Origin of the sequence: Micromonospora hortensis, assembly GCF_022230935.1 — a bacterium.
GTDB lineage: Bacteria > Actinomycetota > Actinomycetes > Mycobacteriales > Micromonosporaceae > Micromonospora > Micromonospora hortensis.
The window spans coordinates 1-195,903 of the sequence record NZ_JAKKFE010000005.1; the positions used below are offsets into that span (position 1 = coordinate 1).

At 71.7% G+C, this 195,903-nt stretch carries 183 protein-coding genes and 4 pseudogenes; 106 read left to right on the forward strand and 81 right to left on the reverse strand.

Annotated features, from left to right (window positions below):
- Positions 1–63: 63 nt before the first annotated feature.
- Positions 64–708 carry a hypothetical protein gene (locus tag NIE111_RS02750; protein WP_238682882.1) on the reverse strand — a complete coding sequence of 215 codons (645 nt, stop codon included), beginning with the start codon at positions 706–708 and terminating at the stop codon, positions 64–66.
- Between the two features lie 358 nt (positions 709–1,066).
- Between NIE111_RS02750 and NIE111_RS02755 the strand changes: the two genes are divergently transcribed.
- Entirely contained in the window at positions 1,067–2,155 is a 1,089-nt protein-coding gene (locus NIE111_RS02755; protein WP_238682883.1) for an acyltransferase family protein, read from the forward strand.
- Here NIE111_RS02755 and NIE111_RS02760 read toward each other — a convergent pair.
- The gene (locus NIE111_RS02760) at positions 2,133–4,646 is read right to left on the reverse strand and encodes a DEAD/DEAH box helicase (RefSeq protein WP_238682884.1); all 2,514 of its coding nucleotides are present in this window, start codon (positions 4,644–4,646) and stop codon (positions 2,133–2,135) included. The genes NIE111_RS02755 and NIE111_RS02760 overlap by 23 nt on opposite strands.
- Positions 4,647–4,758: 112 nt before the next feature.
- Complete coding sequence (gene trmB / locus NIE111_RS02765; protein ID WP_372488271.1) at positions 4,759–5,466, reverse strand: tRNA (guanosine(46)-N7)-methyltransferase TrmB; 708 nt, start codon at positions 5,464–5,466, stop codon at positions 4,759–4,761.
- 139 nt (positions 5,467–5,605) lie between these two features.
- Between trmB and NIE111_RS02770 the strand changes: the two genes are divergently transcribed.
- Both NIE111_RS02770 and NIE111_RS02775 read left to right on the forward strand, forming a co-directional pair.
- Positions 5,606–6,184, forward strand: a complete 579-nt coding sequence (locus tag NIE111_RS02770) for a hypothetical protein (protein WP_238683023.1) — start codon at positions 5,606–5,608, stop codon at positions 6,182–6,184.
- 236 nt (positions 6,185–6,420) lie between these two features.
- Positions 6,421–7,086 carry a class F sortase gene (locus tag NIE111_RS02775; protein WP_238682885.1) on the forward strand — a complete coding sequence of 222 codons (666 nt, stop codon included), beginning with the start codon at positions 6,421–6,423 and terminating at the stop codon, positions 7,084–7,086.
- A gap of 420 nt (positions 7,087–7,506) precedes the next feature.
- Here the strand turns inward: NIE111_RS02775 and NIE111_RS02780 are convergent, their stop codons facing one another.
- The 3 genes from NIE111_RS02780 to NIE111_RS02790 form a co-directional block, all read right to left on the reverse strand.
- Complete coding sequence (locus tag NIE111_RS02780) at positions 7,507–7,824, reverse strand: antibiotic biosynthesis monooxygenase family protein (protein ID WP_210781367.1); 318 nt, start codon at positions 7,822–7,824, stop codon at positions 7,507–7,509.
- 80 nt (positions 7,825–7,904) lie between these two features.
- Positions 7,905–8,702, reverse strand: a complete 798-nt coding sequence (locus NIE111_RS02785; RefSeq protein WP_238682886.1) for an exodeoxyribonuclease III — start codon at positions 8,700–8,702, stop codon at positions 7,905–7,907.
- Between the two features lie 37 nt (positions 8,703–8,739).
- Positions 8,740–9,660 carry a proteasome assembly chaperone family protein gene (locus tag NIE111_RS02790; protein WP_091401570.1) on the reverse strand — a complete coding sequence of 307 codons (921 nt, stop codon included), beginning with the start codon at positions 9,658–9,660 and terminating at the stop codon, positions 8,740–8,742.
- A gap of 421 nt (positions 9,661–10,081) precedes the next feature.
- On the opposite strand from NIE111_RS02790, the gene NIE111_RS02795 reads away from it, so the two are divergent.
- From NIE111_RS02795 to NIE111_RS02805, 3 genes are all read left to right on the forward strand, one after another.
- Positions 10,082–10,945: a peptidase M23 gene (locus tag NIE111_RS02795; RefSeq protein WP_238682887.1), complete on the forward strand. Its 864-nt coding sequence runs from the start codon at positions 10,082–10,084 to the stop codon at positions 10,943–10,945.
- A gap of 106 nt (positions 10,946–11,051) precedes the next feature.
- Positions 11,052–11,198, forward strand: coding sequence for a hypothetical protein (locus tag NIE111_RS02800; RefSeq protein ID WP_167457721.1), 147 nt, complete (start codon positions 11,052–11,054; stop codon positions 11,196–11,198).
- A gap of 49 nt (positions 11,199–11,247) precedes the next feature.
- Positions 11,248–12,003, forward strand: coding sequence for an EcsC family protein (locus NIE111_RS02805; protein ID WP_238682888.1), 756 nt, complete (start codon positions 11,248–11,250; stop codon positions 12,001–12,003).
- Positions 12,004–12,019: 16 nt separating this feature from the next.
- Here the strand turns inward: NIE111_RS02805 and NIE111_RS02810 are convergent, their stop codons facing one another.
- Together NIE111_RS02810 and NIE111_RS02815 are read right to left on the reverse strand one after the other, a co-directional pair.
- A complete protein-coding gene (locus NIE111_RS02810; RefSeq protein ID WP_238682889.1) occupies positions 12,020–12,871 on the reverse strand; it encodes a GDSL-type esterase/lipase family protein in 852 nt (283 codons plus the stop codon).
- Between the two features lie 122 nt (positions 12,872–12,993).
- Positions 12,994–13,587, reverse strand: coding sequence for an antibiotic biosynthesis monooxygenase (locus NIE111_RS02815; RefSeq protein WP_238682890.1), 594 nt, complete (start codon positions 13,585–13,587; stop codon positions 12,994–12,996).
- A gap of 122 nt (positions 13,588–13,709) precedes the next feature.
- Between NIE111_RS02815 and NIE111_RS02820 the strand changes: the two genes are divergently transcribed.
- The 5 genes from NIE111_RS02820 to NIE111_RS02840 are packed head-to-tail and all read left to right on the forward strand — an operon-like array spanning position 13,710 to position 18,276.
- On the forward strand, positions 13,710–13,973 hold the full coding sequence (locus tag NIE111_RS02820) for a DUF6343 family protein (RefSeq protein WP_091401582.1): 264 nt from the start codon (positions 13,710–13,712) through the stop codon (positions 13,971–13,973).
- Positions 13,974–13,985: 12 nt separating this feature from the next.
- Entirely contained in the window at positions 13,986–15,401 is a 1,416-nt protein-coding gene (locus tag NIE111_RS02825; protein ID WP_238682891.1) for an NADP-dependent succinic semialdehyde dehydrogenase, read from the forward strand.
- A gap of 52 nt (positions 15,402–15,453) precedes the next feature.
- Positions 15,454–16,419: a TIGR03885 family FMN-dependent LLM class oxidoreductase gene (locus NIE111_RS02830; RefSeq protein ID WP_238682892.1), complete on the forward strand. Its 966-nt coding sequence runs from the start codon at positions 15,454–15,456 to the stop codon at positions 16,417–16,419.
- A 31-nt stretch (positions 16,420–16,450) separates the two neighbouring features.
- Complete coding sequence (locus NIE111_RS02835) at positions 16,451–18,022, forward strand: Na+/H+ antiporter (protein ID WP_238682893.1); 1,572 nt, start codon at positions 16,451–16,453, stop codon at positions 18,020–18,022.
- Positions 18,019–18,276, forward strand: coding sequence for a UBP-type zinc finger domain-containing protein (locus NIE111_RS02840; protein ID WP_238682894.1), 258 nt, complete (start codon positions 18,019–18,021; stop codon positions 18,274–18,276). Before NIE111_RS02835 ends, NIE111_RS02840 begins: the two co-directional genes overlap by 4 nt.
- A 131-nt stretch (positions 18,277–18,407) precedes the next feature.
- On the opposite strand, the pseudogene NIE111_RS02845 reads toward NIE111_RS02840, so the two are convergent.
- Together NIE111_RS02845 and NIE111_RS02850 are read right to left on the reverse strand one after the other, a co-directional pair.
- A pseudogene (locus NIE111_RS02845) lies at positions 18,408–19,586 on the reverse strand (HNH endonuclease signature motif containing protein); the annotation flags it as partial.
- Between the two features lie 30 nt (positions 19,587–19,616).
- A complete protein-coding gene (locus NIE111_RS02850; RefSeq protein ID WP_238682895.1) occupies positions 19,617–20,531 on the reverse strand; it encodes a hypothetical protein in 915 nt (304 codons plus the stop codon).
- A 208-nt stretch (positions 20,532–20,739) separates the two neighbouring features.
- Here NIE111_RS02850 and NIE111_RS02855 point away from each other — a divergent pair, with 208 nt between their 5' ends.
- A complete protein-coding gene (locus tag NIE111_RS02855; RefSeq protein ID WP_238682896.1) occupies positions 20,740–21,396 on the forward strand; it encodes an HAD family hydrolase in 657 nt (218 codons plus the stop codon).
- Positions 21,397–21,461: 65 nt separating this feature from the next.
- Here the strand turns inward: NIE111_RS02855 and NIE111_RS02860 are convergent, their stop codons facing one another.
- A complete protein-coding gene (locus tag NIE111_RS02860; protein ID WP_238682897.1) occupies positions 21,462–24,071 on the reverse strand; it encodes a glycoside hydrolase family 9 protein in 2,610 nt (869 codons plus the stop codon).
- Positions 24,072–24,344: 273 nt separating this feature from the next.
- On the opposite strand from NIE111_RS02860, the gene NIE111_RS02865 reads away from it, so the two are divergent.
- On the forward strand, positions 24,345–25,070 hold the full coding sequence (locus NIE111_RS02865) for a PP2C family protein-serine/threonine phosphatase (protein ID WP_238682898.1): 726 nt from the start codon (positions 24,345–24,347) through the stop codon (positions 25,068–25,070).
- An 8-nt stretch (positions 25,071–25,078) separates the two neighbouring features.
- Here the strand turns inward: NIE111_RS02865 and hrpB are convergent, their stop codons facing one another.
- The 3 genes from hrpB to NIE111_RS02880 are packed head-to-tail and all read right to left on the reverse strand — an operon-like array spanning position 25,079 to position 28,714.
- On the reverse strand, positions 25,079–27,619 hold the full coding sequence (hrpB, locus tag NIE111_RS02870; RefSeq protein WP_238682899.1) for an ATP-dependent helicase HrpB: 2,541 nt from the start codon (positions 27,617–27,619) through the stop codon (positions 25,079–25,081).
- A gap of 28 nt (positions 27,620–27,647) precedes the next feature.
- A complete protein-coding gene (locus NIE111_RS02875; protein ID WP_112678514.1) occupies positions 27,648–27,848 on the reverse strand; it encodes a DUF397 domain-containing protein in 201 nt (66 codons plus the stop codon).
- A gap of 41 nt (positions 27,849–27,889) precedes the next feature.
- Positions 27,890–28,714 carry a helix-turn-helix domain-containing protein gene (locus tag NIE111_RS02880; RefSeq protein WP_266305185.1) on the reverse strand — a complete coding sequence of 275 codons (825 nt, stop codon included), beginning with the start codon at positions 28,712–28,714 and terminating at the stop codon, positions 27,890–27,892.
- Between the two features lie 183 nt (positions 28,715–28,897).
- Between NIE111_RS02880 and NIE111_RS02885 the strand changes: the two genes are divergently transcribed.
- From NIE111_RS02885 to NIE111_RS02895, 3 genes are read left to right on the forward strand one after another with little or no spacing between them, the layout of a single operon-like run.
- Positions 28,898–29,524, forward strand: a complete 627-nt coding sequence (locus NIE111_RS02885; protein ID WP_238682900.1) for a GOLPH3/VPS74 family protein — start codon at positions 28,898–28,900, stop codon at positions 29,522–29,524.
- Between the two features lie 49 nt (positions 29,525–29,573).
- Entirely contained in the window at positions 29,574–31,085 is a 1,512-nt protein-coding gene (locus tag NIE111_RS02890) for an APC family permease (protein WP_238682901.1), read from the forward strand.
- Complete coding sequence (locus tag NIE111_RS02895) at positions 31,082–31,672, forward strand: GNAT family N-acetyltransferase (RefSeq protein WP_238682902.1); 591 nt, start codon at positions 31,082–31,084, stop codon at positions 31,670–31,672. The genes NIE111_RS02890 and NIE111_RS02895 overlap by 4 nt, the downstream gene beginning before the upstream one ends.
- A 116-nt stretch (positions 31,673–31,788) precedes the next feature.
- On the opposite strand, the gene NIE111_RS02900 is transcribed toward NIE111_RS02895, so the two are convergent.
- The gene (locus NIE111_RS02900) at positions 31,789–32,613 is read right to left on the reverse strand and encodes a SigB/SigF/SigG family RNA polymerase sigma factor (RefSeq protein ID WP_091401616.1); all 825 of its coding nucleotides are present in this window, start codon (positions 32,611–32,613) and stop codon (positions 31,789–31,791) included.
- A gap of 376 nt (positions 32,614–32,989) precedes the next feature.
- On the opposite strand from NIE111_RS02900, the gene NIE111_RS02905 reads away from it, so the two are divergent.
- A complete protein-coding gene (locus NIE111_RS02905) occupies positions 32,990–33,739 on the forward strand; it encodes a hypothetical protein (protein WP_238682903.1) in 750 nt (249 codons plus the stop codon).
- On the opposite strand, the gene NIE111_RS02910 is transcribed toward NIE111_RS02905, so the two are convergent.
- A complete protein-coding gene (locus NIE111_RS02910; RefSeq protein WP_238682904.1) occupies positions 33,688–35,277 on the reverse strand; it encodes a phospholipase D family protein in 1,590 nt (529 codons plus the stop codon). The two genes, NIE111_RS02905 and NIE111_RS02910, sit on opposite strands and share 52 nt — an antisense overlap.
- A gap of 134 nt (positions 35,278–35,411) precedes the next feature.
- Here NIE111_RS02910 and NIE111_RS31875 point away from each other — a divergent pair, with 134 nt between their 5' ends.
- Complete coding sequence (locus NIE111_RS31875) at positions 35,412–35,540, forward strand: hypothetical protein (protein WP_256441970.1); 129 nt, start codon at positions 35,412–35,414, stop codon at positions 35,538–35,540.
- Positions 35,541–35,603: 63 nt separating this feature from the next.
- Here the strand turns inward: NIE111_RS31875 and NIE111_RS02915 are convergent, their stop codons facing one another.
- Both NIE111_RS02915 and NIE111_RS02920 read right to left on the reverse strand, forming a co-directional pair.
- A complete protein-coding gene (locus tag NIE111_RS02915) occupies positions 35,604–36,590 on the reverse strand; it encodes a pirin family protein (protein ID WP_238682905.1) in 987 nt (328 codons plus the stop codon).
- Positions 36,591–36,600: 10 nt separating this feature from the next.
- Complete coding sequence (locus NIE111_RS02920) at positions 36,601–37,083, reverse strand: MarR family winged helix-turn-helix transcriptional regulator (RefSeq protein WP_238682906.1); 483 nt, start codon at positions 37,081–37,083, stop codon at positions 36,601–36,603.
- Positions 37,084–37,239: 156 nt separating this feature from the next.
- Between NIE111_RS02920 and NIE111_RS02925 the strand changes: the two genes are divergently transcribed.
- Positions 37,240–37,773 (forward strand): GNAT family N-acetyltransferase, encoded by a 534-nt coding sequence (locus NIE111_RS02925; RefSeq protein WP_238682907.1) that lies wholly within the window; start codon positions 37,240–37,242, stop codon positions 37,771–37,773.
- Between the two features lie 61 nt (positions 37,774–37,834).
- Here the strand turns inward: NIE111_RS02925 and NIE111_RS02930 are convergent, their stop codons facing one another.
- Positions 37,835–38,323, reverse strand: a complete 489-nt coding sequence (locus NIE111_RS02930; RefSeq protein ID WP_238682908.1) for an FBP domain-containing protein — start codon at positions 38,321–38,323, stop codon at positions 37,835–37,837.
- Between the two features lie 60 nt (positions 38,324–38,383).
- On the opposite strand from NIE111_RS02930, the gene NIE111_RS02935 reads away from it, so the two are divergent.
- From NIE111_RS02935 to NIE111_RS02945, 3 genes are all read left to right on the forward strand, one after another.
- A complete protein-coding gene (locus tag NIE111_RS02935; protein ID WP_238682909.1) occupies positions 38,384–38,953 on the forward strand; it encodes a TetR/AcrR family transcriptional regulator in 570 nt (189 codons plus the stop codon).
- 33 nt (positions 38,954–38,986) lie between these two features.
- Positions 38,987–39,577: a DUF1684 domain-containing protein gene (locus NIE111_RS02940; RefSeq protein WP_238682910.1), complete on the forward strand. Its 591-nt coding sequence runs from the start codon at positions 38,987–38,989 to the stop codon at positions 39,575–39,577.
- Positions 39,578–39,669: 92 nt separating this feature from the next.
- The gene (locus NIE111_RS02945) at positions 39,670–39,987 is read left to right on the forward strand and encodes a DUF6506 family protein (RefSeq protein ID WP_238682911.1); all 318 of its coding nucleotides are present in this window, start codon (positions 39,670–39,672) and stop codon (positions 39,985–39,987) included.
- 56 nt (positions 39,988–40,043) lie between these two features.
- Here the strand turns inward: NIE111_RS02945 and NIE111_RS02950 are convergent, their stop codons facing one another.
- Positions 40,044–40,631, reverse strand: coding sequence for a YflT domain-containing protein (locus tag NIE111_RS02950; protein WP_238682912.1), 588 nt, complete (start codon positions 40,629–40,631; stop codon positions 40,044–40,046).
- 111 nt (positions 40,632–40,742) lie between these two features.
- Here NIE111_RS02950 and NIE111_RS02955 point away from each other — a divergent pair, with 111 nt between their 5' ends.
- The 3 genes from NIE111_RS02955 to NIE111_RS02965 all read left to right on the forward strand — a co-directional run bounded on the left by NIE111_RS02955 (position 40,743) and on the right by NIE111_RS02965 (position 46,236).
- A complete protein-coding gene (locus NIE111_RS02955) occupies positions 40,743–42,575 on the forward strand; it encodes a glycoside hydrolase family 15 protein (RefSeq protein ID WP_238682913.1) in 1,833 nt (610 codons plus the stop codon).
- Positions 42,576–42,728: 153 nt separating this feature from the next.
- Positions 42,729–45,605 (forward strand): ricin-type beta-trefoil lectin domain protein, encoded by a 2,877-nt coding sequence (locus NIE111_RS02960; protein WP_238682914.1) that lies wholly within the window; start codon positions 42,729–42,731, stop codon positions 45,603–45,605.
- Between the two features lie 130 nt (positions 45,606–45,735).
- Complete coding sequence (locus NIE111_RS02965) at positions 45,736–46,236, forward strand: metallophosphoesterase family protein (protein ID WP_238682915.1); 501 nt, start codon at positions 45,736–45,738, stop codon at positions 46,234–46,236.
- A 149-nt stretch (positions 46,237–46,385) separates the two neighbouring features.
- Here NIE111_RS02965 and NIE111_RS02970 read toward each other — a convergent pair whose 3' ends face one another.
- Entirely contained in the window at positions 46,386–46,601 is a 216-nt protein-coding gene (locus tag NIE111_RS02970) for a DUF3072 domain-containing protein (RefSeq protein WP_372488274.1), read from the reverse strand.
- A 107-nt stretch (positions 46,602–46,708) separates the two neighbouring features.
- Here NIE111_RS02970 and NIE111_RS02975 point away from each other — a divergent pair, with 107 nt between their 5' ends.
- A complete protein-coding gene (locus tag NIE111_RS02975) occupies positions 46,709–47,647 on the forward strand; it encodes an NAD(P)/FAD-dependent oxidoreductase (RefSeq protein ID WP_238683026.1) in 939 nt (312 codons plus the stop codon).
- A gap of 42 nt (positions 47,648–47,689) precedes the next feature.
- Here the strand turns inward: NIE111_RS02975 and NIE111_RS02980 are convergent, their stop codons facing one another.
- The 3 genes from NIE111_RS02980 to NIE111_RS02990 all read right to left on the reverse strand — a co-directional run bounded on the left by NIE111_RS02980 (position 47,690) and on the right by NIE111_RS02990 (position 51,934).
- Positions 47,690–48,985 (reverse strand): cation:proton antiporter, encoded by a 1,296-nt coding sequence (locus NIE111_RS02980; RefSeq protein ID WP_238682916.1) that lies wholly within the window; start codon positions 48,983–48,985, stop codon positions 47,690–47,692.
- A gap of 107 nt (positions 48,986–49,092) precedes the next feature.
- Positions 49,093–49,770 (reverse strand): HAD family hydrolase, encoded by a 678-nt coding sequence (locus NIE111_RS02985; RefSeq protein WP_238682917.1) that lies wholly within the window; start codon positions 49,768–49,770, stop codon positions 49,093–49,095.
- Positions 49,771–49,795: 25 nt separating this feature from the next.
- Entirely contained in the window at positions 49,796–51,934 is a 2,139-nt protein-coding gene (locus NIE111_RS02990; protein ID WP_238682918.1) for an ATP-binding SpoIIE family protein phosphatase, read from the reverse strand.
- A gap of 198 nt (positions 51,935–52,132) precedes the next feature.
- On the opposite strand from NIE111_RS02990, the gene NIE111_RS02995 reads away from it, so the two are divergent.
- On the forward strand, positions 52,133–52,942 hold the full coding sequence (locus NIE111_RS02995) for a mechanosensitive ion channel family protein (RefSeq protein WP_238682919.1): 810 nt from the start codon (positions 52,133–52,135) through the stop codon (positions 52,940–52,942).
- Positions 52,943–53,011: 69 nt separating this feature from the next.
- Here NIE111_RS02995 and NIE111_RS03000 read toward each other — a convergent pair whose 3' ends face one another.
- Positions 53,012–53,365 (reverse strand): DUF6401 family natural product biosynthesis protein, encoded by a 354-nt coding sequence (locus tag NIE111_RS03000; RefSeq protein WP_238682920.1) that lies wholly within the window; start codon positions 53,363–53,365, stop codon positions 53,012–53,014.
- 162 nt (positions 53,366–53,527) lie between these two features.
- Here NIE111_RS03000 and NIE111_RS03005 point away from each other — a divergent pair, with 162 nt between their 5' ends.
- Positions 53,528–53,977: a hypothetical protein gene (locus tag NIE111_RS03005; protein WP_238682921.1), complete on the forward strand. Its 450-nt coding sequence runs from the start codon at positions 53,528–53,530 to the stop codon at positions 53,975–53,977.
- On the opposite strand, the gene NIE111_RS03010 is transcribed toward NIE111_RS03005, so the two are convergent.
- Positions 53,974–54,183, reverse strand: coding sequence for a hypothetical protein (locus tag NIE111_RS03010; protein WP_210787345.1), 210 nt, complete (start codon positions 54,181–54,183; stop codon positions 53,974–53,976). The two genes, NIE111_RS03005 and NIE111_RS03010, sit on opposite strands and share 4 nt — an antisense overlap.
- A 158-nt stretch (positions 54,184–54,341) precedes the next feature.
- Here NIE111_RS03010 and NIE111_RS03015 point away from each other — a divergent pair, with 158 nt between their 5' ends.
- The gene (locus tag NIE111_RS03015) at positions 54,342–55,652 is read left to right on the forward strand and encodes an MFS transporter (protein WP_238682922.1); all 1,311 of its coding nucleotides are present in this window, start codon (positions 54,342–54,344) and stop codon (positions 55,650–55,652) included.
- On the opposite strand, the gene NIE111_RS03020 is transcribed toward NIE111_RS03015, so the two are convergent.
- From NIE111_RS03020 to NIE111_RS03035, 4 genes are all read right to left on the reverse strand, one after another.
- Positions 55,607–55,870 (reverse strand): hypothetical protein, encoded by a 264-nt coding sequence (locus NIE111_RS03020; protein ID WP_238682923.1) that lies wholly within the window; start codon positions 55,868–55,870, stop codon positions 55,607–55,609. The genes NIE111_RS03015 and NIE111_RS03020 overlap by 46 nt on opposite strands.
- A gap of 111 nt (positions 55,871–55,981) precedes the next feature.
- On the reverse strand, positions 55,982–56,443 hold the full coding sequence (locus tag NIE111_RS03025; RefSeq protein ID WP_238682924.1) for an SRPBCC family protein: 462 nt from the start codon (positions 56,441–56,443) through the stop codon (positions 55,982–55,984).
- Positions 56,444–56,495: 52 nt separating this feature from the next.
- A complete protein-coding gene (locus tag NIE111_RS03030; protein ID WP_238682925.1) occupies positions 56,496–56,912 on the reverse strand; it encodes a DUF2795 domain-containing protein in 417 nt (138 codons plus the stop codon).
- Between the two features lie 100 nt (positions 56,913–57,012).
- Positions 57,013–58,002: a YihY/virulence factor BrkB family protein gene (locus NIE111_RS03035; protein WP_238682926.1), complete on the reverse strand. Its 990-nt coding sequence runs from the start codon at positions 58,000–58,002 to the stop codon at positions 57,013–57,015.
- Between the two features lie 176 nt (positions 58,003–58,178).
- Between NIE111_RS03035 and NIE111_RS03040 the strand changes: the two genes are divergently transcribed.
- A complete protein-coding gene (locus NIE111_RS03040; protein ID WP_210785235.1) occupies positions 58,179–58,580 on the forward strand; it encodes a ChaB family protein in 402 nt (133 codons plus the stop codon).
- Between the two features lie 70 nt (positions 58,581–58,650).
- Here NIE111_RS03040 and NIE111_RS03045 read toward each other — a convergent pair whose 3' ends face one another.
- A complete protein-coding gene (locus NIE111_RS03045) occupies positions 58,651–60,084 on the reverse strand; it encodes an aldehyde dehydrogenase family protein (RefSeq protein ID WP_238682927.1) in 1,434 nt (477 codons plus the stop codon).
- A 72-nt stretch (positions 60,085–60,156) separates the two neighbouring features.
- Between NIE111_RS03045 and NIE111_RS03050 the strand changes: the two genes are divergently transcribed.
- Positions 60,157–61,797 (forward strand): phytoene desaturase family protein, encoded by a 1,641-nt coding sequence (locus tag NIE111_RS03050; protein ID WP_238682928.1) that lies wholly within the window; start codon positions 60,157–60,159, stop codon positions 61,795–61,797.
- A gap of 105 nt (positions 61,798–61,902) precedes the next feature.
- Here NIE111_RS03050 and NIE111_RS03055 read toward each other — a convergent pair whose 3' ends face one another.
- The 3 genes from NIE111_RS03055 to NIE111_RS03065 form a co-directional block, all read right to left on the reverse strand.
- On the reverse strand, positions 61,903–62,670 hold the full coding sequence (locus tag NIE111_RS03055) for a polyprenol monophosphomannose synthase (protein WP_238682929.1): 768 nt from the start codon (positions 62,668–62,670) through the stop codon (positions 61,903–61,905).
- 149 nt (positions 62,671–62,819) lie between these two features.
- Entirely contained in the window at positions 62,820–63,821 is a 1,002-nt protein-coding gene (locus tag NIE111_RS03060) for an SDR family oxidoreductase (protein WP_238682930.1), read from the reverse strand.
- Positions 63,818–64,246: an SRPBCC family protein gene (locus NIE111_RS03065; protein ID WP_308193616.1), complete on the reverse strand. Its 429-nt coding sequence runs from the start codon at positions 64,244–64,246 to the stop codon at positions 63,818–63,820. The genes NIE111_RS03060 and NIE111_RS03065 overlap by 4 nt, the downstream gene beginning before the upstream one ends.
- A gap of 174 nt (positions 64,247–64,420) precedes the next feature.
- Here NIE111_RS03065 and NIE111_RS03070 point away from each other — a divergent pair, with 174 nt between their 5' ends.
- From NIE111_RS03070 to NIE111_RS03105, 8 genes are read left to right on the forward strand one after another with little or no spacing between them, the layout of a single operon-like run.
- Complete coding sequence (locus tag NIE111_RS03070) at positions 64,421–66,097, forward strand: HAD-IIIA family hydrolase (protein ID WP_238682932.1); 1,677 nt, start codon at positions 64,421–64,423, stop codon at positions 66,095–66,097.
- Positions 66,094–67,068: a glycosyltransferase gene (locus tag NIE111_RS03075; protein WP_238682933.1), complete on the forward strand. Its 975-nt coding sequence runs from the start codon at positions 66,094–66,096 to the stop codon at positions 67,066–67,068. The genes NIE111_RS03070 and NIE111_RS03075 overlap by 4 nt, the downstream gene beginning before the upstream one ends.
- On the forward strand, positions 67,053–68,270 hold the full coding sequence (locus NIE111_RS03080) for a glycosyltransferase (RefSeq protein ID WP_238682934.1): 1,218 nt from the start codon (positions 67,053–67,055) through the stop codon (positions 68,268–68,270). The genes NIE111_RS03075 and NIE111_RS03080 overlap by 16 nt, the downstream gene beginning before the upstream one ends.
- Positions 68,270–68,983 (forward strand): D-sedoheptulose-7-phosphate isomerase, encoded by a 714-nt coding sequence (locus NIE111_RS03085; protein ID WP_372488272.1) that lies wholly within the window; start codon positions 68,270–68,272, stop codon positions 68,981–68,983. Before NIE111_RS03080 ends, NIE111_RS03085 begins: the two co-directional genes overlap by 1 nt.
- Positions 68,984–69,038: 55 nt before the next feature.
- A complete protein-coding gene (locus tag NIE111_RS03090; RefSeq protein ID WP_372488275.1) occupies positions 69,039–70,484 on the forward strand; it encodes a PfkB family carbohydrate kinase in 1,446 nt (481 codons plus the stop codon).
- Positions 70,481–71,182 (forward strand): SDR family oxidoreductase, encoded by a 702-nt coding sequence (locus tag NIE111_RS03095; RefSeq protein WP_210785226.1) that lies wholly within the window; start codon positions 70,481–70,483, stop codon positions 71,180–71,182. The genes NIE111_RS03090 and NIE111_RS03095 overlap by 4 nt, the downstream gene beginning before the upstream one ends.
- Positions 71,179–72,132 carry a glycosyltransferase family 9 protein gene (locus NIE111_RS03100; protein ID WP_238682936.1) on the forward strand — a complete coding sequence of 318 codons (954 nt, stop codon included), beginning with the start codon at positions 71,179–71,181 and terminating at the stop codon, positions 72,130–72,132. The genes NIE111_RS03095 and NIE111_RS03100 overlap by 4 nt, the downstream gene beginning before the upstream one ends.
- Complete coding sequence (locus NIE111_RS03105; RefSeq protein ID WP_238682937.1) at positions 72,116–73,099, forward strand: DNA topoisomerase IB; 984 nt, start codon at positions 72,116–72,118, stop codon at positions 73,097–73,099. The genes NIE111_RS03100 and NIE111_RS03105 overlap by 17 nt, the downstream gene beginning before the upstream one ends.
- A 155-nt stretch (positions 73,100–73,254) precedes the next feature.
- On the opposite strand, the gene NIE111_RS03110 is transcribed toward NIE111_RS03105, so the two are convergent.
- Positions 73,255–74,289, reverse strand: a complete 1,035-nt coding sequence (locus NIE111_RS03110; RefSeq protein ID WP_238682938.1) for a helix-turn-helix domain-containing protein — start codon at positions 74,287–74,289, stop codon at positions 73,255–73,257.
- Between the two features lie 9 nt (positions 74,290–74,298).
- Positions 74,299–75,060 (reverse strand): TetR/AcrR family transcriptional regulator, encoded by a 762-nt coding sequence (locus tag NIE111_RS03115; protein ID WP_238682939.1) that lies wholly within the window; start codon positions 75,058–75,060, stop codon positions 74,299–74,301.
- A gap of 82 nt (positions 75,061–75,142) precedes the next feature.
- On the opposite strand from NIE111_RS03115, the gene NIE111_RS03120 reads away from it, so the two are divergent.
- Entirely contained in the window at positions 75,143–76,732 is a 1,590-nt protein-coding gene (locus NIE111_RS03120) for an MFS transporter (protein ID WP_238683028.1), read from the forward strand.
- Here the strand turns inward: NIE111_RS03120 and NIE111_RS03125 are convergent.
- The 4 genes from NIE111_RS03125 to NIE111_RS31880 form a co-directional block, all read right to left on the reverse strand.
- Entirely contained in the window at positions 76,722–77,225 is a 504-nt protein-coding gene (locus NIE111_RS03125; protein ID WP_238677252.1) for a hypothetical protein, read from the reverse strand. The two genes, NIE111_RS03120 and NIE111_RS03125, sit on opposite strands and share 11 nt — an antisense overlap.
- Before the next feature lie 88 nt (positions 77,226–77,313).
- Positions 77,314–78,945: a RecQ family ATP-dependent DNA helicase gene (locus NIE111_RS03130; protein WP_238682940.1), complete on the reverse strand. Its 1,632-nt coding sequence runs from the start codon at positions 78,943–78,945 to the stop codon at positions 77,314–77,316.
- 73 nt (positions 78,946–79,018) lie between these two features.
- Positions 79,019–79,969: a TIGR03557 family F420-dependent LLM class oxidoreductase gene (locus NIE111_RS03135; RefSeq protein ID WP_238682941.1), complete on the reverse strand. Its 951-nt coding sequence runs from the start codon at positions 79,967–79,969 to the stop codon at positions 79,019–79,021.
- A gap of 100 nt (positions 79,970–80,069) precedes the next feature.
- On the reverse strand, positions 80,070–80,195 hold the full coding sequence (locus tag NIE111_RS31880; RefSeq protein WP_255750123.1) for a hypothetical protein: 126 nt from the start codon (positions 80,193–80,195) through the stop codon (positions 80,070–80,072).
- 217 nt (positions 80,196–80,412) lie between these two features.
- On the opposite strand from NIE111_RS31880, the gene NIE111_RS03140 reads away from it, so the two are divergent.
- Positions 80,413–81,903, forward strand: coding sequence for a glycoside hydrolase family 3 protein (locus NIE111_RS03140; RefSeq protein WP_238682942.1), 1,491 nt, complete (start codon positions 80,413–80,415; stop codon positions 81,901–81,903).
- Positions 81,904–81,912: 9 nt separating this feature from the next.
- Here NIE111_RS03140 and NIE111_RS03145 read toward each other — a convergent pair whose 3' ends face one another.
- On the reverse strand, positions 81,913–82,200 hold the full coding sequence (locus NIE111_RS03145) for a GNAT family N-acetyltransferase (protein ID WP_238682943.1): 288 nt from the start codon (positions 82,198–82,200) through the stop codon (positions 81,913–81,915).
- Positions 82,197–83,423: a cysteine desulfurase-like protein gene (locus NIE111_RS03150; protein WP_238682944.1), complete on the reverse strand. Its 1,227-nt coding sequence runs from the start codon at positions 83,421–83,423 to the stop codon at positions 82,197–82,199. The genes NIE111_RS03145 and NIE111_RS03150 overlap by 4 nt, the downstream gene beginning before the upstream one ends.
- Positions 83,424–83,518: 95 nt before the next feature.
- On the opposite strand from NIE111_RS03150, the gene NIE111_RS03155 reads away from it, so the two are divergent.
- The 7 genes from NIE111_RS03155 (at position 83,519) to NIE111_RS03185 (ending at position 88,317) form a co-directional block, all read left to right on the forward strand.
- Positions 83,519–83,884, forward strand: a complete 366-nt coding sequence (locus NIE111_RS03155; RefSeq protein ID WP_238682945.1) for a hypothetical protein — start codon at positions 83,519–83,521, stop codon at positions 83,882–83,884.
- A 59-nt stretch (positions 83,885–83,943) separates the two neighbouring features.
- Complete coding sequence (locus NIE111_RS03160; RefSeq protein ID WP_238682946.1) at positions 83,944–84,765, forward strand: DUF1206 domain-containing protein; 822 nt, start codon at positions 83,944–83,946, stop codon at positions 84,763–84,765.
- Between the two features lie 83 nt (positions 84,766–84,848).
- The gene (locus NIE111_RS03165) at positions 84,849–86,039 is read left to right on the forward strand and encodes a mechanosensitive ion channel family protein (RefSeq protein ID WP_238683029.1); all 1,191 of its coding nucleotides are present in this window, start codon (positions 84,849–84,851) and stop codon (positions 86,037–86,039) included.
- A gap of 712 nt (positions 86,040–86,751) precedes the next feature.
- Complete coding sequence (locus NIE111_RS03170; RefSeq protein ID WP_030338239.1) at positions 86,752–87,186, forward strand: phage holin family protein; 435 nt, start codon at positions 86,752–86,754, stop codon at positions 87,184–87,186.
- Positions 87,183–87,557: a DUF3618 domain-containing protein gene (locus NIE111_RS03175; RefSeq protein ID WP_238682947.1), complete on the forward strand. Its 375-nt coding sequence runs from the start codon at positions 87,183–87,185 to the stop codon at positions 87,555–87,557. The genes NIE111_RS03170 and NIE111_RS03175 overlap by 4 nt, the downstream gene beginning before the upstream one ends.
- Positions 87,554–87,826 carry a DUF4235 domain-containing protein gene (locus NIE111_RS03180; protein ID WP_130400249.1) on the forward strand — a complete coding sequence of 91 codons (273 nt, stop codon included), beginning with the start codon at positions 87,554–87,556 and terminating at the stop codon, positions 87,824–87,826. The genes NIE111_RS03175 and NIE111_RS03180 overlap by 4 nt, the downstream gene beginning before the upstream one ends.
- Before the next feature lie 287 nt (positions 87,827–88,113).
- Positions 88,114–88,317 (forward strand): cold-shock protein, encoded by a 204-nt coding sequence (locus tag NIE111_RS03185; RefSeq protein WP_030338233.1) that lies wholly within the window; start codon positions 88,114–88,116, stop codon positions 88,315–88,317.
- Positions 88,318–88,469: 152 nt separating this feature from the next.
- Here NIE111_RS03185 and NIE111_RS03190 read toward each other — a convergent pair whose 3' ends face one another.
- Both NIE111_RS03190 and NIE111_RS03195 read right to left on the reverse strand, forming a co-directional pair.
- Positions 88,470–88,661, reverse strand: a complete 192-nt coding sequence (locus NIE111_RS03190) for a hypothetical protein (RefSeq protein WP_238671989.1) — start codon at positions 88,659–88,661, stop codon at positions 88,470–88,472.
- 88 nt (positions 88,662–88,749) lie between these two features.
- Entirely contained in the window at positions 88,750–89,733 is a 984-nt protein-coding gene (locus NIE111_RS03195; protein WP_091401706.1) for an aldo/keto reductase, read from the reverse strand.
- Positions 89,734–89,815: 82 nt separating this feature from the next.
- On the opposite strand from NIE111_RS03195, the gene NIE111_RS03200 reads away from it, so the two are divergent.
- On the forward strand, positions 89,816–90,610 hold the full coding sequence (locus tag NIE111_RS03200; protein ID WP_238682948.1) for a trans-aconitate 2-methyltransferase: 795 nt from the start codon (positions 89,816–89,818) through the stop codon (positions 90,608–90,610).
- Positions 90,607–91,629, forward strand: a complete 1,023-nt coding sequence (locus NIE111_RS03205) for an adenosine deaminase (RefSeq protein ID WP_238682949.1) — start codon at positions 90,607–90,609, stop codon at positions 91,627–91,629. The genes NIE111_RS03200 and NIE111_RS03205 overlap by 4 nt, the downstream gene beginning before the upstream one ends.
- Positions 91,630–91,896: 267 nt before the next feature.
- On the opposite strand, the gene NIE111_RS03210 is transcribed toward NIE111_RS03205, so the two are convergent.
- On the reverse strand, positions 91,897–93,300 hold the full coding sequence (locus NIE111_RS03210; RefSeq protein WP_238682950.1) for a HAMP domain-containing sensor histidine kinase: 1,404 nt from the start codon (positions 93,298–93,300) through the stop codon (positions 91,897–91,899).
- A gap of 29 nt (positions 93,301–93,329) precedes the next feature.
- The gene (locus NIE111_RS03215; RefSeq protein WP_091401712.1) at positions 93,330–94,019 is read right to left on the reverse strand and encodes a response regulator transcription factor; all 690 of its coding nucleotides are present in this window, start codon (positions 94,017–94,019) and stop codon (positions 93,330–93,332) included.
- A gap of 73 nt (positions 94,020–94,092) precedes the next feature.
- On the opposite strand from NIE111_RS03215, the gene NIE111_RS03220 reads away from it, so the two are divergent.
- Positions 94,093–95,013 (forward strand): ADP-ribosylglycohydrolase family protein, encoded by a 921-nt coding sequence (locus tag NIE111_RS03220; RefSeq protein WP_238682951.1) that lies wholly within the window; start codon positions 94,093–94,095, stop codon positions 95,011–95,013.
- Positions 95,014–95,252: 239 nt separating this feature from the next.
- On the opposite strand, the gene NIE111_RS03225 is transcribed toward NIE111_RS03220, so the two are convergent.
- Positions 95,253–96,197 carry a DUF1775 domain-containing protein gene (locus tag NIE111_RS03225; RefSeq protein WP_238682952.1) on the reverse strand — a complete coding sequence of 315 codons (945 nt, stop codon included), beginning with the start codon at positions 96,195–96,197 and terminating at the stop codon, positions 95,253–95,255.
- A 188-nt stretch (positions 96,198–96,385) separates the two neighbouring features.
- On the opposite strand from NIE111_RS03225, the gene thrS reads away from it, so the two are divergent.
- Positions 96,386–98,395, forward strand: coding sequence for a threonine--tRNA ligase (thrS, locus tag NIE111_RS03230; RefSeq protein ID WP_238682953.1), 2,010 nt, complete (start codon positions 96,386–96,388; stop codon positions 98,393–98,395).
- A 201-nt stretch (positions 98,396–98,596) separates the two neighbouring features.
- On the opposite strand, the gene NIE111_RS03235 is transcribed toward thrS, so the two are convergent.
- The gene (locus tag NIE111_RS03235) at positions 98,597–99,325 is read right to left on the reverse strand and encodes a D-Ala-D-Ala carboxypeptidase family metallohydrolase (protein WP_238682954.1); all 729 of its coding nucleotides are present in this window, start codon (positions 99,323–99,325) and stop codon (positions 98,597–98,599) included.
- Positions 99,326–99,501: 176 nt separating this feature from the next.
- On the opposite strand from NIE111_RS03235, the gene NIE111_RS03240 reads away from it, so the two are divergent.
- Positions 99,502–100,014, forward strand: a complete 513-nt coding sequence (locus NIE111_RS03240) for an HIT family protein (protein ID WP_196930193.1) — start codon at positions 99,502–99,504, stop codon at positions 100,012–100,014.
- A gap of 49 nt (positions 100,015–100,063) precedes the next feature.
- On the opposite strand, the gene NIE111_RS03245 is transcribed toward NIE111_RS03240, so the two are convergent.
- Positions 100,064–100,558, reverse strand: coding sequence for a hypothetical protein (locus NIE111_RS03245; RefSeq protein ID WP_238682955.1), 495 nt, complete (start codon positions 100,556–100,558; stop codon positions 100,064–100,066).
- Positions 100,559–100,644: 86 nt separating this feature from the next.
- On the opposite strand from NIE111_RS03245, the gene NIE111_RS03250 reads away from it, so the two are divergent.
- The gene (locus tag NIE111_RS03250; RefSeq protein WP_238682956.1) at positions 100,645–101,703 is read left to right on the forward strand and encodes an aldo/keto reductase; all 1,059 of its coding nucleotides are present in this window, start codon (positions 100,645–100,647) and stop codon (positions 101,701–101,703) included.
- 239 nt (positions 101,704–101,942) lie between these two features.
- Positions 101,943–102,923 carry an alpha/beta fold hydrolase gene (locus NIE111_RS03255; protein ID WP_238682957.1) on the forward strand — a complete coding sequence of 327 codons (981 nt, stop codon included), beginning with the start codon at positions 101,943–101,945 and terminating at the stop codon, positions 102,921–102,923.
- Between the two features lie 107 nt (positions 102,924–103,030).
- Here the strand turns inward: NIE111_RS03255 and NIE111_RS03260 are convergent, their stop codons facing one another.
- A complete protein-coding gene (locus NIE111_RS03260; protein WP_238682958.1) occupies positions 103,031–105,187 on the reverse strand; it encodes an elongation factor G-like protein EF-G2 in 2,157 nt (718 codons plus the stop codon).
- 249 nt (positions 105,188–105,436) lie between these two features.
- Between NIE111_RS03260 and pgsA the strand changes: the two genes are divergently transcribed.
- The 8 genes from pgsA (at position 105,437) to NIE111_RS03300 (ending at position 112,329) form a co-directional block, all read left to right on the forward strand.
- The gene (pgsA, locus tag NIE111_RS03265; RefSeq protein ID WP_238682959.1) at positions 105,437–106,066 is read left to right on the forward strand and encodes a phosphatidylinositol phosphate synthase; all 630 of its coding nucleotides are present in this window, start codon (positions 105,437–105,439) and stop codon (positions 106,064–106,066) included.
- 46 nt (positions 106,067–106,112) lie between these two features.
- Complete coding sequence (locus NIE111_RS03270; protein WP_238682960.1) at positions 106,113–107,045, forward strand: phosphatidylinositol mannoside acyltransferase; 933 nt, start codon at positions 106,113–106,115, stop codon at positions 107,043–107,045.
- A 16-nt stretch (positions 107,046–107,061) separates the two neighbouring features.
- On the forward strand, positions 107,062–108,222 hold the full coding sequence (locus NIE111_RS03275; RefSeq protein ID WP_238682961.1) for a glycosyltransferase family 4 protein: 1,161 nt from the start codon (positions 107,062–107,064) through the stop codon (positions 108,220–108,222).
- Between the two features lie 81 nt (positions 108,223–108,303).
- A complete protein-coding gene (locus tag NIE111_RS03280) occupies positions 108,304–108,807 on the forward strand; it encodes a hypothetical protein (protein WP_238682962.1) in 504 nt (167 codons plus the stop codon).
- Positions 108,808–108,955: 148 nt separating this feature from the next.
- Entirely contained in the window at positions 108,956–109,873 is a 918-nt protein-coding gene (pdxS, locus tag NIE111_RS03285) for a pyridoxal 5'-phosphate synthase lyase subunit PdxS (protein ID WP_266303041.1), read from the forward strand.
- 76 nt (positions 109,874–109,949) lie between these two features.
- Positions 109,950–110,555 carry a pyridoxal 5'-phosphate synthase glutaminase subunit PdxT gene (pdxT, locus tag NIE111_RS03290; protein WP_238682963.1) on the forward strand — a complete coding sequence of 202 codons (606 nt, stop codon included), beginning with the start codon at positions 109,950–109,952 and terminating at the stop codon, positions 110,553–110,555.
- A 284-nt stretch (positions 110,556–110,839) separates the two neighbouring features.
- Positions 110,840–111,592, forward strand: coding sequence for a YebC/PmpR family DNA-binding transcriptional regulator (locus NIE111_RS03295; protein ID WP_238682964.1), 753 nt, complete (start codon positions 110,840–110,842; stop codon positions 111,590–111,592).
- A 122-nt stretch (positions 111,593–111,714) separates the two neighbouring features.
- Positions 111,715–112,329: a ribonuclease FAU-1 family protein gene (locus tag NIE111_RS03300; protein WP_238682965.1), complete on the forward strand. Its 615-nt coding sequence runs from the start codon at positions 111,715–111,717 to the stop codon at positions 112,327–112,329.
- 12 nt (positions 112,330–112,341) lie between these two features.
- On the opposite strand, the gene NIE111_RS03305 is transcribed toward NIE111_RS03300, so the two are convergent.
- Positions 112,342–113,319, reverse strand: coding sequence for a helix-turn-helix domain-containing protein (locus NIE111_RS03305; RefSeq protein WP_238682966.1), 978 nt, complete (start codon positions 113,317–113,319; stop codon positions 112,342–112,344).
- A gap of 253 nt (positions 113,320–113,572) precedes the next feature.
- Here NIE111_RS03305 and NIE111_RS03310 point away from each other — a divergent pair, with 253 nt between their 5' ends.
- The gene (locus tag NIE111_RS03310) at positions 113,573–114,601 is read left to right on the forward strand and encodes a helix-turn-helix domain-containing protein (protein ID WP_238682967.1); all 1,029 of its coding nucleotides are present in this window, start codon (positions 113,573–113,575) and stop codon (positions 114,599–114,601) included.
- Positions 114,602–114,672: 71 nt separating this feature from the next.
- Here the strand turns inward: NIE111_RS03310 and NIE111_RS03315 are convergent, their stop codons facing one another.
- The 8 genes from NIE111_RS03315 to NIE111_RS03350 all read right to left on the reverse strand — a co-directional run bounded on the left by NIE111_RS03315 (position 114,673) and on the right by NIE111_RS03350 (position 122,859).
- On the reverse strand, positions 114,673–116,466 hold the full coding sequence (locus tag NIE111_RS03315) for a carbohydrate binding domain-containing protein (protein WP_238682968.1): 1,794 nt from the start codon (positions 116,464–116,466) through the stop codon (positions 114,673–114,675).
- Between the two features lie 178 nt (positions 116,467–116,644).
- Positions 116,645–117,706, reverse strand: a complete 1,062-nt coding sequence (locus NIE111_RS03320; protein WP_238682969.1) for an ABC transporter permease — start codon at positions 117,704–117,706, stop codon at positions 116,645–116,647.
- Entirely contained in the window at positions 117,703–118,596 is an 894-nt protein-coding gene (locus NIE111_RS03325; RefSeq protein WP_112583369.1) for an ABC transporter ATP-binding protein, read from the reverse strand. Before NIE111_RS03325 ends, NIE111_RS03320 begins: the two co-directional genes overlap by 4 nt.
- A gap of 80 nt (positions 118,597–118,676) precedes the next feature.
- Positions 118,677–119,393, reverse strand: coding sequence for a response regulator (locus NIE111_RS03330; protein ID WP_238682970.1), 717 nt, complete (start codon positions 119,391–119,393; stop codon positions 118,677–118,679).
- Entirely contained in the window at positions 119,390–120,727 is a 1,338-nt protein-coding gene (locus NIE111_RS03335; RefSeq protein ID WP_238683030.1) for a sensor histidine kinase, read from the reverse strand. Before NIE111_RS03335 ends, NIE111_RS03330 begins: the two co-directional genes overlap by 4 nt.
- 116 nt (positions 120,728–120,843) lie before the next feature.
- Positions 120,844–121,794 (reverse strand): permease prefix domain 1-containing protein, encoded by a 951-nt coding sequence (locus NIE111_RS03340; protein ID WP_238682971.1) that lies wholly within the window; start codon positions 121,792–121,794, stop codon positions 120,844–120,846.
- Positions 121,791–122,132: a PadR family transcriptional regulator gene (locus tag NIE111_RS03345; protein ID WP_091401756.1), complete on the reverse strand. Its 342-nt coding sequence runs from the start codon at positions 122,130–122,132 to the stop codon at positions 121,791–121,793. Before NIE111_RS03345 ends, NIE111_RS03340 begins: the two co-directional genes overlap by 4 nt.
- Before the next feature lie 130 nt (positions 122,133–122,262).
- Positions 122,263–122,859, reverse strand: a complete 597-nt coding sequence (locus NIE111_RS03350; protein ID WP_238682972.1) for a hypothetical protein — start codon at positions 122,857–122,859, stop codon at positions 122,263–122,265.
- 134 nt (positions 122,860–122,993) lie between these two features.
- Between NIE111_RS03350 and NIE111_RS03355 the strand changes: the two genes are divergently transcribed.
- Complete coding sequence (locus NIE111_RS03355) at positions 122,994–124,406, forward strand: serine/threonine-protein kinase (protein ID WP_238682973.1); 1,413 nt, start codon at positions 122,994–122,996, stop codon at positions 124,404–124,406.
- A gap of 219 nt (positions 124,407–124,625) precedes the next feature.
- On the opposite strand, the gene NIE111_RS03360 is transcribed toward NIE111_RS03355, so the two are convergent.
- Positions 124,626–125,171 carry a hypothetical protein gene (locus NIE111_RS03360; protein ID WP_238682974.1) on the reverse strand — a complete coding sequence of 182 codons (546 nt, stop codon included), beginning with the start codon at positions 125,169–125,171 and terminating at the stop codon, positions 124,626–124,628.
- A complete protein-coding gene (locus tag NIE111_RS03365) occupies positions 125,168–125,707 on the reverse strand; it encodes an RNA polymerase sigma factor (protein ID WP_238682975.1) in 540 nt (179 codons plus the stop codon). Before NIE111_RS03365 ends, NIE111_RS03360 begins: the two co-directional genes overlap by 4 nt.
- Before the next feature lie 107 nt (positions 125,708–125,814).
- Between NIE111_RS03365 and NIE111_RS31885 the strand changes: the two are divergent.
- Positions 125,815–125,970: pseudogene (locus NIE111_RS31885) on the forward strand (zinc ribbon domain-containing protein); the annotation flags it as partial.
- Positions 125,971–126,136: 166 nt separating this feature from the next.
- Here the strand turns inward: NIE111_RS31885 and NIE111_RS03375 are convergent.
- Positions 126,137–126,757 carry an L-threonylcarbamoyladenylate synthase gene (locus NIE111_RS03375; RefSeq protein ID WP_238682976.1) on the reverse strand — a complete coding sequence of 207 codons (621 nt, stop codon included), beginning with the start codon at positions 126,755–126,757 and terminating at the stop codon, positions 126,137–126,139.
- 147 nt (positions 126,758–126,904) lie between these two features.
- On the opposite strand from NIE111_RS03375, the gene dnaE reads away from it, so the two are divergent.
- The gene (gene dnaE, locus NIE111_RS03380) at positions 126,905–130,435 is read left to right on the forward strand and encodes a DNA polymerase III subunit alpha (protein WP_238682977.1); all 3,531 of its coding nucleotides are present in this window, start codon (positions 126,905–126,907) and stop codon (positions 130,433–130,435) included.
- Between the two features lie 44 nt (positions 130,436–130,479).
- Here dnaE and abc-f read toward each other — a convergent pair whose 3' ends face one another.
- Positions 130,480–132,117 (reverse strand): ribosomal protection-like ABC-F family protein, encoded by a 1,638-nt coding sequence (gene abc-f, locus NIE111_RS03385; protein ID WP_238682978.1) that lies wholly within the window; start codon positions 132,115–132,117, stop codon positions 130,480–130,482.
- A gap of 448 nt (positions 132,118–132,565) precedes the next feature.
- On the opposite strand from abc-f, the gene NIE111_RS03390 reads away from it, so the two are divergent.
- The gene (locus NIE111_RS03390; protein WP_238682979.1) at positions 132,566–132,781 is read left to right on the forward strand and encodes a helix-turn-helix domain-containing protein; all 216 of its coding nucleotides are present in this window, start codon (positions 132,566–132,568) and stop codon (positions 132,779–132,781) included.
- Positions 132,782–132,905: 124 nt separating this feature from the next.
- Here the strand turns inward: NIE111_RS03390 and NIE111_RS03395 are convergent, their stop codons facing one another.
- Entirely contained in the window at positions 132,906–133,601 is a 696-nt protein-coding gene (locus NIE111_RS03395; protein ID WP_238682980.1) for a response regulator, read from the reverse strand.
- Positions 133,598–135,184 carry an ATP-binding protein gene (locus tag NIE111_RS03400; RefSeq protein ID WP_238682981.1) on the reverse strand — a complete coding sequence of 529 codons (1,587 nt, stop codon included), beginning with the start codon at positions 135,182–135,184 and terminating at the stop codon, positions 133,598–133,600. Before NIE111_RS03400 ends, NIE111_RS03395 begins: the two co-directional genes overlap by 4 nt.
- A gap of 98 nt (positions 135,185–135,282) precedes the next feature.
- On the opposite strand from NIE111_RS03400, the gene NIE111_RS03405 reads away from it, so the two are divergent.
- Positions 135,283–136,659: a cation:dicarboxylate symporter family transporter gene (locus NIE111_RS03405; protein ID WP_238682982.1), complete on the forward strand. Its 1,377-nt coding sequence runs from the start codon at positions 135,283–135,285 to the stop codon at positions 136,657–136,659.
- 268 nt (positions 136,660–136,927) lie between these two features.
- Here the strand turns inward: NIE111_RS03405 and NIE111_RS03410 are convergent, their stop codons facing one another.
- Positions 136,928–137,752 (reverse strand): hypothetical protein, encoded by an 825-nt coding sequence (locus NIE111_RS03410; RefSeq protein WP_238682983.1) that lies wholly within the window; start codon positions 137,750–137,752, stop codon positions 136,928–136,930.
- 619 nt (positions 137,753–138,371) lie between these two features.
- Here NIE111_RS03410 and NIE111_RS03415 point away from each other — a divergent pair.
- Positions 138,372–138,938, forward strand: a complete 567-nt coding sequence (locus NIE111_RS03415; RefSeq protein ID WP_238682984.1) for an NUDIX hydrolase — start codon at positions 138,372–138,374, stop codon at positions 138,936–138,938.
- 236 nt (positions 138,939–139,174) lie between these two features.
- On the opposite strand, the gene NIE111_RS03420 is transcribed toward NIE111_RS03415, so the two are convergent.
- Together NIE111_RS03420 and NIE111_RS03425 are read right to left on the reverse strand one after the other, a co-directional pair.
- Positions 139,175–140,047, reverse strand: coding sequence for a DUF4231 domain-containing protein (locus NIE111_RS03420; RefSeq protein WP_238682985.1), 873 nt, complete (start codon positions 140,045–140,047; stop codon positions 139,175–139,177).
- Between the two features lie 130 nt (positions 140,048–140,177).
- Positions 140,178–140,816 carry a hypothetical protein gene (locus tag NIE111_RS03425; RefSeq protein ID WP_238682986.1) on the reverse strand — a complete coding sequence of 213 codons (639 nt, stop codon included), beginning with the start codon at positions 140,814–140,816 and terminating at the stop codon, positions 140,178–140,180.
- A 182-nt stretch (positions 140,817–140,998) separates the two neighbouring features.
- On the opposite strand from NIE111_RS03425, the gene NIE111_RS03430 reads away from it, so the two are divergent.
- Both NIE111_RS03430 and NIE111_RS03435 read left to right on the forward strand, forming a co-directional pair.
- Positions 140,999–142,411, forward strand: a complete 1,413-nt coding sequence (locus NIE111_RS03430) for an FAD-dependent oxidoreductase (RefSeq protein ID WP_238682987.1) — start codon at positions 140,999–141,001, stop codon at positions 142,409–142,411.
- Between the two features lie 87 nt (positions 142,412–142,498).
- Positions 142,499–144,676 (forward strand): FUSC family protein, encoded by a 2,178-nt coding sequence (locus tag NIE111_RS03435; protein WP_238682988.1) that lies wholly within the window; start codon positions 142,499–142,501, stop codon positions 144,674–144,676.
- Between the two features lie 11 nt (positions 144,677–144,687).
- Here NIE111_RS03435 and NIE111_RS03440 read toward each other — a convergent pair whose 3' ends face one another.
- Entirely contained in the window at positions 144,688–147,951 is a 3,264-nt protein-coding gene (locus NIE111_RS03440; RefSeq protein WP_238682989.1) for a COR domain-containing protein, read from the reverse strand.
- A 153-nt stretch (positions 147,952–148,104) separates the two neighbouring features.
- Here NIE111_RS03440 and NIE111_RS03445 point away from each other — a divergent pair, with 153 nt between their 5' ends.
- A complete protein-coding gene (locus NIE111_RS03445; protein WP_238682990.1) occupies positions 148,105–149,142 on the forward strand; it encodes an aminotransferase class V-fold PLP-dependent enzyme in 1,038 nt (345 codons plus the stop codon).
- Between the two features lie 49 nt (positions 149,143–149,191).
- Here the strand turns inward: NIE111_RS03445 and NIE111_RS03450 are convergent, their stop codons facing one another.
- Positions 149,192–149,713, reverse strand: coding sequence for a peptidoglycan-binding domain-containing protein (locus tag NIE111_RS03450; RefSeq protein ID WP_238682991.1), 522 nt, complete (start codon positions 149,711–149,713; stop codon positions 149,192–149,194).
- Positions 149,714–149,801: 88 nt separating this feature from the next.
- Positions 149,802–150,974, reverse strand: a complete 1,173-nt coding sequence (locus tag NIE111_RS03455) for an acyl-CoA dehydrogenase family protein (protein WP_210784959.1) — start codon at positions 150,972–150,974, stop codon at positions 149,802–149,804.
- A 196-nt stretch (positions 150,975–151,170) separates the two neighbouring features.
- On the opposite strand from NIE111_RS03455, the gene NIE111_RS03460 reads away from it, so the two are divergent.
- The 3 genes from NIE111_RS03460 to NIE111_RS03470 all read left to right on the forward strand — a co-directional run bounded on the left by NIE111_RS03460 (position 151,171) and on the right by NIE111_RS03470 (position 154,522).
- Entirely contained in the window at positions 151,171–151,827 is a 657-nt protein-coding gene (locus NIE111_RS03460; RefSeq protein ID WP_238682992.1) for a TetR/AcrR family transcriptional regulator C-terminal domain-containing protein, read from the forward strand.
- 68 nt (positions 151,828–151,895) lie between these two features.
- On the forward strand, positions 151,896–153,350 hold the full coding sequence (locus NIE111_RS03465) for an aldehyde dehydrogenase family protein (RefSeq protein ID WP_238682993.1): 1,455 nt from the start codon (positions 151,896–151,898) through the stop codon (positions 153,348–153,350).
- Positions 153,347–154,522: an alcohol dehydrogenase catalytic domain-containing protein gene (locus NIE111_RS03470; RefSeq protein WP_238682994.1), complete on the forward strand. Its 1,176-nt coding sequence runs from the start codon at positions 153,347–153,349 to the stop codon at positions 154,520–154,522. The genes NIE111_RS03465 and NIE111_RS03470 overlap by 4 nt, the downstream gene beginning before the upstream one ends.
- Positions 154,523–154,745: 223 nt before the next feature.
- Here NIE111_RS03470 and NIE111_RS03475 read toward each other — a convergent pair whose 3' ends face one another.
- Positions 154,746–155,009 carry a hypothetical protein gene (locus NIE111_RS03475; RefSeq protein ID WP_091402229.1) on the reverse strand — a complete coding sequence of 88 codons (264 nt, stop codon included), beginning with the start codon at positions 155,007–155,009 and terminating at the stop codon, positions 154,746–154,748.
- Positions 155,010–155,184: 175 nt separating this feature from the next.
- Between NIE111_RS03475 and NIE111_RS03480 the strand changes: the two genes are divergently transcribed.
- Positions 155,185–155,550, forward strand: coding sequence for a PadR family transcriptional regulator (locus NIE111_RS03480; protein WP_238682995.1), 366 nt, complete (start codon positions 155,185–155,187; stop codon positions 155,548–155,550).
- Entirely contained in the window at positions 155,547–156,923 is a 1,377-nt protein-coding gene (locus tag NIE111_RS03485) for a permease prefix domain 1-containing protein (protein ID WP_238682996.1), read from the forward strand. Before NIE111_RS03480 ends, NIE111_RS03485 begins: the two co-directional genes overlap by 4 nt.
- 166 nt (positions 156,924–157,089) lie before the next feature.
- Here NIE111_RS03485 and NIE111_RS03490 read toward each other — a convergent pair whose 3' ends face one another.
- On the reverse strand, positions 157,090–157,947 hold the full coding sequence (locus NIE111_RS03490) for an SPFH domain-containing protein (RefSeq protein WP_238682997.1): 858 nt from the start codon (positions 157,945–157,947) through the stop codon (positions 157,090–157,092).
- A gap of 223 nt (positions 157,948–158,170) precedes the next feature.
- On the opposite strand from NIE111_RS03490, the gene NIE111_RS03495 reads away from it, so the two are divergent.
- The 8 genes from NIE111_RS03495 (at position 158,171) to NIE111_RS03530 (ending at position 165,842) form a co-directional block, all read left to right on the forward strand.
- Positions 158,171–158,932: an ABC transporter ATP-binding protein gene (locus tag NIE111_RS03495; protein ID WP_091401800.1), complete on the forward strand. Its 762-nt coding sequence runs from the start codon at positions 158,171–158,173 to the stop codon at positions 158,930–158,932.
- Positions 158,919–159,611 (forward strand): ABC transporter ATP-binding protein, encoded by a 693-nt coding sequence (locus NIE111_RS03500; RefSeq protein ID WP_238682998.1) that lies wholly within the window; start codon positions 158,919–158,921, stop codon positions 159,609–159,611. The genes NIE111_RS03495 and NIE111_RS03500 overlap by 14 nt, the downstream gene beginning before the upstream one ends.
- 51 nt (positions 159,612–159,662) lie before the next feature.
- Entirely contained in the window at positions 159,663–160,913 is a 1,251-nt protein-coding gene (locus tag NIE111_RS03505; RefSeq protein WP_372488273.1) for an ABC transporter substrate-binding protein, read from the forward strand.
- A gap of 13 nt (positions 160,914–160,926) precedes the next feature.
- Entirely contained in the window at positions 160,927–161,808 is an 882-nt protein-coding gene (locus NIE111_RS03510; RefSeq protein ID WP_112583340.1) for a branched-chain amino acid ABC transporter permease, read from the forward strand.
- Positions 161,805–162,818 (forward strand): branched-chain amino acid ABC transporter permease, encoded by a 1,014-nt coding sequence (locus NIE111_RS03515; RefSeq protein ID WP_238682999.1) that lies wholly within the window; start codon positions 161,805–161,807, stop codon positions 162,816–162,818. Before NIE111_RS03510 ends, NIE111_RS03515 begins: the two co-directional genes overlap by 4 nt.
- A gap of 79 nt (positions 162,819–162,897) precedes the next feature.
- Complete coding sequence (locus NIE111_RS03520) at positions 162,898–163,569, forward strand: transcriptional regulator (RefSeq protein WP_238683000.1); 672 nt, start codon at positions 162,898–162,900, stop codon at positions 163,567–163,569.
- Between the two features lie 84 nt (positions 163,570–163,653).
- Positions 163,654–165,222 carry an MFS transporter gene (locus NIE111_RS03525; protein ID WP_238683032.1) on the forward strand — a complete coding sequence of 523 codons (1,569 nt, stop codon included), beginning with the start codon at positions 163,654–163,656 and terminating at the stop codon, positions 165,220–165,222.
- Between the two features lie 11 nt (positions 165,223–165,233).
- Positions 165,234–165,842, forward strand: coding sequence for a TetR/AcrR family transcriptional regulator (locus NIE111_RS03530; RefSeq protein WP_238683001.1), 609 nt, complete (start codon positions 165,234–165,236; stop codon positions 165,840–165,842).
- Between the two features lie 46 nt (positions 165,843–165,888).
- Here NIE111_RS03530 and NIE111_RS03535 read toward each other — a convergent pair whose 3' ends face one another.
- Positions 165,889–167,808: a helix-turn-helix domain-containing protein gene (locus NIE111_RS03535; RefSeq protein WP_238683002.1), complete on the reverse strand. Its 1,920-nt coding sequence runs from the start codon at positions 167,806–167,808 to the stop codon at positions 165,889–165,891.
- Positions 167,809–167,822: 14 nt separating this feature from the next.
- Positions 167,823–168,605, reverse strand: coding sequence for a 3-hydroxybutyrate dehydrogenase (locus NIE111_RS03540; RefSeq protein ID WP_124817383.1), 783 nt, complete (start codon positions 168,603–168,605; stop codon positions 167,823–167,825).
- Between the two features lie 395 nt (positions 168,606–169,000).
- Between NIE111_RS03540 and ruvC the strand changes: the two genes are divergently transcribed.
- The 8 genes from ruvC (at position 169,001) to NIE111_RS03580 (ending at position 178,506) form a co-directional block, all read left to right on the forward strand.
- Entirely contained in the window at positions 169,001–169,528 is a 528-nt protein-coding gene (gene ruvC / locus NIE111_RS03545) for a crossover junction endodeoxyribonuclease RuvC (protein WP_091401816.1), read from the forward strand.
- Positions 169,525–170,127, forward strand: coding sequence for a Holliday junction branch migration protein RuvA (ruvA, locus tag NIE111_RS03550; RefSeq protein WP_210784947.1), 603 nt, complete (start codon positions 169,525–169,527; stop codon positions 170,125–170,127). The genes ruvC and ruvA overlap by 4 nt, the downstream gene beginning before the upstream one ends.
- A gap of 87 nt (positions 170,128–170,214) precedes the next feature.
- Complete coding sequence (ruvB, locus tag NIE111_RS03555; protein WP_238683003.1) at positions 170,215–171,282, forward strand: Holliday junction branch migration DNA helicase RuvB; 1,068 nt, start codon at positions 170,215–170,217, stop codon at positions 171,280–171,282.
- A 121-nt stretch (positions 171,283–171,403) separates the two neighbouring features.
- The gene (yajC, locus tag NIE111_RS03560; RefSeq protein WP_238683004.1) at positions 171,404–171,760 is read left to right on the forward strand and encodes a preprotein translocase subunit YajC; all 357 of its coding nucleotides are present in this window, start codon (positions 171,404–171,406) and stop codon (positions 171,758–171,760) included.
- Positions 171,761–172,038: 278 nt separating this feature from the next.
- A complete protein-coding gene (gene secD, locus NIE111_RS03565; RefSeq protein ID WP_238683005.1) occupies positions 172,039–173,940 on the forward strand; it encodes a protein translocase subunit SecD in 1,902 nt (633 codons plus the stop codon).
- 1 nt (position 173,941) lies between these two features.
- Positions 173,942–175,141 (forward strand): protein translocase subunit SecF, encoded by a 1,200-nt coding sequence (gene secF / locus NIE111_RS03570; RefSeq protein WP_238683006.1) that lies wholly within the window; start codon positions 173,942–173,944, stop codon positions 175,139–175,141.
- Positions 175,142–175,219: 78 nt separating this feature from the next.
- The gene (locus NIE111_RS03575; RefSeq protein ID WP_238683007.1) at positions 175,220–175,786 is read left to right on the forward strand and encodes an adenine phosphoribosyltransferase; all 567 of its coding nucleotides are present in this window, start codon (positions 175,220–175,222) and stop codon (positions 175,784–175,786) included.
- A gap of 197 nt (positions 175,787–175,983) precedes the next feature.
- The gene (locus NIE111_RS03580) at positions 175,984–178,506 is read left to right on the forward strand and encodes a RelA/SpoT family protein (protein ID WP_112584552.1); all 2,523 of its coding nucleotides are present in this window, start codon (positions 175,984–175,986) and stop codon (positions 178,504–178,506) included.
- 97 nt (positions 178,507–178,603) lie between these two features.
- On the opposite strand, the gene NIE111_RS03585 is transcribed toward NIE111_RS03580, so the two are convergent.
- Positions 178,604–179,446, reverse strand: a complete 843-nt coding sequence (locus NIE111_RS03585; RefSeq protein ID WP_238683008.1) for a peptidylprolyl isomerase — start codon at positions 179,444–179,446, stop codon at positions 178,604–178,606.
- A gap of 59 nt (positions 179,447–179,505) precedes the next feature.
- Positions 179,506–180,390, reverse strand: coding sequence for a peptidylprolyl isomerase (locus NIE111_RS03590; protein WP_238683009.1), 885 nt, complete (start codon positions 180,388–180,390; stop codon positions 179,506–179,508).
- A 270-nt stretch (positions 180,391–180,660) separates the two neighbouring features.
- Here NIE111_RS03590 and NIE111_RS03595 point away from each other — a divergent pair, with 270 nt between their 5' ends.
- From NIE111_RS03595 to NIE111_RS03605, 3 genes are all read left to right on the forward strand, one after another.
- Positions 180,661–181,371, forward strand: a complete 711-nt coding sequence (locus tag NIE111_RS03595; protein WP_030488361.1) for an MBL fold metallo-hydrolase — start codon at positions 180,661–180,663, stop codon at positions 181,369–181,371.
- A 72-nt stretch (positions 181,372–181,443) separates the two neighbouring features.
- Entirely contained in the window at positions 181,444–182,772 is a 1,329-nt protein-coding gene (hisS, locus tag NIE111_RS03600) for a histidine--tRNA ligase (RefSeq protein ID WP_238683010.1), read from the forward strand.
- Between the two features lie 71 nt (positions 182,773–182,843).
- The gene (locus NIE111_RS03605; RefSeq protein WP_181518646.1) at positions 182,844–183,785 is read left to right on the forward strand and encodes an acyl-ACP desaturase; all 942 of its coding nucleotides are present in this window, start codon (positions 182,844–182,846) and stop codon (positions 183,783–183,785) included.
- A 146-nt stretch (positions 183,786–183,931) separates the two neighbouring features.
- On the opposite strand, the gene NIE111_RS03610 is transcribed toward NIE111_RS03605, so the two are convergent.
- A complete protein-coding gene (locus NIE111_RS03610) occupies positions 183,932–184,450 on the reverse strand; it encodes a PaaI family thioesterase (protein ID WP_238683011.1) in 519 nt (172 codons plus the stop codon).
- 55 nt (positions 184,451–184,505) lie between these two features.
- Between NIE111_RS03610 and NIE111_RS03615 the strand changes: the two genes are divergently transcribed.
- Positions 184,506–184,982: a winged helix-turn-helix transcriptional regulator gene (locus NIE111_RS03615; RefSeq protein WP_238683012.1), complete on the forward strand. Its 477-nt coding sequence runs from the start codon at positions 184,506–184,508 to the stop codon at positions 184,980–184,982.
- 357 nt (positions 184,983–185,339) lie between these two features.
- On the forward strand, positions 185,340–186,386 hold the full coding sequence (locus tag NIE111_RS03620) for a S1 family peptidase (RefSeq protein WP_238683013.1): 1,047 nt from the start codon (positions 185,340–185,342) through the stop codon (positions 186,384–186,386).
- Between the two features lie 87 nt (positions 186,387–186,473).
- Here NIE111_RS03620 and NIE111_RS03625 read toward each other — a convergent pair whose 3' ends face one another.
- Positions 186,474–187,097, reverse strand: coding sequence for a DUF998 domain-containing protein (locus tag NIE111_RS03625; protein ID WP_238683014.1), 624 nt, complete (start codon positions 187,095–187,097; stop codon positions 186,474–186,476).
- A gap of 118 nt (positions 187,098–187,215) precedes the next feature.
- Positions 187,216–187,950, reverse strand: a complete 735-nt coding sequence (locus NIE111_RS03630) for a DUF998 domain-containing protein (protein WP_238683015.1) — start codon at positions 187,948–187,950, stop codon at positions 187,216–187,218.
- Between the two features lie 154 nt (positions 187,951–188,104).
- Between NIE111_RS03630 and aspS the strand changes: the two genes are divergently transcribed.
- The 4 genes and pseudogenes from aspS to NIE111_RS03650 all read left to right on the forward strand — a co-directional run bounded on the left by aspS (position 188,105) and on the right by NIE111_RS03650 (position 192,608).
- Positions 188,105–189,910: an aspartate--tRNA ligase gene (aspS, locus tag NIE111_RS03635; protein WP_238683016.1), complete on the forward strand. Its 1,806-nt coding sequence runs from the start codon at positions 188,105–188,107 to the stop codon at positions 189,908–189,910.
- 97 nt (positions 189,911–190,007) lie between these two features.
- Positions 190,008–190,599 (forward strand): annotated as a pseudogene (locus tag NIE111_RS03640) (sugar nucleotide-binding protein).
- Between the two features lie 67 nt (positions 190,600–190,666).
- Complete coding sequence (locus tag NIE111_RS03645) at positions 190,667–191,266, forward strand: winged helix-turn-helix domain-containing protein (protein ID WP_238683017.1); 600 nt, start codon at positions 190,667–190,669, stop codon at positions 191,264–191,266.
- Positions 191,267–191,321: 55 nt separating this feature from the next.
- Entirely contained in the window at positions 191,322–192,608 is a 1,287-nt protein-coding gene (locus tag NIE111_RS03650; RefSeq protein WP_238683018.1) for an MFS transporter, read from the forward strand.
- 37 nt (positions 192,609–192,645) lie between these two features.
- Here NIE111_RS03650 and NIE111_RS03655 read toward each other — a convergent pair whose 3' ends face one another.
- Entirely contained in the window at positions 192,646–193,386 is a 741-nt protein-coding gene (locus NIE111_RS03655) for a GNAT family N-acetyltransferase (protein ID WP_238683019.1), read from the reverse strand.
- A gap of 140 nt (positions 193,387–193,526) precedes the next feature.
- On the opposite strand from NIE111_RS03655, the gene NIE111_RS03660 reads away from it, so the two are divergent.
- The 3 genes and pseudogenes from NIE111_RS03660 to NIE111_RS03670 all read left to right on the forward strand — a co-directional run.
- Entirely contained in the window at positions 193,527–193,748 is a 222-nt protein-coding gene (locus NIE111_RS03660) for a hypothetical protein (protein WP_238683020.1), read from the forward strand.
- Between the two features lie 74 nt (positions 193,749–193,822).
- Positions 193,823–195,361 (forward strand): replication-associated recombination protein A, encoded by a 1,539-nt coding sequence (locus NIE111_RS03665; RefSeq protein WP_238683021.1) that lies wholly within the window; start codon positions 193,823–193,825, stop codon positions 195,359–195,361.
- Positions 195,358–195,903: pseudogene (locus tag NIE111_RS03670) on the forward strand (hypothetical protein); the annotation flags it as partial. The gene NIE111_RS03665 and the pseudogene NIE111_RS03670, both read left to right, overlap by 4 nt.

The following is a 195,903-nucleotide window of genomic DNA, read 5'->3' on the forward strand; positions in this document are numbered from 1 at the left end:
GGTGCGCGGGGTGCGCGGGGTCCGCTTGGTGCGTGGGTGGGGGCGTGGAGGGTGGGGGGTGGGTTAGGCGGCGGTGGACCAGATGGCGCGGAAGGCGGCGGCTTCGCCGGAGAGCCATCGTTCGATCTGGTCGGGCTTGGCGTCGGTGGGCATGCGGTGGGCCAGGCCGCGGCGGACGTCGACCAGGACCGGCTCGGCGTGCGGGAGCACCGCGTCCATGTGTCGGGCCATCAGGTGCAGGGTGGCGAGCACCGATTCCTCGCTCGGTGGGGCCTCGTCGAAGTGCAGGCGGACCGCTTCGGCGCGGCCGTCGGCGTGGCGTACCCCGAAGTGGGGGTTGATCTTGACGGGCAGGTCGCCCAGCATCGCCAGGGCGTCGCGGGTCTGGGCGAGATCGACGGCGGCCGGCTCGCCGAGGGAGTGCATCCAGGTGGTGGCGCCGGGGACGAGCGTCTGATAGAGCGGGCGCCATCGTGGCTTGACGATGTCAGCCACCCCGGCCAGGTGGGTGCCGCCGGTGTGGAAGGCGATGTCGGCCTTGAGCGCCTTGACGAACTGGCCGTGCGGGTTGAAGCCGGACCGGCTGGCGCGCTGCTTGCGCAGCCCGCCGACGAAGGTCGCCTTGGTGGGGCCGGTGCGGTCGACGTAGCGGGTGAAACCGAGCAGTGTCGCGTAGGGGGTGAGGGGCGTCGAGGCGGGCGCGGTCACGGGCGTCCTCCCAGGTCAGGATCTTTATTAGTACATACATTCTAATCGACGGGTCTGACATTGCCCAGCGAAGTTGAGAGGGTGTGCCGCCTCCTGGCAACCGGACGAATCGCCCGGCTGGGTGAGCGTCGTGGGGCGCCGCCGGTCGGTCGGCGCTGACGGATCTGGTTCACCGTCTGGCGTCCGTCGGCCTGCCGGTTGGGGAGGCTGGCTGATCAGAGGAACAGCCGCCCGGAGGGCGGAACGCTGTCTTGCTCGCGTTCGCGATGCTGCGTTATTTGTCGTACTTGTGGCGTTATTGTGCGTTGTGGTCATCGATGAGGCGTCCAGGGTTGTCATCCCTGGCAGGGGTACGGCGGTGCGGACCGTCCAGTCCGCCGACCCCGCAGCCGACCGGGACCGCTACCTGGACCTGCTGCGGACGATCGCCCTCGTCCGCGTCGTGATCTTCCACGTCACCGGTTGGATCTGGCTGAGCCTGCTGGTGCCGGCGATGGGTCTGATGTTCGGCATCGCCGGTTCGTTGATGGCGGCGTCACTGGACCGGCACGGCGCATCGGCCGTGCGCCGACGGCTGCGCCGGCTGCTGCTGCCGTACTGGGCGTTCGGCGCGATCGCACTGGCGGTGCTCTCCGCCGGGTGGCGTCCACTGCCGAGTGGCGTGGCCGGCTGGGCTGAACTGCTCTGGTGGGTGCTACCCCTGCGGGTGCCGCCGGTGGGTGGGCAGTCCTGGGCCTGGGTGTTCCACATCGGGCTCTGGTACGTCGTCACCTATCTGTGGTTGGTGCTGCTCTCGCCGGTGCTGCTGTGGCTGTTCCGCCGCTGGCCGTGGCCCAGCATCGGTGTTGCCACCGCGCTGCCGGTCGGGATGCATCTGATCGGTGTGCACGCCGGCTACTTCGTCGCCGCCTACCTGTCCTGCTGGCTGATGGGCTTCGCCCACCATGATCGGCTGCTGCACCGTGTCCCGTGGCGCTGGTATGGGTGCCTCGTGGCCGGCCTCGCCGGGGTGGGCGGCACCTGGGTGGTGGCCGCCATGGTGACCGGCCGGGCCGTCGACCTCAACCACATCGCGGGCGGCACCACACTGTGGTCGATGGCGCTCGTCGCAGTGCTGCTGAGAGTGCAGCCCCGGCTTGTCGGCCGGGTGCCGCTGGGCGCCGTGCTCCGGCTGGTCAACGCCCGAGCGGTCACCATCTACCTCTGGCACATCCCGGCCAGCCTCGGGATGTTCCTCCTGCTCGCGCCGGTGCTCCCGTACAACTCGGTGGCCTCGATCGCGCTGCGACTGACCGGGGTGTGCCTACTGACCGCCGGGGCGGTGCTGCTGTTCGGCTGGATCGAGGACGTGGCCGCCCGGCGTACGCCGGCACTGTTGGTTCCTCGGCCGAGCGCTGCCGGTCGGCACCGCGCCGATCGACAGGTCAGAGCTGGCCGACGTCGGTGATCCGCACGACCGCCGCGCCGACCTCGTCCGAGGCCGCCAGGTCGATCTCGGCGCTGATGCCCCAGTCGTGGTCGCCGTTGGGGTCGTCGAAGCTCTGGCGGACGGTCCACCGTTCCCGCCCCTGCTCGATCATGAGCAGCGCCGGCCCTCGCGCGTCCGGCCCGACGCCGATCGAGTCGTACTCCTCGAAGTACGGCGCCAGGGCATCGGCCCACGCGTCGTAGTCCCAGCCGTCCTCGGCGTCCAACTCGGCGAGCAGGTCCCAGCGGCGAAGCGCTGCCAACTCGACGCGTCGGAACAGCGCGTTGCGCACCAACACCCGGAACGCCCGCGCGTTGCGGGTCACCGCCGGTGGCCGATCGGTCAGTGCGGCGTGCGCCTGGGCGACCTCGGCCACGTCGGACGGGTTGCGCAGTCGTTCCCACTCGTCGATGAGGCTGGAGTCGACCTGGCGGACCAGCTCGCCCAACCACTCGATGAGGTCGATCAGCTCCTCGGTCTTGGCGTCCTCGGGCACTGTCTGACGCAGCGTCTTGTACGCGTCGGCCAGGTAACGCAGGACGAGACCTTCCGAGCGGGTCAGCCCGTAGAACTGCACGTACTCGGTGAAGGTCATGGCCCGCTCGTACATGTCGCGGACGACGGCCTTGGGGGAGAGCTGGTGGTCGGCGACCCAGGGGTGCCCCTGCCGGTACATCTCGTACGCGGCCTCCAGCAGCTCGGCCAGGGGCTTCGGGTGGGTCACGTCGTCGAGCAGTTCGAGACGCGCCTCGTACTCGATGCCCTCGGCCTTCATGGCGGCGACCGCCTCGCCGCGCGCCTTGAACTGCTGCGCGGAGAGGATCTGCCGGGGGTCGTCGAGGATCGACTCGATCACGCTCAGCACGTCGAGCGCGTACGACGGGGACTCGGCGTCGAGCAGTTCGATGGTGGCCAGCGCGAGGGGGGAGAGCGGCTGGTTGAGGGCGAAGTCGAGCTGGAGGTCGACGGTGAGCCGGATCCGCCGGCCGGTCTCGTCCGGCTCGGGCAGCTCCTCGACGACCCCGCCGGCACGCAGAGCCCGGTAGATGGCGATCGCGCGTCGGATGTGCCGGCGCTGCGCGGCGGGCTCCTCGTGGTTGTCGGTGAGCAGGTGCCGCATCGCGGTGAACGCGTCCCCGGGCCGACCGATGACGTTGAGCAGCATCGAGTGGCTGACCTGGAAGCTGGACGTCAGTGGCTCCGGCTCGGCGTCGACGAGTCGGTCGAAGGTGGGCTGGCCCCAGCCGATCGAGCCCTCCGGCGGCTTCTTGCGGACCACCTTGCGCCGCTTCTTCGGGTCGTCACCGGCCTTGGCGAGGGCCTTCTCGTTGTCGATGACGTGCTCGGGGGCCTGCACGACGACCCGGCCGATGGTGTCGTAGCCGGCCCGGCCGGCCCGCCCGGCGATCTGGTGGAACTCGCGGTTCTTCAGCAGCCGGGTACGGACCCCGTCGTACTTCGACAGGCCGGTGAACAGCACGGTGCGGATCGGCACGTTGATGCCGACGCCGAGGGTGTCGGTGCCGCAGATGACCTTGAGCAGGCCGGCCTGGGCGAGGGTCTCCACCAGGCGGCGGTACTTGGGCAGCATGCCGGCGTGGTGCACGCCGATGCCGTGCCGGACCAGTCGGGACAGCGTCTTGCCGAAGCCGGCGGTGAACCGGAAACCACCGATCGCCTCGGCGATCATGTCCTTTTCGGCGCGGGTGCAGACGTTGACGCTGGTCAGCGCCTGGGCGCGTTCCAGCGCGGCGGCCTGGGTGAAGTGCACCACGTACACCGGTGCCTGCTTGGTCTCCAGCAGCTCCTCAAGCGTCTCGTGCAGCGGCGTCATCGCGTACGAGAAGATGAGCGGGACCGGCCGCTCCGCAGTGCGCACGACGGCGGTGGGCCGCCCGGTGCGCCGGGTCAGGTCGTCGACGAAGCGGGTGGTGTCCCCCAGAGTGGCGGACATCAGGATGAACTGGGCCTGCGGCAGCTCGATGATCGGCACCTGCCACGCCCAGCCCCGGTCGGGCTCGGCGTAGAAGTGGAACTCGTCCATGATCACCTGGCCGACGTCGGCCTTCGTGCCCTCGCGCAGCGCCAGGTTCGCCAGGATCTCCGCGGTGCAGCAGATGATCGGGGCGTCGGCGTTGACGCTGGCGTCGCCGGTGAGCATGCCGACGTTCTCGGCGCCGAAGACCTCGCAGAGCGCGAAGAACTTCTCCGACACCAACGCCTTGATCGGCGCGGTGTAGAAGGTCGTCCGGCTGTCGGCGAGGGCCGCGAAGTGCGCGGCGATCGCCACCAGGCTCTTACCCGAGCCGGTGGGCGTGTTCATGATCAGGTTGGCGCCGGAGACGATCTCGATGACCGCCTCTTCCTGGTGGGGGTAGAGGTCGAGGCCGCGCTCCTTCGCCCAGCCGGCGAACGCGTCGAAGAGGGTGTCGGGGTCGGCGCTTGTCGGCAGCGCGGCGGTGAGCGTCATAGCCTGTCCATGGTGCCTGGATCATGCCCCGGTACGCCAACCCGGCCCGCACCGGACCCCCGTCCGGGCATCCCGAACGCCCCGCCGCGTTCCGGTTCGGGCGTTTCGTCGGTCACCGTCGGCGGTACAACAGGTCCGCGACCGGCCGACCGGCCGTGATCGCCCGACGCTCGAACTTCGTCACCGGCCGGTGCGCCGGTCTCGGCGCGAAGCCGCCGTACGTGTCCACCAGCTCCGGGTCGGCCTCCAGCGTCTCCCGCATCGCCTCGGCGTACTCGGCCCAGTCGGTAGCGCAGTGCAGCACGCCGCCGGGGCGCAGCCGGGACCGCAGCAGCGCCACGTGCGTCGGCTGGATGATCCGCCGCTTGTGGTGGCGGGACTTCGGCCACGGATCCGGGAAGTAGACGTGCACGGCGTCCAACACGCCCTCGGGCAAGCCTTTGACCAGGGACAACGCGTCGCCCTCCGCCACCCGTACGTTGCGCAGGCCACCGCGCTCCACCAGGTGGAGCAGGTTCGCGATTCCCGGCGTGTGCACCTCGACCGCCAGATAATCTCGATCCGGGTCGGCGGCAGCCATCGCAGCGGTGCTGTCGCCCATGCCCGAGCCGATCTCCAGCACCACTGGCGCCCGGCGACCGAACAGGTCGGCCAGGTCGACGGGCACGACAGGTCCGTCCGGCACGTCCAGGCCGTACGTGGGCCAGAGCCGGCTCAGCGCGTCGGTCTGCCGGTCGCTCATCCGACCCCGGCGGGGGTGGAACGTGCGGATCGTCCGGCTCGCGGGCGGGACGGCGGGGTCATGGTCGGTGGCGGTCACAGCGACCCGAGCGTACGCGACGCCGCCGGCGGATCGGATGTGATGTGCGACCGGAAATGAGAGGATCCAACTGGTACGGCAGGTCGGGTGCTCCACCGCCCGACCCGGCCGCACGGCGTCGAGAGGGGGCATCGTGGCAATGACCCGCGGCGTCGTGACCCTGTCGCTGGTGACCGTGCTGGCCGGCCCCCTGCTGGCCACCACACCCGCCCTCGCGGCGCCCGAGCGGGCTGTCGCCGTCGCGCCGGCACCGCAGCCCGGAGGGCCGCCCGGCGGAGCGCCTCAACCGACGCCGGCGGTGGACATCTTCGTCGAGGTGAGCCCCAGCACTGTGCAGCCCGGCTACCTGGTCGGCATCCGGGCCAGTTGTCGGGACAACTCGGTGGGCGCCACGGTGGTCTCCGACGCCTTCGGGGCGGTCGGCGTGCAGCCGCAGCGCGGGGTGCTCACCGCCGCGCCGATGGTCCGCGAGCGCACCCGCCCCGGCAACTACCGGGTCAAGCTGGAGTGCCGCGACGGCGAGACCGCCTCGACGATGCTCCAGGTGGTCAAGAAGATCCCCAACCAGCCGAGTCGGGGTCCGGCGACCGGGTTCGGTGGGAGCAGCGGCGGGATCACCGGCAAGCTGCTGCTGCCCGGCGGCGCGGCACTGATCATCAGCGGGCTGATCCTCGCCGTGATGGCGATGCGTCGTCCCCGAGCCGCCACGCGCCGCTGAGGCCCGCCATGACGATCTTCCGCCCCACGCCGCCGCCGGCCGGTTCACGCCCGCCGACGCCGGGTCGTGCCGCCTCGCCGCCGGACGCTGCCCGCCAGCCGTTCGCCGGCCGTCCCGCCTTGCCGCCCGATGACGTTCGGCTGCCGGTGGACGACGGTTGGCCGGGCTCCGACCGTCCGTCAGGTCCCGAACGCTCGTCGCGTTCCCAGCGCCCGCCGGATTCCGACCGCCCCTCGGTGGCAGCGCGTCCGGCGACCGCCGTCGCCCCCCGGCGTAGTCGTCCCTCCGGCCGCAGCCCCTGGTCCGTACCGTTGGCAGTGGTGTTGGTGTTGGCCGGGGTCTTCGCCACCGGGGCGGGGCTGGGCCGTTCGGTGGGCCCGTTCGACCTGGCCCCGACCGGCGGTGACCGACCGGCCCGCAGTGAGTCGGTCGGGTTGTCGGCCAGTCGCCCGGTGCGCCTCTCCGTGCCGGCGATCAAGGTGACCGCGCCGGTGGCGCCCGTCGGGCAGGCGCGCGACGGCTCGATCGCCGTACCGCCGCTGGAACGGCACAACGAGACCGGCTGGTACGACCGGGGGCCCACCCCCGGTGAGCCTGGCCCGGCGGTGATCGTCGGGCACGTGGACACGAAGACCGGCCCGTCGGTCTTCTACGACCTGGGCAAGCTGCACCCCGGCGACCTGATCGAGGTGGCGCGGGCGGACGAGTCGGTGGTGGTGTTCCGGGTCGACACCGTGGAGCACTTCCCGAAGGACCAGTTGCCCGCCGAGCGGATCTACGGCAACGACGGGCCACCCGGGCTGCGGTTGATCACCTGCGGTGGGCAGTTCATCGGGGGCCGCACCGGCTACGCCGACAACGTCATCGCGTTCGCCACCCTCCAGTCCTCCCGCAAGCCCTGAGATCGACCCCGTCTCGGGCGTCAGGGGGTGCCTGGAGTGCCGCGGTCGCAACGACTGTCCGCAGCTTGACTGGGCTATCGAGCTGACCGCGGAAATCGTCTCAATCATTTTTCAGAAGCGGTGACTGTCAAGCCGCCAGGGCAGGCCCGCCCTGGCGGGCACCCCACTGCGTCGCCGGGTCCGGTCAAGGTCGTGCTCGAACAAGGATGTAGTGGCCTCGCGGTGGAGAGGAGGGGACTAGATCCAGGATCGAGCGCGATCAAGGCGCCGGGTGCCGCTCGATACCCGCTTCGACGCGCCCGAACCGCCCCGAACCCGTCGTTGCATGGCCAAGATCCGCGTACTTCCGGGGAAACTGCTGCCTGGCGACGTGTCGAGGCGGGGAATTCGTCCGGGTTTGAGAGGCGGCCGCGAGGCCTGCTAGGGCTGGGGGACGTGCAGCGCCACCTCGAACTCCAGCAGGCTGGCGCCGGTGGAGACCGGAGGACGGGGCTTGTCGCCGGGGGCGGCGGCGTGGGCGGCGCGCGACGGGCCGGCGGCCCACGCCTGGAACGCCTCTTCGCTCTCCCACTTCGTGTAGACGAAGTAGCGGGTCTCGCCGGCCACCGGGCGGAGCAGTTCGAAGCCGAGGAAGCCGGGGGAGTTCTCCACAGTGCCGGCCCGGGCGGCGAACCGCTTCTCCAACTCCGCGCCGCCGCCGGGCGGAACGTCGATTGCGTTGATCTTCACGACTGCCATCTGCCCACCCTAGCCAGCGGACGCGGCACCGGGGCGGCCGCCCGTGGCATCGGACCGGCAGTGGGAACGACCGGGTGGGCTCAGAACGTCTCCACCGCCGGGACCAGGTCCACGTCGACCACGATCGGCGCGTGGTCGGAGGGACCCTTGCCCTTGCGGGCCTCGCGGTCCACGTACGCGGAGCGGACCGCTCGGGCGAACGGCGCGGACGCGTACACCAGGTCGATTCTCATGCCCTTGTTCTGGTGGAACATGCCGGCCCGGTAGTCCCAGTAGGTGAAGGGGTGCGGACCCTTCATCGGGGTCGGGACGACGTCACTGAGGCCCAGGTCGCGCAGCGCCGCGAGGGCTGCCCGCTCGGCCGGGGTGACATGTGTGGAGTGGGTGAAGACCGCCGGGTCCCAGACGTCGGCGTCGGTCGGGGCGACGTTGAAGTCGCCGCAGACCGCCAGCGGCAAGCCGCCCGCCAGTTCGGTGTCCAGTGCGTCGCGCAGCGCCGCGAACCAGGCCAACTTGTACGCGTAGTGCGGGTCGTCCGGCGTCCGGCCGTTGGGCACGTACACCGACCAGACCCGTACCCCGTCGCAGGTGGCGGAGATGGCTCGGGCCTCGGGCTCGGGGAAGCCGGGCTCGTCGGCGAACCCGACCCGGACGTCGCCCAGCCCGACCCGGGACAGGATGGCCACCCCGTTCCACCGGCCGTCGCTGTGGCTGGCCACGGTGTAGCCCAGCGCGCCCACCTCGGTCACCGGGAAGGCGCCGTCGGGGCATTTCGTCTCCTGGAGGCAGACGACGTCCGGCCCGGTGTCGGCCAGCCACTCCAGCAGCCGGGGTAGGCGGGCCTTCACCGAGTTGACGTTCCAGGTCGCCAGGCGCATGCCCCCAGCCTGCCGTATCCGCGGCCGCGACGCCCGGTCAGCTGCCCGGGGTGTCGCCGGGACGGGTCTGTTCGGCCAGGAACCGTTCCAGTTCGGCGCCGAGTTCGTCGGCCGTGGGCAGCGGGCCGGCATCCGGGGCGAGCAGGCTCTTCTCGCCCCGACCTCGGGCGAACGCGTCGTACTGCTCCTCCAGGGCCTGGACCAGGGCCGCGGCGTCCTCGGTCTGCGCGACCTGACGGTCGATCTCCACCCGGACCACCTCGGCGGCCGAGCGCAGCCCGTCGCCGGGCAGCAGGAGGCCGGTGCTGCGCGACACCGAGGTGAGCAGCACCTCGGCCGCCGCCGGGTATTCGGTCTGGGCCACGTAGTGCGGCACGTGGGCGGCGAAGCCCAGCGCGTCGCGGCCCTGCTCGCCGAGGCGGAACTCCAGGAGGTGACCGACGCTGCCGGGCACCTGGACGCGTTGCAACCAGGGCTCGTAGCCGGCGATCAGCTCGGGGCGGGTGGCGTGCGCTGTCACCCCGGTCGGCCGGGTGTGGGGGACCGCCATCGGGATCGAGTTGAGCCCCACTGTGAGCCGGACGTCCAGCCGGGCGGCGAGCCCGGCGACGGCGGCCACGAAACGCTCCCACTGCAGGTCCGGTTCGGGGCCGGTGAGCAGCAAGAACGGGGTCTCGTCGTCGTCCTGCAGGAGGTGCAGCTCCAGCTTGGGCGCGTCGACGCTCTCCCAGTGGTCCTCGACGAAGGTCATCACCGGTCGTCGCGATCGGTAGTCGAAGAGCTGGTCGACGTCGAACGTGGCGATCGGCCGACCCTCCAGCGAGGTGAGTAGCTGCTCACGCGCCAGTCGGCTGGCGTTTCCGGCGTCCACGAACCCGGTGAGGGCCTGGATGAGAACCGGCTGCCCGAGGTCGGGCAGATCGTCGGTGAGCTGGTAGAGCTCGTGTGGGTCGAGCACCGGTGCGGACCTCCCTGAAATGTGCCTGCGGGGCGCCGTCGCGACGGAGGGCACCCGTTCGGGCAACGTACCCGCCATCCTGGTGCATTCCTGCGCCGGGCGATCCGTTGGCCGGAGGACGGGCGTGACCGGACTAATCGTCTGTTTGCGCCGCCAGGCCGAGCCCCTGTGGCCGATCGGCCGAGGGGCCGTTCGGCCCAAAGGCCGAGTTTGTCGATCATGTCAGGCTCGGAGGTCGGATGTCCGGCCCTGTCCCGGGCCGTGCCGGCCCGCGTGCCCCGCCAGCTTCATCCGGTACGCGAGGTTCGTTCCCCGGGCGGGTCGAGCCGCCCGGGTCGTCCACCAGTACGGGGCGAATCTGTGTCGAGCACCACGTGATCACCGTGCGTGATCGGGGTTTTCACCTGCCTAGCCTCGGTTGATGCGTGACGACGGCACCCTCGACGACCCGTACGCCCCGAGCAGGTCCACTGCCGATACGGAGGATGGCACCTCAACCGAACGGACAACCGCCGCGAGCCGGCTCCGGACGTACGCCCGGGACCTGACCGGTCGACGCCGGGCACAGCTGGCGCTGGCCACCGGTGTGGTGTGCTGCCTCGGTCTGACCGCCGTCGTCCAGGTTCGCAACGAGGACGCCGACGCCGCGACCCGGAGTGGATCGCTCTCCAGCTCCGAGTTGGCGCAGCGCGCCGAGCAGCAGCGCGCCTCCCGTTCCCTCGACCGCACGGCTGCCCCGAGCACCTCCGCCTCCGCCGCCCAGTCCGCCGCGGCGAGCCCCGCCGATCCGGACACCAGCCCGCCGGCCCGCAAGGTCGCCCCGGCTCGCCCGACCGACCCGGCGCCCGTCGCCGGGCTGGACGACGACCAGATGGAGAACGCCGAGGCGATCGTCCGTACCGGCCGCGCGATGGGTATGCCGCGTCGGGGTCTGGTGATCGCGGTGGCCACCGCCATGCAGGAGAGCAACCTCTACAACGTGGCCAGCGGTGTGCTGCCCGAGTCGCAGGACTACCCGCACCAGGGCGTCGGCTGGGACCACGACTCGGTCGGGTTGTTCCAACAGCGTTCCAGCAGCGGCTGGGGCCCGGTGGGGCGGCTGATGGACCCCGAGTTCGCCACCCGGCAGTTCCTCAGCGCGCTGGAGCAGGTGCCCGGCTGGCAGCGGATGCGGCTCACCGACGCCGCCCAGGCGGTGCAGGTCTCCGCGTACCCCGAGCACTACCAGCAGCACGAGTGGCGGGCCACCCGGGTCGTTGACGCCATCGTGCCGGCGGGGCGGTAACCTACCGCCCACTATGGACGGTCAGGGTTGAGGCTGTCGCATCCCGGGTACATCTGTTGCGGGTTCGGGGTACACATGAGTACGGGACCATCGACAGGAGGACGCCATGTCACTGATGCAGCGGATCACCACGTTCCTGAGATCGCCGAAGGGCCAGCAGTTGGTCGAGCGAGGTCGTCGAGAGATGGCCAAGCCGGGCAACCAGCAGAAGCTGAAGGGGTTGGCGGCTCGGCTGTCCAACCGCCGGCGCTGACCGCTCCATCGGCCGCCCTGTCCACCGTTTCCACCCCTGGGGAGACCTGGTGACCGACACTCCGCCCGTCGGCGGTCAGCCCGCCGCCCCTACTCCGCAGCCGTCCGCCGACCTGCCGGCCGGGCCGGTGGACGCCCCCGAGGGTCCGCCGGCCCGGCTCTGGGACCGGATGCGTGACGACCCGCAGTACGCCCCGGAGCACCTTGCCTTGGAGGCGGTGCGCCGCCTCGGGCCGGAAGCCGTGCAGTGGGCCGCCCGTGCCCGGGCCGAGCAGCCCGGGGTTTCCACCGACGTCCTCGCCGACCAGGCGGCCCGCAAGTTCGTCAACCTGGCTCGACTGTCCGGCGCGGTCTCCGGCGCGGCCGGGCTGCCCGGCGCCGTGATCGACGTGGGCGTGCTGGCCTGGACCCAGGCGCGGATGGTGCTGCACATCGCCGCCGCGTACGACGTCGACCCCCTGCACAATGACCGGGCCACCGACCTGCTGGTGCTTCAGCGGGTGCACAAGGTCGCCGAGAGCGCCCGGCTGGCGCTCGGCGTGGCCGCCGGGCGGGAACGCGCCGACGCGCTCTTCGGCCTGGGCGGCCAGCGTCCGCTCGGTCGGGTCATGCTGCAACTCGGCATCCGGCTGGCCCAGATGGCCGGCGTCCGGGCCGCGAAGCGGATGGTCGCCAAGATCGTCCCCGGTGCGGCCATCGTGCTCGGCACCTGGGCCAACTCGTCGGCCACAAAGGACCTCGCCCAGCGATCCCGGGCCCTCTATGGCTCCCGCGGCAACGCCGTCCCGGAGCCGCGTCGACCCTGAGGGTCGGTCGAAGCCGTCAGCTGGCCAGGCCGGAGGAGCGCCACGTCACCTCGGCGATGCGGCCCTGGCCGGTGGCGTTGGGGTGGAACCAGTCCAGCGGGTTGAGCAGGTCCAGGGTGAACCGGACCTTGTGCAACGCGCCGCCGTCGTGCCGGCACCGTGATCCGTACGCCCGGCAGGCCGCCTTCAACTCGGCGTTGTACGCGTCGATCCGGTCCCGGACGGCGGCCCGGCGCGCCCGGTCGGCGGGTGCGGTCGAGGTCGCCTCGGCCAGCAGGGCCGGGCAGATGCCCCGCCGCCACGCGCGGGTCGCCCGGGCGTCGTCGTGCCCGACCTCCCAGAGCCGGTACAGGTCGGGGATGCTCACCACCAGCACCCGTGCCTTCGGCCGGCCGGTCCGCAGGACCCGCAGCCCCCGGTCGACGTCGGCCCGGAACCGCGCCACCGGCGTCATCGCGTCCACCCCGCCCCGACAGGCGTCGTTGGCGCCGATCAGCACCGTGGCGTAGTCGACGCGGTCGCGTACCGCCGCCTCGGCCTGACCGGCGAGGGCGTCCGCGCGGGCACCGGGACGGGCATGGTTGTACGTCCGGTCGCGGATCGCCGGGTTCTGTTCGAGCAGCCGCCGGTAGTGGCTCTGCACCCGCAGCCCGTCCCCGGTCGACCAGGAGTTGCGTTCGCAGGAGGTGAGCACCAGGCAGGAGGCGAAGCCGGTGCTGATCGAGTCGCCGAGGGCGGCGATGCCGCCGGGCCCGCTCGACGGCCTGGCGCTCGTGGTGGGGCGGGGTTCCGCGGAGTTGCCGCCCTCGCAGGCCAGTGCGACGAGCGCCGCGAGACAGGCCAGTGCGGCGACCCAGCGTCGAGGCATGACGTCTCTCCCGTTCCCGCAGCACAGAGCGACAGCGCGGTAACTCTATGCGCAGGATGTGGTGGGTCGGGAAGTTGCTGTCGGGTATGCGGCAGAGTGCCGACGCGGAAGCCGTCGGGGTGCTATGCGTCCCGCCACGGTGCCCGCTGACCGTGCAGCCACCAGTGCAACGCCCGGGTGATCCAGGGCAGCACCAGATAGGTCATCAGCGGGGTCAGGCAGAGCGTCATCAGCAGCACCCGGGCCGCCAGCGGCACCGCGTCGAGGAAGCGGCTCGTCAGCAGGGTGGCGGTCAGGCTCAGGGGGAAGAACGCCAGCCAGATGGTCACCGCCTGCTTCCAGCGGGGCGGCGAGGCGGGCGGGGCCGGCTCCACCGGGTCCACCGAGTGCTCCAGCGGCGGATCGAACCAGCCCTCGATCCCGGTGCGCCGCTCGACCCGGGTGTGCTCGACGATGCCCTGCGCCGAACTGAGCCACCAGTGCCGCTGCGGCGACTCTTCCCACCGGCGCAGCGTCTCGGCGTCGGCGAAGCGGTAGAGCATGTGCCACTCCGGCGAACCGGGGCCGCTCTGCACCCAGCCGGCGCCGAGAAATCCGGGGAACGCCTCGGCCAGCGCGGTGCCGGCCCGCATCCAGGCCACCATCTCGCTGGCCCGGCCGGGATCGACGCGGCGGGCGATCGAGACGGTCACCGGCACGGTGAGGGTCATTGACATGCGCCCATCCTGCAATCGACGAGGCCGCGGCGCGAACGGATGTGCCGGAGCACACCGGCGGGGGCGGGTGCACAGGCACGCAGTACCGGTTAATCCGGCCGATCGGGGGTAGATCGGTGGGTATGACGAGATCGCAGCCCCGGCGCGCCCGTGGCACGGTCGGCCACGCGAACAGCGCGTTGAACCTTCGGCTCACCCTCGCCAGCTTCGGGCTGGTGATCATGGTGCTCTTCGCGGTGCTGGCGTTCTGGGCCGGCATCGCCTGGCTCGGCGTACTCTGCGCGATCTTCGCCGTGGTCGCCGTGGTCGACCTGGTCGTGATCCAGCGCCGCCGCGCCGCTCGCCGCCGCGAGGAGCCGGGCGTACGACACTCGTTGTTCGAGTGACAGGAGGACGGAATGCCGCACATCGCCACCACCAACCCCGCCACCGGACAGGTGCTCAAGACCTATGAGGCGATGTCCACCGAGCAACTCGACGACGCCATCGAACGCACCGACCTCGCGTTCCACCAGCTGCGGGCGACGACCGTCGGCCAGCGCGCCCAGTGGATGAACGCCGCGGCCGACCTGCTGGACGCCGAGCGCGACGAGATCGCCCGGATCATGACCACGGAGATGGGCAAGACGTACGTCGCGGCGCAGGCCGAGGTGACCAAGTGCGCCTCCGCCGCCCGCTTCTACGCCGACAAGGCCCCCGCGTTCCTCGCCGACGAGCCCGCCGACGCCGACGCCGTGCAGGCCATCCGGGCGTTCATCCGCTACCAGCCGATCGGCGTGGTGCTCGCGGTCATGCCGTGGAACTTCCCGCTCTGGCAGGTGATGCGCTTCGCCGCCCCGGCGCTGATGGCCGGCAACACCGGCCTGCTCAAGCACGCCTCGAACGTGCCGCAGACCGCGCTGCTGCTGGAGGACGTGTTCCGACGAGCAGGCTTCCCCGAGGGGGCCTTCACCACGGTGCTGGTCGACTCGGAGGCCGTCGACCACATCCTCAGCGACCCCCGGGTACGCGCCGCGACGCTCACCGGCAGCGAACCCGCCGGCCGGTCCATCGCGCAGATCGCCGGGCGGGAGCTGAAGAAGACCGTCCTCGAACTCGGCGGCAGTGACCCCTTCGTGGTGATGCCCTCGGCCGACGTGGACCGGGCCGCCGAGGTGGCCACCACCGCACGCTGCCAGAACAACGGCCAGTCCTGCATCGCGGCGAAGCGGTTCATCGTGCACACCGACGTGTTCGACGCCTTCGCCGAGAAGTTCGCCGCCAACATGGCCGCGCTGCGCGTCGGCGACCCGATGGACCCGAACACCGACGTCGGGCCGCTGGCCAGCGAGCGTGGCCGCGACGAGGTGCACGCCCAGGTCCGCGACGCTGTCGACAACGGCGCGACAGTGCTCTGCGGCGGCGAGCCGCCGAGCGGCGACGGCTGGTTCTACCCGCCGACAGTGGTCACCGACCTCACCCCGCGGATGCGGATGTGGTCCGAGGAGGTCTTCGGCCCGGTCGCCGGCCTGTTCCGGGTCTCGTCGTACGAGGAGGCGATCGAGGTCGCCAACGGCACCAGCTTCGGGCTCGGCTCGAACGCCTGGACGCGGGACCCGGCCGAGCAGGAGCGCTTCGCCACCGACCTGGACGCCGGCAACGTCTTCATCAACGGGATGACCACCTCGTACCCGGAGTTGCCGTTCGGGGGTGTGAAGAACTCCGGGTACGGGCGGGAGTTGTCGGCGCTGGGCATGCGGGAGTTCTGCAACACCAAGACGGTCTGGGTGGGCGAGGGCGCCGCCTCGGCCGGCGCTGGCGCGCACGCGGAGTAGTTCGGGGCGCGGCACGCGTCAGCCGGTGCCGTCGTGGGTAGGAGGTGTGCCCATGACGTCGTTCGGTTTTCACGCCTCGCATGAGCAGATCGGTCCACGCGCCCTCCTGGAGGCGGTGATCCACGCCGAGCGGGCCGGCTTCGACGCCGCCATGTGCTCCGACCACTTCTCCCCGTGGAGCGCCCGGCAGGGCGAGTCCGGCTTCGCCTGGTCCTGGCTGGGCTCGGCGTTGCAGGCCACCGGCATGCCGTTCGGCGTCGTCAACGCGCCCGGTCAGCGGTACCACCCGGCGATCATCGCGCAGGCGATCGGCACCCTGGGCGCGATGTACCCGGGCCGGTTCTGGGCGGCCCTGGGCACCGGCGAGGCCAGCAACGAGCACATCACCGGCGACCCGTGGCCCCGCAAGGACGTGCGCGCCGCCCGGCTGCGCGAGTGCGTGGACGTGATCCGGGCACTGCTGGCCGGCGAGGAGGTCAGCCACGACGGCCTGGTCCGGGTGGATCGGGCCCGGCTGTGGACCCGCCCCGAGCAGCCGCCCGCGCTGGTCGGGGCCGCCGTCAGTGTGGCCACCGCCCGCTGGTGCGCCGAATGGGCGGACGGGCTGATCACCGTGAACGCCCCGGTGGCGCACCTGCGCGAGATGATCGACGCGTACCGGGACGCGGGCGGACGTGGGCCGCTGCACCTCCAGGTGCACGTCTCCTGGGCGAGGGAGCAGGCCGAGGCCGAGGCGCTCGCGTACGACCAGTGGCGCAGCAACGTCTTCGCCCCGCCGGTCTGTTGGGACCTGGAGACCGTCGAACACTTCGACGTGGTCTCCGCCGACGTGCCAGCGCGGCGGGTCACCGAGGTGGTGAACGTGTCGGCGGACCTGGGTCGGCACGTCGGCTGGCTGGAGGAGTACGCGCAGCTCGGCTTCGACCAGATCGCCCTGCACCACGTCGGGCAGGAGCAGCGCGGTTTCATCGACGCGTTCGGCGCGGAGGTGCTGCCGAAGGTGCGCCCGGGCGGCTGATCGAACAGGCGTACCCCTAGGCTCGTACCCCATGGAAAGCCTGTTTCCGGTCGTCGTCTTCCTGGCGATCGCCACCCTGGGCGCCGCGTTGGCCCGCCGGCTCGGTCTGCTCGCGCCGATCGTGCTGGTCGTCCTCGGCCTGGCGCTCTCGTTCGTGCCAGGCTTCCCGCAGGTGGAACTCGACCCGGAGTTGGTGCTGGTCGGCATCCTGCCGCCGCTGCTCTACGTGGCCGCGCTGGAGACCTCGGTGCCGGCGTTCAAGAACAACATCCGGCCGATCCTGCTGCTCGCGGTCGGCCTGGTGTTGTTCACCGCGTTCGTGGTCGGGTTGGTGCTGCACCTGCTGTTGCCACAGCTGCCGTTCGCGATCTGCCTCGCCCTCGGCGCGGTGGTCGCCCCGCCGGATGCCGTGGCCGCCACGGCCGTCGCCCGTCGGGTCGGGCTGCCCCGCCGGGTCGTCACCATCCTGGAGGGCGAGAGCCTGGTCAACGACGCTACCGCGCTCGTGCTGCTACGGGTCGCGACGATGGCCACCGTCGGCTCGGCCGTCGGCGCCGACAAGATCGCCATCGAGGTATTGCGGTCCACCGGCGGCGGCATCCTGATCGGGGCGCTCGGGGCGCTGGTGTTCGGCTTCCTGCACCGGCGGATCACCGACCCGCTGCTGGACAACGCGCTGTCGCTGATCATTCCGTTCGCTGTGGTGTTCACCGCCGAACACCTGCACGCCTCCGGTGTGGTCGCCGTGGTCGTCACCGGCCTGGTGCTTGGGCACAAGCTGCCCCAGCTGCTGTCGGCGGCGTCCCGGTTGCAGATCGGCGCGTTCTGGCGGCTGGTCCGTTTCCTGCTGGAGGGCCTGGTCTTCCTGTTGGTCGGGCTCCAACTGCGGGAGGTGCTGCGCGATCTCGACGAGCCGATCGGCTCGCTCATCCTGATCACCTTCGCGGTGCTCGCCACCGTCTTCCTGACCCGCTTCGTCTGGCTCTTCCCGGCCACCTACCTGGCCCGGTTGGTCCCCCGGGTCCGCCGCCGTGACGAGCGGCCGTCACCGAAGTTCCCGATCATCATCGGCTGGGCGGGCATGCGAGGCGTGGTGACCCTGGCCGCCGCGCTGGCCCTGCCGCTGACCCTGGCCGGCGACGAGCCGTACCCCAGGGCGTTGTTGATCTGGCTGGCCTTCGCCGTGATCGTTTTCACCCTGGTCGGCCAGGGCGCCACCCTGCCGCTGGTCGCCCGCCGGTTGAAGCTGCCGCAGGACGACCCGGTGCAGGACGCGCTCTCCGCGGCCGCCGTGCAGCAGCAGGCCAGCAAGGCCGCGCAGGACCGCCTCGACGAGTTGGCAGACAGCGCACCGGATGCGGTGGTGGACCGGCTGCGCCGAGCGGTGGAAGACCGCACCAACATGGCGTGGGAACGACTCGGCGGCGACGAGCGGGAGACCCCGTCGCAGGCGTACGGTCGGCTGCGGCAGGAGATGATCGACGCCGAGCGGGACGTGTTCCGGGCGGCCCGGGACTCCGGTCGGATCCCTGAGGAAGTCTTGGTGCGGGCCTACCGTGACCTGGACCTGGAAGAGTCGTTGCTGCGAGAGGTTGAGAAGTGAGCTGTCAGCACCTGACCGAGGCCGGTGCCGCCGAGCCGCGTACCCCCGACGAGTGCGCGGACTGCGTCGCCACCGGCGACACCTACTGGGTGCACCTGCGCACCTGTCTGAGCTGCGGGCAGGTCGGCTGCTGTGACTCGTCGCCGAACCAGCACGCGAGCAAGCACTTCGCGTCCACCGGCCACCCGGTGATCCGCTCGGCGCAGCCGGGCGAGGCCTGGCGCTGGTGCTTCGTCGACGAGGAGATCGGCTGATCGTTGGCCGACGTCGGGTCGCCGCGCCGTTCGGTGAGCGGTAGCAGCACGTGGGGCCGTGGCGCGACGTAAGCGGCGGCTCAGCCAGGGGGTGGCCAACCGATCGCGCCGCCGTCGGTCGCTCGCTCTGGTCACGTCCGTCGGTGGTACTGGTTGCGGCGGGGGAGCTGTTCGGGGTCTAGCCAGGCCGGCGGAATGAACTCGGGGTGGCCGTCACCGCCGAGCCGGACGGTCCATTCGCCACGGTGGACGTGTCGGTGATGGTGGCCGCAGAGCAGCACGGCGTTGGTCAGGCTGGTGTCGCCGCCGTCGGCCCAGTGCCGGATGTGGTGGGCGTCGCACCAGCGCGGTGGGCGGTCGCAGCCGGGGAAGGCGCAGCCTCGGTCGCGCAGCACCAGGGCGCGGCGTAGCGGGCCGGTGATGAGCCGGCGTTGTCGCCCGACGTCGAGTGGCTGGCTCGCGCCGCCAAGGACGGCGGGGAGGACGGCGGCGTCGCACGCGAGCCGGCACACGGCCTCGGGAGTGAGATGCAGGCCGGTGTCGAGAGCGGCGGTGCCGAGCTGCCGCGCCAACCCGTCGTAGCTGGTGGTGACGACGAGTTGGGCAGGATCGCCTCCGTGCTCGGGCAGCTCGCCGGTGCGTAGGGCAAGCCGACAAAGGTCGGCGAACGCGTCGTGGCGGCGTTGCCCGGGAGAACGCGGATCGTCTGGGCCGGACGGTGCGGTCAGCGGGTCGATCGCGGCGCGCAGCAGGCCGGCCGCCTCGCCGTCGAGGATGCCGGACAGCCGTAGCCGGCCGTCCCGCAGCTCCGACAGCGTGACATGACGGTCTCGGCAGGCTCGGCGGGCCTCGGCCTCCATCGCCGCCTTGGCGGCGGCATCGGCGACCGCTGGGGCGACGTGGTCGAGGATCCGGGTGCCCAGCTTGCGCAGCAGGGTCGGCTCGAACTGCCCGGCCCACTCGACCAGGACGCCCACTGCCTTCTCGGCCGCCTCGGCGCCGGCGGCCGTGTGCACTGTGCTGACCGTGTCGGCGATGACCCGGACCTGCTCCACGTCGACCGCTCCGCCGGCCAGCGCGTCCCGCACACCGGCCGGGGCGGCATCGAGCGTCGCGGCCAACTCGACCAGACGGCGGGCGGCACCGACCCCGAGGCGCAACCGGTCCCGTAGCCACACGGCCGTCGAGGACGCGCCCTGCGCGGTCGCGATGCCTCGACCGTCCAACTCCCGCACGAGGGCCAGCTTGACTATGGCCAGGCGTTGCTCGAGTCGGTGCGTGGCGTCGAGTGCCGCGACGAGGTCGTGCTCCGGATCTTCGGAGGCGCCGGCGCGCCGGGCTCAGCGGCTGATGCCGTCGACGAGACGTTCGGTGGCGAGGCAGGAGACGAGGCAGCGTTCCTTCGCGTCACCGCTCAGCCGGGCGGTCCAGTCGGTGAGGCCGCCGTCGCCGATCTCCAGGCTGCCGTCCAGGACGGTGATCCGCAGGGCACAGCCCGTGTAGTAGCCGCGACCGCGAGACCGCTCTGGTTCGTCCACGAGCGGCACCACACCTGCGCCGAGGGCCGGTCGGACGGTGTCGGCCAGCCGATCCCGGACGGCATCATCGTCGAAGGTGGTGACGTGCAGCTGCGGCGCGGCGGCCGGTGCCAGCTCGGCGAGGACGGTCCGCCAGTAGGTGAGGTGCCGGACCAGCAGCCGGGCCTGCGTGCCGCCCGAGCCGGTGTCCCGGGCGCTGGACACCAGGGCGAATAGCCGGAAGTGCGCCGACGCGTCGCCGCCGAAGTCCTGCGCCCGCAGCACCCGATGGGCGGCGGCCAGGTGCACCTCGCCCTGTCGGCGGCGACGTACGGCCGCCTCGATGGCGAGGGCGTTTGTGGGATCGCTCAGCACCTCGCTGGCGCGCATCGTGGTGACGATCCTGTTCTGGCTGACCGGTGCGATCGCCGAGCAGGCGCCGACCGGTACGACCGGCGACAGCTCCACCCCGGCGACGTCGGCGGGCAACAGTTGCCACATCCGGGCCTCCACCCGTGCGAGCACGCGCGGATCGGCGCGGGCCGGGCGGACGAAGCGGTCCTCGCGCCAGCGGCGTACCACCTCGGAGGGGCGGATGGTCGCCGCCCGGTCGCGGGCCACGCTCAACAGCAGACTGCGCAGGTCCGCGCCGGACAGCCCGGCAAGAGCGGTCCGCGTCCCCGTCGGCATCTCCGCCCACACCCGACGCTCCGCGCCGGCCAGTTCGCCGCCATCCATGGCATCACCATGGCTCACCCGGAGCGTCGGATCCACCGAGTTTGGTAGCGAGCGGTGCATCGTCTACGGCATCAGCTCGAAAGCACCACCAGGAGACGGGTCGCCGTATCGGTCATCCGCGGTCGTCCGGCGGCAACTCGGGGCCTCACCATTGGGGTGATCGGCATCTATGATCCACCGACATCACGACGGTGACGGGGGATGCGACGTGATTAAAGCGATTTTCTTCGACGTTGGTGGGACCATTCTCGACGAGTCCCACGAGTTCGCTGCCTGGGCCGACTGGCTCGGCGTGCCCCGACACACCTTCTCGGCGGTCTTCGGTGCGGTGATCGCCCGGGGTCTGGACTATCAGGAGACGTTCCGGGTCTTTCGGCCCGACTTCGACCTCACCATCGAGCTGGAGCGTCGGGCGGCTGCCGGCCAGCCGGAGTCGTTCGCCGAGGAGGATCTCTACCCGGACGCGCGGGGGTGCCTGGAGTCCTTGAAGGACCAGGGCATGTTGGTGGGCCTGGCCGGTAACCAGCCAGCTCATGCGGAGGCGACCCTGCGCGATCTCGACCTTCCGGTGGACGTGATCGGCACGTCGCACGGGTGGGGCGTGGCGAAGCCGGCACCGGCGTTCTTCGAGCGGGTCGTCGCAGCGGGCGGCGGTGTCGCGTCGTCGATCCTGTACGTCGGCGACCGGCCCGACAACGACGTGCGCCCGGCCCTGGAGGCGGGCATGAAGACGTGCCTGATCCGACGCGGTCCGTGGGGGCACATCCTCGACCCCTCCACGGTGGCCGAGCGGTGCCTGTTCCGGATCGACTCACTGGACGAACTCCCGAGCCTGGTGGCGAAGCACAACGCGGCCGGCGGTTGACCCGCCGGCCGCGCGTCGTGCGGTCCTGGTGACCGCCCCTCCCCGGGCGGGCACCAGGACGTCGGTCAGGTCAGTGAGCAGGCCGCTCCGTTGACAGTGACCAGGCCGGGGCCCGGGTTGGCGCCGCCGCCCGTCGTCGCGTTGAAACCGAACGTCACAGTGCCGCCGGGTGCGATCTTGGCGTTGTACGACTCGTTGCGCGCGGTCACCGTCGCGCCGGACTGGGCGACCTTCGCCAGCCACGCCTCGCGTACCCGCTGGTCACCGGTGAACGCGAAGCGCACGCTCCAGCCGTTGATGGCCGCGGTGCCCGTGTTCTGGATGGTCAGCTGCCCGGTGAACCCGGTGCCGCCCTGCCAGGCGCCGTAGTTGGTGTAGCGCGCCGTGCAGGTGGTGGCCGGCACCGCGCCGGCGTCACCCTGGTCGGCCAGGAACGAGGAGATCCAGGTCAGCGCCGAGTTCCAGTTGATCGCCACCTCGTTTGTCGAGTACGAGTTGATGTCGTCGACGTAGCAGAACATCGGCTCGCAACCGGCCAGCAGTTGTGCCACGAACGGGTCCTGGAGGGCCGCGTTCGGGCCACCGGCGAGGGAGCCGGCGGGCGGTCGGGGCAGGTTCGGGTCGAGCTGGTGGCCGAAGATCCGACTGTGCTGGTTCTGCGCGGCGTGCTCTCCCCACCCGGTGACGTAGGAGATGTTCAGGGCGTTGCGACCGAGGATGTAGTCCATGGCCTGTACGGCGCCGTCGCGGTAGACGGGGTTGCGGGTCAGGTCGAACGCGGTGGCCAGCACCACGGCGTTGTTGATGACGTTGCTGTTGCCGCCCCAGAAGTAGCTGTTGGCGTCACCGGGCATCGGCAGCCCGTACGCCTGCCGGCGCAGCTCGACGAGGTACGTGTCGGCGGCGGCGGTGACCGAGGCGCGGACCCGGGCCAGATCGGCGGCGGGTAGCCCGTTCGGCACAGTGGCCAGGTCGAGGCGGCCCAGCGCGGCCACGCTCTGCCAGCCGAAGCCCCGTGCGTCGAACACGTTTCCGGTGTGGTGCGGTGAGGCGGTCAGGTCGGCCAGGTAGTTCTGCGCACCGGTGGTCAGGTACAGCTCGGCAGCCGCCCAGTAGAACTCGTCGGTGACGTTGCTGTCGTCGTACGCGCCGCCGCCGGTGCCGTCGGTCGGGCTGGCGTACACCGCCGGGTGGGCCTTGGCCGCGGCGTAGGCGGTCTTCGCGGCAGTGCCGCAGCGGGTCGCGAACGCCGCGTCGTACGGTGCGAAGAGCCGGGCGCACTGGGCGGCCGTCGCGGCCAGGTTGAGGGTGGCCGCTGTCGACGGTGGGTGCAGCTCGCGCGGCTGCGGGTCGTCCTGCGGCGAGAGGGGCAGCCCGGTCCAGTTCTGGTCGTGGATCTTGTGGTGGACCATGCCGGCGAGCGGCTTGCCGGCGGGCACCTGCATACGCAGCAGGAACTCCAGCTCCCAGCGCGCCTCGTCGAGGATGTCCGGCACCCCGTTGTCGCGCTCGGGCACCCGCAGCGTTCCGTCGGCGAGTTCCGCGCCGCCGTTGGCGGTGGCCGCCGTCCTGGTCCGCTCGAAGGTGTTCAGCAGCTGGTAGGTGGCGATGCCGCCGTTGACCACGTACTTGCCGTGGTCGCCGGCGTCGTACCAACCGCCGCGCACGTCCAGGGAGTAGTCGCAGACACCCGGCTGGCAGGGCACGTTGGTGTCGCCCTGGTTGGGGGCGACGCCGAGGTGGCCGGCGGGCCGGGCGTACTCGTCGCCGATCAGGTCACCGTCGATGGCGATGCCGCTGCGCTGGGCGTAGAAGAACTGCAACGAGTCGGAGCGCAGTTGGTCGTAGAGGGCGCCGGAGATGTCGAACGGGTGGCTCGTCTCGCCGTCCACTGTGAGCGTGAGCCCGGTGCCGGGGGTGCGGTAGCTGGAGAAGTCGACAGTCTGCACGTTCTGCCCGGAGGCGGCGTCGACACCCCGAGCGGTGGTGGTGCCACTGGCCACGACGGCGCCGGCGGCGCTGCGCAGCTGCCAGGGCAGCGCTTCGGTGGCCTCGGTGACGACAGTGGCGTTCTTCGGGCCGCCGGGAAGGTAGCCGACCTGGTTGACGCGCACCCGTGGCCCGGTGTCCGGCTCGTACGGCTCGGGCGGCTCGCCGCCGCGCAGCGAGACGTCGTCCAGGCAGATGGTCTGCGCCTGGGCGGAACCGCCGACCTGGAAGATGAGTTGGGCGCTGGGGTTGTCGTCCGGGACGGTGAAGGTCTGCTCGACCCGCTGGAGGGTGCCGGTCGCTGTGGCGTCCACTGCCGCGTACGTGGTGTACGGGGCGCTGCCGAGCTGCAACACGGCCTTGACCGCGGCGCCGGGGGTGGCGGAGACCGCGAAGCCGAGGGTGTATTCGGCGCCGGCGATCAGCGGCACGCCGTCCTGGCCGATGCCGGCGTCCCACGGGTTGGCCAGCCCGCCCGCGACTGTGGTGCAGAGCTGGCCGTCGGTGACCGCCAGCGCGCCGGTGCCGAAGGAGAACCAGGGGCTCACCCCGGCGCTGAAGTCGCCGTTGTCGATTTGTTCGGGGGCGTCCGGTGGTGGGTCGGCGTGGGCCGCGCCGGCGCCCGCGCCGGTGAGGGCCAGAGTGGTCGCCGCAGCCAACAGGAGGCGGCGTCGGGATGGCGTCACGGGGAGTCCTTCCGGGACGGAAAGTGGGACGTTGGTGGTGGCAGGGTGATGCGACGGAAGCTGGGAGCGCTCCCAGGTATCGGCTCGATGTTTCCAGTGCCGGTACGTCATGTCAATTGATCTGGTTGGATGGGTTTCCGCATCCGACGAGGGCGGTCAGCCCGAGCGGGCACCCTGACGCGCCCCCACCCGGACGTGAGATTGGCCGCGCCACGCGCCGTCGTCCTGATCTCCTAGAGACAACTGCGCCCTTCGCCTGGCAGGCTGCCTCCCATGACCCTGAAGCTGCGTTCCGTGGGAACGAGCGACCGTGGGCTGATCCGCAGCGGAAACCAGGACGCCCTGCACGCCGGCACCTGGCTCGTCGCCGTCGCCGACGGCATGGGCGGAATGGCCGCCGGCGACCTGGCCAGCGCCCTCACCATCGACGCGTTCGCCCCGCTGGACGTGGAGACACCCGAGGACGCCCTGGTGGCCGCGCTCGAAGGTGGCATCGCGCTGGCCACCTCCCGGATCCGACAGGCGGTCGCCGAGGATTCCGAGCGCCAGGGCATGGGCACCACGCTGACCGCCCTGCTCTTCGCCCGTACCGGCAGCTGCCTGGCGCTCGCGCACGTCGGCGACTCCCGGGCCTACCTGTTCCGCGAGGGCGTGCTCAAGCAGGTCACCAGGGACGACACGTTCGTCCAGATGCTGGTGGACCAGGGCGTGATCACCGCGGACCAGGCGAGCAGCCACCCGCGCCGGGCCGTTGTCACCCAGGCGTTGCAGGGCGAAGAGGTCTCACCGTCGTACGCGACAATGGTGCCCCGGGCCGGCGACCGGTGGCTGCTGTGCAGCGACGGCCTCTCCAACGTGGTCCGCCCGGACACCCTCACCGAGGTGCTCAGCGGCTATCCGGACCGGGACGCCTGCGCCGCCAAGCTGATCGACCTGGCCCTGCACGCCGGCGCGCCGGACAACGTCACAGTCGTGGTGGCCGACGTCGTCGAGGAGTAGGCCGGCGCTCAGCGCCGACGTGGCGTGGCGCGCCGGGTGGGTGTCGCCGTTCCCGGATCCTCCGGCCACGGGTGCCGGGGATAGCGCCCGCGTAGCTCGGAGCGGACCTGCGGATAACCGGTACGCCAGAACGACGCCAGGTCGGCGGTGACCGCCACCGGCCGGCCGGCGGGGGAGAGCAGGTGCAGCAGCACCGGCACCCGACCGTCGGCGATGCGGGGGGCCGCCGGCCAGCCGAACGTCTCCTGGAGCTTCACGGCGAGCACCGGCGCGGCCGGGTCGCCGTAGTCCAGCCGGATCCGAGAACCACTCGGCACCTCGATCCGCTCCGGGGCCAGCTCGTCGAGGCGGGCGGCCTGTGCCCAGGGCAGCAGCCGACGCAGCGCCGACGACACGTCCACTCGCGCCAGGTCGGCCCGGCGTCGCCCGGCGGCCAGCTCCGGGCCCAGCCACGTCGGCGCGGCGTCGAGCAACGAGTCGTCCCCGACCTCCGGCCACGGCTCGCCCAGGTGGTGCCGGAGGAACGCGAGCCGCTCGCGCAGCGCCCGTGCCGCCGGTGTCCAGGGCACCAGCCCCAGCCCCTCCTGGCGCAGGCCGGTCAGCAGCGCGGCGGCCACCTCCGCCCGGTCCGGCCGGTCCAGCCGTCGCTGCACCAGCTCGATGGCGCCCAGCCGGGTCACCTCCCGGGCCACCACGTCCCCGTCCGACCAGCCGACCTCGCGGTCGGTTCGCAGCAACGGACCGGCCGCCTCCCGGGCCGTCGCCTCGTCCACCGGGGAGGCCCGGCGGATGCGGGCCGACGGCGCGCCGGGGGTGCGGTCCGCGACCGCCACCGCCAGCCAGTCGGACCCGGTCAGCCCCGAGCCGGCCGCCAGCTCCGCGGCGGTCCCGCCGGTCATCAGGTACGCCGAACCGCCCGCCCGCCGCACCCTGGCCAACCGTTCCGGGTACGCCAGACCGACGAGCAGCCCGGCGGCGAGATCGTCGCTCAGTCCACCCGAGTTGGTGCGGCCGGTGGCGTCAGCGCGGCCCTTCGGCGGGGCGCCGGCAGGCAGCGCGGCCCGCAGCCGGCGTACCTCGGTGCGCCAACGGGCCGTCGCGCCCGCGTCCACGCCGGCGCGCAGCCGACGCCAACCGGCGACCAGATCGTCACCGGGGCCGGCCGCGCTCTCCTCGGCGAGCAGGGCGACCACCTCGGCGGCCCGGTCGGCACCGACCCGGCCGGCCCCGTCGAGCAGCGCCCGGGCCAGCCGTGGGTGCGCCCCGGCGGCCGCGATCGACCGCCCCCGCGCCGTGATCCGACCGTCGGCGTCGACAGCGCCCAGGGTCTCCAGGGTTTCCCGGGCCACTGTCATCGCGGCCGTCGGCGGCGCGTCGGGCAACGCGAGCCCGACGCCGTCCGGCCGGCCCCAGGCGGCCAGCTCCAACGCGAAGCCGGTCAGGTCGGCGGTGGCGATCTCCGGCTCGGCACGAGCGGGCAGCCGCTCGTGGGTCGCCGCCGACCAGCACCGGTAGACGTACCCGGGGGCCTCCCGACCGGCCCGGCCGGCCCGCTGGGTGGCGGCGGCGCGGGAGACCGGCACGGTGACCAGCGCGCCCAGCCCGCGAGCCAGGTCGATCCGGGGCACCCGGGACAGCCCGGCGTCCACCACGATCCGCACACCCGGCACTGTCAGACTGGTCTCGGCCAGCGCGGTGGCCAGCACCACCCGCCGCCGGTCCGCGCGACGCAGCGCCGCGTCCTGCTCGGCGCCGCGTTGACGACCGTGCAGCGGCAGCAGCGCGACCACCTCCCGCAGGTCGGCCAGCCGGCCGGTGACCGCCGCGATCTCGCCGGCCCCGGGCAGGAAGACGAGCACGTCGCCGTCGTGCTCGCGCAGCGCCCGCCGGACGGTGGCGGCCACGTGGTCGAGCAGGGCCCGGTCCACCGGCCCGGCCCCGGGCGGGGCGATCGGGCGCGCCGGAGGCATCCAGATCCGCTCCACCGGGTGCAAAGCCGAGTCGGCCCGTACCACAGGGGCCGGGGTGGGCCCGCCCAGCAGCGCGGCGAACCGGTCGGTGTCCGGGGTCGCCGACATCGCCAGCAGCCACAGGTCCGGCCGGAGAGTGGCGCGCGCCTCCACTGTGAAGGCCAGCGCGAGGTCGGCGTCGAGTTGGCGCTCGTGGCACTCGTCGAGCAGCACGGCACCCGTGCCGGGAAGCTCCGGGTCGTGGTGCAGCCGGCGGACCAGCAGGCCGGTGGTGACCACCTCGATCCGGGTGGCCGGGCCGACCCGGCGCTCGCCGCGTACCGCGTAGCCGACCCGCTCACCGACCCGCTCGCCGAGCAGCTCGGCCATGCGCCGGGCGGCGGCACGGGCCGCCACCCGGCGGGGTTGGGCGATCACCACCCGACCGGTCACCCGGTCGGCCACGGCCAGCGGCGCGAGGGTGGTCTTGCCGGTGCCCGGCGGGGCCACCAGCACACCGGCGCCGGCCGCGTCGAGTGCCGCGACAAGCGCCGGCAGCACCGGACGGACCGGCAGGTCAACTGTTACGTCGGAGAGCACGGCCCAGTCTCGCACCGGGACGGGTGCGTCAGGAGCGACGGACCTCGCCGACGCCGAGCACGAACGCCCGCCAGGCCGTCGCACCGAAGGCGAGCACCGGGCCGGAGCGGTCCTTGCTGTCCCGGACGGCGACCTGACCGTCGACTGTCGCGACCTCCACGCAGTTGCCGTTGCCGCTGCTGCGCGTGCTGGTGCGCCAGTCCGCTCGGGTCAGGTCGTACGCCGTCATCCGCGGTACCTCTCGTCTGCGTCGGCGTGCCGCAGAAGCGGTCACGCAAAGTTACGAGAAGCATGCTCAAGACGGGTCAACGACGCCGTCGGATCGAGCGCCATCCGGCACAGCTCCTCGTGCAGAAGGCTATACCCGAGCACATGATCGGCTTCCTCCAGAGCCAGCCCCATCGTGAGGTTATCCAGGTAAACCACTGACGCGTCGGCGGCATCGGCGAAGTTGAGGATCACGTACGGGGTGCTCATCGCGGGATGCCCGCCAGCGGTGAAGGGAAGTACCTGGATTGTCACGTTGGGTAGCTGCGCGATCCGGCTCATGTGGACCAGTTGTTCGGCCATCACGGCGGCGCCGCCGACCGGGCGCAGGAGCACCGCCTCGTTGAGGATCACCGACAGATCGACCGGGTCCTCGCGGCGCAGCACCTCCTGCCGGCGCAGCCGGGCGGCGATCTTGCGCTCCAGACCGTCCTCGCCGGCGGTGCGCCGGAAGATCTCCCGGGCGTACGCCTCGGTCTGCAACAGCCCGGGCACCGACTCGGCCTCGTACGTGCGCAGCGCCGCCGCCTCGGCCTCCAGCCCGACGTAGAACTCGAACCACTCGGGGAGTACGTCGCTGTAGTTCTGCCACCAGCCGCGCTGCTGTGCTCCCCGGGCGATCTCGATCAGCGCCTCGGCATCCGAGCCGGTCACCTGGTACAGCGCGAGAGCGGCTCGGACGTCACGCGGTTTGATGCCGATCTGCGCGGTCTCGATGCGGGAGAGGTTGCTCTTCGACATGTCGAGCTGACGGGCCGCCACATCGAGTGTCATGCCCGCGCGTTCCCGAAGTTGGCGGAGTTCCCGGGCGATGCGGCGTCGCCGCACTGTGGGGCTTGCGGCGGGCCGAATGGCGGGAGTGGCGGTCACCGTCCGAGTCTGCCACGACAAGATCCGCAGGTCGCATATGCACGGAGTGCAACTTTCGAATCTGGGAGTTGCGTTGCAGTAGCTGTCGGTGCATCCTTTCCCGGTCGCGATCACTGTGGACACACCTGTGCGGGAGGACCGTTGCTCATCGCCGACGAGTTCTTCCTGATCGCACACAACGACAGTCGCGGCAAGGCCAAGCTGCACCCGGCGGCGACCGGGCTGGGACTGGCCGGCGGGCTCCTCGGTGAGCTGATCCTCTATGGACATATCACCGTCACGGCCGGGCACATCACCGTCATCGACCGGCGTCCGCCGGCCGATGCCCTGGCGCACACGGTGCTGGACCAGTTGGTCGGTGAGTCCCAGCACCGGGAGCTGCGCACCTGGCTGAGCTTCCTGGCGCAGAGCGCCACGACCTCGGTGGGGGAGCGGTTGGCCCGCGCCGGGGTGCTGCGCCGCCAGGAGAGTCGCCGGCTGCTGCGTACCTCGGTCAGTTACCTGCCGATCGACCTCAACGCGGTGGCCTGGCCGGCCACCCGGCTGCGGGCCCTGCTGGACCGGCCGGACCCGCCGGGCGTGCCGGACGCCCTGCTGCTCGGCCTGGTCGTGGCCGCGGGACTGACCCGCGAGGTGCTGTGGAGCGCCGGCCCCCGCGCGCACCACCGGCTGAACGTCCTCATCCCCGCGCTGCCGGGGCCACTCAAGGAACTCGTCGGGCACACCGAGGCAGCCGTCGGCGCCGCCGTGCTGCGCGGCATTCCCTGATCTCCCTCCGGTAACCCCCAACCCTCCCCTCGTCAATCGGAGTAGTCGTATGCCCCCGACATCGACAGTCGACCGACCCAGCAACGTCTCCGAAGCCCTGGCCCGAGGCCGCCTCGGCATCCCCTCGGTGATCTTCTTCGTCCTCTCCGCCGCCGCGCCGCTGACAGTGGTGGCCGGCGTCGTCACCACCGGCTACGGCGTCATCGGGGTGACCGGCATCCCGCTGGCCTTCCTGCTGATCGCCGCGGTGCTCGCGCTCTTCTCGGTGGGTTACGTGGCGATGTCCCGTCGGGTGGAGAACGCCGGCGCCTTCTACGCCTACATCTCCCGTGGCCTCGGCCGACCGGCCGGCGTGGGCGCCGCCTGGGTGGCGCTGATCGCGTACAACGCGTTGCAGGTCGGGCTGTACGGCACCATCGGCGTGGCGGCCGAGCCGGTGCTCGACCGGCTCTTCGGCGGGCACCCGCACTGGGCGGTCGTGGCCCTGGTGGCGTGGGCGTTGGTCGGCCTGCTCGGCCTGCTCCGGGTCGACCTCAACGGCATGGTCCTGGCCGCGCTGCTGGTCGCCGAGATCGTGGTGGTCCTCGTCTTCGACCTGGGACAGCTCGGCAACCCGGCCGACGGCGGGGTCAGCTTCGCCCCGTTCTCACCGGACAACCTCTTCGTGCCGGGTGTCGGCGCGGTGCTGGTGCTCGCCGTCCTCGGCTTCGTCGGCTTCGAGTCGGCGGTGGTCTTCAGCGAGGAGAGCAAGGACCCGAAGCGGACGGTGCCGTTGGCCACCTACCTCTCGGTGGCGATCATCGCTGGGCTGTACGCGCTGTCGTCCTGGACCATGACCGTCGCTGTCGGGCAGGACCAGATCGTCGCCGAGGCCGGCGAACAGAGCGTCGGGCTCATCTTCAACCTGGCCGCCGCGCACCTCGGCGACACCGCGGTCACCATCGGGCAGGTGCTGTTCCTGACCTCGGTGCTCGCCGCGATGATCTCGTTCCACAACACCACGGCCCGTTACACCTTCGCGCTCGGTCGGGAGCGGGTGCTGCCGGCGGTGTTCGGGCAGACCTCGGCCCGTACCGGGGCGCCGCGGGCCGCCTCGGTGGCGCAGAGCGTCCTCGGGCTGCTGGTCATCCTGCTGTACGCGATCAACGGCTGGGATCCGGTGGTCCAGCTCTTCTTCTGGGTCGGCACCACCGGCGGCTTCGGTGTCCTGCTGCTGATCGCCACCACCTCGGTGGCGGTGATCGCCTACTTCGCCCGCTCCGCCGGGGGCGAGAACCTCTGGCGACGGGCCATCGCGCCCGGCCTGGCCACCATCGCGCTCTTCGTGATCATCTGGTTGGCCGTGTCGAACTTCGCCAACCTGCTCGGCGTCGCGCCGGACTCGACGCTGCGCTGGGCGCTGCCCGCCGCGTACCCGGTGGCCGCCCTGCTGGGCATCGGCTGGGCCCTGCTGCTGCGCAGCAACCGCCCGGACACGTACGCCCGGATCGGCCTGGGTGCGGCGAGCGCCGCGGCCGCCGTCAAGCCGGAGGCGCCGGCCGCCGTGGAGGTGACCCGATGAGCGTGGTCATCGAGCAACTCGGGCCGGAGGAGACCACCCTCGTGGCGGGTCGGATCGCCGAGGCGTTCACCGTCCTGGAGGTGACGTACTGGCTGGTCCCCGACCCGAGCAAGCGGGAGGCGGTACTGGCCGGCGACTTCGAGATCCTGGTCGGGCACGCGATGCGGCACGGCATCGTCCACGCCACAGCGGACCGGACCTCGGTCGCGGTCTGGTTTCCGTCGGTCGGTGAGCCGGCGCCGCCGCCGGCGGACTACGACGCCCGACTGGCCGCCGCCTGCGGCGAGTGGACCGACCGGTTCCAGCACCTCGACGAGCTGTTCGCGGCGAACCATCCGCATCCGGATCACCACCACCTCGCGTTCCTGGCGACCCGGCCGGACCGGCAGGGGCAGGGCTTGGGGAGCGCGCTGATGCGCCACCACCACGCCTGGCTGGACGCCAACGGGATGCCGGCGTACCTGGAGGCGAGCAGCCCGCGCAGTCGGGACCTGTACGCGAAGCACGGCTACCTGGCCGGCGAGCCGTTCCGGGTGCCCGACGGGACGCCGTTCTGGCCGATGTGGCGCGAGCCGGTCGGGCACTGAGCCGGTCGGTAGACGCGACCAGCACGCCCTGTGGTCGCACTGTCACGCTCGCGTGACAGCACTGACAAAAGCGGAGGGCCGGGTCCAATGGACCCGGCCCTCCGCTCGTCACCTGGTCAGTACGTGCCGTCGAGCTGGCCGCGCAGCTTGGTCAGCGCCCGGGTCAGCAGCCGCGATACGTGCATCTGCGAGACACCGATCTGGTCGGCGATCTGCGACTGGGTCAGGTTGCCGTAGAAGCGCAGCGTGAGGATCTTCTGCTCGCGCTCGTCGAGGGTGGCCAGCGCCGGGCCGAGGGCCACGCGCAGCTCAGCCAGCTCGAACTCGCTGTCCTCGCCGCCGAGCATGTCGCCCAGCTCGGTGGCGCGCTCGCCGTCGCCGGTCGGGGTGGACAGCGACACCGCGTTGTACGCGCGGGCGCCTTCCAGGCCCTCCAGCACCTCTTCCTCGGTGAGCTTGAGGTGCGCGGCGATGTCGGCGACCGTCGGCGAGCGGCCGAGGGTCTGCAGGAGCGAGCTGTTGGCGTCGGAGATGGCCAGCCGCAGCTCCTGGAGCCGGCGGGGCACCCGGATGTCCCAGGTGCGGTCCCGGAAGTGCCGCTTGAGCTCGCCGATGATGGTGGGGATCGCGTAACCGGCGAAGTCGACACCGCGCTCGGGGTCGAACTTGTCGATGGCCTTGATCAGACCGATAGCGGCGGTCTGCGCCAGGTCGTCGTTCGGCTCGCCGCGCCCGCTGTAGCGGTGGGCCAGGTGGTTGGCGAGCGGCAGCCAGGCCTCGATCGCCCGGTCCCGCAGAGCGGCGCGCGACGGGTGGTTGGCGGGCAGCGCCGCCATCGCGTTGAGCAGGTCGGCGGCGCTGTCGGTGAGAGCGCGCGGGTCGAGCTTGGTGGTGGCCTTGACGGCGGCGCTCGGCTGCTCGGTGATCGTTGGCGCGGTCATGGGTGGTCCTCCCTGCACCTCGTCCGCTGACTAAAAAGACGTGACGCTTTGGTTTAGCTTCCAATAGGCCGTTCGGGAGTCACCTTAACCTGATCGTCTCCCGGAAATCTAGCCGAAAGGTTGATGTACTTAAGGTATGTTCGACAATAAAACGGGCATATGACGCGGAAGTTGGGGTGACTGTGAGGATCCTTACCCGTTGTTCACACCGCAGCCGCTGCCCAATCGGCCGGCCGCTCCGGCTGATCGGCCCACGGCTCGCGTCGACTGGTCAACAGGAAATCCGACAAGTCGCCAGGAGTGTCGACTATCCGTCCTTGTCCCGCTGGTGGGACCGGCCGTAGCGTCGCGTGTACACACCCGGTTCGGAGGCACCGTGCTCGATCCAGCCGCTCCCCAGCTTGTCGTGAACAGCCGCACCCTCTACTTCAGCTGGCTGCCGGCGGATCCCGACGCGGTCGCCGCGCTGGTCCCGCCGGGGCTCTGCCCCCGTCCCGACCGGCAGGTCTTCCTGAATCAGTACATCGTCGACGACGAGACGCAGACCTCCGGCTTCGGCGCGTATTCACTGACCTACCTCGGCGTCTCGCTGCTGGGCGTCGACGCGCCGGGCGGCCTCAACGCCGGTGGTTGGTGGACCCACTACGTGGCCTCCAGCCGGCGGGTCCGTGAGTACGCCGTCGCTCGCGGCGCCCCGGTGCTCGCCGGGCGCACCCGGATCGACGTCAACGGCGAGGACCTGCTCTCCGAGACGGAGATCGACGGCACGCCGTTGGTCCGGGCCCGGTGTCGGGTGGGGGAGACCGGTCACGTCATCAGCAGTGGGCACCACCGATACTTCACCCGGCGCGACGGCCAGCTGCTCAGCTCGGCCTACCCGTTCGTCGCCGAGCCGGTCGCCCCGTTCGAGATCGAGTCGGTGGAGTTCCTCCAGCCCGGCCACCCGATGTACGCGCTGCGCCCGGCCAACCCGCTGACCATCGGCTTCGGCTACTACTCACCGCGCTCGTCGTTCGCCTACCCCGGCGGGCTGAACGTGTACGCGGTCGCCGCGTCGGACCCGGCCCGACCGCATCACCAGGTGCCGGCCAGCCTCGCCCGCAGCGGCCTGCCGTCCGGGTCGTAGACCAGCCGGTACATCGGCAGCGCCCAGGCCCGGGTGTACCACGGCAGCCGCTCGGGGCGGTGCGGGCGCAGCCGCCCGGGCGGCCGTTCTCCCACCTGGCCGTCGTCGTACCACTGCTGTAGCGCGTCGGCGGCGGCCGTGACGGCCGCGACGGCGTCCGCCGGGTCCAACAGGTCGGCGTCGTCCGTGCCGTCCGGGTCGCGGTCCAGATGCTCGCGCCACAGCCGCAGTCGCAGGTCCCTGGCGAAGCTCCGCGCGCCGTCGCCCCGCCCGGCGGGGTCGGTGGGCTCCCGCTGGTCCGGGGTGTCGTCGAGCACGGCGCAGGACAACTCGCTGTCGTGCGTCCAGGACCGCCGGTTGAAGTTGTCGCTGCCCACGCTGGCCCACACGTCGTCGACCACGCAGACCTTCGCGTGCACGTAGACCGGGTCGCCGGCGTGGTTCTCCACGTCGAACACGTGCACCCGGTCCGGTGCGGCCCGCTCGCACAGCGACAGCGCCTGCTCGCGCCCGACCATGTTCGGCGGCAACGCCAGCTTGCCGTCCACGTCCGGGTGGCGGGGGACGACGGCGATCAGGTGCAGGTCCGGGTTGTCCCGCAGAGCGTGCGCGAAGAGGTCCGCGACCTCGGCCGACCAGAGGTACTGGTCCTCCAGGTAGATGAGCCGGCGGGCCCGGCGTACCGCCTTGGTGTAACCCCGGGCCACGGTCCGCTCCCCGTCCGGTGCGAACGAGTAGCGCGGGCGGACGGCGGGGTAGGTGCGCAGCACCTGGATCTGGTGCGGACCGCAGGGCGGCGGATCGGCCGGCTGTTCGGGCAGCGGGTCGGGGCGCAGGTCTGAGCCGCGCAGCCGGTCCCGCAGGTAGGCCATCGGGTTCTCCGAGTCCAGCGGCATCGGGTCGGTCCAGCGTTCCCGAAACAGGGTGTCCAACGCGCCGACCACCGGGCCGCGCACCGCGAGCTGCACGTCGTGCCAGGGCGGATTGGGTCCGTACCGGGGCGACATCTGCACCGGTTGCGGGTCGCCGTGGTGCGCGGCGTCGTCGCGGCGGCTGTGACACAGGTCGATCCCGCCGGCGAAGGCGATGTCCCGCTCTGGCGCGCCCTGGTGCCGCAGCACCACGAGCTTCTGATGGTGCGAGCCGCCGCGCCGGACCCGTTGGTCCAGCAGCACCTCGCCACCGGCGGCCGAGATCGTCTCGCTGAGGTCGCGGTTCTCGGCCTCGCTGTAGGCCAGGACGTCGAGGTGCGAGCGCCAGATCAACCCTTTGACCACCACGCCGCGCTGAGCGGCCTGGGCGAAGAGCTGGACCACTGTCGGACCGTCCGGGCGCAGTCGCTGGTCCGGGTCACCCCGCCAGTCGGTGAAGAACAGGTGGTCGCCGGGGCCCAGGGCCTCGACCTCGTCGACCAGTCGGTCGAAGTACGCGACACCGTGAATCAACGGCTCGGCGAGGTTTCCCGTGGTCCATACGGGTATGCCAGAGACCGGGTTGGCGCGTTCCTCCGCGGTGAGGAACCAGTCCTGCAACGGCACCGTCCAGCCCCCCTGGAGGTCGGCAACGTCCTCACGGTAGGACCCCGGAAGCGGGTCCGCACGCCAGGCCCCCAGACCGGTGACCTGGCCGACGCCATCGAAAGCGACGCGACAACAGCCGAGGAGGCCACACTATGCCCCGCGACACGACGAATCCCGTGACCGAGAACCGCGAGCCGGCGGTGGAGAGCGAACGGGGTGCGCTGGTAGCGGTGTTGGTGATGGTGATTCTGGGCGTTGCCGGGATCTTTGCGGTCTCCTGAGGCGGCGCCGACGCCCCGGGGTGAACCGGAGGCGTCGGCGCCGAACTCAGCGGTCGGCGGTGGTCAGGGCCGGGTGCCCTGGCCGCCGGTGTGCGGGAGCCGCTCGGTGGGGATCACGCCGAGGCGGCCGGCCTGGAAGTCCTCGAACGCCTTGAGCAGCTCGTCCCGGGTGTTCATCACGAACGGACCGTACTGTGCCACCGGCTCCCGGATCGGCTGACCGCCCATGATGTAGAGGTCCAGTGCCGGGGTGTTGCTGTCCTGCGTGGTGTCGGCGCTGAACCGCAGCGCGTCACCCGGGCCGTGCACCGCGAGCTGACCGGTACGCACCGGCCGCCGGTCGGTGCCGACCGTGCCGCGACCGCCCAGCACGTACACCAGGGCGTTGAAGTCGGGTCGCCACGGCAGGTCGACCTGCGCGCCCGGCTGCACCGTGACGTGCGTGATGGTGATCGGGGTGAAGGTCGAACCCGGGCCACGGTGCCCGGCGACCTCGCCGGCGATGACCCGGATCAGCGCGCCACCGTCGGGCGTGGTGAGCAGCGCCGACTCCCGACCCCGGATGTCCTGGTAGCGGGGCGGGTTCATCTTGGCCGAGCGGGGCAGGTTGACCCACAGTTGGGTGCCGTGGAAGAGCCCGCCGCTCATCACCAGGTGCTCCGGCGGCGCCTCGATGTGCAGCAGGCCGCTGCCTGCCGTCATCCACTGGGTGTCGCCGTCGGTGATGGTGCCGCCACCGCCGTTGGAGTCCTGGTGGTCGAAGACGCCGTCGATGATGTACGTGACGGTCTCGAAGCCGCGGTGCGGGTGCCACGGGGTGCCTTTTGGCTCGCCCGGCGCGTAGTCGACCTCGCCCATCTGGTCGAGGTGGATGAACGGGTCCAGGTCGGTGGTCGACACCCCGGCGAAGGCGCGACGGACCGGGAAGCCCTCACCCTCGAAGCCGCTGGGCGCCGTGGTCACGGTGCGGACCGGGCGGATCGTGGTGGCCTCGTCGAGCTGGGGCAGGCGGGGCAGGACGAGGACGTTGTCGACGGTGATCGCGGGCATGTCGAGGCTCCTAGCGTGAGGCGGGGGTGGTCGAGCTGACCCGCGATGCCCGCAGGCGCTCGCCGAGCCGGTCGAAGACCCGGGTGAGGCAGGCGACCTCGGCATCGTCGAGGTCGTCCATGAGATGGGTGCGCACCGACGCCAGATGGTGGGGTGCGGCTTCCCGCAGGGCGAGCAGCCCGGCGGCGGTGAGCACCGCCTCGCTGCCGCGCCGGTCGTCCGGGCAGGGCTCCTTGCTGACCAGGCCACGACGCTGCATGGAGGAGACCTGGTAGGTGAGGCGGCTGGGCGAGAAGATCAACCGGCCGGCCAGCTCGCCCATCCGTAGCCGCTGCCCGGGTGCCTCGGAGAGCAGGACCAGCACGTGGTAGTCGGCGAAGCTGAGGTCGCTGTCGACCCGCAGGTCCTCTTCCAACTGGGTGTAGAGACGCTGGCTGGCCTCGATGTAGGCGCGCCAGGCGGCCTCTCGGGTGCTGTCCAGGCTCTCGGTCATGCCCACGACGATAGCACTCTTTCAAAATTTAAGTACCGATGTTGAAGGTCGTCTGCGTCACTTCCTGGCGTCCGAGCGGCGGATCGTGCAGCTTTGAAGGAAACCTGCGTTAATCCGGCGGCGCGCAGGTCTTGGGTTGTGCCAGACTCCGGCCTCGTGGAACACGTGGAACTCTCCGCCGCCGACCTGTTGCTGCGCCCCTGGCGGGACGAGGACGCCCCGGCGGTGCGCGACGCCCTCCGGGACCCGGCGATCGCCCAGTGGAACCCGCAGGGCGGCGACCCGATCGACGACGAGGTCGCGCTGCTCTGGGTGCGTCGCCGGGCCGACTGGTCCACCGGTGGTCATGCCTCGATGGCTGTCACCGCGGCGGCCGACGGCAAGCTGCTCGGCTCGGTGTCGCTGCACCGCATCCACGACGGCGACGCGTCCATCGGCTACTGGACGGTGCCCGCGGCGCGGGGCCGTCAGGTGGCGGTGCGCGCTGTCGTCCGGCTCACCGACTGGGCGTTCGCGGATCTCGGGCTGCACCGGGTGGAACTGTGTCACGCCGTGGCCAACCCGGCGTCCTGCCGGGTCGCCGACCGCGCCGGCTATCCGGCCGAGGGGACCCTGCGCGAGTCGTACCGGTACGGCGACGGCCGCCGCTACGACGAGCACCTGCACGCCCGCCTGGCCACCGACCGCTAGCCGGAGGCGGGCCGGAGCCCGAACACGCTCCGGCCCCGGCCGCCCAGGTCGTGTCGAACCGTCACTCGGTGACCTTGCGCAGGAACGCCGCGAGGGCGGTCCTGACGCGGTCGATCCGCTCCGGCAGTGGCAGCGGCTCGGGCGCGGGGGGCCCGGCGTGCTTCTTCCCCCGCAGATACAGCGAGCAGGCCAGGTCGGAGCACAGGTACGTGCCCACGGAGTCGCCCTGCCGTCCGCTCGGACCGGCCTTGGGGGCGGTCATCAACGAGACGCCACCACCGAGGTGCGTGGTCAGGCAGAACGAGCACATGCTGTGCCGCACGCGCCCCGTCTGGTGCGTCGCGGCCCGCAGCACCACCCCGGCCAACGTGCCGTCGGTCTCGGCGACCAGGTAGGCCCGCTGCGGCGCGGAGGGATCCCGCCAGCCGAGGAAGTCGAGGTCGTCCCACTGCCGCATTTCAAGATCGTTCGGTACGGCCAGCCGCTTCGCCTCGCCCTTGCTGCAATTGACGAAGGACGCGCGGATGACGGATTCGGTAAGGACCAACATAGGTAGTAGCCTAGCCCTCCTAGGCAAGCGATTATTACCGCTAGGTTTGGAGTGTGCTGCATGGCACGTGCCGGGGTGACCGTCGAGCGCCTGACACTGGCGGCGGCCGAGCTGGCCGACGAGGTGGGCGTGGAGAACGTCACAGTCGCCGCGCTCGCACGCCAGTTCGGGGTGAAGGACGCCAGCCTGTACTTCCACCTCAAGAACGCGCACGACCTGCGGGTCAGGATCGCCCTGCTGGCGCTGGCGGAGCTGGCCGACCGGGTCGCCGCCGCGCTCGCCGGCCGGGCCGGCAAGGACGCGCTGGTGGCCTTCGCCAACGCGTACCGCGACTACGCGCGGGAGCACCCGGGCCGCTACGCCGCCATGCAGATCGACCTCGACCCGGAGACCGCCGCGGCGAGCGCGGGCGTCCGGCACGCCGAGATGACCCGGGCGATCCTGCGCGGCTACCGGCTCTCCGAGCCCGACCAGACCGACGCGGTGCGGATGATGCACAGCACGTTCCACGGGTTCGTGAGCCTGGAGAAGACCGGCGGCTTCCGGCACACGCCGCGCCCCACCGACGACTCCTGGTCCCGCACCCTGGACGCACTCGACGCCGTCCTCACCACCTGGCCGTCGCGCTGAGCTGCCGCAGCACCGGGGCATAGGCTCGGTGGCGTGGATGATCTGGAGCTGGCCGACTGGCGCGAGCGGGTGGCCCGGCTGTACCTGTCCGACGACGACCTGGCCGGCTTCCGGGCCGGCCGCGACGAACTCTTCGCCACCCACCCGCAGAGCCCGATCCCCGTGGCGGAGCGGCAGGACTTCGCCGGCGTGCGCTACTTCCCGCCCAACCCGGAGGCCGTGGTCGAGGCGTCCCTGCGACCGGCCAGCGGTGAGCTGCGCATCGACACCGGCGGCCCGGACGGGGTGATCGCGTACCGGCGGGTGGCGGTTGCCGAGACGTCCTGGGGGCCGCTGACCCTGTGGTGGATCGAGGCGTACGGGGGCGGGTTGTTCGTTCCGCTGCGCGACGGCACCTGCGGGCGGGAGAGCTACGGGGGAGGCCGGTACCTCACCGACACGGTGAAGGGCACCTTCGGTCGGGGCGTGCAGCTGCTGCCCGGCGACCGGGTCCGGCTGGACGCCAACTACCTCTACAACCCGAGCTGTGCCTATGACGACCGCTGGGCCTGCCCGCTGGCGCCACCGGAGAACCGGGTCGACGTGCCGCTGCGGGCCGGCGAACTGGCGTACAAAACCTACTGACCGGCTCGATCCCCGTGCGTCGCGCGGCTTGACCTCAAGTCCCGTTCAACGCCTACGGTCGACGTCACCGATCCGTGCGGGGGAGTGGTCTGATGACTGTCAGCTGGGCGTACATCTACGAGCACCCGGGCAGCGACCCCGTCGCCGACCGGGTCGTGCTGGACCGCGACGGCCAACGCACCTACCTCGTGCCCGTACCCGACCCGGTGATGGCCCCCACCGTGGCGGTGGACCTGCTGGCCGAGGGGGTCGCGCTGATCGAGCTGTGCGGCGGTTTCGCGCTGGCGGCAGCGGCACGGGTGGCCGAGGCCGTCGGCGGGCGGGTGCCGGTCGGGCACGTCACGTTCGCTGTGGACTCGGTGCGCGGCGCCACCCGGTACGGCGAACTGTTCGAGGCTCAGCCCGACTGAACGACGAAACGGCCGCCCGCCCCGGAGTGCTGCCGGGACGGGCGGTCGGTCGTCGGTCAGCGGGCGTTCGCCGCCGAGGTGGGCATCTGCATCCGACCGAGTAGCTGTCGCGCCTGGTCGGCGAGCTGCGCGTCGACGGTCACCGCGTACTGGCCGGCGCGCAGTGAGCTGGCCGAGGTGAAGTCGCGCTGCCCGCCCGTCATGGCGTGCGCGACCGCGCCGAACACGGCACCCCAGATCGCACCGATGACCAGCCCGACCAGGATCACCGCCAGCCAGTTGCCGACGGTGAAGATGCCGAACAACAGGCCGATGAAGAGCCCGAACCAGGCGCCGGTACCGGCGCCGAGCAGACCGGCTCGACCGGTGGTCATTCGCCCGAGCACCGTTTCCACAAGGGCGAGGTTGGTGCCGACGATGGCGCTGTGCTCCACCGGAAAGCGGTTGTCGGCCAGGTAGTCGACGACCCGCTGCGCGGTCGGATAGTCCGGGTACGAGCCGATCGTCACGGTCGGCGGACCAGCCTCCGGCCCGTGGCCGTCCCCGGCCGGTGTCGACAGGCGGCCGGCCGGCCCGGATGGAAGCAGGTCGCCACCCTGTGTGCCGGACCGCCAGGCGGCGGTCGGCCCCGAAGCTGACGTCATGAGCATCCTCCCTCGTCAGCTCGCCGGGTTCCCGTCCAGGCCCACCGGTAACGCGGTCTGCACCGTCGGACAGGAGGGGATTGGGCGCGGGCTGCCCGGGTAGGCAGTCAGGTGGAGAGCGGACAGATCAGCGACTACGGGTTCCTCGCCGACGGCCGCACCGCGGCGCTGGTGGACGCCTCGGGCTCGGTGAACTGGTGGTGCCCCGGCCGGTTCGACGCCCCGTCGGTGTTCGGGCGGCTGCTCGACGACGGCGCGGGGCACTGGTCGATCCGGCCGGAGGCCGATTTCACTGTCGAACGGACCTACCTGAAGGACACCCTGGTGTTGCGGACCGTCTTCCGCACCGCGCAGGGGGAGGTCGCGCTCACCGACGCGCTCGCCTTCGAGCCCGGCTCGCGAGGCCACGACATCGGGATGCACCCACCGCAGGTGCTGGTCCGTAGCGTGCAGGGACTCTCCGGTGCGGTGCCGATGCGGGTGCACTACCGTCCGCGCTTCGAGTACGGGCGCACCATCGCGTACCTGGTCGAGCGTGAGGACATGCTCGAGGCCATCGCCGGGGCCGCGCGGCTCACCTTCCGCAGCAGCGTGCGGTTGGCGTGCGGCGACGACGGCGATGCCGCAGCGACGTTCACCGTCCGCGCCGGCGCGACCCACAACTTCAGTCTCGGGTACGCCCCGACCTACGACGCCCCACTGCCGGAGGTGCCGGACGCCGACCAGACGATCGCCGACACCGTCGCCGGCTGGCGGTCCTGGGCCGCCGAGCACGAGTACCAGGGCCTCTACGCCGAGGAGGTGCGGCGCAGCGGGCTCGTTGTGCAGGGCATGACGTACCGGCCCAGCGGTGCGGTGGTGGCCTCGGTGACCACCTCGTTGCCGGAGAAGCTCGGCGGGGACCGCAACTACGACTACCGCTACGTCTGGGTGCGCGACTTCAGCCACACCCTGCGGGCGTTGTGGCGGTCGGCGTGCTTCGACGAGGTGCGGCGGCAGTTCGCCTGGTTGGGCCGGGCGATGGGCCGAATAGGCGACCAGCCGGTGCCCATCATGTACGGGGTGCTGGGGGAGCGGGACCTCACCGAGCACCGGCTGGACCAGCTCGGCGGTTACCGCGACAGCCCGCCGGTGGTGACCGGCAACGACGCGTGGCGGCAGCGACAGAACGACATCTACGGCGCGGCCATGGACGCCGCCTGGCTGATGCGCGACCAGCTCGAACCGTTCGACCCGGACGTCTACCACCTGCTCCGGGTGCTCGCCGATCAGGCCGAGCAGGACTGGAAACAGCCGGACGCGGGGATGTGGGAGGAGCGTGGAGTGCAACACCACCACGTGTCCTCGAAGGTGGAGTGCTGGGTGGCGCTGGATCGGGCGGTCCGCTTCGGCGACCAGCTCGGCGGGCCGCAGGACCTGGCGCGCTGGACGGCTGCCCGCGACGAGGTGCGCGCGGCGATCCTCGAGCGGGGGTGGAGCGACAGGCTCCAGTCGTACACAGGGATTTTTGATTCCGACGAGCTGGACGCGTCGGTGCTGGTGATGCCGCTGGTGGGATTTGTGCGGGCCGACGACCCTCGGATGCGCTCGACGGTCCGCGCGGTGGAGCGGCGACTGTCACACGACGGCCTGCTGCGACGCTGGGACGGCGACCCCGCGGGCTTCGTCATCTGTTCGTTCTGGCTGGTGAGTTGCCTGGCGTTGGCCGGCGAGCGGGACCGGGCGCACGAGTTGTTTCGCGATCTGGCTGGTCGGGTCAACGACCTGGGCCTGTACGCCGAGCAGATCGACCAGCAGACCGGGGAGCAGTTGGGCAACTTCCCGCAGGCGTTCTCGCACATCGGCCTCATCAATGCCGCCGGTGTGCTCACCGACGTCGAGCAGGACCCGACGTTGCGCGACTGCGGGATGCCCCCGGCGCACTTCACCCCGGCGCGTCGCTGAGGCTGTACTTTCGTGTAAATCTTGACAACTTTCGATCCAACGACGCGAAGTTCTATCGCCTTCCAGTGAAAGACGTTAATGTCCGGGAAACACCGCGGTGCTCCTCCAGTCGGCGGGAGCGGCACCGAGATCCCCCGGACAGCTGGAGGTCTCGTGTCCCGCAATCTGCGTCGACGGCTCGTCAGCGCCACCACACTGCTCACCGTCCTGGTCGCCCTCTGCCTCGTCCCGCAGGCGAGCGTCCTACCGGCAGCCGCGTCCCCGGTCCAGGCCGCCGCCCTCGCGCCGCCCGCCACCGTCGGTTTCGAGAAGGTAGCCCTCGACGGCGGCCTGTCCATGGGTGAACCGATCGAACTGGCCGTCGCACCCGATGGCAAGGTCTTCTACATCAACCGGGGCACCAGTGCCGCCGGTGGGCAGGTCCGCCTCTACAACCCGGCGACCAGGTCCACCACGGTGGCCCTGACCCTGGCGCTGGACGCCCGTTTCGAGGACGGCCTGATCGGCATCACGCTGCACCCGAGCTTCGCGACCAACCGCTGGGTCTACCTCTTCTACTCGCCGAAGGTCACCCCACTGGTCAATCGGATCAGTCGGTTCACCTTCAACCCGTCCACCCTGCTGCTCGACCCCGGCAGCGAGGACGTGCTCATCGAGTGGCCCACCGAACGCGATCTCTGCTGCCACTCGGCCGGCTCGATGAGCTGGGACACCGCCGGCAACCTGTACTTCGCCGTCGGCGACAACACCAACTCCGGCGGCGACTCCGCCGGGATGGCCCCGATCGACGAGCGGACGAACCGCAACGCCCAGTACGACGCCCAGCGCACCTCGGGCAACACCAACGACCTGCGCGGCAAGATCAACCGGATCCACCCGGAGAGCGACGGCAGCTACACCGTCCCCGTCGGCAACCTCTTCGCCGCCGGCACCGCGCGCACGCGCCCGGAGATCTACGTGATGGGCGTGCGCAACCCGTACCGGATCTGGGTGGACCGCACTGCCAACAACACCCTCTACTGGGGGGAGGTCGGCCCGGATGCCGGCACCGACCTCGCCAACCGCGGCCCGGCGGCCTACGACGAGTTCAACCGGGCCAACGGGCCCGGCAACTACGGCTGGCCGTACTGTGGCGGCCCCAACGTCGCCTACAACGACTGGGACTTCGCCACCGCCACACCGCGCGGCTGGTTCCCCTGCGGCGGCTCGACCGGACCGGTCAACAACTCACCCCGCAACACTGGCGTCCAGCAACTTCCGCCGACGAAACCGGCACTGGTCTGGGAGCAGCACGGCGGCAGTGAGGACTGGCCGGCGCTGGACAACCCGGGTGGGTGCGGATCGCCCAACCACGTCGAGGTCTACCACTACGACCCGAACCTCGTCTCGGACGTGAAGTGGCCGGCCTACTACGACAACAAGTGGCTGATCTCCGAGTACTGCCGCAACTGGATCAAGGAGGTCCAGTTCGACAACGGCAACCCGTCCACCGGGTCGCCGACCGTCATCGAGCCGGTGCTCGCCGGCATGAAACTCGTCCACCCGATCGACTGGCAGTTCGGCCCGGACGGTTCGCTCTACCTGCTGGAATACGGCAGCGGCTACTTCTCCGGCGCTGTCGACGCCGGTCTCTACAAGATCAACTATGTCCAGGGTGGCCGGTCGCCGGCTGCCAAGGCCACGGTCAACCGGGACAACGGCCTGGCCCCCCTCTCGGTGACCTTCTCCAGCGCCGGCAGCTCGGACCCGGACGGCGACCCGCTGACGTACGCGTGGGACTTCACCAACAACGGCAGCACCGACTCGACCGCCGCGAACCCGTCCTTCACGTACTCCGCCAACGGCAGCTACAGCGCCCGGCTCACCGTCAACGACGGCACCGGCCGCAGCGCCACCACAGTGGTGTCGGTGGTGGTCGGCAACAACCGGCCGAGCGTCACGTTGACCGGCCTACCCGCCGGCGGGCTCTTCGACTGGGGGCAGGACCTGGCGGTGGGCGCCACGGCCAGTGACCCGCAGGACGGCACGCCGGCCTGCTCGGCGGTGGTCGTCCGGGCCGCGCTGGGCCACCAGGAGCACGCCCACGAGGAGGGGGAGGGGACCGGCTGCGGCGCGACCTTCAACACCGGCCCCGTGCACGCCGGCCCCGACTCGGTGCTGTTCTTCGTCCTGCGGGGCAGCTACACCGATCGCGGCGCGACCGGCTCGGCCGCGCTCACCGGTGAGCAGGAGATCAGCCTCTACCCGAAACAGTGGCAGGCCGAGCACTTCGTCCAGCTCAACGGTCCCAAGGTGATCGACCAGGCGGCGGCCGAGGGTGGCAAGCGGCTGGGTGACGTCCAGAACGGTGAGAGCGTCCGGCACCACGCGGTGAGCCTCAAGGGAATCACCGGCGTCCGGGCTCGCGTTTCCTCCGGCGGCCCCGGCGGCACCCTCTCCTTCCGGTACGACTCACCGACCGGCACCGAGGTCGCCCGGATCGCGGTGCCGAACACCGGCGGCTGGGACAACTACACCGAACTGAGCGCCACGGTGACCAAGCCCGACGACGGCACCCACGACCTGTACCTGGTCGTCACCGGCGGCAGCGGGGCGTTGCTGGACGTGGACAGCTACACCTTCACCGGCCCGGGCGTCGGCACCGGTGGGGCACGCACCGGTGAGGTCAAGGCCCTCGGCAAGTGCGCGGACATCGCCTCCAGCCAGACCGCGAACGGCACCAAGGTGCAGACCTGGACCTGCAACGGCACCGCCGCCCAGCGCTGGACCCTGCCCGGCGACGGCACGGTGCGGGGGCTCGCCAAGTGCCTGGACGTGAAGGCGAGCGGCACCACCGACGGCACCCTCGTGCAGCTCTACGACTGCAACGGCAGCGGGGCCCAGCAGTGGGCCGCCCAGTCGGACGGCAGCCTGCGCAACCCCCAGTCCGGTCGTTGCCTGGACATCCCCAACTCGGATCTCACCGACGGTCGACAACTGCGGATCTGGACCTGCAACGGCACCGGGGCGCAACGCTGGACCCTGCCGTGACCGCCCCCTGACCGGCTCGGCTCCCGTACCCGGGCGTCGATGACGCACGGGGCCGGGCGGCGGAGGCGGAGCCCGGCCGCCCACCCACGTCCCCCGGGTGGGCGGCCGGGACTCGGGGCACAATGCCGGTATGCGGCTGGTGCTCACGGCGGACACCCACGTACCGAAGCGGGCCCGGGACCTACCCGGGCCCCTCTGGGCTGCCATCGAGGCGGCCGACGTGGTGGTGCACGCCGGCGACTGGGTGGACGAGGCGTTGCTCGACGCCATGACAGCGCGGTCGCGCCGACTGATCGGGGTGTACGGCAACAACGACGGCCCGGCGCTGCGCGCCCGGCTGCCGGAGGTGGCCCGGGTGGAGCTGGACGGCCTGCGGATGGCGGTGGTGCACGAGACCGGTCAACGGACCGGCCGGGAGAATCGGTGCGCGGCCCGCTTTCCCGACGTGGACCTGCTGGTGTTCGGGCATTCGCACATCCCCTGGGACACCGAGGTGCCCGGTGGGCTGCGCCTGCTCAACCCCGGCTCACCCACCGACCGCCGCTCCCAACCCCACGCCACCTACCTCACCGCCGAGGTGCACACCGGCACCCTCACCAAGGTCCACCTACACCACCTACCCCGCCCCTGACCCGCCCAGCCCGGCCCCGCCGCGGCCCCGGCCCGGCCCCGCCCCGCCCCGCCCGGCCCCGGCCCCGGCGATCTTGCACTTGCTGTCGTCGAATTGCGCCTTGTGTGTCGTTTCGTCGCGACAGAAAGTGCAAGATCGCGCGGGGGGTCCTACTGGCCTCGGCCCGTTTCGGCCTGGAGCTCGTCGATGCGCTTGGACGCCTCGGCCTTGGTCAGGTCGTCCGGGAGGTCGGCATGAGCCTCCCGGGCCAGCGTGCTCAGGTACGACTCCTGGGCGGCGGTCGGCGGCTCGTCCCCGGTGACCCACTCGTCCGGGTCCTTGATCGCGGGGTTCTGGTCGGCCTGCTCAATGCGGCGATCCGTCATCATCATCACCCTTCCTTTCGAACAGGTGTGCCAGTACCCCGATCGTCGGTGGTTCATGCCCGAACGCCGCCACCTACGATCATCTGATGACGGAGGACCGGTCGAGCGTGGTGGTGGTCGGGGCGGGCATCGCCGGGGTGGCCTGTGCGGTCGAGTTGACCCGGGCCGGGGTGCCGGTGCAGGTCCGGGAGCGGGGGCACGTCCGCGGTGGCCGGATGGCCAGCAAACGCTTCCAGGGCCGGCCCGCGGACATCGGCGCCGCCTACTTCACCGCCACCGACCCGGACTTCGCCGCGCTGGTCGAGCAGTGGCGTGCCGCCGGGCTGGTCCGCGAATGGACCGACACCTTCCAGGCGTACGACCGGAGTGGGAACCACGAGGTGCCCGGGCCGATGCGCTTCGCCGCCCCCGGTGGGCTGCGCTCGTTGGTCGAGCACCTGGCCGACGCGGTACCGGTGACCGTCGACAGGCTGGTGCTCACAGTGGAACCCGGCCCGGTCGTCGACGGGCAGCCGTGTGCGGCGGTCGCCCTGGCCATGCCGGGTCCGCAGGCCGCCCTACTGCTCGACCCGGCCCTGACCGACGCCACCCGGGTCGTGCAGGCGCAACGCTGGTCGCCGTCGCTGGCCGCGGTACTGCGCTTCCCGACCCGGCGCTGGCCGGACTTCCGGGGCGCGTTCGTCAACGAGCACCCGGTCCTCAACCTCGTCTGCGACGACGGCGACCGGCGCGGTGACGGCGCGCCGGTGCTGGTCGCGCACACCGTGCCGGAGTTCGCGGCCGGGCACCTGGCCCAACCCACCGGGGCCGGCCCGGCGATCGAGCAGGCCGTCCGGGACCTGCTCGGGCTGCCCGAGCAGGCCGTCGACGTGCACGTGCACCGCTGGACGTACGCGAAGCCGACCACCGACGCCGGCGGCGCCACCCACCACCTCGACGCCGACGGAATCGGCCTGGCCGGCGACGCGTTCGGCAAGCCCCGGGTGCAGAGCGCCTGGCGCTCCGGCCGGGACCTGGGCCGTGCGCTGGCCGCCCGCCTGGCCTGAGTCACCCACTCAGGCATGCCCGCTCGGCCCGGGGCCACCCGCTCAGGTGTGACCGGCGGCCGCGACGGGGCGGGCGTCGGCGTCGCGCTCGGCCGGGTCGGAGGTCCGCTCCCCCTCCCGGTCCAGCAGTTGCATGACCGGGGTCGCCGTGATGCCGTGCACCACGACGGAGACGAGCACCACCAGCCCGACGGTCGCCCAGAGCAGCTCGGCCTGCGGGAAGTCGGCCTTGGTGGTGGCGTACGCGAGGTAGTAGAACGAGCCGACGCCACGAATGCCGAACAAGGAGATGACCCAGTGCTCGGCCGGGCGTCCGGGAGCGCCACGCAACGACAACCAGCCGATCAGCGGCCGCACCAGGAACACCAGCGCCAGCCCGACGGCGGCCGCCGGCCAGGTCAGCGGGCCCAGCAGACCACCCACTATCGCGCCGCCCAGCAGCAGCAACAGCACCAGGGTGAGCAGCCGTTCGACCTGCTCGGCGAAGTCGTGCAGCACCGAGTGGAACTCGTGGGTCCGTTCGGCGGCCCGAATGGCCCGGGCGGCCACGAACACCGCCAGGAAGCCGTACCCGCCGACCACCTCCACCAGCCCGTACGCCAGGAACGTGGCAGCCAGCGCCAGGAAGCCCTCGGCGTGCCGGGCCAGCCGCAGCTCGCTGGGCGCGCGGAAGAACAGCTTGCCGAGCAGCCAGCCGATGAGCAGGCCACCGCCGACGCCGATGCTGATCTTCCAGAGGACGTCCACCGTGAACCACTCGGCCAACCAGTCGCTCGGGGCGAGGCTGGTCGAGGCGATGGCGATGGCCGCGTAGACGAACGGGAACGCCAGCCCGTCGTTCAGGCCGGCCTCGGAGGTCAACGCGAAGCGGACCTCGTCCTCGGAATCCTCCACGTCGGTCGGCTCACCGACCTGCACGTCGGCGGCGAGCACCGGGTCGGTGGGTGCCAGCGCGGCGCCCAACAACAGCGCGGCGGCCGGCACCAGCCCCGCCCACCACCAGCCGAGCAGGGCCACCGCCGCGATGCACAGGGGCATCGCGATCGCCAGCAGCCGCCAGGTGGACGACCACCGCCGCCAACTCAACGGCCGGTCGATCTTCAACCCGGCACCCATCAGCGCGACGATCACCCCGATCTCGGTGAGGTGGGTGGTCAGCTCCGGGTGGGCCAGGGGGTCCGGCGACGGCAGCCCGACCGGCAGAAGGAACACCAGCATGCCGAGGGCGAGGAAGGCGATGGGCATGGACAGCGGGCGCCTATCCAGCACCCGCGGCAGGATGCCCGCGAGCAGGGCGCCCAGGCCCACCAGCGCGAACGCCACATCTACCGGCTCCACGGCACCACCTTTCCGGCCGCACCCGCGAGGTGCGGGCAGGTGGTGACAGTCCTTGCCCCGCAAGGGCTCCGGCTATGCGCGTCAGTGCCGGTGGACCCGAGTGATTCTCACCGGGGTCGGGCGAGCGGCGAGTCCGCCAACTCGTGCAGCAGCGCGGCCGGGTCGTCGTACACCGCCACGGCACCCGCGCCGGCGAGCTCGCCGCGGCTGGTGCCACCGCAGGTCAGGCCCACGCACGGAATGTTCAGCTTGCCGGCCGCGGCGACGTCCCACACCGAGTCGCCGACGAAGACCACCCGCTCGGCGGCCAACCCGGACTGCTCCAACGCGGCGATGAGGATGTCCGGGGCCGGCTTGCTCTGCTGGGCGTCCGCGGAGGAGGTGATCGTGTCGATCACGTCATCGGCGGCCAGCGCCCGACGAAGCGCGCCCACCTCGGGTTCCGAGGCGGAGGTGGCCAGCACGACCCGCAACCCCCGATCGGCGCAGGCCCGCAACAGGTCGGCCGCCCGGGGTAGCGGTGTGAGCCGTTCCCAGTACTCGGCGTAGAGGGTGTCGTGCGCGTCGCGCAGCTTCGAGTCGGCGTCGCGGTCCCGCTCCGGGCCGAGGAGATGATCCAGGAGTTTGTCCGAACCCATCCCGATCGAACGGTGCACCACCGCCATCGGCACCGGTTGATCGGTCTGGCGTAACGCCTCCCACCAGCTCACCGTGTGCAGGTAGGTGGTGTCGACAAGGGTGCCGTCGACATCGAAGAGGACCCCGGCGGGCCGGTCGGTAGCCATGGGCGTCCTCCTACCCTCGGGCGGCTCAGGGAAGCGCGGCGGGCGGCGTGAGGATCTCGAACCAGACCGTGGAGCCCCGGACCGACGGGTCGGTGCCCCAGGCGTCGCTGAGCTCCTCGATCAGGCCGAGGCCGCGCCCGCGACTGCTCAACGTGTCGGTACGGGCCCGGGTCACGGTCCCTCGGGTGCCGGAATCCGCTACCGAGACGAGCAGCCGTTCGGCGCTGAGGTCGATCTCCACGCGGGCGGCCGTGCCGGCGTGCAGCAACGCGTTGGTGGTCAGCTCGCTGGTGCAGAGCACCGCCGCCCCGATCACCGACTCGGGCACCTGCCACTCGGTGAGCTGGCCGGTCAGCCAGTGCCGGACCCGGCTCGGCGCTGTCGGCTCGGCGGGCACCTCCATGCTCGCCGAACGACTCGGTTTGAGCGCGTGCTCGACCGCCAGCACTGCCACGTCGTCCTCCGTGCCGCCCGGGACCGCCGCGGTGGCCACCGCGCAGAGCGCGCGGGGGTCGCCGCTGCCGGCCTTCGCGATGGCGTCGCTCAGCGTGGCCAGCCCGGCGCTCAGGCTCTGCCGGCGACGCTCCACCACCCCGTCGCTGAACAGCAGCAGGGTGTCGCCGGGGCGGAACGGGACGGTCGTGGTGCCCGGCCGGCCGCCCAACCCCAGCGGCGGCCCGGCCGGGACGTCGACGTACTCGGCGTGGAACCGACCATCCGGGTCACCGCGGCGGATCAACGGCGCGGGGTGACCGGCGCTGGACAGGGTCAGCTCCCGCCGCTCCGCGTCGATCACCCCGAACGCCACAGTGACGAACAGCTCGTGGGTGCCGGCCTCCGCGCCGAGGCTGGTCACCAGCCGGTCCAGGCCGGCCAGGACCGCGTCGGGCGTCGGGTCGGCCAGGGCCAGAGCGCGCAACGCCGCCCGGACCTGCCCCATCCGCGCGGCGGCCTGCACGTCGTGCCCGGCGACGTCGCCCAGCACCACGCCGAGTGAGCCGTCGGGCAGCAGGAACGCGTCGTAGAAGTCACCGCCGGCCGCGTTGCCGTCCACGCCCGGGTCGTAGCGCGCCGCGATCCGCAACCGGGGTAGATCCGGCAGGTGCTCCGGCAACATGCTGCGCTGCAACAGTTGGGCAGTGCCGTGCTGCGTCTCGAACCGGCGGGCCCGCTCGGCGGCCTGGCCGATCAGCTCGGCCGAGGCGGCCAGCAGCGCCCGCTCGGCGGGGGACCAGGTGTGCGGAACCTGGTAGCCGACCGCCAGCCCGCCGCGGACCACCGAGGTGCCCAGCGGCAGGGCCGCCACCGCGCGGACCTTCTGGTCGTGGCGGTCCACGGCGGTGTCCCGCAGCGGCTGCCCGTCGCGGGTGAACGACGGGGCGCCGGAGCGGGCCGCCTGCACCACCGGGGCCGACCAGTCCGCCGGTGCGCGCCGCCAGAGCGGGGGAAGCCGCTCGTCGGCCTCGTCCAACAACTCGCCACGGACCCGACGCACCATGCGCCAGCCGCCGCCGCCCTCGTCGACAGCGAACGAGGCCTGGTCGGGGTCGAACGTGGTGATCGCGTACCGCAGCGCCACCCGGGCCACGTCGTCGAGGGTGAGGGTGCCGGCGAGCGCCGCGGCCACCTCGCTGAGGCTCTGCAACTGCTCGGTGACGTGGGTGGTCTCGGCCGCGACAGTCAGCACGCCGACGATCTGCCCGGCGCTGTCGCGCACCGGTGAGTAGCCCCGGGTGAAGACCGCCTGCTCCACCGTCGCGGAGTGCCCACGGACCAGCGGCAGGGTGGACTCCTTCTCCAGGAAGGGCTCGCCCTGCCGGTAGCAGCGCTCGATCACCGCGCCGACGCCGGGCAGCGCCCAGATCTCCGCGAACACCTCGGCGGCCGGACGGCCGAGGGCGCTCGGGTGCTTGGTGCCCAGCAGTTCGGCGTAGCCGGCGTTGTAGAGCAGGACGAGATCGTCGCCGTACGCCAGGGCCATCGGCATCGGCGAGGCGAGGACCAGCTCCACCACTGCCTGGAGGGCGACGTCCCAGTCGTCGGCCGGGCCCAGCGGGGTGTTGGCCCAGTCGTGGGCGAGCACGCCGACGGCCGGGCCGGACCCGGTGGGTCTGCCCGGGCCCGGAGTTGCTGGTGTGGGGACCCGCCCGACCGTTCCTGGCATGTTCGCAGCCTAGTCGGCCGACCGGAAAAGGCATCCGACCACGGCGTCCGGCCGTCGCCGAGTCCCTCGCGGTGGCCGTTCGGGCAGTTCAGGGCCCCTGTCCGGAGGTCTGTCGGGAAAAACGCCGCGCGCTGCGCGGAGTGCCGGACCGGTTGCCGGGTATGCGCCCGGCGCAGTCCATGCGACAGGAGGGACATCATGCTGAAAACCCTCGCGGTCCGGCAGGCCGACATCGGCGATGCCATCGCCGACACCTGGAGGTCGGTGCTGCTCTTCATCCCGAAGGCAGTGGCCTTCATCGTCATCCTCGTGGTCGGCTGGCTCATCGCCAGAGCCGTCCTCAAAATCGTGGATACGGTGCTGGAACGGGTGCGCTTCGACCAGGCGGTCGAACGCGGTGGCATCAAACGGGCCCTGGAGAGAACGAAGTACGACGCCAGCGACATCCTGGCCAGACTGGCGTACTACGCCGTACTGCTGTTCACGCTGCAGTTCGCCTTCGGAGTCTGGGGACCCAACGCGATCAGTGACCTGATCAGCGGCGTGGTGGCCTGGCTGCCGCGGGCGTTCATCGCGATCGTCATCGTGGTGGTGGCGGCCGCGATCGCCAACGCTGTCCGGGATCTGGTCACCGGGGCGCTGGGAGGGCTCTCGTACGGCAAGGTCCTGGCCGATCTGACGGCGATCTTCATCATCGCGCTCGGTGTGATCGCCGCCCTCAACCAGGTGGGTATCGCCACCACGGTGACGACTCCGGTGCTGATCGCGGTGCTCGCCACTGTGGCCGGCATCCTGATCGTCGGCGTCGGCGGTGGTCTCGTGAAGCCGATGCAGAACCGCTGGGACGGCTGGTTGCAGCGGGCGGCCCAGGAGGCTCGGGCGGTGCAGCAGCAACGTCAGGCCGCGTCGGCCGGGCGTAGCGACGTGGAGCGGCAGATGGCCGACCGCGGGGGTGACCGCACCCAGGCCATGCCTCGGGTGGACGAAGCCCAGCAGTACCGCTCGTAGCGGGCGGAACGGCACGACGGGTGGGGAGGGTGTTCCGCGTACGACGGCGGGGTGCCCTCCCCTCGCGTGTCAGTGCCGATCGAGTGCGCGAGCCAGCGCGCAGACCGCGACGAGGCGGGTGAGCAGCCACTCCGGCTGGCTCCAGTCCACCGACCCGCTGGGTGGCGTCCACCCGTGCTCCAGGGCGGCGGCGCGCACCCCCTCCGCGTAGCCGGCGAGCGCCGCGGCGCTCAGCGGCGTGCGGTCGCCGTCGAGGCTGTCCCGGACGGCCGCCGCATGCTGGTCGACGAGGGCCAGCAGGCCCGGGCGCGCGGCGGCGGCGGCGAGCCCGACAGTGCCCACGGAGACGGTGAGGGCGGCCAGGGTGGACCGCGCCGAGTCGACGGCGGTACGGGAGGCGACCCGGTTGAACGGCACACGCATGGTGACCGAGGCTAACCGACCAGTGACCGTGTCGACCTCGTCCGCTCGGCGGATGTCGGGTGCGCCACTGAGGCGGTCGACGCTGGCCTGGGGGATTGATCCGGCACAGACGGGGCAGCAGGAGAACACCCAGGAATGACGGCACCCGGCACGGAGGCACGGATGGGACAGCAGGTGGACGGACCCGACGAGCGGCACCGGCGGCCGGACGGCGTCAGCGACGCGACGATCGCCGCGCTCGGCAAGCTCAGCGAGGCGCTGGAGTGTGTGGAGCGGGCCCGGGGGCACCTCTACTCGGTGCACCAGTTGATCGGCCACGCCGACCTGATGCTCGACGACGCGGTGGAGCAGTTTCGCGCCGCCGGGCATCCGCACCTCGCCGACCGGATCGCCACTGAGCTACGCGGCCGCAACGTCATCGCCGGACGGTGGACGTTTCAGATCGTCGAGGACTTCGACGACGGCTACCACGCGCTGTTCCGCGAGTTGGACCAGCAGGCCCGCGACGAGTTGGTGGGTGGGCGGCGCCACCTCTACGAGGCGGAGATGAAGGAACGCCGCCGGAGCCGGGGCCGGCCGGGCCACGAGGCCCGGCCGGGTGGCGAGGGCTAGTCGCTTGTCGCGTCGGCCGGGCGACGCCGTGCCGCGTCGTCAGCGATGATCACGGTGGCCACCATCAGCGCGACGCAGAGGCTGAACAGCCACGACTCGTCGGCGACGAGCCAGGCGGACACGGGTGCCTGGAGCGCGGCGAGCAGGAAGCCGAGCCAGGCGAGTTTGCGCTGACGCGTGGAGAGGATTCCGGAGCCTTGATGCATCCCGAAATTCTTACGCGAACCGGCCGGCTTGCCGTCCTCCGATCGGCCGATTCTGGATGAGCTGTCCGTTTTCTCGACCGTACGGACACGACTTCTTTGCGCCGCGAGCGATCGGGTGCCGACGGCGCTAGGGTGCCCCTGCGGCAGGATGGTGTCTCGTGTCCACCGCGCCCGCGCGTCCCCGCGCAGCACTGCTCCTGCTGTCCTACCTCGCGTTCGTCAGTCTCGGCCTGCCCGACGGCCTGCTCGGCGTCAGCTGGCCCTCGATCCGAGGCGACTTCGACGTACCGACCGAGGCCGTCGGGTGGGTGCTCACCGCCGGCACCGTCGGCTATCTCACCTCCAGCGTGCTGGCCGGCTTCACGCTGGCCCGGGTCGGCGTGGGCGCCCTGCTCGCCGGCAGCACCCTGGTGGCCAGCCTGGCGCTGACCGGCTACTCGGTGAGCCCCGTGCTGGCGGTGCTGGTGGGCTGCGCGCTGCTGCTCGGGCTCGGCTCCGGCGCTGTCGACTCCGGGCTCAACGCGTACGCCGCCGGGGCCTTCGGGCCTCGCCACATGAACTGGTTGCACGCCTTCTTCGGCCTCGGCGTGGCCATCGGCCCGCTGATCATGACCGCGGTGCTGAGCGCCGGGCTGGCCTGGCGCTGGGGGTACGGCATCGTGGCCGCCGCCCAACTCGTCCTCGCCGTCGCGTTCGTGCTCACGGTGCGGGCCTGGCGCCGTGACGCCCCAGCCGGCACCGAAGCGGGCGCGGCGGTCCAGGGCGTGCCCGGCGCCACGGATTCCGGGCCGGCGTCGACCGTCCAGGTTCCGGTTCGGGACACGCTGCGGTTGCCGGCGGTCTGGTCGGGGTTGCTCGCCTTCGCGCTGTACGTGGCCATCGAGGTGTCCGCCGGCCTGTGGGCGTTCCTGCTGCTGACCGAGGGGCGCGGGCTCAGCGCGGCGTTGGCCGGCGGCTGTGTCTCCGCGTACTGGGGCAGTCTCTTCGTCGGCCGGGTCGTGCAGGGTCTGGTGGCCGAGCGCCTGGGGGCGGGGTTGGTGTTGCGGGCCAGCCTGGCCGGAATGGCCGTCGGCGCGGCGCTGATCGCCGTTCCCGGCCCGGCCGCCCTGGCGGTGCTCGGCCTTGTCGTTGTCGGTTTCGCCGCCGCGCCGGTGTTTCCGCTGCTCACCCTCACCACCGCCGAACGGGTCGGCGCGGCGCACGCGGACCGGGCCATCGGGATGCAGATCGGCGCCTCGGGCGTCGGCGCGGCGCTCGTCCCGGCCGGGCTGGGCGTGCTGATCGGCAACACGTCGGTGCAGGTGCTGGGCGCGGCCCTGCTGGTGCTCGCGCTGGCGCTGATCGCGCTCTACGAGTGGGGTGCCCGTCGCTCGCCCGGCCGGCCCACCGGGCGGCCGGCGCCCAGTCAGCCCGGCGGGGAGGGTCAGCCCGCGTCCGGGCCGGTCCGCCCGGTGGTGGACGGGCGGTAGCGGCGCTCCGGATCGGTGTCCTCCCGGCTGTTGCCCTGGGCCTGCCCCTTACGGTCGTCCGCTGCCGGCCCGTGCCCGAACGTCGCCTCTTCCCCCGCGTCGTTGCCGGTCACGTCGTCGGCCTGCCCGTCGAGGCTGGAGCTGGCCACGGCCTGCTCCAGCTCTTCCAACGGAAGCCGTTCCTCGTCCCGCCACACCCTGATGTTGTCGTCGGTCATGTCTTCAGCGGTACCCGGGCGCGATGATCGCAAACGGTGGTGTGCGACAAGGCTCGGATACGGCGATGGCCGCCGGGAATCCCGGCGGCCATCGCAGGTCACTGCTCACCGTCACGGCTGCGGACGGTCCACCTGTCCGCGCCAGGCGCCGGTCTCCTGACCACGCCGCTCGATGTAGGTCTTGAACCGTTCCAGGTCGCCCTTGGCCCGTCGGTCGACGATGCCGAGCTTGTCGCCGGCCTGCTCGACCACGCCGTGCGGCTCGAACTCGAGCTGCAGGGTGACCCGCGTCTTGTCCTGGTCCAGTCGGTGGAAGGTCACCACGCCGGCCTGCTGGGTGCCGTCGGTCGAGCGCCAGGCGACCCGCTCGTCGGGGAGCTGTTCGGTGATCTCCGCGTCGAACTCGCGCTTCACACCGGCGATGTCCACGGTCCAGTGGGTCATCGTGTCGGAGAGCTGCCGGACCTCCTGCACACCCTCCATGAACTCGGGGAACTGCTCGAACTGCGTCCACTGGTCGTACGCGGTGCGTACGGGTACGGAAACGTCCACATGTTCGGTAACGCCACTCATCGGGGAACCTCCTTCAGCCACTGGTGGATTGCCGGATCGGGGGCGATCCTGGTCACCAGCGAGTTGTCTCGTTCTTGTTGCCCAGCGCCGCCCACACCTCGGAGACCGTCTGGTAGACGGTGCCCTCGGGCAGCCGTTCCAGCGACGCCACGATGTCGTCCGGCGCCTCGTTCTCACGGGCGCTGGCAATGAGCACCAGACGGTCGCCCGGCAGCGCGCTCATCGAGATGAACCGGCCGAGCCGGCTGCGCTGCTCGACGTCCGTAGAGCTCATGCCCTGCGGGGTGCCGGTGCGCAGGTCGCCGGCCGGGGCGGTGGTCGTCTCCGGCTGGTCCTCGCCAGCCGGTTCCGGCACCCGCGACTCGTCGACCCGAGAGCCACCGGTCCCCGGCCCCTGTACGAGGCCGCTGACCTCCTGACTCATCTGTTCGTCGATCCTCGGTCCGTGCTTGCTGTTGCCACGCTCCATGCCTTCTGCGCTACCCGGCACCTCACCCGATAAACCGGCACCGGGCCACGAACCGGCCCTCGGTCCGGCGGCGAACCGGACACCGGTGCCGAACGGAGGCCTACTCGTCGGCGGGCTTGCGGGGCGGCAGCACCGGCTCGTCCGGGTCCGGGTCGCCGGCCTGCAACTGCCGCCCGCGCTGCACCTCGGCGTTGATCTGCACGCCCAGCATCAGCGCCGAGTTGGACAGGTAGAGCCAGACCAGGAACGCGATGGCCGCCCCGAGGCTGCCGTAGGTGGTGTTGTACGAGCTGAAGTTGGCCACGTAGAGGCCGAAGCCGAAGGAGGCCGCCGCCCACGAGATCAGGGCCACCGCGCCGCCGGGGGTGAGCCAGCGAAACCGGGGCTGGCGCACGTTCGGCGCGATCCAGAACAGCAGCGACAGCAGCGCCATCATGATCATGGCGAGGACCGGCCACTTCGCCACGCTCCACGTCGTGCGGGCCAGGCCGCCGGCGTTGACCAGGTCGCCGACCGCATCGGTGACCGGCCCACTGACGATCAGGCCCAGGGCGACGACCGCGAGCAGCACCAGCGTGACCGCCGCCAGACCGATCTGTAGCGGCCGAAGCTTCCACACCGGGCGGCCCTCGGTCACCCCGTAGACGGCATTGGAGGCGCGGGTGAACGCGCCGATGAAACCCGACGCGGACCAGAGCGCGCCGAGCAGGCCGAAGCTCAGCAGCAGCTTGGGGTTGCTCTGGTCGAGCACCACGGTCTGGAGCACGCCGACCACGCCGCCCTCGTCGTTGGTCAGCACCGAACCGGCGCCCACCTGGTTGGCAAGGTCGACCACAGTGTCAAGGGTCCGCTCCCCGTCAGAGACCAGACCGACCAGCGCCACCACCACGATGGCGGACGGAAAGAGCGCCAGCACCCCGTAGTAGGTCAGCGCCGCGGCCCAGTCGGAGCAGTTGTCGTTGACGAAGTTCTGGACGCTGCGGACCAGCACCCCGCGCCAGGTCCGCCAGCTCAACTGCCGCATCCGTCGGGGCACCCCCCGGGTGCCCGGTGTGCCGTCGAGCGTCGTACCGGGCTCCGTGGTCGTCATGCCCGCTCCCTGCGCCCCGGCCGCCGGATGACCGGTCGTCCGGTCTGGCCTGGCCCGGCGGTACCCGGATGGTGAAATCGACAAACCCACCCGGTACCCGACCGCCGCCGCTATGGTTTGCCGCCCGGTCACCGGGGAACGGTCACAGTGACCCTGTCGACACGGAGGAGGACGAGATGCCCGGGCGCGAAGACCTGCCCAGCACGCTGCGGCGCTCCCCGGAGAAGGCGCAGCGCACCTGGGAAAAGACGCACGACTCGGCGGTCGAGACCTACGGCGAGGGGGAGCGGTCACACCGCACCGCCTTCGCCGCCGTGAAGCATCAGTTCGAGAAGGTGGGCGACCACTGGGAGCCGAAGGGCCGCAAGGGCCCCAGCGACCAGCAGGCCGCCGGCGGCGGGCCGGAACGACGGGCGCCCACCGCCGGTGGCGTGGACGCCAACGCCACCAAGGACCACCTGATGTCGGTGGCCCGCAAACTCGACGTGCCCGGTCGGTCGAGCATGACCAAACCGGAGCTGGTCACGGCCATCGAGAAGGCCAACGACCGCGCCACCCGCAAGGCCCGCGGCGACTGATCGCCGCCGCACCGGAGCACAACCGACGCGGTACGGGCGGACGCGCCACCCCTGCGTCCGCCCGCGCCGTTCACCAGTGCCCGCCCCCCGGCGCCTCGATGTGCACTGCCTTCGTGGCGGTGAACTCGTCCAGCAGTTCCGGGCCGTACCCGAAGCCCTGTCCGCTGGCCCGGCGCGGGTGCGCGGCGCCCCCCGGCGCACCCCCGAACACCGCGTTGACCTTGACCGTGCCCACCGGCAGCTCCCGCCAGGCCCGCTGCGCGTGACTCATCGACGGGGTCAACACAGTGGCGGCCAGCCCGTACGGGGAGTCCGCCGCGCAGCGCAGCGCCTCGTCGAACGAGTCGACGACCACCACCGGGGCGACCGGCCCGAACGTTTCCTCCCGGACCAGCGGCATGTCGTGGCGGCAGTCGGTGACGACGGTGGCCGGGTAGAACGCCCCCGGCCCGTCCGGGACCTCACCGCCCACCAGCACCCGTGCGCCGTCCGCCAGCGCGGCCGCCACCTGCCCGTGCACGTGGTCCCGGTGCCGCCGGTCGACCAGCGGGCCCAGCTCGGTGTCCGGGGCCCGGCCCGGTCCGACCCGCAGCGCCGCGGCGCGTCGGACCAGCGCGGCCACGAAGTCGTCGGCCACCTCCCGGTGCACGTAGAGCCGCTCCACCGCCACGCAGATCTGCCCGGCGTTGGCGAACGCGCCGAGCGCGGCCTGCTCCGCCGCCCACTCCGGGTCGACGCCCGCGTCCACGATCAGCGGGTCGCTGCCGCCGTTCTCCAGGAGCACCTTCGCCCCGGTCCGGGCCGCCGCGGCGGCGATCGCCCGCCCGGTCGCTGTGGAACCCACGTGGGCCACCACGTCGACGTCCTGCGCCGCCAGCGCCGCACCCACCTCCGGTCCGCCGGTGAGCAGTGACAACACCCCGGCCGGCAGAGCCTGGTCCAGCGCCCGGGCCAACAGCCAACCCGTCGCCGGTGTCCGTTCGCTCGGCTTGTAGAGCACCACGTTCCCGGTCACCAGGGCAGCGCCGAGCAGTCCACAGGAGACCGCCACCGGGTCGTTCCAGGGGGTGATCGCCGCGACCACGCCGCGTGGCTGTGGGGTGAGGAAGTCCAGCGCGTCGGTGTCGCCGTTCAGCGTGCGCCCGCCGCGCAGCGGCGCCAGTTCCGCATACTGTCGCAGGGTGCCGATCCCCGCCTCGACGCCGCCGCGGGCGTCCGCCAACGGCTTGCCCATCTCCGCGGTCACCGCAGCCGTCAACTCCTCGATGACCGCCTCCACCGCGTCCGCGGCCCGGTGCAGGGCCGCCGCCCGTTCCGCCGGGGCGGTCGCCGCCCACTGGGACGCCGCGTTGCGGGCCGCCTGGGTCGCCTTGCCCACCTCGTCGGCAGTGGCCACCGGCACCGTGCTCACCGGCGCGTCGTCCGCCGGATCACGCACGACCAGTTCGCCGCCGTCGCCACCCGCACCCCACACCCCGCCCACCAGCTGCGCAACCGTGTACATGTGGCGTTGGATGCCCCGGCCCCGACGAGGCAAACGCGTTTCGCCCGGTTGCGCGCCGGGTAGGCGGATCCGATGACAACCACCACCGCGCAGAGCGCGGACGCCGTCATCGTCGGCGCCGGGCACAACGGCCTGGTGGCGGCCAACCTGCTGGCCGACGCCGGCTGGGACGTGGTGGTGCTGGAGGCGACAGCGGTGCCCGGCGGCGCGGTCCGCTCCGCCGAGGTCACCGCGCCCGGCTACCTCAGCGACCTCTACAGCTCGTTCTACCCCCTCGGGTACGCCTCACCGGTGCTGGGCGGCCTGGACCTGGGTCGACACGGGCTGTCCTGGCGGCACTCGCCGGACGTGCTGGCGCACCTGCTGCCGGACGGTCGAGCCGCGGTGATCAACCGGGATCCGGACGTCACGGCCGCGTCGCTGGAGCAGTTCGCCCCCGGGGACGGTAAGCGCTGGCTCAACGCGTACACCGACTGGCTCGACGTGGCCGAGCCGATGCTGGAGGCGATCACCTCGCCGTTCCCGCCGGTACGCGGCGGGCTGGGTCTCCTGCGTCGGTTGCGCGTCGCCGGCGCGCTGCGACTCGCGCGGCGCCTGGTCGTACCGGTCCGCAAGCTCGGCGACGAACTCTTCGACGGTCCCGGCGGGCCGGCCCTGCTGGCCGGCTGTGCCCTGCACACCGACCTCTCCCCGGAGGAGGCCGGCTCCGGGGTGTACGGCTGGCTGCTGGCCATGCTCGGCCAGCAGGTCGGCTGGCCGGTCCCCGACGGTGGCGCGCAGCGGATCACCAACGCGCTGGTGGATCGGCTGCAGGCGCGCGGCGGGACGATCATCTACGGTGCCCGGGCCGATCGGGTGCTCACCGCCCGGGGCCGGGCGATGGGGGTCCGGACCGTCGGCGGCGCGCTGTGGCGGGCCAGGCGGGCAGTGCTCGCCGACGTGCCGGCGCCGGCGCTCTACCTCGACCTGGTCGGCGCGGCGGCACTGCCGTCCCGGCTGGTGGAGGACCTGGCGCACTTCCGGTGGGACGGCTCCACGCTGAAGGTGGACTGGGCGCTCTCCGCGCCGGTGCCCTGGACGAACCGGCAGTTGGCCGGCGCCGGCACCGTGCACCTCGGCGCGGACCTGAACGGACTCACCCACTACGCCAGCGAGTTGGCCCGTGGCGAGCTGCCCCGCGACCCGTTCCTGCTGGTGGGGCAGATGTCGGTGGCGGACCCGAGCCACTCCCCGCCGGGTACCGAGTCGCTCTGGTCGTACACCCATCTGCCGTTCCGGCGAAACTGGCGGGCCGAGGAGGTAGCCGGGCACGTGCAGCGGATGGAGGACGTGCTGGAGGCGGCGGCCCCGGGTTTCCGAAGCCTGATCGTGGGCCGACACGTGGCCGGACCGGCCGACCTGGAGAAGGGCAACCCGAGCCTGGTCGGTGGCACGCTCGGCGGCGGGACCGCCGCCGCGTACCAGCAGCTCTTCCTGCGCCCGATCCCTGGCCTGGGCCGGGCGGACACTCCGGTGGACCGGCTCTTCCTGGCCAGCGCGTCGGCGCACCCCGGCGGCGGTGTGCACGGCGCGCCGGGCGCGAACGCGGCCCGCGCCGCGCTGGCCCGCGACCGCGCGCTCACCGGCCGCGCCTACGCCGCTGCCATTTCCACCGCCCACCGCGCCATCTACCCCGACCAACCCACCGCCCCGCCCCCGCTCGGCTCTCGGTGATCAAGAGATTTGCGTCAGATCTGCCGGCGCTGACGACGCAAACCTCTTGATCACCCGGGTGGGGGGGCGGGTGGGGGTGGGAGGGGGGTGGGGCGGGGTTTGGGGTTAGCGGGTGATGTTGCGGTGTTTGCTGCGGAGGCGGAAGGGCATGAGCGCGCTCTCCACCTTGGTCGCGGTGGTCATCTTGGAGACACCGTCGCGCCGCTCCTCGAAGCGGATCGGCACCTCCAGGATGGTGTGCCCCAGCTTGGTGGCGAGGTAGTGCATCTCCACCTGAAAGCTGTAGCCGTTGGACTGCACGCGCTCCAGGTCGATGTCGCGCAGGGCTTCGGCCTGCCAGATCTTGAAGCCGGCGGTGAGGTCCCGGATGCGTACCCGTAGCAGGGTGTGTACGTAGAGGTTGGCCCAGCCACTGAGCGCCCGGCGGTAGAGCGGCCAGTTCTCGTCCAGCTCGCCGCCGGGCACGTACCGGGAACCGATCACCACGCTGGCCTGGGTGGAGAGCAGCGCGCCGAGCATCCCCGGCAGCGCCTCGGGCGGATGCGAGAGGTCGGCGTCCATCTGCGCCACGTACTCGGCGCCGCCCTCGATCGCCCGGGTCATCCCGTCCACGTACGCCCGGCCGAGGCCCTCCTTGCCGGCGCGGTGCACGACCTCGATCCGGTCGGGGTGCTCGATGGCCAGCTTGTCGGCCACCTCCCCGGTGCCGTCGGGGGAGTTGTCGTCGGCGACGAGGATGCGCAGCCCCGGCAGCGGCAGTGCGAGCAGTCGCTCGACCAGCGTCGGGAGGTTGCCCGCCTCGTTGTACGTGGGCACGACGACGGTCAGGCGTGCGTCCCGCCACGGCGACGGCAACTGCACCGGCTTGATCATGTCGGTCATCCTCGGTTTGCGGACAAGGGTCATGGAAAGGGTATCTAGTTCCCGGATTCGGTCGGAGGGAGGCACCCCTTTCGGGCGTTGCGGACCCTCGCCGCCTACCGGGCGCGGGTGTCTAGGCCCTGGTCAAGGGCTTGTGCTGGTCAGCGCCGTCGGCGAGCGACAGCGCTGAGGGCGAGCGCCGCGACGGCGAGCGCGACACCGGAGAGCGCCGGTTTGTGCGTGCCGACCCAGAGCGCCGCGGAACGGTCACGCGCCTGTTCGCGGAAAACACCCGCCGTGCCCCGGTCCGTGTCCGCGTCGCCGGGGTGATCCAGATTGTCTCGCCAGGTCGCTGGATCGATCTTCTGGCCGGTCTGCTGGCTGTCGTAACCGTCGCGGGCCAGCTTGCGGTCCAGCAGGCCGGGGAACAGGGCGTCGCCCACCCGGGCCTGCCAGGTCGGGCCACCCACGTTCAGCTCCCTGGTGCCACGGTCGGCGGCCCAGAGGATGGCCCGAGCGGCCAGTTCCGGCGTGAAGATCGGCGGCACCGGCTGCGGATGCCGGGGCAGCCGGGTGCGGACCCAGGAGAACTGCGGCGTGTTGACGGCGGGCAGCTGCACCATCGACAACTTCACCGCCGGGCAGTCGTGCAGCAGCTCGGCACGCAGCGAGTCGTTGAACCCCTGGACGGCGTGCTTGCTGGCGCAGTACGCCGACTGGAGCGGGATTCCCCGGTAGGCCAACGCCGAGCCCACCTGCACGATCGTGCCCCGCCCGTGCGCCCGCATGTGCCGCAGCGCGGCGAGGGTGCCGTGCACGGTGCCCAGGTAGGTGACCTCGGTGACCCGACGGAACTCCCTCGCCGGAATCTCCCAGGCCGGCGCGAACACCGACGCCATCGCGTTGTTGATCCACACGTCGATGCCGCCCCAGCGGTGCACCACGTCGTCGGCGGCCTGCTGCACCGCGCCCGCGTCGGCCACGTCCACCCGGTACACCCGAACGTCGGTCGCGCCGCGCAGCCGGCACTCCCGCTCGGCGGCGGCCAGACCCGCCTCGCCCCGAGCCAGCAGCGCCAACCGGGTGCCGCGTGCCGCGTACGCGTGGGCGACGGCCCGGCCCACGCCGGCGCTCGCGCCGGTCACCACGACGGTCCGGGTCACGAGGCCCCCTTCTGTCGGGTGGCGATGTCGGCGAGCCGGTCCAGCGTCTCCCGGTTCCGGAGGTGCAGCACCAGATCGTTGATCTTGTTGTGGACCCACCGCAGCGGGCCAGCCGCGAAGTCCTCCCCGAGGCGCACCCGGGTGGCGCTGTCGCCGACCGGCTCCAGGGTGAAGGCCACTATCGCCTCGCCCGCCGGCCAGAGCCCGGCCTTGAGCACGAGCCGGTGCGGCGGCTCGCAGACCAGCACCGTCGAGGCGTCCTGCAAGGAGAGCGGCCACGGCCCGGCACGGTGGTGCAGTTGGCTGCCCACCCGGGGCCAGGCGTCGTCCACGTCCCGCATGTGCGCCGTGCCGACCACCCAGTCGCTGTACGTCCATCCGTCCGCGAGCACGTCGAACACCTGCTGGGGGGAAGCGTCGATCACTTTCTCCACAATCGCCACCGGGATCCCATACCCGGAGCACGGCACGGGCTAACAGCTGACCGGGTTAGCTTCTCTCAGACGGCGGGTAAGGCCGACCCGGGGCATCGCTGGCGGCGCTGGCCCACCCCCTCGACGACGACGTTTACTCCTCGGGGCGCAGGGAACCCGCCGGCTGTGCGACAGGACCAGGAGGATCCGTATCAGCGCAGGTCAGCCCAGGTGTACGCCGCTGCTGACCGCGCCGGTTCCGGGTCTGTCGCAAGCCCGCGAGCGGTGCTCTACGACGCGGTGCTGCTGGACCGCGACGGCACCCTGATCGAGGACGTGCCGTACAACGGCGACCCGGAGAAGGTGCGGCCGGTGCCGGGCGCGCGGGCGGCGCTGGACCGGCTGCGCGCGGCCGGGCTGCGGCTGGCGGTCGTCACGAACCAGTCGGGCCTGGCCCGGGGTTACTTCACCGGTGAGCAGATGCGGGCGGTGCACGCCCGCGTCGAGGAGCTGCTGGGCCGGTTCGACGCGTGGCTGGTCTGCCCACACGACGACGCCGACGGCTGTGGCTGCCGCAAGCCGGCGCCGGGCCTGGTGTACGCCGCCGCCCGCGAGCTGGGCACGACGCCGTCCCGCTGCGTACTCGTGGGCGACATCGGCCGGGACGTCGGCGCCGCCATGGCCGCCGGGGCCGCCGGGGTGCTGGTGCCCACCCCGGTGACCCGACCGGAGGAGGTCGCCGCCGCCGGATGGGTGGCCACCGATCTGCCGGCGGCGGTGGCGGAGATCCTGCGCCGCCAACAGGCCGTGCAGCCCTCGAACCCGCCCACCGAACCGGTGCGGACGGCACTCGTGGTCCGCTCGGACTCGGCCGGTGACGTGCTGGTCACCGGCCCGGCGATCCGCGCCGTCGCGGCCGGAGCGGAGCGGGTGGTGCTGCTGTGCGGGCCGCGCGGTCGGGCCGCCGCCAACCTGTTGCCCGGCGTCGACGAGATCATCGAGCATCCGCTGCCGTGGATCGACCCCGACCCGGGGCCGGTCGACCCGGAGGCGATGCGGAGCCTGTCCGCGCGGCTGGGCGCGGTCGGCGCGGACCAGGCGGTGGTGTTCACCTCGTTCCACCAGTCCGCCCTGCCGCTGGCACTGCTGTTGCGGATGGCGGGGATCGACCGGATCGCGGCGATCAGCGACGACTATCCGGGCTCGCTGCTGGACATTCGGCACCGGGTGCCGGTGGGCGTGCCCGAACCCGAACGTGCCCTCTCCCTGGCCGCCGCCGCGGGCCACCGGCTGCCCGACGGCGACGAACCGGTCCTGCGGCTCCGCCGGGACGCCGTGCCGCCGCGTCCGGCCGACCTCGGCGATCCGGGGTACGTGGTGCTGCACCCCGGGTCGGCCGCGTCGAGCCGCGCCTGCCCGCCGGAGGTGGCCACCCGGATCGTCGGGGCGCTGGCCGACGCCGGGCACCGGGTGCTGGTCACCGGCGGCCCGCACGAGCGCGCGGTCACCGCGCGGGTCGCCGCGGCCGGCGGCACCGACCTGGGCGGCCGCACCGACCTGGCCGGGCTGGCCGCGATCGTCGCGGACGCCAGCGCGGTAGTGGTCGGCAACACCGGGCCCGCGCACCTGGCGGCTGCCGCCGGTGTGCCGGTGGTGAGTCTCTTCGCGCCGACCGTCCCGTTCGGCCAGTGGGGGCCCTACCGGGTGCCCACCGTCCGGCTCGGCGACGCCGCCGCTCCGTGCCGGGACACCCGGGCGGCCAGTTGCCCGGTCCCCGGGCACCCCTGCCTCAGCGGCGTCGACCCGGGCGACGTGGTCGACGCGCTCCGGACCCTCGCCGTCAGTGGTGGTGGCGGCCGATGAACATCCTGCTCTGGCACGTGCACGGCTCCTGGACCACGTCGTTCGTGCACGGCGGCCATCGCTACCTGATTCCCACCACACCCGACCGTGGCCCGTACGGCCTCGGCCGGGCCCGCACCTACCCGTGGCCGGACAGCGCGGTCGAGGTCAGCCCGGAGGAACTGCCCAGCGCTGACGTCGACATGGTCATCCTGCAACGCCCCGAGGAGATCGACCGGGCCGAGCAGTGGCTTCGTCGCCGCCCCGGCCGCGACCTTCCCGCGATCTACGTCGAGCACAACACTCCCAAGGGCGACGTGCCGAACACCCGCCACCCGATGGCCGACCGCGACGACCTGCTCATCGCCCACGTCACCGGGTTCAACCAGATCTTCTGGGACACCGGCGCCACCCGCACCACAGTGGTCGACCACGGCATCGTCGCCCCCTCCGCGTCCTACACCGGCGAGCTGGACCGACTCGCCGTGGTGATCAACGAGCCGGTACGGCGAGGTCGGGTCACCGGCACCGACCTGCTGCCCCAGTTCGCCGAGATCGCGCCGCTGGACGTGTTCGGCATGGGTGTCGCCGGCCTGGCCGACCACCTCGGACTGCCCGCCGACCGGCTGACCAGCCACGACGACGTGCCCCAGGAGCGGATGCACGCCGAACTGGCCCGGCGGCGGGCGTACCTGCACCTGTGCCGGTGGACCTCCCTCGGGCTGAGCCTCATCGAGGCGATGTCGATCGGCATGCCGGTCGTCGCGCTCGCCACCACCGAGGCGGTGATGGCGGTGCCCCCGGAGGCGGGGGCGCTCGCCACCCGGACCGACACCCTGCTCGACGCCGCCCGCCGGTTCATCGCCGAACCGGCCACCGCGCGGCAGGCCGGAGCGGCGGCGCGAACCGCCGCGCGCGACAGGTACGGCCTCGACCGTTTCCTCGCTGACTGGGACCGGCTGCTGGAGGAGGAAGTATGCGGATCGCGATGATCTCGGAGCACGCCAGCCCGCTCGCCGTCCTCGGAGGGGAGGATGCCGGCGGCCAGAACACGCACGTCGCGGAGCTGTCCGCCGCGCTCGCCGCCGCCGGGCACGAGGTGCGGGTCTACACCCGCCGCGACGCGCCCGACCTGCCGGTGACCGTTCGCAGCCCGGACGGGTACGACGTGGTGCACGTGCCGGCCGGCCCGGCCGAGCCGGTGGCCAAGGACGCGCTGCTGCCGCACATGCGGGAGTTCAGCACCTGGCTGATCGAGCGCTGGCGCGGCGGCGACTGGGTGCCCGAGGTGATCCACGCGCACTTCTGGATGAGCGGTCTGGCCGGGCTGACCGCCGGCCGGCAGGCCGGGGTGCCGGTGGTGCAGACGTACCACGCGCTGGGCACTGTGAAGCGCCGCTACCAGGGGGTACAGGACACCAGCCCGGCCCGACGGGTCTCCTACGAGCGGGAGCTGGGCCGCTCGGTGGACCGGATCGTCGCGCAGTGCCGCGACGAGGTGGGCGAGCTGGTCCGGATGGGTGTGCCCCGGTCCCGGATGACAGTGGTGCCCTCGGGGGTCAACCTCGCCACCTTCGCCCCGCTCGGGCCGGCAGCCGACCGGGAACCGGGACGGCCCCGCATCCTCACAGTGGGTCGGCTGGTCGAGCGCAAGGGCTTCCAGACCGTGATCCGCGCGATGGCGCTGGTCCCGGACGCCGAGTGCCTGGTCGTCGGCGGCCCACCCGAGGGGCTGTTGGAGACCGACCCGTACGCCCGCCGGCTGCGGGCCCTCGCCGAGTCGTGCGGGGTGGCCGACCGGGTGCACCTGGTCGGCGCGGTGCCCCGGGAGGAGATGGGCCGCTGGTACCGTTCGGCGGACCTGCTGGTGGCGGCGCCCTGGTACGAGCCGTTCGGGTTGACCCCGCTGGAGGCGATGGCCTGTGGGGTGCCGGTCGTCGGCACTGCCGTGGGCGGCATCCGGGACACAGTTGTCGACGGGACGACAGGTGACCTCGTGCCGGCCCGGGACCCGCGCGCGCTGGCCACCGCGATCCAGGGGCTGCTCGACGACCGGATCAGGCGTTTCGCGTACGCGACGGCGGCGCGTGAGCGGGCCCGGGAGCGGTACTCGTGGGCGGCCACCGCCGAGCGGCTGGTCGAGGTCTACAGCGAGGTGGCCGCCGTGCGCCGGCCGACCCGGGTGGTGGCCTGATGCCGACGGGCAGCCTGCTCGACACCCACCTGACGAATCTCGCGGCGGCGCTGGTGCCGTACCGACTGTGTGAGCGACAGTTGGCGCGCTGGGGGGCGGACCTGGCCCACCGGCTGGCGGCCGGGGGGCGCCTGCTGGTGGCCGGCAACGGCGGCAGCGCCGCCGAGGCCCAGCACCTCACCGCCGAGCTGGTCGGCAAGCTGCACGACGACCGTCAGCCGTTGTCCGCGATCGCGTTGCACGCCGAGACGAGCGCGCTCACCGCCATCGCCAACGACTACGGCTACACCGACGTGTACGCCCGCCAGGTGCGCGCCCACGGCCGCCCGGGCGACGTCCTGCTCTTGCTGAGCACCAGCGGAACCAGCCCCAACCTGGTCGCCGCCGCGCAGGCGGCCCGCGATGTCGGGGTGACCACCTGGGCGCTCACCGGCGCCGCCCCCAATCCGCTCGCCGACGCCTGCGACGACGTGCTGGCCGTCGCGTCCCCGGACACCCAGGTCGTCCAGGAGCTGCACCTGGTGACCAGTCATCTGCTCTGCGAGTACCTCGAACAGGAGTTGCCCGCCGCGCTGGCGGCGGTCGCCGATCCGGCGGTCGTCCACCCCGTGCCCGGGGAGCCCGCACCGGCCGGTCGGCTGCCTGCCGCGCCGGTACGCACCGGGGTCGAGGTGGTGCTCGACGGCGGGCCCGGACAGCAGGTCGACGCGTGAGCCGGACAGCAGGTCGACGCGTGAGGATGAGGAGGCAAGCGTGAGGGGACCGGTGGTGGTGCTCGGGGACACCCTGCTCGACCGGGATGTGGAAGGTGTGGTGAACCGGCTCTGCCCGGACTCCCCGGTGCCGGTGCTCGACGAGACCGTGGCCACCGACCGACCGGGGGGCGCCGGGCTGGCCGCGGTGTTCGCCGCCGCGCAGGGCGCCGAGGTGGTGCTGGTGACCGCGCTCGCCGACGACGCCGGCGGGGCCCGGCTGAGCGCTCTGCTCGCCGCCGCCGGGGTGCAGGTGTACCCACTGGCCCTCTCCGGCGCGACGCCGGAGAAGATCCGGCTGCGGGCCCGGGGGCGGGTGCTGCTGCGCCACGACCGGGGCGGCACGTCCGGGGAGCCGGGTCAGCCCTCCGACGAGGTGCTCCGGGTGATCGCCGCGGCGTCGGCGGTGCTGGTCAGCGACTACGGCCGAGGGGTGGCCCGGCAGCCCGCGCTGCGCGAGGCGTTGGCCGCCACCCGCGCGCCGGTGGTGTGGGACCCGCATCCGCGCGGCCCGGCGGCCGTGCCCGGCGTACACCTGGCCACCCCGAACGAGTCCGAGGTGCGCGAGCTGGTCCCCGCGCTGCCCGGCGCCTCCCGACTGGCCACCGCGTCCCGGGGCGCCCAGGGGCTACGGCGGCGCTGGCGGGCCGGCGCTGTCGCCGTGACGCTGGGCGGTGACGGCGCGCTGCTCTGCCACGCCGGGTCGACGCCGCTGGTGGTGCCGACGCCGGGTAGCGCCGAGGGGGACACCTGCGGCGCCGGCGACCGGTTCGCTGCGGCGGCCAGCCTCGCGCTGGCCCAGGGCGCGCTGGTCTCCGAGGCGGTGCAGGTGGCGGTCGCCGAGGCGTCCGCGTACGTGGCCGGTGGGGGAGTGGCCACGGCGCTGCCTCCGTCGGCGCCTACGGTGCGGGCCAGGAGCGCGCCGGGGCCGCGAGCCCTCCAGCCGGTACCACGAGGTGCTGCGCTGGCCGACCGGGTGGGAGTCGCCGCCGTGGCCACGCTCCTGGGTGAGGTACGCGCCGCGGGTGGCACTGTGGTGGCGACCGGCGGTTGCTTCGACCTGCTGCACGCCGGGCACGTGGCCACCCTGGAGGCGGCCCGGCAGCTCGGCGACTGCCTGATCGTCTGCCTGAACTCCGACGCCAGCGTGGCCGGGTTGAAGGGGCCGGATCGGCCGGTGCAGTCCGAAGGCGACCGGGCCCGGCTGTTGGCCGCCCTGAGCTGCGTCGACGCGGTCCTCATCTTCGACGAGCCGACCCCGGAGACGGCGTTGTCCTGGGTACGCCCCGACGTGTGGGTCAAGGGCGGCGACTACGCCACCGGCGGTGGGGACGAGAGCGCCACGCTGCCGGAGGCGGAGGTCCTGCGCCGCTGGGGTGGGAACACGGTGGTGGTGCCCTATCTGGATGGTCGTTCCACCACCGACCTGATCGTCCGCACGCTCGCGGAGCGGACCCGATGACCGCCACGCGGCCCGGCGCCGGGCCCACCGTCCTGGTCACCGGCGGCGCCAGCGGCCTCGGCGCAGCGGTGGTCGCCGCCGTGGCCGCCTCCGGTGGCCGACCGCTCGTGCTGGACCGGCAGCCGCCGGCCGACGGGGTGTCCTGGACCGAGTGCGACCTGGCCGACACGCGAGCCGCCGAGGTGGCCACCCAGCACCTCGCCGAGCAGGCCGGTGGTCTGGACGCCGTGGTGACCGCCGCCGGCACCGACGTGCCGGGCCGACTCGCCGACCTGCCCGGGGAGACCTGGGACCGGATCGTCGCCGTCGACCTGCTGGCCACCGCGGCGGTGATCCGGGCCGCGCTGCCGTTCCTGCTGACCTCCCGGGGCCGCATCGTCACCGTCGCCTCCACCCTGGGCGTCAAGGCGGTCAGCGACGCCACCGCGTACTGCGCGGCGAAGTTCGGCGTGGTGGGGTTCACCCGAGCCCTCGCCGCCGAGCTGGCCGGTCAGGTCGGCGTCACCCTGCTCATCCCGGGTGGGATGCGCACCGCGTTCTTCGACGAACGTGACCCGCAGTACAAGCCGGGGCCGGACGCGAACCTCAACGAGCCCGCCGACACCGCCGCCGCGATCATGTTCGCGCTCAACCAGCCGCCCGGTTGCGCGGTGCGCGAGATGGTGGTCTGCGCCGAGCAGGAGACCTCGTACCCGTGATCCTCGTGCTGCGCGCCCTCGGCGTCGGCGATCTGGTGACCGCGGTGCCCGCGCTGCGGGCGCTGCGGGCCGCGTACCCGTCGCGGGAGCTGACGCTCGCCGCGCCCGGCTGGCTGGCCCCGCTTGTCGACCTGGTCGGTGGCGTCGACCGGCTGGTGGACACCGCAGGGCTGGATCGCCCTCTCCGGGTGGGGTCGGCCCCGCGGGTCGCTGTCAACCTGCACGGGCGCGGCCCGCAGTCGCACCGGCTGCTCACGGCCACACGGCCCGGTCGGCTGCTCGCCTTCGCCAGCCCGGACGCCGGCTGCGCCGACGGCCCGCGCTGGGCCGCCGACGAGCACGAGGTGGACCGGTGGTGCCGGCTGCTGTCCTGGTACGACATCCCGGCCGACCGCGCCGACCTCAGCCTGCGTCGACCCGCTTCGGCAGGGCTGCCCAGTGGTGTCACAGTGCTGCACCCGGGCAGCAAGATCCCGGCCAAGCGGTGGCCCGCCGAGCGGTTCGCCGCGTTGGCCCGGGCACTGACCGACAAGGGACACCGGGTGCTGCTCACCGGCTCGGCCGACGAACGGGCGTTGGCGGCCCGGGTGGCCGAGGCGGCGGGCTTGAGTTCGGAGACCGTGCTGGCCGGCCGGACCGACCTCGGCGCGCTCGCCGCGCTGGTGGCCGACGCCCGGCTGGTGGTCAGCGGGGACACCGGGGTCGCCCACCTGGCCACCGGGTACGGCACCCCGTCGGTCGTCCTCTTCGGGCCGGTGCCACCGGCGCACTGGGGGCCACCACCGGACCGGCCACGACACCGCGTGCTCTGGGCCGGCGAGGCGGATTGGCCCAGGTGGGATGGGGTAGGAAGCCACCCGACAATGGCGGCTCTGCACCTCGACGAGGTGCTGGCCGCCGTGGCCGAGGTGGAGAGGGTGGTGCGGGTCTCCGGTGCGGTTGCGGCGTAGCGACCCGGGTCGACCGGGGTACGGACGGCGTCGGCGCGGACGGGGTTGGCTCTTCCTCGACCCGTCCGGGGCTCCGGTGCGGGATCCGGATGTCCTGACCCGGCTGCGGGAGTTGGTCATCCCGCCGGCCTGGCAGGACGTGTGGATCGCGCCGCATCCGAACGGGCACATCCAGGCGATCGGGATCGACGCGGCCGGACGCAAGCAGTACGTCTACCACCCGCGGTGGCGGGAGAAGCAGGACGAGGCGAAGTTCGACCACATGCTGGAGGTGGCCCGGCGGCTGCCGGCGCTGCGCGAACGGGTGGGGCGCGACCTGGACGGCCGTGGACTGGGCCGGGACCGGGTGCTGGCGACGGTGACCCGCCTGCTGGACATGGGGATGTTCCGGGTCGGCAGTGACCAGTACGCGAACGGCGACGACCCGACGTACGGGGTGTCCACCCTGCGCCCCGAGCATGCCCGGTCCCGGCGCGGCTGCGTGGTGTTCGTGTTTCCCGCGAAGGGGGGCATCGAGCAGGTACGCCGGATCGAGGACCCGGAGCTGTGCCAGGTGCTGGTGAATCTGCGCCGTCGCCGGCGATGGGCGGACCGGCTGTTCGGCTACTGGGACGGCCGGGAGTGGCGCGACGTGCGCAGCGACGAGGTCAACGGATACCTGCGCGACGCCAGCGGTGGGGAGATGACCGCGAAGGACTTCCGTACCTGGCACGCCACTGTGCTCGCGGCCACCGAGTTGGCCACCGCCGGTCCGGCCCGCTCGGTGACCGCCCGGCGTAAGGCGGTGGTCGCCGTGATGCGTGAGGTGGCGGAGCTGCTGGGCAACACACCGACGGTGGCGCGGGCGTCCTACGTGGACCCACGGGTGGTCGACCTCTACCACGACGGGGTGGTGGCGTCGGTGGATCCGCAGACGCCTCGCGAGGAGGCGGAACAGGTCGTCCTGAAGCTGCTGGAGGGGGCCTGACCGGCCCCGTCGGCGGTCCTGGGGGGAAGCGCGACGGGGCCGGAGCCTCGGGCGTCAGCGGGGTGCCACCGGGCGGCCGCCCGCCGCTCGCGCGGCGGGCGCCTCGCCACGGCCCCCGTTGGCGGCAGACCAGTGACGGCCGGCCGCGTTGGGTGTCAGTCTGCCGGCAGCGAGTTGACAGTGGACGCCTGGCGGTTGACGATCCGCGCCAAATCCGAGCCACTGTCGCGGTGGTCCTGCGGGGTGGTGCCGTACGCGGCCCGGAATGCCCGGCTGAAGTGGGCCTTGTCGGGGAACCCCCACCGCGCCGCGACGGTCTGCACGGGCTGATTGCGCAGCGCCGGGTCGGTCAGGTCGCGCCGGCACCGGGCGAGCCGCAGATCCCGGATGTACGACGCCACAGTGGCGTCCTCGGCCTCGAACAACCGGTGCAGGGACCGCACCGAGATGTGGTGGGCGTCGGCGACGACCTGCGGGCCGAGCGTCGCGTCGCCGAGGTGGCGGTGGATGTACGACTGCACCTGGGTGAGCAGCGCGCGGCGGCGGACCTCGGTGGGTACGGCGTCCTCGGCGACGAGGTGCCGGCCGAGCATGGTGGTGGCCAGGTCGAGCCCCACCGCGCCGAGCCGGCTGGCGTCGGCGGCATGGTACTGCTCGGGGTGCCCTGTCACCTGGAGCAGGAACTGCGCCAGCAGCGCCCCGATCCCCTCGCTGCCGGACATCTGGCCCCCGTAGAGCGCGGCCATCCGCTGTGGTGTCAGTGGCAGGGCGGAGTGCGGGATCATCGTGACGATCGAGCTGGCCTGGTCCCGGTCGGGCTCGGTGGCGTGGTGACAGACGTCGTGCGGCCGGGACGCGTCGTAGAAGGTGAAGTTGCCGGCCAGAATCTCGCTGCGGCGGCCGCCCTGGCTGGACGTGCCGATGCCGCCGGTGGTGAGGGCGAGGATGTACAGCTCCGGGTCGGCCTGACGGACCAGCTTCGGGGTCCGGGTGGCATCCAGGGACGGGTATTCGTACTGCACCAACTGGATCGGGCCGAGCGCTATGAAGTCGGCGCGGGCGGCGAAGTCGTCGGTGTGCGCGGACTGCATGCGCAGCGGCACCGAGGTGCGCGCCACCAGGTCCAGCCACATGCCGAACCGTTCGCCCGGTGGCAGGACCCTGGTGTCGATGGTGTCTCTCGGCAGCATGGAACTCCCTCAGCCCGTTCGGCGGCGGATCAGCGCCTCGACGCCGTCGAGGATCCGGTCCAGGCCGAAGGTGAACTCGTCGTCGGGGTCGTCGTCCTGGGCGAGCACGCCGGCGCTCAGCACCCGGTGTAGCGCGGGGAAGCGGGCCGGGTCGATGAGTCGGGCCACCAGCCGGCCGTACGCCGGCATCATCTCGCTGGGCTCGACGCCGGCCGCCCGGCTGCCCTCGGCGACCTGCGAGGTGAGGGTGGCCTCGTTGCGGACGTACCCGGTGATCAGCAGGAGCACCGACATCTTCTCGCCCTCGCCGAGCGCGGTGCCGTCGAGGCAGCGCAGCCCGTCCTCCATCCAGCCGAGCTGCTGCGGGGTGATCGGTGGGCCGCTGATCGGCACGTGCAGCAGCCAGGACCGTTGCCGCAGTGCCTCGTGCTCGGCCCAGGCCCACCGGGTGAGGGCGGCGCGCCAGTCGTCCTCCGGCGCGGGCGGTCCGGGGGGTGGCCCGTACCCGGTGTCCACCATGAGCATGAGCAGCTCGTCCTTCGAGCCGACGTACCGGTAGAGGGCCATGGTCGCGGCGCCCAACTCCTTGGCCACGCGGCTCATCGAGACGGCCGCCAAGCCGTCGGCGTCGGCCACGCGTACGGCGGCGTCCACGATGGTGGGCACGCTCATTCCCGGCCGGGGGCCCTTGGGTGGTCGCTCCCGTAGCCCCCACGCGCTCTCGATGGACGCCGGGAGCACGGGCCCGCTGTCGTCTGTCTTCGCCGCCACATTTCCTCCTTGCCCCGCCATCCTAGTTCTGCGTATGGTCTACGCATAACAGCGTACGACATACGCAGAAGGGGAAGTGACCATGATGATCACCACCACACCGGCACCGCGAGCGGGCCGGCGGGAGTGGATCGGGCTCACGGTGCTGATGCTGCCGCTGCTCCTGGTCTCGATGGACGTGTCGGTGCTCTACTTCGCCGTCCCGTTCATCAGCGCGGAGTTGCGCCCCACCGCCACCGAGCAACTGTGGATCTTCGACATCTACGGCTTCGTGCTGGCCGGGCTGCTCATCACCATGGGCGCCCTGGGTGACCGGATCGGCCGACGCCGGCTCCTGCTGATCGGCGCCATCGCGTTCGGGGCGGCGTCGCTGCTGGCCGCGTACGCCGACAGCACCGCGACGCTGATCGCCGCGCGTGCCGTGCTCGGCGTCGGTGGGGCCACCCTGATGCCCTCGACGCTCGCCCTGGTGCGCAACATGTTCCACGACGCCAAGCAGCGCGGCACCGCCATCGCCATCTGGACCGCCACCCTCACCGGCGGCATCGCGATCGGCCCGGTGCTCAGCGGCATCCTGCTGGAGCACTTCTGGTGGGGCTCGATCTTCCTCATCAACATCCCGGCGATGCTGATGCTGCTCCTGCTCGCCCCCCTCCTGGTGCCCGAGTTCCGCAACCCGGCGACCGGGCGGTTCGACCTGGTCAGCGCCGCACTGTCGCTCGGCGCCCTGCTGCCGGTGATCTACGGCATCAAGGAGATGGCCCGCGACGGCCTCAGCCCGGTGCGGGTGCTCGCCATCGTCGGCGGTCTGCTGGTGGGGGCGCTGTTCCTGCACCGGCAGCGGACCCGGGCGTACCCGATGGTCGACCTCGCGCTGTTCCGCCGTCGCGGCTTCGCCGGGTCGCTCGCTGTGAACCTGCTGGCGATGTTCGCCATCGTCGGCTTTGCCATCTTCACCACCCAGCACCTCCAGTTGGTGCTCGGCCTGAGCCCGCTGCGGGCGGCGCTGTGGAGCCTCGTGCCGTCCCTCGCCGTGGGTGGAATCGTGCCGGCCGCCGCCGCCCTCGCCCAGCGCGTCGAACGGGCGTACCTGATCGGTGCGGGGTTCGGGATCGCCGTGGTCGGCTTCGTGGTCCTGACCCGGGTCACGCCGGAGACGCCGCTGTGGCTGCTGCTCGTCGGCGTCAGTGTCTACGCGGGTGGCCTGGTGATGGTGATGTCCCTCGTCACCGAGCTGGTCCTCGGCGCGGCGCCGCCGGAGCAGGCCGGTGTCGCGTCGGCGCTGACCGAGTCCAGCAGCGAGCTGGGCGGTGCGCTGGGAATGGCGATCCTGGGCAGCGTGGGCGCGGCGGTCTACCGCCGCGAGGTCGTCGACGGCCTGCCGGCCGGACTGCCCGCCGACGCCGGAGCCGCGGCCGAGGAGACCCTGGCCGGTGCGCTCGCGGTCGCCCAGGGGCTGCCGGCGGAGCTGGCCGACGCCGTGCGGCACGCCGCCGCTGTCGCGTTCACCGACGGGCTGCACCTGGCCGCGTACGCCGCCATGGCGGTGATGCTGCTGGGCGCGGTCACCGCGCTGGTCGGGCTGCGCGGCGTCCGACCGGCCGACTCCACGGCGCTCGCCGTCGAGCCGACCGGTCCGGCCGACACGTCGCTGTCGTCGGTCAGTCGATGAGTACGTGCGCGAGCCGGTCGCGGAAACGCCGCTCGGAGTCGCTGACCGACTCGCCGCCGATGCCCAGCAGCCCACCGCTGGACGCGGCGCCCACCACCTGCTCGGCGATCTTCACGAGCCAGTGCTTGTACGCGCCGGCCTCGCCCTCGTCGACCCGCGCGGCCAGCAACGCGCCGGCCTCGCCGGCCCGCAGCAGCACGTCGTCGATGTACGCCCCGGGGTCGGCGGGCGCGATGGCCGGCAACTCCTCGCCGGTGTCCGGGTCACCGACCCGGGTGACGATCTCGCCGGCCACGGCGGCGACCAGCGGGCTGGCCGACTCCCGGCCGGCGGCGATGGTCTCCAGCCCGGCCGCGTTCTCCGCCATGGTCCGGCGGGTGCCGTCGGACTCGGCGGCGCTCGCCGCGGTCAGCACCGACTGCGGCAGGCCGACCAGCAACCCCCACTCCTCGTCGGAGAAACCGAACCCGGTGTACGCCGGCTGCTCGATCACGACAACGCCCCTTCCGCCCTGCTCTGCTTGGTCAATCGATGCTCTGGTTGGTCGATCCACCGGGCCCGAAACCGGCGCCCGGGTCAGGCTAGTCCAGGGTCAGCAGGCCCTGTTCGGACACCACGCGCACCGACAACGTCTTGTACCCGACCTCCTCGAAGAGGACCGTCATCTTGTCCTCCTCGTAGGAGAGCACCATGCCGGACCCCCACTCCGGGTGCCGCACCTGGCTGTGCACCGGGAACGGACCCACAGCGCCCTGGTCGGCCACGCTGGTGCCGTTGTGGCAGTTGTCGCAGTGGCCGCAGACCTGCGTCATCTGCTCGCCGAAGTAGGCCAGCAGGGTCTGCCCCCGGCAGGCCCGGGTCTCGGCGAAGGCCCGCATCATGTCGGTGCGCGACCGGGTCACTGTCTGCTGCCGCTCCGCCTCGGCCAGCGCCGCGGCGGCGGCGTCGGTCGGGGTGGGGGAGTAACGGGGCGCGCCGATGCGCTGTCGTGCGCGCGGTTCGGCCGCCCCGACCTGCTCCAACAGGGAGAGGTACTGGCCAAGCTTGCGTGGCCCGAGGCCGGTGGTCTCGCGCAGTTCGGTCTTGGTGGCCGGCTTGCGGCGCAGCAGCGCGGCGAGGTCGCGCAGCTCGTCGACGTCGGGCAGGCCGCCGCTGAAGAACCGTTGCAGGCCCACGTCCTCGGCCTGCCAGAGCAGCAGCACCCGGGCCGGTTGCCCGTCGCGGCCGGCCCGGCCGATCTCCTGGAAGTAGCTGTCCGGCGAGTCGGGCAGCGCCATGTGCACCACCCAGGCGATGTTCGGCTTGTCGATGCCCATGCCGAACGCCGAGGTCGCCACCATGATGGGGACCTCGTCGGCGAGGAACGCCTCGTGCAGTTCGTGGCGTGCGCCGGCCGCCATCCCACCGTGGTAGAACTGCGTCGGGTAGCCGGCGTCGGTCAACCGGGTGGCCAACTCCTCGGCGGCGCGACGGGTCGGCACGTAGATGATCCCGGGCCGTTCGTCGTCGCTCAGCAGTGCGATCAGTCGCCGCCACCGGTAGTCCTCGGTGGGGCAGTGCGCGACCTCGACGAACAGGTTCGGCCGGTCCAGCCCGGAGACCACCACCTCCGGGTCGCGCAGCCGCAGCCGGGCGACGATGTCGTCGCGTACCGGAGGGGAGGCGGTGGCGGTCAGCGCGACCACCGGCGGTCGGCCGATGCCGTCGATGAGGTGCCCGAGGGCCAGGTAGTCGGGGCGGAAGTCGTGCCCCCACGCGGAGATGCAGTGCGCCTCGTCGATCGCCACCAGGGCCGGCTTCAGCGCGGCGACCTCGGCCATCCGGTCCGGGTTGCTGAGCTGTTCCGGGGTGATGAAGAGGAACTCCGCCCGCCCCTCGCGGATCTCGGTGATCGCCTCCGCCTGCTGGGTGGGCGACTCGTTCGAGCTGATCCGCACCGCCCGCAGCTCCGGGCGTTGCCGCTCGTTGAGGGAGGCGATCTGGTCCTGCTGGAGGGCCAGCAGCGGGGAGATCACCACTGTGGGGCCGGGGATCAGGCTGGCCGGGATCTGGTAGATCGCCGACTTGCCGGCGCCGGTGGGCAACACCACCAGGGCGTCGCGTCGCTTCATCACGGCCCGCATGGCGGCCAGTTGGTTGGGCCGTAGCGCCTTCCAGCCGAAAAGGCTGCGGGCCGCGCGGCGCAACGTCATCGAGTGCGTGGACAGTTTCATCGAGGGCCGGAGGTACCCGAGCCCATGACCGCCGAAACGCATTCGGACAATCATGGGCCCGTTGATCGTCGGCTCAACGCAGGCGGGGCAGGACCTCGCGCTGGTAGAGGTCGAACAGGCCCTGGTAGTGCGGGCCGGTGTTGGCCACGTACACCTCGTCGAAGCCGGCCTTGGCGTACTGGTCGATCATCTCCAGGTGCGCGTCGGCGCTGTTGCCGCAGACGAACGCCTCCTTCAACATCTCCGGCTTGACCAGCTCGGCGGCCTGCTCGAAGTGGCGCGGCGAGGGCAGCACCTGGGACAGCTCACCCGGCACCCCCGCGTTGGGCCAGCGCTCGTACGCGATGCGCATGCCCTCGTCCTCGCTGTCCGCGTACGCCGCCTTGAAGCCGGCCTGGCACGGCTTGTCGCCGCCGCCGTTCTCGCGGAAGCGTCGGACCATCTCGCCGTCGGGCATCGTGCTCACGTAGCCGTCACCGATCCGGGCGGCCAGGTCGATGGCCTTCGGGCCGAAGCCGGAGACGTAGATCGACGGTGGGGTGTCGGGCAGCGTGTAGATCCGCGCGTTCTCCACTGTGTAGTGCTTGCCGTGGTGATTGACGAAGCCGCCGTCCCACAGGGCGCGCAGCACCTCGACGGCCTCCTCCAGCATCTCCAGCCGGACGTCGGCCTGCGGCCAGGCGTCGCCGAAGATGTGCTCGTTGAGCGCCTCGCCGGTGCCGACGCCGAGCACGAAGCGCCCACCGTGCAGCACCGCGCTGGTCGCCGCCGCCTGCGCGATCACGGCCGGGTGGATCCGCACGGTGGGGCAGGTCACCGCAGTGGTCACCGGCAGCGAGCAGACCTGGCTGAGCGCGCCGATCATCGACCAGACGAACGGGCTCTGGCCCTGAGCGTCCACCCACGGGTGGTAGTGGTCGGAGATCCACAGCGCCTCGAAGCCGGCCCGTTCGGCACCGCGCGCCTGCTCCAGCAACTCGGCTGGCGTGAACTCCTCACTGGACAGGAAATATCCGATCTTCATGGCTTACCCCTTCGGCACGCGGACCTGCTGATGGGGAGAGCCGTACCCCGGTCACGGTCGGCCACACCCGGCCGGCCGGGCCCGGGTCGGCCGGGCTCGCTCAGCGTCGACCGAACATCGCCCGGATCGCGGCGAGGAGCAGCAGGGCGCCGACCACCAGGCCGAGCAGGCGTACGCCGGGGATGTCGGCCGGGCTCGTCGCGTCGGCCAGCAGGACGGGATCCATCCCCGCACTCTCCCCGGGGAGCGGGCCGCCAGGCAACTGTAAGGTTTATTGACTATTGAATCGCTCAGTGTGACCATGGCAGGACCGCCTGCCGGTGGCGGTGCGCCGAGGGCGCGCGAGAGATGGGGTACGGGGGCCGCATGAGCGAGCGCAACCAGCGGATCGACGGGGGCGCACCGTCGCCGGTGATCGACACCGATCGCTGCGAGGGGGCGGCGTGACACCGACGACCGGACACCTCCCGGCGCTCGCCGCCGCCGTCCTGCAACCCGGCTTCGTCGGCACCACCCCACCACCATGGGTGTGCCGCTGGCTCGGCGAGGGTCTCGGCTCGGTGGTGCTCTTCGCCCGCAACGTCGTCGACACCGAGCAGGTGGCCGCCCTCACCGCGACGCTGCGCGCGGAACTGCCGGACGTCATAGTGGCCATCGACGAGGAGGCCGGCGACGTCACCCGACTGGAGTCGGTGCACGGCAGCTCCCGGCCCGGCAACTTCGCCCTCGGCGCGGTCGACGACCCGGAGCTGACCGAGGCCGTCGCCCGGGACCTCGGCGCCGAGCTGGCCGCGGCGGGGATCACCCTCAACTACGCCCCGGACGCCGACGTCAACTCCAACCCCGCGAACCCGGTGATCGGCGTCCGATCCTTCGGCGCCGACCCGGCGCTGGTCGCGCGACACACCGCCGCCTGGGTCCGCGGGCTCCAGGCCGGCGGCGTCGCGGCCTGCGCCAAACACTTCCCCGGGCACGGCGACACCAGGGTCGACTCACACCACGACCTGCCCCGGATCACCGCCGACCGGGACCGGCTGGACGCCTGCGAACTGGCCCCGTTCCGCGCCGCCGTGGCCGCCGGGGCGCAGGCGGTGATGACCGGTCACCTGCTGGTGCCCGCGCTCGACCCGCACCTGCCGGCGACGCTGAGTCAGCGAATCCTGGGCGGGTTGCTCCGCGACGAGCTGGGCTTCTCCGGCGTGGTGGTCACCGACGCGATGGAGATGCGCGCGGTCGCCGACCGGTACGGCTTCGCCGGGGCGACGGTCCGCGCCCTCGCCGCCGGGGCCGACGCCATCTGCATCGGTGGCGAACGGGCCGACGAGCAGGCCGCCCGCGAGCTGCGCGACGCCATCGTCGCCGCCGTCATCTCCGGTGAGCTGCCCGAGGAACGTCTCGCCGAGGCCGCCAAGCGCGTCGGTCAACTCGCCGCCTGGACGGTGGCCGCCCGCAGCGCCGGCTCGGCCGGAGCGCGCGCCGCCGCCGACGTCGGCCTGGTCGCCGCCCGCCGGGCCGTCCGGGTCACCGCCGCCCCGGGCGCGACCGTCGCGCTGCCCCTGACCCGCGCGGCACACGTCGTCGAGTTCGAGCCGCCGCGCAACATCGCCATCGGCGCCGAGACCCCGTGGGGCATCGGCGGACCGCTGACCGAGCTGCTGCCCGGCACCAGCACGGTCCGCTACGCCGAACCCGACGTGCCGGCGGACCCGGGCGCCGGGGCGGGCAGCCGTCCCCTGGTCCTGGTCGTCCGCGACCAGCACCGGCACGACTGGATGCGCGACGCCGTGCACCGCGCGTTGGCAGCCCGGCCGGACGCCGTCGTGGTCGAGTTGGGCGTGCCCGAGCTGGTCACCGGGGCGGTGCACCTGGCCACCCACGGCGCCACCCGGGCCAGCGGGCAGGCCGCCGCCGAGGTGCTCACCGGCGCCCGCTGACGGCCCGCGCTACGGAAGGTCGGCGACCAGGTCGGCGTACTCGGGGTGCTTGTCGATGAACGCGGCCATGAAGGGGCACTGCGGCACCAGTGTCGTGCCGCGTGCCCGGAGCTGGTCCAGGGTGCCGCGGATCAGCGTGCCGCCCACCCCCTTGCCCTGAAAGCCCCGGTCCACCTCGGTGTGGGTGAAGACCAGCACCTCCCCGCGCGGCAGGTACGCGGTGAAGCCGGCCAGCGCGTCGTCGACAAGGATCTCGAAGCGGTGCTTCGCCGGGTTGTCCTCGACCAGGGTGCTCATCCGGCCATTCTCCCCGCCCGCTCGGCCAGCGCGTCGAGTTCGCCGAGCAACCGATCCACCTCGTCGGCCGTGTTGTAGTGGTAGATGCTGGCCCGCACCGCGCCGCCGCTGTCGCGCAGACCCATCAGCTGGAAGTACTCGTAGGCGTAGTAGTCGCCGACCGAGAGGCAGAACCCGGCGGCGCCCAACGCCTCCTGGGTGGCCGCCGGGGACATCCCGGCGACCCGGAACGAGACGGTCGGGCAGCGCCGCGCCGGCGAGCCGTAGACGGTGATCGCCGGCCGCTGCGCCAGCCCGGCGAGCAGCCGGTCCAGCAGTGCCTCCTCGTGCGCCTGGGCGGCGGCCAGCCCGGCCCGCACCCGGGCCCGCCGATCCCCGACCGCGTCCGGGTCCAGCCCCGCCAGGTGATCCACCGCCGCGGCCACCCCGGCCAGCAGCGGGAAGCTCGGCGTGCCGTACTCGAACCGGTCCGGCACCGCGTCGGAGGACGGCACCAGCTTCGCCGGGCGCAACGCCGCCCACCGGTCCGGGTCCGCCACCATCGCCGCCAGGTGCGGGCCGGACCACTTGTACGCGCTGGTGACCAGCACGTCGGCGCCGAGCGAGGCCAGGTCGGTCGGCCCGTGCGGCACCGAGTGCACCCCGTCGACGTGGACCAGGGCGCCGACCGCGTGCGCTGTCTTGGCGATCGCCGACACGTCCGGCATGGTGCCGATGGCGTTGCTGCCGGCGGTCACCGCGACCAGGCGGGTCCGCTCACCCACCAGGTCCGCGTACTGGGCCGCGGGCAGCTCACCGGTCTGCCGGTCGACCTCGGCCCAGCGCACCGTCGCGCCGGCCGCCTCGGCGGCCTGCACCCACGGCCGCACGTTCGCGTCGTGGTCGAGCCGGGAGACCACCACCTCGTCACCCGGGCGCCAGGCCGCGCCGAGCGTGCGAGCCAGGGTGTACGTCAGCGCGGTAGCGCTCGGCCCGAGCACCACCCCGGCCGGGTCGGCGCCGAGCAGGTCGGCCACCGCCGAGCGGGCCTCGGCGACCAGCTCCAACGACCGGCGGCCCGGGAGGAAGGCGGCGCTGCGGTTGCCGACCGCCGACCGCATGGCATCGGTGACCGCGTCGATCACGCCGGCAGCGGTCTGGGTGCCGCCGGCACCGTCGAAGTGGACGAAGCCCTCGGTCAGAGCGGGGTACGCGGCCCGGGTGCGGGCGATGTCGAACGGCATGTCCGGACCCTAGCCGGTGCTCCTCGTACGCTGGTCGGCCGCCAGGTGATCACCGTTGGGCGGCGACGTCGCGGATGTCTCGTACTCTTGGCGAGGTGACGAACCGACCCGCCACCATGCCCATTCCTTCCGTCCGCCGCGCCGCCGGTCTCTTCGCCGGTCTGGCGCTCGGCCTCGCCGTGCTCGCCGGGTGCAGCTCCCAGGGCGCCTCCACCGACTGTTCGGTGGACGCCTGCACCGTCACCTTCGAGCGGGGTGTCGACGCGAGGACCACCATCCTGGGCGTCGAGGCCAAGTTGGTCGGCGCCGAGGGTGACCAGGTGACCGTCGAGGTCGCCGGTGAGCAGCTCACCCTCACCACCGGGCAGCAGGCCGCCGAGGCCGGGGGCTTCGCTGTCACGCTGGACAGCGTGACCGACCAGCAGGTCAAGATTCGCGTATCGCGCAACCCGGGCAGCTGACCTGGGCGGGCGGCGGTGGCCGACGTTTGGGAATCTTCAGAATCGGAGATTGTGACGCCATGTCACTCACCCGTAGCGCCGAAGCCACCGCCTCCCGTACGGCGGACAGCCGGTGGCTGGAACTCCTCGCCCGGGCCGGCTTCATCGGCTACGGCATCGTCCACCTCCTCTTCGCCTGGTTGGCGTTGCAGATCGCGTTCGGCACGTCGTCCGACGACGGCGACCAGTCCGGCGCGCTGCGTACCCTCTCCGCACAGCCCCTCGGCAAGTTCCTGGTCATCGCCGTCGCTGTCGGCCTGCTCGCGATGGCGATCTGGCAGGCGCTGGAGGCAGCGGTCGGGCACCGCGCCGAGCGCGGCAAGGAGCGGGTCATGGAACGGCTCGCCTCGGCCGGCCGGACCATCGTCTACCTCTACTTCGCCTGGACCGCCTTCAAGGTCTTCAAGGACGCGGGGTCGAACAGCGCCGACCAGCAGGAGGCGTTGACCGGCAAGCTGATGACCTCCAGCGGTGGCCGCTGGCTGGTCGGCCTGGCCGGGCTGGTCGTCGCCGCGATCGGCATCGGTCTGGTGATCTACGGTGCCCGCAAGAAGTTCGAGAAGCACCTCAAGACCGGCGAGATGAGCCCGAAGACCCGCCAGCTCGCCCGCCGGCTGGGCATGGCCGGATACATCGCCAAGGGCGTCGCGTACGGCATCGCCGGTCTGCTGGTCATCGTGGCGGCGGTGAACTACGACCCGGAGAAGGCCCGTGGTCTGGACGCCGCGCTGCACACCCTGCGTGAGCAGTCCTACGGCATGTTCCTGCTGACCCTTGTCGCCCTCGGCATCGCCGCCTTCGGCGTCTACTGCTTCCTCCAGTCCCGGTACCGCAAGGTCTGAACTGGTCGATTCCCGGGCCGTCGGGCACTCTTGGGCTTTTGCCCGAAGTGCCCGACGCCTGGTCGAAGGGGAGCACCGAAGCCGTGCAGAACTATCTCGAAACGGCCGTCGCCGCGCTCGTCGCGGCGGCGGTCGCCCTGTTCCTGGTCGAGATCGTCCACCGGATGACCCGGCGGTTCGGCCGCCGGTCACTGCTGTTGACCGAGTTGACCGACCACGCGCACCGCCCGTTCCAGGTCGCCGGAACGGTCCTCGCCGTGCAGTTCGCCGTCCGCTTCACCACCGGGTACGCGGTCGGCGAGAGCTGGCGGCGGCTGCTGCTGCACCTGCTCATCCTCGGCGTCATCGCCACCCTCGCCTGGCTGGTCGCCTGCCTCCTGGTCGTCGTGGAGGACACCGCGCTGGCCCGGTTCCGGGTCGACGTACCCGACAACCGGCACGCCCGGCGGGTCCGGACCCAGGTGGTGATGCTGCGCCGACTGACCATCGCGGTGATCGTCATCCTGACCGTCGGCGTGATGCTGATGACGTTCCCCAGCGTGCGGGGCATCGGCGCCGGTGTGCTGACCTCGGCTGGTGTGGTCGGTGTGGTGGCCGCGCTCGCCGCGCAGAGCCTGCTCGGCAACGTCTTCGCCGGCGTCCAGCTCGCCTTCAGCGACGCCGTCCGGCTCGACGACGTCGTCGTCGTCGAGGGAGAGTGGGGTCGCATCGAGGAGCTGACCCTCAGCTACGTCGTGGTGCAGATCTGGGACGACCGCCGGCTGATCCTGCCCACCTCGTACTTCACCAGCAAGCCGTTCCAGAACTGGACCCGGACGGAGGCGGCGGTGCTCGGCACCGCCGAGTTCGACGTCGACTGGGCGGTGCCCGTGCAGACCATGCGCGAGGAGCTGCGCCGCCTCGTCGAGGGCACCGAGCTGTGGGACGGGCGGGTCTGCGTCCTGCAGGTCACCGACGCCACCGGCGGGACGGTCCGGTTGCGCGCGCTGGTCAGCGCCGCCGACGCGGGCAGCCTGTGGGACCTGCGCTGCCTCGTCCGGGAGCACCTGGTCGCCTGGATCCGGGACAACCGCCCCACCGCGATGCCCCGGCTGCGCGCCGAGTTGGGCGACTCCAGCAGCAACCTGTCCTGGCAGTGGGTGCAGCCGAGGCGGCCGGGCCGCCGCCCGTCCGACACCGAGGCGCCCGACGACGCCCGTGTCTTCGGCGGCAGCGACGACGGCGACGCCCGCAGCGAAGCCTTCGTAGGCCCCGAAGAAACCCGCCCCCAATAGCCCTCGCCCGGCCCGGCCCCGCCCCTGCGTCGCCCTCGCCCGGCCCGGCCTCGCCCGGCCCGGCCTCGCCCGGCCCGGCCTCGCCCGGCCCGGCCCCGCCCTCGCTCGGCCTCGCCCTCGCTCGGCCCCGCGTCGCCCTCGCCCGTCCCCGCCCCGCTTTGCCCCGCTTCGCCTCGCCTCGCCTCGCCTCGCCTCGCCCCGCCCCGCAAGATCGTGCAACTTCCTGGTTGTAGTGGCTTCCGTCCGCGTCGAGGCCACTACAACCAGGATCGAGCGCGATCTCGCGCGGTGGACCCCGACGATCATTGACTTGACCGGTGATTTCGCCCGGATTGTCCCCGCCAACCTCATGATCACCGCTGCGGTGGCGGGGAGCGCGGGCGGGCCGGGGGCCGAGGGCCGGGAGCCGGGGCCGAGGTCCGGGGGCCGGGGCCGGGGCCGAGAGGTCCGGGGCCGAGGTCCGGGGCCGAGGTCCGGGGCCGAGGTCCGGGGCCGGGGGCGGGGGCCGGGGCGAGGGAGGGCGAGTGCGGAGGTTTGGTCGGGCTTGGGTGGGGGATGTGCTGCCGGACGTCTCTGGCGTGATCGCGGCGGCTGGCCGCGTATCGGCGGCGCGGCGTCCGGACAACGGGGACGGTGAGCTGCTTGGCGCGCTTTAGGATTGACGAGCGGCGACTTCGGGCATACAGCGCGGTGATGAGGAAAGGAGGACAGCATGGCTGACGTGGCGAAAGCCCGCACATCCCAGAACGGGAGCGAGCCCTCCACCGCCGAGTTGGTGCAGCGGGCCACTGAGCAGATCTCCCGCCTCGTACGGGACGAACTGACGCTGGCCCGAGCGGAGTTGACCCAGAAGGGTAAGCACGCGGGCATCGGGATCGGCCTGTTCGGCGGCGGTGGCGCGCTCGCGTTCTTCGGTCTGGGTGCGCTGGTCGCCACGGCGATCCTGCTGCTCGACCTGGTGTTGCCCGCCTGGGCCGCGGCGCTGATCGTGGCGGTCGCCTGTTTCCTGGTGGCCGGCATCCTCGCCCTGGTGGGCAAGAAACAGGTCAGCCGTGCCGTCCCGCCGGTGCCGGCGGCCACGGTCCGTAGCCTCCGGGCAGACATGGACACCGTCACCGCCGCGGTGAAGGACAGGGGGCGGCAATGACCGGTAACGGGACCGGCGACACGGAGGCCCTCCGCGAGGAGATCCGTCGCACCCGGGTCGAGTTGGGCGAGACGATGGAGGCGTTGGCCGCCAAGGCCGACGTCAAGGCGCGTCTGAAGGAGTCCGCCGAGCAGGCCAAGGAGCGGATGCGGGAGCAGGCGGCGCAGACCGTCGCCCGGGTCCGCGGGCAGGCCGCGCGTGGCGACGGGATGGCGCGGGCGCAGGCGTACGAAAAGGGCGAGCTGGTACGCGCGCAGGCGTACGACAAGGGCGAGTGGGTGCGCCGCAACCCGGTGCCGTGGGCGGCCATCGCGGCCGGCGCGGTGGCCACAGTGGTGGTGCTGATGATCGTGCGGGGGAGGCGTAGGTGAGTAAGAGCATCGGCAGGGTCGCGTACCGGCCGGTCGGCGTGTTGTTGGGTATCGCCGCGGGCACGGTGGCCGGGGCGATCTTCCGGCAGGTCTGGAAGGTGACCGCGGGCGACGGTGAGGCGCCCAACGCGACCGACGAGGATCGAGGCTGGGGCGAGATCCTGGCCGCCGCGGCGTTGCAGGGCGCCATCTTCGCGGTCGTCCGGGCCGCCGTGGACCGGGGCGGCGCGGTCGGCGTACGCCGGATGACCGGCAGCTGGCCGGACTGACCAGCAGCGACTTCAGCCCCCTTCCCGCATCGATGGGAAGGGGGCTTTCGCATGGCATCGCACGCCGCCCAGCGTACCTGAGGCATCCGTCAGGTCACATGTCGGAGAAATTCGTCGGAGAGGTCGTGACAGACTTTTTACGTCCGTGATTTGCTGGTCCCCGCTGTTGCGAGATGGCGTGGGTTGAGAGAAGTCTCCTTCGTGGGGCTGCCTCAGGCGCCGCTGCTCAAAAACGGCCAATCGGCCGGACGGCGTGCACGGCCGCCAGTTTTTAGAGGGAGAAACACATGGCTCAGGGAACCGTGAAGTGGTTCAACGCTGACAAGGGCTTCGGCTTCATCACCGTCGATGGTGGGGGTGCTGACGTGTTCGTCCACTTCTCGGCCATCCAGACCAGCGGCTACCGCTCGCTGGAGGAGAACCAGCGGGTGGAGTTCGAGATCGCTCAGGGTCAGAAGGGCCCGCAGGCTGAGCAGGTCCGTCCCATCTGAGTAGGACGGCCGGCCCCCGCCGGCCAGTGGGACGATCCGGCTCAAGGGTCACGGTAAAGCCCCGCATCCCGGTTGGGATGCGGGGCTTTCGCCTGCTCGGGTTCGCGGTGCGGCGAGCGGTCAGCCTCAGGCTCGCCGGTGCAGCGGGCGGGTCAGCGTCGACGCGAGCGCAGGCCGAGCCAGAGCACCACCAGCCCGGCCGCCGTCACGAGCGGGCCGATCACCGCCCAGATCTTCTCGTCGGTCATCACGCTGCCGCTGACGTAGCCGAGACCCTGGACCGTCCACACCGCACCGATCACCACGGCCAGTAGGCCGAGGGTGAGCGGAAGCCAACCCCTCATCGCGTCCCCTCTCCGCCGCCCGGGGCGGCGCGCCGCCGTCCAGCATCGCCGGCCGGGCGGCGTGAGGCGAGCACCTCGGGCGCGCGGGTCACCACCGGTCGTGCACCTGCGGGCGGATCAGCTCGTCATAGGTCTCGCGGACGGCTGCCAACTGCTCGTCGGTGAGCGGGGACAGGGCCGCCGCGGCGGCGTTGCGCCGGGCCTGGTCGGCGTCGCGGGCGCCGGGGATGACCACTGTGACGCCCGCCTGGTCCAACACCCAGCGCAGGGCGAACTGCGCCATCGTGCGGTCCGCGTCGACGAGCGGGGCCAGCCGGCGTACGGCGGCCAGACCTCGGTCGAAGTCGACTCCGGAGAACGTCTCGCCGACGTCGAAGGCCGCGCCGTGCCGGTTGTAGTTGCGGTGGTCGTCGGCGGGGAACTCGGTGTGCTCGTCGTAGCGACCGGAAAGCAGGCCACTGGCGAGCGGCACGCGGGCGATGATGCCGACACCGGCTGCGGCCGCGGCTGGCAGCACCCGCTCCAGGGGCTTGTGGCGGACCGCGTTGAGGATGATCTGGACGCTCGCCACCCCCGGTCGGGCGATCGCGGTGAGGGCCTGGTCGCAGGTCTCGACGCTGACTCCGTACCCGGCGATGGCCTTCTCGGCGACTAGGGTGTCCAGACCGTCGAAGACCTCGTCGGAGGAGAAGACCTCGGTGGGCGGGCAGTGCAACTGGACCAGGTCCAGGGTGTCCATGCCCAGGTTGGCCCGGGAGCGGTCGGTCCACTGCCGGAAGTTGGCCAGGGTGTACGCCTCCGGGCGCTGCTCGACGCGGCGGCCCATCTTGGTGGCGACGGTCAGCCCGGCGTCGGGTCGGGTGCGCAGGAAGCGGCCGATCAGTTGCTCGCTGCGGCCGTCGCCGTACACGTCGGCGGTGTCGAGGAAGGTGACCCCGGCGTCCACGGCGGCGGCGAGCACCGCCATCGCGTCGTCCTCGCTGACGGTGCCCCAGTCGGCGCCGAGTTGCCACGCGCCCAGGCCGACCGCGCCAACGGTCCGGCCGAGCCGGTTGAAGCTGCGCTGTTCCATGACCCGAGCCTAGTGATCGGGTTGCCACCCTGCCACGCGAGCCGTACGGTTAGCAGTACGGACGTACGGTTTGGAGGCGACCATGTGGGACCCGACGACCTACCTGCGCTTCGGCGACGAGCGATCCCGGCCGTTTCACGACCTCCTCGCCCGGATCCCGGCCGAGCGACCCCGGGCGGTGGTCGACCTCGGCTGCGGCCCCGGCCAGCTCACCGCCGTCCTCGCCGAACGCTGGCCGACCAGCCGGGTGCGCGGCCTCGACTCCTCGCCCGAGATGATCGAGCGGGCGGAGGCCCTCGGCGCGCCGGTCGACTTCGCGGTCGCCGACCTGCGCGACTGGTGCCCGGCCGGCGACGAGGACGTGGTGGTCAGCAACGCGGCCCTGCAGTGGGTTCCCGGCCACCAGCAGCTGCTGCGCCGCTGGGCCACCGAGTTGCCCGCCGGCGCCTGGCTCGCCATGCAGGTCCCCGGCAACTTCGCCGCCGACTCGCACCGTGCCCTGCGGGAGGTCGCCAACCGGCCGGCCTGGCGGGCCGAGGTCGCCCCGCTGTTGCGTGCGGACCCGGTCGACGACCCGGCCGACTACGCGGAGCTGCTGACCGCCGCCGGCTGCGCGGTGGACGCCTGGGAGACTACCTACGTGCACCTGCTGCCGGCTCGACCCGCCGCCGAGCACCCGGTGCTGGCCTGGATGGAGGGCACCGCGCTGCGCCCGGTCCGGGCCGCACTGGACGCCGCCGGCTGGTCCGCCTTCCGCTCCGAGCTGGGAGTACGGCTCACCGTGGCGTACCCGGTGCGGCAGGGTCAGGTGTACTTCCCGTTCCGCCGCGTCTTCGTCGTCGCCCGCACCGGCGACCATGCCCAGGAGAACCAGTGACCGACCTGTCCACCTTCATCGCCGGCCTGCCCAAGGTGGAGCTGCACGTGCACCACGTCGGCTCCGCCCTGCCCCGGATCGTCGCCGAGTTGGCGGCCCGCCACGAGGGGCGCACCCCCGTGCCGGCCGACCCGGACGCGCTCGCCAACTACTTCGAGTTCCGCGACTTCGCGCACTTCATCGAGGTCTACCTGAGCGTCGTGGATCTCATCCGCGACCCGGAGGACGTCTGGATCCTCACCCACGAGGTGGCCCGCGAACTGGCCCGCCAACAGGTCCGGTACGCGGAGCTGACCATCACGCCGTACTCGCACGTCCGACGGGGCATTCCCGCGCCGGCGTTCTGCGAGGCCATCGAGGACGCCCGCAAGCGCGCCCTGGCCGACTTCGGCATCGAGCTGCGCTGGTGCTTCGACATCCCCGGCGAGGCCGGCCTGCCGGCGGCCGAGGAGACGCTGCGCATCGCGCTGGACGAGCGCCCGGACGGGCTGGTCAGTTTCGGTCTGGGCGGTCCGGAGATCGGCGTACCCCGACCGCAGTTCCGGCAGTACTTCGACCAGGCCCGCGCCGCCGGGCTGCGCTCGGTGCCGCACGCCGGGGAGACCACGGGGCCGCAGACCGTTTGGGACGCGCTGAACGAGTTGGGTGCCGAGCGGATCGGGCACGGCATCTCCGCCGCGCAGGATCCCCAGTTGCTCGCGTACCTGGCCGAGCGGCAGATCGGGATGGAGGTCTGCCCGACGTCCAACGTCCGTACCCGGGCGGTGGCCACCCTCGACGAGCACCCGCTGCCCCGGCTGGTCGAGGCCGGGCTGCTGGTCACCATCAACTCCGACGACCCGCCGATGTTCGGCACCACCCTCAACGACGAGTACGCGGTGGCCGCCCGCCTGCTCGGCGTCGGTGCCGAGGGGCTGGCCGGGCTGGCCCGCAACGCCGTGACCGCGTCCTTCCTGGACGCCGCCGGCCAGCAGCGGATCCTCGCCGAGATCGACGCGTACCTCGCCACCGCCGGCTGACCTGATCGGCCGGCTGGGCTGGTCGCCCGCTCGGGTGACCGGTTGGCCGGTTGGTTGAGCAGGGCGCGCGGCGGGAGCGTGGGTGTGGGGGGACCTGTGACTCCCGCCGCGCGCGCGGCTCCACCGGCCGTGGGTGCGTGGTGCGCTCGGCCGGTGGAACTGGTGGGTTCGTGCTGTGATCCTGTCAGCCCGCAGCCGATCCAACGCGGTCGTTAACCGCGATCTAAGGAAGACTTGCGCCGGCGCACAGCCCCGGGTTCGGCCGGGTCAGTCGTCGGTGGGGCGCTGGCGGGGCCAGCGACGTCCGGTGGCCTTCGTGTCGCGGGCGTCGCGGGCCATCCGACCGACCAGACCGAAGCGGCTGACCTGCCGGGGCGTCGCCTCCGGGTCGGCGAGCAGCATCACCACGCTGGCGCCGCCCAGCCGGGCGCGGTCGATGCTCACCGAACCGTTGGCCTGCAACGCGACCCGTTTGGCGATGTCCAGCCCGAGCCCGGTCGAGCCCTGGTCACTGGTGCCCCGGCGCAGCGCCCGGTCCGGGTTGGCGATGCCGGGGCCGGCGTCGTCGATCCGGATCGCCACGTAACCGTCGCGCCGGGACACCGCCACCTCGAACGCGGTGCCCTGCGGGGTGTAGCGGAAGACGTTGCCGATCACCGCGTCCAGCGCGGCGGCCAGTTCGGCCCGCGGCACCGGCGCCGGGATGCGCAGCTGGGCGCCGTTGACCCGGTGCGGCCGGTTCTGGTCGCCGGCCAACGCCGCCCAGAACACCATCCGGTCCCGGACCACCTCGCTGACGTCGCACATCGCCGGCCCGGCCTCGAGCGCCACCGTCTTACGGGTGGTCTTGATCAGCACGTCGATCTCACCCTCCAGGGTGACGATCGCCTGCCGGATCCGCCGGATCCCGCGCAGCCTGTCCAACTCCGCCGGGCTGAACGAACCCACGCTGGTGTCGTCGGACTCCAACGCCTCCGCGTCCAACCGCAGCACCGTCAACGGGGTACGCAGACGATGCGACAGGTCGGCCACGAGCTCCCGCTCGTCGGTCCGGGCGGCGTCCAGGCGGTCGGCCATCCGGTTGAAGGCGTACCCGGCCTCGGCCAGCTCGCGCGGACCGGTCGGCTCGACGCGTACGCCGAGGTCGCCGTCGCCGATGGAGAGCGCGGCCTTGACCAGACCGCGGGTGGAGTCCACCGCGCGGGCGGCGACCCGGTCGACCACCAGCACCGCCGCGCCGGCCATCGCCGCACCGACAGCGAACAGCAGCAACCAGGTGCCGCCGGCGCCCTCGCCCAGCGTCGACTCCGGAAGGAAAACCTCGACCACTGCCGTCCGGTCACCGAGGACGACCGGGTCGAGCCGGGCCACACCCCCGTCGACGTCGACGACCAACGACTGGCGCTCGGAGCGGGCCCGGTCCAGGTCGCTGCCGCTGGCCCGACCAGCGGACTCGTCCAACCCCAACCCGTGCACCACGGGCCGGGTGGGTGCGCCCTCGGCGCTGGCCACCACGGCACGCTCGACGACCGCCGGGTCGGTGCTCACCGCCAGCGCGCCGGTCACCAGGGCGCTGCGCCGCGCCGCGTCGGCGATCGCCTCGTCCCGGCTCTGCTCCCGCAGGCTGAGCCCGAGCGGGATCAGGAACGCGAGCGCCACGAGACTGCACATGCCGGCCGTGAGCAGGGCCAGCGCCGTCCTCAGTCCGGTGCCACCAGCCGGAATCCGACCCCCCGCACGGTGCGCAGGTAGCGCGGCTTCGCCGCGGACTCGCCCATCTTTCTGCGGAGCCAGTACAGGTGAACGTCGATGGTCTGATCCTCGCCGACCGATGGCTGCCGCCATACCTCCTCCAAGAGTTCCCGGCGGGACACTACCCGCCCAGGTCGTGCGGCGAGATACGCCAACAGGTCGAATTCCTTGCGGGTCAGCGCCAGCGGCTCCCCGTCGAGCTGGGCGCTGCGCTCGCCCACGTCCACCCGCAGCCCGCCGACGCTGTGCACCGCGGGTTGCACGGACCGACTGGCCCGGCCGGCCCGGCGCAGCACTGTGGTGATCCGGGCGTCCAGGTGCGCCCCGGTGAACGGCTTGACCATGTAGTCGTCGGCGCCGGCGCGCAGCAGCTTGACCACCGACTGCTCGTCGTCGCGGGCGGTGGCGATGATGATCGGAACGTCGGTGATGCCGCGCAACATCCGCAGCGCGTCCGAGCCGTCCAGGTCGGGTAGGCCGAGGTCGAGCACCACCAGGTCGGGTGTCTCCGCGGCGACCCGACGCAGGGCGTCCAACGCCGTACCCACGGCGTGCACGGCATGCCCCCGGTCGGTGAGGGACCGCAGCATCGCGCCGCGTACGACGTGATCGTCTTCGACCAGGAGCACGGAGGCCACGACAAGACCGTACTTGGCCTGGCAAGTTGATCGCGTTGCGGCGTGCCTGGCGACCGGGCAAGCTGGTACGACGATGTCGTTCACCCTGTTCGCCGATGCCCGCCTGGCGCTCGCCCGGGACAGCCTCGCCGGTCTCTCCACCGGCGACGCGCTCGGCGCGCAGTACTTCCTGCCGGGGCCGGCGCCAGTGGATCTCGCCGCCGACGCGCTGCCGCCGGCGCCCTGGGAATGGACCGACGACACCGAGATGGCCTGCTCGGTCCTCGCCCAGTTGGCCGACTCCGGTGGCATCGACCGGGACCGGCTGGCCCTCTCCTTCGCCGAGCGACGCACTGAGCGCAGAGGCTACGGCGCGGGCGCGATGCTCATCCTGGGGTTGATCCGTGACGGCACCCCGTGGCCGCTGGCCGCCGCCTCCGCCTTCGACGGGCAGGGCTCCTGCGGCAACGGTGCGGCGATGCGGGTCGGCCCGCTGGGCGCGTACTTCGCCGACTCGACAGCGCGCGCCGCGGCACAGGCCCGCGCGTCCGCCGAGGTGACGCACGCGCACCCGGAGGGGATCGCCGGCGCGATCGCCGTCGCCGTCGCCGCCGCGCTGGCGTCCCGGGCCCGCCTCGACGGGCACCGGCCGGCCCCGGAGCGGTTGCTCGCCGGGATCGCCGCCGCACTCGACCCGGGCACCGAGGTGCACCGCTGCGTACACCGGGCTGCCGGGCTGCTCGGCCGGCCGTTGCCCAGGGTGGTGGAGGCGCTCGGCAACGGCTCCCGGGTGACCGCCCAGGACACCGTCGCGTTCACCCTCTGGGTGGCCGCCACCCACCTCGACGACTATCCGGCGGCCATCGAGACGTGCGTACGGGCCGGCGGGGACGTGGACACCACCGCCGCCATCGCCGGAGCGGTGGTGGCGGCGCACACCGGCGTCGGCACCCCGGGCGGGGTGCCCGAACAGTGGCTGGCCGCCCGCGAGCCGCTACCTACCTGGCTCCCCTGACGCCCCGGGCTACCTGGCTCCCCTGACGCCCCGGGCTACCTGGCTCCCCTGACGCCTCGGGCTGCCCTGCCTGCGTCGGGGCTGCCCTGCCTGCGTCGGGCATGATCGACTCGGCTTCCCGCAAATCGGGTCATCCGGGCGACGGGGACGCCGCGGTTCCCTGAAAGCCGAGTGGATCACCGCTAGATCGGGCTGTCCGGGCGGAGGGGACGCCACGGTTCCCCGGGAACCCGCGATGATCACCGCGATGCTGCGGGAACAGCGGGCTGCGGGTCGCTGGGCTGCGGGTCGCTGGCCTGCGGGTCGGCGGATTGCGGGTCGGTGGGCGTCGGGTCTGGCGTCGCGGTGTCGTTCCCGCGGCCGGTTATCTCGGCCAGCGTCGCGGCCTCGTCCGGGCCGCCGGTCACCTCGGCGAGCGCGCTGGCCTCGTCCGGGTCGCGTCGGCGCCAACGGCTGACCAGCCAGCCGATCGCCGCGCCGCCACCGAGCCCGGCCAGCAGGCCGGCGGCCAACATCCCGTCGGCGCTGCCCTCGTCGGCACTGCCCGATCGGGCCGGCGGCGCGGCGTCCACGCCGTTCTGCGCGGCGGGCGGCGCGCCGGCCGCCGGGCCGGCATGCCCGCCGTGTGCGGCCGGACCCGCCGCGCCGGGCGCCGCCGGCAGCAGGGCGAGCGTCGGGGCCCGGTGCGGGCCGGTGGCGTCCGCCCACCGGACCACGGTGCCATCGGCGTACGTCTGGACGACCTCGAAGGTGAGCCGCTCGGCCTGCGGCATCGGCCCCATGGAGAGCGCCAGCCGAGCCGGGCCGGGGTCACTCTTACCGACCCGGACCCAGGTCACCGCTGTCGTCACGGTGCTCACCCCGGAGGAGTGGATACCGGCCACCGGCTTGTCCAGGGTGCGGGAGCTGATCCGGGGCGCCCAGCCGTTCACCGACATGGGGTAGACCTCGGCGATCGGCGCGTCGGCCGGCAGCCGGACCTCGATCTGGTTGGTCTTCGTGCCGGCCCGTTCCTCCGGAACGCTGAGCTCCAGCCGTACCGCCTCGCCCTGCCGGGCCTCGGTCGGGGTGGTCGTCACGTCCGCCGCGTACGCCGTGCCAGGCCAGAGCAGCAGCCCAGCGGCGGTCACCGCGGTCGCCGCCACGATCCGCCGCAGACGGCCACCGCCGTACGTGCTCGCCATCTCGTGCCCCCATCCGTGTCGACGCGGCCGGCACCGGTTTCCGGCCACACCTTCTAGTTCGGCTGCGAGGCGCGAAAGGTTCAACGTCGGCGGTAAGGAGGTGCCCTTCCCGGTCGCGGGCGGGGCGACCGATAGCATCGGCAGGAGCCGAGGATCGGCACCGTTTCGTACCACTTGGAGGAGTCACCGTGTCCGCACCCCGTACCCCCGCCGTGGCCGACCCCGTCGTCGTCGCCGCCGGGACCACGGCGGCCGACGCGGTGGCCGCGGCCGGACTGCCCGCGAACGGCCCCAAGGCGATCGTCGTGGTCCGCGACCCCGAGGGTCAGCTGCGCGACCTGGACTGGGCGCCGGCCGAGGAGACCGTTGTCGAGCCGGTCAGCCTGGATTCGCCCGACGGGCTCAACGTGCTGCGCCACTCCACCGCGCACGTCCTCGCCCAGGCCGTGCAGGACATCTTCCCCGAGGCCAAGCTGGGCATCGGTCCGCCCATCGAGAACGGCTTCTACTACGACTTCGACGTCGAGAAGCCGTTCCAGCCGGATGACCTCAGCAAGCTCGAGAAGCGCATGCAGGAGATCATCAAGTCCGGGCAGCGGTTCCGTCGCCGCCGCTTCGGCAGCCTGGACGAGGCGCGCTCGGAGTTGGCCGACGAGCCGTTCAAGCTGGAGTTGATCGAGGTCAAGGGCGAGGGCCTGGACACCGACGAGGTGATGGAGGTGGGCGGCGGCGAGCTGACCATCTACGACAACCTCGACGCCAAGGAGGACAAGGTCTGCTGGTCGGACCTGTGCCGGGGTCCGCACCTGCCGACCACCCGACTGATCGGCGCGTTCAAGCTCATGCGCTCCGCCGCCGCGTACTGGCGGGGGTCGGAGAAGAACCCCCAACTGCAGCGGGTGTACGGCACCGCGTGGCCGACCCGCGACGAGCTCAAGGCGTACCTGAAGCTGTTGGAGGAGGCCGCCCGGCGCGACCACCGCAAGCTCGGCGCGGACCTCGATCTGTTCAGCTTCCCCGACGAGATCGGCTCCGGCCTGGCGGTCTTCCACCCCAAGGGCGGCATCATCCGCCGCGAGATGGAGCACTATTCGCGCCAGCGGCACGAGGCGGCGGGGTACGAGTTCGTCAACACCCCGCACATCACCAAGGCGCAGCTGTTCCAGACCTCCGGTCACCTGCCGTACTACGCGGACACCATGTTCCCGCCCATGCAGCTCGAGGGCGCGGATTACTACCTCAAGGCGATGAACTGCCCGATGCACAACCTGATCTTCAGGTCGCGCGGGCGGTCGTACCGGGAGCTGCCGCTGCGGATGTTCGAGTTCGGCACTGTCTACCGGTACGAGAAGTCCGGGGTCGTGCACGGCCTCACCCGGGTTCGCGGCCTGACCCAGGACGACTCGCACATCTACTGCACCCGTGAGCAGATGGCCGGCGAGCTGTCCACGCTGCTCAGCTTCGTGCTCGACCTGCTGCGCGACTACGGCCTGGACGACTTCTACCTGGAGCTGTCGACCCGGGACGACTCGCCCAAGTTCATCGGGGCCGAGGAGGACTGGGCCGAGGCCACCGAAGCGCTGCGGACCGCCGCGGCGACCTCCGGTCTGGACCTGGTGCCCGACCCGGGCGGCGCGGCGTTCTACGGGCCGAAGATCTCCGTGCAGGCCCGTGACGCCATCGGCCGGACCTGGCAGATGTCCACCATCCAGGTCGACTTCAACCAGCCGGAGCGGTTCGCGTTGGAGTACCAGGCCGCCGACGGCAGCCGGCAGCGGCCCGTGATGATCCACCGTGCGTTGTTCGGGTCGATCGAGCGGTTCTTCGGGGTGCTCACCGAGCACTACGCGGGTGCCTTCCCGGCCTGGCTGGCGCCGGTGCAGGTGGTCGGCATTCCGATCCGCGAGGACCACACCGACTACCTGCACGGCTTCGTCGCGGCGCTGCGCGCCGAGGGCATCCGGGCGCAGGTGGACGCGGGTGACGACCGGATGCAGAAGAAGATCCGGACGGCGCAGCAGCAGAAGATCCCGTTCATGGTGATCGCCGGCGACGACGACGTGGCTGCCGGCACTGTCTCCTTCCGCTACCGCGACGGCTCCCAGCGCAACGGGGTGCCGGTCGCCGAGGCGGTGACCCACGTGCTGGACGTGGTCAGCTCACGGACCAACATCGGTCCGTCCGCCGCCGCCGAGTAGCGGAGTCCCCCCGCGCTCCGCGTGCCGCGGCCTGCTCGCCGCATGATCGTGCTCGATCCAGGAAGTAGTGGCCTCCCCGGTGCTGGAGGCCACTACTTCCATGTTCGAGCGCGATCTTCGCCGGGAGGCCCGCGCGGGAGGGACCGGCGCCGGGAGGCCCGCGCGGGAGGGACCGGCGCCGCGAGGCCCGCGCGCGGGGTGTCAGATGCCGCAGTTGGGCGCTGACCAGCCTCCGACCGCCGCCACGTGGGTGTGGTCGTTGTGGTCGGGGTAGCCGGGGCCGAGGATCTGCCCGAAGCCGTGGTTGCGGGCCTGCTGCGCCAGCCGGCAGAAGGACGGAGAGCCGACCAGGTCCACCCCGTCGCCGTACAGGTGCCTGCTGTTCGACGCGCCGCCCACGGCGCTGTTGCAGGCGTAGCTGCGGAAGCTGCTGCTGATCGCGATGGACACGTCGCCGAGGGCGTGCCGCATGGCCTGGAGCTTCCACATCGAGACGAGCGCGTTGAACCGGGCGGTGCTCGCCGAGACCGCGCCGCCGGACCAGTCGCTGTTGCACTTGTTCAGTTCGGGGTAGCTGAAGTTGGCCGGGGTGCAGTCGTCGTCCTGGAGGGCGTAGAGCCGGTTGAACGTCTGGGGGCCGGCGATGCCGTCGGCGGGCAGCCCGTACGCCTGCTGAAAGCGGATCACCGCCGATCGGGTGGCCGGGCCGTACGCGCCGTCGAGGGTGAGCACCGCGCCGTAGCCGGGGTAGCCGGCGACCCGGATCTGGAGTTGTCGGACATCCTCGCCGGACGCCCCCTGGGACAGGGTGCGTCCCCAGGTGTAGCAGCCGTCCGCCTGGGCCGCGCCGGCAGTGAGGGTGACGCCGGCCACTGTGGTGGCGGCGGTCAACGCCAGTGCCGCGAGGAACCTGCCGAGCCGTCGGAACATGGAGCCCTCCATCAATGCATGGAAGTACGTGGATGCATGGAAGTTTCACGCTTCGGTTTTGATCCGTCAAGAACTTGCAGTCCCGGGTTTCCCGAAGGCGGGTGTCGCGGCGTGCCCGCGGGGCTCCGTAGGATCGGCTCGTGACAGGGGCGGAACGGCACACGGACAGTGACGGCATGGCGGACGGCCTGGAGCGGCTCTGGACGCCGCACCGGATGACCTACATCTCCGGCGAGGACCGCCCGGCCGAGGGCTACGAGAAGCCGACCGGGTGCCCCTTCTGCCGGGGGCCGAAGCTGCCCCCGGAGGAGAGCCTGGTGGTGGCCCGGGGCGAGCACGTCTTCGTGGTGCTCAACCTCTACCCGTACAACCCGGGGCACCTGTTGGTGTGCCCCTACCGGCACGTCGCCGACTACACCGACCTGGACGTGCCGGAGACCACCGAGCTGGCGTCGTACACCCAGACCGCCATGCGGGTGATCCGCAAGGTCAGCAACGCCCACGGCTTCAACCTGGGCATGAACCAGGGCGGGGTGGCCGGCGCCGGCATCGCCGCGCACCTGCACCAGCACGTGGTGCCGCGCTGGGGCGGCGACGCGAACTTCATGCCGGTGATCGGCCGCACCAAGGTCCTGCCGCAGCTGCTCGGCGACACCCGCGACCTGCTCGCCCGCGCCTGGCCGTCCTGACCGCCGCCGGCCGCGCCGCGCCGGTCGCGCGGCCTCCACACCGGTCCGGCTAGTCGGCGCGCAACAGCGGGGTCAGCTCCGACCAGCTCTCCACCCGGCGTACGCGGGGCAGCAGCGCGGCGTGTGCCGCGACCTCGGCCTTGCGGGGCCGGAACAGGAAGCGGTGCGGCACCGAGTCGAGATAGCCGAGCACCTCCAGCTTGTCGTCCACGAAGTGGGTCAGGCCGAGGCGCCCGGCGATCGGCGCCTTGTCCGGTCGGGTGCGGCAGAAGTGCACCCGCTCGACCGGGATGCCGGTGCGGGCCGGAAAGTCGTGGTGGGCCAGCCACTCCCGGGTACGCCGCTCGGTGGCCTCCCCGCACTTGGACACCAGGTGTACCTCGTCGAACGTCGGGCCGAGCGCCGCGAGCGCGTCGAACGCCCCGACGACGGCCGGGGTACGCAGGTAGTGCGCGCCGAAGAACGACGTGTCCGCGTCGTCGTCGGCCGGCTCGATGATCACTCCACCGATGTCCACCCCGAGCCGTCGCATGGCGTTGATCATGCCGCACCGTTACCGTCTCCGTGCACCCCCGTGTCCGCCCGCGGATCTGCTACGCCCCGGCCCGCCGAAGGTGGCACGATCGGCCGATGGCAGTCACGACACGGGTGTTGGGGCGCAGCGGCATCGAGGTCAGCGCCCTCGGCATGGGGTGCTGGGCGATCGGCGGGCCCTGGGCGGAGGGCACCCAGCCGCTGGGCTGGGGTGCGGTCGACGACGACGAGTCGGTGCGGGCGGTACGCCGGGCACTCGACCTGGGCATCACGTTGTTCGACACCGCCGACACGTACGGGGCCGGGCACGGTGAGCGGGTGCTCGGTCGTGCGCTCGCCGGTCGCCGCGACGACGCCGTGATCGCGACCAAGTGGGGTTACACCTTCGACGAGGCCGGCCGGCAGGCCACCGGCGAGGACGCCTCGCCCGCGTACCTGCGCAGTGCCGTGACCGCCTCACTGCGCCGGTTGGACACCGACCGGATCGACCTCTATCAGCTGCACCTGGCCGACCTGTCGGCGCCGAGGGCGCAGGCGCTGATCGGGACCTGCGAGGACCTGGTGGCCGAGGGCCTCATCCGCGCGTACGGGTGGAGCACCGACCGCCCCGACCGGGCCGCCGCGTTCGGGCACGCCGCCGCCGGCGCCACCGCCGTGCAACACGCCCTGTCGGTGCTGCGTGACGCCCCCGAGCTGCTCGCCGTCTGCGACAAGTACGACCTGGCCAGCGTCAACACCGGTCCACTCGGGATGGGGCTGCTCACCGGCAAGTACACGGCCGCGTCGACGCTGCCCCGCGACGACGTACGCGGGCTGGCCCCGGGCTGGTTGGAGTGGTTCCGGGGCGGCCGGCCGGCACCGGAGTGGCTGCGCCGGGTCGGCGCGGTCCGTGCCGCGCTCACCGCCGACGGGCGCACCCTCGCCCAGGGCGCGTTGGGCTGGATCTGGGCGCGCAGCGGCCGCACCATCCCGATCCCGGGCTGCCGTACGGTCGCCCAGGTCGAGGAGAACGCCGCAGCCCTGCACCGGGGCCCGCTGCCGGCGGACCAGTTCGTTGAGGTGGAGCGTCAGCTCGCCGCCGTCCGCACCGCGGCCCTGCGCGACGCCGACCGCCCCCACTGGCCCCGCCCGACCCACCCCACCGTCCACCCCTGAGGGCTGTGCCGGCCGGAGCTCTGCGGGCGCCGCGAAGGCCGGATGGCAGCCGGGCTGAGGTCGTCGCCTGCCCGGTCCGATGGCCGTCCCGGCCATCGGACGCAAGCGCAGGAAATTAGATCCCATCGGTCATTCCCGATCGACCATCGGGCATCCATGACCTTGGCGCAATCCTGCATCTACCTGAAATCGGCAAGGATGCATGTCACATCTAGAGAACTGGAGCATGCGTGTCTTCGATGAACAGAAGGAAGCTGATCGCGCTCGGCGCCGGCGCGGTCGCCGCAGTGGCGACCGGCACCGCGGCACAGGCCGCACCGTCCACCGACGGTGCACAGGCCGCCGCCCCGGCCGCCGCCGACCTCGCAGCCACCCTTCCGGGGGGGTTCACGAGCAGGTACGCGGAGGTCAACGGAGTCCGGCTGCACTATGTCGCCGGTGGGCGTGGGGCGCCCCTGATCCTGCTGCACGGCTGGCCGCAGACCTGGTGGGAGTACCACAAGGTGATGCCGGCGCTGGCCACCCGATACCGCGTGATCGCCGTCGACCTGCGCGGTGCCGGCGGCTCCAGCAAGCCGGCGTCCGGGTACGACAAGAAGACCTTGGCGGCAGACATCGCGGCGCTGGCCAGGGCGCTGGGCTACACCAAGGTGAACGTCGTGGGTCACGACATGGGGTCGATGGTCGCCTACAGCATGGCGGCGAACCACCCCACGGTCGTCAACAAGATCGCCATGCTGGACGTGGAACACCCGAACAGCAACTACTACGAGTTCCGGATGCTGCCGGCGCCGGGTGCCCCGTTCCACCCCTGGTGGTTCGCCTTCAATCAGGTGTCACAGCTGCCGGAGCAGCTCATCACGGGCCGGTCCCGCTTCCTCGTCGACTGGATGTTCGACAACCTCCTGGTCAACAAGCAAGCCATAAGCGATTTCGACAGGGCCGTCTACGCCCAGGCGTATTCAACTCCGGACGCCATCCGGGGCGGCAACGGCTGGTACAAGGCGCTGGGCCAGGACATCGTCGACAACGAGACGTACGCGCCGGTGACCGTCCCGGTCCTAGGTATCGCCCACGACATCTTCTACCCGAGCTTTGCCGCGACGCTCAGCCAGCAGGCCACCAACGTGCAGCTGGTACAGATCGCCAACACCGGGCACTACTTCGTGGAGGAGCAGCCCCAGGTGCTCATCCAGCACCTGAGGTCGTTCTTCGGCTGAGCGGGCCGAGCTGAGGTTCCGGGCGGGCCGGGTGGGCGACGGCCGATCGAGCTGTCTCCCACCCGGCCCGCACTCCGCCGAATGCTGTTCGCGGCACGGCGTGGGGGTCAGGCGGTGTGTTCCTTGCGGGTCTGGTCGGCCAGGTGGGCGGGCATGGGGTCGTGGCGGACGAAGTGACGGCGGAAGGTGCCGGTGCCGGCCGTCATGGAGCGCAGCTCGACGGCGTACCGAAGCAGCTCGGTGGCCGGCACCTCGGCGCGGACGAGGGTGCGGCCCTCGGTGTCCGGGTCCGGTTCGGTGCCGAGCACCCGGCCGCGTCGGCCGGACAGGTCGCCCATCACCGTGCCCACCGAGCCGTCCGGAACCCGGATGGTGACCTCGTCGATCGGCTCCAGCAGGGCCGGCTGGCCGCGCTCGGCGGCGTCGCGCAGCGCCAGCGCGCCGGCGGTCTGGAAGGCCGCGTCGGAGGAGTCGACACTGTGCGACTTACCGTCGACCAGGGTCACCCGCAGGTCCACCACTGGGTGCCCGGCGACCAGCCCGCGCTCCAGTTGGGCACGGACGCCCTTCTCCACGGATGGGATGTAGGTGTGCGGCACCGCGCCGCCGACCACCCGGTCGACGAACTCGAAGCCACTGCCGCGGGGTAGCGGCTCGACCTCGATGTCGCAGACCGCGTACTGGCCGTGGCCGCCGGACTGCTTGACGTGGCGACCGTGCCCCTTCGCGGGCACCGTCAGCGTCTCGCGCAGCGACACCTTGACCGGCTCGGTGTCCAGCTCGACGCCGCCGGCGCGCAGCCGGTCGAGCACCACGTCCGCGTGTGCCTCGCCCATGCACCAGAGCACCAGTTGATGGGTCTCCGGGTTGCGCTCCAGCCGCAGCGTGGGGTCGCCGGCGACCAGGCGGGCGAGGTTGCGGGCCAGGGCGTCCTCGTCGGCGCGGCTGCGGGCGGCGATCGCCACCGGCAGCAGCGGCTCCGGCATCTCCCAGGGGGCGATCAGCAGCGGGTCGTCAGTGGTCGAGACGGTGTCGCCGGTCTCGGCGCTGCCCGACTTGGTGATCGCGCAGATGTCACCGGCCACGCAGAGCGACACCTCCCGCAGTGTGGCGCCCAGCGGGGTGAAGATGTGCCCGACCCGCTCGTCGGCGTCGTGGTCGGGGTGCCCGCGTTCGGCCATTCCGTGCCCGGAGACGTGCACCCTCTGGTCGGGGCGCAGCGTGCCGGAGAAGACGCGGACCAGCGAGACCCGGCCGACGTGGCGGTCGATGGTGGTCTTGACGACCTCGGCGACCAGCGGCCCGGCCGGGTCGCAGCTCAGCGGCGGACGCGGCGAGCCGTCCACGCCGGTCACCGCCGGCAGCTCGTGCTCCAGCGGCGACGGGAACGCGGCGGTCAGCACCTCCAGCAGCACGTCCAGCCCGACACCGGTCTGGGCGCAGACCGGCACCACCGGGTAGAAGTGGCCCCGGGCGACGGCCTTCTCCAGGTCGTCGATGAGCACCTCGTCGCCGATCTCCTCGCCGTCGAGGTAGCGGTCCATGAGGGTCTCGTCCTCGCTCTCGGCGATGATCCCCTCGATCAGCTCGTCGCGGGACTCGTCGATGGCCCGCTGGTGCTCCGGGTCCGGGTCGCGGACGTCGGCGGGCAGCCCGGCGCTGTAGTCGAAGACCCGACGGGTGATCAGGCCGAGCAGCCCCTCGGTGGAGACCCCGTCGTCGCCGAGCATCGGCAGGTAGAGCGGCATCACGTTGTCGCCGAAGAGGCGTTGGCAGAGCGCCACCGTCTCGTCGACGTCGGCGCGGGGCTGGTCCAGTCGGGCCACCGCGACCGCGCGGGGCATGTCGACGGCGGCGCACTCCTCCCAGAGCGCCACGGTGGCCGCGTCCATGCCGCCCGCGGCGGAGACCACGAAGAGCGCGGCGTCGGCGGCTCGCAGCCCGGCGCGCAGCTCGCCGACGAAGTCGGCGTACCCGGGGGTGTCCAGCAGGTTGACCTTGATGCCGTTGTGCAGCAGCGGCGCGCAGGACAGGCTGACCGAGCGCTGCTGACGTACGGCGGCGGGGTCGTGGTCGCCCACTGTGGTGCCGTCGACGACGGTGCCGGCGCGGCCGATCGTGCCGGTCGCGGCGAGCAGGGCCTCGACCAGTGTGGTCTTGCCCGCCCCGGAGTGCCCGACGAGCACCACGTTGCGAACCCGCTCGGGCTCGGTGACCACCGGCGTGCCGCCGGTGGAACCCTTCTCGTGACTCTTCTGCGCCATGGGGCGCACCTCCCTCAGCCGGTGGTGGTGGCGACCGCCGCGCGACGGGTAGCGGCCCGGGGCGAGTGCGCGGCGATATCCTCCGGTGGTCTGCTGCACAGCGGGAACGGGACGGGCGGACGGGTGAGCTGGCTCACCTCCCGGCTCGATCTCACACCCGTTGCCGGGTAGGCACAAGCCTCCCCCGGGCGGGTCGGCGGTACCGTCCGTATCGCCGGAGCTGGGCGGACCGTTATCGTGGGGACCGCCATGGCGAAGATCTTCCAAGTGTCGGCCCGCGCGGGGATGACCCGCGTCGTCGAGCCGATTGCCCGCGCCCTGCTGCGCGCGGGCGTCACCCCCAATGCCGTCACCGTCGCGGGCACCGTTGGTGTGCTCGTCGGCGCGCTCGGCTTCGGTGCCCGCGGCCACCTGGTCGCGGGCGCGTTGATCGTCACCCTGTTCGCGCTCACCGACCTGCTCGACGGGACGATGGCCCGGATGAGCGGCGGCTCCACCAAGTTCGGCGCGTTCCTCGACTCAAGCATGGACCGGGTCGCCGACAGCGCCGTCTTCGGCGCGGTCGCGTACTGGCTGGCCACGCAGGGCAACTACTCCGGGGTGGCCGCCGCGTTGGTGTGCCTGGCTGCCGGCAGCCTGGTGTCCTACGTCAAGGCCCGTGCCGAGGGGCTCGGCATGACCTGCAACGTGGGCATCGCCGAACGCACCGAGCGACTGCTCATCGTCGGGGTCGGCGGGATCCTCACCGGTGTCGGTCTCGATCCGGCCCTGGAGATCGCGCTCTGGCTGCTCGCCGCCGTGTCGATCTTCACGGTGGGGCAGCGGATGACGCACGTCTACCGCCAGGCCCAGCAGCTCCAGCCGGACGGCCAGGCGTGAGTGGCGTGCCGGCGACCCGGCGTCGAACGACCGGCGGCCGAGTCGCGTGAACCTCACCGAGCTGGGCTACATCGCCGGGTGGCGGGTGGTCCGCGCGCTACCCCGGCCGTTGGTGGCGGCGGCGTTCCAGGCGGGCGCGGACCGCGCCCACCGCGCCGGCGGCGGGGGTACGGCCCGACTGCGCGCGAACCTGCGTCGGGTGGTCGGCCCGGAGCTGCCCGACGCCGAGTTGGACGATCTCGTCAAGCGCGGGTTGCGCTCGTACGCCCGGTACTGGATGGAGGCGTTCCGGCTGCCCGCCCTGAGCCGGTCGCAGATCCTGTCCGGTTTCCGGCTCGACGGCGCCGAGCTGCTCGCCGCCGACGTGGCCGCCGGTCGGGGCGCGGTGGTGGCCCTGCCGCACGCCGGTAACTGGGATGCCGCGGGCGCCTGGGTGGCGGCCACCGGTTGGCCGATCACCACCGTGATGGAGCGGCTCAAGCCGGAGGGCGTCTACAAGCGTTTCCTGGCCTTCCGGGCGAGTCTGGGGATGGAGATCCTGCCGACCCACGGGGGGCCGCGTCCGGCGTTCGACGTGCTGCTGGACCGGGTGCGGGCCGGTGCTGTGGTGCCGCTGCTGGCTGACCGGGACCTCTCCGCCCGCGGCGTGGAGGTGGACTTCTTCGGCGGGAAGACCCGGATGCCCGCCGGGCCGGCGCTGCTCGCGCTGCACACCGGCGCGCCGCTCTACGTGGCCTCGCTGTGGTACGAACCGGACGCCGCCCGCGCCTCGCTGGCTGGTCCGTTGCCGGTGCCGGGCCCCGAGGCGGGACCGCTGGACCAGCGGGTCCGGTCGCTGACCCAGCTGATCGCCGACGGTCTGGCGGCGGGTATCGCCCGCCATCCGGAAGACTGGCACATGTTGCAGCGGATGTGGCTGGACCAGGCGAGGTCGGGGGAGGGCGCGGCGCTGCCCTCGTCGGCCTCCGGCCCGGCCTGAGGAGGTGGGCTGACGGATGCGGATCGGCATCGTGTGCCCGTACTCCTTCGACGTGCCCGGTGGGGTGCAGAACCACGTCATGGACCTCGCCGAGGCGCTGATCGCGCTGGGCCACGAGGTCAGCGTGCTCGCGCCGGCCGACGAGGACTCGCCGCTGCCGGAGTACGTGGTGTCCGCCGGGCGGGCCGTCCCGCTGCCGTACAACGGTTCGGTGGCCCGGATCGCGTTCGGCCCGGTGTCGACCGCCCGGGTGCGGCGGTGGATCACCAACGGCGACTTCGACGTGCTGCACGTACACGAGCCGCTCACGCTGAGTCTGTCGCTGCTGGCCGTGCTCTCCGCCCGTGGCCCGGTGGTGGCCACGTTCCACACCGCGATGACCCGGTCACGGGTCCTCGCCGCCGCGCAGGGTGTGCTCCAGATCGTGTTGGAGCGGATCACGGCCCGGATCGCGGTGAGCGCGCTGGCCCGCAAGGTGCAGGTCGAGCACATGGACGGCGGTGCGGTGGAGATCCCCAACGGGGTGGCGGTGGCCAAGTTCGCCGACGCCGAGCCGTTGCCGGGCTGGCCGGGGGAGTGCGCGGTCGGCACCGGCGGCACGCTCGGCTTCCTGGGCCGGTTCACCGAGGCACGCAAGGGCTTCCCGGTACTGCGCGACGCTTTCGTGGCGCTGGCCGCCACCCGGCCCGGTCTGCGGTTGCTCGTCGCCGGCCCGGGTGACCCCGACGACCTGTTCGACCAGTTCCCCGCCGAACTGCACGAGCAGATCACGTTCCTCGGCCTGGTCAGCGAAGCGGACAAGGCGCGCATGCTGCGCAGTGTGCACCTCTACGTCGCGCCGAACACCGGGGGTGAGTCGTTCGGCATGATCCTCACCGAGGCCCTCGCCGCGGGTACGACTGTCATCGCCAGTGACCTGGACGCGTTCCGGCGGGTCCTCGACGGTGGGCGGGCGGGTCGGCTCTTCCCCACTGGCGACCCGGTGGGGCTGCGTGACGTGCTGGCCGAGCTGCTGGACGACCCGGCCGCGCGGGCCACGCTGAGTGCCTGCGGCGATCAGGTGGTCGCGAATTTCGACTGGCCGGTGGTTGCCCGCCGCGTTCTGGAGGTATACGCAGCGGCGATCGAGGCAACCGACGGGCGGGTCATCGACCAGGAATGGGTGGGGCTGAGCTGAGCCGGTGTGACGGATGGTGCGGCGGTGACCGGCGGGACCGGTCCGGCCGCGCCCAATCGGACGAAACGGAGCAGCACTACGATGCCGCACATGTGGTGGGTGGTGGCCGCGAGCGTGGTCGTGGGGCTGGTCGCGGCGTACCTCATCTGGACCGCCGGCCGGGTGGAGCGACTACAGGCTCGCGCGGAGCTGGCGGCGCGGGCTCTCGACGCCCACCTGCTGCGCCGCGCGGCGGCAGCCGCGGTCCTGGCTGAGCGGCGTTTCGGCGTCGAGCTGTACGCGGCGGCCCGGATCGCCCTGGACGCCAGCCCGGACGAGCGGGAGGCGGCCGAGAACGACCTCACCCGCCAGTTGCGCGGCGTCCAGTTGGACCCGGGCGACCCGGACTGCGTGGCGGTCATCGCCGCGAGTCGTCGGCTCGCGTTGTCCCGGCAGGTGCACACGGATCTGGTCCGGGACGCCCGCTCGGCGCGCAGCCGGCCGCTGGTGCGCCTGTTGCGGATGGGGCGGGGCCGGGATTGGCCGCGCTACTTCGACATCGACGACCCGACCCTCGTCGTGCCGGCGGACGTCCCCGCCGCCTGACGTCCTGCTCCCGGATGGGCGCGGGCGAGCCGGTGACCAGCGCCACAGGGCAGGCCACCGGGGGTCTGATTGGCTGTCGGTGCGGCGTTGACCCACGCGTAGCATTTCCGCTGCCACCCCCAGGAGCCCCTCCAAGGAGCGATGACCCGTGCCCGAAAACACCGCCTCGAACACCGGTACCGCCCCCGTCGTCGGCACCGCCCGCGTGAAGCGCGGCATGGCCGAGATGCTCAAGGGCGGCGTGATCATGGACGTGGTCAACGCCGAGCAGGCCAAGATCGCTGAGGACGCCGGCGCCGTCGCGGTGATGGCCCTGGAGCGGGTGCCCGCCGACATCCGCGCGCAGGGTGGGGTGTCCCGGATGAGCGACCCCGACATGATCGACGGGATCATCGAGGCGGTCTCCATCCCGGTGATGGCCAAGGCCCGCATCGGTCACTTCGTGGAGGCGCGGATCCTCCAGTCGCTCGGCGTGGACTACGTCGACGAGTCCGAGGTGCTGACCCCGGCCGACTACGCGAACCACATCGACAAGTGGGCGTTCACGGTGCCCTTCGTCTGCGGCGCGACCAACCTGGGCGAGGCGCTGCGCCGGATCACTGAGGGGGCGGCCATGATCCGTTCCAAGGGTGAGGCAGGCACCGGTGACGTCTCCAACGCCACCACCCACATGCGGAAGATCCGCCAGGAGATCGCCCGGCTGTCCTCGCTGCCGGCCGACGAGCTGTACGTCGCGGCCAAGGAGTTGCAGGCCCCGTACGAGCTGGTCAAGGAGGTCGCCGAGAGCGGCAAGCTGCCGGTGGTGCTGTTCACCGCGGGTGGGATCGCCACGCCGGCCGACGCGGCGATGATGATGCAGCTCGGCGCGGAGGGTGTCTTCGTCGGTTCCGGCATCTTCAAGGCGGGCAACCCGGCTCAGCGGGCCGCCGCGATCGTCAAGGCGACCACGTTCCACGACGACCCGGACGTGCTGGCCAAGGTCTCCCGGGGCCTCGGCGAGGCGATGGTCGGCATCAACGTCGACGAGATCCCGCAGCCGCACCGCCTGGCCGAGCGCGGTTGGTGACTGTCGGCCCGTCAGGGCCGAGGACGGTCGACGCGCCCCGCCGCGGCGGCGTGACACGGAGAGGAACAGTGCGATCATGACGGCACCCGTGATCGGTGTGCTCGCGCTCCAGGGCGACGTTCGTGAGCACGTGGCGGCGCTGGCCGCGGCTGGCGCGGACGCTCGCCCGGTCCGCCGTCCGGCGGAGCTGGCCGCTGTCGGCGGTCTGGTCATCCCTGGCGGCGAGTCCACCACCATGAGCAAGCTCGCCGACATCTTCGAGATGCGCGAGCCGATCGACAAGCGGATCGCCGACGGCATGCCGGTGTACGGCTCCTGCGCCGGGATGATCATGTTGGCGACCGAGGTGCTCGACGGCCGACCCGATCAGCGCGGTTTCGCCGGCATCGACATGACCGTCCGGCGAAACGCGTTCGGCCGGCAGGTCGACTCGTTCGAGGCGCCGGTGACCGTCGTCGGGGTGCCGGGCGAGCCGTTCCACGCGGTGTTCATCCGCGCGCCGTGGGTCGAGCGCGTCGGTGCCGGCGTCGAGGTCATCGGGGTGGTGTCCGACGGCCCGGCCGCCGACCGGATCGTTGCGGTGCGACAGGGCAACCTGGTGGCCACCTCGTTCCACCCGGAGCTCACCGGTGACCTGCGGGTGCACGCGTACTTCGTGGACCTGGTCCGCGCCGCCTGCTGAATGGCGGCCGACCGCGCCGGGCTGTCCATGATGCTCGCCGCTGTCGTTTCCCGGATCCGGGGTTTTTTGTCCCGTCTGCCCTGGTCCGTCGGGGCCGGGCGGTAGTGCCGTGCGCGGTGCATGACAGGGACCCGGGGGACGTCGGTAGGATTGCGGAGATTCGGCAGGGCCATCTGCCCGCCACGGCTTCCACCAGAGCTGACCGGCACCTCCGCGTGCGCCGGCGGGAGCGGGGCGTGTGCGGTGCGGTCGATGCAGACGGCGGGTAGCAACGGAGGTAGAAGATGTCCGGCCACTCAAAGTGGGCGACGACCAAGCACAAGAAGGCCGTCATCGACGCCAAGCGCGGCAAGATGTTCGCCAAGCTGATCAAGAACGTCGAGGTGGCCGCGCGGATCGGCGGCGGCGACCCCACCGGCAATCCGACGCTCTTCGACGCCATCCAGAAGGCGAAGAAGAGTTCGGTGCCGAACGACAACATCGATCGCGCCGTCAAGCGTGGCTCCGGCCTGGAGGCCGGCGGCGCCGACTGGCAGACGATCATGTATGAGGGGTACGGCCCGAGCGGCGTGGCCATGCTCATCGAGTGCCTCACCGACAACCGCAACCGGGCGGCGACCGAGGTTCGGACCGCGCTGACCCGCAACGGCGGCTCGCTCGCTGATGCCGGCTCGGTGTCGTACATGTTCTCCCGCAAGGGCGTGGTGATCGTCCCCAAGGAGGGCACCAGCGAGGACGACGTGATGCTGGCCGTCCTGGACGCCGGCGCCGAAGAGGTCAACGACATCGGCGAGGCGTACGAGGTGGTCTCCGAGCCGACCGACCTGGTCCCGGTGCGCACGGCGTTGCAGGACGCCGGCATCGAGTACGAGTCGGCCGAGTCCTCCCTGATCCCCAGCGTCAACGTGCCGCTGGACGAAGAGGGCGCGCGCAAGATCTTCAAGCTGATCGACGTCCTGGAGGACTGCGACGACGTTCAGAACGTCTACGCCAACTTCGACGTCAGTGACGACGTGATGGCGGCGGTCGACGCCTGACCCCACCCCTTCCCCGCCTCACCCCGCCGCGATCTTGCACTTTCTGACCCGACAGACCGGGTCACGTGGCGCATATCGTCAACAGGAAGTGCAAGATCGCGGCGAGGGAGGGGTGCGGGGTGGTGGAACGGTTCGCGGTTGGCGACACAGTGGTACGGCGCGAGGTGCTGCGGGGTGAGGTCTGGTTCGGCTGCCCGACGATCTGCGTCGAGGACTCGCCTGACCTGCTCGCCCTCTACCTCCCCTCGGGGGCCGAGTTCGGCTTTCCGGACACTGGCGTCTTTCCCTGCGGGCGGCACCCGTGGGAGGCCGCCGGGCACCGCTCCTGGTCCGGGCACGGCAAGCTGATGCTGCAACGCCCCGGTGAGGCGCACTCGATCGACGTGTTCTGGACCGGGCCGGGGCGCGACTTCGCCGGCTGGTACTTCAACCTCCAGGACCCGGTGCGGCGTACCCCGATCGGGGTGGACACCCTGGACCACGAACTGGACCTGTGGTGGGCCGCGGACGCTGACCGCTACGTCTGGAAGGACGTGGAGATGTTCGCCCAGCGCCTCGTCGAGGGGCGCTACCCGGGCATGGGAGACGCCATCCAGGCCGAGGGTGACCGGATCGCCGCCCTGCTCGACGGGGGTGAGCGCTGGTGGGACCCGTCGTGGGCCACCTGGCAGCCCGACCCCGCCTGGATGGCGCCCCCACTGCCCGCCGGCTGGGATCAGGTGCCTCCCGCGCGCTGAGCGACGCCGACGTCAGTTCCCGGGCAGCGAGTTGACGAGGAACACCTGATCCGAGCCGCCGGTGCACGGCTCGACCAGCGCCGCGTCGGACACGTCGCTGTCGTCGTCGCGCAGGCCGACGCACAACTCGCTACGGTCGGGCCGGATGCGGTACGCGCCGGGCGTCGCCCCGGCCGGTTCGAAGTGGAACACCTGCTTCGGCCTGTCCGCGCTGCAATCCTTCTCGTTCCAGGGTTCGAGCAGGTCCCGGCCGGGATCCTCCTCGCGGATGGTGAGGCAGCCCTTCCCGAGCACCGGGTGGACCCAGTGGATGAAGAACATTCCGTCGGCCACCGGTTCCAGCGAGGTGTCCGGTGGGGTGGCCTCCGAGCAGGGCCGCTGGACCGCTATCTCCTTGGTGTACCTCCCGGTGCGGTCGCGACCCTCGGTGAGGCAGAGGTGCGGGCTGCGGACGGGGCGGATCTGGCTGAGCCCCGCGCTCGGAAAACGGGCACCGTCACCCGCCGATGCGGGGGCCTTTCCTTGCTCGTCGTCGCGTCGCTCGATCCAGAAGCCCACGCCGAGCGTGGCCAGCACGGCGGCGACGACGAGCAGCGCCAGCGGCGCGGGCCGCGCGAACCAACGTGGGCGGGCCGGGCCAGAGTGTGCCGGGGCCACTGTCGTGACAGCGTCGGCCGGCGGCGGGTCCGCCGCCGGCGACAGCGGGGCCAACTGACCAGCTGTGAGGCGGTGCCGGGCCCGTAACCACGTCTCGACCTGATCTCCCGCGCCGCAGGCCCGCACGAACGCGGCCACCACCTCGGGGCGCGGCAGTGTGGACCGGCGCAGGATGTCCGCCGCGGTGCTGCGGGCCAGCACGTCGCCCGTCGACGCGGCACGCTGCTCCAGTTGCCGGTAGGTGAGCCCCGACCGGTCCTTGAGCTGGCGCAGCATCTCGACGAATTCGGCCGGGTCGGACGCGTCGTCCGGGCGTAGCTCCCCCGTGGTCATCGTCCGATTCTCCAGACACCGTGCACGCGAGGGCAAATCGGCTCCCGGCGACTGTCCGAGATGGTCGGACAACATCCGGACATGCTGCCCTGAGCTGCCCGGACAGCCCGGCGCGGCGACCAGGGCATTGTCCTGGCCGACCGGGTTACCTAGCGTCTTTCCTCGAGGGCCGCGCCGCTGACCGGTGTACGGCCGATGGGCTCGCGCCGGCACGGGATCGGGCTCGACCACACCAACGACACGGGGAGATTCGATGGATGACGCTGTCCGGGATCCGGTGCCGCAGGCGGCCACGGCGGGGGAGTACGTGGCGTTGCTCAGGGAGGTGCGGCGGCGTTCCGGTCTGACCTATCGGGAGCTCGCCCGGCGAGCCTCGGCGGCCGGACACTGGCTGCCGCCGAGCACCCTCGCGACGATGCTGGGCCGGACGACGCTGCCTCGGGAACGCACGGTCGTCGCGCTGCTGGCCGCCTGCGGCACCCCGACGGTCGAGATCGGCAGGTGGCTGGAGACACGGCGGGACCTCGAGGCCCGCCTCGGCGAGCAGGGTCGAGGGGACACTGACGCGGCACCGACCCCGGCCGGCGCGTCCACTACCGTCGCTGCGGACATCCGGCCGAGCGTCGGCTCGGTTCCGCCGCGACCCCAAGCGCCGTGGCCGGCCCGTCGCTGGCTTCGGCTGGCGCTGCTGGCGGTGTTCGGCGTCCTGACGGTCGGGGCGACCGGGGCGCTGCGACCCCTCGTCCCTCCCACGGTGGGCAGCTCGCCGACCGTCGGATGCCCGGAGGTGCTGCGCCAGGGCATGTACGGCCCCTGCGTGCTGAGCCTCCAGGAGCACCTGGTGGCCGACGGACTCACCATCCCGGTCGACGGCTGGTTCGGCCCGGACACCACCAGCCGGGTGATGGTGGCCCAGGCGTTTGGCAGCCTGCCGGTCAGCGGCACCGCTGACGAGCGGTTGCTCGACGAGCTGGCGGGCGATCGCAAGGTGCCCGCCAGCTGGTCGGAGGACCGGATCGGCAAACATCTGCGGCGGACGTTCCCGGAGGACCCGGCCGGGGCGGTGCAGGTGGCGCGCTGCCTGTCCGGGCTGGACCCGTACCGGGTGGAGGTCGTCGAGGACGGATCGCGGCGCTGGGGGTTGTTCCAGTTCAGCGACATGGAGGTGTCCCGGTTCGGCGTCGACCGCCAGACGGCGCTGGACGCGGCCTGGAACATCAGGACGGCACGGGAGGTGTGGTCTCGTACCGGCGACTTCAGCCACTGGAACTGTGCCGCGTAGCGGTCACGCGTGACGCTCCCCGTCCGGTCCGCGAACCGGACGGGGAGCCCCCCGTTATCCCGACTGACGACTCACTGTCGCAGTCGGTTGGCGAAGACGTACGCCCCCACGGAACGGCCGGTGGCGAGCCCGGCGTCCGCGTCGAACCGATAGTGCACGCCGAGGTAGATCCGGCTCAGCGCGTTCTCCTCGGCGGCGTCGTCGAAGCCGGTCATGTGCCGGACCACACCCATGGCGTGCGGATCGTCAGTGGTGGCGTCGAAGGCGATCGCATCGGTGCCGAAGTACCTCTTCATCACCGCGGACCAGGCCCCCGCGAAGGTGGCGTGCCCGGAGATGTAGGCCGGGAACGCCGGCGTGTACGGCACCCCCTCGCGGGTCTTCGACAGCGGCTGCCAACCCTTGCCCTCCGTCGCCTCGATCGCCGTCACCGGCCGCCACAGGTCGATGGGCGTCTGGTATTTGGCGTCCCAGGCGGCGATGGCGGCGTCGGCGAGGGCGAGGGCGACCAGCCCGAAGAGCCGGGCGTTGGCCAGGATGCCGAGCTGACGCTGCTCCGACACGATCCGGGTGTGTGAGAAGAGTTGACCCGGTGGCTTGTACGTGCCCCCCAGGTCGTTGGCCCAGAAGAACGCGATCTGCGTCTGCTCCGGGGTCCGCAGCACCGACCCCTGACCGCCGTAGTCGCGGATCTCCTGCACCTGGGCGCGGTACTCCTGCTTGCCGAGCAGGTCGGCGTACCCGGTGGCGCCGGCCGGTAGGCCGGGCCGGAACTGCTGGCCCGAGGTGAGCGCGAACGGGGTCACCAGTCCCCAGTTCGGGCTGACCGCCGCCTTGCCGTTGGTCGGCCGCCACGCGCCGGGCACGTTCTCCTGCACCGGGTACGCGGTGTCGTTGCCGGAGCCGTCGTTGGCGCGGGCCTGGAGGTTGGCGGCCGCCGCCGCCGCGCCAACGGTGTCACCGCGCGCCTCCTCGGCGTCGTTCACGCCGGACGGCCGGCGCTCGACGGCACCGTTGAGGGCATCGGTGAAGGAACGACCGTGCCGGGTGTACAGGGCGGTCAGCACGTCGTACGCCGCCCGGTCGATGGCCGCGTGCAGGGACGGCGCCACGACGTTGTCCATGGTGCCCGGGTAGCTGACCGGCACTCGTACCCGGTAGGGGTTGCCGACCCCGGTGACCGAGACGGCGGCGTCGTGCATCGCCGCGTGCAGGATGGCGGCCTCGCGGGACGAGGAGGTGGGTGGCAGGTCCAGTGCCTTGTAGGTGGACAGCAGGACACCGTTCCAGTACAGGATCGGGTCGGCGGCCGGGTTCACGGCCAGCGGGGTGAGCGAGATGTTGTCCAACCGGACCGTCGAGGCGGTCTGCCCGCCGAAGTGGAACAGCAGCACCGCCTTCGGGTCGCCGAACGGGGACACGAAGTCGAAGGTGAACCGGCCCATCGAGGACGTCAGCGGGACGCTCTGGTCGACGGCGGAGGTGAAGGGCGTGTCCGCCCGGGAGACCGAGACGCGCAGGGAACGGCTGACGTCGGCCGCGGCGTCGAACTGCAACCGGTACGACTGCGCGGCCGTCACCCCGAACTCGAAGTGACCGACCAGGTCCTCCCAGACGGGCTTGCCCACCGTGGCGCTGGTGCGGACGCGCAGTTGCCCGGCGTTGACAGTGGTGCTGGTCGAGGCGAGCCGGGTCCACCAGGGTTGCGTGCTGCCGTTGTCGAACGTGCCGTTGAGGATGAGGTCACCCGGGGCCGCGGTGGCCGGCGCGGGGCGGACGAGGGCGGTGAGGGTGCTGGCGAGGGCGACCGCGAGCACGACGCTGAGCAGACGGCGCAGGTGCCGTGCGTTGATCGGTGGGGACATCGAGAGCCTTTCCGGTCCGGAAACCGGCGACGACCAGGTCGTTGCCGTGAGGATCGGCTCAACGTAGGAGTGTTCGCGCTGTTCACGGCCACCGAACAGCGCTCGGAACGGTGCCGTACGGCAGCGGGCGCCGGCGTCCGATCAGGACACCGACGCCCGCGCGGGGCCGAGGGCTGGCTCAGCCGATCGTCTCCCGCTCCCGCCAGGCGGTACGCAGCGAGGTCCGACCGTTGGTGCGCAGGAGCGACCCCTCGTACACCCGGGCCCCGGCGAGGAGGAACGCGCCGGCGGCGAGCACCAGGAGGACCAGTGAGACGATCGGCTCCCAACCGGCCGCGTCGCCGGTGAAGAGCCGCAGCGGCATGGCAGTGGGCGACGAGAACGGCAGGTACGACAGCACCCGCATCGCCGTGGCGTTGTCGTTCAGGAAGATCACCGCGAAGAACGGCAGCATGACGGCGAGCTGCACCGGCGTCGAGACGGCGGCGATGTCCTCCTGCCGGTTGGCCAGCGCGCCGGCCGCGGCCCACATGGCGGCGAGCAGCACGAAACCGATCAGGAAGAACGGCACGAACCAGCCGATCGCCGGGGCGAGCAGGCTGAGCAGACTTCCGCTGTCGCCGATCTGCAACCCGATCACCGCCACCACCGCGATCAGGGCGATCTGCGCGAACGCCAGGATGGCCCCGGCCACCACCTTCCCGGCCAGCAGGGCCCGGACCGGCACGGCGGCGACCAGGATCTCCACGATCCGGGTCTGCTTCTCCTCGATGACGCTCTGCGCGATCTGCACACCGAACGTCTGCGAGGTGATGAAGAAGACGAACGCGAAGACGAACGGCACCAGGAACGCCACCACCGGGTCGACCGCGTCCGGGTCGAGCAGACGGACCGTCGGCTGGGTGCTCAGGGCCTTCACCACGTCGTCCGGGGCGTCGTCCATGGCCAGGACGGCCGGTCCGGTGACCACCGCGGCGTCCACGTCGTCGTCGCGGACGGCCTGCTCGGCGGCCCGGTCGTCGGGGACGACCCGGACGTCCAGCCCGGCGGCGCGCAGCGGCGCGGCCAAGCTCTCGGTCACCGCCACCGTGGACGGCCCGCCGGAGAACAGCGGCGGCAGGATGGTGCCGGCCGCGGCGATCAACAGGAAGAACAGCGTGCCGAACAGGAAGGTGCGGTCGCGCAACTTGACCCGGATCTCGCGTTCGGCGACCAGCCGGGTGGCCTGGGTGACGTTCACTGGGTGACCTCTCGGAAGATCTCGGTGAGCGAGGGGCTGACCGGGCGGAAGGCGCGGACCGGGCCGCGCGCGAGGGCCGCCCGCAGCACTGGCTGTTCGTCGGTGCCGGCCGGCAGGTCGAAGACCACCCGCGCGCCGTCCAACTCGACCAGTGTCACGCCGGGGTGGTCGCGTACCCAGCCGGCGTCGTGCTCCACGACCAACTCGAAGCGGGGCACCGTGTACGAGTCGCGCAGCTGCTGCCGGCTGCCGGCGGCCCGGATCACCCCGTCCCCGATGATGACCAGGTCGTCGCAGAGGCGCTCGACGACGTCGAGCTGATGACTGGAGAAGAGCACCGGCGCGCCGGCCGAGGCCCGTTCCCGCAGCACGGCCACGACGGTCTCCACTGCCAGCGGGTCGAGGCCGGAGAACGGCTCGTCGAGCACCAGCACCTCGGGGTCGTGCACCAGCGCGGCGGCGATCTGGGCGCGCTGCTGGTTGCCCAGCGACAGCGTCTCCAGCAGGTCGTCGCCGCGCTCGCCGAGCCCGACCCGGTCCAGCAGCGCGTCGGTGGAACGTCGTGCCGCGGCGGCGTCCAGCCCGTGCAGCCGGCCCAGGTAGGCCACCTGCTCACGGGTGGTCATCTTGGGGTAGAGGCCCCGCTCCTCCGGCATGTAGCCGAAGCGCCGGCGGTCCTGCCGGGTCAGCGTGGTGCCGCCCCAGCTCACCTCACCCGCGTCGGGGGCGAGCACACCCAGGATGATCCGCATGGTGGTGGTCTTGCCGGCGCCGTTGGCGCCCACGAAACCGGTCATCCGGCCGGCGGACACCTCGAAGGACACGTTCCTGAGCACCTGACGGTCGCCGAAGCTGCGGTCGACGCCGTCGAGGCGAAGCGTTCTGGTCACGCACCCACGCTAGATCGATGACGCCGCCACGCCGTCCGCCCGACGGGTGAGCGGGCGGGTCCACCTCGCGGTGGACGCCGTCACCCGCCGGGGCGGACCACCCCGTTCTCGTACGCGAACACCACGGCCTGCACCCGGTCGCGCAGGCCCAGCTTGGCCAGTACCCGACTCACGTGCGTCTTCACCGTCGCCTCGCCCAGGTGGATGGCCGAGGCGATCTCCGCGTTGCTCGACCCGGCGGCGAGCAGCATCAGCACCTCCCGTTCGCGCGGGGTCAGCTCGGCCAGCGCGGCATCGGCGTCCGGGCCCCGGTGGGCGGTGCCCGCCGGGTCGCCGGGTCGGGCGAAGGTGGAGATCACCCGACGGGTGATCTCCGGGGCGAGCAGACCATCGCCCCTGGCCAGCACCCGGATCGCCTCGATGAGCTCCTCCGGCGTGCCGTTCTTGAGCAGGAAGCCGCTGGCCCCGGCCCGCAGCGCGGCGAACAGGTAGTCGTCGCGGTCGAATGTGGTGAGGATCAGCACCGCGGGCGCCCCGGGGCCGTCGGCGACGATCTGCCGGGTGGCCTCCAGGCCGTCCATCCCGGGCATTTCCACATCCATGAGTACGACGTCGGGGCGGGTGGCTCGGGTCATGGTGACGGCCCGTTCGCCGTCGGCGGCCTCACCGACCACCTCGATGTCGTCCTCCACCTCCAGGATGACCCGGAAGCCGGTACGGACGAGGTGCTGGTCGTCGGCGAGCAGCACCCGCACCGTCGGCCCGGCATCGGGCGTCTGTTGGGCTGCCGCGCTCATGCCGACGGCTCCGCGCCGGCCGCCGCCTGCTGCCTGTCGCTCGGCTCCCGCTGTGGGCCCACCGGCAGGTCCGCCGACGCCCCCAGGGGGAAGCGGGCGCGTACCCGCCAGCCGCCGCCGGCCCGCGGCCCGGCCTCCAGGTCGCCGTCGTGGGCGGTGACCCGTTCGCGCATGCCGATCAGGCCCAACCCGACGGTGTCGGTCCGGCCGCCGCCCCGCCCGTCGTCGGTCACGTCGACCTCCACCTCCCGGGCCAGGTACCGGACCCGCACGTCGAGCAGGGCCGCCTCGGCGTGCTTCAGGGTGTTGGTCACCGCCTCCTGCGTCACCCGGTAGGCAGTCTGGGAGACCGATTCGGGCAACGCGACGGGGTCGCCGTACACCCCGAGGGTGGCCGTCAGCCCGGCGGCCCGTGCCCGCTCGACCAGCTCGTCGATCCGTTCGACGCCGCCGGCCGTCGGCGGCGCGGCGTCGGTGCCGGCGGAGGTCCGCAGCACGCCGAGCATCCGACGCAGCTCGTCGACGGCGGTACGGGCGCTCTGCTCGATGGCGGTCAGCGCGGTGCGGGCCTTGCCCGGGTCGCGGTCGAACACCCGGCGGCAGGCGGATGCCTGCACGCCCATCACCGACACGTGGTGGGCGACCACGTCGTGCAGCTCGCGGGCGATCCGGACGCGTTCGCCGAGCACCGCCCGTTCCCGGGCCTCGGCCTGCGACCGGCGCAGGTCCTCGGCCTGGGCGCGCAGCTCGTGCTCACGGCGCGCGGCCACCCACGCGGTCTCACCGAAGAAGTACGCGAAACCGAAGACCAGCACGTTGAGCAGCACACCGTTGACCATCGCGGCGAGCACCGGTGGCACCGGCCCGACCGCGTCGGCGAAGGTGTCCGCCGGAATGTGGTCGATCATCACCGCGTAGTAGATCCCCAGCCAGGCGAACATCGTGGCGATCACGCCGATCCGCAGCCGGCGGGACAGTTGGCGGTCCTGCCCCCACGCGCCGACGGTGTAGAGGGCGCAGAACAGGGCCCAGGAGGAGAACTGGCTCTCCGGGGCCGAGCGGGCCTGCGCGGCAATGAACGCCACCGCGACGATGAGCACTGTCGCGGTCGGCCAGCGTCGTCGCCAGATCAACGGGAGGGTCACCGCGACGGTCCAGAACAGCTGCTCCGGCCCGGACGGCGGTGGGCCCAGCAGGAACGCGCCGGTGCTGCGGGCCAGGGTCAAACTGACCAATGCCAGCCCGGTCATGCCCAGGCCGATCCAGAGGTCGTTTCGGCGCTGCTCTGCCGTTGGACCCGGACGACGCCATTCCGGTCGCGGTGCCACTGTCATCCCGGAACGATGCCACGCCGCCCACCAGGCCCGTCGACCGGGCACGCCGCCACGGCCACGCCGACGGGCGGCGGCCCGGCGCGGGGTACGCGCCGGGCCGCCTCCTCTGGTGTCGCTCATGCGGTCGTCTGCCGGCGGGCCTTCCGAGCGGTGTCGACCAGGTCCCAGACCGCGATCGCGGCGGCGCCCACCGCGATGGCCAGGCCGAGGGAGTTCCGGTTGCCTGCCTCCGCCACCCAGCTCAGGCGCTCGCCCAGGGCCGGGTTGAGCAGTCGGTCGGAGAGCGCCAGCCACGCCAGCGGCACCGAGAAGGCCAGGTTGAGCAGCGCCTTCATGCCGAACAGGGCCCAGGTCCAGCGGTCGATCCGGTACTTGACGACTTCGAAGATCACGCTGAGCGCCAGCACCACGATCAGCGCCGGGAGCCAGAACGACCAGAGCGCCGGGTCGAGGATCGGGATGTTCTCGCCGTCGGTGCCACGCACCCAGGAGTGGTAGTGCTGGAACGGCAGGTACGCGATGGTCAGCACCAGCATGATCACCGATGCGATGGTGTCGGCGAGGGGGATGCCTCGTCGCACCGGCGCGTCGGGCAGTTGGTCGACCGTCCACTCCGGCACGTCCACGGCCGTCTGGGTGCGCTCGATGATGGCGAAGGTCACTGTGAGCCAGAAGGTGATCTGCACGGCCACCTGCATCGCCGCGACGATGCCCGGCCCGATCGCCCCGAAGCCCTTTCCTTCGGCCGCCTCGACCACTGTGACGACGGTGCCGACCAGCGCCGGGATGAAGCTGAGCAGCAGCTTCAGCAGTCGCAGCCAGAGCAGGTAGTAGGTAGGGCCGATGAGCTGCAGCCGGCGGTCGGCGTACCGGGCGGCCAGGACGTCCGGGTTGCCCAGCTCGGTGAGCACCTCCCGCTCGGCGGTGGTCGCGTCCTGTCCTCCATCGGTCCGGCCCTCGATCATGTCGTCGATGGAGGCCCGCAGCTCGTTGGCGATCTCGTCGCGGCGCTGGGTGGGCACCGATCGCAGGGTGGCGGCGAGGTAGCGGTCGGTCAGGGTGTTCATCGGTCCACTCCTTGGATCAGCCCGGTGATGGAGGTCTGCACGGCGGCGAGGTCGTCGAGGAGCCGGTTCAGCATCGACTCGCCCTCGTCGCTGGTCCGGTAGAACTTGCGCGGTCGGCTCTCTTCGGTGTTCCACTCGCTGGTCAGCAACCCCTGGTCCTCCAGGCGGCGCAGCAGCGGGTAGAGGGTGTTGGCGTCGACCGGGAAGCCGTGGTCGCTGAGCCGTTGCAGCAGTGCGTAGCCGTAGTCCGGTCGGCGTAGCGCGACCAGGCTGGCCACCACGACGGTGCCTCGACGCAACTCCTGTAGGTGCGTCCGTAGAACGTCCTCGCTAACCATGTGTCACACCATACTGTGTGGCACACAGTGTTGTCTACGCCGACATCATCGTGTCCGCCTAACCTCCGTCCGGACCGACACGACGTACGGGGCGCCCGGTCGATACCGGACGCCCCGCACCTGGGAAAAGTCAGCAGGCCGCGCCGTGGCGGAAGTTCCGCTCGACGAAGCTGGCCGGGCCGACCTGGAAGTAGCCCACCCCGGGCCGGATCGGGTGCCCGGTGAACAGCTCCACCCGCGACCCGACCCGGACCAGGTACGCCTCGGCGTCCCCCGCGTCGTTGCGGATCAGCGACCCCCGCCGGCCGTAGATCGCCTCCAGTTCGTCGAAGGACATGCCGACAGTGGCGCCGGCGGGGGACCGCGGCGGCGCGGTTGCCGTACCGACCTCCACCAGTCGCCCGTCGCGGAAGGCCAGCAGGATCACGCCCGCCCAGGAACCGGTCGCGCCGGCGTGCACCACTCCGCCGCAGGTCGGCACGGTCCAGCCGAGGTGCCCGTTGGTGGTGAGCGACGCCAGGCTGGCGCCGATGCGGTACACGCCGACGCCACCGACGCCGAGCACCTGCGGGTGGGTGTGCCCGGCGGCGGCGAGCGGACCGCGGGCCGAGGCGGGCGCGGCGCCGCCGGCCAACGGTGCTGCCGCCGCCGGGCCGGCGACGGTCGCCGGGACGAGCGTGCCGAGCGCCAACGCGGCGGTGGTGAGGAGGATCGCGGGACGGTTCATGGTGGCTCCTTCGGTGATGGGTCTCCTGCCCTCTTAGTCACCGCGCCAGCGCCAACGGTTCGTCGGGATTCCGACCCGCCGGGTCTACTGTGCAGAGAAACGCCGACCGACCGAGCAGGCCGGGGGTGACGCGGGTGACGGCTCCACTGCGGATCGGGCCCTACGCCGTCGAGCGGCTGCTCGGCGTCGGTTCGTTCGCGACGGTGTGGCTGGGCTACGACCGGGCGCTCGACGCGCACGTGGCGATCAAGGTGCTGGCCGAGAACTGGAGCCACGACCTACGGGTGCGGGAACGCTTCCTCGACGAGGCCCGGTTGCTGCGCCGGTTGGAGCACGAGCGGTTGATCCGGGTGCACGCCGTCGGTGAGCTGCCCGACGGCCGCCCGTACGCGGTCCTGGCCTGGGCGGACGGCGGCAGCCTGCGGGACCGGTTGGCCGCTGGCGAGATCCCCGCGCCGACGGCGCTGCGGCTGCTCGGCGAGATCTGCGCCGGGGTCGCCGTGCTGCACCGCCACGGCGTCGTGCACCGTGATCTCACCCCGGGCAACATCCTGTTCCGCTCCGCCGGCCCCGACGGCGCGGAACAGGTGCTGATCGCCGACCTCGGCCTCGCCAAGGCGCTCGCCGCCGCCTCCGGACTGACCGCCCGGGCCGGCACCCCGGGCTACATGGCCCCCGAGCAGGACGATCCGGGCGCGGTGATCGACACCCGCGCCGACGTGTACGGGCTCGGCCGGCTCGGCATCCGACTGCTGGCCGCCGACCCCACCGGCGCGAACCCGACCAGATCAGATCCGCCTCGGCACCCACCGGAACTCCGACTGCGGGACGACGTGCCCCCGGCGGTCGCGGCGGTGCTCGCCCGGGCCACCGCCCACCGCCCGGCCGACCGTTACCCCGACGCCGCGACGGTGCACGCCGCGTTGGTCCGCGCGAGCGCCCCGGCTGCGGCGGCCGGTCCCGTGCGGCGACAGCCGTCACCCCGGGTGAGGGCGCGCCGCCGGTTGCGGCTGGCCGGGGCCGCCGTGGTGGCCGTCGCCGCGGTGGGTGCGGTGGGCGCCGAGGCAGATGGCGTCGGGTCTGCTGGGCCAGTCATCGGCACGTACACGGCCGGGCCGTTGACAGTGGCGTTGCCGCCCGGCTGGTCCGCCACGGGTGCCACCTGGGCCGGTCAGTACGGTGCCGACGGTGATCCCGAACCGGCGCTGGTGATGTCACCGCAACCCCGCCGGTGGGCCACCGACCCCCGCCTGCCCGGCGCGTTCGTGGGCCTCTCCGCCAGCACGGCGGCACGCACCACGCCGGCCGGGTTCCTGGCCGAGCGCACCCACGGTGACTGCACGTCCGCGCCGCCCCGAATCACCTGGCAGGCGGGCGTCGAGTGGACAGTGGTGGCGTACCGCTGCGACCGGGGTCGTCCGCAGATCATCGAGTCGGCAGCCCTGCACCCCGGCCGACCCGCCCTGGTGTACGTGCAGATCGCCCCGCCCGCGGACGGCGGACCCGCCTTCGTGGACACCCTGCTCGCCGGAGTGCGCCTGCGGTAGGTGCGGCGAACCGGCCCGGCGGTGACCCAGCCGCCGCTGATCCTGGGCACCATGTTCGGCCTGATGCTGTTGGCCGCCGCGCTGCTCACGGCGTTCGGTGACCACGGGTTGATCTTCAGCGGTACCTGGGTCCCACCCGGCCCGGCTGGCGTCGCCGCCGGTCTGGTGCTGCTGGGGGTCGCCGCCGCCGAGTTCCTCCGCGCCCGGCGTCGATCCCGGCTAGCGGACCACCACTGTGATGGTGTGCTCCCGGCCGTCCTTGGGGATCGTGACGGCGACGGTGCCGGCGCGGACGAAGCGGATGTCCACCACGCCCGCCTCGTACTGCTGGGAGACCAATTCCGGGCGGTCGACGGTGACGAGCCCCGGCCCGATGCCCTGGATGCGCAGCACCGCACCGGTGGCGAAGCAAAGCGATTTCAGCAGCTCGATCTCGGTCTCGGCGAGCGGCAGGTCGTAGCGGACAGCGCCCTGACAGGCCGGCGTCGCGTCGGTCGGCGGGGGAGTCGTTCGGGGCGTACCCAGTGTTCTGGTGGGTGCGGGCGGTGCCGGGCGCGCGCTGGCCGGCGGCGGTCGGGATGGCGACCCGGTGGGCGCGGGGATCGGGAGAACCGCGGAGGGGGACGGCGGCGAGAGGGTCGGGGTCGAGAGGGTCGGGCCGGCCGGTTGGACGGGCAGGGGCGAGACGGCGTCGGCGCCGCAGGCGGCGACCCCCACGGTGGCCGCGAGGACGACGACGACCCGGCGGAACGACCTGCGGTTCATTCCGCGCCGAGCCGCTGCCGGACCTGGCGCCGGGCCAGGTGCAACCGGGACTTCACAGTGCCCAGCGGCACGTCGAGCAGGGCGGCGATCTCGGGGTAGCTCAGCCCCAGGACATCGCGAAGGGCGACCACCTCGGCGAGATCGGGATGCACCGAGTCGAAGGCGTCGAGCAGGTCGAGGCGGGTGCCCGCGACCACGCTGGTCCGTCGGGGGTCGGCCTGGTCGGGCAGCGGCACGCCCTCGGCCTCCAGTCGGCAGCGGCGGCGCAGCGTGCGGTACGTGGAGCGGGCCCGGTTGACGGTCAGCCGGTGCAGCCAGGTGCGGAACGAGGAGCGCCCCTCGAACCGGGTGATGCCGCCGGCCAGCGCCAACAACGTGTCCTGGCAGGCCTCCTCGGCGTCCTCCCGGTTGGGCAGAAACCGGGCGCACAGCCGCAACACCTCTGGGCGCACCGCGACCAGCAGGGCGTTGAGCGCGGCCGGGTCGCCGTGCGCGGCGGACCGGGCCAGGGCGTCGATGTCGTCCGCGTCGGGCATGCCGGGTGTCCAATGCTCGCCGGTGCCGATCCCTGAGCGTATGACAGGTGCCGCGGCGGCGGCCCCGTACCGTCCGGCACCCGACCCGAAACCGGCGCGCTACCGAAATGCGAGCTAGTGCACTGCCCTTCAGCCGGGTAGATCGGTTCTTCCCGTCGACCCGTATGTGCTCGGACTGCGGCCGGATCAACGACAAGATGGCGCTCAACGTCCGGACGTGGGGCTGCCCATGCGGCAGCCTGCACGTCCGAGACGTGAACGCCGCCAGAAACATCAGGGCCGCCGGACGGGCGGACCTCAGCGACCGTGGAGCGCAGGTAAGACCGGCACCCGTGCCGGCACCGCGCAGCGAAGCGGTAACTCGCCGGGAGCGTGCCCCTTCGGGGGTGCAGCAGACCGGAATCTCCGCCCTTCAGGGTGGAGAGGGCGTCAATCGAAGCGGGACACGTCCCCGGCGCCCCGGCGCAGGATCTCCGGCTCGGGCCCGGACAGGTCGATCACTGTCGTCGGCTCCTTGCCGCAGTCGCCGGCGTCGAGCACCGCGTCGAGCTGGTGGTCGAGCCGTTCCTTGATCTCCCAGCCCTGGGTCATCGGCTCCTCGTCGCCGGGCAGGACCAGCGTGCTGGACACCAGCGGCTCGGCCAGCTCGGCCAGCAGCGCCTGGGTGACGGTGTGCCGGGGTACCCGAACGCCGACGGTCCGCTTCTTCGGGTGCAGCATCCGGCGGGGCACCTCCTTGGTGGCCGGCAGGATGAACGTGTAGCTGCCCGGGGTGGACGCCTTGACCAGGCGGAAGACCGAGTTGCTGATCTGGACGAACTGGCCGAGCTGCGCGAAGTCCCGGCAGACGAGCGTGAAGTGGTGCCGGTCGTCGAGGTGGCGGATCTGCCGGATCCGGTCCAGCCCGTCCTGGTTGCCCAGCTGGATGCCGAGCGCGTAGCAGGAGTCCGTCGGGTAGGCGACCAGCCCACCACTGCGGATCAGGTCGGCGACCTGGCCGATGATCCGGGGCTGGGGGTTCTCCGGGTGTACGTCGTAGTACCTCGCCATCCTCCGAGCCTAGGCCCACGCGGGGGCGATCAGGAGACGAGGGCCACGACCGTCGGCGCGGACGGTGGAGCCGCCGAGATCACCTCGGTAGGGTAGGTCCCGGTCGGCTCCGACCAACAAGATCCACACCGCCGGGGGGCGCCACGCATGGCCGATTCGTTCGCGCATCTGCACGTGCACACCGAGTACTCGATGCTCGACGGAGCGGCCCGGCTGAAGGACCTGTTCGCCGAGGCCAAGCGGCTGGGCATGTCCGCTGTGGCGATCACCGATCACGGCAACATGCATGGCGCGAACGACTTCTACAACCAGGCGATGGCCGCCGGGATCACCCCGATCCTGGGCGTCGAGGCGTACGTGGCGCCGGAGTCGCGCTACCACAAGGCGCGGGTCAAGTGGGGTCGGCCGGAGCAGAAGAGCGACGACATCTCCGGTAACGGCGCGATCACCCACAAGACGATGTGGGCGAAGGACGCGCGGGGCCTGAAGAACCTGTTCACCCTCAACTCGCGCGCGTCCATGGAGGGGCACTACGTCAAGTGGCCCCGGATGGACATGGAGCTGATCGCCGAGCACGCCGAGGGGATCATGGCCACCACCGGCTGCCCGTCCGGCGCGGTGCAGACCCGGCTGCGCCTGGGCCAGTTCGACGAGGCGCTCAAGGTTGCCGCGAGCTACCAGGACATCTTCGGCAAGGACAACTACTTCCTGGAGATCATGGATCACGGCCTCTCCATCGAGAGCCGGGTCCGCGAGGGGCTCACCGAGATCGCCCGCAAGCTGGACATCCCGCCAGTGGTCACGAACGACTCCCACTACACCCACGAGGCGCAGGCCACCGCCCACGACGTGCTGCTCTGCGTGCAGACCGGCAGCAACATCGACGACCCCAACCGGTTCCGGTTCGAGGGTGGCGGCTACTTCATCAAGAGCGCCGACCAGATGCGCGCTGTGGACTCGTCCGAGCTGTGGCAGGAGGGCTGCCGCAACACCCTGCTGGTGGCCGAGAAGGTCGACCCGAAGGGCATGTTCGAGTTCCACAACCTGATGCCGCGCTTCCCGGTGCCCGAGGGCGAGACCGAGGAGTCCTGGTTCCGCAAGGAGACCTTCGCCGGCCTGGCCCGCCGCTATCCGAACGGCATCCCGGAGGGGCACGTCGTCCAGGCCGAGTACGAGCTGGGCGTCATCAACCAGATGGGCTTCCCGTCCTACTTCCTCGTGGTCGCCGACTTCATCCAGTGGGCCAAGAACCAGGGCATCGCCGTGGGTCCGGGCCGTGGTTCGGCCGCCGGGTCGCTCGTCGCGTACGCGCTGGGCATCACCGACCTGGACCCGATCCAGCACGGTCTGATCTTCGAGCGGTTCCTCAACCCCGAGCGGGTCTCGATGCCGGATGTCGACATCGACTTCGACGAGCGTCGGCGCGGCGAGGTGATCAAGTACGTCACCGACAAGTGGGGCGAGGACAAGGTCGCCCAGATCGCCACCTTCGGCACGATCAAGGCGAAGGCCGCGATCAAGGACTCCGCCCGGGTTCTCGGCTTCCCGTACGCGGTCGGCGACCGGATCACCAAGGCCATGCCACCGGCGGTGATGGGCAAGGACATCCCGCTCACCGGCATCTTCGACAACAAGCACCCCCGCTACGCCGAGGCGGGCGAGATCCGCGGTCTGTACGACTCCGACCCGGACGTCCGCAAGGTGATCGACACGGCCAAGGGCATCGAGGGGCTGATCCGGCAGACCGGTGTGCACGCCGCCGGCGTCATCATGTCCGCCGAGCCGATCATCGAGCACATCCCGTTGACGCGCCGCGACGCCGACGGGGCGATCATCACGCAGTTCGACTACCCGACCTGCGAGTCGCTCGGGCTGCTGAAGATGGACTTCCTCGGCCTGCGCAACCTGACGATCATCGACGACGCGGTCAAGAACATCGAGCTGAACCACGGCCGGAAGCTCGACCTGCTGGGCCTGCCGCTGGACGACAAGGCCGCGTACGAGCTGCTGGCCCGCGGTGACACCCTGGGCGTGTTCCAACTCGACGGCGGGCCGATGCGGTCGCTGCTGCGGTTGATGAAGCCGGACAACTTCGAGGACATCTCCGCCGTCCTGGCCCTGTACCGACCCGGCCCGATGGGCGTCGACTCGCACACCAACTACGCGCTGCGCAAGAACGGCCTCCAGGAGATCACGCCGATCCACCCGGAGCTGGAGGAGCCGCTGCGGGAGATCCTGGAGCCCACCCACGGCCTGATCGTCTACCAGGAGCAGGTGCAGCGCGCCGCGCAGATCCTCGCCGGCTACACCCTCGGTCAGGCGGACCTGCTGCGCCGGGCCATGGGTAAGAAGAAGAAGGAGATCCTCGACAAGGAGTTCATCCCGTTCCGGGACGGCTGCCGCGAGCGCGGCTACTCCGACGAGGCGATCCAGGCGGTGTGGGATGTCCTGGTGCCGTTCGCCGGGTACGCCTTCAACAAGGCGCACTCCGCCGCGTACGGTCTGGTCTCCTACTGGACCGCGTACCTGAAGGCGCACTACCCGGCCGAGTACATGGCCGGGTTGCTGACCAGCGTCGGTGACGACAAGGACAAGATGGCGCTCTACCTGGCCGAGTGTCGCCGGATGCGCATCCAGGTGCTGCCGCCGGACGTGAACACCTCGGCCGGGCCGTTCACCCCGGTCGGCAAGGACATCCGCTTCGGGCTCGCCGCCGTCCGCAACGTCGGGGCGAACGTGGTCGCCTCGATCATGCGCTGCCGGGAGGAGAAGGGCGAGTACGCCGACTTCTACGACTTCCTGTCCAAGGTGGACGCGGTGGTCTGCAACAAGAAGACGATCGAATCGTTGATCAAGGCGGGGGCTTTCGACTCCCTCGACCACCCCCGCAAGGGCCTGCTCGCGGTGCACGCCGACGCGATCGACGCGTACGCCGACGTCAAGCGCAAGGAGGCCGTCGGCCAGTACGACCTGTTCGGCGCCGGCTTCGGTGACGCGGACACCGGCAGCACCACCGTGATGCCGACCATCGGCGACAGCGAGTGGGACAAGCGCGACAAGTTGGCCTTCGAGCGGGAGATGCTCGGCCTGTACGTCTCCGACCACCCGCTGTTCGGTCTGGAGCACATCCTCAACGCGGCAGCCGACACCACCATCGCGTCCCTTGCCGAGGAGGGCGGGGTGCCCGACGGGGCGGTCGTCACCCTCGCCGGCATCCTCTCCGGGGTGCAGCGCCGGGTCACCAAGCAGGGCCGGGCCTGGGCGTCGGCCACCCTGGAGGACCTGGCCGGTGGGGTGGAGGCGCTGTTCTTCCCCAACACCTACGAGGTGATCGGGCAGTACATCGCCGAGGACGCCATCGTCGTGGTCAAGGGTCGGGTGGACCGCCGCGACGACACCCCACGCATCATGGCGATGGACATGTCCATGCCGGACGTCAGCACCAGCGCCACCAACAAGCCGGTCACCCTCACCATCCCTGTGCACCGCTGCACACCACCGCTGGTGGAGAAACTCAAGGAAACCCTGGTGCTGCACCCCGGCGACACCGAGGTGCACGTCAAGCTCCAGAACGGCGGGCGCACCACCACGCTGCGGCTGGGTCCGTTCCGGGTGGCGGCCACGACCGCGCTGATGGGTGACCTGAAGAGCGTCCTCGGCCCGGCCAACGTGAGCTGAGCCGGCCTCGGTCCGGCCGGCGTACGCCGGCCGGACCGCAGGGCTCAGACCCGCTCGGGGGCGCTGATCTCGCGCAGTTGGCCGTCGGCCAACCGCAACCACCGCTGCACGCCGATCTCGGCGAGGAACCGTTCGTCGTGGCTGACCACCACGAACGCCCCCTGGTACGCCGACAGCGCGCTCTCCAACTGACCCACGCTGACCAGGTCAAGGTTGTTCGTCGGCTCGTCGAGCAGCAGCAGTTGCGGCGCCGGCTCGGCGCAGAGCACACAGGCGAGGGTGGCGCGCAGCCGTTCACCGCCGGAGAGCACCCCGACCGGCAGGTTCACCCGGGCGCCCCGGAACAGGAACCGGGCCAGCAGGTTCATCCGCTTGGCGTCCGGCAGGCTCGGCGCGTACGCGGCGAAGTTCTCCGCCACCGTGCGGTCGAGGTCCAGCAGGTCCAGCCGCTGCGACAGGTACGCGATCCGCCCCTCGCCGCGCTTCAGCTCACCGCCGGACGGTTGCAGGTCACCGTTGACCAGGCGCAGCAGGGTCGACTTGCCGACGCCGTTCGCCCCGGTCAGCGCGATCCGTTCCGGCCCCCGGATCACCAGGTCGGCGCCGTCGCCGCCGAACAGGTCCCGGTCGTCGAAGTGGGCCCGCATCCCCTGGCCGGAGAAGACCGTGCGCCCGCCCGGGACTGTGGTGTCGGGCAGGTCCACGACGATGCGGTCCTCGTCGCGTACCGCCCGGCCGGCCTCGTCGAGTCGGGCCTTGGCCTGACCGAGCCGGGACGAGTGCGTCTCCTGCGCCTTGCCCGCCGACTCCTGCGCGCTGCGCTTGAGCCCACCGGCGACGATCCGGGCCAGGCCGGCGTTCTTCAGGTTCTTCGAGGCGTTGCTGGCCCGCCGGTCGGCCCGCTCCCGGGCCTGCTGCATCTCCCGCTTCTCCCGCTTGACCTCCTGCTCGGCGTTGCGCAGGTTGCTCTCGGCCACCTCCCGCGCCGCCTGCACCGCCTCGGTGTACGCGGTGAAGTTGCCCCCGTACCAGCGGATCTCGCCCTGGTCCAGCTCGGCGATGCGGTCCATCCGGTCGAGCAGTTCCCGGTCGTGGCTGACCAGCAGCAGGCACCCGGACCAATCGGTGAGGACGTCGTAGAGCTTGTGCCGGGCCTCCAGGTCCAGGTTGTTCGTCGGCTCGTCGAGCAGCAGCACGTCCGGGCGGCGCAGCAGTTGCGCCGCCAGGCCGAGGGAGACCACCTGGCCGCCGCTGAGGGTGTGCAGCCGACGGTCGAGCGACAGCTCACCCAGGCCGAGCCGGTCCAGCTCGGAGCGGGTGCGCTCCTCGATGTCCCAGTCGTCGCCGATGGTGGCGAAGTGCTCCTCGCTGGCGTCGCCGGCCTCGATGACGTGCAACGCCGCGATCCGCTCGGCCACGCCCAGCACCTGCGCCACGCTCAGGTCGCCGACCAGCGGCAGCGTCTGCGGGAGGTAGCCGAGCACACCGTCGACGGTGACGCTGCCGCCGCTGGGCCGCAGCTCCCCGGCGATCAGCCGCAGCAGGGTGCTCTTGCCGGCGCCGTTGGGCGCGACCAGGCCGGTGCGACCGCCGGGGACGGTGAAGGACAGCTCCGAGAAGACCGGGGTGTCGTCCGGCCAGGAGAAGGACAGGTTCGAGCAGACAATGAACGCATCAGACATGCGAGTGACCTCAAAGGGTGGGGTGGGCGCGCCTCAGCCGCCCGACGACAAGGGGACCGGTGGAACGACGTCATGGCCACGGCGGCTGCGCCTACGCGCGCCGAACCGGTGGCCGAACATGTCCGGTCTCACCCGGAGATGTCGTCGTCACCCGCCATGTCTGGTCTCCCTGGTCGTACCGCTAACCCAACCCGATGAGTCTAACAACGGATCTCCGCCCCGCCACCGCAATAGGGTGCAACGCGCGGTGTATAGGCCAGGCCATAGTTGGTCCATGTCTCATGAGCCGCCACGTGGCTAGGCGATCAAGACGACAACGGATGTCCGCGACTGGCTGCGGGAGGGCTGCTGGGCGACTTCCATGACTGGAACCACATCCGGGCTGAGCTGCATGACGGGGACGATGAAGCGCTCGACGCAGAGCGTGCTCGTACCGAGGCGTGGATCAGTGACGTTCCACCTTGCCGAAGAGCGGAAGCGGTTGGGCCTGACCCAGCGGCAGGTGGCCGAGCTGATGGGTGTCACGCCCGGCAGGGTCAGCCAGATCGAGAACGGTGACCTGGAGGCCAACGAGGTCGCGACGCTGAGCCGATACGCACGAGCGCTCGGCGCCCGGATGCGGATCATCTTCGACTACGGTGACGACCTCCGTCAGATCGCCTGACGTACTCGGCGTGGTGCCGGCCTCGCCCCCAATGCGTTCGTCGATCTTGCACTTACTGTTGTGAGAATGTCGCTTTTGGGGTCAATCGTCGCCACAGAAGATGCAAGATCGACGCGGTGGGGCGTCAGCGGGGGCGGTACTCGACCTCGGGGCGGCCGGGGGTGCCGTAGCGGGGGGTGCGGGCGGCGCGTTCGACGGTCACCAGGTACTCCAGGTAGCGGCGGGCGGTCACCCGGGAGATGCCGGTCAGCGCGCTCACCTCGGTCGCGGACAGACCGACCTCGGGGCGGGTGCCGTCGGTGAGCGCGGCGCGTACCCGGTCGAGGGTCTGCGCGTCGAGCCCCTTGGGCAGGCTGTGCCCGGCGGTGCCGCGCAGGGTGGCGAACATCTGGTCCACCTCGTGCTGGGCGGCGACCTCGCCGTCGGCGAGCGCCTGGGCGCGGTAGTCGGCGTACCGCTCCAGCTTGTCGCGGAACGCGGCGAACGTGAACGGCTTGAGCAGGTAGTGGGTCACCCCGAGGGACACCGCGGTGCGTACCACCGCCAGGTCCCGCGCGGAGGTCACCGCGAGCACGTCGACGCTGCTGCCGGCCGCGCGCAGCGCCCGGCAGACGTCCAGGCCGTGCAGGTCGGGCAACCGAAAATCAAGGAGTACGAGGTCCACGTCGCCGCCGTCGTTGGCGCGCAGGGCCGCCATCGCCGCCCGCGCGGAGTGCGCCACCCCGACCACCACGAAACCGGGAACCCGTTCGGTGTACGCGCTGTGCGCCTCGGCCAGCAGCGGCTCGTCCTCGACGACCAGCACCCGGATGGCGGTCATGACCCCTCGATCCTGCCCGGCAGCCGGACGGTGAACAGGCTGCCGCCGTCGTCCGAGCGACAGACCTCGGCGCTGCCGCCGTGGCGGCGTACCACCTGGCCGACCAGCGCCAGGCCGAGGCCGCGGCCGGTGCTCTTGGTGGACCAGCCGCGCCGGAACGCGTCGGCGACCCGCTCCGGTGCCAGACCGGGGCCGCTGTCGGCCACCCGGACCACCAGCTCGTCGTCGGTAGCGCCGACGAACACCCGCACCCGGCGCGGCGGCGGCGTACCGGCCACCGCCTCCAGGGCGTTGTCGACCAGGTTGCCGACCACTGTGAGCAGGTCACCGGTCGGCAGCGGACTGTCGTCGAGGCGGCAGTCCGGCTCGATGACCAGATCCACCCCGCGCTCGCCGGCCTGTGCGGACTTGCCGAGCAGCAGGGCGGCCAACGCCGGCTCGGTCACCGCGCCGACCACCCGGTCGGTCAGCTGTTGGGCGAGCGTCAGGTCCCGGGTGCCGAGCCGGACGGCCTCGTCGGCGCGGCCCAACTCCACCAGGGTCAGCACCGTGTGCAGCCGATTGGCCGACTCGTGGGTCTGCGCCTGCAACGCCTCGGTCAACGCGCGCACCGAATCCAGCTCGCTGGCCAGGGTGCGCAGCTCGGTCTGGTCGCGAAGGGTCAGCACGGTGCCGAGCACCGCGCCCTCGAAGCGGGTGGTCCGCTGGTTGGCGACGAGCACCCGGTCACCGGCGACGATCGGCTCGTCGCGGGCGTCCCGCCCGGAGTCGAGCAACTCGGCCGCCGCGGGCGGCAGGTCGATCCCGGCCACCGGCTGGTCGATCACCGGCGTGTCCGCGTCGAGCCCCAACAGCCGGCGGCCCTCGTCGTTCACCAGCGCCACCCGACGATCGGTGGTCAGCACGACGAGACCCTCGCGCACCGAGTGCAGAACGGCGTCGTAGTACTCGTACATCCGGGTCATCTGGGCCGGCCCCAGACCGTGCGTCTGGCGACGAAGCCGGCGGCTGAGCAGCCAGGAGCCCGTCGCGGCGAGCGCCAGAGCCGGCGCGACCACACCGAACAGCACCGGCAACTGGCCGAGCAGCTTCTTGTCGATCTCGCGGGTGGTGATGCCCACCGAGACCAGACCGACGAGGCGTCGCTGCTCGTCGTACACCGGAACGACAGCGCGCACCGACTCGCCGAGCGTCCCGACGTTGGTGGTGGTGAACGCGCGGCCCGCCAGAGCGGGCCCGATCTCACCGACGAACGGCTCGCCGATCCGGTCCTGGGTCGGGTGCGAGAAACGGGTGCGGTCGGGGGCCATCACCACCACGAAGTCGGTGCCCGTGGCCTGCCGGGTCGATTCGGCGTACGGCTGGAGGACCGTCGCGGGATCGGCTGTCGTGAGGGCCGCGCGGACGTCGGGGGAGCCGGCCACGGTCTGCGCCACCGCGAGCACCTCCTCCTGCGCGGCCTGGCGGGAGTCGCTGCGGGCCAGCCAGACGGCGCCCGCCGCGCCGGCCAGCACGAGCAGCGTCACCACCATCGCCTGGAGGGCGAAGAGTTGCCCCGCGATGCTCCACTGGCGTCGGGCCACCTCCACCACCTCCCTCGCCGCGCCACCGTTTCTGCCAACGCGGTGAACAGAATGACCGCAAGGCTGTCAACGGGTGAGACGCGGTTCACATTGTCGACATGGACACCACCGCACTCGCCACCACCCCGGCACCGGCGGTCCGCCGGGACCGTACCCGTTACCTGTATCTGGCCGTCATCGTGGCCGTGGTCGCCGGCATCGTGGTTGGCCTGGTCGCCCCCGATTTCGGCAAGGAACTCAAGCCGATCGGCACCGGCTTCGTCAACCTGATCAAGATGATGATCAGCCCGGTCATCTTCTGCACCATCGTGCTCGGCGTCGGCTCCGTGCGGCAGGCAGCGAAGGTCGGCAAGGTCGGCGGCCTGGCCCTCGGCTACTTCCTGACCATGTCGACAGTCGCGCTCGCCATCGGCCTGGTCGTCGGCAACCTCATCCACCCCGGCTCGGGTCTGAACCTCGGCCCGGACCTCGTCGGCTCCGGCAAGGCCGCCGCCGGTGACGAGGCCGCCGGAACGGCCGACTTCCTACTCGGGATCATCCCGACGACACTGCTCTCCTCGCTCACCGAGGGCAAGGTGCTCCAGACGCTCCTGGTCGCCCTGCTGGTCGGCTTCGCCGTCCAGGCCATGGGCCGACGGGGTGAGCCGGTGCTCAGCGCCATCACCGTCATCCAGCGGGTCGTCTTCAAGGTCCTCGCCATGATCATGTGGCTGGCGCCGATCGGCGCGTTCGGCGCGATGGCCGCCGTGGTCGGCGCGACCGGTGTGGACGCCCTCAAGAGCCTCGCCCAGATCATGGTGGGCTTCTACGCCACCTGTCTGATCTTCGTGCTGGTCTTCCTGGGCGCGCTGCTCTGGTTCGTGGCCCGGATCTCGATCTTCTCGCTGCTGCGTTACCTGGGCCGGGAGTTCCTGCTGATCCTGTCGACCTCGTCGTCGGAGTCGGCGCTGCCGCGGCTGATCGCCAAGATGGAGCACTTCGGCGTGAGCAAGCCGGTCGTCGGCATCACGGTGCCGACCGGCTACTCGTTCAACCTGGACGGCACGGCGATCTACCTGACCATGGCCTCGCTGTTCATCGCCGACGCGCTGGGCAAGCCGCTGGCCATCGGCGAGCAGATCTCGCTGCTGCTGTTCATGATCATCGCGTCGAAGGGCGCTGCCGGGGTCACCGGCGCGGGGCTGGCCACGCTGGCCGGCGGCCTCCAGTCGCACCGGCCGGACCTCGTCGACGGCGTCGGGCTGATCGTCGGCATCGACAGGTTCATGTCCGAGGCTCGGGCGCTGACCAACTTCGCCGGCAACGCGGTCGCGACAGTGCTGGTGGGAACCTGGACCGGCGAGTTCGACCGGGAGCGGGCGACAGCGGTGCTGAGCGGCAACGACCCGTTCGACGAGGCCACCATGGTCGACGAGCACCCCGACGACGAGGCGGCGACGCCCCGCGCCGCCGAAAAAGCGGCCGCGCCGGCCTGATTACCGAGCCGTGGTCGCGGTGGCCGGGTGCCGCCGCGGCCTCGGCCCGCATTGATCCACTCCGCTCCCTGGAAATCGGGGTATGCGAGCGGTTGGGATAGTGCGAATTACCTCAAGCCGGGTCAATCCTCGGGCTACCGTCGACCCGTCGATACCGTGCCGAGGGTGAAGTGGTAACCGCCGCTAACCGGGTTGGCGATCTAATCGTGAGGTCTCCTCGGAGAACTATGGATGATCATTCCAGTGCTAGTGGATACCTGCGAAGGGATCAGTCGGCTGCGGGGGCAGTCCCTCGTACAAGAACATTGTCGAAGGCGCAGCGCACCCAGATCGGCCGACTTTTCGATTGAGCGGCCAACCTCAGCGAGCCGTTAGCGATAGTCAGGTCACCCAATTTCTTGACGGTTCGTCCGTTCAGGAACATCGTAAGATCTCGTCCGACCTTTAAGACCGTTAGCTTGTTCGGTTTATCCTGCCTTGGTGGCTTTACGTCATCTGGATCGTAGATATACCTATGCGGTAAGGATCCGGGATTTTGGGTGACCGTCAAGGATCTTCTGCCGAAGACGACAGCCCACCATTGCTCATCCTTCTCATAGCCGAACATGAAGCCACAGTAACCGTCAGAAGGGCCCTGGATGTATTCGATATCTGCTTCGAGGAAGAAGTCCTGTAGATTGTCGGACTTGCCTTCGTTGTTCAAGAGGGCTGGTTGTGTCGCATCTCGTGTGGAGCTGATGCCAACAAGGTGTCGACCAGCTTCGTAAGCTATGAAACTTTCACCAAATTTGCTAGGAAACTGCTTGCTCCATGGCTCCGCCTCGTAGTCGTGCTTAGCAACGACGGGCCATTTCTCCGATGCTTCAACAGCGCTCCTGTAGTTGGAGGTCGTTAGCACGAGGGTAGAGCCCTGAATTGTAGCGTAGAAAAGGAACGCGAAGAGGGTTGCTGCTGCTGCCTCCGTGAGGAGGTGACGGTTGTTCAAAAGTGCAGAAGCTACCACTGATCCGAACAGTACAGCACCCCCTGCGAGCGCTGTTGCCGCTGCCACATCGTCCCGCCAGAGAACGTCGGGGGCTGGTTTCGCCAGCATGTAGATGCTAATGCCCAGAACGGCCGCCGCGGACGCGGAGGTAAGTCCATAATCGCGAGGCCGGTAATCCTTTCGTCCTTCCTCCGAGGAGCTTGAGGTCATTGGTACTGCACTCCAGCTTCGTGATTGTCGGACGGGTGGATCGGGTCGATGAGGTCGATGATTAACTCGGTCCTCGATAATCGGGCAGTTTGCGCTGCAAGGCTTGCTTCGGTCGGATATCTGACCGATGCCAACGATCAAAATCTTGACGAAGTGAAGACCGGTCGTTATGTGCCGTTTCGACCAATTCTGGAGGTGTCCGTGGGACCACTCCTGCTTAGCAGGCCTGTTGTCACCGTGTCCATCTTCGATAAGGCAACGTGACCCCACTCCATACCATGGGTCCCGTATTGGCTGATTCCCGCCAAGGATGCAAGGAAGCCTCGGCGGTCGTCAACGAGCGTTGGCCGATGGAGCTGCGGCACCGGTCGGCGGCTCTACCCCCACGCGTCCGTGGGAGTCGCGCTGACCGCCTTTCTAGGGCATCTGACGTGCTTGCGTCGGCGAGTGATCCTGGTGAGTGCCCTTCCCCCGGTGGCGGCAAGATGCGGCGGCGCGGTGAGTCGATACTGAGCCGATGACGGAGGAACAGTCGACAGAGCTGACGCGGTGGACCATCCACGGTGAGCGTGTCGTCGACGACACTCGCCGGGCGCGACTGAGCATCGCCGATGTGGAGTTGCCCGATGGTGTGCGGTTCGAGCAGTACGTGATCCGGGCGCCCCGATCGGCCATGGTCGCGGTCCTCGACGAGCAGCAGCGGCTGCTGCTCATGCGGCGGCACCGGTTCGTGTTCGACCGGTGGGTGTGGGAGTTGCCCGGCGGCTACGTCGATGGGCAGGAATCGCCCGAGCTGTGTGCGGTACGCGAGGTGGAAGAGGAGACCGGCTGGCGTCCGCATCAGGTCGAGCCGCTGCTGTCGTTCCAGCCCTGGGTGGGCACGGCGGACGCCGAGAACCTGCTCTTCCTCGCCCGAGAGGCAGAGCACACGGGCGGCCTGGTCGATGTGAACGAGGCTGAGCAGGTCGCCTGGATCCCGTTGGTCGAGGCGCACCAACTGATAACGCAAGGCGAGATCGTCGGGGCCGGAACGGTGATCGCCGTGCTGGAACTGGTCGCACGACAGGCACGTGGGAAGTTGTAGACGTCAGCGTCGAGTGCCGAGGGCAGCGGGCTGTGGTGGCTGCGACCGCCCGTGGCCATGCCGCACCCGGCAGGATGAGTTACGGGAGGAGTTCGAGGGAGCTCCGCTGTCGCTGGCTCTGTACATGGGCGCGCAACTGGTCCGCGCGTCGGCGGACCTGAGGTGGGCCCCGGCCGGCACCCTGCACCGGCGCTTTCTCGGCTGGGTGCGGTGAGCACAGTCAGGTACGTGGAATCTCAGCGTCGACGTGCTCGCCACATCGTGTGTTCCCGGGAGATCGCCGTCTCCGTGTCGTTGACGAACCGCGACAGTTCGGCCTCCGAGCCGATCCGGGTGGCGAGGGATCCGATGGCGGCGAGTTCCTGACTTGCCAGGGCGTAGGCGGTCGCCACCGCGCCGTGTTGCCGGGTCTGCGTCCAGGCCGCGCCGGCCGCGACCGCAGCGGCGGCCACGCCGAGCAGGTCGAGGTCGGTCAGCCCGGCAGCCCGCGATACGGCCAGGGTCACCCCGATGATCTCCAGCACGAGCATGCTGACCGACCAGCGGGTCGCCCGCGCCCGATTCGACAGTGATCGCTCGGCGTACCAGGCTCGCTGGGCCTCGAGACGGCCGGTCAGGTACGCGGCGCGGCGCTCCGCGAGGGAGGCGGCGCGCAGTGTCCGCATTCCCTCCGTGATTTGTTGCCCAGCCACCGCGGGTGCCGCCAAACCGGCGGCCGACATGTCCCGGGTCAAGCCCAACAGTCGGAGGGTGAATTCCTCGGCGCTGTCCGAGTCGCTTCGCCCTTGTGGAAAAGGGTCAGCCGCGGTGGTGAATCGCCAGGTGAGCGACTTGATGGATTCGGAGAGGGCTCTGCCGACGTACCACCGTTCACTGGGGCGATTGGTGAGGAGGAAGACCTCGACGATCGAGGTGGCGGCGAAGGCGCCCGCCGCGAGCGCCGGGCCCGGGGCGAAATTGTCGAGCTTCCACGTGGCGACTCCCGCGATCGCGGCCACCAGGAGCAGGGACAGCCGCAGCGCGATCAGGGTGGCGTACACGCGTTGGCCGCGCTGCGACTCGTAGGACACGGCTCGCTGAAACGGGGGAAGATCCTCGGCCTTCAGCATGTCGTTGACCTCTCGACAGAACGTCCAGGGCGTCGGCGGGGCTGAGCAGCGTTCCCGGCGAACAATCGGTACGTCGGCGGTGTAGACAGTAGACCCAGCCGTCCACCCGGACCCGTCCGACCGGGTGGGGCTAGGGCGTGGCGGTCTTGTCGCAGGGGACGCCGATGCCGAGGTTGACGCGATCGTCCTTCCCGTTCGACGTCACGATGAGCGGTACGCAGCCGGCCCGCGCGACCCAGATGCCCCCGACGAAGGCCATCCACTGAGCCTGCCCACCCTCCGGCGCGCAGGCGTGCACGGTGACGGTCGGCGCGGGCGGGCGGGTGCCGCCCCAGCCGAGCCGGGCCTTGTCCTGCCAGCCTGGTGCCACCCGCAGGTCGACGACCATGCCGGCGCGGACGACGAGCCCCCATTTGGCGAACAGTCGTGCAGCCGGATCGGCCTCTCCGGAACCTTCCGCCGACAGCACCGGGGCGTCAGGCACCGCCACGTCCTCGCCCACCAACCGGTAGCCCGCCGGCGGTGCTGACAGCGTGTCGACCGGTGGCGTGCACGGCGGCCCACCAACGCCGGCGCCCGTCGACGGCGCCGCGCTGTCGGCCGGCGGCGTGGCGTGCTGGCGCGAGTCACCTGCCGGCGTGCACGCGGACAGGACCACCACCAGGCACAGGAAGCCCAACCCGGCGATCGGCGTGGTCCGGCTGCCCGCCCCGGGCTCCGGGAGAGCCGGGGCTGGCGGAGGCCGGGTCGCACCGGCATGGGCACTCACCCGATATTCATAGCTGGTGGCCGGACCCGGCGCGACCCTGGACAGCGGGGGTCCGCCGCGGATCCGACCACCGCACCCGGGGCCTCGACTCGACGTGGCGGGCCGACTGAGCGCTGACGGCAGGGGCTGAGGTGGTTACGGTCGTGGATGCCGAGGTTCCCGACCGTTCGAGGAGTGATCGCATGGCCCCCTCTCCGTCCCGGCTCTTCGCCGAGATAGCGACGGCCGAACCACCCGCCGAGACCAGAGTTGTCATGCGACGGGCGGTGGTGCTCGGTGGCAGCATGGCCGGGTTGCTGGCGGCCCGGGTGTTGAGCGACCACGCCGAGGAAGTGCTGATCATCGAACGGGATCCGTCCGATGTCAACGCCGGGCCACGGCCGGGTGTGCCCCAGGGCAGTCAGGTGCACGCGCTGCTGCCCGCCGGTCAGGTCCAGTTGGAGCGCTGGTTTCCCGGCATCGCCGACGAGGCGCTCGCGCTCGGCGCCCCTCCGCCACCGCGCGACCCGGGCACGGCGAAGGTCTACGTGAACGGCATGTTGGGTCTGCCGCCCGCAGCGACCGGCACCGGGCCGGCGCTGATCACCACGCGTCCGTTCCTGGAGGCGCTGGTCCGCCGACGCACCCTCGCCGTCGACAACATCCGCATGGCGTACGGCCGGGCGGAGGGTCTGGTCTTCGACGAGCGGCGGGTCACCGGCGCCCGGTACGTGCCCGACGGTGGCACCGAGCCCATTGTCGAAGCAGCGGATCTGGTGGTCGACGCGATGGGGCGGTCCAGCCGGTTGAGCGACTGGCTGGCCGAGCACGGGTGGCCGCGCCCGCCGCTGCACCGCATGCCGATCAAGCTGAACTACGCCACGGCGCTCTTCACACGCGACGAGAAGGTCAGCGACGCCTGGGTGGCGGTCTTCCACACCATGGCGGGCAAGGGGCGAACCGCCCGGATCGGTGGGATCAACTCCGTCGAGGGGGACCGCTGGATCATGCTGGTGGCCGGGTACGACGGGGACCGGCCCAGCCGCGACGTCGCCGACTTCACCGCCCGTTGCCGGGAGCACTACCCGCAGATGTTCGGAGACATCGCCGAACACGGGGAGATGCTCGGCGGGGTGGTCACGTACCACCAGGCGGACAGCCGACGCCGCGACTTCCACAAGCTCGACCGCCTGCCCGCCGGGTTGGTCGCCGCCGGCGACGCGGTCGCCTCCTTCAACCCGGTGTACGGCCAGGGCATGACCTCCGCGACACTGCACGCCTCCTGCCTGTCGAAGTGGCTGCGTTCCGGTCCGAAGCCGCACGACGAACCCGCGCGCGCGTACTTCGACCAGGTCCGCGTGGTGGTCGACGCCGCCTGGCAGATCTCCACCACCGCCGACATCGAGCTGCCGCACGTCGACGGGCCGTACCCGCCCGGCTACAAGGTCACCAAGTGGTTCGGGGACCTGCTCTTCCGGGCCTCCCTGACCGACCCGGTGCTCAACGCCCGGCTGGGGCGGGTCACCACGATGCTCGACCACCCGGCCGCCCTGAGCCGCCCCGGCACCCTGTTCCGGGCCCTCCGGCTCGGCCTGCTCGGCGGCTCCCGGCGGTGATTCGTCGCCAAACCCGCCGCCCAGCGCGGGGCGCGGTGAAGAATGGTGGGCCGGGGAGGGGTGCTGCGACGAACCGGGGGAGCGGTAGTGCTCGGAACCAGCCTCCTTGGCCGGCTTCGCCGCCGTGACCCGGGTGACGCCGTCCTGCGCCGCGCGGCCCGGCTGACGCTCGTCGCGTCCGTCGTCTTCTACGGCTGCCGGTACGGCGCGGGCAGCTCGACGCTCGCCACGTACGGGTTGTTCGGCACGATAGCCGCCGGGTCGTTCGCGCAGCTACCTGGTCCGGCGCCGCAACGGGCGCGGATCCTCGTGCTGTCGCTGCCGGTGGTGTGGGCGCTGATCGCGGCGGGCTCGATGCTGGCGTGGAGCACCTGGGCGGCCGCCGGTGGCATGCTGGTCGTCGGCTTCGTGGTGGCGTTCGCCGGGGTCGGCAATCCGCGCCTGGTGGGGTTGGCGAGCGCGTTCCAGCTCTTCTACATCCTGGCGTCGTTCCCCCCGTACCAGCCGGGCGCGCTGCCGGAGCGACTCGGTGGGGTGACCCTCGCCGTCGTGCTGCTCGCCGCGGCCGAGGTGTTTCTCTGGCCCGACCCGGTGCCGGTCTCCTACCGGCAGCGCCTGGCCGAGGCGGCGGACGGCGTCGCCGCCTTCATCGACGCCGCCGCCGGGCGGTTGACCGACCCGCACGCCGCTGCGGGTGATCGGGACAGGCGGCGCGAGCGGGCGTACGACGTGGTGGCGGCGATCGAGCTGAACCGCAGCCCTCCGGCGTGGGCGCCCACCGCGGCGGGCGCTCAGGATCGGGCGTTGCGGATCTGCGCTGCCGCGTTACGGGAGGTGCTCGCCGAGGCGGACCGGTTGGCGGCGGACGCCCCACCGGAGCCGATCCCGGACCTGGCGGCGGCGCGTCTGCTGCGCTCGTGCGCGGACACCACCCGCGCGGCCGGCCGGAGCCTGTCACCGGGTGCCCCGGCGGTGGCCCCGGCCGACGTGGACGTGGCGGTCGGACGAGCCGAGGCGGCGTACCCGATGGGATCCGGCCAGGTCCGCGACGCGCCGGACGTACCCCGGTTGTGCCGGGACGCGACCGCGCTGGCCCTCGCGGACCAGGTGCGGGTCTTCGTCGTCGGTTCCCGGGTGGCCACCGGGGCGCGGCTCGGCGGCGACGACGCCTCCTCGGAGCTGTTCGAGTACGCCCGGCGCAGCCCGTGGACGCTGTACTGGTGGCAGTTCCGCTCTCACCTGGCGCCGCGCTCCGCCCACCTGCACAGCTCGCTGCGGCTGGCCGTGGCGCTCGCCATCGCCCGGGTGGCCGCCGGGGTGTTGCAGCTGACCCACGGCTTCTGGGTGCTGCTGGCCACCCTCACGGTCCTGCGCACGTCGGCCGCCGACACCCGCACGGCGCTGCGGCCGGCCGTGCTGGGCACGATCGTCGGTGCGGTCGTCAGCGGCGGGGTGATGCTCGTCGTCGACGAGCCGATCGTGTACGCCGTCGTCCTGCCGATCACCCTGCTGCTGGCCTTCGGCGTCGGCCGCCTGCTCGGTCCGGTGTGGCAGCAGGCGCTGTTCACAGTGCTGCTGACGGTCGTCTTCGCCCAGCTCAGCCCGGAGGGGTGGCGGCTCGCCGAGGCCCGCCTCGTCGACGTGCTGCTCGGCGCGGTGATCGGCGTGCTCGCCGGGGTGGCGATCTGGCCGCGCGGCGCGGGCCACGACCTGCGGCACAACGCCACCCGCTACCTGGCGGCCAGCGCGGACGCTGTCGAACAGACGGTCCAGTCGATGCTCGGCGATGCCCCGCCACCCGCGCGTGCCCTCGCCCGGGTCCGTCGCCGGATGGTCCTGATCGACTCGTCGTACTGCCAGTACCACTCGGAGCGGCACGACCCGCACCGTCAACAGGTGAACTGGGACGCTGTGCTGAGCGCCGGGCACCACGTCGTGCCCGGCGCGGAGTCCCTGCTGCGCCGCAACCCGCCCGGCTGCCTCGCCGGTTGGCCCGGGGCGGCGGCGCTGCTGGAGGACTCCGCCGGGCGCCTGCGATCGGCGTACGACGCCCTCGCCGACGAGGTCGCCCACGGCCGGACATCGGAGCGGGCGCCGGTCTCGACCAGCTGCGTCGACCAGTTGGACCGGATCCGTCCGCTGCTCGGCGAGGCCGACCATCAGTCGGTCCGGCACCTGGTGGAGGTCGACAGGTGGCTCGCCGGCCTCGCCGACAGTCTCGCCCGAATCCGCCCGCCGCCCGGTTCCGCACGGCGACGACCGTGAGCCAGTCCGGGTCAGGGGATGACGGGTAGACCGACGTGGTACAGGTGCTCGAACTGACGGTGGACCCAGAGGATGCGGCCGTCGGGGCGTACCACCTTGCGGAGGTCGGCGATGGTGACGTCCTGGGCGCGGAGCGCGACGTGCAGCGTCCGGAGAACGGCGCCCTCGGCGTGGACGGGAGACGGTGCGGTGGGGACCCGTTCTGCGAGCCCTGCGCTGTGGTCGTCCGCGGACAGGTGGTTCGCTGCCTCCGCCGCAGCGTTCAGTGTCTCGTTCGCCAGGGAGACCTGCTCTTCGATGGCTTTCCACTGCTCGTCGCTGAAGTCAAGTTTGAGCTCGGCCAAACCCACGCCCAGGAGAGGCTTGAGGAGCATGGTGGTGGCCTTCAGGAGTGGGACCGCTCTGGCCCACCATTCTCGGGGAACTTCCGTGTAGTAGACGCCGGCATCGTGCCGACCAGGTTCGAGGACGTGCACAGGCTGGAGCGAGTGCTCGCAGTACAGCGTCAGCCGCATCCGCTTGGTGGTCCACTGCGGGTTCCGAATGGACGCTTCGACGGGGGCGAGGGTGAAGAGGCGCGGTCCGTCCGCGGCCTCGTCGTTGAGTTGCCACATCAACGCGGTCAGCTGTGCGTTCACGCCCGCGAGATTGGCCTTGACGGTGTCGTTGAGCTCGGTCACCCGCTGGCTCAGCCCGCGGACATGACTGTCCATCAGCGCCACGCCTTCCTGCAGAGTGACGAGCGCGCCCTGGCTCGCGCCCGAACCGCCCAGCAGCGAGTTGATGGCGGGGAAGGCGTCGCAGCCGGATATCGGGCACTGCGCGAAGCTCTGCCCGTGCCGGTCGCGCAGTTTGATGAGCTTGTCGACATCGAACAAGCCCGCACCCGGCGTGGGCAAGCCGCACCCGTCCCGGCAGGCCACGAGGGCGACGGTGCTCAGGCCGGGCCAGAACCGCTCGATGCAGTAGCGGATCTCGTCGGTGACCTGGCGTAGGTAGGTGACGGCGTCCGGGCCGCGCACCTCGACCTGGACACCGACTCCGGTACGCACCGTGAGGAGCGCGCGAGCACCGTACCGGCTCTGCAGGACCATGCCCTGCTGCCAGTGCACACCCTGCAGGGAATCGGGCTCCGTGTAGCGCTGGTGGTGTAGTCGAACGATGAGCCGGTACATCAGGGAGTCGGGAATGACCACGCTACCTGCGGGACCTTCCGAGATCCGGCACACCTCCAGGTACTCGCGCTCGCCGGGGCGGAACTCGACCCACGCCATTCGCAGGTCCGGCTGTGCGGCAGGGACGAGTTGCGCGATGAGACTCACCGGCTCGGGTGCGGCGTCGAGGGAGACCTGGTAGGTCAGTTCGAAGCGCCCCATCAGCGCCAGGAACAGTCGCTGCTGTTCCCTCGTGTAGCGCGCGCTGTCGGGAGCCTGAGCAGTACTCCACAGGCTGCCGAGCATGCGGTGTGAGACGAGACCGAGGGCGTCGACGGCGTCTCGACTGTCGAGGACGGCGGCGATCGCGACGTTGAGCCAGTCGGGTTGAAGAATCACGAACGCGGCCAACGCGTCATCGTCCGCGTAGTAGATCCACTTCCCCAGGTGGTGGGCATTACTGGCCAGCGTTCGTGCCTGGAATTCGTTCAGTCCGTGCGCTGCGGCTACCGCTTCGTAGCTGCGGTAATCGATCACCTGCTGACCGCCGGCGGTGACTGCCTCGATCGTCCGCTGCCAGTTGGCTGGGTAGTTACGGTGTACGTGCGGGAGCGTGCCGGCGGTCAAGGCGATCGCCTCGCGCAGTGCCTCCAGCCGGTCGTCCGGGACGGCGCTGTCGACCTCGTGAAAACCAACGATCAGATTGCCGAAGCGCTGTTTCAGGTGAGCTTCGTCGATGGCATCGGCGCGAGAGGACGGCCCGCCGTGGGACGCGACCACGAGGACCCGAGCGTCCGGGGCCCGGTGGGCGATCATGGCGATCCAGGACTCCACCATGCCGGCCGCGACACCCGGACGGGGTTTCCAGACAACGACGTAGACGGCCGGCGCGCTGAAGAACAATTGGTGCGCCGGCTGGTAGGCCTGTTGGCCGCCAAAATCCCATCCGTTCAGGGTGATCTCATGGCCGGCGTGACTCACCACCAGTGGCTTGATCTCCATGCCCTGCGTCTGGTAACGATCTTGCCAGGGCTCGCCGCGCAACGCCCCGAGCAAGGAACTCTTCCCAGCCTCTCCGGCGCCCACGAACAGCAGTTTCGCCTCCGAGATCGAGATCCCATCGGTGGCGACATCCCTGAGGAACGCCAGCAGCGCCTTCGTACCCTCCACCTCGGCGGCCAGCACCTCAGGCGGAAGTGGATTGCCCTGTACGACGAGCACCTGAAGCTCTGTGAGCCGACCAATGGCGTCGGGCAGGGTGGTGAGCTGGTTGTTGTCTAGGTGCAGCTCGGCGAGGGCGGTCCAGGCGGCGATGGCGTCGGGCAGCGTTTTGAGCTGGTTGCGGTCCAGGTACAGCTCGGCGAGGGCGGTCCAGGCGGCGATAGCGTCGGGCAGGGTGGTGAGCTGGTTGCCGTCCAGGTACAGCGCGGTGAGGGCGGTCCAGGCGGCGATAGCGTCGGGCAGGGTGGTGAGCTGGTTGCCGTCCAGGTACAGAACATCGAGATGGGTCCAGGCGGCGCTCGCGCTTGGCAGCGCCGTGAGCTCGTTGTAGTCCATATCGAGCTGTGTCAGGGCAGTCCAGGCGGCGACAGCGTCCGGTAGCGCGCTGAGCTGGTTGCCACCCAAGTTGAGTTGTGTCAGGGCAGTCCAGGCGGCGACTGCGTCCGGTAGCGCGCTGAGCTGGTTTCGGTAGGCACTTAGCAGGGTCAGGCCCCTCCAGGTGCCGACTGCATCGGGTAGCGCGGTGAGCCGGTTCTCACCCAGGTCCAGTTCGGTGAGGGCGGTCCAGGCGGCGACCGCGTCGGGTAGCGCGCTGAGCCGATTCTCACTCAGGTCCAGTTCGGTGAGGGAGGTCCAGGCGGCGACCGCGTCGGGTAGGGCGGTGAGCCGGTTGACGTCCAGGCGCAGCGTGGTGAGGGAGGTCCAGGCAGCGACGGCGTCCGGCAGGGTGTCCAGGTTGTTCTGGGCTAGATTGAGGCTGGTCACATCAGCGAAAGCCGGGATGTCGCGCAAGAGCTCGGCAAGGTCGCCAGCGGTCAGGCCGAGACCGCTGAGGTTGACATGCCCGCCGGTAGCGGCAGCTATCCGGTGCTTGGCCTTGGCAATCGCGCCGTCATCCATGCCGAAGCAGCGTAGTCCCTCATGCACAATCAGTATTGCCGGCTGGGTCGATTCTCGGCGCGGTCGGTCCGGCAACCGAGCATGCTCCCTGACAGGCCGCCGATCGCCGATTGGCAGTGCCCGTTCGACGCCACGCCGCCTAGCGTCGACGGCATGGAGATCGAGCAGGCGCAGAAGCTGTGGCAGCCGGAGCCGGGCTGGTTGAACACCGCCAGCTACGGGTTGCCGCCGGAGCCGGCGTGGGCGGCGTTGCAGGAGGCTCTCGCGGCCTGGCGGGTTGGTCGGACGTCGTGGGAGGGCTGGGGCGAGTCGGTGCACCGGTCCCGTGCGGCGTTCGCCGACCTGATCGGGGTGCCGGTCGGTGACGTGGCGGTCGGCGCGGCGGTGTCGCAGCTCCTCGCGCCGGTCGCGGCGGCGCTGCCGGCCGGTGCCACTGTGGTGGTCCCCGAGGTCGAGTTCACCTCGAACCTCTTCCCCTGGCTGGTGCAGGAGGAGCGTGGCGTCACGGTTCGCACGGTGCCGCTGGAGTCGCTGGTCGACGCCATCGACGCCGATACCGGCCTGGTGGCGTTCAGCCTGGTCCAGTCGGCCGACGGGGCGGTCGCGGCGTACGACGAGATCGTGGCCGCGGCCCGCGCGCACGACGCGCTGGTGGCGGTGGACGCGACCCAGGCGTGCGGCTGGCTGCCGTTCGACGGCAGCCGGGCCGACGTGGTGGCGGTGGGCGGCTACAAGTGGCTGATGAATCCTCGCGGGACCGCGTACGCCTATCTGGCCCCCGGGTTGCGTGAGCGGCTGCGCCCCGACGCGGCGGGCTGGTACGCGGGCCGCGACCCGCACGCCTCCTACTACGGCCCGCCGCTGCGGCTGGCCGACGACGCCCGCCGGTTCGACATCTCACCGGCCTGGTTCAGCTGGGTCGGTGCGGCGCCCGCCCTGGACGTGGTCGCCGAGATCGGCGTGTCGGCGATCGGGGCGCACAACGTGGCGTTGGCCAACCGGTTCCTGGCCGGGCTGGGCCGGGCGCCGGGGGAGAGCGCCATCGTCAGCGTGGACGTGCCGGACGCGGAGCAGCGCCTCGCGGCGGCCGGCATCCGGGCGGCGGTGCGCGCCGGACGGGTCCGGGCCTCGTTCCACATCTACTCCACCGAGGCCGACGTGGACGCCGCGCTCACGGCGTTGACCGGCTGAACCCGGCGCCGAGGACGGCCGGCCGCGCGGCCGGCCGTCCTCAGCGGCATCAGGAGCAGACGCCGAAGGTCGCCGCGGTGTACGAGAGGGGTCGCCACTCCAGGTCGACCCCGAGGCTCATGTCCCACGTGCCGTTGGCGAGGCGCCCGAAGTAGATGAAGTTGCTGCCGAGCCCGTCGTAGTAGAACCAGCTGTCGCCCTCGTACGTGCTGAGGCGGGTTGCTGCCCTGGCTAGGGTCTTGGGACCGACGACGCCGTCGCTCACGAGGCCCCTGTCGCTCTGCCACCGCCTGGTGGCGGCCGTCGTCACCGCACCGAACCTGCAATCGACGCCGGAGGCGGCAAGGTAACCGTCGGCAACCAGGATCTTCTGCCACATGGCGACGACGTTGTTGTACGACCGGGTCGACGCGGAGATGGGCCCTTCGTCGTTCCAGTCGTCGGTCCAGGTGCCCGAGCCCGCGACGTACCCCTGGCTGACGTTGGCCGACGCCGGCGCGGCCGGGATGGCGATGGCGCCGACCGTGGCGACGACGATCGCCGTCGCCACGGCCCTGATTCGTAGGTGCATGGAACATCCCCCTTTTGCTGAGTGGCAGCTGTCATGGGGGTAGATGGCCGGCGGACCTACTTTGTTCACGACGGGCGGACATTCGACGTCAGGCCAGGTGGCCACCGATCTTCGTGTAGCCGCGCAGTAGGTCCCGCGAGATGATCAGCCGTTGCATCTCGTCGGTGCCCTCGAAGATCCGGTAGAGCCGGACCTGCCGGTACCAGCGTTCGATCGGCAGTTCTCGGGTGTAGCCCATGCCGCCGTGGATCTGGAGCACCCGGTCGACCACCCGGTTGACCATGCCGGCCCCGTAGAGCTTGCCCATCGACGAGGCGTGCCGGGGGTCCAGGCCCGCGTCGACAGTCCACGCCGAGCGCAGCACCAACCAGCGGGCCGCCTCCAACTCCGTCTCGGAGTCGGCGATCATCCATTGGATGGCCTGGTTGGCGCCGATCTTCGTGCCGAAGGTCTCCCGGGTGTTGGCGTACTCGATGGCCATCTGCAACACCCGCTCAGCGATGCCGATGGCGTGCGACGGGATGGTGTAGCGCCCCTTGCCGATCCACTCCATGCCGAGCGTGAAGCCCTGCCCGATCTCACCGAGGATGTTGCGGTGCGGCACGCGTACGCCGTCGAAGATGAGTGACGCGGGCCCGCCCTCGCCCATCGTCTGGATGAACTCCGAGCGCCAGCCCATCGACCGGTCCACCAGGAACGCGGTGGCGCCGCCGTTGCGGGCGCCCTTCTCCCGGTCGGTCACGGCGACCACGATGGCGAAGTCGGCGTCGTGGCCGCCGGTGATGAAGGTCTTCTCGCCGTCGAGGATCCAGTCGTCGCCGTCGCGGCGGGCGGACAGCCGGATGTTCGCCGCGTCGGATCCGGCGCCCGGTTCGGTGATGGCGAAGCAGGAGCGTCGCTCGCCCTCGATGGTCGGGATGAGGAACTCCCGCTTCTGCTCCTCGGTGGCGTGGAACAGGATGTTGTCCGCCTCGCCGCCGAAGCGGAACGGCACGAACGTGCGGCCCAGTTCGGTCCAGATCAACGACTGGAGTACGGCTGGCAGGTTCATTCCGCCGTACTCCTCGGGGGTGGCCAGGCCCCAGAAGCCGAACTTGCGCGCCTTGAGTTGCAGTTCGCGCACCTCGGAGTGGTCGAGGCCCGGCTGGTGCGCCCGTTCCCGGCGGAGCACCTCCGCTTCCAGGGGCATCACCTCGCGGGTGATGAACGCGCGCACGGTGTCTCGGACGGCGCGTTCCTCGTCGGACAGTGCGAAGTCCACGGTTCCCCCTCGGTCGGCGTGGTGGTGCGCCGCCACGGACGGTGGCGGTCCCTCATAAACTAGCGGTGTAAGTTTTCATTCGTCCAGACCCCTTCTCCGGCCGACGTGGTGACGCCTGCCCGCAGGCGGTCCCCGATAGGGTGCGTGAACAGGTGGTTCCCACGGGGAGGGACACCGCAGACCGAGGAGTTCCGACGTGCCCCGACCTCGACGGCCTCTGCTCACCCGCGACGGGATCGTCGAGACGGCGCTCGCGCTGATCGACGCCGACGGGCTCGGCGCGCTCTCCACCCGCCGACTCGCCGCCGCGCTCGGCGTGCAGGGTCCCTCGCTCTACAACCACTTCGCCACCAAGGACGAGATCCTCGACGCGGTCGCCGACACTGTCACCGGTGCCGTCGACACCAGCGGCTTCGCAAGCCGGGACTGGCTCACCGCGCTGCGGGACTGGGCCTGGTCGTACCGGCGGGCGCTCACCGCGCACCCGAACATCGTGCCGTACCTGGCGCAGGGGCCGGGTCGTCGGCCGGCGGCCCTCGCCATGGCCGACGCGGTCTACGGCGGGCTGGTCCGGGCCGGTTGGCCGCCGGCCCGCGCCACCCACATCGGCGCGGCGCTGCGGTACTTCGTGGCCGGATCGGCGCTCGGCTCGTTCGCCCGTGGTTTCGTCGAGGACCCGGAGCTGTACGCGGCGCACTACCCGCACCTGCGTCAGGCCCACCGGCTCGCCGAACACCAGCAGAGCGTGGACGAGGGTGCCTTCGCCCTCGGCCTGGACGCCCTGTTGCACGGTCTGGCCGCCGAGTACACCCGCACCGTCGAGACGGTGGAGTCCGCCCGGCCCAACGGGTAGCGTCCAAACTCCCAGCGCTAGTTTCATCGCCCGTCGCGACCCCACCGCCCACCCCTCGAAGGGACGACATGGACCTCGCCGCCCCGCCGTCGTTGTTGCCCGACTCCCTGCGCCTCCGGCGCCACCTGCACGTCGGCGGGGAGTGGACGCCCCCCGCCGACGCCGGTCTCATCGACGTGGAGAATCCGAGCACCGGGGAGCTGATCGGGCAGGTGCCGGCCGGCACCCCGGCCGACGTGGATCGTGCCGTGGCCGCGGCGCGGGCCGCGTTCCCCGGCTGGTCGGCCGCGACCCCCGCCGAGCGCTCCGCCCACCTCGACCGGCTGCACGCGGCGCTCACCGCCCGCGCCGACGACCTCGCCCGCACCATCGCCGTGGAGCTGGGCTCGCCGCTCAAGCTCGCCACCCGGGTGCAGGTCGGGCTCCCACTGACAGTGCTGCGCGACCACGTCGCGCTCGCCGCCCGCGCGCCGGTCGACGAGACGATCGGCAACTCCCTCGTCGTCCGCGAGCCGGTCGGCGTGGTCGGCGCGATCACCCCGTGGAACTACCCGCTGCACCAGGTGATGGCGAAGCTGGCGCCCGCGCTGGCCGCCGGCTGCACGGTGGTGCTCAAGCCCAGCGAGCTGACCCCGTTGACCGCGTACCTGCTCTTCGACGCGGTCACCGAAGCCGGCCTGCCGCCGGGCGTGCTCAACCTGGTTCCCGGCACCGGGCCGGTGGTCGGCGAGGCGCTCGCCGGGCACCCCGACGTCGACCTCGTCTCGTTCACCGGCTCCACCGCCACCGGCGCGCGGATCATGCGGCTCGCCGCCGACCGGATCGCCCGGGTCGCGTTGGAGCTGGGCGGCAAGTCCGCCAACGTGATCCTCCCCGACGCCGACCTGGGCACCGCCGTCAAGGTGGGCGTCGGCAACGCCCTGCTCAACTCCGGGCAGACCTGTACCGCCTGGACCCGGATGCTGGTGCACAGCGACCGGTACGACGAGGCGCTGCACCTGATCGCCACGGCAGTGGCCGGCTACCGCCTCGGCGACCCGTTCGACCCGGCGACCCGGCTCGGCCCGCTGGTCTCCGGCGCCCAGGCCGAGCGGGTTCGTGGCCACATCGACCGAGCCCTCGCCGACGGTGCCCGGCTTGTCGCCGGCGGTCCCGACGCCCCGGTGCCGACCCGGGGGCACTTCGTCGCCCCGACCGTCTTCGCCGACGTGCGCCCCGACAGCGCGCTCGCCCAGGAGGAGGTCTTCGGCCCGGTGCTCGCCGTGATCCCGTTCGCCGACACCGATGAGGCGGTCGACATCGCCAACAACTCGAAGTACGGGCTGGCCGGCGCGGTCTGGTCCGCCGACACCGACGCGGCGCTCGCTGTGGCCCGGCGGCTGCGCACCGGCGCCGTCGACATCAACGGCGCGCCGTTCAACCCGCTCGCCCCGTTCGGCGGCTACAAGCAGTCCGGCCTGGGCCGGGAGTTGGGCGTGCACGGGCTGGCCGAGTTCTGCGAGCTGAAGGCGATCCAGCGATGACCGATCCCGAGCTGTCCCCGACCGTGCCCGCGGGCCGGCCCGAGCTGTCCTCGTCCGCGCCGGGTGGAGGCGCCGAGCCGGCGTCCGCGCCGGTCATCGTCCGCGCGCTGGTCGCGCGCGGGTCCGGCGCCGAGCTGCGGGTCGAGCGGGTACGCCTGCCCGCGCCCGGCCCCGGCGAGGTGCGGGTGACGATCAGGGCGGCCGGTGTCTGCCACTCCGACCTGTCCATGGTCAACGGCACCCTCGCCGCGAGGTTCCCGCTGGTGCTCGGGCACGAGGCGACCGGTGTGGTGGCCGAGGTCGGGCCGGGCTGTCAGCTGACGGTCGGCACGCCGGTAGTGCTCAACTGGGCACCGGCCTGCCGGGCCTGCTGGTGGTGTCGGCGCGGCGAACCGTGGCTCTGCGCCGACACCACGGCCCCGACAGTGCCGCGCGGTGAGACCGACGACGGGGTCCCGCTGCACCTGACCCTCGGCCTCGGCGCGCTCGCCGAGGCGGTGGTGGTACCCGAGCGTGCCGTCATTCCGATCCCCGCCGGGCTGCCGCCCGAGCAGGCCGCACTGCTCGGCTGTGCCGTGCTCACCGGCGTCGGAGCGGTCCGGAACACCGCCCGGGTGGCACCCGGCGAGTCGGTAGCGGTCGTCGGGCTCGGTGGGGTCGGGCTCGCCGTGCTCAGCGCGGCCCGCCGGGCCGGTGCCACGACGATCCTGGCCATCGACGTCGCCGAGGCGAAGCGGGACCTGGCGCTCGCCGCCGGGGCGACCGACTTCCTGCTCTCCGACGACCGGCTCTCCAAGGAGGTACGGGCGCGCACCGAGAGCCGGGGCGTCGACCACGCCTTCGAGTGCGTTGGTCGGGCCGCCACCATCCGCGCCGCCTGGCGGCTGACCCGGCGCGGGGGAGCGGTGACAGTGGTCGGCATGGGCGCCAAGGACGACATGGTCAGCCTGGGCGCGCTGGACATCTTCCACTCCGCGCGCACGCTGCGCTCCTCGGTGTACGGCTCGTCCGATCCGGACCGGGAGGTGCCGGTGCTGGCCGCCGAGTTGGCCGACAGCGCACTGGATCTGGGTGTGCTGGTCAGCGGGACGGTTCCGTTGGACGAGGCGCCCGCGGCGTTCGACCGGTTGGCGCGGGGCGAGGGCGCTCGCTGGGTGGTCACCCTGGACTGACGCTGATCACAGCCGGGAACTCAGCGCGTCGCCGACGCGCAGTGTCGCCCGTTCCTGGTGGGCGACGACGACTTCGACCTCCGGCACGACGGCCATTGTCGCGTCACGACCACCGCCATCCCAGCGATTTGTCGGAGGCGACTGGCGCGGTTGGCCAGGTGCCCTGGGTCGACCCGGGAAGGGCCAACCCTGGGCACCCGGGCGACGAGAGCCGGGCGACTGGTCAGAAGGGTGGGGCGTCCTCGCCCATCAGCGCCAGCACGACGCCGCCCTTGCCGCTCTTGAGGCCCTGGACGACGACCTTGCCGGTGCTGCCGTCGGGCAGCTCCAAGGTGAAGGTCTTGCCGACCGCGTTCTTGGGGCCGTTGCCGGCGCTGTTGGCGGGCCGGAAGTCGCCTGCCCAGGGCGGAATCCCGCCCCTACGGGCCGGCTCGGCGAAGAGCGCGGCGGTGCCGGGGGTCCTGGTGCCGTCTGAGGAAAGGAGCACTGAGGCGCTGCGAAAGGTAGCCATATGCGCCAAGGCTAACCCGGACCACGCCGTTCGCGGCACCACAGCTGCCCGTAACGGCGATTCGGGCGCCCTCTCGTCCCGGACGTTGCGCCAGGAGCGATACCTAGCAGTACTATGCATCGTACCTCTAGGTTTGGGAGCGGGAGGCTTCGTGAAGGTCGCCAAGGATCTGGTCGCCGCCTCGGCGACGCCGATGGTGCTCGGCATCCTGGCGGAGGGTGAGAGCTACGGCTACGCCATCCTCCGGCGGATCAACGAGCTGTCCGGGGGTGAGCTGGACTGGACCGAAGGGCTGCTCTACCCGTTGCTGCACCGGCTCGAGCGCCTCGGTCACCTGGAGTCGAGCTGGCAGGCGGTCGCCGGCGAGCGCAAGCGCAAGTACTACCGCATCACCGACCGGGGACTGGCCGAGCTGGCCGAGCAGCGCCGGCAGTGGGACACCGTGGTGGGCGCGCTCAGGGAAATCTGGCACGACCGCGCGCCGCTGACGGTGCACCCGTTGGAGGGCCTGGCATGACGGCGCGCGAGGAACCGCAGGAGTTGGAAGCGCAGTTCGAGCAGTGGCGTCAGTACGTGCTGCGTCGCCGGGAGCTGCAAGCGGTGGACGCCGACGAACTGGAAGACCACCTTCGTGGCTCCGTCGACGAACTCGTCGCCGCCGGCCTGAGCCCGGACGAGGCGTTCCTGGTCGCCGTGAAACGGATGGGCAGCCTCGACGACCTCTCCCGCGAGTTCGCCCGGGAACACTCCGAACGGTTATGGAAGCAGTTGGTGCTGACCGGCGACCCCGGCAGCGCGGTCGGCGGCACGCGTTCCCGCCGGGACCTGTGGGTCATGCTCGGCTGTGCGGCGGGTGCTGTGGTGTCCGTCAAGGTGCCGGCGCTGTTCGGGCTGAGCTTCGCCGACGACGGCTCGTTCTACGCGCGCAACTTCACACTGTTCGCGCTGCCCTGGCTGGCGGCGTACCTGGCCTGGCGCCGGGGAGCCCGACGGGCGGTGATCGCGGCACTGGCGGTGCTCTTCGTCCTCGGCGCCGTGGCGGCCAACGCCTACCCCCTGGCGGACGATTCGCAGTCAGTGGTCGTCACCAGCATCCACCTGCCCATCGCCCTGTGGCTGGTGGTCGGCCTGGCCTACGTCGCCGACGACTGGTGCTCTTCCCGTCGACGCATGGACTTCGTCCGGTTCACCGGTGAGTGGTTCATCTACCTGGTGCTGATGGCCCTCGGCGGCGGCGTGCTCTCCGCGTTCCTGTTCAACACCTTCGCGGCCATCGGAATCGTCCCGGAGGCGTTCATCTCGCAGTGGCTGCTGCCCGGTGGCGCCGCTGCCGCGGTCGTGGTGGCCGGGTGGCTCGTCGAGGCCAAGCAGAGTGTCGTCGAGAACATCGCGCCGGTCCTCACCCGGCTGTTCACCCCGCTCTTCACCGCCGCCCTGCTCGCCTTCCTCGTCGCTGTCGTCTGGACCAGCCATGGCATCGACGTCGAGCGGGAGGCGCTGCTCCTGTTCGACCTTCTGCTGGTCGTGGTGCTGGGGCTGCTGCTCTACTCACTCTCGGCCCGTGACCCGCTGGCCCCGCCCGGTCCGTTCGACAAACTCCAACTCGCGCTGGTGGTCAGTGCGCTGGCCATCGACGTGCTGGTGCTGCTGGAGATCACCGGGCGCATCACCGACGAGTACGGCGGTACGCCGAACCGGGCGGCAGCGCTCGGCGAGAACGTGATCCTGCTGGTCAACCTCGCGTGGTCGGCGTGGCTGCTGCTGTCCTTCATCCGTCGGCGTACACCGTTCGCGACGCTCGAACGGTGGCAGACCGGCTACCTGCCGGTGTACGCCGCGTGGGCCTGGATCGTGGTCCTCGTCTTCCCGCCGCTGTTCAGCTTCGCCTAGGCGGGTAATTCTCGACGGCGTCCACCGTGCGCTCGGCTGGCTCGCCATGGCGATCTGCCGGGGAGCGGTATACCTCAGAGGCATAAGCATGCCTCTGAGGTATACCGCTTGATGTCACATCCGCCCCGACGAAGGTGACCGACGGCGATCGCCCTGGGGCTGCGGGTCACTTGCCGGTGACGATGCCCGGGTTGATGCAGAGGCCCGGGTTCGCGCCGTTCTTCTCCGCGATCTCCAGACAACGGGTCACCTTGTCGACCTTTGCGTTGGTCTCGGTGATCTGCTTGGAGATCTCGGCGTTCTTGCGGTCCTGCTCCAGGTTGCGGGTCTGCGCCAGCTTGTCCTGGAACGCCTTGATGTTGCCCTCGGTCTTGTCGTCGTGGTTCACCCGGGTGATGGTCACCGACAGGATGTCCACGTCGGTGGCGAGGCGGGTCTCCGCGCTGGTCTTGATGTTCGCGGCGAACGGCTTCAGGTCGACGTTGAGGTCGCCGGTCTGGGCGTCGATCTTCTCCAGCGGGTTGTACGCGGCGAAGGCGTCGTTGACCGCGCTGTCGAGCTGCACACCCACCCGCTGACCCCGGAAGCTGCCGAAGTCGCCCTTGTAGTCCATGAACTGCTTCGGCGCGTTCTCCGGCTTGACCTGCCATTCGACGAGCACCTCGACGCAGGCGTCGGCGAGGGTGCCGGTGCGCACGCGTACGCAGTTGTCGCCGCCGATGTGGTCGTACTTCTGTCGGCCCGCGTCCCACTCGCCGACCTTCTGCCAGGGCGCCACCCACTTCAGGCCCGAGCCGGTCACCTCGCCGGTGGGCTTGCCGAAGCTGGTGACGATGCCGACCGAGCGGATGGGCACCGAGTGGGCGCTGGAGGCGATGCCGACCACCAGCGTGAGGGCGAGGAAACCGAGCGCCGCGAGGGCGGCCATCCGCTTGAGCGGCCGTGCGGGGGCGACGAGAGCGACGACGGCGCTGACGGCCAGGGCGACGGCGAAGACGATCGCCATGGTGAAGCCGACGGGCATGGGGTGGGGGCCTTTCGGTGGGCTGTGTGGATCATCAACCTAGGGGGTCCGGTCAAGTCGACGGCGCCGGGGAGTGGAGTTCACGCACGTCAACCGCGGGTCGAATATGGAGTCCATCGACATGGTTCGACTCCAGCGGCCCGCCGTAGGTTTCGTCCACGCGACGGGCCTGTGACCACGGTCACCGAACCGACCGTCGCCGCGACGTGCGGAGGATGAGGCGATGGCCGGGCAAGCGCTCCTGTCGGCCCGTGGGCTGACCCGCGACTTCCGGGGCTTCCGGGCGGTCGACGACGTCGACCTCGACGTGGCGTCGGACAGCGTGCACGCGCTGGTCGGCCCGAACGGCGCGGGCAAGACCACCCTGTTCAACCTGCTCACCGGCTTCCTGCGACCCAGTGGTGGCCGGATCGAGCTGGCCGGGCGGGACGTCACCGGGCTGCCCCCCGAGCAGGTGGCCCGGCTCGGCGTGGCCCGTTCGTTCCAGATCACCAGCCTCTTCCCCCAACTGTCCGCACGCGAACACGTCGCGCTGGCATTGCAGTCACCCAGCGGGCTGGGCTGGCGGTTCTGGCGGTCGGCGAAGCTGATGGGCCGCTACACCGAACGGGCCGACGAACTGCTGGCCATGGTCGGGCTCGCCGAGTTGGCACACGCCCCCTCGGCGTCCCTGGCGTACGGCCGCAAACGCGCCCTGGAGCTGGCCATCGCGCTGGCGCTGGACCCGAAGGTGCTGCTGCTCGACGAGCCGACGGCGGGCATGGGCCTGGAGGACGTCGACCGCACCGTCGAGCTGATCGGTCGGGTCCGCCAGGGCCGGACCGTGGTGATGGTCGAGCACAACATGAGCGTGGTCGGCCGTCTCGCCGACACCGTCACAGTGCTCCAGGCCGGCAAGGTCCTCGTCGAGGGCCCGTACGAGCAGGTCCGCGCCGACGAGCGCGTGATCACCGCCTACCTGGGAGCCGCCGATGCTGCGCATTGAGAACCTGTCCGCCTCCTACGGCGAGGCGCAGGTGCTGCGCGACGTCAGCCTCGAGGTCTCCGCCGGTGAGGTGGTCACCCTGGTCGGCCGCAACGGTGCCGGCAAGTCCACACTGCTGCGCTGCGTGATGGGGCTGCACACCGGTCAGCGCGGCACCGTGGAGTTGGACGGGCGGGACATCACCAGGCTGCCGGCGCACAAGCGGGCCCGCCTGGGTCTGGGCTGGGTGCCCGACGACCGGGGCAGCTACGCCACGTTGACAGTCACCGAGAACCTCACGCTGCCGCCCACCGTCGGCCCTGACCCGTGGTCGCTGGAGCGGGTGTACGAGGCGTTTCCGGCCCTGTACACCCGACGGGACTCGGCGGCCACCATGCTCTCCGGCGGCGAGCAGCAGATGCTCGCGCTGGCCCGGGTGCTGCGGATGGGCGCCCGGTTGCTGCTCTGCGACGAGCCCACCGAAGGGCTGTCGCCACTGCTGGTGCAGCAGGTCGGCGATCTGCTGCGCGAGGCCAAACGGCACGGCGTGACAGTGCTGCTTGTCGAACAGAACCTGCACTTCGCCACCGGTGTCGCCGACCGGCACTACCTGCTGGCCGAGGGCCGGGTCGCCGAGGCGATGGACAACTCCGAGGTGCGTTCGCGCGAACGCGAACTGCTCGCGTACCTCGGGATCTGAATTTTCCCAACGACGACCCGCGCGACGCCGCGCGGAATGGATGGAGTGGGCATGCGCAGGACGATGGGTGTGGCCGCGGCGTCGGCCGTGGTGATGCTGGCCGCCGGATGCGGCGGCGGTGGCCCGCAGTCGAGTGGCGACCAGAAGCTGACCGGCGACAAGATCGTGCTGGGCGTGCTCAACGACCAGTCCGGGGCGTACTCGGAGTTGTCCGGAAAAAACTCGGTGGCGGCGGTGGAGATGGCCATCGCCGACTTCACCGCGAAGCACGGTGACAAGGCGGTGACCACAGACATCACTGTGGAGACCGCCGACCACCAGAACAAGCCGGACGTGGCCAACTCCAAGGCCCAGGAGATGTACGACCGCAAGGGCGTCGACCTGATCCTGGACGTGCCCACCTCGTCGGCCGCGCTGAAGGTCGCCGACGTGGCGAAGGAGAAGAAGAAGCTCTACTTCAACATCGGTGCGGCGACCACCGACCTGACCGGCAAGAGCTGCAACAAGTACACCTTCCACTACGCGTACGACACGTACATGCTGGCCAACGGCACCGGAAAGACCACCACCGAGCAGATCGGCAAGAACTGGTACATCCTCTACCCGAACTACGCCTTCGGTCAGGACATGGAGAAGAGCTTCTCCACAGCGATCACGGCGGCCGGTGGCACTGTCGTCGGCAAGGACGGGGCGCCGTTCCCGAACACCAGCGGTGACTTCTCCACCTTCCTGCTCAAGGCGCCGAACCTGAACCCGAAGCCGGACGTGCTGGGCACCATGCAGGCCGGCGCCGAGCTGGTCAACGTGGTGAAGCAGTACAACGAGTTCAAGCTGCGGGACAAGGGCGTCGGCCTGGCGGTGGGGCTGATGTTCCTCACCGACATCCACTCGCTCACCCCGGCGGCGCTGGCCGGCACCACGTACACCGACGCCTGGTACTGGAACTTCGACGCGAAGAACCGGGAGTTCGCCGACCGCTTCCAGCAGAAGGCCGGCACCCGGCCGACCTTCGCGCACGCCGCCAACTACTCCGCGGCGTTGCAGTACCTGGAGGCGGTGCAGGCCGCCGGCACCGACGACGCGGACGCCGTGGTCAAGGGCCTGGAGGGCAAGACGGTCGAGGACGTCTTCCTGCGCAACGGGAAGATCCGCGCCGAGGACCACCGGGTGGTGCACGACGCGTACCTGGCCCAGGTGAAGCCGCAGTCCGAGGTCGCCGAGCCGTGGGACTACGTGAAGGTGCTCAAGACGATCCCCGCCGGGGAGGCGTTCCGCGCGCCCTCGGCGGACTGCAAGCTCTGAGCGCGAGGGCGCTGTGAGCGGATTCGCGCAGAACACGTTCAACGGGTTGGTGAGTGGGGCGTTCTACGCCCTGCTCGCCCTCGGGCTGGCAGTCATCTTCGGCATGCTGCGAGTCGTCAACTTCGCCCACGGCGCGTTCTACATGCTCGGCGCGTTCGGGGCGTACGTGCTGCTCAGCGAGGCGGGCGTGCCGTTCTGGGCCGCCCTGGTGATCATGCCGGTGGGGTTGGGTCTGCTCGGCATGGCGTTGGAACGCGCGGTGATCCATCGGCTGACCAAACTGGACCCGCTCTACAACTTCCTGCTCACCTTCGGTCTGACGCTGATCCTTCAGGACCTGGTGAAACTGCGCTACGGCGTGCAGTCCAGCCCGTACGAGACGCCGTCGCTGTTGAGCGGGTCGGTCGACTTCGGGCTGTTCGACTTCCCGACGTACCGGGTGTTCATCCTCGGCTTCGCGGTGCTGCTCTGCGTCGCGGTGTGGTGGGTGCTGACCCGGACCCGGATCGGCATGGTGGTCCGTGCGGCCACCGAACGGCCGGACCTGACCCGTGCCTTCGGCATCGACGTCGGACGGTGGGTGACCCCGGTCTTCGGCTTCGGCATCGGGCTGGCCGGCCTCGCCGGTGTGCTGGCCGCGCCGATGCGCGCGGTCAACCCGCTGATGGGCGCCGACCTGATCATCGTGGTGTTCGCGGTGGTGGTGATCGGCGGGCTGGGCTCGATCTTCGGGTCGGTCGCCGCCGGCTTCGGCATCGGACTCGTGCAGGCGTGGGGTGAGGCGTACCTCTCCAACTTCCCGCTCGTCTCACAGACGATCGTCTTCGTGGTGATGGCCGGCGTGCTGCTCTGGCGCCCGGCCGGCCTGTTCGGTCGGGAGGAGGCCCCCGCATGACCAACACAGTGGACACTCCTACCGACGCGTCCCGCTCGACGCCACCGTCCGGGCTGATCGCTGTGGCCCGGGCCCCCGGCTGGGTCCGGTACGCGCTGCTCGCCGTCGGCCTGGCCGTCGCGGCGTGGCTGCCCAACGGCCTCTACCCGGCGGTCGCTGTGGACATCCTCTGCTGGGCGCTGTTCGCCGTGGCGGTGGACCTGCTGCTCGGCTTCACCGGGCTGATGTCCTTCGGGCACGCCGCGTTCTGGGGCACCTCCGCGTACGTCACCGGGCTGGTGGCCATCCACGTCGGCCTGCCGTTTCCCCTCGCGGTGCTGGCCGGTGCCCTCGCCGCGGCCGTGCTGGCGGTGCCGATCGGGTACCTGGCGGTCAAGCGGACCGGCATCTACTTCGCCATGGTGACCCTGGCCTTCGCGCAGATGGTCTACTACGTCGCCAACGAGTGGCGCTCGGTGACCCAGGGCGAGAACGGCCTCCAGGGGGTGCCCCGCGAGCTGTTCGGCCTCGACCTCACCGACGACTACTTCTTCTACTACGCGATCCTGCCGATCGTGCTGCTCGGGCTCGCCGCCGCCTGGCGGATCGTGCACTCACCGTTCGGTCGGGTGCTGGTCGGCATCCGGGACAACCCGGCGCGGGCGCGGGCGCTGGGCTACCCGGTGCACAACTACAAGCTCACCGCGTTCGTGCTGTCCGGGTTCATCGCCGGCCTCGGCGGCGGGCTGTTCGCTGTCGGCCACCGGTTCGTCTCGCTGGACGTGCTGCACTGGACCACCTCCGGCAAGGCGGTCATCGTGGTGGTGCTCGGCGGGATCGGCACCCTCTGGGGTGGGGTGCTCGGCGCCGCCCTCGTGGTCCGGCTGGAGGACTGGCTGTCGTTCTCCGGGTTCGAGGCGATCGGCCTGGTGACCGGCGGCATCTTCGTCCTCGTCGTGGTGCTGTTCCGGCGCGGCATCTGGGGCAGCGTCGCCGCGCTGGTGCACCGGCTGGCGGCTCGCCGCCGCTGAAAATCCCACGACGGCGCATCCGCCACGCGCCCTTCGAGCGAACCCCCGGGTAGAGAACGTCTACCCGGGGGTACGTCTGGTGCTGACCGATCCGATGCCGGCGGAGGCCGTGGAGATCGCGCACAAGCAGGTTTCGCTGGCGGCCGAGGACCTGGACGCCAACGCTGTCGCGACGCTGGTGCTGGAGGTGGTCGAGGCGTGGGGCGTGCCGGCGCTCTGGGAGCAGGTCTGCCGTCCGCTGCTGGCCCGGCTGTCGGGGCGTACCGCCGCCGAGATCGTCGTCGAGCACGCGCTCTTCGAGGGCGTCCGGGTCGGGTTGGACGCGTACCGCCGGGAGCCGGGTCGGCCACTGCCCACCGGCGGGGTGCTGCTGGCCGGCACCGAGAAGGAGGCGCACAGTCTGGGTCTGCTGGCGCTCGCCGCCGCGCTGCGCGAGCAGGGTCGCGGCTGCCTGAACCTCGGCCCGGCGCTGCCCTGGTCCGCGCTCACCAGCGCGGTGTACCGGGCCCGCCCGCGCACCGTCGTGCTCTGGTCGCAGACGCCGCTCACCGGCCGCGCGTACCGCCTGGTGCGCTTCGCCCGGGACTTTCCGCTCCTTCGGGTGTACGGCGCGGGGCCCGGCTGGATCGAGCCGCTCGGCGGTCCGGCGGTCCGTCTCGGCACGTTGACGGAGGCCGTCGACGCCTGCCTGGCGGTCGCGCTCGGGCGTGATGCCCACCACATACGATACGGATCGGTGCCGTATCGTTAATACCCGTCGTAGGCTGACCCACGTTACGAGTCTGACCCGTATCGTATTTCGTCGCGGGTGACCAGCGTGGGGGGAAAGCACGGCATGGAGCTGCACAACAACACCGGACACCCGAGGCGGTGGGCGATCCTGGGGGTGCTGGTGATCAGCCTCCTCGTGGTCGTCCTCGACAACACGATCCTCAACGTCGCCCTGCGCACCCTGGCCGACCCGGTGCACGGCCTCGGCGCCAGCCAGGGCGAGCTGGAGTGGTCCATCAACTCCTACACGCTCGTCTTCGCCGGGCTGCTGTTCACCTTCGGGGTGCTCGGCGACCGCGCCGGTCGCAAGCGCTTCCTGATGATCGGTCTGGTGCTGTTCGGCCTGGCGTCGCTGCTCTCCGCATACGCCCAGAGCCCCGGACAGCTCATCGCGGCCCGCGCCCTGATGGGGGTCGGCGGCGCGGCCATCATGCCGGTGACCTTGTCGATCATCTCCAACGTCTTCGACCCGCGCGAGCGTGGTCGGGCCATCGGGGTCTGGGCCGGTGCTGTCGGTCTCGCCGTGGCGATCGGCCCGATCCTCGGCGGCGCGCTGCTGGAGCACTTCTGGTGGGGCTCGGTCTTCCTGATCAACGTGCCGGTGGTCGTCGCGGGCGTGGTTCTGGTCGCGCTGCTGGTCCCCGAGTCGCGTGACCCGCGGCCCGGTCGGATCGACGTGCTCGGCGTGCTGCTCTCCGTGGTCGGCCTGGTCGCCCTCTCCTACGGCATCATCGACGGCGGCGAGCACGGCTTCGGCCGCCCGGTGGCCTGGGGCTCGATCCTGCTCGGCGTCGCGGTGCTGGCCTGGTTCGTCCAGCACGAGCGGCGCAGCGACCACCCGTCGCTGGACGTCCGACTGTTCAAGGTGCCCCGGTTCGCCGCGCCGGTCGCCATCGTCGGCCTGGTGTTCTTCGCCGCGATGGGCTCGATGTTCTTCGGCTCGTTCTACCTGCAACTCGTGCGCGACTACAGCCCGTTGCAGACCGGCCTGCTCTTCCTGCCCTTCGCCGGCGCCCAGCTGGTCTTCGCGCCGCGCAGCGCGGCGATGGTCCGTCGCTACGGCGGCAAGGCCGTCGCCACCGTCGGGTTGGTGCTGACAGTGGTGTCACTCGGCGCGTTCGTCTTCATCGGCGCCTCCACCCCGATCTGGATCGTGCTGCTCGTCTTCCTCATCCAGGGCGCCGGGATGGCCAACATCATGCCGCCGGCCACCGAGTCGATCATGTCGGCGCTGCCCCGGGAGAAGGCCGGGGTGGGCTCCGCGGTCAGCAACACCATCCGCCAGGTGGCCGGCGCACTCGGCGTGGCCATCCTCGGCTCGGTGCTCTCCGCCGTCTACCGCAGCGACATCGGTGACGCGCTGACCGGTCTGCCCACGCAGGCCCAGGACGCGGCCAACGAGTCGATCTCCGGTGCGTACGCGGCGGCGGGCCAGCTCGGGCCGGCGGCGCCGGCGCTGATCTCGGCGGCCAACGACGCCTTCGTCACCGCCATGCACTGGGCGGCCGGGCTCTCCGCGGTGATCGCCGCACTCGGGATCATCGTGGTGCTGCGCTGGATGCCGGGCAAGGAGGACACGAGCGTCGCCCCGGCGGTGCCGGTCGCCGAGCCTGAGCTGGCCGGCACGGCATAGGTTCGGGGAGGATGGCGGACATGACGTCCACTGCCGATGCTCCGCGGTCGCCCGGTCGACCGCGGAGCCTCCGCGCCGACGAGGCGATCATCGAGGCCACCCTCGACCTGCTCGCCGAGGGCAGCACCATCGAGGCGCTCTCGATCGAGGCGATCGCCACCCGGGCCGGGGTCGGCAAGGCCACCATCTACCGCCGCTGGGCCGGCAAGGACGCGTTGCTGCTGGACGCGTTGCGCCGCCTCAAGGGCGTCCTGGCCCAGCCGGCGGGCCACTCCGTCCGCGACGACCTGGTGCTGCTGGTCGGCGCGATCGGCAAGAACGTCGACCCGCGAGCGGCCAAGATCATGCCCTGCCTGGCGCCCGCCGTGAACCGCAGCGCCGACCAGTTCCAGCTCTACCAGAACATCATCTCGCCCCGCCGGCAGTTGATGCGCGAGGTGCTGCGGCGCGGCATCGACGAGGGGGTGCTCCGGGCCGACATCGACGTCGAGGTGACGATGGCGCTGCTCACCGGGCCGATGCTGATCCAGCGGGTGCTCCAGTGGAACCCGGACCTGGACGAGCAGACCCTCCCCGAGCGGGTCGTCGACGCCGTGCTGGAAGGCATCCAGGCCCGCTGACGCCGAGTGCCCGGTCGGCGGCGTTCGTGCCGCCGGCCGGCTTCGGTCAGCCGGCCGGCGCCCGCAGTCGGTGCAGGCGTAGCGCGAGCTGCACCTCCAACGCCCGCTCGGGCCGCTGCCAGTCGACGCCGAGCAACTGCCCGACCCGCTCCAACCGCTGGGTCACCGTGTTGACGTGCACGTGCAGTTGCTCGGCGGCCCGGGCCAGGCTGCCGCCCACCCCGAAGTACGCCTCCAGCGTCTTCACCAGAGCCGTGCCACGCCGGGCGTCGTAGTCGAGGACCGGCCCGACGGTGGCGCCGAGGAACTCGGTCACGTCCTTCTCACCCCGGTCACCGACAGTGCCCAGCAACAACCCGACGAAGCCCAACTCCACAGTGCTCGCGCCCTGCCCGGCACGGCCCAGCGCGCCCAGCGCCGTCAGGCACCGGTCCGCCTCCTGGAACGTCCGGGCCAGCGCCGCCGGTGTGTCCGACGGGCCACTCGCCCCGGCGGTCACCGGTCGACCTGTCACCCGGGACAGGTCCCGGGCCACCGCGCGGGCGCTGCCGCCCGCGTCCAACCCCGGCAACATCAAAACCACCCGGCCGTCGCGCGCCGCGGCCAGCCCGCCGCGCGCCGACGCGTACGTGGTGGCCCAGGAGAGCACCCGCTGCCGAGCCGAGCCGGTCGCGGCGATCGCGTCGTCGCCCACCGCCACCAGCACGTGCGGCGCGTCCAGGTCCACCCCGAGCCGGCGGGCCCGACTGCGCAGCGCGTCGGTGTCGCGCAGCGGGCGGGCGATCAGGTCGTCCAGCAACTCGCCACGCACCCGCCCCTCCGCCTCCGCGACCGTCCGGCGGAACAGCAGCAGCAGCGCCGTCACCAACGCCGCCCGCTCCAGGATGCGCTGGTCGGCGTCGACCAACTCGTCGTCCGGGCGCAGCACCAGGGCACCCAAATTCTCCGCGCCGGCCACCACCGCCGCGTACCAGAGCGGACCCCGGCGTACGCTGCGCCCCTCGGTCCGGGACGCGGCCACCGCCTCGACGATGTCCGCGCGGTCCGGCTCCTCGATCTCACCCACCCGGGCCAGCAGGCGACCCTCGGCGTCCAACGCCAGCAGCGCGCCGCCCAGCACCTCGGTCACCGCGGCCGCCACGTCCTCCACGCCACCGCCGCGCAGCACCAGCGCTGTCATCCGGTCGTGTGCCGCCGCGGCCCGCTCCACCGAGCTGCTGTGCGCCCGGATGGTGGTGTTCGCCGCCGACAACTCGGCCAACGCCGAACGGGTCTCGGTCAGCAGCCGAGCGGTGTCGATCGCCACCGCGGCGTGCGCGGCCAGCGACACCAGCAGCGCCACCTCCTCCCGGACGAACGGCCGGGCCGAACGGTTGGCCGAGTAGAGCACCCCGATCGAGGTCGAGCCGAGCCGCAGCGGCACCCCCAGGATCGCCACCAGACCCTCCTCGCCCACCCCGGCGTCGATCTCACCGGTGTGGTGGAAGCGCGCGTCCTCGCCGTAGTTGGCGGTGACGTACGGGGCGCCGGACTGGGCCACCAGGCCACCGAGACCAGCGCCCATCGGCAGGCGCAGCCGCTGGAAACGGGCCGAGACCGAGCCGTCGGTCACCCGCATGTAGGTGTCGCCACGTTCGTCGTCGTTGAGCGTCATGTACGCCACGTCCGCGCCGAGCAGGTGACGGGCCCGGTGCACGATCGCCCGCAACACGTCGTCCAGATCGCGCAGCCCAGCCAGGTCGCTGACGGTGTCGTACAGGCCGGACAGCTCGCTCTCCCGGCGGCGGCGACGCTCCAGCAGCGCCCGGACCCGCAACGCCACCGACTTGGCCTGCTCCAACTCGGCCAGCCGGTCCGGCGGCAGCCCGGCGGCCCGCGCGGCCACCAGCGGCCCCTCGAACTCGACCGCCGCGGCCTCTCGGGCGAGCAGCTCCAGGAACTCCACCGGCGAAGACATGGTCGACATTGTGCTCAGCCCCACTAGTTGGCCGTCCAGCCCCCGTCGAGGGCGATCGACGCCCCGGTGATGAACGCCGCCGGCGGCGAGCAGAGGTACGCCAGCAGCTCGGCCACCTCCTCCGGCTCGATCAACCGTTTGATCGCGGCCCGGGCCAACATGATCTTCTCGATCACCTCGGCCTCGTCGATGCCGTGACTGGCAGCCTGGTCGGCGATCTGGCTCTCCACCAGTGCGGTACGCACGTACGCCGGGTTGATGCAGTTGGCGGTGACCCCGTGCGCGGCGCCCTCCAACGCGACCACCTTCGACAGCCCCTCCAGGGCGTGCTTCGCCGAGACGTAGGCCGCCTTGTACGGCGAGGCACGCAACCCGTGCACCGAGGAGATGTTGACGATCCGCCCCCAGCCCCGGGCGTACATGTGCGGCAGCGCCCGGCGGATCAGCAGGAACGGCGCCTCCACCATCACCCGCTGGATGTACTCGAAACGCTCGACGGGAAAGTCCTGCAACGGCGCGACGTGCTGGAGCCCCGCGTTGTTCACCACGATGTCCACGTCCACGTCGAGCGAATCCACCGCCGCGGCGTCGGACAGGTCCACGCCCTCGGCCCGGCCACCTGCCTCGGCGGCCACCGCCTTGGCCGCCTCCAGGTTGCGGTCCACCACGAGCACCTTGGCGCCGGCCGCGCCCAGCCGCAGGGCACACGCCCGCCCGATGCCGCCGCCGCCCCCGGTCACCAGGGCGGTCCGACCGGAGAGGTCGACCTGTACGACGTGGGGGACCACCACGGGTTCTGCCGTCATGGCGCAAGAAGTTACGAGCTGTGTGCTCCCCGGCACATGGGCCAGCGACACATACTCCGCACCAAAGCTGTGTGGCCCCACCCGCCCCCGCCACCCGCTCCGCTCCCACCCCGCCGTCGCTCCCACCCCACCCCGCTCCCGCCCCACCGCCGCGCCGCGGTCCCACCACTCCTGGTGCCGCCGCGCCTCGCGCTGCAAGATCGCGCAGCATCCTGGATGTAGTGGCATCCCGGCTAGTCGTGGCCACTACATCCAGGATCGAGCGTGACCTTGACGGCCGAGGGCGTCGTAGGGGGCTGGGCGGGGTGCGGAGGGCGTGTCCCGTGGGGCTGGTGGGAACGGCGCCGGTTAGGGTGTCGAACACACGTACTGCTGACGGCTGGGGAGGGGGCGGCGTGCGCGTGCTCGGTGTGGACCCGGGGTTGACCCGGTGTGGGGTGGGCGTGGTCGAGGGTGTGCCCGGCCGGCCCTGCACCCTGGTCGCCTACTACGTGGTCTACACCGACCCGGCCGACGACCTGGCGTTGCGCCTGTTGCACCTGGACCGGTCGCTGAACAAGCTGGTCGCCGAGCACCAACCGGAGAGCGTCGCCGTCGAGCGGGTGTTCAGCCAGCACAACGTTCGTACCGTGATGGGCACCGCGCAGGCCAGTGGCATCGCCGTGCTGGCCGGGGCGCGGGCCGGGCTGCCGGTGCAGACGTACACCCCGAGCGAGGTGAAGGCCGCCGTGACCGGGTCCGGTCAGGCCGACAAGGCGCAGATGACCGCCATGGTGACCCGGTTGTTGCGACTGGCCGAGCCGCCGAAGCCGGCGGACGCCGCCGACGCGCTGGCTCTGGCCATCTGCCACGTGTGGCGCGGCGGGACCCGGTCCAAGATCGCCGCCGCGGCGGACCGGGCACGACGAGGAGGAGCGCGATGATCGCCAGCGTGCGCGGCACGGTGACCGCGACGGGTCCGGACCAGGCCGTGATCGAGGTCGGCGGGGTCGGTCTCGCTGTGCACTGCGCCCCGGGAACCCTCGCGGAGCTGCGGGTCGGCCAGGTCGCCCGGCTCGCCACCAGCTTGATCGTGCGGGAAGACTCGCTGACCCTCTACGGCTTCGCGGACGACGACGCCAAGTCACTGTTCGAGCTGCTCCAGACCGCCAGTGGGGTCGGCCCGCGGCTGGCCCAGGCGGTGCTGGCGGTGCACACCCCGGACGCGGTGCGCAAGGCGATCGCCAACGCCGACACGGCCGCCCTGACCCGCGTACCCGGGATCGGCAAGAAGGGCGCGGAACGCCTGGTGCTGGAGCTACGCGACCGGATCGGCCCGGTGCCGATCGGCGCCGACGGGGCGGCCGGGGTGACCCGCGGCAGCTGGCCCGACCAGGTCCGGCAGGCGCTGGTGGGGCTGGGCTGGACGGCCGGGCAGGCCGATCAGGCTGTCGCCGCGGTGGCGGAGTCGATCGAGGGTGAGACCCCGCCGGTGCCGGTCCTGCTCAAGCAGGCCATCCGACTGCTGGGCCGTACCCGATGACCGCCCGGCCGCGACGGGCGGCGGCGCGATGAGCGCGAGGAGTGAGCCGGATTTGCGAGCCTCGCAGTCGCGAATGAAGAGGGCACGATGAGCGAGACCGAGGGGCTCGTCTCGGCGTACGTCAGCGACGCCGACCGGGACGCGGAGGCCACGGTACGGCCGAGGCGGCTGGCCGAGTTCATCGCCCAGGACCGGGTGCGCGACCAGCTCGACCTGTTGTTGCAGGGCGCGATGCGGCGGGGGTCGCCGCCGGATCACATCCTGCTCTCCGGCCCGCCCGGGTTGGGCAAGACGAGCCTGGCCAACATCGTCGCCGCCGAGCTGGGCGCGGGCATCCGGGTGACCAGCGGCCCGGCGATCGAGCGTTCCGGTGATCTGGCGGCGATCCTGACCAGCCTCGCCGAGGGCGACGTGCTCTTCATCGACGAGATCCACCGGATCGCGCGGCCGGCCGAGGAGTTGCTGTACAGCGCGATGGAGGACTTCCGGGTCGACGTGGTGGTGGGCAAGGGGCCGGGGGCGACGGCGATCCCGCTGGACGTCGAGCCGTTCACCCTCGTCGGCGCGACGACCCGCTCGGGCCTGTTGACCGGGCCGATGCGGGACCGGTTCGGCTTCGTGGCGCACCTCGACTTCTACGCCCCGGCGGATCTGGAGACGCTGCTGCACCGTTCGGCGCGGATCCTGGGGGTGCCGATCACCCCGGAGGGCGCTGTCGAGATCGCCGGTCGGTCCCGGGGCACGCCACGGATCGCGAACCGGCTGCTGCGCCGGGTCCGCGACTACGCCGAGGTCCGGGCGGACGGGGTGGTCGACCTCGACACCGCCCGCGCGGCCCTGATCGTGTACGACGTGGACGCGCTCGGCCTGGACCGGCTGGACCGCGCGGTGTTGACCGCGTTGGTCGACTCGTTCCGGGGCGGTCCGGTCGGGTTGTCCACCCTCGCCGTGGCGGTGGGGGAGCAGCCGGACACTGTCGAGGAGGTCTGCGAGCCGTTCCTGGTGCGGGCCGGGCTGTTGGCCCGTACGCCCAGGGGTCGGGTGGCGACCGAGGCCGCCTGGCGGCATCTGGGGCGCACGCCGCCGAATGGTACATTTGGTGCGGATAGTCCGCCTGTGCCCGACTTGTTCTCCTTGGATGTCGATCAGCCGTGATGTGAACGTGATCTGTGCCGCATTCGGCGTTCTCAGGTGCAGGGTTTAGACTTCGCCGCGGTCTGTACAGGACGTGAGAATCCGCCTCCGCTCCGGCACCCCGGTGCCGGGCAGGTGGCCAATGGGAAGGTCAGTAACCGTGCAATTGGCAGCAGCGGGTGGCGGGGCCGGCGGTATCACGCCGATCCTGATGATCGCCCTGCTCTTCGGTGTCATGTACTTCATGATGATCCGGCCCCAGCAGAAGCGCCGCAAAGAGGCGGAGGCGATGCAGTCCAACCTCGGCCCTGGCGACGAGGTCGTGACCATCGGTGGGCTCTACGGCACGGTCACCGGCATCGAGGACGACACCGTCCTGATCGAGGTCGCCCCGGGCGTGCAGACCCGCTACGCCCGTCCGGCCATCGCGCGGGTGGTCACCCGCGCGGAGCTGCCGAGCGAGCCGGTCACCGAGGACGCGGACACCGTCAAGGACTGACCCCTCCCCTCGGGAGCGGCGATTGCGGCGTACGGCCGGTCGGCCGACTTCCGGGTCGTCGCGCCCGAACGGGGCAGCGGGCGAGACGTGAAAACTGGATAGTTGGGTCGACGCCGGGCGTCGGCACGTTCCCGTGACCGTCGGCGTTCCGCGCCGGGGTGCCCGGTCCTCGTGTCGGCACTCCGTCGGCTCAAGGCAGACCCCGTCGGGCAGGACCCCCGGCCCGACACCGCCGCCGCTGCGACAGCGGCGCGACCGTACAGGGAGACAGGACAGCCGTGGCACCACCTCAGGGACAGATGCGCCCCGGGCGGCAGCTCGCCGTGCTCGGGTTCATCTTCGTGGTCCTCTATCTTTTGGTGTTCTTCGCTGGCGCCAGCGGCAGCTGGAAGGACCGGCTCGAGCCCAAGCTCGGCCTGGACCTCATCGGCGGCACGCGGGTGACACTGGAGGCGACCAACAGCGTCGACGGCAAGCCCCCGACGGCGGAGAACCTCGAGGAGGCCCGCGAGATCATCGAGAGCCGGGTCAACGCGTTCGGCGTGGCCGAGGCCGAGGTGGTCACCGAGGGCAACCGCAACATCGTCATCTCCCTGCCCGGTGAGAACCGGAACCTCGACGACGTGGGCGAAGCGGCTGAGCTGCGCTTCCGCAAGGTGCTCAAGGGCGCCGACGGCAGTGGGACGGCCGCCGTGCCGCCCGCCGCCACGCCGGCCCCGTCCGGTAGCGCGACCCCGACCGGCAGCGCGACCCCGACCCCGACGGGCAGCGCCTCGCCGAAGGTGACCTCGTCGCCCAGCGGCGGTCAGGGCGGAATGGCCCCGGCGTCGCCCAGCGCCACACCGACCCCCTCCGCGTCCGCCACGGCCTCGCCGAGCGCCGCCGCGCCCAGCGCCAGCGCCGAACCGGTGCCGGCCAGTGTCGAGCAGCAGCGCAAGGTCGTCGAGCAGAAGGTCGGCGCCGCCGCGTGGCAGGCCGCCAACGGGTTGCAGGCCCCGGCCGATCTGACCGCCGACCCGTCGCTGGCCGAGAAGCTCAAGCCGTTCGGCACGCTGTCTCCGCAGGAGGTGGCGGTGCTGCCGGCGCAGATGCAGTTCAACGTGCCGACGATCGGCTGCACGCAGCTCGACCAGCGCCCCCCGGCGTCGATCTCCGACCCGAAGCAGCAGGTGGTCTCCTGCGAGGACGGCGCGTCGAAGTACCTGCTCGACCAGGCCAAGGTCGAGGGCACCGACGTGTCCGACGCCGACGCGGTGCTCGACCAGACCAACGCCTGGGTGGTCAGCCTGGACTTCACCGGCGACGGCCAGGGCAAGTGGACCTCGCTGACCCGTGAGGCGTTCAACAACGAGGGCCAGGCCTGCGACGCGACAGCGCTGGGCCAGGACGGCAAGTGCCGAGTGGCCGTCGTACTGGACAACAAGATCGTCTCCTCCCCGGAGATCCAGGGCGTGCTGACCGGCAACTCCCAGATCACCGGCACCTTCACCCAGAAGGACGCCAGCACCCTCGCCGGTCAGCTCCGCTACGGCGCACTGCCGGTGACCTTCGAGCAGCAGGAGGCGCAGAACGTCACCGCCACGCTGGGTGCCAGCCACCTGCGCGCCGGTCTGCTCGCGGCGGGCATCGGCATGCTGCTGGTCATCATCTACGCGTTCTTCTACTACCGGCTGCTCGGCTCGGTGATCTTCCTGAGCCTCATCCTCTCCGCGCTGCTGGTCTTCGGCGCGCTGGTGGTGCTCGGCCGGCAGATCGGCTTCACGCTCACCCTCGCCGGCATCGCCGGAATGATCGTCTCGCTCGGTGTGGCGGCGGACTCGTTCGTCATCTACTTCGAACGACTGAAAGACGAGATCCGGGAGGGGCGCAGCCCGCGTAGCGCGGTGCCCCGCGCCTGGATCCGGGCCCGTCGGACGATCATCTCGGCCAACGCGATCACCCTGCTCTCCGCTGTGGTGCTCTACGTGGTCTCGGTCGGCACGGTCAAGGGCTTCGCGTTCGCGCTGGGCCTGGCCACCGTGCTGGACCTGGTGGTGGTCTTCCTCTTCCGGCACCCGATCATGACGATGTTCGCCCGGACCCAGGCGTTCCTGTCCCCGCGGGTCAGCGGTCTGGGCCGGGCACTGCCGGCCCGCAACCAGCCGACTCAGCCCCGCAACCCGCGCGCCAAGGAGGCCTGAGATGGCTGAAAACGGTCTGGCGAGCCGCCTCTACAACGGCGAGGCCGGTCTCAACATCGTCGGTCGACGCAAGCTCTGGTTCGGCGTCGCCGGGCTCCTGGTCCTGATCGCGATCCTCAGCTTCTCGATTCGTGGGTTCAGCCTGGGCATCGAGTTCGCCGGCGGTAACTCGTTCCAGGTGCCGGCCAGCGTCGGCACCCTGGACGACGCCGAGCGGGAGGTCAACTCTGCCCTCGCCGCCGAGAACACCGGCGTCACGGTGGCCACCACGCAGAAGGTCGGCGGCCCGGGCGGCGACTCCTACGAGCTGCGCACGCCGCAGCTCACCGCCGAGCAGGCCACCGCGGTCAAGGCCCAGATCGCCGAGGACCTCGGCATCAGCGCCGACCAGATCAGCGACAACCAGGTCAGTGAGGCCTGGGGCAGCCAGGTGACCGAGCGTGCCGTACTCGGTCTGGTCATCTTCATCGCGCTGGTGATGGTCTACCTGATCCTGCGCTTCGAGTGGCGGATGGCAGTGGCCGCTGTCGCCTCGCTGATCACCAACCTGATCCTCACCGCCGGCATCTACTCGCTGGTCGGCTTCGAGGTCACCCCGTCGACGATCATCGGCTTCCTCACCATCCTGGGCTTCGCGCTCTACGACGTGGTGGTGGTCTTCGACAAGGTCCAGGAGAACACCCGGGGCATCACGGCCAACAACAACCAGACGTACGCCGAGGCGTCCAACCTGGCCATCAACCAGAGCCTGATGCGGTCGTTGAACACCTCGGTGGTCGCCCTGCTGCCGGTCGGCGGTCTGCTCTTCATCGGTGCCGGCCTGCTCGGCGCCGGCACGCTGAAGGACCTCGGTCTGGTGCTGTTCGTCGGTATGGCGGTGGCGTTCCTGACCTCCATCCTGGTGGCCACCCCGCTGCTGGCGCTGCTGAAGAACTACGACCCGCGGATCCAGGCGCACAACAAGCGCGTCCTGACCCGGCGGGGCGCTGTCGGCCGCGGCGAGGTCACCGGTAAGGGCGCTGCCGCGAGCCCGGTGGCCCAGGCCGACGCGACCGACGAGCCGGTCGACCAGGACGCCGCCGCGTTGGCCGGTGCCGCCCCCAAGGTGGGCGCTCGGCCGACGGGCAAGCGGCCCACCGGCGCCCGGGGCGGTCGCCCGGGTGGCGGCGGCAACCGGCCGGGTGGCGCCAAGCGGCGCTGACCCGACAGGAAACACCCGAACGGCGTCCGGCATGCTGTTGCCGGACGCCGTTCGTCGTCGAAGGGGAGCGAAACAGCCGTGACGGAGACCCACAGCACCGCAGCGCGCGGGGACAGTGGCCCGGAGGTCGCCCGACTGGTCGCCAGTCGGGTGCTGGACGTGCCCGACTTCCCCAAGCCCGGCGTCATGTTCAAGGACCTGATGCCACTGTTCGCCGACGGCAAGGTCTTCCGTGAGGTGATCGACGGGATCGTCGCGTACCACGGGCGGGACGCCTTCGACGTGGTGGTCGGCATCGAGGCGCGGGGGTTCGTCGTGGCGGCGGCCATCGCGTACGCGACCGGGGTGGGCGTGGTGCCGGTGCGGAAGGCCGGCAAGCTGCCCCGCCCGGCGCACTCGGTCTCCTACGAGCTGGAGTACGGCGAGGCCACCCTCGAAGTGCACGAGGACGCCTTCACCGCCGGGCACCGGGTCCTGGTGGTCGACGACGTGCTGGCCACCGGTGGCACCGCTGAGGCGACACTGGACCTGGTCGAGCGGGCCGGCGGCACCGTCACCGGCTTCACGGTGCTGTTGGAGCTCGGCTTTCTGGGCGGGCGCGAGCGACTGGCGCCGCGTCCTGTGCACGCCCTGTTGACCGTTTGAACCGGTCGATACTCTGCTGACCGTTTGATCCGGGACCCGTCGGATGGACCCGGCGCCGACCGTCCGGCGGAGCGGCAGGGGGCCGTCCGTGCGGGTAGCATTGCCCTTTGCTGACGCCGGCGGTATCCCGTCCGGCGAGCGAGACCAGGCCGGCCGATCTTCGGCCGGCGTGTTTCCGGCGAGCGGTGAGGAGGCCGGTGTCCCACGATGTCGTCCCTCCGGCGGAGGGCACGGTGCACCCGACAGGCGACGCTGACGGCTCGGTGACCGACCGGACAGGCGACGCGCCGGCCCGGGTGACGGGCACCGGCAACGGCTCCGGCCGGGCTCCCGGCGAGAGCGCGGTGCGTCCGACCAGCGGCCCGCCGAGCGCCGAGGCGTCCCCCGGCGCCGATGGCGTCGTGGTGCCGTTCCCGACCGACGCGGGCATCGACCCGTCGCCCAGCGGTGGCTTCGGGCTGTCCAACGCGCCTACCGGTCGGCGGGTCCGGGCCAGGCTGGCCCGGTTCAACGCGCCCTGGCAGACCTCCCAGGTCAGCGAGGTGCTGGAGCCGCTCATCGCCAGCCACCGGGACAACCACCCCAAGGCGGACGCCCGGCTGCTCCAGCGCGCCTTCGACACGGCAGCGCGGTGGCACTCCGGGCAGTACCGCAAGTCCGGTGACCCCTACATCACCCACCCCCTGGCGGTGGCGACCATCCTCGGCAACCTGGGGATGGACACCACCACGCTGGTCGCCGCGCTGCTGCACGACACCATCGAGGACACCGAGTACACCCTCGACCAGATGCGGGCCGACTTCGGTGGCGAGGTCGCCCTGCTGGTCGACGGCGTCACCAAGCTCGACAAGGTCAAGCTGGGCGACGCGGCGAAGGCCGAGACGATCCGCAAGATGGTCGTGGCCATGGCCAAGGACCCGCGGGTGCTGGTGATCAAGCTGGCGGACCGGTTGCACAACATGCGCACCCTGACCTTCCTGCCCCGCCCCAAGCAGGAGCAGAAGGCCAAGGAGACGCTGGAGATCCTGGCGCCGCTGGCGCACCGGCTCGGTATGAACACGATCAAGTGGGAGCTGGAGGACCTGTCCTTCGGCACGCTCTTCCCGAAGCGCTACGAGGAGATCAACCGGCTCATCGGGGAGCACCAGCCGCAGCGCGAGGCGCTGCTGCGGCAGGTGACGCAGAAGGTGCAGACCGACCTGAAGGCCGCCAAGATCAAGGCGGAGACCACCGGGCGGCCGAAGCACCTCTACTCGATCTACCAGAAGATGATCGTGCGGGGTCGCGACTTCAACGACATCTACGACCTGGTCGGTGTGCGGATCCTGGTCGACACGGTTCGCGACTGCTACGCGGCGCTGGGGGTCATCCACGCCAACTGGCAGCCGGTGCCGGGCCGGTTCAAGGACTACATCGCGATGCCCAAGTTCAACATGTACCAGTCGTTGCACACGACTGTCATCGGGCCCACCGGCAAGCCGGTGGAGATGCAGATCCGCACGTACGCGATGCACCGCACCGCGGAGTTCGGCATCGCCGCACACTGGAAGTACAAGGAGCACAAGGGCACTCAGATCGTCGGCCCGCCCGCGCACATCGACGAGATGACCTGGCTGCGGCAGCTGCTCGACTGGCAACGGGAGGCGGCCGACCCGAGCGAGTTCCTCGACGCGCTGCGCTTCGACCTGTCCAGCCAGGAGGTGTACGTCTTCACCCCGAAGGGTGACGTCATCCCGCTGCCGACCGGGTCGACACCCGTGGACTTCGCGTACGCGGTGCACACCGAGGTCGGGCACAAGTGCATCGGGGCGCGGGTCAACGGCAAGCTGGTGCCGCTGGAGTCGACGCTGTCCAACGGCGACGTGATCGAGATCTTCACGTCGAAGTCCGAGACGGCCGGCCCCACGCAGGACTGGCTGGGCTTCGTCAAGAGCCCGCGCGCCCGGACGAAGATCCGGCAGTACTTCAACAAGGAGCGGCGCGAGGAGGCGATCGAGGCCGGCAAGGACGCGATCGTCAAGGCGATGCGCAAGCAGGGCATGCCGTTGCAGCGGATGCTCACCTCCGACGCGTTGATGTCGATCGCCCGCGACCTGCACCTGGCCGATGTGGCCTCGCTCTACGCGGCGGTCGGCGACAGCCAGGTCTCCGCCCAGTCGGTGGTGCAGAAGCTGATGGCCGCGTACGGCGGCGAGGAGGGCGCGGCGGAGGACATCGCCGAGACCGCCGTCGCCACCCGACCGCCGCGCAGCCGGCAGAGCAGCAGCGACCCGGGCGTGGTGGTCCGGGGCGTCAGCGACGTCTGGATCAAGCTGGCCCGCTGCTGCACACCGGTCCCACCGGACTCGGTGTTCGGCTTCGTCACCCGCTCCGGCGGGGTGAGCGTGCACCGCGACGACTGCGCCAACGCCGAGGACCTGCGCGCGCAGAGCGAGCGGGTCGTCGAGGTGAGTTGGAAGCTCACCTCAGCCTCGACGTTCCTGGTCGCCATCCAGGTCGAGGCCCTGGACCGGCACAAGCTGCTGGCCGACGTCACCCGGGTGCTCTCCGACGAGCGGGTCAACATCCTCTCCGCCACCGTCACCACCACCCGTGACCGGGTGGCGGTGAGCCGGTTCAGCTTCGAGATGGCCGACCCGAAGCACCTCGGCCACCTGCTGGCCACGGTTCGCAAGGTCGACGGCGTCTTCGACGCCTACCGGGTCACCTCCGGGGCCTGACACCCACCGGGTCAGTTCCGCGGCTCGACGCGTACCCCGAGAACGCGACAGCGCCCGCCGGCTCAGCCGGCGGGCGCTTCGTCGTGCGCGCGGGGGGTCAGCCCTGCGGGTTGCTCATCGTGAGGTCCTTGATGATGACCTCCTTCTTCGGGTGGCCGCCGCCGGCCTGCTGGGCGAACGCCCCGTCGTCGCCGGCCTTGGCCACGTCCTTGACCAGGTCCAGGCCGCCAGTGATGGTGCCCAGCACCGTGTACGCCGGGTCCAGGGGCGAGTCGCCGTAGACGATGAAGAACTGGCTGCCGGTGCTGCCCGGCTGACCGGAGTTGGCCATCGCGATGACGCCCTCCGGGTACGGTGGGCGCTTGTCGGTGGGCAGGTTCTCCTCGGGCAGGCGGTAGCTCGGGCCGCCCTGGCCGTCGGTGGGGCGCCAGCCGTTGCCGGTGGCGCTGGGGTCACCGCACTGCAACACCTTGATGCCCTCGGTCACCAGGCGGTGGCACTTGGTGTTGTCGAAGAAGTTCTTCTCCGCGAGGTGGGTGAAGCTGCCCGCCGTGCACGGCACCAGCGACCTGTCGACCTTGGCGGTGATCGGGCCGAGGTTGGTGTCGATCGTCATGGTCTGGACGCCCTTGGCGGACTGCTGGTTGCTCGGCGAACCCACGTCCTTGATCTGCGGGGGCCGCTGCTCGGTGGGCACCGCGTTGTACACGCACTCGGCCGCGCCCGCCGCCGGCGCGGCGGTGTCGCTCTTGTCGTCGTCGTCGCCGCCGAGGCTCACCGCCAGCCAGACGGTGCCGGCGACCACGAGCACCAGCGCGGCAGCCGCGCTGACGATCGCCGTCGTCTGCCGGCGCTTGCGGGCCTTGGCCGCACGCTCGGCCATCTCCTTCTCGAGCCGGGCGCGTGCCGCCGCGCGCTGCCGCTCTCTGGTGGACGTCACGCCTGGATCCTCCTGGCTGTTTGCTGCTGGGTGCCGCTTGGGTGGGTGGTGGCGTCCGGTCAGCCGGCGCTCGGGCTGCTGGCCGGGGTGCCGGAGGCCGAGGGAGCCGGTGCCGCACCGGTGACCGGCTCACCGACCGTGAGGCTCTGGATCGTCACATCGGTGCTGGGCTTGATCTTCGCCCCGGTCCCATTGTCCACGGTCGGGAGGGCGCCGATCTTCTCCACCACGTCCAGCCCGCCGGTCACCCGGCCGATGACCGGGTACTTCGGGTCGGCGGTGGTGAAGTCCTTGAAGAAGATCAGGAACTGGCTGCCGTTGCTGCCCGGCGGGTTGGAGACCATCGTCACCGTGCCCTTCGGGTAGGTCGGGGGCTGCCCGGGGGCCGGACTGGCCGACGGCGACGCCGACGGCACGGTCGGCACCTCCTCGTCGTAGAACGAGTAGGTCGGCCCGCCAAGACCCGTGCCGCTGGGGTCGCCGCAACGCAGCGCGCCCTCGGCGGTGATCTCGTGGCACTTGGTGTTGTCGTAGAACGACCTGCTCGCCAGGTGGGCGATGCTCGCCGCCGCGCACGGAGAGTTGGTCAGGTTCAGTTCCGTGGTGATCGGCGCGCCCTGGTTGGTGGTCACCGTCATCGCCCGGGTGCCGTCGGTGGGCAGATCCTTGGTGGCCGGAGTGCCGACGTCCTTGAGATTGGTGTTTGCCGTCGCGTCCTGCGGCGTCCAGAGGCAGGTGTCCTCCGCGGCCGTGTTCTGCTTCGGGTCGGAGTCGAACGCCCCGAGCGCCCAGGCTGAGCCGGCCACTACCAACACGAGGATCAGAGCGGCGCCAACTCCGGCCTGGATCTGCCGTCGGCGCCGCGTCGAGGCGGCCCGGCGAGCCAACTGCCGGTCGAGCTTGGCCCGCGCCAGTTTGCGCTGCCGGTCCCTGCTGGAAGCCACCCGTGCTCCCCTTTCCTCTACCTGGTCGTCGCCGGCGGCCGGTCGCCCCGGCCCGTCCGGGCGTCACGTGTGCCGCGCCACACGCCCGCCAGAGTGTACGGCTAGTCACTGAGAATGTGGTGTACGAGGTCCACCCCGTTCCGAGCAGCGCTTATCGGAGGTTGTCACTGTGCCGTGCGGGACGCGTGGGACGGACGCGGCAAACTCGCTCGGCGCGCCCGATAGGCTGCTGTGCAGGACGACAGCTGCTCGACGGAAAGGACAGCGCCCGTGCTCGTGGCCGGCTTTCCCGCGGACGCCTTCGGCACCAACTGCTACGTGGTTGCCACCGCGCCGGGGGAGCAGTGCGTGGTGGTCGACCCCGGCATCGGGGTGCTCGACCAGCTCGACGCGCTGCTCGCCGAGCACCGCCTGCATCCGGCCGCCGTGCTGCTCACCCACGGCCACCTCGACCACACCTTCTCGGTCGCGCCGGTCTGCGGTGCGCGCGGCATCACCGCGTACGTGCACCCCGGTGACCGGGAGATGCTGGCCGACCCGTCCAAGGGCCTCTCGACCGATCTGACGTCGCTCTTCGGCGGCCGGTTGAGCTACACCGAGCCGGAGGACGTGGCGGAGTTGACCGACGGCGCCACCCTCACGCTCGCCGGCCTGGAGATCGCCGTCGACCATGCCCCGGGCCATACCGGCGGGTCGGTGCTGTTCCGGCTGCCGGGCGCCGGGTCGAGCTGGGAGGCTGACGAGCTGTGCCTCTCCGGTGACGTCCTCTTCGCCGGGTCGATCGGCCGCACCGACCTGCCGGGCGGGAGCATGCCGGCCATGCTCACCAGCCTGCGCGACAAGATTCTTCCGCTGGCCGACGACACCGTCGTGCTGCCCGGCCACGGCCCCAGCACCACCATCGGCCGCGAGCGCGCCAGCAACCCGTACCTCATCGAGGTGGCTGGCACGTCGCCGGCCGCTCCCACCCGGGGCCTCTAGATCTTCCGTCCGCGCCGCGCGCGGACCCACGACACCACCGCGCCACGGCGCGGAACCGCAAGGAGTACGCCGATGAGCAAGCCCACGCCCATCTCCGGCTTCCCGGAGTGGACCCCCGGCCAGCGGATGATCGAGCAGTTCGTGCTCGACAAGATCCGGGCCACCTTCGAGCTGTACGGTTTCGCGCCGCTGGAGACCCGCGCCGTGGAGCCGCTGGACCAGCTGCTGCGCAAGGGCGAGACCTCGAAGGAGGTCTACGTGATCCGGCGGCTGCACGCCGACGCCGAGGGTGCCGGTGGTGACGACCAGCTCGGCCTGCACTTCGACCTGACAGTGCCGTTCGCCCGGTACGTGTTGGAGAACGCCGGCAAGTTGAGCTTCCCGTTCCGCCGCTACCAGATCCAGAAGGTGTGGCGGGGCGAGCGGCCGCAGGAGGGCCGTTACCGGGAGTTCGTCCAGGCCGACATCGACATCGTCGACCGGGACACCCTGGCCGCGCACCACGAGGCGGAGATGCCGCTGGTCATCGGGGACGCGCTGCGCTCGTTGCCGATCCCACCGGTGACGATCCAGGTCAACAACCGCAAGATCTGCGAGGGCTTCTACCGGGGCATCGGGCTGACCGACCCGGAGGCGGCGCTGCGGGCCGTCGACAAGCTGGACAAGATCGGCCCGGCGAAGGTGGCCGAGCTGCTGGCCCAGACCGCCGGGGCGAGCGAGGCGCAGGCCAAGGCGTGCCTGGCGTTGGCCGAGATCTCCGCCCCGGACGCCTCGTTCGCCGACGCCGTCCGGGCGCTCGGGGTGAGCGACCCGCTGCTCGACGAGGGCATCGAGGAACTGGTCCGAGTGGTGGACACCGCCGCGGAGCACTCGCCCGGCCTCTGCGTGGCGGACCTGCGCATCGCCCGTGGGCTGGATTACTACACGGGCACCGTCTACGAGACCCAACTGCGCGGCTACGAGCGCTTCGGCTCGATCTGCTCCGGCGGCCGGTACGACAACCTGGCCAGCGCCGGCGCCGTCTCGTACCCGGGGGTGGGGATCTCGATCGGCGTGACCCGGCTGCTCGGGCTGCTCTTCGGGGCGGGGGAGCTGTCGGTCTCGCGGGAGGTGCCGACCGCCGTGCTCGTCGCGGTGACCAGCGAGGAGCACCGCACTGCCAGCAACCGGGTGGCCGAGGCGCTGCGGCGGCGCGGGGTGCCGACCGAGGTGTCGCCGAGCGCGGCGAAGTTCGGCAAGCAGATCCGCTACGCCGAGCGGCGCGGCATCCCGTACGTCTGGTTCCCGGGGGTCGACGGTGCGCCGGACGAGGTGAAGGACATCCGCTCGGGTGAGCAGGTCACGGCCGGTGCGCAGGAGTGGACGCCACCCCTGGGAGACCTCAAACCCACTGTCGGTTGAGTGTCCCCACTGGCGCTGACGGCCGCGGGGACCTACGGTAGCGTAAGTTACGCCACCGTAGGGAGTTTCTCGTGACCGTCAGCACCACAGTGAGCCAGACCGCGCTGCTCGTCGAGTTGGAGCCGGTTGTCGCACGCAACCTGGACCGCCACCTCTCGCTCGCCAAGGAGTGGTTCCCGCACGAGTACGTGCCGTGGAGCGAGGGGCGGACCTTCGACGGGCCGCTCGGCGGCGAGGCGTGGTCACCGACCGACTCCACCATCCCGGACGTGGCCCGCACCGCGCTGATCGTGAACCTGCTGACCGAGGACAATCTGCCCTCGTACCACCACGAGATCGCCACCCTGTTCGGTCGCGACGGCGCGTGGGGCACCTGGGTGCACCGGTGGACCGCCGAGGAGGGTCGGCACGGCGTCGCGATCCGCGACTACCTGACCGTCAGCCGGGCTGTCGACCCGGTGGCGTTGGAGCGGGCCCGGATGACGCACATGTCGGAGGGCTACACCAACGCCCACGGCGACGAGGTGCTGCACTCGCTGGCGTACGTCTCGTTCCAGGAGTTGGCCACCCGGATCTCGCACCGCAACACCGGCAAGGCCACCGGCGACCCCACCTGCGAGGCGCTGCTGGCCCGGGTGGCCGCCGACGAGAACCTGCACATGGTCTTCTACCGCAACCTGCTCGCGGCCGCGTTCGAGCTGGCTCCGAGCCAGGCCATGCGGGCCGTCGCCGACGTGGTGGCCGACTTCCAGATGCCCGGCAGCGGCATCGACGGGTTCGCCCGCAAGTCGGTGGCGATCGCCCTGGCCGGCATCTACGACCTGCGCCAGCACCGCGACGAGGTGCTGCAGCCGGTCCTGCGTCAGTGGGACGTCTTCAACGTGACCGGCCTCAACGCCGACGGCGAGGCCGCCCGCGAGCAGCTCGCCGCCCAGCTGGAGAACCTGGACCGCGCCGCGAGCCGCTTCGAGGAGAAGCGCGACGCCCGAGCCGCCCGCCTAGCCCTCCGCTAACCCACCCCACCCCCACTCCCACCCCCACCCCACCCGCCTTGCTCGCGTTGATCAAGAGGTTTCGGTCACCGGAGGCCGGTTTCCTGACGCAAACCTCTTGATCACCGCAGCGAGGGGCGGGGGAGGGGGCGGGGCGGGAGTCGGGGTTAGGCGAGGGGTGGGGGGAGGGGGAACAGGAGGCAGGTGCTGGTGGCGTGGGCTATCAGGCGGTCGGTGGTGTCGGTGATGCGGGCCTCGGCCAGCGCCGTACGGCGGCCGCGTTGCAGCACCGTCCCCTCGCAGCGCAGGGTGCCGCTGTCGACGGTGACCGGGCGGAGGAACTTCACGTTGAGGTCCAGCGAGGTGTAGCCGACGCCGGCGGGCAGCGTGGTGTGCACGGCGCACCCCGCGGCGGTGTCCAGCACTGTCGAGAGCACGCCACCGTGGACGCTGCCGAGCGGGTTGTAGTGGAACTCCTGTGGAGTCAGCTCGACGACGACCCGGCCCTCGTCGGCTTCCATCCTGCTCATGTCGAGAAGGTGCATCACCGGCGGCGCGGCAAGCTCGCCGGCGATCATCGCCCGGAGCATGTCCAGGCCGCTGCGTCGACCGACCTGGGCGGCGTTGACCGACGGGTCCGCCCAGGTGAAGGTACGGCTGCGCACTGGTTCCTGCGTCTGCGTCATGGACGCAGCCTGGCAGCAGGTTGCTGAGTCTGTCAACGAGATCTAGCCTGGTCGGATGCGACCCGCGGCTCTGGACTGGTCAGTGGAGAACTGCACCATCGCCCGGGCGATGGAGATCCTCGGTGAGCGGTGGACCCTGGTGGTGCTCCGCGAGGTGTTCACCGGCGTACGCCGCTTCGACGACATGCGGGTGCGCACCGGTATTCCGCGCCAGGTGCTGACCAACCGGCTCGCCAGCCTGGTGGAGCAGGGAGTGCTGAGTCGCGCGCCGTACCGGGAGCCCGGCAGTCGGCTGCGCCACGAGTACCGGCTCACGGAGAAGGGCTTGGATCTGTGGCCGGTGCTGGTCGCCGTCCTCGGTTGGGGTGACCGGTACCTCGCCGACGCGGAGGGCCCGCCGCTCAGTGTCACGCACCGCGACTGCGGCGCGGAGGTGCGCGCCGAACTGCGCTGCGCCGACGGGCACGACGTGGGTCGGCCCCGCGACGTGGTGCCCAGTCCGGGCCCCGGCGCCCGTCGCCGTACCTCCTGATCCGAGCCCGCCGCACTCCCTGACGCGCGGCGGCCGCCGCACGCTCCGGCCCGGCCGTGCCCTTCGGCGCGCGGCGGTACACCCGACACCCGGACCGGGAAGACATCGATGACCGTGCGCGTCGAAAGTGTGGCGGGTGTCGGTTGGGTGTGACGGTGGCTGTTCACCAGCGTGTCGGGGGTGTTGCGGCCGTGCGACCAACCGACATCGGTGAATCCGGGCGAATCCAAGCCTTGTTAATGATCTTAAGTATGTGAATACTTCAGTTTCACCAGGCCGGTTTCCCCAGATCGGCCGGGTTGCCCTCGGGTCAGCCGCCCCCGGCAGACCCGCTCCCCCGCCCAGGAGGTTTGTTACATGCGACCCACGAGGTCCTCATTCCGCGTTGCGGCCACAGTCGCCGTTTCCGGAACCCTGGTTGTCGGCTCGCTCATCGGCGCGCCGGCTCAGGCCGCTCCCGCCGCGTCGCCCGACAGCGCCGCCGCGATCTCCGCGGAACTCGGCGACCGCTCCGCCGGCTCGTACATCGACGCCAGCGGCAAATCCGTCGTCACCGTGACCGACGCGGCCGCCGCCAGCAAGGCGAGCAAGGCCGGCGCCGTCGTCCGCTACGTCACCCGCGGCGCCGCCGAGCTCAACCGGGCCACGGCCGAGCTGGAGCGCTCCGCCAAGATCCCGGGCACCGCCTGGTGGAGCGACCCGGTCACCAACCAGGTCGTCGTCTCCGTCGACAGCACCGTCACCGGCGCCAAGCTGGAGCGGGTCAAGGCCGCCGCCGCGCGGGCCAACGGAGCGGTCCGGGTCGAGGCCGAGGCGGGCGTGCTGAGCACCCGGATCTCCGGCGGCCAGGCCATCTACGCCGGCGGGGGCGGGCGTTGCTCGCTCGGCTTCAACGTGCGCAGTGGCAGCACCTACTACTTCCTGACGGCCGGGCACTGCACCAACATCTCGGCCAGCTGGTACTCGAACTCCGCCCAGACCTCGCTGCTCGGCTCCCGTACCGGCACCAGCTTCCCGGGCAACGACTACGGCATCGTGCGGCACAACAACTCGGCCAACGCCGCCGGTAACGTCTCCCTCTACAACGGCAGCTTCCGGGACATCACCGGCGCCGGCAACGCCTCCGTCGGCCAGTCGGTGCAGCGCTCCGGCAGCACCACCGGCCTGCGCAGCGGCTCGGTGAACGCGACCAACGCCACTGTGAACTACGCCGAGGGCTCGGTCTCCGGTCTGATCCGCACCAACGTCTGCGCCGAGCCGGGCGACAGCGGCGGCTCGCTGTTCGCCGGCGGCACCGCCCTGGGTCTGACCTCCGGTGGTAGCGGCAACTGCCGCACCGGTGGCACGACCTTCTTCCAGCCGGTCACCGAGGCGCTCAGCCGCTACGGCGTCAGCGTCTTCTGATCCACGCACCGCTCGCGGGCCGCCGGAACTCTCCGGCGGCCCGCGTCGTGTTGACAGCCACCGGACACCGAGCGAACGCGACGACCCTCAGCCGGGCCCGGACGGTAACGGTCGCCGCCGGGAGGCCAGCACGGCAGCCAGCGGTACGCCCGCCTCGGCGGCCGCCGCCAGCCGCTCGGTCAGCCCGATCCATGCCCCGCCTGTGAAGAACTCGACGGCGAACCAGCCGACCAGCGCGAGGAGGACCGCCGCCGCCGCGAGTGCCAGCCGGCGTACGAAAGCCGGCGGGTGGCGGTGCTCCCGGTCGAGGGACGGCCTCGCGCGACGGGGCACCGCCAGGGCCGGCCAGACCGCCAACGCTCCGAACGCCACACCGGCGGCCACGGCGTGTGTCGTCGAGTCACCGGTCGGGCGCTGCGGGAACGCGACCAGGACCAGGGTCGCCAGCCCGCCCAGCGCGAGTAGCGCTCGGCCCGACGGCGCGGCGCTGACCAGGCCGAGCGCGGTCGTCAGGTGACAGAGGCCCAGGCCGGCCAGCCCGACCGTCATGATCCAGCGATGGTCCGCACCCGTGGCGGCGAGCGCGCTGATGGTCTGCCGCACTGGGTCGAATCCGTCGGACTGGGCCGCCTGCGCCACTGTCCACCCGCCGACGAGGAACAGGGGTGCGCCACCGGCCGACAGCAGGGCCCAACGGGGAACGGCAGACATCGGGCGATCGTAACGATCCGGCCGGCGTGGTTTGCGGGCCGCGTGTTCGGGCGGACCGGCCGACGGTGCGGACGCCGGAGCGGGCGAGGGAGACGAGGAGTTCAGGTGGGACGACGACTCACGGCAGCAGGTCGGGGCGTCCGGGTGTTGGCCCGCTCGGTGGTCCGAGCGGGTCCGGGGGTACGACGCCGATGGTCGGCAGGTCCGGGCCGACGCGTACGGTGCCGCCGGTCGACCAGGCGAGGTGCGCCCGCCGGGCGGAGAGGACAGCCAACAGCGGCCACAGGGAGACGGCCACCGCCGTCACCCGCTCGGCCAGCCCGGTGCGGGACCCACTGGTCACCTCGAACGCGCACCAGCCGAAGAGCGCGAGCAGCACGAGCGTGGCGCTCAGCCCGACCGCCCGTCGGAACGCCCAGGGCGGCTCCGGTCGGGTGGGGTGCTCGGTGTCGTGACCGCGCGGCAGTCGCAGTGCCGAGCCGGCCGGCCAGAGCACCAGGGCGAGGACGGCCACCGTCGCCGCGACGCCGTGGCTGAGCGAACCGCCGACCGGCGGCCGGGGAAAGGCGACCAGCGCGATGGTGGCCACGCCACCGATCGCGAGCAGGAAGCGGCTGGGAAGCCCGGCCGCGTGCAGGACGGCGGCGACCGACAGGTAACAGCAGCCGAGCAGCACCAGGGCCACCACCATGATCCAGGCGTCGGTGGCGTCCTGTCCTGCCAGCTCGCTGATGGTGTCCCGGACCGGGTCGTACCCGACGGGCTGTCGGGACTCCGCCACCGTCCAACCGGCCACCAGCAGCACGGGCGCCGCCGCCGCCGTGGCGACGGCCCAGTTCGGTACGGGCCGCATTTCGCCACGTTAACCGGCGCGGCCGCCGGGGGAGTCGGGTTCGCCGGTCCACCCCACCAGCGAATCGTGCCGGCCTGCCGGGTGCCCGGAGGCGGGGCGGCCACCCCTGACAGAATGCGGGTGAGGACTGTTCCACGATGAGGAGTTGCCAGCCGTGATCCGTACCCACAATGCCGGAAGCCTGCGCGCCGCGGACGCCGGCTCGACGGTGACGCTCGCCGGCTGGGTGGCCCGCCGCCGCGACCACGGCGGGGTCATCTTCGTCGACCTGCGCGACGGTTCCGGTGTTGTCCAGGTGGTGTTCCGCGAGGAAGATGCGCACGCGCTGCGCAACGAGTTCTGCGTGAAGGTCGTCGGCGAGGTGACCCGCCGCCCGGCCGGCAACGAGAACCCGGAGCTGCCCACCGGCGAGGTCGAGGTGACAGTCGTCGAGCTGGAGGTGCTCTCCGAGGCGGCGCCGCTGCCGCTGCCGGTGGACGACCAGATCGAGGCCGGCGACGACATCCGACTCCGGTACCGCTACCTGGACCTGCGCCGCAGCGGCCCGGCGAACGCGCTGCGGCTGCGCTCGCGCGCCAGCCAGCTCGCCCGGGGTGTGCTGCACGAGCGGGACTTCCTGGAGATCGAGACGCCGACGCTGACCCGCTCGACGCCGGAGGGCGCCCGCGACTTCCTGGTGCCGGTACGGCTTCAGCCCGGCAGCTGGTACGCGCTGCCGCAGTCGCCGCAGCTGTTCAAGCAGCTGCTGATGGTCGGCGGCATGGAGCGGTACTACCAGATCGCCCGCTGCTACCGCGACGAGGACTTCCGCGCCGACCGGCAGCCGGAGTTCACCCAGCTCGACATCGAGATGTCGTTCGTCACCGAGGACGACGTGATCGACCTCGGCGAGGCGATCGTCTCGACGCTGTGGAAGGACCTGGCCGGGCACGAGATCTCCGGGCCGATCCCACGGATCACCTGGCACGACGCGATGGCCCGGTACGGCTCGGACAAGCCGGACCTGCGGTACGGCGTCGAGTTGACCGAGCTGACCGAGTACCTGCGTGGCACCGAGTTCCGGGTCTTCGCCGGGGCGATCGACGCGGGCGGCTACGTCGGCGCTGTGGTGATGCCGGGCGGCGCGGCGCAGAGCCGCAAGGAGCTGGACGGCTGGCAGGACTGGGCGAAGGCGCGTGGCGCGCGCGGCCTGGCGTACGTGGTGCTGGACGCCGAGACCGGCGAGGCGCGCGGCCCGGTGGCGAAGAATCTCTCCGCCGAGCACCTGGGCGGGCTGGCCGACGCGGTCGGCGCCAAGCCGGGTGACGCGGTCTTCTTCGCCGCGAGCGCCACCAGCCGCGAGGCGCAGGAGCTGCTCGGGGCGGCCCGCGTCGAGATCGCCAAGCGGTCCGGCCTGATCGACGAGAGCGCCTGGGCGTTCTGCTGGGTGGTCGACGCGCCGATGTTCGAGCGCACGGACGAGGGCGGTTGGACGGCCGTGCACCACCCGTTCACCTCGCCGAACTCGGAGTGGGTCGACCGGTTCGAGGACGCTCCGGACCGGGCCCTGGCGTACGCGTACGACATCGTCTGCAACGGCAACGAGATCGGCGGCGGGTCGATCCGTATCCACCGGGGTGACGTGCAGAAGCGGGTCTTCGACCTGCTCGGCATCACCCCGGAGGAGGCGCAGGACAAGTTCGGCTTCCTGCTGGAGGCGTTCAAGTACGGCGCCCCGCCGCACGGCGGCATCGCCTTCGGCTGGGACCGGGTCTGCATGCTGCTCGCCGGTGCCGACTCGATCCGTGAGGTCATCGCCTTCCCGAAGACCCGGGGTGGCTTCGACCCGCTGACCAGCGCACCCACCCCGATCACCGCCCAGCAGCGCACCGAGGCCGGCATCGACGCCAAGCCCAAGCCCGCCGCAACGGCCCACACCGGAACGGCCGGCCCCGCCGCCCCGGTGGCAGACCCGGTCTGACCCGCCCGCTCCTGCTTGGTTGATCAAGAGGTTTGCGTCATCATCGCCCCGCGAGATGACGCAAACCTCTTGATCGTCAGTGGGGGAGTGGGCGGGGATGCGGGTGCTTGTTGTCGGGGGTAGCGGGTTACTCGGGCGGTCGGTCTGTCGGCGGGGCCTCGGGGCCGGGTGGTCGGTTGTGGGGACGTTCCACTCCGGTGAGATCGCCGTGCCGGGGGTCGCGGCACGACGGCTGGACGTGACCGACCGGTCCGCCGTGCGCGCGCTGGTCGCCGAGGTGCGGCCGGACGCCGTGGTCGGGACCCCCTATCGGTACGGGGACTGGGCGGTCACCGCCGACGGGGCGGCGCACGTGGCGCTCGCCGCCGCCGAGGCGGGTGCCCGGCTGGTGCACGTGTCCAGCGACGCGCTGCCCGATCGACGTCACCGACCTGGCTGACGCCGTGCTGGAGCTGGTCGCCTCGACGTACGCCGGTGTGCTCAATGTGGCCGGCCCGGACGCGGTCAGCCGTGCCGAGCTGGGCCTGCTGGTCGCCGAGCGGTACGGCCTGGACCCGGCCGGGTTGAGGACCACCACCAGCGCGGCCACCGGTCTGGTCCGTCCCCTGGACGTACGCCTGGATTCCGCGCGCGCCGCCGCCCTGCTGCGCACCCGGCTGCGCGGAGCACGCGAACTCCTCGCCCGCTGAACAGCGCATGCACACTTCTTGTGCATAACTCTTGTGCACAAGAAGTGTGCAGAGATAGTGTGCAGTCATGGAGACCCCTTCACCCAGCGGTCCGGTCGAACCGCGCCGGGTCCATCTGGACAACCAACAGGTCCGCACACTGGCTCACCCGCTGCGGATGAGACTGCTCGGTTCTCTTCGGGTCGACGGCCCAGCGACCGCCACCGCCCTGGCCGAGAAGCTCGGCACCAACACCGGCGCCACGAGTTACCACCTGCGGCAGCTCGCCGAGGTGGGGCTCGTGACCGAGGACCCCGACCGGGGCACCAGCCGACAGCGCTGGTGGCAGGCGGCACACGACATCAGCGACTTCGAGCCCACCGACTTCGACGACGACCCGGACGCCCGCGCAGCCGTGCAGTGGATCCAAGCCGACCAGGTGCGGGTGATGGCCGACCTGGCCGAACGGTGGCTGGCCGTCGAGCACCACCAGTCCCAGGCGTGGCGGGACGCAGCTGGCATGAGTGACCTGGTGCTGCCGCTCGATCCGGCCCGGCTGAGGGCCCTCAACGACGAGCTGTGGACGGTGCTGATGCGCTACCGCGACGAAGCCGTGACCGATGCCCCGGACGTCAAACCCGTGCACGTGTTCCTGGCCGGCATCCCGCGTCTGGACGAGCGCTGGTGAGCGCGAGGAGTGAGCCGGGTTTGCGAGCCCCGCAGTCGCGAACGGAGGTGTCGTCGTGAGCGCGCTGACCGTACGCCAGGTTCGGCGTCGTTACCTCACGCTCTACGGTCTGCGCTGGCTGCCCACGGGTCTGATGATCCCGGTGATGATCCTGCTGATGCAGGAGCGCGGCCTGTCGCTGCCGCAGATCGGCCTGGTCTCCACGGCGCAGGGGCTGCTGGTGCTGGCACTGGAGTTGCCCACCGGCGGGCTCGCCGACGCCCTCGGTCGTCGACCGGTGCTGCTCGCCGCCGGGGTGCTGAATCTCGCCTCGCTGGCGCTGTTCGCGGTGGCCGACTCGTTCTGGCTGTTCTTCGTGGTCTGGGCTCTGCAGGGCATCTACCGGGCGTTGGACAGCGGCCCGTTGGAGTCCTGGTACGTCGACGCCACCCTGGCCGCCGACCCGGAGGCCGAGTACGAGCGCGGTCTCGGTTACGCCGGCACCGTCATCGGTGGGGCCATCGCCGGTGGCGCGTTGCTCAGCGGTGGTCTCATCGCGCTCGGCCCGATCGGGCGGGTCAGCGCGCTCACGGTGCCCGTGTTGGCCGCCATCGTCGCGCAGGCGGCGGCGCTCGTCGCGCTGGTCGTGCTGCTGGTCGAGGAGCGTCCGGCCACGGGGTTCGCGGCGCTGCGGGCCTCGGTGGTCCAGGCGCCCCGGATGATCGGCCAGGCCGTCGGCCTGCTGCGTCGTTCCCGGGTGCTGCTGGCGTTGGTGGCCGTCGAGCTGTTCTGGGGCTTCGGCATGGTCACCTTCGAGTCACTGCTGCCGGTGCGGCTCGCCGAGGTGATCGGCGACCCGGAACGCGCCGCGGCGCTGCTCGGGCCGGCGAACTCGGCCGCCTGGCTCGCCTCGGCCGCCGGCGCGGCACTGACCCCACTGCTGCTGCGCTGGTTCGGCGCCGCGCCGGGTGCGGCAGTGCTGCGCATCCTCCAGGGCGTGACGGTGGTCGGGATGGGGTTGTTCGCCGGGCCGGTCGGCGTGCTGGTGGCCTACCTGGCCTGCTACGCCGTGCACGGCGCGTCCAACCCGTTGCACAGTGGCCTGTTGCACCGGCAGGTCGACGGCCCGTACCGGACCAGCGTGCTCTCGCTGAACTCGATGATGGCGGCACCGGCCGGCGCGCTCGGCGGGGTGGTGCTCACCGCGCTCGCCGCCGCCACCAGCGTCAGCACCGCGATGGTGGTCGGCGGTGTGGTGTTGGCCGTCGCCGCCCCGCTCTACCTGCCCGCCTGGCTGGCCGGCCGTCGGGCCGCCCCGGCCGTCGAGCCGACCGCTGTTCCGGTACCCGCCGCCGACCGTTGAGGAGTGGGCTCCTGGTCCGCACGGGGCCCACTCCGCGTCAGGCGAGGCGGATCGTGCTGAGCGGGAGGGTGGTGGTGTAGCCGAGCCGGCGGTAGAGCCGCGCCGCGCCGACATTGTGCGTGTAGACGCCGAGCCCCACCATGTCGTGGCGCGCCAGTAGCGCCCGGGTCATCCCCGCGGTCAGGGACGCGCCCAGCCCTCGACCTCGTTGGTCGGGGGCGACGGTCAGGCCGGCGAGGAAGCCGATGTCACCTTGGCTGCGGTCCGCGCCGCACGCCACCAACCGGTCGCCGGCCCGGATGCCGTACCAGTCGACCACCCGTGGGTCGCCCGGGCGGGAGGTGCTGCTGGGGAACGACTCCTGCACGAGCGCCGCCAGCGCCGGCTGGTCGGCGTCGGTGAGACGTACGACCGGCTGCTCGTCCGGCTGCGCCGGCGGCGCCGTGTCGGTCCAGTGGAAGTCCCAGTCGCTGTGCTCGGCCACCGCCAGCCGGTCGACCAGCCGGCCGCGATCGTGTCGGGGCAGGTGCAGCCGTTGTCCGGGCTGGAGCATTCCGTCGGCGGCGAGCGCGACACAGATCTCCAGCGCCGATTCGGCCGGGCCGATCGCGCAACCGGCCGGTCCGTACGCCGGCGGGACCAACCACAGCACGGCGCCATCACGTCGGTACGCGTGCGCCGGCGTGGCTCGCCCGAGCGCGTGCCGGGCGAACGGGTGATGCCCGACGGCGGCCAGGATGGCGCTCCGGTCGTGGAGCACCCGGTCGTCGATGATCATGCGGTCCAGCCTAGGAGCCGACCGGCGAATGCCTCCGGCGGACCCTCGTGGCGTAGCCATCTCCACCGTGGAGATTGGCGAGTCGACCGATTGGGTACATCACGCGCCGACCTACTGGGAACCCCCACCGGAGGACCGACATGCTCGCCATTCTCGCGGCCATCGTCTTTGGCTTTGCCCTGCTGCTCGACCTGCTCGACACCGACTTCGGCGCACCCGACCTGTTCAACTGGAACACCCTCGTGCTCATCGGGTTGCTCCTCCTCTCGCTCTACCTGGGCGGCGTGGGCAGCGGCCCGCGTGGCGGCGGCGGCGGTGGCGGCGGCCGTTGGTACCGGGGCCGTCGCCCCGGGCGTGGCTGACCGGAACCGATCACCGGTGGCGGGTCCGCGGCGCGATTCCGGCGTCGTGGGCCCGGCCCGGTACTGTCTTCGTGATGGAGTCCGACGCCCTCTTCTCCCTCGGTGAACCCGCCGGGTCGCGCAGCGCGCCCGACGGTCCCGCCGGTGTCGACGGCTTCACCGCGGTGGCCGACGATTCGCCCCTGCCCGTCCGGATGCGCCCGGTGACCCTCGACGAGCTGGTCGGGCAGGAACACCTGCTCGCTCCCGGCGCACCCCTGCGGCAACTGGTCTCCGGGGGCGCTCCGATGTCGGTGATCCTCTGGGGCCCGCCGGGCAGCGGCAAGACCACCATCGCGCACCTGGTCGCCGGGGCCACCGACCGCCGCTTCGTGGCCATGTCGGCGCTCTCCGCCGGCGTGAAGGACGTCCGGGCGGTGATCGAGGCGGCGCGCCGCCAGCGCCGTTCCGGCGGCCCGCAGACAGTGCTCTTCATCGACGAGGTGCACCGGTTCAGCAAGACCCAACAGGATTCCCTGCTCGCCGCCGTCGAGGACCGCACTGTCACCCTGCTGGCGGCCACCACCGAGAACCCGTACTTCTCGGTCATCTCACCGCTGCTGTCGCGGTGCGTGCTGCTCACCCTGCAACCGTTGGACGACGAGGCGGTGCGAGGGCTGCTGCGCCGCGCGGTCGCCGACAAGCGTGGCCTGGACGGCGCACTGGCCCTGACCACCGAGGCCGAGGACCACCTGGTCCGGCTGGCCGCCGGTGACGTCCGCAAGGCACTCACCGCCCTGGAGGCGGCGGCGGCCTCCGCCACGGCCCTCGGCGGCGGCCGGATCGACCTCGCCACCGCCGAGCAGGCTGTCGACGTGGCGGCGGTGCGCTACGACCGCGACGGCGACGCCCACTACGACGTGGTCAGCGCCTTCATCAAGAGCATGCGCGGCTCGGACGTGGACGCGGCGGTGCACTGGCTGGCCCGCATGCTGGTCGCCGGTGAGGACGCCCGGTTCATCGCCCGTCGTCTGGTCATCTTCGCCAGCGAGGACGTGGGCATGGCCGATCCCGGGGCGCTGAGCGTGGCGACGGCCGCCGCGCACGCGGTCGAGTACGTCGGGTTGCCCGAAGCGCAGCTCAACCTCGCCCAGGCGGTGATCCACCTGGCCACCGCGCCCAAGTCGAACTCGGCCACCACCGCCATCGGCGCCGCCATCGCCGACGTCCGGGCCGGTCGCGGTGGCCCGGTGCCGCGAGGGCTGCGCGACGCGCACTACGCCGGTGCCCGAGGGTTGGGCCACGGGACCGGCTACCGCTACCCGCACGACGACCAGCGCGGCGTGGTCACCCAGCAGTACGTCCCGGACGACCTGGTGGGCACCGACTACTACCAGCCCAGCCCGCACGGCGCGGAGCGGTCGGTGGCCAGCCGGTTGCCGCTGCTGCGCCGGATCGTGCGTGGTCTGCCGGCTCCGCCCGCCCGCCCGCAGACGCCGACGGCCGAGCCGTCCGTAACGGCGCAGACCGCGCCAGCGCTATCCCCGGGGGCCGCCCGTCCGACGACGGGCACGGGTGCCGCCGGCACGATGCAGGACAGCGGCACCGACGCCGCAGGAGAGGGTCAACAGTGAGATCGCGTGGTGGGGACCGCCCGGACGAGGGCCCGGACGAGCGGCGCGATCCCCGCGCCAAGACCCGCCGTTGGGGTCGCGGCCGGCCGGCTGAGCCCGAGCCGGAGGAGCCGGTCGCCGGCGAGGAGTTCGGCTGGATCGACGACCTGCGCTCGGCCAAGCAGCAACGGACCGAGCTCGGCCCGGACGGTGCGCCGGCGGAACCGAACCGGCCCCGTGGGGGCATGCCGCCGGCAGAGCCGCCGGCACAACCCACCCCGCGTACGCCGGGGGAGCCGGCCGGTGCGCGCGGTAGCGCGCCGGAGTCCTCGGCTCCGCCGGCTCCGCACCAGAGTGAACCGGGCGGTGCCGCCGCCCGTCGACCGGTCGACGGGCCCTGGCCCGGGGAGACGCCGCCAGCGGGTCGTCGCCCGGACAGCCGGCCACCCGCCGCCAACCCCGCGCCCGGGCAGCCGCCGCGCCGCGGCGTGCAGCCGGTGCCCGGCGCCCGCGCCGCCGTGCCACAGTCGCCACCCGCCGCTCGCCCGGGCGAACCCGGCGGC

Bases quoted from the DNA above. Each gene is read 5' to 3' on its own strand.
- NIE111_RS03615 (WP_238683012.1), top strand. From the start codon at position 184,506: ATGCGACCCGCGGCTCTGGACTGGTCAGTGGAGAACTGCACCATCGCC.
- NIE111_RS03360 (WP_238682974.1), bottom strand. From the start codon at position 125,171: ATGAACCGCAGGTCGTTCCGCCGGGTCGTCGTCGTCCTCGCGGCCACC.
- NIE111_RS03505 (WP_372488273.1), top strand. From the start codon at position 159,663: ATGCGCAGGACGATGGGTGTGGCCGCGGCGTCGGCCGTGGTGATGCTG.
- NIE111_RS03030 (WP_238682925.1), bottom strand. From the start codon at position 56,912: ATGGAGCGTGGCAACAGCAAGCACGGACCGAGGATCGACGAACAGATG.
- NIE111_RS02970 (WP_372488274.1), bottom strand. From the start codon at position 46,601: ATGACGGATCGCCGCATTGAGCAGGCCGACCAGAACCCCGCGATCAAG.
- NIE111_RS02965 (WP_238682915.1), top strand. From the start codon at position 45,736: ATGCGGCTGGTGCTCACGGCGGACACCCACGTACCGAAGCGGGCCCGG.
- NIE111_RS02760 (WP_238682884.1), bottom strand. From the start codon at position 4,646: ATGACGCTCACCGCCGCGCTGCCGACAAGCGCCGACCCCGACACCCTC.
- NIE111_RS02850 (WP_238682895.1), bottom strand. From the start codon at position 20,531: ATGGATGGCGGCGAACTGGCCGGCGCGGAGCGTCGGGTGTGGGCGGAG.
- NIE111_RS03540 (WP_124817383.1), bottom strand. From the start codon at position 168,605: ATGACGGCAGAACCCGTGGTGGTCCCCCACGTCGTACAGGTCGACCTC.
- NIE111_RS03235 (WP_238682954.1), bottom strand. From the start codon at position 99,325: ATGTTCCGACGGCTCGGCAGGTTCCTCGCGGCACTGGCGTTGACCGCC.
- NIE111_RS02930 (WP_238682908.1), bottom strand. From the start codon at position 38,323: ATGTTGGTCCTTACCGAATCCGTCATCCGCGCGTCCTTCGTCAATTGC.
- NIE111_RS02815 (WP_238682890.1), bottom strand. From the start codon at position 13,587: ATGTCAATGACCCTCACCGTGCCGGTGACCGTCTCGATCGCCCGCCGC.
- pdxT (WP_238682963.1), top strand. From the start codon at position 109,950: ATGACGGCACCCGTGATCGGTGTGCTCGCGCTCCAGGGCGACGTTCGT.
- NIE111_RS03350 (WP_238682972.1), bottom strand. From the start codon at position 122,859: ATGAACCGTCCCGCGATCCTCCTCACCACCGCCGCGTTGGCGCTCGGC.
- yajC (WP_238683004.1), top strand. From the start codon at position 171,404: ATGGGAAGGTCAGTAACCGTGCAATTGGCAGCAGCGGGTGGCGGGGCC.
- NIE111_RS03025 (WP_238682924.1), bottom strand. From the start codon at position 56,443: ATGAGTGGCGTTACCGAACATGTGGACGTTTCCGTACCCGTACGCACC.
- NIE111_RS03465 (WP_238682993.1), top strand. From the start codon at position 151,896: ATGGACCTCGCCGCCCCGCCGTCGTTGTTGCCCGACTCCCTGCGCCTC.
- NIE111_RS03500 (WP_238682998.1), top strand. From the start codon at position 158,919: ATGCTGCGCATTGAGAACCTGTCCGCCTCCTACGGCGAGGCGCAGGTG.
- NIE111_RS03430 (WP_238682987.1), top strand. From the start codon at position 140,999: ATGGCCCCCTCTCCGTCCCGGCTCTTCGCCGAGATAGCGACGGCCGAA.
- NIE111_RS03410 (WP_238682983.1), bottom strand. From the start codon at position 137,752: ATGCTGGCGAAACCAGCCCCCGACGTTCTCTGGCGGGACGATGTGGCA.
- NIE111_RS03275 (WP_238682961.1), top strand. From the start codon at position 107,062: ATGCGGATCGGCATCGTGTGCCCGTACTCCTTCGACGTGCCCGGTGGG.
- NIE111_RS03010 (WP_210787345.1), bottom strand. From the start codon at position 54,183: ATGCATCAAGGCTCCGGAATCCTCTCCACGCGTCAGCGCAAACTCGCC.
- NIE111_RS03175 (WP_238682947.1), top strand. From the start codon at position 87,183: ATGACCGGTAACGGGACCGGCGACACGGAGGCCCTCCGCGAGGAGATC.
- NIE111_RS02900 (WP_091401616.1), bottom strand. From the start codon at position 32,613: ATGACCGCGCCAACGATCACCGAGCAGCCGAGCGCCGCCGTCAAGGCC.
- NIE111_RS03485 (WP_238682996.1), top strand. From the start codon at position 155,547: ATGACGGCGCGCGAGGAACCGCAGGAGTTGGAAGCGCAGTTCGAGCAG.
- NIE111_RS03005 (WP_238682921.1), top strand. From the start codon at position 53,528: ATGGGACAGCAGGTGGACGGACCCGACGAGCGGCACCGGCGGCCGGAC.
- NIE111_RS03245 (WP_238682955.1), bottom strand. From the start codon at position 100,558: ATGATCAACGCCATGCGACGGCTCGGGGTGGACATCGGTGGAGTGATC.
- NIE111_RS03055 (WP_238682929.1), bottom strand. From the start codon at position 62,670: ATGATCAAGCCGGTGCAGTTGCCGTCGCCGTGGCGGGACGCACGCCTG.
- NIE111_RS03445 (WP_238682990.1), top strand. From the start codon at position 148,105: ATGGAGATCGAGCAGGCGCAGAAGCTGTGGCAGCCGGAGCCGGGCTGG.
- NIE111_RS03295 (WP_238682964.1), top strand. From the start codon at position 110,840: ATGTCCGGCCACTCAAAGTGGGCGACGACCAAGCACAAGAAGGCCGTC.
- NIE111_RS02830 (WP_238682892.1), top strand. From the start codon at position 15,454: ATGACGTCGTTCGGTTTTCACGCCTCGCATGAGCAGATCGGTCCACGC.
- NIE111_RS03625 (WP_238683014.1), bottom strand. From the start codon at position 187,097: ATGTCTGCCGTTCCCCGTTGGGCCCTGCTGTCGGCCGGTGGCGCACCC.
- NIE111_RS03630 (WP_238683015.1), bottom strand. From the start codon at position 187,950: ATGCGGCCCGTACCGAACTGGGCCGTCGCCACGGCGGCGGCGGCGCCC.
- NIE111_RS03335 (WP_238683030.1), bottom strand. From the start codon at position 120,727: ATGACAGTGGCACCGCGACCGGAATGGCGTCGTCCGGGTCCAACGGCA.
- NIE111_RS03490 (WP_238682997.1), bottom strand. From the start codon at position 157,947: ATGCCCGTCGGCTTCACCATGGCGATCGTCTTCGCCGTCGCCCTGGCC.
- NIE111_RS03150 (WP_238682944.1), bottom strand. From the start codon at position 83,423: ATGCCGTTCGACATCGCCCGCACCCGGGCCGCGTACCCCGCTCTGACC.
- NIE111_RS03365 (WP_238682975.1), bottom strand. From the start codon at position 125,707: ATGCCCGACGCGGACGACATCGACGCCCTGGCCCGGTCCGCCGCGCAC.
- NIE111_RS03095 (WP_210785226.1), top strand. From the start codon at position 70,481: ATGACCGCCACGCGGCCCGGCGCCGGGCCCACCGTCCTGGTCACCGGC.
- NIE111_RS03315 (WP_238682968.1), bottom strand. From the start codon at position 116,466: ATGTCCCCACCGATCAACGCACGGCACCTGCGCCGTCTGCTCAGCGTC.
- NIE111_RS02935 (WP_238682909.1), top strand. From the start codon at position 38,384: ATGGCACGTGCCGGGGTGACCGTCGAGCGCCTGACACTGGCGGCGGCC.
- NIE111_RS02895 (WP_238682902.1), top strand. From the start codon at position 31,082: ATGAGCGTGGTCATCGAGCAACTCGGGCCGGAGGAGACCACCCTCGTG.
- NIE111_RS02990 (WP_238682918.1), bottom strand. From the start codon at position 51,934: ATGCCAGGAACGGTCGGGCGGGTCCCCACACCAGCAACTCCGGGCCCG.
- NIE111_RS03145 (WP_238682943.1), bottom strand. From the start codon at position 82,200: ATGAGCACCCTGGTCGAGGACAACCCGGCGAAGCACCGCTTCGAGATC.
- NIE111_RS03655 (WP_238683019.1), bottom strand. From the start codon at position 193,386: ATGATCATCGACGACCGGGTGCTCCACGACCGGAGCGCCATCCTGGCC.
- NIE111_RS03530 (WP_238683001.1), top strand. From the start codon at position 165,234: ATGGCGGACATGACGTCCACTGCCGATGCTCCGCGGTCGCCCGGTCGA.
- NIE111_RS03305 (WP_238682966.1), bottom strand. From the start codon at position 113,319: ATGACCACGGGGGAGCTACGCCCGGACGACGCGTCCGACCCGGCCGAA.
- NIE111_RS31880 (WP_255750123.1), bottom strand. From the start codon at position 80,195: ATGGATCCCGTCCTGCTGGCCGACGCGACGAGCCCGGCCGACATCCCC.
- NIE111_RS03200 (WP_238682948.1), top strand. From the start codon at position 89,816: ATGTGGGACCCGACGACCTACCTGCGCTTCGGCGACGAGCGATCCCGG.
- ruvA (WP_210784947.1), top strand. From the start codon at position 169,525: ATGATCGCCAGCGTGCGCGGCACGGTGACCGCGACGGGTCCGGACCAG.
- NIE111_RS03345 (WP_091401756.1), bottom strand. From the start codon at position 122,132: ATGGTTAGCGAGGACGTTCTACGGACGCACCTACAGGAGTTGCGTCGA.
- NIE111_RS02890 (WP_238682901.1), top strand. From the start codon at position 29,574: ATGCCCCCGACATCGACAGTCGACCGACCCAGCAACGTCTCCGAAGCC.
- secF (WP_238683006.1), top strand. From the start codon at position 173,942: ATGGCTGAAAACGGTCTGGCGAGCCGCCTCTACAACGGCGAGGCCGGT.
- NIE111_RS03260 (WP_238682958.1), bottom strand. From the start codon at position 105,187: ATGGCGCAGAAGAGTCACGAGAAGGGTTCCACCGGCGGCACGCCGGTG.
- NIE111_RS03075 (WP_238682933.1), top strand. From the start codon at position 66,094: ATGAACATCCTGCTCTGGCACGTGCACGGCTCCTGGACCACGTCGTTC.
- NIE111_RS03420 (WP_238682985.1), bottom strand. From the start codon at position 140,047: ATGCTGAAGGCCGAGGATCTTCCCCCGTTTCAGCGAGCCGTGTCCTAC.
- NIE111_RS03020 (WP_238682923.1), bottom strand. From the start codon at position 55,870: ATGACCGACGACAACATCAGGGTGTGGCGGGACGAGGAACGGCTTCCG.
- NIE111_RS03280 (WP_238682962.1), top strand. From the start codon at position 108,304: ATGCCGCACATGTGGTGGGTGGTGGCCGCGAGCGTGGTCGTGGGGCTG.
- NIE111_RS03110 (WP_238682938.1), bottom strand. From the start codon at position 74,289: ATGCTGCCGAGAGACACCATCGACACCAGGGTCCTGCCACCGGGCGAA.
- NIE111_RS03050 (WP_238682928.1), top strand. From the start codon at position 60,157: ATGACAACCACCACCGCGCAGAGCGCGGACGCCGTCATCGTCGGCGCC.
- NIE111_RS03035 (WP_238682926.1), bottom strand. From the start codon at position 58,002: ATGACGACCACGGAGCCCGGTACGACGCTCGACGGCACACCGGGCACC.
- NIE111_RS03450 (WP_238682991.1), bottom strand. From the start codon at position 149,713: ATGCACCTACGAATCAGGGCCGTGGCGACGGCGATCGTCGTCGCCACG.
- NIE111_RS03130 (WP_238682940.1), bottom strand. From the start codon at position 78,945: ATGAAACTGTCCACGCACTCGATGACGTTGCGCCGCGCGGCCCGCAGC.
- NIE111_RS03340 (WP_238682971.1), bottom strand. From the start codon at position 121,794: ATGAACACCCTGACCGACCGCTACCTCGCCGCCACCCTGCGATCGGTG.
- NIE111_RS03195 (WP_091401706.1), bottom strand. From the start codon at position 89,733: ATGGAACAGCGCAGCTTCAACCGGCTCGGCCGGACCGTTGGCGCGGTC.
- NIE111_RS02865 (WP_238682898.1), top strand. From the start codon at position 24,345: ATGACCCTGAAGCTGCGTTCCGTGGGAACGAGCGACCGTGGGCTGATC.
- NIE111_RS03470 (WP_238682994.1), top strand. From the start codon at position 153,347: ATGACCGATCCCGAGCTGTCCCCGACCGTGCCCGCGGGCCGGCCCGAG.
- NIE111_RS02875 (WP_112678514.1), bottom strand. From the start codon at position 27,848: ATGACGGCGTACGACCTGACCCGAGCGGACTGGCGCACCAGCACGCGC.
- NIE111_RS31875 (WP_256441970.1), top strand. From the start codon at position 35,412: ATGCCCCGCGACACGACGAATCCCGTGACCGAGAACCGCGAGCCGGCG.
- NIE111_RS03080 (WP_238682934.1), top strand. From the start codon at position 67,053: ATGCGGATCGCGATGATCTCGGAGCACGCCAGCCCGCTCGCCGTCCTC.
- NIE111_RS02785 (WP_238682886.1), bottom strand. From the start codon at position 8,702: ATGCGCCTGGCGACCTGGAACGTCAACTCGGTGAAGGCCCGCCTACCC.
- NIE111_RS02995 (WP_238682919.1), top strand. From the start codon at position 52,133: ATGCTGAAAACCCTCGCGGTCCGGCAGGCCGACATCGGCGATGCCATC.
- NIE111_RS03045 (WP_238682927.1), bottom strand. From the start codon at position 60,084: ATGTACACGGTTGCGCAGCTGGTGGGCGGGGTGTGGGGTGCGGGTGGC.
- NIE111_RS02920 (WP_238682906.1), bottom strand. From the start codon at position 37,083: ATGACCGAGAGCCTGGACAGCACCCGAGAGGCCGCCTGGCGCGCCTAC.
- NIE111_RS03220 (WP_238682951.1), top strand. From the start codon at position 94,093: ATGTCGTTCACCCTGTTCGCCGATGCCCGCCTGGCGCTCGCCCGGGAC.
- NIE111_RS03405 (WP_238682982.1), top strand. From the start codon at position 135,283: ATGGACACCACCGCACTCGCCACCACCCCGGCACCGGCGGTCCGCCGG.
- NIE111_RS03495 (WP_091401800.1), top strand. From the start codon at position 158,171: ATGGCCGGGCAAGCGCTCCTGTCGGCCCGTGGGCTGACCCGCGACTTC.
- NIE111_RS03660 (WP_238683020.1), top strand. From the start codon at position 193,527: ATGCTCGCCATTCTCGCGGCCATCGTCTTTGGCTTTGCCCTGCTGCTC.
- NIE111_RS03240 (WP_196930193.1), top strand. From the start codon at position 99,502: ATGGCGGACGGCCTGGAGCGGCTCTGGACGCCGCACCGGATGACCTAC.
- NIE111_RS03330 (WP_238682970.1), bottom strand. From the start codon at position 119,393: ATGAGCGCGGCAGCCCAACAGACGCCCGATGCCGGGCCGACGGTGCGG.
- NIE111_RS03535 (WP_238683002.1), bottom strand. From the start codon at position 167,808: ATGTCGACCATGTCTTCGCCGGTGGAGTTCCTGGAGCTGCTCGCCCGA.
- NIE111_RS02820 (WP_091401582.1), top strand. From the start codon at position 13,710: ATGACGAGATCGCAGCCCCGGCGCGCCCGTGGCACGGTCGGCCACGCG.
- NIE111_RS03170 (WP_030338239.1), top strand. From the start codon at position 86,752: ATGGCTGACGTGGCGAAAGCCCGCACATCCCAGAACGGGAGCGAGCCC.
- NIE111_RS03040 (WP_210785235.1), top strand. From the start codon at position 58,179: ATGCCCGGGCGCGAAGACCTGCCCAGCACGCTGCGGCGCTCCCCGGAG.
- NIE111_RS02810 (WP_238682889.1), bottom strand. From the start codon at position 12,871: ATGCCTCGACGCTGGGTCGCCGCACTGGCCTGTCTCGCGGCGCTCGTC.
- NIE111_RS02915 (WP_238682905.1), bottom strand. From the start codon at position 36,590: ATGCCCGCGATCACCGTCGACAACGTCCTCGTCCTGCCCCGCCTGCCC.
- NIE111_RS03620 (WP_238683013.1), top strand. From the start codon at position 185,340: ATGCGACCCACGAGGTCCTCATTCCGCGTTGCGGCCACAGTCGCCGTT.
- NIE111_RS02950 (WP_238682912.1), bottom strand. From the start codon at position 40,631: ATGACGTCAGCTTCGGGGCCGACCGCCGCCTGGCGGTCCGGCACACAG.
- NIE111_RS03515 (WP_238682999.1), top strand. From the start codon at position 161,805: ATGACCAACACAGTGGACACTCCTACCGACGCGTCCCGCTCGACGCCA.
- NIE111_RS03415 (WP_238682984.1), top strand. From the start codon at position 138,372: ATGACGGAGGAACAGTCGACAGAGCTGACGCGGTGGACCATCCACGGT.
- NIE111_RS03160 (WP_238682946.1), top strand. From the start codon at position 83,944: ATGTCACTCACCCGTAGCGCCGAAGCCACCGCCTCCCGTACGGCGGAC.
- NIE111_RS03375 (WP_238682976.1), bottom strand. From the start codon at position 126,757: ATGGCGAGGTACTACGACGTACACCCGGAGAACCCCCAGCCCCGGATC.
- NIE111_RS03610 (WP_238683011.1), bottom strand. From the start codon at position 184,450: ATGACGCAGACGCAGGAACCAGTGCGCAGCCGTACCTTCACCTGGGCG.
- NIE111_RS02770 (WP_238683023.1), top strand. From the start codon at position 5,606: ATGACCCGCGGCGTCGTGACCCTGTCGCTGGTGACCGTGCTGGCCGGC.
- NIE111_RS03210 (WP_238682950.1), bottom strand. From the start codon at position 93,300: ATGTGCAGTCTCGTGGCGCTCGCGTTCCTGATCCCGCTCGGGCTCAGC.
- NIE111_RS03225 (WP_238682952.1), bottom strand. From the start codon at position 96,197: ATGGCGAGCACGTACGGCGGTGGCCGTCTGCGGCGGATCGTGGCGGCG.
- dnaE (WP_238682977.1), top strand. From the start codon at position 126,905: ATGGCCGATTCGTTCGCGCATCTGCACGTGCACACCGAGTACTCGATG.
- NIE111_RS03085 (WP_372488272.1), top strand. From the start codon at position 68,270: ATGCCGACGGGCAGCCTGCTCGACACCCACCTGACGAATCTCGCGGCG.
- NIE111_RS02985 (WP_238682917.1), bottom strand. From the start codon at position 49,770: ATGGCTACCGACCGGCCCGCCGGGGTCCTCTTCGATGTCGACGGCACC.
- hisS (WP_238683010.1), top strand. From the start codon at position 181,444: ATGAGCAAGCCCACGCCCATCTCCGGCTTCCCGGAGTGGACCCCCGGC.
- NIE111_RS03665 (WP_238683021.1), top strand. From the start codon at position 193,823: ATGGAGTCCGACGCCCTCTTCTCCCTCGGTGAACCCGCCGGGTCGCGC.
- NIE111_RS02945 (WP_238682911.1), top strand. From the start codon at position 39,670: ATGACTGTCAGCTGGGCGTACATCTACGAGCACCCGGGCAGCGACCCC.
- pgsA (WP_238682959.1), top strand. From the start codon at position 105,437: ATGGCGAAGATCTTCCAAGTGTCGGCCCGCGCGGGGATGACCCGCGTC.
- NIE111_RS03525 (WP_238683032.1), top strand. From the start codon at position 163,654: ATGGAGCTGCACAACAACACCGGACACCCGAGGCGGTGGGCGATCCTG.
- NIE111_RS03190 (WP_238671989.1), bottom strand. From the start codon at position 88,661: ATGAGGGGTTGGCTTCCGCTCACCCTCGGCCTACTGGCCGTGGTGATC.
- NIE111_RS03135 (WP_238682941.1), bottom strand. From the start codon at position 79,969: ATGAAGATCGGATATTTCCTGTCCAGTGAGGAGTTCACGCCAGCCGAG.
- NIE111_RS03395 (WP_238682980.1), bottom strand. From the start codon at position 133,601: ATGACCGCCATCCGGGTGCTGGTCGTCGAGGACGAGCCGCTGCTGGCC.
- NIE111_RS02800 (WP_167457721.1), top strand. From the start codon at position 11,052: ATGTCACTGATGCAGCGGATCACCACGTTCCTGAGATCGCCGAAGGGC.
- ruvB (WP_238683003.1), top strand. From the start codon at position 170,215: ATGAGCGAGACCGAGGGGCTCGTCTCGGCGTACGTCAGCGACGCCGAC.
- NIE111_RS03000 (WP_238682920.1), bottom strand. From the start codon at position 53,365: ATGCGTGTGCCGTTCAACCGGGTCGCCTCCCGTACCGCCGTCGACTCG.
- NIE111_RS03645 (WP_238683017.1), top strand. From the start codon at position 190,667: ATGGAGACCCCTTCACCCAGCGGTCCGGTCGAACCGCGCCGGGTCCAT.
- NIE111_RS02825 (WP_238682891.1), top strand. From the start codon at position 13,986: ATGCCGCACATCGCCACCACCAACCCCGCCACCGGACAGGTGCTCAAG.
- NIE111_RS03185 (WP_030338233.1), top strand. From the start codon at position 88,114: ATGGCTCAGGGAACCGTGAAGTGGTTCAACGCTGACAAGGGCTTCGGC.
- NIE111_RS03310 (WP_238682967.1), top strand. From the start codon at position 113,573: ATGGATGACGCTGTCCGGGATCCGGTGCCGCAGGCGGCCACGGCGGGG.
- NIE111_RS02835 (WP_238682893.1), top strand. From the start codon at position 16,451: ATGGAAAGCCTGTTTCCGGTCGTCGTCTTCCTGGCGATCGCCACCCTG.
- NIE111_RS03250 (WP_238682956.1), top strand. From the start codon at position 100,645: ATGGCAGTCACGACACGGGTGTTGGGGCGCAGCGGCATCGAGGTCAGC.
- NIE111_RS03440 (WP_238682989.1), bottom strand. From the start codon at position 147,951: ATGGATGACGGCGCGATTGCCAAGGCCAAGCACCGGATAGCTGCCGCT.
- abc-f (WP_238682978.1), bottom strand. From the start codon at position 132,117: ATGTCTGATGCGTTCATTGTCTGCTCGAACCTGTCCTTCTCCTGGCCG.
- NIE111_RS02795 (WP_238682887.1), top strand. From the start codon at position 10,082: ATGCGTGACGACGGCACCCTCGACGACCCGTACGCCCCGAGCAGGTCC.
- NIE111_RS03120 (WP_238683028.1), top strand. From the start codon at position 75,143: ATGATGATCACCACCACACCGGCACCGCGAGCGGGCCGGCGGGAGTGG.
- NIE111_RS03255 (WP_238682957.1), top strand. From the start codon at position 101,943: ATGAACAGAAGGAAGCTGATCGCGCTCGGCGCCGGCGCGGTCGCCGCA.
- NIE111_RS02780 (WP_210781367.1), bottom strand. From the start codon at position 7,824: ATGGCAGTCGTGAAGATCAACGCAATCGACGTTCCGCCCGGCGGCGGC.